The organism is Rhizobium sp. WSM409 (assembly GCF_057653825.1).
The window spans coordinates 452,274-682,959 of sequence record NZ_CM172794.1 but is presented as its reverse complement, the minus strand read 5'-3'; the positions used below and the strand labels follow the sequence as shown (position 1 = coordinate 682,959).

Here is a 230,686-nt window from a genome sequence, read left to right as displayed (position 1 = left end):
GTGCGATGCGGCCGGCCGGGATCGGACGGTTGGCGGTGCGGCTCATGATGGCGTCGATATCGGCGTCATACCACATGTTCAGCGCGCCGGAGGCGCCGGCGCCGACGGCGATACAGAGGATGGCGATCAGGCCGAGGACCGGATGGATGTGGCCCGGCGCCAGCACGAGACCGGCAAAGGCAGTGAAGACCACGAGCGACATCACTCGTGGCTTCAGCAATTCGAAATAATCGCGCGCACTCGCTTCCGACAATTCGCCGTCCTTTGCAAGCACCTCGTGATTGTCGATGACAGTCATCATTCCGTCCTGAATGTCTTACCATCAGGACGCCATATCGAAAGCGGCGTCCTGATGTCCGCGCAAATTACTTGATGCGCGGAAGCTGTTCCCACTGGTGATAGGGCGGCGGCGAAGGCAGCTGCCATTCGAGCGTCGTTGCACCCTCACCCCACGGATTGTCGCCGGCCACACGCTTCTTGGCGAAGGCTTCGAAGACGCCGTAGAGGAAGATCAGCACACCGAAGGCCGAGATGTAGGAGCCGATCGAGGAAACGTAGTTCCAGCCGGCAAAGGCATCCGGATAATCGATGTAGCGGCGCGGCATGCCGGCGAGACCGAGGAAGTGCTGCGGGAAGAACACCAGGTTGACGCCAATGAACATGATCCAGAAATGCAGCTTGCCGACCAGCTCGTTGTACATGTAGCCGGTCATCTTCGGGAACCAGTAGTACCAGCCGGCGAAGATCGCAAAGACGGCGCCGAGCGACAGAACGTAGTGGAAGTGGGCCACGACGTAATAGGTGTCATGCAGCGAGCGGTCGAGACCGGCATTGGCGAGCTGGACGCCGGTGACGCCGCCGACCGTGAACAGGAAGATGAAGCCGATCGCCCAGAGCATCGGCGTGCGGAACGAGATCGAGCCGCCCCACATCGTCGCGATCCAGGAGAAGATCTTCACACCCGTCGGAACGGCGATGACCATCGTCGCGAAAACGAAGTAGCGCTGTGCGTCGAGCGACAGGCCGACCGTGTACATGTGGTGAGCCCAGACGACGAAGCCGACGGCGCCGATCGCGACCATGGCGTAGGCCATGCCGAGATAGCCGAAGATCGGCTTCTTCGAGAAGGTCGAGATGATGTGGCTGACCATGCCGAAGCCCGGCAGGATGAGGATGTAGACCTCGGGGTGACCGAAGAACCAGAACAGGTGCTGGTAAAGAATCGGGTCGCCGCCGCCTTCCGGCGAGAAGAAGGATGTGCCGAAGTTACGGTCGGTGAGCAGCATGGTGATGCCGCCTGCCAGAACCGGCAGCGACAGCAAGAGCAGGAAGGCGGTGATCAGCACGGACCAGGCAAACAGCGGCATCTTGTGCAGCGTCATGCCGGGAGCGCGCATGTTGAGGATCGTGGTGATGAAGTTGATCGCACCGAGGATCGACGAGGCGCCGGCAATGTGCAGCGCGAAGATCGCAAGGTCGACCGCCGGTCCCGGCGTGCCGGTTGTCGCCAGCGGCGGATACATCGTCCAACCACCGCCCGTACCATAAGCGCCTGCCGGGCCTTCGACGAACATCGACAGCAGCAGCAGCGCGAAGGCGGGAACGATCAGCCAGAAGGAGATGTTGTTGAGGCGTGGGAAAGCCATGTCGGGCGCGCCGATCATGATCGGCACCATCCAGTTGGCGAAACCGCCGATCATCGCCGGCATGACCATGAAGAAGATCATGATCAGCGCGTGCGCGGTCGTGAACATGTTGAACATCTGCTTGGCGCCGTCGATCGCAGCGTCACCCTCATAGCCGTAGACCATCGAGGCCAGGCCGTGGAAGATCTGGATGCCAGGCTCCTGCAGCTCCATGCGCATGGCAACCGACAGCGCGCCGCCGATGATGCCCGCAATGATCGCGAAGATCAGGTAGAGCGTGCCGATGTCCTTGTGGTTGGTCGAGAACAGCCAGCGATTGGCAAAGCTCGGCTTGTGCCCGTGATCATGGTGATCGTCATGCGCGTGGTCATGATGGGCGGCGTGATCATGAGAATGATCGTCGTGAGCGGAAGGTCCAGCCATTGTCCCGATCCCCTTAATTACTGTGCTTCGGCGACGTTGACGGTCTTTGCGGGACCATCGGTTGCGGCCATGAGTGTCTTGTAGGCGCCGGGCAGGTCGCTGGCGGCTGCGGTCAGCCACTGCTTGTACTTGTCCTCGGAGACGACGCGGATGGCGATCGGCATGAACGCATGGTCCTTGCCGCAGAGCTCGGAACACTGGCCGTAGAACAGGCCTTCGCGTTCGGCCCTGAACCAGGTCTCGTTCAGGCGGCCCGGCACGGCATCGATCTTGACGCCGAAGGAAGGCATGGCGAAGGCATGGATGACGTCGGTCGGCGCGGAAGTCACGAGAACGCGGACCGTCTTGTTGACCGGCAGGACCAGTTCGTTATCGACGGCGAGAAGACGCGGATAGACCGACTTGTCTTCCTTGCCGGCGGCGGCGCGGTCCTGATCCTTCAGCAGGTAGGAATCGAAAGCCAGCGGGTTATCGCCCGAACCTTCATATTCGTAGTTCCACTGCCACTGGGTGGCGGTCGCCTTGATCGTCACGTCGGGGTTTTCGGGCAGCGTCAGCTGCGCCGTCAGCAGGTTGAACGAAGGAATGGCGAGAAGAAGAAGCACCAGGACCGGCCCCACCGTCCAGGCAATCTCGATCAGCGTATTGTGGCTCGTCTTCGAGGGAACCGGGTTCGCGCTGGCGCGGAACTTGACACAGACGACGATGAGCAGGGCCAGAACGAACAGCGTGATCGGAACGATAAACCACAGGGTATATTGTTCGAACCAGTGGATTTCCCGCATGATCGGCGTTGCCGCCGGCTGCAGCGTCGCCTGCCACGGCATGGGCTGGTCGGCATATGTGCCGGAAGCAAAAAGCAGACAGACCAGCGTGGTCAGGGCTGCATAAGCCTTCTTCATCACCTTATTATCTCCCTCGAGCGCTTGACCTGCAAAATAGAACGCAGAATCCTTGCCATCTTCAGCGCTTCAAACCACAGTTTGGCATTTGCCGCAACAGGTCAGAGCAATTGTCTATGCGGCATTTTTGCTCAAAGCATAGGCAGGTCAGAACGGCAAAACATCCCAAGTTTTTCATCAGCATATGAAAAATCGGCTTTCCGGCCAATCCGCGCGCGACACATTATTTCGCAAAGGTCCAATTTCCGCCGCAGTCCCCCGGTTTTGACGGGGTGGGGCTTTTCATTTTTGGTGGGCAGCTTCAACAATAGCCGCAATGATTCGATATCCAGAGGTTTCCATGGGTTTCCGTTCCCTCGCGCAGTCGCTTCTCGTGACTGCCAGCATCGCGGCCGCAGCGACAACGCCCGTTTTCGCACAGCAACCCGCCCCGTCGCAGACCAGGCCGCCCGCTTCCACGCCGGCGCCGACCCCTGCTCCGGCGCCGCAGCAGCCGAGTGCCGCCAAGCCGAATGTCGAACAGGTGACGCCCGGCCAGACGCAGCCGCCGGCGCCCGGCACGGTAAAGTCCAATCACGGCGCATGGTCTGTCGTCTGCGACAAACCGGCAGGCGCTTCGACCGAACAATGCGCGCTGATGCAAAACGTCATCGCCGAGGATCGGCCGGAGGTCGGGCTTTCCGTCGTCGTGCTGAAAACAGCCGACCGCAAGTCGAAGATTCTCCGCGTGCTGGCACCACTTGGCGTGCTGCTCCCGAACGGCCTCGGGCTCAATGTCGACGGCAAGGATATCGGCCGCGCCTATTTCGTCCGCTGCTTTGCCGACGGCTGCTACGCCGAGGTCGTGCTCGAGGATGAGTTGCTGAAGACCTTCCGCAGCGGCGCGCAGGCAACCTTCATCGTCTTCCAGACCCCGGAAGAAGGCATCGGCATCCCCGTCGACCTCAAGGGCTTCGCCGAAGGTTTTGACGCTCTGCCGTGAGGTCAATTGGCAGCTTCCGTGGGTCCGCCCCTCATTCGCCTGTCGGCACCTTCTCCCCGTAAACGGGGCGAAGGGGGCATATCGCGACCTCTCCGTTCCCCGCCCATCTCTCGCAGGGCACGTCCCTTCGCCCCGTTTTTACGGGGGTCCGGAGGACGGGTCGAGACGGGTGGCTCGACCCCGGTAAGGTTAGGGTGAGGGGAAATTGTTTGCTCGCCATCTCGAACAAATCGGCTCCCAAGCGGACTATGTAAAAAAGCCGCGTCGCCACACAGCGCAAAGCGATGGGAATGCTCACATCCCTTTAAAAAAAGAATAATTCGACGGCGGGGCTTCACTCCTTATTATGTGGAGCCCTATCTAGGGAGTAAGTGCACTCCTGAACGCATGCTTGGAGCCATACCATGACCACCGATCTCCTGACGCTTTTCGATGCCGATGAAGCGACGATGCGCAAGCACGTGGCCGAGGCCCTGTCCGGTGCCGATGACGGCGAACTGTTCATCGAGCATGCGCAGGCGGAAGCGCTGACCTTCGACAATGGCCGGCTGAAGGGCGGCAGCTTCAACACCGAACAGGGTTTCGGCCTGCGCGCTGTTGCCGGCGAAGCGGTCGGTTATGCCCATGCCGGCGATCTCTCGGTGGCGGCACTGAAGCGGGCGGCGGATGCCGTCGGCGCGGTAACGCGCGGCTATTCCGGCTCCTATACGGCAGCACCGCAGGGCACCAACAAGAAATTCTACAGCGACGAGAACCCGATCGGCCAGCCGAGCTTCGAGGAGAAGGTCAAGGTCCTGCAGGACATCGACGCCTATCTCAGGGGCAAGGATGACAAGGTGCGCCAAGTGACGGCCTCGGTCGCCGCAAGCTGGCAGGTCGTCGACATCCTGCGCGCCGACGGACATCGTGTCCGCGACATCAGGCCGATGACGCGCATCAACATCTCGGTCATGGTCGGCGACGGCGATCGGCAGGAGAGCGGCTCCTACGGCCACGGCGGACGCATCGGCTTCGGTGATTTCATCGCCGAGGGCAGCTGGCAATACGGCGCCGACGAGGCGCTGCGCCAGGCGCTCGTCAATCTCGAGGCGATCGATGCGCCGGCGGGCACGATGGACGTCGTTCTCGGCTCCGGCTGGCCGGGCGTGATGCTGCACGAGGCTGTCGGCCACGGGCTGGAAGGCGATTTCAACCGCAAGAAAACCTCGGCCTTTTCAGGCCTTCTCGGCCAGATGGTCGCCGCTCCCGGCGTCACCGTCGTCGATGACGGCACGATCGACAATCGCCGCGGCTCGATCACCATCGATGACGAGGGCACGCCGTCCGCCTACAACGTGCTGATCGAAAACGGCAAACTCGTCGGCTATATGCAGGACCGGCAGAATGCCCGGCTGATGGGCATGGCGCCCACCGGCAACGGCCGCCGCCAGGGCTATTCCCATGTGCCGATGCCGCGCATGACCAACACCTATATGCTCGGCGGCGACAAGACGCCGGAGGAAATCATCGCCTCGGTGAAGAAGGGCATCTATGCCGTCTCGTTCGGCGGCGGCCAGGTGGATATCACCTCCGGCAAGTTCGTCTTCGGCTGCACCGAGGCCTATCTGATCGAAAACGGCAAGGTCGGCGCGCCGATCAAGGGCGCGATGCTGATCGGCAACGGCCCGGATGCGATGAAGCGGGTGTCGATGATCGGCAACGACATGAAGCTCGATACCGGCATCGGCAATTGCGGCAAGGCCGGCCAATGGGTTCCCGTCGGCGTTGGCCAGCCGCATCTGCGCATGGATCAGGTGACGGTCGGCGGTACCCAGACCTGAGGCAAAAGGATTCTGTGATGGCGGACATCGAAATCAGGACCTTCACGGCCGATGACGCCGATGCCGTGCTTTCGGTGATCCTGCCGATCCAGCGCGAGGAATTCGGTATCGACATCACCGCGGATGCGCAGCCGGATCTCAGGGTCATCCCGGATTTCTATCAGTCCGGCAAGGGGCAGTTCTGGGTCGCCGTCAAGAGTGGCGCCATCGTCGGCACGGTCGGGCTCAAGGATATCGGCAACAACCAGGCGGCACTGCGCAAGATGTTCGTCGCTGCTGAGGTTCGCGGCCACGAGCATGGCGTGGCGGCGCGGCTCCTCGATCGCCTTTTTACCCATGCCAGGGAGGCCGGCCTGACCGATATCTTCCTCGGCACAACCGACAAGTTCGTCGCCGCGCATCGCTTCTACGAAAAGAACGGCTTTGCCGAGATTGCCAAGAGCGCCCTGCCCCGCGCCTTCCCGCTGATGGCGGTGGACAGCAAATTCTACCGATATAAAGTCGGCTGAAAGCTGCAGGTCACAGGTTCTATTGACAAATTGGCGGCTACGGGAACGAGTTTCCGAATCATGTTGTGTCAAAAGCGATGCCGGACGCATGTCCATAAATCGTGAAAACTCGTCGCTTTCAACAAAAGGGATGCGCAGCCGTCTAAGCAAGGAGCGCAGTTGATCCCAGCAATCATCAATAACCGGCGGGAGCAAAGTAACCAGTGTGCCGCTCACACCTGCGAGCACGTTCATCCATTGCAAGGATCGAATGAGCCCTTCATAGTTGCACTCGATTTGCGGGTGGATGGTGATGCTCCGACATACTTACAATCCAAAGGTGACGCGAGAACTCGCCGTGATGAGAGTCGTCTTCCCTTTGGTCGGATTGCTGATCTGCATCGCCATTCTCGGGTTTTATCTTTGGCGACTGCATCACTTTGAGCGCACGGTCGCAACGATAGAAGCAGTTTGGGAAGAGGAAGTTCATCGTCGTGGGGTGAAGATCGTGACGATGGCGGAACTGTCCTTCTCAAGAACGACTCCGACCGGGGAGTCCATTGTATGCCGATACAACTTTGAGATCGGCACGCCGCATGATGATTTCAACATTGGGGATAAGCTAGATATCGTGCCTGCGACCGGGACTTGCCAGCGGGCGGATATCATTGGGAAAAGCGAGCCAAACCTTTAGCGCTCTCATGCTTCAGTCAACCTAGGCCTGCCTTCTCATTGAAGAAATGCTTGATCTTTGAATGCAAGGGACGCACCTTAACGGTTGGGATCCGCCTCCAGATGTACGCCTATGACCTGTCCGAAGCTGATTGGTGGTGAGATTTGGGACCCATCAGCCCTTCGACGTCAGCGCCGGCTGGAACCGCCATTTCCGCTCGATGGCGGCGGCAAGGTCGATATCGTTGCGGCGGGCAAAGAGCAGGATGTGGCCGAGCAGGTCGGCGGTTTCGTCGGCGAGATCGCGGTCGAGCTCTTCCGGCGTCCGGTCCCTGCGGCGCCCGCGGCCGGTCAGGCGGTTCCAGGCCTGGGTGAGCTCACCCACCTCCTCCTGCAGCTTCAACAAAAACCAGTCGGGGTCACGCTCGATGCCGTTGGCTGCGGCATAGGCCGCGGATGAGGTTTCGAACTGATCGGCGAGACGGCGCAGCATAGACGTTCTCCTTTTGTTTATGGAGGAGACGCTGATTCCCAACAATTGTCCAGAACGGGATTGCCCAGAGTGCCGGGCGGCGATCAGCCGCGATCCGGCAGCAGCATGCAGTCATAGGAGCGCTGCTTGAGCGCATCGCAGGCCGAGACGGCGGCATCCTTGCTGGCGAAGCCGACGAAGCGGGCGCGATAGATCTTGTTGGCCCCCTGCCCGACCGCCTCGGTATAGGGCGAAGCTGACACGAGCGGCGCGCCGGCTTCGGACTTTGCCTGGGCGAGAAGCGCACGCGCCGCATCGGCGCTGGGAGCGGCCGAGATCTGGATCTGCCAGTCTCCATTGGTCTTCTCTGCTGATGTCTTCGGCGTCTTGCCGGCGTTCAGGATCTCGTCCATCGCGACCGGACGTTCCAGCGGCACGACGGCGTCATCGGCATAGGCCAGGCTTTTCGCAGCGAGATCGTCGACTTGCCGCGGTGCGTTGAACGGCACCGGAACATCGGAAGCGTCAGCGGCGGAGGCGACTTCGACCGTTTCTTTCGCCCCGACGCTCGCCACCAGCCTTGCGCCGCCGGAAGACGAGGCGCGGCCGAGATAACGGTCGAGCAAACCAGCCATCTTGGCGTCGCGGCTGCGGGCAGTGCGGCCGCCGAGCACGACGCCGACCACGCGGCGGTTGCCGTCTCTGACGGCACTGACGAGGTTGAAGCCGGACGCATTGGTATAACCGGTCTTGATGCCGTCCATGCCCTGGTAGCGGTACATGAGATTGTTGTGACCGCGCACCGTCCGGCCGCGGAAATTGAAACTGGCCGTCGAAAACAGCCGGTATTCGTTCGGATAGTTCTTCATCAGCGCGATGGCGAGCGTCGACATATCCCGCGCCGTCGTCACCTGACGGCCGTCCGGCAGGCCGGATGCGTTGACGAAGACGGTGCGGCTCATGCCGAGCTGGCGGGCTTTGGCCGTCATCACCCGGGCAAAGCCGCTTTCCGAGCCGGCGAGCTTCTCACCCATGGCGGAGGCGGCATCATTGGCCGATTTGACGATCATGCCATAGACCGCCTCGCGCACGGTGATCGTGCCGCCCGCCTTGACGCCAAGCTTGGTCGGCGGCCGGGAGGCGGCGTATTTCGACATCTTGATCGGGGTATCCCAGGCGATCTTGCCGCGTTTCAACGCCTCGAAGGTGAGATAGAGCGTCATCATCTTCGTCAGCGAGGCCGGATGGTTCAGCGTATCGGCGTTTTCAGCGGCGAGAACCTTGCCGGTCCGGGCATCGAGGATTAGCGAAGCGTTGCCGGCAAGAGCCGCAAGAGGCGCCGAAACGGCAAGCGTTACGGTCAAAACAGCCGCCCAAAGCTTTCTCATGCACTTCCCCTCATATGCTGGCCCTGATGCGCAGGCCCTTCATGCATTGGCCCGCGATAGGATCGGCGTTTTGTCCCGTAATGTGACAGAAGCCGTAAGTTTGGCGCGACTTTGAGGCAACGCCTATCATTTTTCTAGTCTTTTCATCGTTTTGGTTAACAGGAAATCAAAGACCTGTGCTGAACCGGGATTCAGCAAGGCTTAAGTCGCACTTGCTAGTTTCCGGAAAAGGCAGGGGACGGGGCGCCGCATGACGGGACAATTCAAGCGATTGGGCAAGCGACTGGCGATTGGCGCCGGGCTCGAGTTTTCCTGGCTGCTGGCCTCGGCCGGGCTGATGCGCGAAGCACGCGGGCGCGGCGTGGTCCTCACGCTGCATCATGTCCGCCCGCACGTGGCCGAAGCCTTCGAGCCGAATGCGCATCTTGAAATCACCCCGCGGTTTCTCGACGTGGCGCTGCGGCGGCTGAGGCGAGAGGGCTATCGCTTCGTGCCGCTCGGCGAGGTGCCGGCGCTGCTGGCGGAGCCGGAAGGCGCAAAGCCTTTCGCGGCCTTCACGCTCGACGACGGGTACAACAACAATCTGGAACATGCGCTGCCGGTGTTCGAGCGGCATCAGGCGCCGTTCACGGTATTCGTCGCCAAGGGTTTTGCCGAAGGCTCTCACAGCATCTGGTGGGAAACGCTGGCGATCCTCCTGCGCCGGGCGGCCGAAATCCGTTTCGATTTCGGCCGCGGCATGGAGCGCCTTGTGCTCGATAGCCCGCAACAGCAATGGCACGCCTTCGATCGCTTTGCCGCCTACGTCCACCGCTCCGACGAGGCGCGCGCCGTTGCCGCCATCGATCTGCTGGCGCGCGAAAACGGCATCGAGCCGACGGATATCGTCCGCGAGCTGGTGATGGGCCCTGGCCAATTGCAATGGCTGGCGACACATCCGCTCGCAACGCTCGGCGCTCATACGATCAGCCATCGGGCGCTCGCCCGGCTGCCGGAAGCCGAAGCGCGAATCGAAATGCAAGCTTCGGCGGATTACCTCGAGGCGGTGACCGGTATTCGTCCCGAGACGATCGCCTATCCTTACGGCACGCCTGCGGCTGCGACCGCCCGCGAGGCGCGCATCGCTCGCAATCTCGGCTTTACCCTTGCGGTCACCACGCAGCCCGGGTTGCCGGCAGCGAAGCTGACCGGCTATCTCCCGCGCATTTCGCTCAACGGCTTCTACCAGAAGCGACGTTACGTCTCGGCTCTCGCCTCCGGCATACCACTGAAGCTGATGGGCCGATAAGCCCCCGTTACGGATACATCCGGACCTTGTCCCATTCACCTTCCGGTGATGGCCGGCGGAATTCGACACGGTCATGCAGACGGAATTTCTGGTCCTTCCAGAATTCGATCGAGGTCGGCCGGATGCGGAAGCCCGACCAGTGGGCGGGGCGCGGAATCTCGCCGATGGCATAACGCGCGGTATATTCGGCCACCGCCTTTTCCAGCGCGAAACGGCTTTCCAGCGGACGGGATTGCTTAGAAGCCCAGGCGCCGATGCGGCTGCCGCGCGCCCGCGTCTTGAAATAGTCGTCCGCTTCGGCATCGGTAACGATCTCGACGGGGCCACGCAGCCTCACCTGGCGACGCAAGCTTTTCCAGTGAAAGCACATGGCAGCCTTTTTCTGGCCAAGAATTTCGCGGCCTTTCTGGCTCTCGAAATTGGTGTAAAAGACGAAACCGTCATCGTCGAATCCCTTCAGGAGAACCATGCGGACATTGGGAAGACCATCCTCATCGACCGTTGCCAGCGCCACCGCATTGGGGTCATTGGGCTCGGAAGCCTCGGCTTCTTTCAGCCATTCGGCAAAGAGCTTGAAGGGTTCGCCACTTTCGGTAAAGTCACCGCTTGTTAACTCGTTTGCCGACATATTGGTTCAAATGCCCCGGATTATTCAAAACTCGCCCAGCTTTTGATAACTGGACAGGATGCAGGGTGGAAGTCATAACAAAGTCATCTCGCCATACAAAGGGCCTGCGGCGACGCAGCCGCGCGTTGTTTGTCATCGGCACCGCGATGTTGTCGCTTTCCGGCTGCGTCGGCGGCGGTATGGATTTCTTGAGTGACGCCAAGGTCGACCGGTCGGTGGCAACCGGCACCGTGCCGCAGACCCCGCCGAGCACCGACACGCTTTCCGACGAAATGACCGTGCGCAACGCCGTGACCTCGGCCGACGTGCAAAGGCTCGAGGGCCAGCCGCTTCCCTGGGCGAATGCATCGACGGGCAGTGCCGGCGTCATCGATACGATCGTCGAGAATAACGAGTCCGGCCAGGTCTGCCGCCAGTTCCGCACCACCCGCCATTCCTATGTCGGCATCGCCAAATTTTACGGCAAGACCTGCCTCGTCGGCGGCGGCAACTGGCAGCTTCTGAGCTTCCAGCCCGAGAGCTGATCCTCCCAAACTATTACAGCGTCCCTTTGCGCGTTCGAAAAGACGCGCAGCGCCGTCACCAACAGGTTAACGTGCGACCGCTTTCTGCCGAATGCTTAGCAAAGAGCTAACCATTTACCGCGAAACACCCCACATCTCTGCCCAGAAATAACAAGTGATTAGCAACTCCGCCGCAGGATCGGCGTTGAGAGTGGCTGTTCCTGCCTTTGTGGCGGGTGGCGCTACACACGTTTTATTGGACGGGGATGCCGGGCAAGGACGAGGCTTGCCGCATCGCAACACCGGCGGTTTTAACATGCGCGATCCTTATAAAATTCTGGGCGTCAAGCGCGACGCGGCAGTAGACGAGATCAAGGCGGCTTGGCGCAACATGGCCAAATCAGCCCATCCCGACCACAATCAGGACGATCCGACGGCGACGGCCCGGTTCGCCGAGATCGGCCGCGCCTATGAAACGCTGAAAGACCCGCGCAAACGCAGCCTGTTCGACAATGCCCTGCGGATGGCCGAAGCCAAGAAACACGAACAGACGATCATGCAGCAGCGCCAGGCCGCCCGCGAGGCGGCCGTGCGCGCCAAGGCGGCACAGGCCAATGCCGAGCGCGTGATGGAAGAGCTGGCGCGCGCCGCCCAGAAGGCTGCCGCCGACGGCAACAGACAACAGGCAGGTTCCGTTGAGGCCGCCGACGAGATGGTGGATCGCATTTTCGGTGCCCAGGCCCGGGCTGCGGCCGGCGGCCAGGCGCAGGCTCGCGCCCAGCAGGCGCAATATCAGCAGGCGCAAAATCAACAGACCCAAAACGCCCAGGCCGATCCCGGCAGGCGAATTGATGGCGATGCCGCCGAGGCCGAGGTTAAGGGCGATGAGGAATCGGGCGAAGCTGCGCAGAATGCCGCCGCCAACCTGTCGCTGCCGCTCAGCATCCTGACAAACCTGGTGCGCCGTTTCACCGGCGCCAAGGATACCGGCCTGGACAAGGCACCGGATGAGGTGACGACGGCGACGGTCACGATCGACGACGTGTTGAAGAGCGGCTGGATCACCGCGTCGCTGCCGGAGGGCCGCGAAATCGGCTTTGCATTGCCGGCAGGCACGACCGACGGCCACGAGGTGCGGCTTAAGGGACAGGGCTTCAAACTGCCGGGCATGCAGCGCGGCGACGCCGTCATCAACATTCGCATTGCGTCCGATCCGCGCTTCACCGTCGACGGTTTCGATCTGCACGCCGTGCTGCCGCTCAGCATCGAAAATGCCGTGCTCGGCACCGAGGCGCGTATCGAAGGACCGAGCGGGCCGCTGAACGTGACGATCCCCGCATGGTCGGGCTCGGACAAGACGATTAGAATTCCCAGCCAGGGATTGCCCCGCGAAGAGGGCGGCAGAGGCGATCTGGTCGTCGAATTGCGCATTATCTTGTGGGAAAAACCCGACGACAAAGTCACCGATCTCATGCGGAGCATGCGCGAAGGCCTGTTCCTATGAAATTTTTATGACATTCGCACCCTTTATTACGATCCCTAACAGTTGATGATCCCGGCCAAGCTTGAACCGATTAACGGCCTATGCCATAGGCAGGATCGATCAGAATCCTAGGGAGCGAAATATGGCTCAAGCATCCGGCCTCATGGCAGGCAAACGCGGCGTCATCATGGGTGTCGCCAACAATCGTTCGATTGCGTGGGGTATTGCCAAGGCCATTCATGCGCACGGCGGAGAAGTCGCGTTCACCTATCAGGGTGATGCGCTGAAGAAGCGTGTCGAGCCGCTCGCCGCCGAAATCGGCGCGACCCTCGTCGGCCACTGTGACGTCGCCGACGAAGCCACCATCGATGAGGTTTTCGCGAACGTCGAGAAGCTGTGGGGCAAGATCGATTTCCTCGTGCATGCGATCGGCTTTTCCGACAAGGACGAGTTGACCGGCCGCTACGTCGACACCTCGGCCGACAACTTCGCCAAGACGATGCAGATCTCCGTCTATTCCTTCACCTCGGTCGCACGCCGCGCCGAGAAGCTGATGACGGATGGCGGCGCCATGCTGACGCTGACCTATTACGGCGCCGAAAAGGTGATGCCGAACTATAATGTCATGGGCGTCGCCAAGGCCGCGCTCGAAGCCAGCGTCAAGTATCTCGCCGTCGACCTCGGCCCGCAGAACATCCGCGTCAACGCCGTCTCGGCCGGACCGATCAAGACGCTTGCCGCCTCCGGCATCGGCGATTTCCGCTATATTCTGAAGTGGAACGAATATAACGCGCCGCTGCGCCGTACCGTCACCATCGAGGAAGTCGGCGATGTCGGCCTCTATCTCCTGTCGGACCTGTCGCGCTCCGTCACCGGCGAAGTGCACCATGCCGACAGTGGCTATCATGTCATCGGCATGAAGGCGGTCGACGCGCCCGACATTTCCGTCATCAAGGACTAATTTATCCATATGGATGCGAGACCGTGCTTATCTATGTGATCAGACACGGCCAGACCGCCTGGAATGCCGAGCGCCGCCTGCAGGGTCAGAAGGACATCCCGATGAATGCCACGGGCCTGGAACAGGCCCGGCAGAACGGCATCGCGCTTGCCGGGATCCTCGGCGACACGGTCGACCAATTCGATTTCGTCGCAAGCCCGCTGCAGCGCACGCGCGCGACAATGGAAATCATGCGCACTGCCATGGGCTTGCCGCCGCTCGCCTATCGCACCGATCCAAGGCTGGTGGAAATTTCCTTCGGCGACTGGGAAGGCTCGACGATCAAGGAGCTGAAGGCGACGCAGCGCGAGCGGGTGGCGGAACGCAATGCCTCCAAATGGGATTTCATCCCACCCGGCGATGATGCGGAAAGCTACGAAATCCTCTCCTGGCGCACCGGCTCATGGCTGAACTCGGTCGACCGTCCGACGGTCTGCGTGACCCATGGCGGCGTCATCCGCACGCTGTTCCAGACGATCGCCGACCTGCCGAAAAGCACGGCTGCCGAAGGCGCCATCCCGCAGGACCGGATCATCCGGATCGAAACCACGGAGCGGACGATCGTCTGGCTGTAGGTATTGCAGGGCGCTAGGTCGGATTGGGGGTGCGAACGAGCTGTTCGGGCCTGTGCTGCCCAGGGAGATTGCCGAGACCAGCCCCTCATCCGGCTGCCGCCCCCTTCTCCCCGCGCGCGGGGCGAAGGGGGATAGGCGCAACCTCTCGGTTCCTCGCTTACCTCTCGCAGGGCACGGCCCCTAGCCCCGTTTACGGGGGTCCGCAGGACGGGTCGAGACCAGTGGCTCGACCCCGGCAAGGTTAGGGTGAGGGGCAGCCACTGCGCGTACCTCACTCGATCATTCTCCAGAGAACTGCCTATTTAACGATGTCGAGATCGTTGATGACGCGTTTGCCGTCGACCTCGGTGTAGAAGACGATCACCTTCACGCCGGCCTCGAGGCCGTCGAAATTGAATTCCTCGGGCGCCTGATAGGTCTTGCCGTCATCGAGCGTCAGCACGAGGTTGGCCGTGTCGACCTTCTTGATCGTCGCCTCGACATCGGCGCTCTCGGCAAAACCGCTCATCGGTGACAGGAAACTTGCTGTTGCCAAAAGCGTGGCGACGACGAAACGCATGGCGACAATCCTTTTGAAACGCTGCACGATAAGCTGCACGAAAAAATGACTGGCCACAGATAAGCTCCTGAATATGGCGAAAATTGCCCGTAAGAAAGGCTTTCCCCGCCCAATTGATGAATAGGATTTTAAATATAATCAAGATGCCGCGTTAACCCGCGGTTTTTCCCTTCACACGATTGTTCGGCATCGCCGGCGGGCAATCGTAAATTAACCCGCGCGTCCTACAGTTGCTCGCCAACAGGGGAGTTTCATTTTGCTATCCAGGCTCAGCGACAGCAAGCAGTTGCGGCGCGTGTTGAAGAATACCCGCGTTTCGTTTCTGGTTTCGTCGCTCGTCGCCCTCGTCGTCATCATGGTCGGCTTCGGGCTCGACCGGGCCAATACTGCGTCTCATGTGCGCGAACTTCATATCCGCACGGAAAACGAGACCAACCTGATCCGCGCCCGGGTGATGGCCGAGATCAATTTGGACCTCAGCGTCGTGCGCGATCTGACGAACCTGATCTCCGTCAGCGCGGCCAACGGCGAGGAGATGGAGCGCCAGATCAACTGGCTGCTGATCCAGAACCCGTCTTTCATTCATATCGCCGTCGCGCCTGATTTCATCATCCGCGACATCCACCCACCGCAATCCGGCAATGAGCGGATCGGCCGCGACGTGCGCGAAACTCTCTTCTTTCGCCAAGTGATGACTGGCGCGGCCGGCGACCAGTCGGCGCGCTTCTACGGCCCGATCAGCACCGACGGCCGCGACGCCTTTGCCATCTTCTTCCCGGTTTACGTCAAGGAGAACGGCCAGCGGCGGATCTGGGGGGCGGTCGAAGTCGCCATCGACCAGCAAATGTTTTACCAGGCGACCGGGCTGATGCCGGCGCGCGACCGCGAAAACCGTGAGCGTTATCCGCATCTCGGCCATCTTTCGATCGCCATCCGCGATATCGGCGCGGCGGCCGCGACCAACGCCGCTTTGCCGCCGCCGTTCTTCGGTTCGTCCGATATCGATGACAAGAATCCGATGCGCCAGAAGATCGGCTTTGCCGGCGGCAAGTGGGAGCTTTCCGCGGTCCCTAATAGCGGCTGGAACGCGATACCCGAAAACCGCACCGAGCTGCGTCTGATCATCCTTGCCGCCGGCTTCATCATCATCGTGCCGATCTTCTTCGCGACCCTGTTGCTCGGCGAGCGCAATCGCAACATCACCGCGCTGGAGACCCGCGAGGCAAAATTGCTGGAACTGTCGCAGCGGCTCAACCTGGCGCTGGAATCCTCCAATATCGGCATCTGGGAGCTGGAGGATCATTCGAGCAGTCTGCTCTGGGATGCCCGTGCCGCGGCTCTGCACGGCAAAGCGGCGAAAGAAGGAAGCCGGGTGCTCGACGAATGGCTGGCGGCGATCCTGCCCGAGGATCGTGAAACTGCCGAAGTGCATTTCTTCAGCTGCAGCATTGCCGGCGCTGCCTGCACGGCGCAGTACCGCATCCTGCTTGGCAACGGCGGCATCCGCCATCTGCGCTCGGTCGGCGCCTTCTATACGGATGCAGCCGGCGTCAGCAAGACGATCGGCATCGTCTGGGACGTGACCGCCGATGCGGAGATCACCGACACGCTGCGCAAGGCCAAGGATATGAGCGAGGTCAAGAATGCCGAGCTGGAGCTGGCGCTTGACGAGCTCTCGAGCCGCGAGGGCGAGCTCGCCGAGCTTTCCAGCCGGCTCGACCTGGCGCTCAATTCCTATCAGTGCGGCATATGGGAGGCGCGGCCTGGCCTCGGCGGCTCGATCTGGAACGAGCGGATGCACGAACTCTATGGGCTTACACCGCGCAACGGCTTCATGACCGAGGAGATCTGGCTTAGCCGCATCCACCCCGAGGACAGGAGCCTGGCGCTCGAAAGCGCGCGTCACTTCAAGCACAACGGCGATACGCACACCCTCGTCTGCCGGGTGATCGTCGACGACGGCTCGGTGCGCTATGTGCGCTCGGTCGGCAAGGTCCACCAGACGGGGACTAGCGAGATGAAGATCATGGGCATCGCCTTCGACGCCACCGAAGACGTGCTGATGACGATCCGGCTGAAAGCCGCCAAAGACGATGCGGTCGCCAAGAATATCGAGCTCGAGCTTGTCAAAAACAGGATCGAGCACAATTCACTGCACGACCCGCTGACCGCACTCGCCAACCGCCGCAAGCTCGACATCGCGCTCGAAAGTCTGACCCATGACGGCCGCCAGCAGCGGCAGAAATTCTCGATCCTGCACATCGACCTCGACCGCTTCAAGGACATCAACGACACGCTCGGCCATGCCGCCGGCGATGCGATGCTGGTACACGCCTCGAAGGTGCTCGCCAAGAATGTCCGCGGCAGCGACATCGTCGCGCGCATCGGCGGCGACGAATTCGTCATCCTCGCCCTCGACGTCGGCGACAAGGAGATGGCGCAGCTTTCGACGCGGATCATCGAGGAAATGCGCCAGCCGATCGATTTCCAGGGTTTTTCCTGCCGCTGCGGCGTGTCGATCGGGATTGCGCTTGCCAACGGCATCCATGTCGATGCGCGCAAGGTGCTGATCAATGCCGATATCGCGCTCTACCGCGCCAAGAGCACGGGCCGCAACCGCTTCGAATTCTTCAATCACAATCTCCAGGCCGATATCATCAACACCAAGCGCACGGCCGACGAGATCCTCGCCGGCATCGACAATGGCGAATTCACCGCTTGGTATCAGCCGCAATTCTGCGCCCGGACGATGGAACTCACCGGCGTCGAGGCGCTAGTGCGCTGGAAGCACCCCTCCAAGGGGTGGCTCGCGCCTGACAAGTTCCTGCGCATCGCCGACGAGATCAATGTCGTGCAGATGCTCGACCGGATCGTGCTGGAAACTGCGCTGCACGACAAGATGCGCTGGACGGCGCGCGGCATTGTGGTGCCCAAGGTCTCTGTCAATGTTTCGGCCCGACGGCTGCATGACGGCAGCCTGCTGGAATCGCTCGCCGACCTGCATATCCGTCCGGGCGAGCTCTCCTTCGAACTGGTGGAATCGATATTCCTCGACGAGAGCGAGGACGTCGTCTCGCAGAATCTCGAGCGCATCAAGGCGCTCGGCATCGATATCGAGATCGACGATTTCGGCACCGGCCATACCTCGATCGTCAGCCTGTTGAAGCTGAAGCCGAAGCGGCTGAAGATCGACCGCCAGCTGGTGCAGCCGATCGTCAATGCCTCGCAGGAGCGCGCATTGGTCAGCTCGATCATCGAGATCGCCCGCTCACTCGGCGTCGAGACGGTGGCCGAAGGGGTGGAGACGGCAGCACATGCCGCGCTGCTGCGCGATCTCGGCTGCGACATCCTGCAAGGCTATGCCTTCTCGCAGCCGCTCTCCTTCGACGATTTCACCGCGGAAGCGACCGGAACGGGGTGGCGGCTGGCGTCCTGATCGCTGCCTGCCGATCGCCCTCGCCCTGCCCCCTCCCCGCCTGCGCAAAGAGAGTGGCGGCCGGATGCGCCGCCCATCCCCGACAACGAACGGAAACAGCATTCCCTGAGCTGCCGGTTTGGCGCAAAGAAAGGCTTTTGCCTCGGCGTTTTTTTGGCCTATGAGTGTCGCGCCTATTCAAGCAATGGCGCGACCGGCTTTGGCGCGCCACCGGTCGGAACACATGTCGCACAATACATTCGGTCACCTCTTCCGCGTAACCACCTGGGGCGAAAGCCATGGTCCGGCGCTCGGCTGCGTCGTCGACGGCTGCCCTCCGGGGCTCGGCTTCAAGCTCAAGGACCTGCAGGTCTGGCTCGACAAGCGCAAGCCCGGCCAATCCCGCTTCGTGACGCAGCGGCGCGAGGACGATCTGGTGAAGATACTATCAGGCGTCATGCTCGACGCCGACGGCGAGACGATGACGACCACCGGCACGCCGATCTCGATGCTGATCGAAAATACCGACCAGCGCTCCAAGGATTACGGCGAGATCGCGAAACAATACCGCCCCGGCCATGCCGATTATACCTACGACCTCAAATACGGCATTCGCGACTATCGCGGCGGCGGCCGCTCCTCGGCGCGCGAGACCGCTGCGCGGGTTGCCGCCGGCGGCATCGCCCGCCTTGTCGTACCAGGCGTTACCGTGCGCGGCGCGCTGGTGCAGATCGGCAAGTACAAGATCAACCGCCGCAACTGGGACTGGGACCAGGTCGATCAGAACCCGTTCTTCTCGCCCGATGCGGCGATCGTGCCGGTCTGGGAGGAATATCTCGACGGCGTCCGCAAGAAGGGCTCCTCGATCGGCGCGGTCATCGAGGTGATTGCCGAAGGTGTGCCGGCCGGCCTCGGCGCGCCGATCTATGCCAAGCTCGACCAGGATATCGCCTCGCTGCTGATGTCGATCAACGCCGTCAAGGGTGTCGAGATCGGCAATGGTTTTGCCGCCGCCGAAACGTCAGGCGAAGACAATGCCGACGAGATGCGCATGGGCAATGACGGCACGCCGATCTTCCTTTCCAACAATGCCGGCGGTATTCTCGGCGGCATCTCCACCGGGCAGCCGGTGGTGGCGCGTTTTGCCGTCAAGCCGACCTCCTCGATCCTGACCGAACGCCAGTCGATCGATGCGGAGGGCAAGAATGTCGATATCCGCACCAAGGGCCGGCACGACCCCTGCGTCGGCATCCGCGCCGTGCCGATCGGCGAGGCGATGGTCGCTTGCGCCGTCGCCGACCATTATCTTCGCGACCGCGGCCAGACCGGCCGTCTGAAATAGGAGCGCTCGCCCCATGTCTTATGACCAGAAGCGCGTCGTCGACGCCATCCGGGCCTTCGAGGCCGGCGAGATGGTCGTCGTCATGGACGACAATGACCGCGAGAACGAAGGCGACCTGATCGTCGCCGCCGTGCATTGCACTCCGGAAAAGATGGCCTTCATCGTGCGCCACACATCCGGCATCGTCTGCGCGCCGATGCCGAAGGAAGAGGCCAAGCGCCTCAACCTCAACGCCATGGTGGCGGAAAACGATTCGGCCCATACGACGGCCTTCACAGTCTCGGTCGATTTCAAGCACGGCACGTCGACCGGGATCTCGGCCGACGACCGGACGCTGACGGTGCGCAACCTCGCCAATCCGAATGTCGGCGCTTCCGATTTCGTCCGTCCCGGCCATATCTTCCCGCTGGTTTCCCGCGAAGGCGGCGTGCTGATGCGCTCCGGCCATACGGAAGCCGCCGTCGACCTCTGCAAGCTGGCCGGCCTGCCGCTGATCGGCGTCATCTCCGAGTTGGTCAACGACGACGGCACCGTCACACGCGGCCCGCAGGTGGTCGATTTTGCCGAACAGCACGGGCTGAAGCTCGTCTCCGTCGCCGATCTCATCGCCTATCGCCAGCGTAAGGAAACACTGATCGAACTCGGCACCAGCTTCGACATCGAGACGCCGTTCGGTAAGGCCAAGGCCCATACCTATTCGCTGCCCTGGGATCCGATGCAGCATCTCGCCGTCGTCTTCGGCGATATCCGCGACGGCGTCGACATCCCGGTCCGCCTGCATCCGGAAAATGTCGCCGAGGATCTCTTCGGCAAGAACAGCCCGGTCGATTTCTACATGCAGAAGATTGCCGAGCAAGGCCGCGGCGTCATCGTCTATCTGCGCGAAGGCTCGGTCGGCGTCGGCCACCACGATAATGGCCGCAAGGCCCGCAACCAGGGCCGCGAAGCCCATGCCGAAGCCCAGACGCGTGACAGCGAATGGCTGGAAATCGGCCTCGGCGCACAGATCCTTAGGGATCTCGGCGTCAGCTCGATCAAGCTGCTCACCAGCCGCGAGCGCCACTATGTCGGCCTCGAAGGTTTCGGCATCAAGATCAGCACGACGGAGATCTGCTGATCGGGCGTGGGCTTGGACCCTTGCCATCCCTCATTCCTGTGTTTGTCACAGGAATCCAGCCACGGCGCGTCCGCGCCGTGAATGACTCATTTGCTTCTACGAATAGAGTTTCCCGCACCCAAGGACTTGGGTGCGCTGGATCCCTGTGACAAGCACAGGGATGAGGGAGTGAGGGTAGTTCGACTATCCTCTCCACCCCTCGAGAAACACGACCTTCTCCACACCCGCAAACCGCGCCAGCCGCTCCAGCTCCGCTTCCAACCTCTCCAGCCGCCCGGCCGACGGCTTCACACCCGGCTCCAGCCAGAGCCGCTTGACATCGAGCGTCGACTTTTTCCGATCCGCCTTCATGTCGATGCGGCCGATCAGCCTGTCGCCTTCGAGCAGCGGGAAGACGTAATAGCCGTATTCGCGCTTCGGCTCGGGCACGAAGATCTCGATGCGGTAGAAGAAGCCGAACAGGCGTTCGGTGCGGTTGCGGTCGCGGATCATCGGGTCGAAGGGGCTGAGCACACGGATGCGCGGCGGCGCGCCGGGATAATCGTCGAGTGTCGAGAGGAAATCGGCAAAAGCCCAGGATGGGCGCGCCTTGCCGCCGAGCGCCGATTCGATCAGCACTTCGATCAGTTCGTCGCGATGGGCTGATACCCAGACCTTGGCCTCATCGGGCGAGACCAGGTTCCAGAAGGCTGATATCTCGCCATGGGTGGCGAAGCCGAGCCGGGTGAGCGCGCTGCGGCATGCCCAGTCGACGAATTCCTCGCGGCTCACCTCCGGCTCGCGGAATTCGGCCGGGATGACGCGCTCCGCCAGATCATAGATCTTCTGGAAATTCGAGCGGCCGGCGATGGCGAACTTGCCGGTGTGCCAGAAATATTCGAGCGCCGTCTTGTTCGGATGCCAGTTCCACCAGCCGCCGGAAACGTGGCCATCGGCCTTGATGTCGCGCGCCAGGATCGCGCCGTCGCGCTCAACGCGCTCATAGGTCTCCGCGAACGCCGCCTCGAAGCCCTCGCCGCGCCATTTGCGCCAGCGTTCGACGATCACCTGCTCCTGATGGCGGAACTTGTGCTTCCAATAGACGAAAAAGGCGCTCGGCAGGATCGAGGCGTCATGTGTCCAGTGCTCGAACAGCGCGCCGTCCTTTTCGAGCAGCGCCGTCAGATGCTCGCGCCTGTAGGTCTGGTTGCGGGAAAACAGGATCTGATGATGCGCCCGCTCCACTGTCTGGATGCTGTCCACCTGGACGAAACCCAGTTCATGGATGAGCTGCAGCAGGCCGGCCTTGGTCAGGGCGCGGTTCGGCGGGGCGCTGAGGCCCTGCTTGGCAAGGAAGACACGGCGGGCATCGGAATTGGAAAGCAGATTCGTCATAGCTGCATCATAATCCGGAAAATCTTCCTAGCCACCCGATATCGACCCAATATCGACAGCAAGATTTGCGCTTTCATCATCCTCGATTCCCCGTGTAGAAGCACTGCTGTCAGGTTGGCGCCAATGGCTGCCCCTCACCCTAACCCTCTCCCCGCTCGCGGGGAGAGGGGACGTGCCCTGCGAGAGGTTGGTGGGGAATGGAGAGGTCGCGGTCTAACCCCTTCGCCCCGTTTACGGCGGTCCGAAGGACGGGTCGAGACGAGTGGCTCGACCCCGGCTGGTGCCGGCAGGCGGATGAGGGGCCGGTATCGGCAATCTCCTCCGGTGAAAAATGCGAGGGATTGGTTTGGATATTCGTTTCGAAGGCGCCGGGGTCAGTTTCGGGGCACGAGTGGCGCTGCAGCCGCTGACGCTTGACATCAGTGGGAAACGCATCGGCGTCATCGGGCTGAACGGTTCGGGCAAGACGACGTTTGCGCGGCTGATCAACGGATTGAACAAACCATCGGTCGGCCGCGTCACCGTCAACGGCCGCGATACGAACGACGAAAAGACTGCGGTGGCCGATGTCGGCTTCATCTTCCAGTCGCCGCAGAACCAGATCATCCTGCCGATCGTCAAAGACGATATCGCCTTCGGGCTGAAGCGGCGTGGCTTCAGCAAGGCGGAGATCGAGGCGAAGGTCGAGGGCGTGCTGGCCCGCTTCGGCGCCGAGGCGCTGGCCGATCGGCGCGCGCACGAGCTTTCCGGCGGCGAGCTGCAGGTGGCGGCGCTCTGCTCGGTGCTGGCGACGGGGCCTGGCATTCTGATCCTCGACGAACCGACCAACCAGCTCGACCTCAAGAACCGGGCGCTGGTCGAAGGGATTATCGCCGGGCTCCCGGAAAGCGCCATCATCATCACGCATGATCTGGAGCTGATCGCCGATTTCGAGCGAGTGCTGCTGTTTCATGAAGGGCGGCTTGCCGCCGATGCACCGGCTGCCGAAGCGATCGCCCGCTACAAGGAGATCGCCGCCTGATGCAATCGCTCTATGTCGAAGGCAACAGCGTGATGCACCGGCTTTCGCCGCGGGTAAAGCTGTTGTCGCTAACGGTCTTCGGCGTCGTGCTGTTCATCAGCGGGAACCTCGTCTTGCTGTCGATCGCCGTGCTGCTGACGGCGGTTCTCTACCGGATGATCGGCCTGCCGTTTGCGGATGGGCTCCGGCGGCTGCGGCCGGTCTTCCTGACGATCGCGGTCGTCGCACTCTTCAACCTCATCTTCAATCCCTGGCAGGAAGCGCTCGTGCCCCTGCTGCGGCTGACGGCGCTGATGCTGCTTGCCGCCACCGTGACGGCGACGACGTCGATCACCGAGTTCATCGACGAGGTGACGGCGCTTGCCCGCCCGCTCGAACGCACCGGTTGGGTGCAGGCCGACGATATCGGCCTGGCGCTCGGGCTGGTGCTGCGTTTTGTGCCTGAGATCGTCGGGCGTTATCAGGCGATCCGCGAGGCGCATAAGGCACGCGGGCTGAAGGTCCGGCCGACGACGCTGCTTGCGCCGTTGATCATCTTGACCCTTAAGGATGCGGATAATATCGCCGCGGCGATTGACGCGCGCGGCATTCGGCGGCATGTGAGTTAACGATTGATAAATACGGAATTCATGATGAGCACTCGCGACCTCGTTCTTACCGCCCTCTTTGCCGCGATCATCGTGGCGCTTGGCCTGCTGCCGCCGATCTCGCTCGGCTTCATTCCGGTGCCGATCACCGCCCAATCCCTCGGCGTGATGATGGCCGGCGTCGTGCTCGGCGCCCGGCGTGGCGCGATTGCCGTGCTGATCGTGCTGGTGCTGGTGGCGATCGGCCTGCCGGTGCTTTCCGGCGGCCGCGGCGGGCTTGCCATCTTCGCGTCGCCGACGGCCGGCTTCCTGATCGGCTGGATCTTTGCCGCCTTCGTCACCGGCTATCTCAGCGAACGGCTGGTCAACCATCGGCAATCCGGCCTGGTGCAGACGGTGAGCTTCTTCCTCACCGCCATGGCCGGCGGCATCGTCGTGCTCTACGCCTTCGGCATCACCTATCTCGCCACCGTCGCCGGCCTCGGCTTCACGAAAGCCTTCGTCGGCTCGATGGCCTTCATTCCCGGCGATGTGATCAAGGCTTTCGTCGCAGCCCTGCTTGGCCGCGCCGTCATGGTCGGCTATCCCCTGCTGCCGTCGCGCGCCTGACGCATAGGCCGGTCTTGTCTGGCGAATACCCCAACGGCCCCTTCGGGGGCCGTTGCGCTTCCGACCGGTCCGCATGAACGGGAACTTTCCAAACCTTCTTTTCATTTTTCCACAATGAACGTCGTTGAAGGAGAAACCATGCGAGGCGACCAGGAGGAGATGGCTGCCTGGTTCCGCTCGCTGGAGCCCGTCCAGCCGAAGGACATGGTCGGCCTTTGGAGCGGCGTCGGTATTCAGTCGGGCCATCCACTGGACGGCGTGCTCGAGAATCTCAACTGGTTTGGCAAGCGCTTCCATTCCGACATGCGGGCGGACGCCCTGCTCTTCAACTGGAGACCGGGCCGGCTCGTGGCGATCGAGCCAAATTTCCTCCCTGTTGAGCTGGCGATCAAGATGGCGCCCCTTGGCCGGACGCTCGTCGCCCGCCACGGGTTCTCGTACCTGCAGAAGGTGCTTCGAGCGAGAGGCACGACCGCTTCGTTGCGGCTTCAGGCGCTCGACGGCATCGAAACGGCTGCGATGATCTACGACAAACAGCCGATCGTGGACTACTTTCGGAGGATTGACGATGACGGGATTGCCGGAATGATGTGCCTGCGCGGCGACCCTCGGCGATTCTTCTTCGAACTCCGGAAAGTGATGGACTAGGCATGCCGCAAATGGCCGGGCGGCCGCCTCAGGAAAATCGCGGCACAGAGCCATCGAACCGTTGCCGGGCTGATCTTTCCTCGATCCAAAACAGGCGGAACATGTTATGAAAGCAGGGAAGAGGGCGAGATGACCGTCATCGATCGAAATCATGTTCAAGTCCGGGGCGATGGCCAGCGTGCGATGATCTTTTCGCATGGATTCGGGTGCGACCAGAATATGTGGCGCTTCGTGGCGCCGGCTTTTGAGGCCGACTTCAAGACGGTGCTGTTCGATCATGTCGGCGCAGGACGATCCGATCTCACGGCCTATGATGCCCGGAAATATTCTTCATTGGCGGGCTATGCAGATGACCTCGTCGAAATTTGCCGCGCGCTCGGCCTGACGCAAACTGTCTTCGTCGGGCACTCGGTCAGCGCAATGATCGGCGTCATCGCGTCATTGGAGGCGCCGGAACTGTTTGAAAGCCTGATCCTTGTCGGGCCGTCGCCGCGCTATATCAACGACGATGACTATTTCGGCGGCTTCAGCGCGGCTGAGATAGACGAACTTCTCGAATCGTTGGACGACAACCATATGGGGTGGTCTGCCGCCATGGCGCCCGCCATCATGGGTAATCCGGATCGACCGGAACTCGGCGAAGAGCTGACTAATAGCTTCTGCCGCACCGATCCTGAGATCGCCAAAGCATTTGCACGGGTGACATTCACGTCGGACAATCGCAGCGACCTTCCTGAAGTCACCGCCAGAACGCTGATCCTTCAATGCCGCGATGATATCATCGCCTCTGAAGAGGTCGGCGAATTCGTCCATCGGCAGGTCCCAAACAGCCAATTGGTCGTGCTGAATGCGAGTGGCCACTGTCCCAACCTCAGCGCTCCCGACGAGGTCATATCTGCAATCCGGCGGTTCGTCCGATGACCGGTGCCGATACGCAAATCTTCATGCCGGCTGAGGACCTCGAGGACTTGTACGAAAACGCGCCATGCGGCTATCTTTCGCTGCAGCCGGACGGGCGCATCGTCAAGGTCAACCGAACGCTGTCGACCTGGATCGGCATCCCTGCCGAGCAACTCCTCGGCAAACGACTTCACGACCTGCTCAACACGTCGGGCCGTATATTCTACGAGACCCATTTTGCGCCTTTGCTGCGCATGCAAGGGTTTTTCAACGAGGTGGCCCTCGATCTTGTCACCGTGGACGGCAGAAAGCTGCCTGTGCTCGCCAATGCCGTGGAAAGACGTGCCGAAGACGGTGCCCTGCTTTTCACCCGCGTGACGATGTTCCAGGCTGCCGAGCGTCGCCGCTATGAACGGGAGCTGGTCGATGCGCGCACAGCCGCCGATGCTGCCGGCGCCACGATCAAGTCCAAACTCGCCTTTGAACAGCAAACCGCCGAGTTGCGGGAAGAATTCATTGCTGTTCTCGGCCACGACCTGCGCAACCCGCTTGCCTCGATTGCAGCCGCGGCGCGCATGCTGCGAAAAGAGAAGCAGACCGATCGGGCGATTAAAGTGCTCGATTTGATGCAGGGCAGCGTCGTTCGCATGTCAGCCCTGATCGATAACGTCCTCGACTTCGCGCGCGGACGATTGGGTGGCGGCATCACGCTCGAGAGGCGGGCGGAGCATCTCGAGCCGCTCTTGCGGCAGGTCATCGAAGAACTTCGCTTCAGTCACCTCGACCGCGGGATTGAGGTGACGATCGAATTCGATGGGCCGATAAACTGCGACAGCGGCCGGATCGGCCAGCTGGTGTCCAATCTTCTGGGAAATGCCCTGACCCATGGCACACCGGACGAACCGGTGCGGCTCTCGGCGGCAACTGTCGACGGAAAACTGGAGCTTTGGATCGCCAATGGCGGCGCTCCGATTTCCAGCGACGCGATGACACGGCTTTTTCAGCCTTTCTTCACAGGCGAAGCCGGCACAAGTCAAAGAGGGTTGGGGCTGGGTCTGCACATCGCTTCGGAAATCGCCCGCGCCCACGGCGGGACGATCACGGTCAGTTCCGATGACAAGGAGACGCGCTTCACCTTTGTAATGCCGTTGGATTGATAGGGCCGCACAGCCGGCCAGCGTAAGCGGCTATTCCTTGCTGTCGGTGCGCGCCTGGCGCAGAAGCCGGTCGGCATCTCGCCCCGCCCGAAATCCGGGCAACAAAAAACCGCCTTGAGGCGGTCGGGCATTCTATCGATTTCAGTTTGATTTAGTCTCCTCCTCCACCATCTCCGCCACCGCCATCACAGCCGCCGTCGCCTGAGGCATCAAACCAGCCTCCGCCTCCATCGCCTCCCGAATTTCCCCACCTGCGCTTGGTGTTTGCGGTGGTCTGGGTGGTGGCGCCTCTTTCTGCCCTTGCGATCAGCGCAAAGATCAGTGCGAAGCCTCCAACGAGCACGGTAACCACAAAAAATGTCTCCAATCAGTATCCTTTCGTTGTTTCGGGAAATCTCGTTTCCTGACTAAAATAATAGATTATTTTCCCGCTCCCGGAAATAGCCCGAATATGAAACTTTCATGACATGCCGGATCACGTCAAAACTCTGCGCTGCCTCAGTTGCAGCGCAGAGGATCTCGGGCTGGTCCCCTTTAAGCTGACGCTCTTTGCGGAAAGAGCACGGCTTGTGGGGCGGCTTTGACGTCCGTCACGATCAAGGGGTCCCGATAGAGGCGAGGAGACGGTATTCCCAGCCTGGAATGTAGCTTTGCGGCCGAGCTTGGCAGGAACGGCAGGAGGCAGCGGGCGATGATCGCAAGGCCGTAGACCTGCTCGGCCAACGAGGAGCCGAGACGGGCGGCGGTCGCCTTCCGATCCTCCGGCGTGAGATCGGCAAGCAGGGCTTTTGCATCCGCCCATGGTGCGCGTTGTGTAAACCGCCTGTTCGCCTCGCCGATGAATGCGAAAATATCGGCGAGGCCGACATGGAGCTCGTAGGCATCGAACGCTTCAGCCACCTTCGCCGGAAGGCGGGCAGCCTCCTCCACGAACGCGCTGTCCGGCACGGGCGGAACGATCCCGTCGAACGACGTGGACAGAAGCGCAAGCACCCGGTTGGCGAGATTTCCGAGCTGTCCTGCAAGTTCTCCCGACCATGCGGCTTCCAGACGCTCGGCCGAGAAGTCGCCATCGTCTGCCGAGCGTATATGCCGGAGCAGGTAATATCGCAGGGCGTCCGGCGTTGCGTAGGATTGGATGATGCGTTCCGGATCGATGCCGTTGCCGGCCGACTTGCCGATCTTCTTGCCATCCACCGTAACGTAGCCGTGCACGAGGATCGACGATGGCGGCGGCAGGCCTGCGGATAACAGGATGGCCGGCCAGTAGATGGCGTGGAACTTGGAGATGCCCTTGCCGACGACATGGATGCGTTGGCCGCCGTTCCAATAGCGCGGCAAGAGGGTTTCATCGGACCCGTGGCTGAGACCGGTGAGATAGTTCGCCAGGGCATCGAACCAGACGTAGACGACCTCATCTTCATCGGGCACGGGAACACCCCAGCCTCGCGCCCGCTCCGCACTGCGCGACACGCTGATGTCGGTCAGGCCGCGCCGCAACAGGGCAAGGACCTCGTTGCGCCGATGGGCCGGGACGATGCGAAGCTCGCCGGTCTCGACCAGCTCGATAAGCCGGTCGCCGTATCGGGAGAGACGGAAGAACCAGTTCTCCTCGCGGATGGTCTCAAGGGCAATGCCGTGTTCAGGGCAACGCCCGTCATCGAGTTCCGACGGCTCGTAGAATTGCTCGCAACCGACGCAATAGAGGCCCTCATAGGCCTTGCGATAGAGGTCGCCATGTCCGGCGCATGCCCTCCACAAGGCGTGGACGCAGGCGATGTGCCTCGGATCGCGCGACGTGCGGACGAATTCCTCGTTGGAGATATCGAGCAGGCCGCCAAGGCGCTCGAACCTGTCGGCGTTTGCGTCCACGAAGTCCTTCACGGGCAATCCCGCGGCTTCCGCCGACCTGACATTCTTCAGGCTGTTGTCATCGGTTCCGCACTGGAAGCGGACGTCCTGACCGAGAAGCCGGAAATGGCGGGCATAGGCATCGGCCTGGACCAGTTCGAGGGCAAAGCCGACATGCGGTGCGGCATTCACATAGGGGATCGAGGTGGTGATGTAGATCGTGTTCATCGGCGTTTCCTTTCGAAGGCTGTTTGCCCCGCGAGACGGATCGACCCATGAAAAGACCGCCTCGAGGGCGGTCGCTGGTGCATTCTGGACGCACGAAACCCGCCACGCTTATGAGCGCGGCATCATCATCACAAAGGTGCTGATCAGGGTGTTGTCCATGCAATTTTCCTAGCATCAAGAGCCGTTTCGGACAAGCGTACTCTTCGATCCGGATGCGTTGGCCGCAGCGATCCGGAACCCTGCAGCGGAAAGCGATGCTTCCTCGCAGCCCGCCGTCACACCAACCCGGACACGACGAACACAAACCAGGCGACGATCGGGCCGATGATCGCGATCAGGGCGCTATAGATCAGCAGCTGTCGAAGCACCTGCTCACGCCTGTCATCCGGCGCGTTGGCGACGACAAGCGCGCCATTTGTGGAGAATGGGCTGGTATCGACGATCGTCGTCGAGATCGCGATCGCCGCGACCACGCCGATGGCGCTGACATGTCCTTGCAGGAGGAATGGAACGGCAAGCGGGATGATCGCGCCGAGCAGCGCGGTCGAGGATGCAAAGGCCGAGACGATGGCACCGGTAAAGCAAAGCAGCAGCGCCACCAGCAGCGGCATACCGAGACTGGATATACCGTTCGCCACGTAGTCGACAGTCCCGGCCTTCTCCATGACGCCGACATAGGTGATGATGCCTGATATCAGCAGCACGGTCGACCAGCTGACCTTGTCGATTGCTGCCTTCTGAGTCTTCGGTGACAAGAGCGCCAGTGCGACAGCCACGGTCATGGCGACGAGGCCGACGTTGAACTTGAAGACCAGGGCGCCGATGCCGAGCGCCGTCAGGCCGATCAAGGTGGTAATTCTCTCATTGTTCAGGCGCAACGACGTCGCGGTATCAGCCGCCGTACCATAGGCATGCTCCCTGATCGGTTTTGCCGGCGTGCCACCGTGACCTCTGATCGACTCCGATACGCCCTCGGGATGCAGTTCGGGCAACGGGCCAAATGATGCGGGATCTTGCTTCATCACCCTTGCGCCGCCGAAAACGAAGAAGACCAGCATTGCGATCGCCAGGTTGAAGAAGAAGCTGGAGAGAAACAACGAGGTCGGCGCGAAAGGCAGGCCGGCCTTCGCAACGATCTGGTTGGTGATACCGCCATAGATGCTGATCGGCGAAAAGCCGCCCGCCTGCGCGCCGTGGATCACCATCAGGCCCATCATGACCGGGTGAATGCGGTATTGCACGGCAAAGCTCAACGCGACGGGTGCGAGAATGGCGACCGCGGCAGGTCCAAGCGCACCGAAACCGGTAATGATGGCGGCGACCAGGAACATCACCCAGGGAATCAAGCCGATCCGCCCGCGCACCAGGCGGACGGCACATTCGACGAGCCAGTCGATCGTGCCGTTGATCTGCGCTATGGCGAAGAGGTAGGTGACGGCGACGAGCGTCAGGAACAGATCACTCGGAAAGCCGGCGAAAATATCGCTGGTTTTCATCCCGATGATCATCGAGCCGAGCACGAAGGCGCCGGCAAAGGCGAGCGCGCCCATGTTGATCGGCTGGATCGTCGCAATGATGAACATCGCGACCAGCAGGCCTATGGCCAATAGTTCAATACCCATGATTCCCCTCCCTCCGACGCCTCCAGCGCCGTAGTTGTTGTGTTCAAGATTGATGCGGGATGTCGACGCACCTCCTCCCAGAGGGCGCGGTCGCCTTACCTCCTGGTGTAAAGATCGGCGTATTGCTGCCGCAGGATATTCTTCTGAACCTTACCCATGGTGTTGCGCGGCAGATCGTCCGCGAAGATGATGCGCTTGGGTTGTTTGTAGCGGGCGAGACGGTCCTGGAGGGCGCTGACGATGGTCTTTTCATCGAGGACGGCGCCGGGCTTGCACACGACGACGGCCGTTACGCCTTCTCCGAAATCGGGATGCGGCACGCCGATCACAGCGCTCTCAACCACACCCTCGATCTGGTCGATCTCGCCTTCGACCTCTTTCGGATAGATGTTGTATCCACCCGAAATCACCAGATCCTTGCCGCGACCGACGATGTGGACATAGCCTTCCCGGTCGATCTTGCCGAGATCGCCGCTGATGAAGAAACCGTCGGCGGTGAATTCGGCCGCCGTCTTTTCCGGCATGCGCCAATAACCCTTGAAGACGTTCGGTCCCTTGATCTCGATCATGCCCGTTTCTTCAGGCGACAGCACCAGCCCGGTGGCGGGATCGGTGACGCGCACCGTCACATCAGGCAGCGGGAAACCGACCGTTCCGGCAATCCGTTTCCCCTCATAGGGGTTCGACGTGTTCATATTGGTTTCTGTCATGCCGTAGCGCTCGAGAATGGCGTGACCGGTACGGGCCTGGAACTCGGTGTGGGTTTCGGCAAGCAGGGGAGCCGATCCGGAAATGAAGAGGCGGATATTGGCGACCGCTTGCTCGTCGAGGCGCGGGCTTTGCAGCAGGCGCACGTAGAAGGTCGGCACGCCCATCAGCATCGTTGCCTGCGGCATCAGCGAAACGACCTCGTCGGCGTCGAATTTCGTCAGCAGGAACATCGAGGCGCCGGCAAGCAGTGTCACATTCGTGGCGACAAACAGCCCATGTGTGTGGAAGATCGGCAAGGCATGGATCAGCAGATCGTCGGCGGTGACGCGCCAATAGTCTCGCAAGGTCAGGGCGTTCGAGAGCAGGTTCCCATGCGTGAGCATCGCCCCCTTGGAGCGTCCCGTCGTTCCCGACGTGTAGAGGATCGCAGCCAGATCATCGGCGGAACGCGAGGCATCGACAAAGTCGGCCGGCTCATCGCGTGCGAGATCCAGCAACGAGCCGCTGCCGTCAGCGTCGAGCGTTTCGACGATTGCGCCGTGGGGCTTGGCGATTGTCTCCACGCCCCCTCTCGCAGCTGACGCAACCACCACCAAACGCGGCTCCGCATCGCCGATAAAATAATCGAGTTCAGCCAGCGTATAGGCGGTGTTGAGCGGCAGGTAGACCGCGCCGGTTCGAAGACAGGCGAGATAGAGGATCAGTGCCTCGGCACTTTTCTCGACCTGCACCGCCACCCGGTCGCCGGGGCGAATGCCGAGCGTGTCCATCGCGCCGGCAATGCGGCCAGAAAGAGCGAAGGCGTCATCATAGGTCCATGTGCGCGTACTATCGATCCGGATGAACGGTGCGTCACCGGGTGCGGCAGCCCGCATGGCGTCGAAAAGATGGTTGCTCACTTTCGCCCTCCTCCAAGCGTTGAGTTCATGATGTTTGCGAATGGCCGGGAGCCTTGCTGGGCATTGCCGCCGCTGCGGCCTTCGTCGTTCTGGTTGAGCAAGCTTTTGACTGCAGGCGAGGCAATCACTTCGCCGCGCTGCGCCAGGGCCTCATGGTTGGCCACGATATCGTCGAGCTTGTAGAGGTAGTTGACCATCAGGCCGTGTGCCTGCTGCATCGCCTTGGTCGAGCGGTCGCCAAGAAAATTCAATCTTTCCAGTCGAGCGCCGTTGCCGAGATGGAAGCGGGCGACAGGATCGATGGGCCGGCCCTCCGGCGTCCGTTCGGTCAGGAAATAGCGCGCCGCAAGCGGCAGCAACACGCGCTCCACTTCGCTCGCCGTATTCTCGTTGTCAGGCCAGCTCGGATCGTTGAGCAGCGTCAGCGTTTCGCGGGCCGCTTCCGGCAGCAACCGGTCGGCGGCTGGGGCACGCGCCTTGGCAAGCCAACGGGCAAAGCCTGGAACGGGCGACAGCGTGACGAAATTCTTGAGGCCGGGCAGGTCTCTACGCAGGTCTTCCACGACCTGCTTGATCAGGAAGTTGCCGAACGAGATTCCCCGCAAGCCATCCTGGCAGTTGGAGATCGAATAGAAGACAGCCGTCGTCGCCTCGTCGGCATTGATCTGTTCCCTCCCCTCGACCAGCACATCTCCGATCGCGCTGGGCACGGATCGTGTCAGCGCCACCTCGACGAACACCAGCGGCTCGTCGGCCAATCGGGGGTGGAAGAAGGCAAAGCATCGGCGGTCGGCCGGCGCCAAGCGACTGCGCAATTCCTCCCAGCCTGCGATCTCGTGCACGGCCTCGTATTTGATGATCTTTTCAAGGATGTAGGCCGGCGTCGACCAGTCGATGGGTCGCAGCGTGAGAAAGCCGCGATTGAACCAGGAGCCGAACAGATGCGTGAAGTCGGCATCAAGCGCGTGATATCCTGCGGATTGGTCTTTGGAAGCAAGCAGTTGCTCACGCATCCGGACAAGCTTGGCGGTGCCGTTCGGCGCGTGATTCAATCGGCGCAGAAGCTCCTGTCGCCGCGGCTCAGCTGCCTGGTGGAGCGCGATGATCGCGGCAGAGCTTTTGTCGGTGCGGTAATTTTCAATCGCCTGGTCGAGCTTGGCCGTGTCGGGCCCGAACTCTTCATGCAGCATATCGAGGAATGCCTGCGCGCCCTCGCTCTCGAGCGCGCCCCAGCGATCGAGTATCTCGGCCGCAAGCGCCATGCCCGAGGCTTCGCCCCGGCTCGATAGCAGCATTTCACAGAGTGTCTGGAGATCGGCCTTGGCTGCGACCTGCGTGGCGCGCGAGCCGGAAAACAGAAGCTGGCGTCCGCGATCCGTGATGCTCTGCAGCATGTCGGTGAAGAAGGAAGCCTCAGACATGCCATTCTCCTCTCTTCTGCTGGTATTTTCTGTTGGGCCGGCTGGGTGCGGACCGTTTTTGACGGCTGCTTCCCATCGTCGGGTTTCACCGGTAGTATGTAGAATGCCACTCTTCGTACACAAGGTCAATGATCGTGTATACAAGAAGTGCTTTTATGTATGAGGGAATTGAAACGAATGTCCGAGAATGTCGGCCGATGGCTTCGTGATGAGATTGAAAACTCAATTCTTTCCAACGAGTTCTCCCCCGGTGAGCGGCTCGACGAAATGGTGCTTGCGACGCGTTTCGGGGTCTCCCGCACGCCGGTGCGCGAGGCGCTGATGCAGCTTGATGCGATCGGCCTCATCGAAATTCGACCGCGCAGAGGCGCAATCGTCATCGATCCGGGGCCGCACCGCGTCTATGAGATGTTCGAGGTGATGGCCGAATTGGAGGGCCTGGCCGGGTCGCTCGCCGCACGACGGCTGGACAAGGTCTCCCGGGAAGCGATTACGGCCACCCACGGCCGCTGCGAGCAATCAGCCTCTGCCGGTGACAGCGATGCTTATTATTACGACAATGAGGAATTCCATAAGGCCATCTATGCAGCCGGCCGAAGCGATTTCCTTGAGGAGCAATGTGTGCAATTGCACCGCCGCCTGCGGCCTTATCGCCGCCTCCAGCTGCGCGTGCGCAACCGCCTGTCGACATCCTTCTCAGAACATTGCGCCATCGTCGATGCGATCTTTGCCGGAGACGGAGATGAAGCCCGCCGTTTGCTGCGGACCCATGTCGGCATTCAGGGAGAGAGATTCAGTGACCTGGTCGCAAGCATGGCGGTCAGATGATTGGACCGCGTGACATAAGCAGGATCGCGTTGATTTGCTGTCAGTGACGGAGAATTAAGACCGCTGCACGATCCCTTATTTAGCTTTGCGCGGATTCTGGCTCATCCAGTCGCTCCGGAGATCAGACCGGGAGCAACTCCAGAATCGGCTTACTTGCTGTCGACTTTCTCGAGGAAGGCTGGAAACGTCCGAGAGACCTCGTTTCCGTCCGGAAAGCGTTCGGTCACAACCGTAAATCTGATCCAGCCCTTCCATCCTATAAGACCGGTGCGCTTCGGCGCGATCACCGCTACCACGATGTCTTCATTCGGAACGACATGAACGGCACGAACTCCTGGACCAGGCTCTGAGCGCAGCACTGCGAGTACCTTCCCGCCCCCCGGCTTGGCACCCGCATAGATGGGAGAACCGTCACCTAGCGGTGCGATTGCGCTTATAAAGCGCGTACTGACGTAACCCTTGCCGTTGAAGAATAGAGGCCCGTGATGAGGACGGCGGGACAACTAGAGCGTTCCAAGACCTTCATCACCATGCGAACGCCTGGCAAGCTCCTGCCATCATTGGCGACCGATTTCGCGATGTGATAGCAAGACATGGGAATTGCACGCTCTCGGGGCGGCGTGCCCGTGCTAGGTGGAGGGCCTGCTGCTGTGATCCGTACAAAGGTCGACACACTGTGGTTTAAGCGGTGCTGTGCGTTTCACCTGCAGTTTTTTCCCGATCGCGAGGCACTGTCAAAGCTCTGCGGCTTGCAGGGCAGTATCGAACGAGACAGCACAGCGCCGCTTTTACGCGTCCCGTCTACAAGCCTGCACATGACCGTCGTCACTTTGGTCAGCGCAGCGACCCAACTCAGTATTCCAAACGACCAGGTCTGGAGGCTGAATGGAGGAAGATGGAAGGAGGTCGCGGATAGACTAGTCGAAGAAACCCCGCCATTTGAGCTCCATTTTCATGAGGTGGCTGCTTCGGAAGCCGCTATCTTCGTAAAGGCAGAGGAGCCGCCGGAATTGCGCAGGCTTCGTTCGGCCATCTCACATGCCATCTGCTTCGAACAGTGGCGTCCAACCCCGCCCCGAATAGCGCACATAACACTGTTCAGATTTTCTGCAGAAGACAGGCTACCGGCAGTCAACTTCGACGCAGGCCTATTGCCCACGGGATTGAAGGTCGGATCCCTTAAATTGCTGGAAGAGCGTGTTTATCCAAGCGTCGAGATCAATATACTCAGCGAGCCACTGCTCCGGGGCAAGAGCACGTAATGGCAATTCTGGTTGATCGAGCAGCTCTGCTTTGGCCCTAATCCAAAAACCGATAAAGCCAGTCGCGCGTTTCCTCCGGCAGCGAGGCCGGCGACTGGTCCTCGCGGGTGCGGGCCTGCCAGATGATCTCGACCTCGGCGGCACGCTCCTCCCCGGTGTCGATCGAAACGAGGAAGCCGATGGAATGCATGCCAATCTTGTCGATGGTGGCGGTGAAGGTTGCCGGCTCGTCGTAGTGCAGCGGACGATGGAGAAAGCAGGAAACCTTGCTGGGGCTATAGACGGGTTCGTCATCGACATCGGGCCGTGAGGACCAGAAGCTCGCAAGCACGGACTCGGCATAGGAAATATAGGATGCCAGAAACATCCGGCCGGTCATATCGACATCGCGAAACGGCACGCGTATTTCCGCCACATCAGGACGTTTCGACTGACTCATCAACAGATCTGCCTTACAGAGTTCCCATCGCAACACTACTTCATAATTGCTTATACCGGAACCTGCTTAAGGATAAAATTACGCAATAGTTCAAAGTGTTACAGTGTCCTCCACGCGCCTGAAAAGATGCGACGCCGCTGCAATGGACCGGCTCGATGGAAAAGGCACAAATGAGACAGTGTTGATCAGCGAACTGTCGGCAGGCGCGGCAAGAGCGCTTGTTGAAATCGGCAGGCGATGCCCCATCTGCTGTGGCACATGACATAAGCGACCGATAGAGTGTCTTCATGAGCACCCGTGTTTATGAACACCCGATCTTCCTGGAACATGTGACGCCCGCCGGCCATCCGGAGCGATCGGACAGGATCCGCGCCATCAATGTCGCGCTGGAACATCCGAATTTCGAGCGGCTGGAGCGCCGCCAGGCGCCGCAGGCGAATGAGGATGCGGTGCTGCTGGCCCATCCAGAAGAACATCTCATCGCCGTCATGCGGGAAATCCCCGAGGAAGAGGGTGAGATCAACCAGATCGAAGCCGATACCTATGCCAGCAGCAAGAGCCTGCAGGCGGCGCTGACCGGCATTGGCGGGGCGATGGCGGCGGTCGACGACGTCTTTACCGGCCGGGCCGACAATGTCTTCGTCGCCGCCCGCCCGCCGGGGCACCATGCCGAGAAGATGACGGCGATGGGCTTCTGCTTCTTCAACAATGCGGCGATCGCCGCCCGGCATGCGCAGAAAACGCATGGTGCCGAGCGCATCGCCATCGTCGACTGGGACGTGCACCACGGCAACGGCACGCAGGATATCTTCTGGGACGATCCCTCGGTGCTGTTCTGCTCGACGCATCAGATGCCGCTCTATCCCGGCACCGGCGCCAAGGACGAGAAGGGCAAGCACAATACCATCGTCAATGCGCCGCTGTCGCCGAATGTCGGCAGCGACCATTTTCGCGAGGCGTTCAAATCGCGCGTGCTGCCCGCCCTTGACGATTTCCGGCCGGATCTCATCATCATCTCCGCCGGCTTCGACGCACATCACCGCGATCCCTTGGCGCAGATCAATCTGACCGGCGAGGATTTCGACTGGGCGACCGGGCGCGTGCTCGAACTGGCGGACCGGCACGCGAAGAACCGGGTCGTCAGCCTGCTCGAAGGCGGTTATGATCTCGAGGGACTCGCCGAATCGGCGGGCATGCATATTCTGAGAATGATGAAGGGTTGAGAATGACTGACAGCGCCAAGCCGGAGGTGTCCGGCCTCTCCTTCGAAAAGGCGGTCGCCGAACTCGAAAGTATCGTCGCCCGGCTGGAACGCGGCGATGTGGCGCTGGATGAATCGATCGAGATCTATGAGCGCGGCGAAGCACTGAAGAAACATTGCGAGACGCTGCTTTCGGCCGCCGAAAACCGCATCGAGAAGATCAGGCTCCACCGCGCCGGCAAGCCGCAGGGCGTCGAACCGCTCGACGGCGCCTGAGGCAGCAAACTCCCTTTTGAAGATGCTTGGCTATCGGCTTCGGACCGATCTATGATCCCTTTGCAAAACAGTGAGGGGACAGCGGAATGACGGACAGGTTGAAGGGCAAGGTCGCCATTATCTCGGGCGGCGCGACCGGCATGGGCGGTGCCGCCTCGAAGCTTTTTGCGGCGGAAGCCGCGCGCGTTGCGATCATCGACCGCAATGGCGATGCAGCCGCCGAGACCGTGAAGCAAATCCGTGATGCCGACGGCGAGGCCGATTGCTGGACGGCCGATGTCTCGGACGAAGCCGCCGTCAATGCCGCCGTCGCCGGTGTCGAGGAACGCTACGGCGCAGTGACCGTGCTCTTCAATCACGCCGGCACGATCGTCATCAAACCTTTTCTCGAAACGACCGTCGAGGAATGGGACTGGCTGCATGCCGTCAATGTGCGTTCGATGTTCCTGATGACCAAGGCCGTCCTGCCGAAGATGATTGCGAGCGGCGGCGGGTCGATCGTCTGCACCTCGTCGATCTCGGCGGTCGCCGCCACGCCGATGGAAGTGCTTTACGACACGACCAAGGGAGCCGTGCATATGTTTGCCCGCGCCATCGCGGTCGAATTCCGCGACCGCAACATTCGCTGCAACGCCGTCTGCCCCGGCTTCATCCGCACGCCGCATGGCCTGCGGGAGGTGGCCGACCTGCAGGCGCTCGGCGTCGACGTTTCGGATGCCGCCATTGCCGCCCAGCAGGGGCGGATCGGCGAACCCGAAGACGTCGCGCGGGCCGCGCTTTATCTGGCCAGCGACGAATCGAGCTTCGTCAATGGCGCCCATCTCTTCGTCGACAACGGCTTTACCGCGATCTGAACCGGCGCGCGTCCGATTGGACGCGCGGCGCGCTTTCAGATGCCGGAGCGTCTTGGCGCGTCCGATTGGACGCGCGGCGCTCCAGGCGCTATCTGTGGGCGATGACGCTCGGCACTGTAGCGATCGGAGATTCCAATGTCCTTCTTTCCCGGTAAAGACCCCCTGCCCGGCGATGCCTTCGCCTGCGATGCGATCGAGAACCTGATCATCCCGCGCACCAGCGATATCGGCGGTTTCCAGGTACGCCGCGCGCTGCCGAGCCGGCAGCGGCGGCTCGTCGGGCCGTTCATCTTCTTCGACCGGATGGGCCCGGCGATCCTGAAGCCGGACGAGGCGCTCGACGTCAAGCCGCATCCGCATATCGGGCTGTCGACGGTCACCTATCTGTTCGACGGCGAGATCCGCCATCGCGACAGCCTCGGCACCGAAAAGGTCATCCGTCCCGGCGATATCAACCTGATGACGGCCGGCCGCGGCATCGTGCATTCCGAGCGCACGCCCGACAATCTGCGTGGCCATCCGCTGCTGATGTCGGGGCTGCAGACCTGGCTGGCGCTGCCCGATGACAAGGAGGAGATCGATCCCGCCTTCGCCCATACGGAAAAATCCGCCATGCCGCTGATCGAGACGAGCGGCGTGCGCGGGCGTGTGGTCATCGGTTCGTTTGAAGGCATGACATCGCCGGTCGGCGTTTTCTCCGACACGCTCTATGTCGATCTCGACCTGCAGGCCGGCGCCAAATTTCCCTTCGGCGCTGCGCATGAAGAGCGCGCCGTCTATGTGCTGTCGGGCGAGGTCGTCATATCAGGCGACCGCTTCGCCGCCGACCAGCTGCTGGTCTTCCGGCCGGGCGATGCGATCACGCTGGAGGCCGGCCGCGATGGCTGCCACCTGATGCTCTTCGGAGGGGCGGCGCTCAATTCGAAACGTTATATCTGGTGGAATTTCGTCTCCTCCTCGAAGGAGCGGATCGAACAGGCCAAGGAGGAATGGCGCACCGGCCGCTTCGATATCGTTCCGGGTGATGAAGAGGAATTCGTGCCTTTGCCGGAAGGCTAAATGGATCCCGATGATCCGAATCCTCCGGATCGGATCGAGAAATAGAGCTGGATCTCCGCCGAAAACCGCTCACACTTTTCGGCACCATGCTTTAACAGTGGGAGCATGATGTTGCCCGAAAACCGCTCACACTTTTCGGCATCATGCTCTAAGGTGAAAACCTTCGGTTCCTGAAATGCACTTGTTTTGCCGCAATCTAATCGAATAAAGCGGAACAAGGAAAAGCAAGAAAGAGCGCCCGCCCGTGACACAACTGCCGAAGACCCCCCTGCTCGACCAGGTCATCTATCCCGCCGACCTGCGCAAGCTCGAGGATCGCGACCTACCGCAGCTTGCCCGCGAAGTCCGGGACGAAATGATCGATGCGGTGTCGCGCACCGGCGGCCATCTGGGCGCCGGTCTCGGCGTCGTCGAATTGACGATCGCCATCCACAGCGTCTTCGACACGCCTGATGATCGGCTGATCTTCGATGTCGGCCATCAATGTTATCCGCACAAGATTCTCACCGGCCGGCGTGACCGCATCCGGACGCTGCGCCAGGAAGACGGGCTGTCCGGCTTCACCCGCCGGGCGGAAAGCGAATATGATCCCTTCGGCGCGGCGCATTCCTCGACCTCGATCTCGGCCGGCCTCGGCATGGCGATTGCCGCCGACCTCGACAAATCAGACCGCCGCGTCATCGCCGTCATCGGCGACGGGGCGATGTCGGCCGGCATGGCCTATGAGGCGCTGAACAATGCCGGCGCACTCGATGCGCGCCTGATCGTCATCCTCAACGACAACGACATGTCGATCGCACCTCCGACGGGCGCGATGAGCGCCTATCTCGCGCGCCTTGCCTCGGGACGCACCTATATGGGCTTCCGTGACTTCGGCAAGAAGCTGACGGCCTATCTCGGCAAGAATATCGACCGGGCGATCACCCGCGCCGTCGAGCATGCGCGCGGCTACGTCACCGGCGGCACGATGTTCGAGGAGATGGGCTTCTATCATATCGGGCCGATCGACGGGCATTCCTTCGACCACCTGCTGCCCGTGTTGCGCAATGTGCGCGACAATGGGCGCGGGCCGGTGCTGATCCATGTCGTCACCCAGAAGGGCAAGGGCTATCCGCCGGCGGAAGCCGCGGCCGATAAATATCACGGCGTCAACAAGTTCGACGTCATCACCGGCGCCCAGGCAAGGGTGAAGCCGAATGCGCCGAGCTATACCAGCGTCTTTGCCGAAGCGCTGGTGCAGGAAGCCGCCCTCGACGACAAGATCGTCGGCATCACCGCCGCCATGCCAAACGGCACCGGCCTCGACAAGCTCGCCGAGGCCTATCCGTCACGCTGTTTCGACGTCGGCATTGCCGAACAGCATGCCGTGACCTTCGCCGCCGGCCTGGCAGCGGAAGGCTACAAGCCGTTCGCCGCCCTCTATTCCACCTTCCTGCAGCGCGCCTACGACCAGGTCGTGCACGACGTGGCGATCCAGGGACTGCCGGTGCGTTTCCCGATCGACCGTGCCGGCTTCGTCGGCGCCGACGGGCCGACCCATGCCGGCTCCTTCGACACCGCTTTCCTCACCACCCTGCCCGGCTTCGTGGTGATGGCGGCGGCCGACGAGGCCGAACTCAAGCATATGGTGCGCACGGCTGTCGCCTATGATGCCGGGCCGATCTCGTTCCGCTATCCCCGCGGCGAAGGCGTCGGCGTCGACATGCCGGTGCGCGGCGAAATCCTGCAGATCGGCAAGGGCCGCATCGTCAAGGAAGGCACCAAGGTGGCGCTGCTCTCCTTCGGCACACGTCTTGCCGATTGTCTGCTCGCCGCCGAGGATCTCGATGCCGCCGGGCTGTCGACGACGGTCGCCGATGCGCGCTTCGCCAAGCCGCTCGACCACGACCTGATCCGCCAGCTTGCCCGCCACCATGAGATCGTGATCACCGTCGAGGAAGGCTCGATCGGCGGCTTCGGCAGCCACGTGATGCACTTCCTCGCCACCGAAGGCCTGCTCGACAACGGGTTGAAGCTGCGCTCGCTCGTGATGCCCGATATCTGGATGGAACAGGCCAAGCCCGAAGCCATGAACGCCCACGCGGGGCTGGATCGCGCCGGCATCGCTTCGACGGTGTTCAAGGCGCTGGGGCGTGGGGTTGCGGTTGGGGTTGCTGGATAATGCTTTGGTGAGGGCGTGCCGTGTGGCCCCCTCATCCGCCCTACGGGCACCTTCTCCCCGCGGGGGAGAAGAGGGAATCGAGACGTCGCCGCAAATCTCTTCTCCCCCCGGGGAGAAGGTGCCGGCAGGCGGATGAGGGGGCTGCCCGGCAGGTCCTCTCAATAAAAAAGGCGGTGCATCACTGCACCGCCCGCTTCATTTAACGTCCCTTCGAAGGGCCTTCTCAGAACTCCGTCCAGTCTTCCTTCACGGCCGCAGCGGCTGCCTGTCTTCCGCCGAAAGCCTTGGCGACGGTGCGCGTCAAAGCGTGGGCCGGGGAGGCGACCGGGCGGGAGGTCGTGCCGGCAACGCTTGCGCGCGGCGTTGGAGCCACCTGGCCGAGCTTGAACTGGCGCAGCAGTTCTTCGAGGGCGTTTGCCTCCTGGGCGAGCGCATGGCTGGCCGCAGTCTGCTCCTCGACCATGGCCGCGTTCTGCTGCGTGCCCTGGTCCATGTTGTTGACGGCGGTGTTGATCTCCTGCAGGCCGATCGACTGTTCGCGCGTGGCGGTGACGATGGCACTGACATGGTGGTTGATCTCCTGCACCTCAGAGACGATGACCTCCAGCGCCTTGCCGGTCTCGCCGACGAGGCCGACGCCGGCAACGACTTGTTCGCCTGAGGTGGTGATCAGCGCCTTGATCTCCTTGGCCGCCTTAGCCGAGCGCTGGGCGAGCTCACGCACTTCCTGGGCGACGACCGCAAAGCCCTTGCCGGCATCGCCGGCACGAGCGGCTTCGACGCCTGCGTTCAAGGCCAAAAGGTTGGTCTGGAAGGCGATGTCGTCGATGACGCCGATGATGTTGGAGATTTCGCCGGAGGACTTCTCGATCTGTTGCATGGCGGAGACGGCCTTACGGACGACTTCGCCTGACTTTTCAGCACCGAGGCGGGCGCGCTCGACGAGATTGCCGACATCCTCGGCGCGCTTGGCGCTGTCGCGGACGGTCGTCGTCACTTCCTCGAGCGCTGCGGCCGTCTGTTCGACGGCGGCAGCCTGCTGCTCGGTGCGGTGGGCAAGATCGTCGGCGGCCGAGCGGATTTCGCCGGCGCCGGCATTGATCGCCGAAGCGTTGCGGCCGACCGATTGCAGTGCTGCCTGCAGCTTTTCGACAGCATGGTTGAAGTCATTGCGCAGGCTGTCATATTGCGACGCGAACGGCGTCTGGAGACGGCCGGCCATATCGCCATTGGCAAGCTCGGCAAGGCCGCCCGCCAGAGCGTCGATGGCATAGCGGATCTCGCCTTCCTCGCGCGCCTTCTGCTCGTCGCCTGCCCGGCGCTGGCGTTCGGCGTCGTCGCGCATGCGGTCGGTCTCGCCGGCAAGGCGCAGCTTCTCGATCGCCGCCTGCTTGAAGACCAGGACGGATTGAGCCATGCGGCCGATTTCGTCGCCGCGGTCGGTCGCGGGAACCTCGATGTCGTTCTGACCGCCGGCGAGGCGATCCATGGCCGCAGTCATGCCGACGACCGGGCGGACGATGGTGCGCGACATCAGCCAGGCGAGAACGGCAGCGGCAAGCGAGGCGAGGACGCCGCCGGCAAGCAGCGTCGTCTTCAGATCGCTGTTGGCATCGGCGCGGATCTCGGCGAGCGCGTTCGACTTTTCACGCGCGGTGGCCTTGATCTTGGCTGAGGCCTGGCGGAACCCGTCGAGCTGGCCCTTGGTGGCGTTGACGCCGATCTTGACGACCTCTTCGATCGGCATGTCGGTTTCCTTGCGAGCCTTGGTCTGCGGCTCGGCAAGTTCGTGGAAATAGAGGTCGGCGGCCTTCTGCATGCCGTCGATCATCTCGACCAGCTGCGGCTCGCCGGCGGCCGTCTGCTTGGCAGCGGCAATCGCCTTCAGCATGCGCTCGCGGTTGGTGAAGACATCGCCATAGGTGCTGTCGCTGCGGAAGAGGATGAAGCCACGCAGGTTGACGGCCTGCTCGAGCATTGCCTGCAGCGCATCGTCGATCTGGTTGACGAGCAGCTCGGACTTTTCCTGCTCAGCAGAAGCGGACGCGGACGCCGTCGCCTTGGAATAAACGAAAGTGGAAATGGCGACGAAAATGAGAATGAGGGCTGCGAACGTGGCCGCAAGTTTACCGTTCAAGGATATGTTTTTGGCGGACATCGGTGATTTCTCCTGACGACAGTCGACGCGGCGAAAGGCAGGTCGCACGAGACGCAACCGCCGGAATGTTTGAACTTGAGAACATGATCGGCGTGGAAACGCTTGCGCCTTCATGGCGCCGAGCGGCTTGGATGAACCGCTACAATCACGCTGAACCTATATGGCCAGGCTTTAAATTTGTTTAAATTTGTGCACCGCAACAGCGGCCGAGCCTACGGATTATTGTGCCGTTTCTGGAGGGTTGAGGATCAGGATGTCGAAATCCTTTGCGGGATCGAAATCCTGGGCCGTCATCCGGAAGGTGGTCGGGCCGATCTTCTGAACATTGCTGCCGCAGAAGCTTATGAGGCTGCCGGGCTTGCCCTTGTCGATCGTCAGCTGAAAGCGCTTGATCGGCCCCGCCCAGTTGGCGCCGGTCGACAGCACATAGGAGATCCAGCTTTCGGTATAGTTGGCGCCTCCGGCCTCGGCTTCCCGCGCACGCTGCTGGGCAACCCTGACGAAATCTCCGTCGAGGCAGTATTTGCGGGAATATTCCTCGAAGCGCTCACCCTTCGGCTCGCCACCTTCGAGAAAGCTGATGGCGACGGTGCCGCCGACGGCCGGCTTGTAACGGTGCGCGACGCTGACTTTCTTCTTTGCCGGGAAGGTGGTGCGCCACCAATAGGTCGAGCGCAGCGTCCAGAGCGGCACGAGATCGACCCCGGCGGCATCGCCGGCGCCCATGGGATAGACGAGGCCGCGGGCGATCCAGTCTTTGCGGACGGTTTCGGGGAGCTTGGCAAGCGCCTTGGTCGTCTTCTGGCTATAGGGCAGGACGGGAATGCCCTGCTTGGCGAACTCGTCGGTGACGTCGATGCCGAGCGAGACGACGCGCTGCTGCAGCTTGGCGGTGATCGGGCTGCCGTCCTGCACGGTGGAAAAATGCAGGAAATTATCGCTGTCATAATCGGAGATGGCGGAATTATTGTCGACCTGGCCCGATATGTCAGGCATCGGAAATGCGACCAGGCTTTCGACATCCTTGTCGGAGCTGTTCTCGAAGACGTAGTCGACACGCACTTCCGAAGCGGAGATGAAGAGATCCTCTTCCGCCATGCTGACATCGTCGGATTGGGCAAAGATCAGCCCGCCGGTCTTGACCTCGGCCATAGTGTCGTTCGCGAGCGCGGGCGATGCGATCCCCGCCGCGACAAGAAGAGTGAAGAGCTTCAGCATGGAACACCCCCGTGTCTGCGGCACGCCCCGCGATCGCCGCGGGGGGATTATCGCCGAAAGCTTTTGAGGGTCAATGACGGTCTTGGGAACAAAATGCTTGCAACCGGCGGCTTTGCCGGTCATGCACAGCCGATGTCAGATCAAAACACCCAACGTCTCGACCAGCTTCTCGTCTCCCTCGGCCTCTTTGCCAGCCGCTCACGCGCCCGCGACGCCGTGCAGCGCGGCACCGTCAAGATCGGCGGCCAGGTGGTCACGAAGGCCGGCGCGCTGTTTGGCGCGGACGCGGCCATCGAGATCGACGATCCGGCGCAGGACTATGTGTCGCGCGCCGCACTGAAGCTTGCCGCTGCCCTCGATCATTTCCGGCTCGATCCTGCCGGCCATCACTGTCTCGATGTCGGTGCCTCCACCGGCGGCTTCACCGAGGTGCTGCTGCAGCGCGGTGCCGCGCATGTCACCGCGATCGATGTCGGCCATGGGCAGATGCATCCGCGCATATCAGGCGATCCGCGCGTGACGAACAGGGAGGGCCTCAACGCCCGCAACCTGACGGCAGACGATATCGACCATCCCTCCACCTTCATCGTTTCCGACGTCTCCTTCATCACGCTGAAGCTGGCGCTCGCGCCGGCTCTTGAGATCGCCGAACCGGGCGCTGTCGCCGTGCTGCTGGTCAAGCCGCAGTTCGAGGCCGGGCGCGAAGCGATCGGCAAGGGCGGGATGCTGAAGGACCCCTCGTCTGCTCCCGCCGTTGCTGCAGAACTGGAGCGCTGGTTCGTCGAGGACATGGGCTGGAAAAGCCTCGGCCTCATCCCCTCCCCGATTTCCGGCGGCGACGGCAATCAGGAATTCCTTCTGGCAGGATTAAAACCGTGAGCACCGAAACCGTCACGATCGAGAAGCTCGGCGCCCAGGGCGACGGCATCGCCAGCAGCGCCGGCGGGCCTGTCTACGTACCCTTTTCCCTGCCAGGCGAAACCGTGGCGATTGCCCGGGTCAAGAGCCAGGGCACGATCATGTCGATCACGACGCCCTCGCCTGACCGGCAGGAGCCGCCCTGTCGGCATTTCGGTCCGGATGGTGTCAACGGCACCTGCGGCGGCTGCACGCTCCAGCATATGGCCGATGCGCCCTACCGCGCCTTCAAGCGCCAGCTGGTCATCGATGCGCTGAAATCCAAGGGTCTGACATCAGAGGTCGGCGAGATCGTTCCGGCCCGGCCGGGCGAACGGCGGCGTGTCGTCTTTGCGGCGCGCAAGACCGAGAAGGACATGCTGGTCGGATTCAACCAGGCCGAAAGCCACCATATCGTCGCCATCGAGGAATGTCCGATCTCGTCGGCAGGGATCATCGCCCGGCTGCCGGCGATCAGGGCGATTGCTGCATCGCTGGCGACCAGTGCCGAACCCTTCCGCGTCGCCGTGCTCGAAACGCTTTCCGGTCTGGACATCTCCGTCGACGACGTGAAGAAGCTCTCCGATCCGCAGCGACGCAAGGCGATCGAGACCGCGCTCAGCTTGCGCGGCATCGCCCGTGTTTCGCTGAACGGCGAAATCCTGGTCGAGCCGTCGAAGCCGATGGTCGAATTCGGCGGCATCCAGGTTTCACCACCGCCGGGCGGTTTTACCCAGGCGACCAAGCCGGCGGAAGAGGCGATGGCGGAGCTGGTCATTGCCCATACCGGCAAGTCGAAGCGGATCGCCGATCTCTTTGCCGGCTCCGGCACGTTTTCACTGCGGCTGGCGCGGATCGGCCGCGTGCACGCCGTCGAAGCCGAAGCAAAGGCGCTCGCAGCACTCGACCATGCCGCCCGCAACACGCAAGGGCTGAAGCCGGTCACCGTCGAAAAGCGCGATCTCTTTCGCCGTCCTTTGATGACGCAGGAGTTCAAGCCCTATGACGCCGTCGTCTTCGACCCGCCGCGCGCCGGTGCCGAGTTCCAGTGCCAGGAGCTCGCCCGCTCCGGCGTGAAGAAGATCGTGGCAGTCAGCTGCAATCCGCTAACGCTGGCGCGGGATCTGGCGATCCTCGTCGAGGGCGGCTACCGGATCACGCAAGTAACGCCGATCGACCAGTTCCTCTGGACCTCGCATGTCGAGGTGGTGGCGACGCTGGAGAAATAGGCGTGCCTGTCGGAAAGACCAAAAGACGCAACCCATACTATAACGGCCCAGTGTCCGATCACTTCGACGGCACGCATTTCTTCAATCCCGAAGGTATTGAGCCCCTTGGCTTCCGCGATCTGCTGCGGTGGCAATTCGGCGGTGGCCGTGAGCGCTGGCCTCAGTCGGTCCCAAGTCCGTACCCGGCGGCCAAGCCGGATCCATGCGTCGATGGCGAGGATCTGAGGGTGACCATGGTTGGTCATGCAACAATGCTCGTGCAGGTCGCTGGGCTCAATATCCTCACCGACCCGGTTTGGTCGGAGCGCGCGAGTCCCCTCGCTTTTGCCGGACCCAGGCGCGTCGTCCCACCGGGCATCGCGTTCGATGATTTGCCCCCGATTGATCTCGTGCTGGTGTCGCACAATCATTATGATCATCTCGATATCGCAACGCTCAGGCGGTTGGCTGCGAAGCATCGGCCGCTTGTCGTGACGCCACTTGGCAATGACACGATCATTCGCCGTGCCATGCCCGATATAGAGACGACATCGATGGACTGGGGCGAGCGCATTTCGCACGCCGGAATAAGCATTGATGCGGAGCCTGCACACCATTGGTCCGCCCGCGGAACCGCCGATCGGCGGATGGCACTTTGGGCGTCGTTCGTTTTATCGACTCCGGCCGGAAAAATTTATCACGTCGGTGACACGGGCTTTCACGACGGCATCAATTACAAAGCGGCACAGCAGAAACATGGCGGCTTTCGTTTGGCCATTTTACCCTTCGGCGCCTATGAGCCGCGCTGGTTCATGAAAGGGCAGCACCAGAATCCGCAAGAGGCGGTGATCGGAATGAAGTTGGCAAATGCGGCCTATGTGGCCGGGCATCACTTCGCCACGTTCCAACTGACAAATGAAGCGGTCGACGCGCCGGCAAGAGCGTTGCAAGACGCAATGAGCGAGCACGATATTCCCCCGGAGCGGTTCCGGCCACTCAGGGCCGGCGAAGTATTCAATGTGCCGGCGGTCTAATCGGTATCCGTTTGCTCCCGGACTGGTGCTACCAGGCGGCGCTCAGCGGCGCATGAAGGCTTCGAAGGCCGCCCGGGCCTCGGCACTTTTTAGCCGCGCGGAGAAATAGCGGGCCTCCTCGTCGATGCGGGCGATGATCTCGCCGCGATCGCCACGAATGAGGTCGCGGGCGATGCGCAGCGCCTCCGGCGGCTTGGCCGCGAGCTTTGCCGCCAGGCCAAGCGTCAGTGAATCGACCTCGCCTGGGTCGACGACCTTCCATACCAGGCCGGCTTCCTTGGCTTCTTCGGCGGAGAATGCTTCGCCGGCCGCCAGCAGGGCGAAGGCGCGCTGATGCCCCATCAGGCGCGGCGCGACGAGGCTGGAACCGGCCTCGGGCACCAGCGCCAGATCGACGAAGGGGGTGCGGAACTGGCTGCGACTGGAGGCGATGGTCAGGTCGCAATGGAGATGGATCGTCGTGCCGATGCCGATCGCCAGGCCGTCGACGCCCGAGACGACGGGTTTTTCGGCATTCACCAGCGCATAGAGGAAATCGAGGATTTCCTGCTCCAGGCCGCGGCCGCCCATCGCGGCAGCAAGAAAGTCGTTCATGTCGTTGCCGGCCGAAAAGCAGCCTTCGGTGCCGAGCAAAGCGGTGGCACGGATGCCGGGATTTGTGTTGGCGGCATTCAGCGCATCGGCCATGGTCCGGTACATGGCGCGGGTGATGGCGTTCTTCTTCTCCGGCCGATTGAAGCGGATAGACTGGACGCCGGGATGGGCGGAAGGCTGCTCGACGATGATGTGATCGGTCATTGGGTTTCCTCAGGCAAGCAGGATACGGGCGGCGGCAAGGCTTGCCGCGCCATTGACGACGCGGTCGCGCAGGGCTGCGGTCTCGGCAAGCAGGTTTTCGGCGGCGAAGCGGCAGAGCGCGATGCGGTTTTCACCTGCCCCATCGGCTGCCTCGGCGAGACCACCCTTGGCAAGATAACAGCCGGTGAGCACCAGCCCGAACAGGCGCTGATAGGGGGTGGCACCCGAGAGCGCCTCGGCGGTGCTGTTCTCGGCAAGCGTCTTCATCAGCCAGGCGGTCGCCTGTTCGAGATCGACGATCGCCGCGTCGAGCCTGACAGCGGTCTCGCCGAAACCATCGAGATTGGAGCGGCGGACGTCGTCGGCGATCTCTCTAAGCTCGGCGATGAAGCCCTTCACCTGATCGCCGCCGGAGAGCGGCAGCTTGCGGGTGACGAGGTCGATCGCCTGGATGCCGTTGGTACCCTCGTAGATCGGGGCGATGCGGGCATCGCGGAGATAACGCGCCGCACCCGTCTCCTCGATGAAACCCATGCCGCCATGCACCTGGATGCCGAGCGAGGCGACGTCGACGCCGGCATCCGTCGAAAAGGATTTGGCAATCGGCGTCAAAAGGGCGGCGCGCTCCTGCCAGTGGCGGCTGGAGTCACCTGCCCGGTGCGACATGTCGATCGCATGGGCGCAGACATAGGAGATGGCGCGCGCCCCTTGCGTCAGCGCCTTCATGGTGAGGAGCATGCGGGCGACATCGGGATGTTCGACGATCGGGCTCATGCCGGCACTGCCTGAACCCGGTGCCCTGCCCTGGGTGCGTTCCCTGGCATAGGCGAGCGCCTTCTGGGTGGCGGCCTCCGCGATCGCCACGCCCTGCATGCCGACGGCAAGGCGGGCATTGTTCATCATCGTGAACATGCAGGCCAGCCCCTTGTTCTCCTCGCCGACCAGCCATCCCACAGCGCCCTTTTCACTGCCGAATTTTCCGTCGCCGTAGATCATCGTGCAGGTCGGCGAGCCATGGATGCCGAGCTTGTGCTCCAGCGAATGGCAGAACAGATCATTGCGGGGCCCAAGCGAGCCGTCGTCGTTCACCAGGAATTTCGGCACCAGGAAGAGCGAGATGCCGCGTGTGCCGGCCGGCGCATCCGGCAGGCGGGCGAGCACCAGATGGATGATGTTGTCGGCCGCGTCATGCTCACCCCAGGTGATGAAGATCTTCTGGCCGAACAGGCGGTAGCTGCCGTCATCGCGGCGCTCGGCGCGGGCTTTCAGCACGCCGAGATCGGAGCCGGCATGCGGCTCCGTCAGGTTCATGGTGCCGGTCCATTCGCCGGAGACCATCTTTTCCAGATATGTGTCTTTCAGCGCAGCACTGCCATGGGTGCTGACCGCCTCGATGGCGCCCATCGTCAGCGTCGGAGCGAGCGCAAAGGCCATGGAACCGGAATTCCACATTTCGAGTGCTGCGACATTCAGCATATGCGGCAAGGCCTGGCCGCCGAAAGCTTCGGGCGCCGTCAGGCCGTTCCAGCCGCCGGCAATCCAATGGCGATAGAGATCGCGCCAGCCATCCGGCAGCCTGACCTCGCCATCGATCAGGCGGGCGCCCTGGCGGTCGCCGATGTCGGCAAGCGGCGCCACTTCCTCTGTGGCAAAACGCCCGGCCTCGGCCAGGATGGCATCGACCAGATCTTCGCCGAGATCGCCGAGCATCCCTTTTGACATCGCCTCGCCCATGCCCGCGACATGCTTCAACGTGAACGCGATTTCCTCGACGGGCGCCTTGTACATGGTTTTTCCTCCGCGGACCGGCCTCGCTCGCGGCAAAGCCCCTCCGAGGCAAGGGCTAATTGATTTTTACGTAAACGTCAATTTCGATTTCTTCGACCGGTATGCGATAAATCGCCCGGCATGACGCTTTGTTCTTGCACCGTTGGACAAATGGACGTCATGAACAAACTCTAAGGGAAGACATCGCCTTCGCAAAGGACCGGCGAACAATGGACACATTGCCCGTCAACATACCCGGTTTCGTCTGGGCCTATCGCTTCTCGCCCGAAGAAAAGACCGCGGTGCGGCTGAACAACAGTGCGACGGTGGCGGAACTGACCGCCGACAACTGTTTCTACTGGCTGCATCTCAACCTTGTCGACGCCCGCGTGCCGGCCTTGCTCGATACGCTGGACGGGCTGACGGAGGACGCGAAATCGGCGCTGACGACGCGTGACACACATGCGGCCATCACCGTCGACGAGCAGATGCTCTACGGCACGCTCGTCGATTGCCAGCGCGATTTCGCCGAGGATACCAACAATCTCGGCTGGCTGCATTTCGCCATGTCCGACCGCTTCCTCATCACCACAAGGCTGCAGCCGCTGCGCAGCGTCGAGCGGGCGCGGGCGCTGATCGATAGGAATCCGGGCAAATTTTCCCGGCCGGTCGATCTCTTCGAACTGCTGGTGATCGAGTTCCAGCGCACGCTGATCGCGATCGTCATCGAGCTCACCGAGGAGCTGAACCAGATCGAGGATATCGTCTACGACAGCGCGCAGCGCGACGAACGCCGACGCCTGGCGCCGGTGCGGCGCACCGTGGTCAGGCTGCATCGGCATCTGCGCACCGTGCTGGCGCTGATGCGCCGGGCGGCGGCGGCCGACGACGACGAGATGCCCTTCGGCTTCGACGACGTGGCGCGGCGGCTGACGAGCCGGCTGGAAACGGTCGACCACGATATCTATGCGCTGCAGGACCGGGCACGCCTGTTGCACGAAGAAATCGATTCGAAACAATCCTCCGAAACCAACCGCCACCTCTATCTGCTGTCGATCATGACGGCCTTCCTGCTGCCGCCGACGCTGGTGACCGGCTTCTTCGGCATGAACACGGCAAACCTGCCCTTCGCCGTCGGCGACTACGGCACGGAATACGCCGTCGTCCTCATCGTCGGCTCCATTGCCTTTGCCTGGTGGTTGCTGAGGAGAGTGGATATTCTTTGAGGGTGAAGTTTTCGGCATTCTGAGGGCGCGCAGCCCCTCATCCGGCTGCCGCCACCACCGGGGTCGAGCCACGGGTCTCGACCCGTCCTTCGGACCCCCGCGCGCGGGGAGAAGGGGATGTGCCGCCACATCTCCGTTCCCACCAACCTCTCGCGGGGCACGTCCCCTCTCCCCGTTTTTACGGGGAGAGGGTTAGGGTGAGGGGCAGACGTTTCTTGAGAACAGCACGTTTATCAATACGGCGAATAGCACTGCTGGCGCGGGCCGTTATAGGGCTGGAACGTGTTGTCGTAGGCGCGATAGGACCGGTAGCGGTTGGCGCACCAGGCGACGTGGCTCGAACCCATGCGGGGCGCAGGCTCGACGTAACGCGGCTGCGCGACGATAGCGCCGCCGATCACCGCGCCGGCGCCGAAGGCGGCGAGCGGATACCAGTAGCCGTTATAACGGCGGTATCCCGGGCGGTAATAGGAATAGCCGCGATAGCCGCCGTAATAACCGGGCCGGTAATAGGCGCCGGGACGATAGCCAGGCCGGTAGCCAGGACGGTAACCGGGGCGATAATAGCGGCGGTACTGCACGTTCTCGACGGCGGAGGATTTTTCCACCTGCGGGGCGGTGGGCATCTGGATTGCCTGCGACGGCGCAAAGCCCGTCAGCACCACGGCGGCCGCCAGAACTGCGGTCGCGATCTTGTTACTCAAACCGAACATTCTTCTCTCCCATTCAACAGCGATAACTGCCTGCCCAGCAACGCTTTCGTGCCGGAATGGTTCCGAAAGCGGCCGGGGGCCAACTGCTTTCGTATGTGTACAGAAATCGATCTGAACCGGGCATTAACCGGGAGGCCGATGATGTCGCCCGGAACGCACTTCAGTCCTTTGTTCATGCATGCCGTTATCCCGGAACCGTAACAGTTCCGGGCTACATGCATTAGGCCACGGCGGAAATTTTCGCCTGGTCACCCTGCAGACGGTTCACCATGAAGTTCGAATACCATTCGAGGAACTGCATGACGCCGCCCTCGTGCAAGGCGGAATAGGGGCCGGGTTCATAGGCGGGCGAGTGAATGCCGAAGGCGTTTTCCTCGACGATGCGGCGATCCTGATCGTTGGTCTCGGTCCAGACGTGGGTCAGTTCTTCGAGATTATAATCCACGCCTTCGACGGCATCCTTGTGGACGAGCCACTTGGTCGTCACCGCTGTCTCGTTGGCGCTGAGCGGCAGCACGCGGAAGGAGATGGCGTGGTCACCGAGCAGGTGGTTCCACGTCGTCGGGTAGTGGAAGAGCAGCATGGCGCCGATATGGCTGATCGAAATATCGTCGGAGAGCTGGCGCTGGACGGCGCGCTTGCCCGACATGGTGTAGCTCTCGGCATCCTCGATCAGCGGCATGCGGGCGGTGCGGAACTGGCCGTCCGGCGAAATCTGGAACTTGCTCGGCAGGCCGGCGGCCTCGCAGCGCGCCCAATGGCCGGCGATCTCGGGATCGTCGGCGCCGCCATCCGTGCCGGTGACGCTCGGGGCTTCGGGATAGGTGCGGCAGAGCTCGGGATGATTGGCGGCGCAGTGATAGCACTCGCGGTTATTTTCCCAGACAAGCTTCCAGTTGCCCTTCTCGATAATCGTGCTCTGGAAGGCGACCTTGCTCTCACTGATCCGGTGCGGCGCGACATAGGGTTCGATCTTGTCGCGCACCGGCTGGAAATCCGGGGCGGTGTTGGCAAGGCAGATGAAGACATAGCCTGCAACGATCTCGCAATGGACGGGCTTCAGGTTGAAGCCGGTCTTGTCGAAATCATCGCCCATGTGGCGAGCAAAGGCGAGCTTGCCTTCGAGATCATAGGTCCATTGATGATAGGGACAGACGAGACGCACGGAGGAGCCGTGCTCCTTGGTGCAGACGCGCGAGCCGCGATGGCGGCAGCTGTTGTGGAAGGCGCGGATGACATTGTCGCGGCCGCGGACGATGACGACAGGATAGCTGCCGATCTGAACGGTGAAATAAGCGCCCGGCTTCGGCAGCTCGCAATCATGGCCGATGAACAGCCAATCGCGATAATAGATCATCTCCATGTCGAGCTGGAAATAATCCTCGTCGATATAGAACGGCTGTTCGAGGCTGAAGCCCTCACGGCGGCTCTTGAGCTGACGCAAAACGTTGCTGCGAATATCCATCTTCATGTCCTCGTGCACCCGGTGCCGCCTTCGAGTGGGAAGGCCGGCGGAAGCGCGCCCGCGTCCTTCTCCTTCGGGAGAATTGTTCATGGCGTCATTTAAGCACCGAGCTTGCCTGCCGCTTGGTTGTAATGCGACATCGGCTTCGAAATTGACGACAGGATGCGGCAAGGCTTAAGGCTGCCCATCCCCGTCGATGACATCGCCCGACTCTCCGGGCAATTATCGTCAATTGCGACATGGCGTAAAGACCCGCTCCGCAAAGAGGTCGGCTGCCTGATATCGATATCAGTCGCGTTTGCGACACCTGCCGGCATTTGCCCCTCAGGCATCCGGCTGCCGCGGCCGTTTTTTAACATCGCCTTAAGCATACGGTCCTATCCTGCTGCTGATTCAGACCGACCGAAGAACGCGAACCATGGCCAAACTCCGTTATTTCGACGCGAAAGAAGCAGGTAAACTGCAAGAGCCGCAGCTGATTGCCGCGCATTCCGAATTTTTGCGCACCGGCCGCATCCCCCGCGAGAGGCGGCACTGGCTGGCCGAGGAAAAACGCTATTTCACCCATGATGAGGTCGCGGCAAAGACCGGCCGCAAGCTGCAGGTGGCCGGCGAAAAGACGCATCAGCACATCAACGGCTTTCACCACTCGATCCAGTTTCCGAAGATGATCTTTCACCGGACGCTGGAGGACAGCCCGCATCTCGGCTATTGCCACGTCACCGCCGCGCGGACGAAATTCGCCCATTACGAAGAGGTCAGCTGGGCCTTCTACATCTCCAATTTCTATTCCGACATCGGCGAGAACGATAATTTCTTCGAGCGCATCGATGTCGGTTATTCCCGCATGTATTTCGCCGTCGCGATCAAACCCGGCGAAAACTCCGCCGAAAAGATGACCATCGACCGGTCGGTGCGCGGCAACGGCCTGCTCTTCCGCACCCATGATCCGCAGGCAGCGATCCGCAACATCCTCTTGCTCGGCGCCCGCAACGAACAGCTGCGCGAAATCATCCGGCAGCTTTAAGCGATTGATCGCGGGCGGCGGAAAGCCTAATGACTGCCAAGACTAACACGGGCAGGACATGGCACGCACGATCGATATCACGGCAGACAGGCAGGCAGCGCTGGAGGCGGCCTCCGCCGCCCTTGCCGACGGCTTTGCCATCGCCATCCCGACAGAGACCGTCTACGGCCTGGCGGCCGACGCCACAAATCCTGCAGCCATCACCCGCATCTACGAGACAAAAGGACGGCCGCGCTTCAATCCGCTGATCTGCCATATGGCCGACCTCGCCATGGCCGAAGAGCATGCCGAATTCGACCCGGTCTCACGGGCGCTCGCCAGAGCCTTCTGGCCCGGGCCGCTGACCCTGGTACTGCCGCTGAAGCCTCTGAGTTCGATCCATTCGCTGGCGATCGCCGGGCTCGACAGCGTCGGCATCCGTGTGCCGAAGGGTTTCGCAGGCGCGTTGATAGGCGCCTTCGGACGGCCGCTCGCAGCCCCCAGCGCCAACACCTCAGGCGGGGTCAGCGCCACGAGTGCCGCCCATGTCGAAGCCGATCTCGGGGCAAGAATCCCATTGATCCTCGATGCGGGCCCAAGCGCCGTCGGCGTCGAATCGACGATCGTCAAGGCAGAGGGCGGCCGGCTGAGGCTGCTTCGCCCGGGTGGACTGGCGGCGCGCGAGATCGAGCGCGTCGCAGGCCAACCGCTGCTGCGGGCGAGAACGGCATCGGCGGCGATCGAGGCGCCAGGCATGCTCGCCTCGCATTATGCGCCGGGTGCTTCCGTGCGTCTCAATGCGACGGCGGTAGAACCCGGTGAGGCACTGATTGCCTTCGGCAGTGCTGCGGTCTCCGGCGCGGAGAGTGCACGGATCGTGCTTGATCTCAGCCCGCGCGGCGATCTGGCAGAGGCGGCGGCCAACCTTTTCGACTACATGAAGCGGGCCGATGCCAGCGGCGCCCAGAGCATCGCCTTTTCGCCGATTCCCGAGGAGGGGCTGGGCGAGGCGATCAACGACCGGCTGCAGCGGGCAGCTGCACCCCGCGACTGAAAAGACCTGCTGCATAATTCCTAAATCGGAATCGATTTAGGAATTATGCAGCAATTCAAAGTGCTACAGCGTCCTAAGCGCGTCTGAAAAGACGCGCGGCGCTGTAGATGACGATGGAGGACCGAGCCCGAATGAGCATTTCCACCGAACTCCTCGATCGCTTCGCTGCCATCGTCGGCGAAAAATACGCGCTGCGTAGCGAGGCCGATCTTGCACCGCATCTGATCGAAAACCGCGGGCTTTATCACGGCTCCTCCCCGCTCCTCCTGAAGCCCGGCTCGGTCGAGGAGGTCTCTGATATCATGAAGCTTGCGACGGAGACCGGAACGGCGATCGTGCCGCAGACCGGCAATACCGGCCTCGTCGGCGGCCAGACGCCGCGTCAGGGCAAGTCCGATATCATCCTGTCGCTCGAGCGGATGAACAAGATCCGAGATGTCGATCCGGTGGCGAACGTGCTGGTGGCCGATGGCGGCGCCATCCTGGCCGAGGTGCAGAAGGCAGCCGAGGCGCATGGGCGGCTTTTTCCGCTGTCGCTCGGCTCGGAGGGTTCTTGCCGCATCGGCGGCAACCTTTCCACCAATGCCGGCGGTACGGCCGTGCTTGCCTATGGCAATATGCGCCAGCTCTGCCTGGGCCTCGAAGTGGTGTTGCCGACCGGCGAGATCTGGGACGGTTTACGCCGCCTGAAAAAGGACAATACCGGTTACGACCTGCGCGATCTCTTCATCGGCGCCGAGGGCACGCTCGGCATCATCACCGGCGCGGTGCTCAAGCTCTTTCCCCAGCCGCTCGGCCATCAGGTGGCCTTCGCCGGCTTGAATTCGGTGACGGATGCGCTTGCCCTCTTCAACCTGGCCTCCAGCCTCTGCGGCGCCTCGCTGACCGGTTTCGAGCTGATGCCGCGTTTCGGGGTCGAGATCACCACACGCCACATCGACGGCGTGCGCGATCCGCTGGAAACGGCCTATCCCTGGTATGTGCTGATCGACATTTCGACGTCGGATTCGGCCGAGACGGCGGAGCGGATGATGAACGGGGTGCTGGAACAGGGTTTCGAGGCCGGGCTGGTGCTGGATGCCGCAATCGCCGCATCGGTAGCGCAGCAGAAGGCGATCTGGCACATGCGAGAAAGCATGTCGGATGCCCAGAAGCCGGAAGGTGGGTCGATCAAGCACGATGTTTCCGTGCCGGTGTCGAGGATCCCGCATTTCATGGCCGAGGCCGAAGAAGCGGTCATGGCGGCGATGCCGGGCGCCCGCATCTGCGCCTTCGGCCATATGGGCGACGGCAATATTCATTACAATATTTCCCAGCCGCTCGGCGCCGACAAGGCCGCCTTCATCGCTCGCTGGCGCGAGATGAACCACATCGTACATGGGCTGGTGTTGGCGCATGGCGGCTCGATCTCGGCCGAGCACGGCATCGGCCAGCTGAAGCGGGATGAACTGGCGGCGATCCGTCCAACGATTGAAATCGAGCTGATGCGCCGCATCAAGCGCGCCTTCGATCCCGCCGATATCATGAACCCGGGAAAGGTTGTCAGCCTCGATCCGTGAGCGCGACGATCGGGGTATTTCCCGATGGTTGAGAGCGGCAGTTCAATGTCATCTTCTGCTACTCGGCCCAAGAGATCGCCGATGCCGGCCCCTCATCCGGCTGCCAGCACCTTCTCCCCGTAAACGGGGCGAAGACAAGCCGCGACCTTTCCGTTCCTCGCTCACCTCTCGCAGGGCACGTCCCCTCTCCCCGTCAGAACGGGGAGAGGGTTAGGGTCATATGCGCTAGGTTTAGCCCTGGACATAAGGAATCTGGTTGTGATTCAAGCTTTGGATGAAGATTCGTCCTGAGGTTTTGGATCATTGGCCGGAAGTGCGCGAGCGGCTTCCGGCGGGTTTTGACTTGGAAGCAACGGCGCGGTTGCGCGGTGCTTTTACGCGGGTGCGGGAAATCAAGAATGCCGAGACGCTGTTGCGGCTGGCACTTGCCTATGGCGGCCTTGGCATGTCGCTACGCGAGACCTGTGCATGGGCCGAAGCGGGCGGGATCGCCCGTTTGTCAGACCCATCGCTGCTTGAGCGGCTGTGCAAAGCGGCGCCTTGGCTTGGCGACATCGTGGCCGCGCTGATTGCCGAACAGGCCAAAGTGCCGACGGGGCGCTTTGCGGGATATCGCTTGCGTGTGCTCGATGGAACGTCGATTTGCCATCCAGGCGCTGACCGCACGACATGGCGGTTACATGTCGGCTACAACTTGGCAACGGCTCAGGTCGATCAGCTTGAGTTGACCGACATCCATGGTGCCGAGAACCTTCAGCGCCTTACCTACGCACCCGGCGATATCGTGCTGGCCGATCGCTACTATGCAAGACCGCGCGACCTGCGGCCGGTGATCGACGCCGGTGCAGACTTCATCGTGCGGACCGGCTGGAACTCGTTGCGCCTGTTGCAGACGAATGGCGAGCCCTTTGATCTGTTTGCCGCACTCGCCGCTCAGCAAGAGCAGGAAGGCGAGGTGCAGGTTCGTGTCCACGAAGGCATGACGGGGACGCCGCCACCACCGCCGCTGGCCCTGCGCCTCATTGTCCGACGCAAGGATCCGCAACAGGCCCAAGCCGAGCAGGAGCGTCTGCTCAAAGCCGCCCGCAAGCACGGCAAAAAACCCGATCCGCGCAGTCTCGAGGCGGCGAAGTACATTCTGCTGCTGACCTCGCTGCCGGCCACCACCTTCCCGCCGGCCGATATCCTCACCCTCTATCGCTTCCGCTGGCAAATCGAGCTGGCGTTCAAACGGTTCAAGAGCCTGGCCGGCCTCGACAGCTTGCCGGCCAAGAAGCCGGAACTGGCCCGGGCATGGCTCTACGCCAGACTGATCGTCGCCATCATCGCCGAACAGATTGCCGGGCAAGTCCCGGACTCTCCCCCCTCTGGATGTGGCAACCCCACTGGCTAGCCCCCCATTGGCAAGCCCATCGCGCTGGCGTCTCATGAAGATCGCCCTGGCCACCATTTGCGCCGCCATCCGCGGACCACTTCTGTGGCAGGCCGTCTGTAATCTCGTCACGCGAAGTCGTCGCCACCTCTGTGAGCCGCCGCGACGACGCCGAAAACAATGCGACGATCTACACGCTCGCTTAACCTAGCGCATATGAGGGTTAGGGTGAGGGGCAGTCATTGACGCCAACCGGAAAGCTGTAGCTCAAGCCTTGGGACGACGGAGCGTGGGGGAAACCCGCTGCGCGCTTTGCTGGAATTGCCTTACTTAGGACTACTGCGTGCCGCCGCCGGTCAGGATCATCAGCGCCGGCGACTGCTGGGCAGCGTTCTGGACGTCGTACATCGCGGTGAATCGGCGCAGCAGCTTGTCGACCTTCTTCGGATCCTGGAGATCCTCGAGCTTGACGAAGCGGCTGAGGAGATCGCGCTGCTTGGTGACGTCCATGCCCGATATCTGCGACGGCAGGTTGTAGGCTGTCGTGATGACCTGATAGAGCGCCTTGTCGCCGAGGATCGAATAGATCGAGGTGATGCTCGGGGCTTTGCGGGCGAAATAGAGCGCCAGGCGGACGCCGTCGTTGCTTTCGCCTTGCTGGGCTTCCATCGTCTGCTGGACGTAGAGTTCCTGGGTGTGCTCCTCGGCCGCCTTGTTCTGGATCGTGCCGATCTTGGCGCGGGTCAGATTGCCGTCCTTGTCGAAGTTGAAGGCGGCGACGATATCCTGGAAACGCGCATCGGCCTTGGTGTTGAGGTAGCTCTTCTTGTCGTCAGGATCGGAGGTGAAGATCTTCTTCAGCGTGGCCTTGTCGTAATCCTTGGGGTCAAGGTTGTTCGCCTTCAGCACCAGGTCGGTCAGGCGGCTGTCATCCAGGAAATCGTCGAGCGACTTCACCTTTGCCATGCCCTTGGCGAAATAGTCGACCTCGGCCGTCGCATCCTTCGCTGCCTTGTCCTTTACCGGTCCATCCTTCATCAGCATGGTGATATGCGACTTATAGTCGGTGGCGTATTTGGCCAGGGTCGCATCGGGAAGCGCCTGGAAAGGTGACGCCGCCTTGCCGTCGGGGCCGAAGTTGAAGGCGCGGGCAAGGTTGGTGATGCGTTCATCCTTGAGCGAGGCGATATAACCATCCGGATCATAGGCATCGCTCGTCAGGACCTTGCGCATCATCGAGCGCGGGACGTCCTGGTCGGTCAGGCCAAAGGCCTGCAGCGCCACATGGTAGAGATCCGGCAGATTGTCATTGCTCTTGCTGAAATCGGCGGCCGAATTGCTGCGCAGGAAATCGTTGACACTCTTGACGTCCGAGAAATTCAGCAGGCTGCTGCTGTCGGCCATAAGCTTCTGGTAGTTGGATGCGACCTCGTCGAGCGCCTCGTCGCGCTCGTCGTCATAACGCGCCGCGTAATTGTCGTTGGTGGTCTGTGCCTGGTCGGCCGTCTGGACCGAGCTGACGACAGGAAGCGATCCGTCGGCAGCGAAGTTGAAGTCGGCATTGAGATCGGCATGGCCGGCGGCGGCAGCGGCCGTCGCATCGGTCAGGATGCTCTTCAGATCGGCGTCCGAGATATCGAAAGGCAGATTGTAGGTGCTCTTCAGGAAATTGGTGATGGCGGAATCGGCGAGCAGATCATCGACATTGGCGATCGTCGCCATCCGCGCGGAATAGTCGTCCGTGCGCGCTTCGGCGGCAAATTTCGTGCTGCTGATCTGGGTGGCCGTCTGCGCCTGCAAGCCGTCTTCGAGCGTGCCGTCCGCCTTGAAGTTGAAGGCGCCGGCGACATCGGCATAGGTGCCGGTACCGCTCTGATCGGTCAGGATATTGCGAAGAGCGACGTCGGTGACGGTCGACGGGATGCCGAAGGCGTTGCGGACGAAATTGTTCAGCTTCTGGTCCGCCAGCAACTGATCAACGTTTGAGATGCCGGCGATGGTTGCCTGGTAATAGACCGCCGCATCGCTGGCCTTGCTGGTGGTGCTGGCACTTTGCGTCGCACTTTGCGAGGCGTAAAGGGTCGGGACCGAACCATCCGATTTGAAATTGAAGAGATCGTGAACGTCGCTGTAGCCCTGGGCGCTGGCAGCCGTACGGTCGACGAGGAAAGTCCTCAACGTCGCATCGGAGACGCTATCGGCGATCTGCATGCTGTTTCTGATATAGCTGACCGCAACAGCATCGGACATGATGTCATCGACATTGGTGACATTGCCGATCATGCTGTTGAAGTGCGCTGCGTTCGCCGCCGACTTGTCGGTGGTCGATTTCCGCTGCGCCGCAGTCTGAATCACGGAACCGTTGATCGAGCCATCCGCCTGGAAGTTGAAGTCGGCATTGAGATCGGCATGGCCCTGGGCCGCGGCATAGGTCGAATCGGTCAGGATGCTCTTCAGGTCGGCATTGCTGAAACTCGTGCCGAGACCATAGGCATCCTTAATGTAGCGGGCCAGCACATTGTCAGCCAGCAGGGCGTCGACATTGGTGATGCCGCTCGACTGCGAGGTGACGGTATAATAGTTCTTCGTGCCCGATGCGGCCGCCTGCAGACTGTTTGCCTGATCGACCGTCTGGACGCGCGCCGTGCTGGAGGTCGACCCGTCAGCCTTGAAGTTGAAAGCATTGTAGACATTGGTAAAGCCCATCAGCTGGGCATAACCGGGGTCGGTCAGCACCGTGCGCAGTGCTGCGGCGGTGAAGTCGGCGCCCATGCTGTAGGCCGTCGTGATGTAGGATGTCAGGCGCTTGTCGGCGACCAGATCGTCGACATTGGTGATCGTGCCGATCTTCGCCGTGTAATAGGCCTTGTTGTAGTCTGCCGCCGTCTTGCCGACATAGTAGACATCCGAGCCGACCGAATTGTCGATGATGACAGACTGGGAATTCAGGGTGTAGGTCTCGATGACCGAGGCCTTCTGCGCAGCGGTCTGCGCCGTGCCGTTGACGGTGCCGTCGGCGTTGAAACCGAACTGGGCGGCAAGCGCCTTGTACTTGTCGCCGCCCTGCGTATTGACGACGCTGGTGGGGTCACTGAGATCGCTTGTCAGCACCTGCCGCAGAAAATCCTTCGACGCATAGGTCGGATCGATCTTGAAGGTCTTCAGCACATAGGTGCGCAGCCGCGTGTTGTTGACCAGATCGTCGACGGTCGTCACGCCGTCGATCGCCGTGCCGTAATAGCTGCTCTCGGCGCTGGCGGCTTTGTCGGCATCGATGAAGGACTGTTTGTAGAGGCCGATGAGATCGTCCTCCTGAGCGTCCGTCTGCACGTCCTTGGCCGGCTCGTTGAAATTGAAGGCGGCGGCGAACTCGCGGTAGCGTGTATCGGAAAGCTTGTTGGCGTAGCTGTTGGGATCGGTGAGATCGCTCTCGAGCACCTTCTTCATGAAGGCCTTGGCGTAGGTCATGTCCTCGAGGCCATAGGCCTTCATCGCATAGCTGTAGAGCTTGTAGTCGCCGAGGAAGTCGTCGACGGATGTGACCTTGTTGATATGGTCGGCGTAATATTGGGCATCCTTCTTGACCGTCGCCTGCGACGCAACCTTGTTGAGGCTCGACGTCATATCCCGCGACAGGATCGTGTAAGCGAGGGAAGCCGTGATCATGAAAAGCGCCCTTTTTGGCAAAATCTCTAAAAGAACGACGAAATGCTGGTGAGCACATTTTGCCACGGAAAGCTTACCTGAGGCTTACCTCCGGATGCATCGTTCCAGCACACCACACCGTTCACCTTCCGGAAACCCTGCCGGATTCGGTTTTGATAACCATCAGAGGAGGCAAAGTTTTCTTAACCGCAATTTTTAAGCTGTACGGAAGGGCGGCTGCCTATTGTCGGCCATAGAGGACGAAAAGTCCCAAGGAGAAGACCGGAAATCGGCTCTCAGGTAAGACAAGGGTAGAATGAAATGAACAATCCCGTTATGAAGCCCGCTTGGGCTGGCACGACGTTACGTCTCGATCCGTCCCGCTTTCCCCAACAGGTCAGCTACGCCATCCATGATTGTTCGGATGACGTCAATATCACCATAGACGAACGCGGCGCGGTCCTGCGCAAGGTCCTCCCCTCCAGCGGCCTGCCGCTCTCGATTGCGCTGCCCAAGCGCGTCTTCAAAGGTGTCGCCGCCCGCGCCATCGACCATGGCGACGGCGAAGTCACCGTGACGCTGGAGCTTCACCACACCGATCCGGAGCTCTGCATTCCGCTGCTCGTCGCCCATGATCTCAGCGATATCGCCGCCGACTGGCGCAGTTGGTCGGAAGCCTTCCGCATTCCGATGCTGATGGTCGAGGCCGACGGCGTTGCCCGGCCGCTCGAAGACCACATCGGCGCCTTACGCACCAGCGATCTCAAGCCGCGCCGCCGTCATTCCTACTTCGCCAATCGCCGTCCGCGCTTCCTCGTGCGCCGCACCACCGGCCGGCTGGGCGTCGCCATGAAGATCGAGGGCAAGGAAATCATCGCCCGCAACTGACCGAAATCGCGACACCGGACGCTCATTGGCGGGCATTCTGCGCACTCATCTGTCGCGGAATGCCCGTTTTGCGACGCTGTCGAACTCGGCCGCAAACTGTCGCTTCAATCTCAATCGGCACCGCGGGATGAATTTTGACAGGATCACTGCGTAGCCAGTAAAAATCCCCTCATTCAAGGACGGAAAGTCCCAATCCGTGCTTGACCGTTTTGAGTGCGATCAGGCTCTTGTATTTTCGCACGAGCGCCTGTTGCTCGCCCATAAGCCGCTCAATGAAGATATTATATTCCTCAAGATTGCGGACGGCCACGAGCAGGACATAGTCCATGTCGCCGGTGACATACCAGCATGACTGAACTTCAGGCGCATGGTCCAACCACCGCTGGAATTGCTCCAGCGTGTGTCGATGTTCGTTCTGGATTTCAAGCTCAACCAGAACGGACAGTGTGCGATCGACGGCTTTCGGACTGACCACCGCAACGATCCTCTCGATGATCCCATCCTGCTTCAGTTTGCTGATCCGCCGTTCGACGGCCGAAGGTGAGAGATTGACCGCGTCAGCAATGACCTTGCCGGGAATGTCGGCATTCTCCTGCAGCATCGACAGAATAGTTCGATCAATATCATCCACAGCGTATAACCAAGCCCATAAGCAGAAATTCCGCTATAAATTTGTCACGAGCGCGGTTTTTCCGCGCCGAAAATTCCTATCATCTGCCCATGACAAAACAAACACCTCTTTCAGCCGCCAAAATCGACGATGCACGCAAAAAAATCGATCCGATTTTCCTGAACACCAACTTGTTGCGTGCCGATAGGCTCGCGCTGTCACTCGTCGCCAAGGACGAAACGGAAAATCCCATCCGCAGCTTCAAGGGGCGCGGGACGGGGTATTTTCTCGCCGACGTCGTTGGAGACAGAACTCCTCTGGTCACGGCATCAGCCGGGAATTTCGGCCAGGGGCTTGCTTACAATGCCGCGCGGCATGGGCGATCTCTGGTCGTGTTCGCCAGTATCAACGCCAATCCGTTGAAGATCGAAGCCATGCGCCGGTTTGGGGCAGAAGTCTTTCTCGCCGGAGAAGATTTTGACGCTGCAAAGGAGGCCGCCAAAATCTACGCCGCCGAACGGAAGCTGCAGTTCGTCGAGGATGGAGCGAGCGCAGCCATTGCCGAAGGAGCAGGAACGATTGCGGCGGAGCTGACTGAAGAGGTCGAAGATATCGACGCCGTTTTCATACCGCTCGGCAACGGTGCTCTGGCGGCCGGAATAGGATGCTGGTTCAAATCACGATCACCGCGAACAAGGGTCGTCGCAGTCGCCGCAAAGGGCGCACCTTGCATGGCACTGTCCTACAATGCGGGTGACGTGATCTCAACGCCGGAGGCACGCACGATTGCCGATGGAATTGCTGTGCGGATTCCCGTCCCGTCGGCCGTCGGCTGGCTTAAAGACACGATCGATGACGTCGTTCTCGTGGATGACGATCAGCTTCTCGATGCAATGCGATTTGCTCATGACACATGGAAGCGTCTCGTCGAACCAGCCGGAGCAGCCGGGCTCGCTGCTATTCTTGAGCAGGCATCTGCCCTAAAAGGCTGCCGTGTAGCGACTATGTTGTGTGGTGCTAACCTCACGGATCAACAGATCAAGGCATGGCTTCCATCTGCCATAAAGCACAACACGAATGCCTGCTAGACCAATCCTCCTATCTGGGGACAGGCGCCCGCGCCCGGTTCGTCCCAATCAGGGAATGGCAAACAGCAGCGAGACGAAGAGGCCGAAGAAGATGATCAGGCCGACGCGGTTGTTTGACTTGAAGAGCGCCAGGCACTGGTCGGCATCATCGATATCGAGCCGGACGATCTGCCAGGCGAACATGCCGGCCGCACCGAGCAGACCCAGAAAGGCGATGAGATTGGCGCCGGCGAGAACGAAAGCAATAAACATCAGCGCCAGCGTCAGTCCGTAAAGACCGATCAGCCACTGCCGCGTCCTGTCGCCGAATAGGCGCGCGGTGGAGCGGACGCCGATCAACTCGTCATCTTCCTTGTCCTGATGCGCATAGATCGTATCATAGCCGATCGTCCAGGCGACGGAGGCGGCGTAGAGCAGGATGGCGGCAAAGGAGAGGCCGCCCAAAATCCCGGCCCAACCCATCAACGCGCCCCAGGAGAAGGCAAGCCCGAGGTAGAATTGCGGCCAGTCGGTGAAGCGTTTGGCAAAGGGATAAAATGCCACGATCCCGAGCGAGAGCACGCCGAGGAAGACGTTGAGCCAGTTGAACTGCAACAGCACGAACAGGCCGACCAGCGCCTGCAAGCCGATGAAGATCTTCGCCCGGCGGCGGGTGACGCGGCCGGAGGGCAGCGGACGTGACCGCGTACGCGCCACTTCCATATCGATCTCGTGGTCGACGAGATCGTTATAGGTGCAGCCGGCGCCGCGCATGGCGACCGCGCCGATGAAATAAAGGAACAGGTGAGACACCAGCAGGCTGCCGGAATAGAGCCCCTCGCCGATCGCCGCATTGGCGGCAAGTGTCGCCGACCAGAAGCACGGCCACATCAAGAGCTGCCAGCCGATCGGGCGATCCCAGCGCGCCAGCTGCGCATAGGGCCAAAGCCATGGCGGCAGGATCCGGTAGACCCAGTTATCGGAAGGTGCGTCGGAGACGCGATCGTTGAAGTCGCCGGTATCGTGCATGCCGCTCATCTAGCGGCGGGCCGCCGATCCGGTCAAGAAGCGATCATTGCGCTGCCACTTGCATCATCCCTAGATCAGAATCGATCCCGGGATGAAATTACACTGCAATTCAAATGGTTACAGCGCCACGCATCTGAAATGACCCGCGGCGCTGTCAATCACTGCAGGGAAAAATTGAACTTATAGGTCGCCGAAACGCCGATCAGGACCTGGTTTTTCGAGCCGCGGTCGCGCACGAGGCTGCTGTCGGCGGCGGGACCCGCCAGCCGCTTATATTCGAGGAAAGAACTTGCCGAGAGGTTTTCCGTCGCCTTCCATGTCAGCGCCGTGCCGGCGCCATAGGACTGGATGCCGGACGACGGCTTATAGGGATCAAGGCCGCTTGCCGCCGCCTGCTTGGCGTTGACGCCGTAGTAGGCGTCGTAATAGCCGCTGGTGGCGAATGTCGCGCGCGGGCCGCCTGATAGTTGCAGGTCGGGCGCAATATCGGTAAAGGCATCGACCGCGAGGTCGGCGACGATGCCGTCATGCGAGCGGATGCCCTGGCGGACTTCGGCGCGGGCGCGAAGGAAATCGGTCGGGTAGACTTCGACGAAACCGCCGGCTTCCGCCCCCCATTTGACCTTCTTCAAGCCCTTCAGCTGGCTGCTGTCGCCGTCATCGCGCGACGGCACGAATTTGCCGACGATGCCGGCGCGGAAGGCGCCCTTGTCGATGAGGGCGAAGGAGGGATTGTCGTTGCGCGAGGAAAAACGCGGGCCAGCACCCTGGCGGCCGACGGAGATCAGCGGGCTGAACTTGAATTCATTATGCGACGAGCCCTCGAATTTCGGGGCGGAGAAGCCGGCAACGCCGACGCTCAGGTACCAGTCGCCGGACCAGAAGTGCTGGCCGCTTTCCTGGGCGACCGCCGATCCAGCAGAGAAAAGGGCAATAGCCAGAGAGATCGATACGACTGATCGATGAGACACATCCGCACTCCAGAAAACGCAAAAACAAAGCCGCGGAGGGCGGCGTTCGCTACATTTATCCTGATCTCGTTACCCCAGTGTTAACCACGGCAGCGAGATGACACAGGCAAAAATGACGGATGCCAGCGCTATCTCTGGTTCCAGCGGCGGATGACCGGCTCGGTCAGATCGTGCTCGTAGCCGAGCACGCTGATGCTGGCCGTATCGAGCACGAAACGGGAGCCGTCTTCCGGCGGAAGGCCAAGCCAGCGGGCGGCCAGCACACGCAGGAAATGCGAGCTCGAGAAGATCAGGATGGTGCCGGCCGTTTGGCGAAGCGCATGGATGACGGCGTCTGCGCGGGCGCCGACATCGGCGGCGAACTCGCCCTTCGGGCAACCGTCGCGAAAGAGCTGCCAGCCGGGACGGTCGGCAAGGATCGCCTTGGTGGTGATGCCTTCGTAAGCGCCGTAGTCCCACTCGGCGAGATCGTCCTTGATCACCGCGCCCGATCCGAATCCGGCAAGCGCGCAGGTCTTGCGGGCCCGCTCGGACGGGCTCGACCAGACGGCGGAGAAGGCAAGGCCCGCCAGCCGGTCGGCGAGCTTGCGAGCGGCGGCCTCGCCGTTCGCCGTCAGGGGAATATCGCTGCGTCCGGTATGGCGCCCGGACAGGCTCCATTCGGTTTCACCGTGGCGGACCAGGTAGATCTCGGGAAACGCACTGCTCATCGGCACGTCCTTTCATGAGAATCCGTCCCTTGGCAAAACCGCCAGCGGAAGCGGCACTTCCGCGGGATCAGAACGTCACCTTTTCGAGCGGAGCGCGCCCCGCCTCGAATTCCTTCAGCTTTGCTTCATTGCGCGCGATGTAATTGCGATTGTCGGGAACGGCGAACTGGTTCTTGGCGATCTGGATCTGCAGGATGAAGAGCTCGTCCCAGCGGAACCCTATTTCGGAACCGGCCAGATAGAACTCCCACATGCGGAAGAACTGCTCGTCGTAAAGCGCCACCGCTTCGGCCTTGCGCGCCACGAAACGCTCGCGCCAATGGCGCAGCGTATAGGCATAATGCAGCGGCAGGATTTCGATATCCTTGACCAGCAGTCCGGCCTTCTCAAGTGGCGGCACGACCTCGCCGACGGAAGGGATGTAGCCGCCCGGGAAGATGTATTTCTCGATGAACGCATTGGTGCCGAAGCTCGGCTTCGGGCGGCCGATCGAATGCAGCACCATGACGCCGTTGTCGTCGAGGAGATCCGATACCTTGCGGAAGAAATTGCCGTAGTGGCCGATGCCGACATGTTCGAACATGCCGACCGAGACGATACGGTCGAACTTCCTGCCCGTCATGGTGCGGTAGTCCTGCAGTTCGAACCGCACCCGGTCGGCAAGGCCGCGTTTTTCGGCGCGCGTACGCGAGACCTTGAGCTGCTCCTCACTCAGTGTGATGCCGGTGAACTCGGCACTGTCGGTCGCCTCCGTCAGGTACATGCCCATGCCGCCCCAGCCGGAGCCGATCTCCAGGATACGCTGGTTCGGCTCGAGCAGAAGCTTGGCGGCGATATGGCGTTTCTTGGCGAGCTGTGCCTCGTCGAGACCAATGCCCGGCGGCTCGAAATAGGCGCAGGAATATTGCCAGTCCTCGTCGAGGAAAAGATCGAAGAGCTTGGCCGACAGATCGTAATGGTGGGCGACATTGTGCTTGTTGCGATTGACCGGCACACGGCTCTTCAGCTGCTGCTTGGCAATGCGGCCGAGGAGAAGTGCCGCCATCTTGAAATCGAAGATCTCGTTGGTGGTGTTCTGTTTCACCAGCGACAGGAAATCGTAAATGTTGCCCTGTTCGAGAATGAACCGGCCTTGCATGTACATTTCGCCGAGTTTCATGGCCGGGTCGCGCCGGATGGCGTCCTCGGCCTCCTGATCGGCAAGGCGGGCGACAACGGTTTCACCGGTGCCGTCGCCGATAGTGTGGGTTTCGCCATTGGCGATGGTAAGTTTCAACGAACCCTTGCGGATGATTTTTTCGACGATCGATAAGAATGCCGACGCCATGGACGCCTCGCAAATGTGACAGGATGGTCACATCAACTTAGTAGCTCTCTTTCGCCTTACAAGCGCCGGATTTAGCACTCTGTTCAGAACGCTGCCAAACTGTTGCATTTTTGCCGAAATGCCGGCTAAACCCTTATTTTCGCTTCATCGCTTCGGCAAGTGCCGCGCCGAAAGCGCCCTGGCTCTCGGATTTCGCGGCCGCGGGCCGGCGCTCGTTCTGCGGCCGGGAACCCTGGTTCGCGCGAGAATCACCCCGCGGCGGCGCTGAAGAACCGTCATCGCGTTTCATAGAAAGAGCGATGCGCTTGCGCTTGGCGTCGACTTCGACAACCCGCACCTTGACGACATCGCCCGCCTTGACGACCTCGTGGGGATCCTTGACGAAGCGATCGGCAAGTTGGGACACATGTACCAGGCCATCCTGGTGCACGCCGATATCGACGAAAGCGCCGAAGGCGGCAACATTGGTCACCGTGCCTTCCAGCACCATGCCGGGCTTGAGGTCGGAAATTTCGTTGACGCCCTCGGCGAAGGTCGCGGTCTTGAAGCTCGGACGCGGGTCGCGGCCGGGCTTTTCCAGCTCCGCAATGATGTCCCTGACCGTCGGCAGGCCGAATTTCTCGTCGATGAACTGGCGCGGATCAACCGATTTCAACACCGCGCTATCGCCCATCAACGCGCGCAGATCGCGGCCGCAGGCAGCGACGATCTTCTTGGCGACGCCATAGGCCTCCGGGTGGACCGAGGAGGAATCGAGCGGCTCCTTGCCGTTCGGAATGCGCAGGAAGCCGGCGCACTGCTCGAAAGTGCGGCCGCCGAGGCGGGCGACCTTCAGAAGATCCTTTCGCGTCTCGAAACGGCCTTCGCTGTCGCGGTGGCGGACGATAGCGTCGGCGATCGACGGGCCGAGGCCGGAGACGCGCGAGAGCAGCGGCGCTGACGCGGTGTTGAGATCGACGCCGACGGCATTCACCGCATCTTCCACCACGGCATCGAGCGAACGCGACAGCTTCTGCTGGTCGACGTCGTGCTGATACTGGCCGACGCCGATCGACTTCGGCTCGATCTTGACGAGTTCGGCCAGCGGATCCTGCAGCCGGCGCGCGATGGAGACGGCGCCGCGCAGCGACACGTCGAGATCGGGGAATTCAGCCGCGGCGGTCGCCGAGGCGGAATAGACCGAGGCGCCGGCTTCCGACACGATGACCTTGGTCGGCTTCGGCGCCGGCAACTCGGCCAGCATATCGGCCACCAGCTTTTCGGTTTCGCGGCTGCCGGTGCCATTGCCGATCGAGATCAGCTCGACATTGTGCTTGCGGATCAGCGATGCGAGCTCGACCTGGGCGCCACGCACGTCGTTCCTCGGCTGGAAAGGATAGACGGTCGATGTCGCCACCACCTTGCCGGTGCCGTCGACGACGGCGACCTTGACGCCGGTGCGGATCCCGGGATCGAGACCCATCGTCGCGCGCGAGCCGGCGGGCGCTGCCAGCAGCAGGTCCTTGAGATTGCGCGCGAAGACATGGATCGCCTCCTCTTCGGCCCGTTCGCGCAGTTCCCGCATCAGGTCGAGCGAGAGCGACATGGAAAGCTTGACGCGCCAGGTCCAGCTTGCGACCTCCATCAGCCAGCGGTCGCCGGGACGGCTGGTACCGATCTCGTAGGCGGCCACGATCATGCGCTCGACCGGCTTGTTCGGAGAGGTCGTCTCGGCGTCGGCCTCGATCGTCAGCGTCAGCACCTCCTCGTTCCAGCCGCGCAGCATAGCGAGCGCGCGGTGGCCGGGGGCGGTCGCCCAGCGTTCGGAATGGTCGAAATAATCGGAAAACTTCTCGCCGGTCGCCTGCTTGCCATCAACGACTTTCGCCTTCAGCAGCGCGGCCTGGCGCATATGGGCGCGCAACCTGCCGAGCAGGTCGGCATTTTCGGCAATGCCTTCGGCGATGATGTCGCGCGCGCCTTCGAGCGCCGTCTTCACATCGGGCACATCCGCGGTGACGAAGCCTTCGGCCAATACCGCCGGTTCCCTGGCGCGGTCGGCGAGGATCGTCTCGGCGAGCGGGCCGAGGCCACGTTCACGGGCGATTTCGGCGCGCGTGCGGCGCTTCGGCTTGTAGGGCAGATAGAGATCCTCAAGCTCGGCCTTGGTTTCGGCGCCTGCGACCTTGGTCATCAGCTCGTCGGTCATCTTGCCCTGGCCGGTGATCGATTCGACGATCGCGTCGCGCCGAGCTTCGAGTTCGCGCAGATAGACCAGCCGCTCGGCGAGATTGCGCAGCTGCGTATCATCCAGCCCGCCCGTCACTTCCTTGCGGTAGCGGGCGATGAAGGGCACGGTAGAGCCTTCGTCGAGCAGCTCGATTGCAGCTTTGGCCTGTTCGGGCCGGGCGTTGATTTCGGCGGAGATGCGGGCTGCGAGAAAACGGAGGTCTGCGGCCATGGGATTTCCTGTTTCGTCAGAGGTGGCGGGACCATAGCGGCGAAAAGCGGCAAGGCAATGTTGGAGTTTACGGCCGAGCGCCGATCCACAGGATAAGCATGCCGGAAAGGCGGCGATTTTGCGGTTGTGCAGATGCGCCATTCTTTGCTAGCAGAAGCAACGTTTTGACCCGGCGCCCATGCCATCCCTCCCCTGTCGCGGGAGGCAAGGAAATTCGACATGCCAAACCTTCTTCTCGAACTCCGCTCCGAAGAGATTCCGGCCCGCATGCAGCGCAAGGCTGCCGGCGACCTGAAGAAGCTCGTCACCGATGCGCTTGTCGAAGCGGGTCTGTCCTACGAGGGCGCGCGCGAATATTGGACGCCGCGGCGGCTGGCGCTCGACATTCACGGACTGACGGCGCGCTCGGCCGATGTGCGCGAGGAGCGCAAGGGACCGCGCACCGACGCCAACGAGAAGGCGATCGAAGGCTTCCTGCGCGGCGCCGGCCTTTCCTCGGTCTCCGAAGCGCAGGTGGTGAGCGATCCGAAGAAGGGCGATTTCTACGTCGCGGTCATCTCCAAGCCCGGCCGCGCAACGGAAGAGATCGTCAGCGATGTCATGCCCGGCATCATCCGCGATTTTCCCTGGCCGAAATCGATGCGCTGGGGCAAGGCCTCGTCGAAGCCCGGCGCGCTGCGCTGGGTGCGGCCGCTGCAGTCGATCGTCTGCACCTTCGGCCCGGAGCATGAAGAAACCATTGTTATCCCCTTCGAGATCGACGGCATCACCGCCTCCAACATCACCTACGGCCATCGTTTCCACGCGCCCGAGGCGATCACCGTCCGGCGCTTCGACGATTATGCGGCGAACCTGGAAAAGGCCAAGGTCATCCTCGATGCCGAGCGGCGCAAGGACATCATCCTGCACGACGCCCGCGATATCGCCTTTGCCAACGGGCTGGAGCTGGTGGAAGACGAAGGCCTGCTGGAGGAAGTCTCCGGCCTCGTCGAATGGCCGCAGGTGCTGATGGGCAGCTTCGAGGAGGATTACCTCTCGATCCCCTCCGAAATCATCCGGCTGACGATCAAGACCAACCAGAAGTGTTTCGTGACGCGGCCGCAGGGTGGCGAAACGCTGTCGAACAAGTTCATCCTCGTCTCCAATATCCAGGCAAGCGACGGCGGCAAGGAAATCGTCCACGGCAACGGCAAGGTGGTGCGGGCCCGGCTTTCGGATGCGCTGCATTTCTGGAAGCGCGACCAGGGCAACTTGCCCGATCTCGAGACGCTGGAAGCTTCGGCAGCAAAGTTCGGCCTCGACCTGAAGAAGCCGCTCGACCAGCGCATGGCCAAGCTCGATGCGCTTGATGTGACCTTCCATGCCAAGCTCGGCACACAGGGCGCGCGTGTTGCGCGCATCCGCACGCTGGCCAAGGAATTGGCTGATATCACCGGCGCCGACGCGGCTCTCATCGATCGCGCCGCCGTGCTCGCCAAGGCCGATCTGCGCACCGAAGCCGTTGGCGAATTCCCGGAACTGCAGGGATTGATGGGCCGCAAATATGCGGTGCTGCAGGGTGAGGACGCCTCCGTTGCCGCAGCGATAGAGGATCATTATAAGCCGCAGGGTCCGTCGGACCGCGTGCCGGAGGACAGAGTGGCGATCACCATCGCCCTTGCCGACAAGCTCGATACGCTGATCGGTTTCTGGGCGATCGACGAAAAGCCGACGGGGTCGAAGGATCCGTTCGCCCTGCGGCGTGCGGCACTCGGTGTCGTCAGGATCCTGCTGGAGCGAAGGATCCGCCTGCCGCTGCTGGCAACGACCAAGGATGGCGACCTGCTCTCCTTCTTCCACGACCGTCTCAAGGTCTATCTGCGCGACCAGGGCGCCCGCCACGATCTGATCGACGCCGTGCTGACTTCAGATGCCGACGACCTGCTGATGGTGGCGCGCCGCGTCGAAGCGCTGACGGCCTTCATCACCTCGGAAGACGGCAAGAACCTGCTTTCCGGCACCAAGCGGGCGACGCAGCTGCTTGCCGCTGAGGAAAAGAAGGGCACCGTGATCGCCGATGGCGTTTCGCCAGCGCTTCTGACGCTCGATGCCGAGAAGGAATTGTTCGCCGCAATCTCCAGTGCCTCGAAGGATGCGTCGAACGCCGTCGCCGGGGAAGACTTCCGCTCGGCAATGGAAGCGCTCTCCAAGCTGCGCGGCCCGGTCGACCGCTTCTTCGAAGACGTGCTCGTCAACGACGAGGACGCCGCCATCCGCGCCAACCGTCTCGCCTTGCTGCGGCTGATCCGCGAGGCGACGGGAACGGTTGCGGATTTCTCGAAGATCTCGGGCTAATATTCGGCCGCCATCGGCGGTCTGGCATTGCCGCGGCTCCGGCTGTATTCAAGCAGATATGCAGAGCAAGATTCTCGTCAGCGCCTGTCTCATGGGCCAGGCCGTCCGCTATGACGGGCGGGCGAAGCCGTTGCTTCATCCGGCGATCGAGCGTTGGCGGGCCGAAGGCCGGTTGGTGACGATCTGTCCGGAGATGTCGGCGGGCATGACGGTGCCGCGGCCGCCGGCGGAGATCGCAGAAGCGGCGACCGGCGAGGATGTGCTGGCCGGCACGGCGCGGGTTGTCGAGCTGACGGGCGCCGACGTAACGGAAGAGTTCCTGCTGGCGGCGGAAAATGCCGTGGCGCTCGCACGGCAGGCCGGCTGCCACTATGCGCTGCTCATCGACGGCAGCCCGTCCTGCGGCTCCGGTTTCATCTATGACGGCACGTTTTCCGGCCGCAAGCAGGCCGGCAACGGCGTGACGGCGGCGGCGCTGAAAGCAGCCGGCGTTGAAGTGTTTTCCGATCGCGAGATCGAGCGGCTGATCGAACGCATCGGGCAATGAGCCTCAAAAGGCACGGCCGCCGGAGAACCGACGGCCGCTAAAAATTTGGTGATAAAAACGCTTTTGTCCCCGCGCCGTTTATGCGGCGCGGCGACCCTGATGCATGGCCGGGGCAGCGCTTTCGCCACTGACGCGGAAGCCGCGGATGAGGTCGATCAGCTCGTCGGTATCGGTGGCCAGCGTCTCTGCCGATGCCGTGGTCTCTTCGGCCATGGCGGCGTTCTGCTGGGTGGCGGCGTCGAGCTGGTTCATCGACGAGGAGATCGAACGCAGCGTCGTATCCTGCTCGGAGGCGCTGTGGGCGATCTTGGCGACAATCTCGTTGGCGGCCTTGATCTGGTCGGAGATGCGCTTCAGCGCCTCGCCTGCCTCGCCGACCAGACGGACGCCATGGTCGACCTGGCTGGAGGAGCGGGCGATCTGGTCCTTGATCTCCTTGGCCGCAGCGGCGGAGCGCTGGGCAAGTTCACGGACTTCCTGGGCGACAACCGCAAAACCCTTGCCGGATTCACCGGCACGGGCTGCCTCGACGCCGGCGTTCAGCGCCAAGAGGTTGGTCTGGAAGGCGATCTCGTCGATGACGCCGATGATCTTGGTGATCTCCGACGACGATTTCTCGATGCCGCTCATCGCCTCGATCGCCTGGGTGACGATCGCATCGCTATGAGTGGCTTCGGTGCTGACCGAATGGACGCGCTTGCTCGCCTCATGGGCGCCATCGGCCGTCTGACGGACGGCGACGGTGAGCTCATCGAGAGCGGCCGAGGTTTCTTCCAGGCTGGCAGCCTGGCGCTCGGTGCGTTGCGACAGCTCGTTGGAGGCACGGCGGATTTCTTCCTTGCTGGTGCCGATATCGGTGCCCTTGGCGCTGACCTTGGCCATGGCGGCTTCGAGATGCGACAGCGCATCGTTGAAGTTGTCGCGAAGGGCGGCGTATTTCTGGCCTAGATCGGCGCAGCGGACGGTAAGATCACCGCGGGCAATCATCTCCAGCGCCTGGCCGATCGTCGTCACCACGCGTGCCTGGAGCGTTGCTTCATCCTGCTGCTGGCGCAGATTGTTTTCGCGCTCGCTTTCCAGCGCCAGTTGCTGGGCCGCCTCGCGATCGGACATCGCATGACGCTCCCTGATCTTTTCCTGCAGTGACTGCGTCGCCTTCGCCATCATGCCGACTTCGTTGTTCATGCCGGTATGCGGGATGGCAATGGAGACATCCTCTTCGGCGACAGCCTTCAGGGCGGCATGGACGTTATTGAGAGGTCCCGATATGCCGCGGATGACGACGTAGGCGGCGGCCATGGCAAGGAAGAACAGGACGATGCTGCCGGAGAGCGCGGTCAGGATCGTGCTGTTTATCTGAGCATCGAGATCGTCCATGTAGACGCCGGTGACGACGACGACCTTCCAAGGATCGAAGGCCTGTGCATAGGCCGTCTTGCGAAAATCGCCGGCGGGCTGGCCTGGTTTGGCTGTGGAATAATATTCGACGAGACCGCCGCCCTGCTGCCCGAGCTTGACCAGCTCTTCTCGATAGAGCTTTCCTTTGCTGTCCGGCTGACCCTTGTTGACCTGACCGATTTTCGCGGCATCGTAGTGGAACATCATCTGGATGTCGTAGCTATAGCCGAAGAAATAACCATCGGGGTCGTATTTCATTGCATTGACCGTGGCGTAGGCCTGCTTCTGGGCATCTTCCAGCGTCATTTCGCCGGCAGTCACCTTTGCCTGGTAGATTTTGAGAACAGAGACCGCAGACTGTACCTCCGCCCGCAGCATGTCATAGCGTTCGTTGTAGATCGCATTGACCGAGGAGCGGATCTGCAGGGAGGTGGCGATTGCAAACGCCACCATCAGGCCGACGACCAGCAATATGAGCTGTTTTGATATCTTCAAATTTTTCATGACGCCTCGCAACGGGAATGGGTGAATACATTCCGGTGCGGTTTTCTACCGCCTGTGCGAGCGCGCCGAAAAAGAAGACGCGTCTACCGCTGCTAAAATAAACATGCTGCGACCGGGTAAAGTAACAATTGATGCCCACCCTATAAAAAAGCTTTAATTTTATTATTCGCGACGTGCATTTCCCTAAAAATCCGGGGGTGCTTACAAAGCAAAACCGCCGGATTTTCATCCGGCGGTCGAATATCGCTTGTTTTCAAATTTTCAGCTGGCTCGGCGCATCGGTTCGGCCTGGCGGTGCTGTGGTGCACTGACGCGGAAGCCGCGGATGAGGTCGATCAGCTCGTCGGTATCGGTGGCCAGCGTCTCGGCCGATGCCGTGGTCTCTTCGGCCATGGCGGCATTCTGCTGGGTGGCGGCGTCGAGCTGGTTCATCGACGAGGAGATCGAGCGCAGCGTCGTATCCTGTTCGGAAGCGCTGTGGGCGATCTTGGCGACGATCTCGTTGGCAGCCTTGATCTGGTCGGAGATCCGCTTCAGCGCCTCGCCTGCCTCGCCGACCAGACGGACGCCATGATCCACCTGGCTGGAGGAGCGGGCGATCTGGTCCTTGATCTCCTTGGCCGCAGCGGCAGAGCGCTGGGCAAGTTCACGGACTTCCTGGGCGACAACCGCAAAACCCTTGCCGGATTCACCGGCACGGGCTGCCTCGACGCCTGCGTTGAGAGCAAGCAGGTTGGTCTGGAAGGCGATCTCGTCGATGACGCCGATGATCTTGGTGATCTCCGACGACGATTTCTCGATGCCGCTCATCGCCTCGATCGCCTGGGTGACGATCGCATCGCTATGGGTCGCTTCGGTGCTGACCGAATGGACACGCTTGCTCGCCTCATGGGCGCCGTCAGCCGTCTGACGGACGGCGACGGTGAGCTCATCGAGAGCGGCCGAAGTCTCTTCCAGGCTGGCGGCCTGGCGCTCGGTGCGCTGCGACAGTTCGTTGGAGGCGCGGCGGATCTCTTCCTTGCTGGTGCCGATATCGGTGCCCTTGGCGCTGACCTTGGCCATGGCGGCCTCGAGATGCGACAGCGCATCGTTGAAGTTGTCGCGAAGGGCGGCATACTTCTGGCCGAGATCGGCGCAGCGGACGGTGAGATCACCACGGGCAATCATCTCCAGCGCCTGGCCGATCGTCGCCACCACCCTCGCCTGCAGCGTCGTCTCATCCTGCTGCTGGCGCAGATTGTTTTCGCGCTCGCTTTCCAGCGCCAGTTGCTGGGCCGCCTCGCGATCGGACATCGCATGACGCTCCCTGATCTTTTCCTGCAGTGACTGCGTCGCCTTCGCCATCATGCCGACTTCGTTGTTCATGCCGGTATGCGGGATGCTGATCGAAACATCCTCTTCGGCGACCGACTGCAGGGCATTGTGGATGTCCTTCAGCGGATGGGAGATGCCACGGATGAAGAAGACGGCGGCGGCGATGCCGCAGACGAAGACGATCAGCGAAGCGGTCAGCGCCTTCCAGATCGTCGCATTGACCTTCTGCTGCAAGTCATCGAGATAGACGCCGGTGCCGACGACGATCTTCCAGGGCTCGAAGGCCTTGGAATAACCGCCCTTGAGGAAGACCTGGTCTTCCGGCTGGCCCGGTTTGGTCCAATAGTAGAAGGTGCGGCCGCCGCCGGCCTTGCCGTTGTCGACCAGCGCCTGGCTGAATTTCGCGCCGGTCTTGTCGACCTGGCCGCTCATGTCCTTGCCGAGATTGACCGGGCTCGGATGAAAAAGCTGAACGACGTTGTAGTCGAAACCGAAGAGGTAACCGGATGGCTGGAAGCTGACGCGCTTCAGGATCTCGAAGGCTTCCGTCTGGGCGGCCTCATGCGTCATCTGGCCGGCCTTCTCGCGCTCATAGAAGGTATTGAGAACGGAGATGCCCGATTCGACCTGTGTGCGCAGCATGTCGAAACGCTCGTCGTAAATTGCCTGTTCGGAGGTGCGGATTTCGAAATAGGTGGCGACTGCAAAAGCAGCCATTAGGACGCCGATCAGCGCAAAAAGTTGATGCGCAATCTTGAGCTTTTTCATGATTTGCCTCGCAAAGCAGCTGAATTAGAAACAATTCCGGATCGGGCAACTCCCGACCTGCGGACGTCTCATATCGCCCGCGCAGCTAGCGCAATCATGCGTCCTCCGGCCTTTCGATTGGTAAAATTAGAGTGGATGGCTGAATTATGTTTTAACGGGTCATGGCATCTATTTGCATGACTTGTGACGATTGAAATATAACTTCTCGAATAATTTCGTAAGTTGCATTTCTTCTATCCAACTTCAATAATTCAGCTTGTGATTGCGCATAAACAAGAATGCACCCTCGCTGCTCATCGAGGGTGCATTCGGTCCACCGGTGGTGGAACCCCAATCGATCGAAAACTTGATCAGGCAGGGGCAGGGAACTTATTTGTTTTGGGCAATTCCGGACGGAAATCGCTTCGCACTTTTCCTGGAGGTTGCTCCTAGAAACGCAGCTTGAATTCGGAAGCGTTAAGAGCTGCCGGTTGTTCCGTCATGCCTGCTGCAACAGGCCTGGCGTCGCCGCCAATGACGGCCGCGGTCGTCGCATTCATGTCGATGCCGTCTACCGGCGCCGCCGGCGGCGCGGCCGCAATCATGGATTCAGGCGTCGCCTTGCTGACGAAGACGACCGGCGAGCCGCCCATCCAGCCTTCGGTGCGATAGATCTTCTTTTCGCCGCCGACATCGCGGACTTCACTCGCCTGGAGGACGCCGGGTTTCAGCTCCGGCACCGTATAGTCCCTCTTGGTCAACTCGGCCTGGAGCGGCGGGCAATGGGCGCAGCTTTCGGTGACGATGCTGCTTTCAGCGCGCGGCGCGGTCTTGCCGACCACCTCTATCGAGGACGCCATCACAGGGCCTGCCATCAGCAGGATTGCCGCACCGAGGAAAATCTGACGCATCAATGCCACTCCGTCTCATCTTGGGAGCAAATTAGCGCAGCTTTGTTTCCATCCCGTCAGGGGAAAGGGTAAAAATTTAAAGAACGGGCCGGTTTATACTCATACCGAGCCAGTTTCGCGCTCGATCGCCCGCCAGCCGATGTCGCGCCGGCAGAAGCCGTTTTCCCATCTCACCCTGTCAAGCAGCGCGTATGCGCGGTCCTTGGCCTCGGCGACCGTGCCGCCTGACGCGGTGACATTCAGCACACGGCCGCCGGTCGCAACCAGCGCGCCGTCCTTCAGACCCGTGCCGGCATGAAACACCTTCTCGCCCTTGCCTGCGTCCGGCAGGGAAAGGATCGGCGTGTTCTTGTCGTAGGCGCCCGGATAACCCTTCGAGGCCATGACCACCGTCAGTGCCGGATCGTCGTTCCATTCGGCCTTGACCTGATCGAGCGTGCCGTTGGCGGTGGCGAGCAGCAGCGGCAGGAGATCGCTCTTCAACCGCATCATCATCACCTGGCATTCGGGATCGCCGAAGCGGACATTGTATTCGATCAGCTCCGGCCCCTTCTTGGTGATCATCAGCCCGGCGAAAAAGACACCGGAGAAAGGATGACCACTCTCGGCCATGCCGCGCATCGTCGGTTCGATGATCTCTTTCATGGTGCGCTCGACCATTTCGGCGGTCATCACAGGCGCCGGCGAATAGGCGCCCATGCCGCCGGTATTGACGCCGGTATCGCCCTCGCCCACCCGCTTGTGATCCTGGGCGGTTGCAAGCGGCAGCGCATGTTTGCCATCGCAGAGGCAGAAGAAGCTCGCTTCCTCGCCATCGAGATAAGCTTCGACGACGACTTCGGCGCCGGCAGCACCAAAGGCGCCCTCGAAGCAGTCGTCGACCGCGGCCAAAGCTTCATCGAGCGTCATCGCAACCGTCACGCCCTTGCCGGCGGCAAGACCATCGGCCTTGACGACGATCGGCACGCCCTCGGCGCGGATATAGGCTTTGGCCTTCGGTCCATTGTTGAAGCGCTGGTAGGCGCCTGTCGGAATGCCGTAGCGGGCGCAGATGTCCTTGGTGAAACCTTTGGAACCCTCGAGCTGGGCTGCGGCAGCGGAGGGACCGAAGACCGCCAGGCCATCGGCGCGCAGCCGGTCGGCGAGGCCGGCAACCAGCGGCGCTTCCGGGCCGACGACGACGAAATCGATCGCCTTGTCCTTGCAGAAGGCCACGACCGCTTCGTGATCCTCGATGTCAACCGGCACGAGCACGGCGTGTTCGGCAATGCCGGGATTGCCGGGTGCGGCGTAGAATTCGCTCATCAGCGGCGATTGCGCCAGCTTCCAGGCGAGCGCGTGCTCGCGTCCGCCCGATCCGATCAACAGAACCTTCATGCGCGACCCTTTCCTTTTCTGTCTGGCGGTTAAGGGCCAAGGGCCGAAAGGTCAAGCGGGAAAGCTTACCAGCCCCCGCCTCCCCCACCTCCGCCACCGCCGCCGGACGAGCCGCCGCCGGAAAAACCGGAGGATGAACTTGAGGGCGGCGGCGCGGGTATCGTCGACGCGATGGTCGAGGCCATGGACGAGGAAAAACCACCGATACGATCGGAAAAGCTGCCGCTGTTGAAATTGCCGGCATACCAGGCGGGCGCATAGGCTGCAGCCGCACCGGCAGCGGCTGCAGCAAGCCAGGTCTCGAAGGTGCGTGACCAGGGTTTTTCGACGCCGAGCGCCACCGCATAGGGCAGCAGCGTCTCGAAATGCCGTGGCGACATTTCCGGGGCGCCGGCCGTGTTCATCCGGTCCTTCTCGGCAAGCGTCAGATATTGGCGCAGGCCGTCTATGCCATCCATCATCTTGGCGCCGAGCGGGGTCGGTGCACCCATGATGAAGACATAGAGGATGTTGAGCAGCACGATGCCGCCGACGGCAAACAGCATCGGCGTTTCGTGCAGTTCCACCAGCGACGAGGCAAGCGCCAGCACCATGGTCGCCAGGATGCTGATGCCGACGAAGACGCCGATCGCGGCGGAGATGATGGCGATGATCTTACCGAACAGCGACTTGCCGCGATGCAGCGACCTGACGAGGCCGGCGGCGAACACCGCAACGAAGACCGAAATGGCGATCGGGATCAGCATCAGCGCGATGGTATCCGGCGCCAGCGAACCGAAGACGAACAGGATCACTAGGGCTGCGGCGCTGAGCACGATGCCGCCGGCGGTATAGCCGAGGTTGGAATTGTAATATTTGCCGCGATGTTCTTTCTCGATCGCCGAGCGAAAGGCCTGGCCGACGGACTTCACCCGCTCGCCATTGGCCTTGTCGATCGTCAGCGTCGAACCGGCGCCGCCGGCGACCTTCAGCAATTCGATTTCACCGGCCTGGAATTTCTCCTTGCCGAGTGGCTTGCCGGTGCCTTGAATGACAATCGAATTCTTCAGGTCTTCGAGCTTGACGTAACCGCGGACGGCAAGATTGAGCGCGGTGGCGGACAGCGCCGTCCAGCCCTCGCCGGAGAAGCCCTTATTGTCGATATAGTTGACCAGCGCCGGCGAGATACCATCAGGCGCGTCCCAGCGCGGCACGACGACGCCACGGGCAGGATCGCGGCCGACCTTCAGCCAGGAGCGCGTGTAATATGCCAAAACCAGGAGCAGACCGCCGAAGCCGATGAAATAATTGCGGTTGTCCTTCAGCCACCAGGTGCTTTCCATATCCGCGCTCGGCGGATCGATCGAACCCTTCGGCATGCGGATCGCGAAGGTCAGGCCTTCGTGGGCATCAAGCGGCGCAATGGTGGAAAAGACCAGGCCAGCGCCGCTCTCGCTGACGCGGGCATTCTTTTCCGTCGCGCCCTGGGGGCCGGTGAAGAAGGTCGTCTCCGTCGCGCCGACGCCGGGCGGCAGCTTCACCGTCGCGGTGGCCGAGCGGATCGGGAAGATCCAGCCATTGCCGGTGACGTTCCAATAGAGTTCGTCGTGATCGTCGAAATAGCGGATCTGGCGATTGGTCCTGTAGGTGAAGACGTATCGATGACGGCCCGGCGTCACGGTCACATCGGCAGAACCGGCATAGATGCGGATGCCGCCTGATATCGATTCGGTGTGCCAGGGCTCGTTATCGCCATCGCGCTGGACCGACACCATATCGAAATCAACGCTGCGGCGGCGGCCCGCGGCATCGGTGAAATAGAGCGGGAAATCACGGAAGATGCCGTGGTTGATCTGATTGCCTTCGGCATTGACGGTGATCGTTTCCGTCACCGTCATCGCACCGCTTTTTTCGAGCGTAATGTCGGAGGCGAAACTGTCGATCACCTCGGCGGCAAAGGCCACCGGGGCGGCGAGCATCAACAGCAGTGCAAAGCAAAATCCGAAAAACCGACGCCCCATCCCTGTCTCCCCGCCGGCAGCCTCGGCTGCGTTTCGTCAATCGTTGTCCTGATAGGTCACGCCGAGTGCTGCCAGCGTCCGCCAATAGGCGGGGAAGGTCTTGCCGACGCAATCGGGATCGAGAATGGTGATGCCGTCGATCTTCAGCCCGGCGAGCGCGAAACTCATGGCGATGCGATGATCGGCGAAGCTGTCGATCTCCGCCGGCAGATGCCTGCCCGCAAGTGCGGGATCGGATTGCACGATCAGATCGTCGCCTTCTTCGCGGGCGAGCCCTGAAACAATGCGGTTGAGGCCGGTCGAGAGCGCCCGGATGCGATCGCATTCCTTGACGCGCAGATTGGCGATGCCGACGAAGCGAACCGGCGTCTGGTTGAAGGCGGCAAGCACGGCAAGGGTCGGAACGGCATCCTGCATCTGCGAGCCGTCGATCTCTGCCGGCAGATGCGGGAATTTGGCGATGATGTCATAGGCGCGCGCATCCGGCTGCGAGAAGGTATCGGAGGGAACACCGAGATCGATCGCGCCGCCGGTCAGGACCTCGGCGGCCCAGAGATAGGTCGCAGCCGAAGCATCGGGCTCGACGATGAAGTCGGCGGCGCGGTAGCCGGTCGGCTCGACGCGCCAGGTGACCGGGCTGGTCTTCTCGACCTTGGCGCCGAAAGCCTTCATCGCCGCGGTGGTCAGATCGATATAGCCGAGCGCGCCGATATCTTCGCCGACGAGTTCGATGTCGACCGGCCGGTCGCCGCCGGCCGCCATCATCAGCAGCGCCGAAACATATTGGCTGGACAGGCCACCATCGATGCGGATGCGGTCGGCCTGGAAGCGGCCGGTGCCCTTGACGGTGACCGGCGGGCAACCGGTCTCCGCACTCACGTCGATGCCGAGCGTGCGCATCGCCTCGACCAGCGGGCCGATCGGGCGCTTGCGCATATGTTCGTCGCCATCGACGATGACGGTGCCGTCGACCAGAGCCGCTGCCGCCGTCAGGAAGCGTGTCGCCGTGCCGGCATTGCCGAGAAAGAGTGGTGCCTTCGGCGACAGCAGCCTGCCGCTGCCCGTGACGACGAAGGTGGTATCGTCAGGCTCGTCGATCGAAACCCCCATGGCACGCAGCGCTTCGGCCATATACAGCGTATCGTCGCTCTTCAGCGCCCCGGTCAGTCGGCTGGTGCCCTTCGCAAGGCCCGCGAGCAGCAGGGCGCGATTGGTGATCGACTTGGAGCCCGGCGGCATGGCGCGGCCCGAAAGCGGCTTGCCCGGCGGGATGATCGTGAGTTTGGCTGTGCGTGTCATGCTGTTCTTCCGTCCATAAGGCGACCATTACCGGCCGCAATCTGCCCTTGCTCTTAATCGCTTTCTGGCAAAGGCAAAATGCCGGATCGTCAGAATTTCACGGTGGGGACGGCGCGGTCGGCTTCGTTGGTGATTTCGAAATATTCCCGCTTGGCAAAGCCGAACTGGCCGGCGACGAGATTGGACGGGAAGCTTTCGACCTTGACGTTCAGGTCGCGGGCCGCACCGTTGTAATAACGCCGCGCCATCTGCAGTTCGCCTTCCATGGTTTCCAGCGAGGCCTGCAGCTCGGCAAAGTTCTGGTTGGCCTTGAGATCCGGATAGGCCTCGGCAAGCGCGATGACGCGGCCGAGCGCCTGGCCGAGCAGACCTTCCGCCTGCGCCCTGCCGGCCACATCGCCTGATGGCACGGCCTGCGCCTTGTTGCGGAGCTCAACCACCTCTTCCAGCGTCGACTTTTCATGAGCGGCATAACCCTTGACCGTCTCGATAAGGTTCGGGATCAGGTCGGCGCGGCGCTTGAGCTGGACGTCGATGCCCGACCAGGCTTCTTCCGCCATCTGTCGCGCGCGAACCAGGCCGTTGTAAATGAAGACGAGATAGAGAGCGATGACAACGATAATAGCGAGTATCACATACATGCAGATGAGCTCCCCCGATTTGATGATCGCACGTTAGTGATTCGGCATAACAAAGTCATCTTGGCGCAGTCATTCTTTGACTGATTTCGATCAGACTTTGAAAATACCGCTCGTCTAAGAACTTATTCGCCAATCCGGAGCATAGGCATCCATCTTCTCGCTCTCTCGCCAGAGGTTGAAACGTTCGGTCCAGCGTTGCTCGACACCAAGCGCGACGGCGAAGGGCAGATGGTGCTCGTAGCATTCGATCGACATTGGCGGGCCATCGATCTCACCGTGGAAATAACGATGCAAACTGAGGATGTGATTGCGGATCTGCCGCTGCTTCGACGTTGGCATGCGCAGCATCGCCAAAACGGCGATAATGCCGGCAATGTGCAGCAAGATCGCCACCAGATATGGCTGCTGTTCGCCGATCACCTCGGTCGTGCCGATATAGCAAAGTGCAACAATCAGTATCGCCGGAAGACCCACAAACAAACTAATCGCCTGTTTGAACTGCTCGGAGGTGCCGGTGGCCACGGGAAACCGCTCTGGATGGCGGAACATTGTTACCACCAGAAAAACAATGAGCAATATCCCGCAGATGGCCGCGGAAAAAATCAAGAGGCCCGACAAATAGGCAGTGGCAATGCCAAGAACTAGAATTGTAGCCGAAGTCGTCAACGCTGCTCGATCTGCGCCGCCTCTAACTTTCCAATATTCCTCGGCGACTATCTGGTGCAAGTCACGTTCGAAACCATACAGGGCATATACGACGGTGCGCCGATCATTGACGGGCCGCTCTCCTTCAATTCGACCAAATACCGAACGTGTCACAGCTGGAAGACCATACCATCTGGCGCGCGCCACCTTGCCCTTCTTGCGCACCTGCCTGGCAGACAAATCCGAAGCTTCAGCATTCTCCCCAAGGCCAGAAATGCGAAGCAGTCTCTTCGTTGCGAGATGGCAGACAGACGCCATGAAGGCCGCCTTTGCAGTATCCGGCTTCCAGTTCCAAAACACATAGGCGGCTAAAGCAGGCGAGATGCTCTCCGTCTTCTTGCTATCGCCAGCAATTGAAGGTGCAGGCAATCGCCAGCCCTGCCCCAATCTCATGAGGACAAACAGACCGGCGATGAGCGGTCCCAAAATGCTTATGAATGGGAGAAAGTGATCGGAAAGCCACCACTGCACCCGCTCGCCGCTCGTTACGGTCACAAAGGTCCCTGCGGGATATTCGATCTCGATGTCCGGCAGCTTTCGATCCGCTTTACCTACTGGAATAGATACCAAGATCTCATTCGGTGCGCTCCGCGTAATGTCATAGCCCGCCGCCCGATCCTGTTGCGAGGGGCGTACCGTTCCGCCCGGCGGCAGCTTCAGAGTAAGCGTTTTTTTCGCTCCCTGGCCGTGCACGCGGCCCATATAGGCCGGCAGGAAGAGAACCTCGTGATCGCCTTCCTGACGAACCAGGCGTCCGAGCCAGTAAGCGATCTGGATCTTTGTAACACCGGTGAGCAGATCTGCAGAACAGCTTTTGCAGTGCTCCGCTCCTATGTAAACCGAATAGCCCGGCACATTGTTTTCTTTGAAATAATATTCGTCGATTCCGTCACGCCGGGCTGCGGCCAGTTCGAAATCGCGCCAGTGAACACCACCTGACGCATCCGTGAAACGTTGAGGGATATCAACGTAGACGCCGCCGTAATTTTCCGCCTTTTTGACCAAAATGTCGAAGTGTTCCGACACAAACGCACTGCCGTCGGTATAGACTTCGATCGTAGTGTTTGCCGAATAGACGGTGAATTCTTTGTCGAAATTGCTGCACGAAGTCAGGACGAACAGCATGGCGCATAAGATGGGCCATGCTAAAAGGCGCAACATCCTGGGGGCGGAATTTTCATACAAAAGTTTAAAGTAAAGAATACCGCTCTTCAAAAGAGATACCGAAGCCATACGTGATCGCAACACCCACAAGACATGTGGGGGCGGTTTGCGCAATACAAAAGAAGCGGAGCGACGGAAGCGACGGAAATTTTCGAGACGGCTTTTACGCCGCCGCTTTCGAGAGATTGACGCCGCCGGCGTCGGTCAGCAGAAAGGCTTCGCCGCAGGCCTTGGCAAGCGTGCGAACGCGCAGGATATAGCTTTGGCGCTCGGTGACCGAGATGACGCCGCGGGCGTCGAGCAGGTTGAAGACATGGCTTGCCTTGATGCACTGGTCATAGGCCGGGAAGACGCATTTGTGCAGGCGCTGGTTGGCGTTGTCGCCGGGGGCGCCGGCATCGAGCAGCGCCCGGCATTCCTTCTCGGCATCGACGAAATGGCGGTGCAGCATCTCGGTATTGGCGAACTCGAAATTATGACGCGAATATTCCTGCTCGGCCTGCAGGAAGACATCGCCATAGCTGATCTTTTCGTCGCCGTCGCGGCCGTTGAAGTTCAGGTCGTAGACATTGTCGACGCCCTGGACATACATGGCGAGCCGTTCGAGACCATAGGTCAATTCGCCAGCGACCGGCGAGCATTCGATACCGCAGACCTGCTGGAAATAGGTGAATTGCGAGACTTCCATGCCGTCGCACCAGCATTCCCAGCCGAGGCCCCAGGCGCCGAGCGTCGGGCTTTCCCAGTCATCCTCGACGAAGCGGATGTCATGCAGCAGCGGATCGAGACCGATCGCCGCCAGCGAGCCGAGATAAAGCTCCTGCAGGTTTGGCGGGTTCGGCTTCAGGATGACCTGGTATTGGTAATAATGCTGCAGCCGGTTCGGGTTTTCGCCATAGCGGCCGTCGGACGGGCGCCGCGACGGCTGGACGTAAGCGGCCTTCCAGGGCTTGGGGCCGAGGGCGCGCAGCGTGGTGGCAGGGTGGAAGGTGCCGGCGCCGACTTCCATGTCATAGGGCTGCAGCACCGCGCAACCCTTGTCCGCCCAGTAATTATGCAGGGTCAGGATCAGCGCCTGGAAGGAGCGCTTCGGGTTCATATGGTCTGGGATAGCTGACATCGAACGGCACCGATTGCTTGGGATTTATCGGCGCGACAGGTGCCATGGAGGGCGGCGGGGGTCAAGACTTTTGCAGCGGCGGAGAGCCATCGAATGCCGATATGGAAGAGGAATTCTTTCTTGTGCTGTGGGGGGTGCCCCCCTCTGTCCTGCCGGACATCTCCCCCACAAAGGGGGAGATCGGCTGGGGGGAATGTGCCGGCTTTCATAACGGCTCCGCGCAGGCGTTCCGTTGTTTGAGGAAGCCTTAGCCACTTGCCGATCTCCCACCTGTGGGGGAGATGCCCGGCAGGGCAGAGGGGGGCTTCCACCTGCAGAGCGCCCGGAGCCATTGCCGGATGAGAGGCAAATGAGTGGCGACGCCTCTTATTCTCCCTCGCGCTTCAGCCGGTACTCTCCCGTCGCCGGGTCCTTGACCAGCGTGCCGATCGCGCCGGTCTGGCGCGCTTTTTCAGCACGGCGCGACTTTTCGGCGAGCTTGCGGGCATCGGAGACGAAGCGGCGGTAAAGCCACCAGGCTGAGAAGACCAGGATCAGAATAGTAATTAACTGCGGCATGCCCCTCTCTTGCTCCCTTCAAAGCCCGAAACGGCTCCACAATGCTCTTTCTTCCGCCGCTTCGACAAGCCCTGTCGCGAGACCGGATGCAGCGTCCTCGAGCGAAACCGGCGACACACCTGGAATCCGGCGGCCGAACAGGCCGCGGCCGGCGGTGACGAGCTCCAGTTTGGTCTTCTGGCCGTAGCGCCTCTTCAATTCCTGGCGCATATCGCCGAGGCCATCGATGAGGCCGAGTTCGAGGCCGCGCGTGCCGCTCCAGAACAGGCCGGAAAATACCGTCGCATCGTCCCTCAGCTTGCTGGCGCGACGTTCGCGCACCATGGAGATGAAGACCTGGTGGATTTCGAGCTGCAGGCTCTTCAGATACTCGATATCCTTTTCCTTTTCCGGCTGGAAGGGATCGAGGATCACCTTGTTTTCGCCCGCCGTATAGACGCGGCGTTCGACGCCGATCTTCTTCAAGAGTTCGGGAAAGCCGAAACCGCCGGAAACGACGCCGATCGAGCCGACGATGGAGGTGGCGTCGGCAATGATCTCGTCGCCGGCAAGCGCGATCATGTAACCGCCGGAGGCAGCGACATCCTCGACGAAGACCAGAACCTTCTTCTGTTTCTCACGGGCGAGCTCGCGAATGCGGGTGAAGATCAGGCGCGACTGGACGGGCGAGCCGCCCGGCGAATTGATGGAGATGGCGATCGCCGGCGCGTCCTTCATGGCGAAGGCCTTTTCCAGAACCGGAGAGACATTGGCGAGATTGAGGGTCGGTCGGAACTGGCCGCCGCCGCTGATAATCGCCCCTTGCAGCCGGACGACCGGAATGGTGATGCCGTCCTTGCGGAACCGTTTCGGCAGCAGTTTTCTCAAGAATCCGGCCATTTTCCATCCTTCGCTTCGGGTCGCACGATCGCCTCCATGTATGCGCTGGAACGGCAAACGCAATGGCCGCGTTCCTGAAAATAGCGGGTTTGAATTTGTTATTGCGAATGACTTGCATTATCATTCTAATTCGTCATAGTGCGCTGACGATAAAACAGGTGGAAATCGCATGGACGCCCTCAATCCGAATGCAAAGAACGGCTGGCGGCACGAACGCGGAGAAGCGTCGCTGTCGGATGTTTACCGCACCGTCGGTACTGGGCGTCACAGCTCGAGATGGCGAAGGGCGGCAGCCTTCGCCGGACCGGGCTACATGGTCGCCGTTGGCTATATGGACCCCGGCAACTGGGCGACCTCGCTCGCCGGCGGCTCGAAATTCGGCTATGCGCTGCTCACCGTCGCTCTGCTTTCCAACCTGATGGCGATCGTGCTGCAATCGCTCTGCGCGCGCCTGGCGATCGCCTCCGGCCGCGACCTCGCCCAGGCCTGCCGCGACGCCTTTCCGAAATATGTCTCGCTGCCGCTCTGGGCCTTTGCGGAAATCGCCATCATCGCCACCGATATCGCCGAGGTGATCGGCACGGCGATCGGCCTCAACCTGTTGATGGGCATCCCGCTCGAACTCGGCGTGCTGATCACCGCGCTCGACGTCTTCGTGATCCTCTTCCTGCAGAAGCTCGGCTTCCGCTGGGTGGAAGCCTTCATCATCGCGCTGCTCGGCGTTATCGCCGTCTGCTTCGGCGTGCAGATACTGCTGGCCGACCCGCAATGGGGCGCGGTCCTCACCGGCTTCTTCCCGACGACGGAGATCGTCACCAATCCCGAGATGCTCTATCTGGCGCTCGGCATTCTCGGCGCGACCGTCATGCCGCACAATCTCTACCTCCACTCCGGTATCGTGCAGACGCGGGCCTATGGCCATACGGTTCCCGAAAAGAGGGAGGCGCTCACCTTTGCGACGATCGACTCGACCGTCGCGCTCTGTTTCGCGCTGCTGATCAACGCCTCGATCCTGATCCTGGCTGCCGCCGCCTTCAATGCGCACGGCAAGACTGACGTCGTCGAACTCGGCGATGCCTATTCGCTGCTGTCGCCGCTGCTCGGCCTCGCCATCGCGCCGACGCTGTTCGGCATCGCGCTTCTCTGCTGCGGTCTCAACTCGACGGTGACGGCGACGCTTGCCGGCCAGATCGTCATGGAAGGCTTCCTCAAGATTCGGCTGAAGCCGTGGGTGCGCCGCCTGATTACCCGGGCCATCGCCATCGTGCCGGCAGCGATCGTCACCATCTGGTATGGCGACCAGGGCACGGCAGAGCTTTTGATCCTGACCCAGGTGGTGCTCAGCCTGCAGCTTTCCTTCGCCGTCTTCCCGCTGGTGATGTTCACCGCCAACAAAGCCAAGATGGGTGAACTCGTGGCACCGCGCTGGCTGAGTGGGGTTGCGTATCTGATCGCGATCGTCATCGCCGGGCTGAACGTCAAGCTGCTCTTCGACTTCGTCACCGGCTGAAGCATTTTTCAGGAAAAGTGTGGCGCCAGTCTAAAGCCTGGCATAGGCCGCCCGGCCATTATTGAAATCATCAACGAGAGGGGAGAACTTGTGGCTCCCCTCTTCGTGCATGATGAGGGCCGCACGCAGCGACAGCCTCGCCCGCGATCCCTTGATACCAGTTACCAGGATACGCACGGCGTTTTCACCCGGACGCGGATGGATGGCGGTGATCTCGATGCCGCCGAAGCGCCGGCCGCAGGCGGCGACGATCTCGGCGATCGACTGTGGCCTGGCGATCAGCGACAATTGCCCGCCTGATATCATGATGGCGCCGGCGGTGCGGATCCAGCTTTCGAACAGGCCGTCGGTCATCGCATGGGCTTCGGCCTTCAGCGCGTCCGGTGTGCGCCGGTCGCCGGCGTCGTTGAAGGGCGGGTTCATGATGACGTGGTGGAAGCTCTCATCGGTGAGCCCGGCATCGTTGCGCGCCTTGGCGGTCAGCGTCACATCGGCCTCGACGACGCTGACGCGGCCGGCGAGATGGGCATTGTCGGGCAAGAGGATGCTGCGGCGGGCATAATCGGCCATCTCGGCCGAGCGCTCGAAAAGCACGACTTGCGTATTGGCAAGCCGCGAGGCGACGGCAAGGCCGGCAGCGCCGGCGCCGGCGCCGAGATCGGCGACCCTGACCGGACGATCGTCGGCGACGAGCGCCGCAAGCAGCATCGCATCCATGCCGGAGCGATGACCCCTGCCCTTCGGCTGCACCACATGGAAGCCGCCGCGATGAAAGGCATCGACAGTGTCAGTGGCGGTCATCGGAGCTCACTTCCGCTCGCGCAGCTCGCCGCCGAGACCGGCATCGGTGAGGATGCGGCGCGCCTGATCGGCCATCTCCTCATCCACCAGCAGGCGGCGCGACAGCATGCCGAGCGAGCCTTCCAGCACGCTCATGCCCTGATCGGCGATGAAGCAGTGAATTCCGGCATCCTTCATCAAACTCTCGGCAAAGGAGAGCAGAACGGGGTCGTTGGCGCGGATAAGCTCATGCATTTGCCGTCGTTTTCCTTCCAATTTCGCTCAGCGCGACAATTCACCCCTTGCCGCGTCCATCGCCCCTTTCTATTGTCAGGTGCAATGAATGAATAGGAGTCCGGGTCGTTGGGCGTGGTCATACCGCTTGAAGAAAGCAAAAACAAACTGGCATCCATAAAGCCGCTGGTCGATCTCACCAGGGCGGATATGGAGCGAGTAAACCAGCTCATTCTGTCTAAGGCCGGCTCCGACGTGCATATGATCCCCGAAGTGGCGAACCATCTGATCTCGTCCGGCGGCAAGCGGCTACGGCCGATGCTGACGCTGGCTTCCGCCTCGCTGTTCGACTACAGGGGCGAAAACCACGTCAAGCTCGCCACATCGGTCGAGTTCATGCACACGGCAACGCTGCTGCACGACGATGTCGTCGACGAAAGCGATCTGCGCCGCGGCAAATCGACGGCGCGGATGATCTGGGGCAACCAGGCAAGCGTGCTGGTCGGCGACTTCCTGCTCGGCCAGGCCTTCCGGATGATGGTCGATGTCGGCTCGCTCGATGCGCTGGATGTCTTGTCTTCCGCCGCCTGCGTGATCGCCGAAGGCGAGGTGCTGCAGCTTTCCGTCGCCAAGAACATGGAGACGACGGAGGACGATTATCTCTCCGTCATCCGCGCCAAGACGGCGGCTCTCTTTGCCGCCGCCGCCGAAGTCGGGCCAATCGTCGCCGAGGCCGGCCGGTCCGGCCGCAATGCGCTGAAATCCTACGGCATGAATCTCGGGCTCGCCTTCCAGCTGGTCGACGACGCGCTCGACTATGGCGGCAAGGCGGCCGATCTCGGCAAGAATGTCGGCGACGATTTCCGCGAGGGCAAGATCACCCTGCCGGTCATTCTCGCCTATCGCCGCGGCACCGAGGACGAGCGCGCCTTCTGGCGCGATGCGATCGAAGCCGGCAACAGCACTGACGCAAACCTCGAAAAAGCGCTGGGGCTGATCACCAAATATGGCACGCTGAGCGACACGATCGGCCGCGCGATCCATTACGGCACGATCGCACGGGATGCGCTTGCGCCCCTTCCCGATACGGTCTGGAAATCCGCCCTGATGGAAGTGATCGACTTCTGCGTCGAGCGCGTCAATTGATCAAACGTCCTTGATCGCAGGCTGATTTTCTTGCGGCGCCGCTTCAAAAAAGCCATCCTGTTATGAATCAGTGATCGCAACTTGTTTTGCGACCGGCACATTGTCCGGGACGCTGTCGAAGAAAGGTTTCCTAATGCGGCAGAGACTTGCCATCCGTCTTCTTACGAGCGCAGCGCTTGCCGCTGTCCTTTCGCTCAGCGGTGTCGGCGGCGCGAACGCCGAGGATGCGGCCAAGACAGACGATGCCGGCACGGCCGTTCACTTTGATGCGGACAGCGTCACCACTTTCTCCGGCGCCTTCCTCGCCGCGCGCACGGCCGATGTCGATCATGACTACGAAACCGCGATCGAACTCTACAAGAAGGCGCTGCAGATCGAGCCCGGCAATCCCGAGATTCGCCAGCGGCTGATGATCTCGCTGCTGCTAAATGGCGATATCAAGGACGGCGTCAAATATGCCAACGACCTGAAGGGCGATCCTTCCGTCGAGCGCATCACCACGATCGTGCGCGGCATGGATGCCGTGCGCCGCGACGACTACAAGTCCGCCGAGGCCATCCTGAAATATAAGGGGCCAAACGATCTCGACCGGATGATGAACGACCTGCTGCTCGCCTGGGCCCGCGTCGGCGCCGGCCGCGGTAAGGAAGCGCTCACCATGGTCGAGAAGATGAAGGGCCCGGACTGGTTCCGCATCTTCCAGAATTACAATGCCGGCGCGATCGCCATCGTCACCGGCGACGTGAAATCCGCCCGCCAGCATCTGAACGATGCCGTGCTCGACAAGGAAGGCGGCGCGACGGCGCCCGACACCTTCATGCGCGCCGTGATGGCGCTTGCCCGCCTCGAAGCAACACAAGGCAATAAGCAGAAGGCGCTCGACGCCGTTTCCGTCGGCGACAACCTGCTGCCGAATTATGCGCCGCTGAACGCGCTGCGCGACAGTATCGAGAAGAACGAGAAGCAGGACCAGCAGGTCAAGACGGCCGAAGAGGGTGCTGCCGGCGTGCTCTTTTCGGTCGGCGGCGCGCTGAACCGCGACGGCGCCGAAGACATCGTCTCGCTGTATCTGCAGACGGCCAATGCGCTCGATCCGAACAGCGCCGATACGCTGGTGCTGCTTGGCGGCATTGCCGAGAAGCAGAACCAGATGGACCGCGCCATCGCGCTCTACAAGAAGGTGCCGGAGAATTCGCCGATGCGGCGCATCTCCGAGCTGCAGCTCGGCCTTGCGCTTGCCCAGGGCGGCAAGGTGGATGAGGCGCGCAAGCACCTGCAGGCGCTTATCACCTCCGACCCGAAGGACATCCGCAGTTACCTCGCCTATGGCAGCGTGCTCTCCGACGCCAAGGACTACCAGGCGATGGCCACGAATTACGACAAGGCCGTCGAAACGATCGGCCCCATTCCCGGCCGCGCCAACTGGAGCGTCTTCTTCCAGCGCGGCATCGCCTATGAGCGGCTGAAGAAGTGGGACCAGGCGGAACCGAACTTCCGCAAGGCGCTGGAGCTCAATCCCGACCAGCCGCAGGTGCTGAATTATCTCGGCTATTCCTGGATCGACATGAACCGGAACCTCGATGAAGGTCTCGGCATGATCAAGAAGGCCGTCGACCTTCGCCCTGACGACGGCTACATCATCGATTCGCTCGGCTGGGCCTATTTCCGCCTCAACCGCTTCGACGATGCCGTCGACGAGCTGGAGCGGGCCGCACAGATCAAGGCCGGCGACGCGACGATCAACGACCATCTCGGCGATGCCTATTGGCGCGTCGGGCGCAAGCTCGAGGCCGTCTACCAGTGGAACCGGGCGCTCGCCTCCGAGCCCGAAGCTGCCGAGATCCCGAAGATCAAGGACAAGGTCGCCAACGGCCTGCCTCCTGCCAGTGACGATGCCAAGGCGGCCGACAAGAAGCAGCCGGATCCGGCGCCCGTCACCCCGCCGCCGGTCGACAAGAAATCCTGACGGACCATGCCTGATGAGGGCGTGGCCGGCGTGAGATCAAAGAAATAGAGCATGATGTCGTCCGAAAACCGCTCACACTTTTCGGCATCATGCTCTAGCTTTTCCGAGGAAGCACGCGCGAAAATCAACCTGGCCCTGCATGTGACGGGCCAACGGCCGGATGGCTATCATCTGCTCGATATGCTGGTGACCTTCGCAGGTCACGGCGATCGGCTGGACTTCATGCGGTCGCCGACCGACGCATTGACCCTGTCCGGCCGTTTTGGCGAAACGCTTGCCGGCGACGGCGGCACCAACCTGGTGCTGAAGGCCCGCGACCTGCTGCGTGAGGTGGTCGGTCCCCTCGCCTTTCCCGTCCGCATCCATTTGGAAAAGAACCTGCCTGTTGCCTCCGGCATCGGCGGCGGCTCGGCCGATGCGGCCGCGACGCTGCGCGGGCTGATGCGGCTCTGGGGCACGACGTTATCGGCGGAGACGCTCGCAGCATTGGCTCTGAAGCTCGGCGCCGACGTGCCGATGTGCCTGGAGAGCCGGCCGCTGATTGCCCGCGGCATCGGCGAAAAGATCGAACCGGTGCCTGATCTGCCGGCCTTTGCCATGGTGCTTGCCAATCCGCTGAAGGGCGTCGCGACGCCTGAGGTTTTCCGCCGGCTGGCGACAAAGAACAATCCGGCCCTGAGCCTGGCTTTGAGCGGGTCTCAGGCTGCCGACTGGCTCGCGGCGATTGCTGCTGCCGGCAACGACCTGGAGCCGCCGGCGCGCGAACTCGTGCCCGAGATTGCGGCGATCTCGGCGATGCTGCAGGCTCGCGGCGCCCTGTTGACCCGCATGTCCGGTTCCGGCGCCACCTGTTTCGGCATCTTTGCGAGCATGACTGCTGCCGAAGGTGCGGCGGCAGCTCTTCACGACAAGCGCCCTGACTGGTATTTCCAGGCGACAGAAACGGTTTCGGGAGGCGCGTGATGGCAGGTCTGGACGAAAAGCGACCCTTCATCGCGGTCGGCATTGCGGTTTTGACGATCTCGGATACGCGCACGCCGGAGACGGACAAATCAGGCGACACGCTGGCGGCGCGGATCAGGGAGGCGGGGCACAGGCTGGTCGACCGGGGGATCGTGCCCGATGATCGCGAAAAGATTGCCGCGCGGGTGAAGGCCTGGACTGAGAACCAAGACATAGACGTCGTCATCACCACAGGCGGCACCGGCTTTACCGGCCGCGACGTGACGCCAGAGGCGCTGGAGCCTTTGTTCGAAAAGCGGATGGACGGCTTTTCCGCCATTTTCCACCGGATCTCCTACGAGAAGATCGGCACGGCGACGATCCAGTCGCGCGCCACGGCGGGCGTTGCCAACGCCACCTTTATCTTCGTGCTGCCGGGTTCGCCCGGCGCCTGCCGGGATGCCTGGGACGGCATTCTGAAAGGACAGCTCGACTATCGCAGCGCGCCGTGCAATTTCGTCGAGATCATGCCGCGGCTGGACGAGCACCTGAAACGCGGCGCGACGAAGTAGGGCATGGTTGCCCCTGGCGCACCAGGAGCATTCACTATGTGGCCAGGCCCGGCAGGACGGGCATCGTGTCCCAGCTGTCACCCGACAGCAGAACGCAGCTTATGCCGTGAACGTCCGTGACGATGAGGGTCCAGGTGCCGCTTTCGGCGGCATAGACCTCAAGAATGGCGTTCTCGTTGATCAGTCCGACTGCCGTGAGCTTTTCGGCGAAGTTCTTGTCCAGGAAATTGACGATTTCGGGTCGGCCTGCGCAACTGCGCATCATCTGCGATGCAGCCGAATGCGGATGCGCGATCACCAATGTCGGCAATATGACGGCTACGAGGCCGTAGATCCTACCGCGTGCCATGATGCACCTCCTTTCGCCGGGAGCCCGGCAGAAGAGGAGATTTTCGCTGACCTGTTCTGCCGTTCACCGGCATTCCATGGCCATTCCGTTGCGAAGCGAGGCGCTTCGACGGCGCCATGTTGAATTATAGCGCGAAATCCTATTGGGCGCCATCTTTTGCTCATGGAGAGAGTTGTGGCACCTATCGCGCAGCGCGGGCAACCCAGGACGGAATCAATTCGCTCGCGAGCTTGCGCGGCTTCTGGCCCTTGACGAATTCGGTAAGCCGCATCCCGCTTTTGGCGATAGCGAGCGCCTGCTTCTTCGGCAGGAGAAAGCCGAGTTCCAGCGGCGGCACGGCCCGGCCGACACGCTGGAAGAAAGGGCGCCTATAGGCACGCGATGCGGTGAAGCGCGCCGGCAATTTGTTCAGCGCGACATATTCAGCGATCTCATCGATCCAGCCGGCCTGGGGTCTGGCGCCCGGCTCGACAAAGAGCAGCCATTCGCCGCGCGCCGAGCGGACGATGTCCTTGATATCCCACTGCGAATGGAAGCGGCAGCCGGCGGCGTCGGCCACCCGCGAGGTGCCGTCGCGCGAGCCGTGATCGAGCACGACCACATCGCTCACCAGCCCCTCCACCGCGCCTGCCACCAATACCGATAAAGTCTGTGCCAGCTCAGATTCCTGATCCTGACATTCGAGAACAACCGTCAACATTGACCATTTATAATGCGCCGCACAAATTTTTGCCAGCACCGTTTTCCTCATTTTGTTCTTGCATTGTTCTCGTTTTGCGGATAGGAATTTAATCAGCAAAACGGGCGAAGGCGATGGCTTTTCGCCGCGGGAGAATCCGATGAGAGAGCAGTCCCTGGCAGGGCAGGCCGCATTCGCGCCTGCCAATACGGCAGATATTGCCGATGCGATGATCGTTTCCTCCGGTCTGAGAGTCGAGGTCGATCGGCGGCGTGGACGTGGAGCGGGACTGAACCCGACAGGTCGGTTCGAGGCGCAGCAACGCGAAACCGTCGACGATGGCTGGCAGACGTGGGAAGAGCTGCCGCCATTCAAGACCGAAGTGCAGGTCGAGAAGCCGCGCACGGCCATCACCCGCAACGAATCGCCGGACATTCCCTTCGACCGCTCGATCAATCCCTATCGCGGCTGCGAGCACGGCTGCATCTATTGTTTCGCCCGACCGACACACGCCTATATGGGGCTTTCTGCAGGGCTCGATTTCGAGACGAAGCTGTTTGCCAAGCCCGATGCGGCAAAACTCCTGGAGCGGGAACTCGCCAAGCCCAGCTACAAGGTGCGGGTGATCGCGATCGGCACCAATACCGATCCCTATCAGCCGATCGAGAAGGAATGGCGCATCATGCGTGGCATTCTCGAGGTGTTGAACAAGGCGAACCATCCGGTATCGATCGTCACCAAGTCGGCGATGATCCTGCGTGATCTCGACATTCTGCAGGAGATGGCAGCTAAGAACCTGGTGCGCGTCGGCATCTCGGTGACCACGCTGGATCGCAAGCTTGCCCGGACGATGGAGCCGCGAGCCGCCACGCCGCCGCGGCGGCTGGAGACGATCCACACGCTTGCCGAAGCAGGCATCCAGACGGCTGTGCTGGCCGCCCCGCTCATCCCGGCGTTGAACGACCACGAACTGGAGCGCATCCTCGAATCGGCCAAGGCTGCCGGAGCCGCCGAGGCGAGCTACGTCATCCTCAGGCTACCACTCGAGGTCAGCCCGCTGTTTCGCGACTGGCTGCTGCAGCATTACCCCGATCGTTACCGGCATGTGATGTCGCTGGTGCGCTCGATGCGCGGCGGTAAGGATTACGATGCCGAATTCGGCAAGCGCATGAAGGGCGCCGGCCCCTATGCCTGGCAGATTGCCCGGCGCTTTGAAATGGCCGCCCGACGTTTCGAGCTGACGCGCCGCAGCATGCCGCTGCGCGACGATCTGTTCGTGCCGCCCGATGGCAGCGGCGTGCAGCTGTCGCTTCTTTGATTTTTGAGCTTGCGCATCGGCTCTCGAGAAACCGCCTGTTTTCGAGCCCGAGCGCAATTCCCGCGGATGGCCCTGACCGCCACCATCCGCCGGAGCGTCCCCGGCCGCCGCCCTGATCCGGGGACTTGCGGGCAATCGGGTTGGCGTGCGAGGTTCAGCCGCATGAAACCTCGCACGTCACCCGATTCTCCCCTGCTTTTCGACACGGCTCCGCTCGTGCCGGATTTCCGACTGGAACTCAAAGCCCGCAAGGCTGGCCACTGGCCGGTCGCGGGCGCCGACGAGGCAGGCCGCGGGCCGCTGGCGGGACCCGTCGTGGCGGCCGCCGTTATTCTCGATCCGAGGCGCATCCCTGAGGGTCTCAACGATTCCAAGCAGCTTTCGGCGCAACGGCGCGAGGAACTGTTCGTGCAGATTCTGGCGACTGCGACCGTCTCCATCGCCTCCTCCAGCTCGACGCGCATCGACGAGACGGATATCCGCAAGGCAAGCCTCGACGCCATGCGCCGGGCCATCTGCAGCCTCGCCATTCCGGCAAGTTACGTGCTGACCGACGGGCTCGACGTGCCGCCCGGCCTCGATTGCCCCGGACAGGCGGTGGTCAAGGGCGATGCCCGCTCGGTCTCGATCGCCGCCGCCTCGATCGTCGCCAAGGTGACGCGTGACCGAATGATGGCGCGGGCCCACAGCGTGTTTCCGGATTACGGCTTTGCCGCGCATGTGGGCTACGGCACGGCGCAACACCGCGCCGGCATCGAGAGACACGGCCCCTGCTCGCTGCACCGGATGAGCTTCAGGCCATTGCGTAAGACCGAGGGCGCTCCTGAGACGGACGAGCTGCTTTCCGAGTAGGTTATTCAAAAGACCGGGATATGCCCGAGCTTGTCCCAATGCTGTCCGGTTCACGCCGAAGGCTGCCCCTCACCCTAACCCTACCCTAACCCTCTCCCCGTAAACGGGGCGAGGGGACGTGCCCTGCGAGAGATAGGCGGGGGACGGAGAAGGCCGCGGCATATCCCTTCTCCCCGCCTGCGGGGAGAAGGTGGCGGCAGCCGGATGAGGGGCTGGCGCCGGGTGAGAGCAGCGGACCGCAGCGGGTTTGCCCGAACGTCTGCAGTCTGTTTATCTGCGGCAGATACCCGGCACGAGACCGAGTAATCAACAAAAGAAAAGGCCGGGACATGCCCGGCCTCCTCTCAAATCTTTTCGAAACCGCTCAGTTCAGCCGGGTCTTGACCTGGCCGACGGCATTGCCGAAGAGCTCGGACTGGATTTTGGTGTCGGCCCGCTTGGCAAGCACGGTTTCAGCGGCCGCGATTGCGAGATCGACAGCAGCGGAACGCACCGCCTTCATCGCCTCGACCTCGGCCTGCTTGATTTTCTGCTCGGACAGCGCCGTGCGGTTGGCGACGAATTCTTCGGTCTTCTTCTTCGCTTCGGCGGTCAGCATTTCGGCTTCGCGCTCAGCGGCGGCAACGATGTGGGCCGCTTCGGCTTCCGCTTCCTTGCGCTTGCGCTGGTATTCGGCGAGCAGGTGCTGGGCCTCTTCGCGCAGACGCTTGGCTTCGGCCAATTCGTTGCGGATCTGATCGGCGCGGTCATCGAGCGACCGTGCCATCATTCCCGGAACCTTCAGATAAACGACCAGCGCCAGGAAGAGGACGAGGCCGACAAAGGCGAAGAAAGTCGCGTCAAAGGCAAATTCCATCGATCAAGCCTCCTTCTTGGCAGCCGCGACGGCGGCGGCGACATCGGCCTTGGCGACGGTGCCGCCGATCAGCTGATCGACCACGGCAGCCGCCGTTTCCTCGGCAATGGTGCCGACGTCGGCGAAAGCCTTGGCCTTGATCTCGCCGATACGCAGCTCGGCAGCCTTGATCTTTTCCGAAAGGCTCGCCTCGACAGCGCGGCGTTCCTCTTCGGCCTTGGCCTTGGCGGCGTCGCGTGCGGCGGAGCCGATCGCGTTGGATTTAGCGCGGGCAGCGGCCAGTTCACCTTCATAGGTCCGGACGGCGGCGTCGGCTTCGGCCTTCAGGCGGCCTGCTTCTTCCAGATCCTGGGAAATGCGCGTGTGACGCTGATCGAGGATGGTCCCGATGCGCGGCGCGATGACCTTTTGCATGAGCAAATAGAAGACGCCGAACGTGATCACCAGCCAGAGCAGCTGGGACGCGAAGGTCGTCGAATCGAAAGGCGGGAAAGGGCCGCGGGCGTGTTCGCCTTCGGCGACACCAGTCTCGGTATGGACCTCGCCTGCGGCCGGAGCGGCGTGCGCATCCGTACCCGTCGCTGCCGCCGGTGCTTCCTCAGCGTAAGCCGGGGTCACAAAAAACATGCTCACCTCCAGGTGGACTGCAAATGCAAAGGATCACGGCTTGCGGTCGCAGGCCGTGATCCATCTATTCGCCGATATCAGACGGCGAAGAGGAGGAGGAGAGCGACGAGCAGCGAGAAGATGCCCAGAGCTTCCGTAACGGCGAAGCCGAATACCAGACGGCCGAACTGGCTGTCAGCGGCAGACGGATTGCGCAGTGCGCCGGAGAGGTAGCTGCCGAAAATATTGCCGAGGCCGAGAGCCGTACCGGCCATACCAAAGCAAGCCAGGCCTGCACCGATGTACTTTGCTGCTTCCGCTTCCATGTTGAACTCCTTTGAAATGGTTGTTGCGGCGAATGACTGACGCCCTTTGACGTCGATGTCGTTATCCTTAGTGCCCGCCCGGATGGATTGCGTCGTTGAGGTACATGCAAGTCAGCACCGCAAAGACGTAAGCCTGGAGGAAGGCGACGAGGAACTCGAGACCGGTCAGGGCGACGGTCATGATGAGGGGAAGAACGGCGCCACCGATACCGAGAGCACCCATGGTTCCGAGCGAGGCGACGAAACCTGCGAACACTTTGAGCGTGATGTGACCGGCGAGCATGTTGGCGAAAAGACGAACCGAGAGTGAAATCGGACGCGACAGGAAGGAGATGATTTCGATCGTGACGACCAGCGGCAGCAGAAGGCCCGGCACGCCGGAGGGCACGAAGACATTCAGGAAGTGGAAGCCGTGCTTATAGAAACCGTAGACGAGAACCGTACCGATAACCAGAATCGCCAGAGCGAAGGTGACGATGATCTGGCTGGTGACAGTGAAGAAATACGGGAACATGCCGAGCAGGTTCGCCGTCAGGACGAACATGAAGAGCGAGAAGACCAGCGGGAAGAACTTCATTCCCTGCTTGCCCGCGCCTTCCTTCAGCATGTTGGCGATGAATTCATAGGACATTTCCGCAACCGACTGCGAACGGCCCGGCACGATGGCCCGGTTCGAGGTCGCGAAATAGAGGAAGCCTGCGGCAGCGGCAGCCGAAACGGCCATGAAGAGCGATGCATTGGTAAACGAAAAATCAATTCCGCCGATTTCGATCGGCACAATCTTCTGGATCAGGAACTGATGAGTCGGATCGTTAGACACCGCTTGTTCTCTCTCTTTGGCCCGCAGGACGCGGGGTCATTGCACTGGACCGGAACCGGTCCTTATTTCTTGTCGTCCTTGTCGTCCAGGGGATGGGCAACCACCCCCGCAGAACGCAGCACGTTCAGAACGCCGGCACAAAATCCAAGAAGCAGAAGAACAATCAAACCCCAAGGCGCCGTGCCAACAAAACGGTCGAGGAGATAGCCAAGCAGAGCACCGACGACGATTGCGGAAATGAACTCGCTGGAAAGCTTCATCGCCTGGGCATAACCTTTGCGGCTTACCTCGGCGCGGGCTTCCCTAGCCTCGTCTTCTCCCGTCTCGACGCCCTTGGTCGCGAGTTTCGCTCCCAATTGCGCACGGCGCTTTTCTAGACTTTCCTCGCGGTCGTCCGCCATGGATCTCTCCTCGCCTGCCCGTCGCCCGCACTCCCGCTACCCCGGTCATTCGGACCCCGGACGCGAAGGTTGAGACCCTTCCGGCCCGTTCTGAAGTCGCGCGCAACATAGTTTTAGGGATTAGCATAGTCAAGGCGTAGACAGCTTCTGTCCAGTGAGAAAATAATCCCATCAAATCAAAGAGATAAATCGACTCTGGGTCGATCGCGCAAATTCGACGGAAAGAATCCGCTTTTCCGAGCCGGAAATCGGCTTGCCCTGGCGATTTATCTCAGCTCCAGCCGCCGCCATAGGTGCGATAGAAGACGTGAAGACCGATGCGGCCGACCTTTTCCATGGTCTTTGCCCATTTCGGTCTGACATAGACGGCATGATAATGCGTCGCCGAACCCACCTGCGGCAGCCAGATCTTGCCTGATGTCACCGCCATCGCCACGTCACGGGCGACTCGCCAGTGATATTCCGAGTTCACCCTGTCCTTGATGCTGTCGCAGGCGAAGGAAAATTGGCAGCGGTTGCGCCAGTCCTCGTTCTGGTAGACGACGCCGCAGATGGTCTTCGGATAGGAAGGGTTGCGGACGCGGTTGAGGATGACCTGGGCGACGGCCGCCTGGCCCTTCACCGATTCCCCCCGCGCCTCGAAATAGATGCCGGAGGCAAGGCACTGCTGTTCGCGGGCGGAAAAGACGCTCGGCGCCAGCACGCTTGCGGCCCAGGCATGATCGCGCGGGCCGATCTCCGGAACGAAGCGGCCGCTGTCCGGTTCGGCCAGGATGGAATCGAAGGGCGATTGGCGGGCATAGTCGGGTGCGGCCGGTGCATAGGCGGTGGCCAGAACATCGGCCTTGTTGTTGGTGACGAGGCTTGCGAGCATTGCCGGCACGCCGTTATCGGTCACAACGGGCTGCTTCTTATAGAAAGATGTGGCGATCTCGATTTCCTTGCCCTGGATCGTCGGCTTGACGAAGGCCGACCGGTCCTTGAGATCGAAGCTCGGGGTGAAGAGCATCTTGGTGCGCTCGAGGATCGAGCCGGCGGAAAAATCCTTCGGCGGCTGCATCTTCTCGACGGCGACGACGCGGCCCTTCTTGGCGCTGCGATTGACGCGATCCTCGTCCGGGGTGTCCTCGTGGCCCCTATCCTTGGCAGTGCCCTTGTCCTTGGCATTGAAGGCGACCTTGCGGCCATCGGGCAGCACCATGCCGGCATCGGCTGCGATCGAACCCGTCACCATCGGCTCGGCAAAGGCGAGTTCGGCCTGGTGGATGGAGCCGGCCGGAGAATTGGTCAGTACCATACGCCAGTTCTCCCCCTCATGATCGAGGCCGGCGAGCATGGCGGCGAGATCGGCATGGGATGCGACGCTCGGGAAAATCAGCCAGCCGGCAAGACCGAAGATTACGGGGGACACCCAATTCTCGGGAAAAAGACGCAGCTTGCTACGGGAAGGGCTCTTTCGACGCAACACGGACTCCGGGCATGGAACGCTGGAACATTCCATTGAAAATCCCGCATTAACCTTGATGTCCGGTTAACAGGCCGTGCCGAAATGTGTCCATGAGAATTTTTGGATGTTCTAATGTGATGGATAGTTCGAGGGATGAGATGTGTCGTAGCCTCGCGAAAGGACCCTCCCCACAAGCGGGAGGGACTTATTGCGGCACCGCCTCGCTTATCTGAAATGTCGAAAAGTTGGCAGACGGCCCAACAGGTTAAACCCCTCCCCCTTGTGGGGAGGGATTTGGGGCGGGGTCTTTGCCCACCCTCAAATAATAACGTGCGAGCCCAGTTCCACCACCCGGTTCGCCGGCAGGCGGAAGTAGTCCGAAGGGTTGGCGGCGGCGTTGGCGAGCGCGATGTAAAGCCGGTCCTGCCAGTAAGGCATGCCCGACTTGGCGTCCGGCACCAGTTTGCGGCGGCCGAGATAGAAGGAGGTCGACATGATGTCGAACTTCAATCCTGTCTTGCGCAGCGTCGCCAAAGCCTGCGAGACGTTCTGCGATTCCATGAAGCCGAAGAGCAGTTCGACGCGGGAGAAACGCTCGGAAATCTGCTCTATCTTGTAACGGTCGTGGCTCGGTACACGCGGTTTGTTGATCGTGCGGATCGTCAGGATGACGTTGCGGTCGTGAAGCACATGGTTGTGCTTGAGATTATGCAGCAAGGCGGCGGGGGCCGATTCCGGATCGCTGGTCAGGAAGATCGCGGTGCCCGGAACCTGGGCCGGCGAATGTTCGCTCTTGCGCTCGATCGAGCTGACGAAGGAGGCGAGCGGAATATCGGTATGACGGGTCTTCTCCATCAGGATCGCCGTGCCGCGACGCCAAGTCCACATGACGACGGTAAAGGCGGTGGCGATCATGATCGGGATATAGCCGCCGTCGTGGATCTTCAAAAGATTGGCACCGAGGAAGATCATTTCCAGCACCACCAGCGGCGCGAGCGCGATCACCGCGACGGGAAGCGACCAGTTCCAGCGGGCGCGGACGAATTCGAAGGCCATGATCGAAGTGACGACCATGGCGCCGGTGACGGAGATGCCATAGGCGGTCGCCAGCGCATCCGAAGTCTTGAAACTCAAGACCAGGAAGATGACGCCAATGAACAGCACTGCGTTGACCGAAGGCACGAAGATCTGCCCGGTATTGGTTTCCGAGGTGAAGAGGATTTCCATGCGCGGCAGGAAGCCGAGGTTGATGCCCTGGCGCACCATCGAGAAGGCGCCGGTGATGACCGCCTGGCTGGCGATGATCGTCGCGGCGGTCGCCAGGATGACGACCGGCAGCAACGCCCATTTCGGAAACATCAGATAGAAGGGATCGGACATCGTCGCCGGATTGCCGAGAACGAGGGCCCCCTGCCCGAGATAATTCAGCGTCAGCGCCGGGAAAACCAGCATGAACCAGGCCCACTGGATGGGACGACGGCCGAAATGGCCGAGATCGGCATAGAGCGCCTCCGCACCCGTCACCGTCAGGAAGACGGCGCCGAGGACGACGACGCCGTAGAAGCCCTCATGCAGCAGGAAGCTGACGGCATAATAGGGATTGAAGGCGGCCAGAATGCCGTAATCGTCAGAGATATGGGAAATGCCGGCGGCGGCCATGACGAGGAACCAGACAGCGGTGATCGGGCCGAAGAACCTCGCGACGGCGCCAGTGCCGCGCGATTGCACGACGAAGAGCAGCGCCAGGATCACCACCGAGATCGGCACGATATAGTCCGCGAGTCTGGGTGTGACGAGTTTCAGGCCCTCGACGGCCGACAGCACGGACAGAGCCGGGGTGATCATCGCATCGCCGAGGAAGAGGGCAGCGCCCATCAGGCCAAGCAGCATCAGGATGGCGGTATGGCCGTTGGCGGTCTTCATCAGAAGGGCCAGCAGCGACAGCGTGCCGCCCTCGCCGTCGTTGTCGGCGCGTAGCAGGAAGAGCACATATTTGATGGTGACGATGATCGTCAGCGCCCAGATCATCAGCGAGATCAGGCTGATGACTTCAAAACGGGTAACGCCGTCATGGGCCACCGGCTTCAGCGCTTCGCGAAAGGCATAGAGCGGGCTGGTACCGATATCGCCGTAGACGACACCGACGGAACCCAGCGCGAGATAGAACAGCTTTCGCGGCGTCATATGGCGTTCGTTCGGATGGCTCTCTTCGGACATGAAGTTGCAACAGGCTCCTTAGAGCCAGCCTTTCCAGCGGAAAAAGAAAAAGGGGATGACGGCGGATATCACCATCAAGGCCAGCGAATAGGGATAACCCGCGGCCCAGGTCAGCTCCGGCATGACCTGAAAATTCATACCATAGACGGAGGCGACCAATGTCGGCGGCAAGAACACCACCGAGGCAATCGAGAAAATCTTGATGATCGAGTTCTGCTCGATGTTGATCAGCCCGAGCGAAGCATCGAGCAGGAAGGTGATGTTGGCGGCGACGAAGGAAGCATGCTCCGACAGCGACTGGATATCGCGCGAGACGGTGCGGCAAAGCTCCTTCGCCTCGCGGTCCTGCTGGATCGCCGGAATCGTGTGAAAGAACGTCAGCAAGCGGGCAAGCGAACCGAGACTGTCGCGCACCTTGCTGATCATCCGGTGATGGCCGGCAATATCGCGCAGCTTCTCCTCGAGATAGTTCGAGGGCTTACGCACCTTCCTTGCCCGCTCGCCGAAGACATGCATCGACAGGATGTCGAGGCGCGAGACGGCGATCTCGAGGATCTCGGCGGTGCGGTCGACGATCGTCTCCAAGAGCTTGGCAAGAAGGGCAGCGCCGCTGCGCCAGTTTTCCGGCAGCCGGTGGAGGGCGGCGATGAACAGCGCAAAGGATTTGGGATGGGCGTAGCGAATGGTGACCAGGCGGTTTCCAGCCAGGATGAAGGCAACATCGGTCAGCGTCGGTACGTCGGTGTCAGCCTTCCAGAGCAGCGAGGCGGTCATGAAGACGGCGTCGTTTTCGACATAGAGACGGGCGGAAGGCTCGATATCCTTGAGATCGTCGCGGGTCGGGACCTCGATGCCAAGAACCTTCTCAACATAGAGTTCCTCATCGCGGGTCGGCTCGATCATGTCGATCCAGACGACATCCTCGGGGAAGGACGCAGCATGCGACAGATCGCCGATCTCGACCGACTTGCAATTGGAACAGTAGGCGGTAATCACCGGTCGTCTCTCCGGCTGCATCCAACCTTAAAGGCCGGCATGCGCGTTGTGCTCAACCGCATCGCAGTTCCCAATCCTTCGATCGACAAGACAACTCCGAACTTGCAAGCGGGCCGGCATCTTCGATACGAAGACGACCGTCATTGAGCATCTGCAGCAAAATGCCATCATGGCGCCGCGGCATATGAAGCAAAGCCGTGAAATAATCAAGACATCTTCCGTGAAGCGCGGCTTTTCACCACGTTTCCCCCACAATTTGGGGTATCCGCTGCGGCGATTCGGGCCGCTAAAGCGCCGCGCTTTAGCCGCTGCACACGTCCCGGTGACATGCATTTTGTTTTATGCATGCCGTTATCCCGGAACCGCTGCACTTCCGGGCGACATGCATTTGTTGTGATGCGTGCCTTTATCCCGGAACCGCTGCACACTTCCGGGCGGCATGCATTATTCGAAGACGATCGTCGGTGCCGGACGCTGGGGCTGGCCGGCGACCTGCTCCCAGACCTTGGCGGCGATGCCGCGATAGATGCCGGCGACGACGCCGTTCGGCTCGGAGGCGACAAGCGGCGTGCCGGCGTCGGAGGTTTCGCGGATGTTCATCGTCAGCGGCACTTCGCCGAGGAAGGGCACGCCAATGCGCTCGGCCTCCTTGCGGGCGCCGCCATGGCCGAAGATGTCGTAGCGGGTGCCGGTATCCGGGGCCATGAAATAGCTCATATTCTCGACGATGCCGAGCACCGGCACCTCAACCTTGCGGAACATGTTGAGGCCCTTGCGGGCATCGATCAGCGCGAGATCCTGCGGCGTCGAGACGATGACGGCGCCGGCAAGCGGCACTTGCTGGGCCATGGTCAATTGGACGTCGCCGGTGCCGGGCGGCATGTCGACGACGAGGACATCCAGTTCGCCCCAGGCGACTTCGCGCAGCATCTGCAGCAGCGCCGACTGGACCATCGGCCCGCGCCAGATCATCGCCGTCTCCTCGTCGACAAGGAAACCCATCGACATGACCTTGAGGCCATAATTCTCCATCGGATTGATGATGCGGCCGTCGATCTGCGTCGGGCGGCCGGATATCTTCAGCAGCCGCGGCATCGAGGGACCATAGATATCGGCATCGAGAATGCCGACACGAAGGCCGTTGGCGAGCAGGCCGAGTGCGAGATTGACGGCGGTGGTCGACTTGCCAACCCCACCCTTGCCCGAGGCGACGGCGATGATCGCGCCGATGCCGGGCACACCGATCTTGCCGGCGCGCGGCGGTTGTTGAGGAGCGTGAGCATGGCTCCCATGATCGTGCCCGGCATGACCGTGAGGCGGGTTCGCCGCAGGGCGGGCAGCCGGAGCGGCGGCGGCGGCCTTCTTGTCCGCCGTCAGTGTGACGAGGGCACCCTTGACGCCTGGCATTTCCTTGATGACGCGCTCGGCGGCGAGCCGCATCGGCTCCAGCTCCTTGGCGCGATCGGCCGGGACGGTGATGGAGAAATAAACCTTGCCGTCGGAGATGAAGACGTCGGAAACCATGCCGAGCTCGACGATATCGTGCTCGAGATCCGGTCCACGCACTGTCTTCAGCGTTTCGAGAACTTGTTCCTTGGTGACGTCGGCCATTCCACCCTCACTGCTTCTTGCAGATCACAGATAGTGGAGACGGAAGCCTTCGCCAAACAAAATCATCGGGAGGAAAATCCGGTGCGCCAAAAGAGCGCCGGGGAGAATTGGCAATCCGTTGCGGCCATCAAGTCCGCCGGGCTTTCGCCCTGATGGCCGCAACGGTCTCCCCGAGAACCGGCGCAATCCGGGGCGAACTAGAGCAAGCCGAAGAAAAGACCAGCGAAAAGTGAACGCGGAAGATGAAATCGCCAACAGCCGGGAAAGAAGCGGTGCCAAAACGCAACAACCGCCGCCGACACCGAAGGGCCGGAAGAAAAGCGGCATCGGCGTCGGGCAGCGGTGTGTCGGCCGCGCCATTTCCTGGCGCTGGTCTCAAAGTCCCCTCTGGACCTCTCGCAGAAGAGATGCAGAAAGCGTGCCAGATGGAAAATCAGGAAAAACAGGGCAAAAGCGCCCGGGACAGGCTTCCAACGGGAAGGACTTGCCTATGCGCTGGGCGGCTTCGAAAGCACTCGGTTGTTTTTTGCAACTTATTTGATCAGGCCGATGCGCAACGCCTTGGCGACCGCCTGGGTACGGTTGACCGTGTCGAGCTTCTTGGTGGCACGGTTGAGGTAGTGATTGACCGTATGCTCGGACAGGGTGAGGATTTCGGCGATTTCAGCACTGGTCTTGCCGGCCGCCGTCCAGTTGAGGCAATCGATCTCGCGGTCGGTCAGCGTATCCGTCATGCGCGTATCGAGGTTGCGGATCTCGGCAAGCCTGTCAAAGACATGGATGGAGATGTAGCAGAGCTCACGCATCTCGGCCGGACTGAAGGGCTCGCGGTCGCCGGCGAAAGAGATGGCGCCGCGCAGGCCGGAGGGCTCATGCGTCGGGAAATAGGCGCAGCGCATCATCTTGAAACGTTCGAACAGGGAGGCGACGAGAATGGACTTGCCGTCGTCCCGCGACAAGTTCTGGCGTGACATGTCGTAGAAGAAGGGTCGCGCCGATGTTCTCAGCCGCCTGAGGACCGGGCTGTTCACCATCAGGCCTTCCTGGTCGTAGAGCGCCAGAAGCTCGGCCGGCCAGCTGGTGATGACGGTGCTGCCCTGAAGATCGAAGGAGGTGATCGGCGGCAGGTTGAGAACCATGAAGGCACGGCTGCGATAGGCTTCCGTCACCCGTTTCATGAAACGGAAAATATCGAACTGGGTCTTCAGGCCCGCTATTTCCTGAACGTAGCCGTCTTCTTCCGTGGATGTTTGCGACAAGGGTGCCATCACATTTCTTCATCTTCGGCACAGCGGGGCAGACCATTTGCGAAACCTGCCCGCTATGGGTGTTTCGATTGCATCGGGGAACGACGATCGCTGGTTGGAATCGGCTTCAGCGTCGAGCGTTCGGCCGGTGAATGGTTGTAGATTTCGCGGACCGTTCTAGTTGTGGTGATTCGCCGGAAAATCTCAATATCGCGCTTATCATAAGCATGCTCTGCGATTACGTCCAGCAGCAGCAGCCGACGGCGATTTTTTCCGTCAGCGGCGCGGACCGAGCCGGACGCGCATGCCTTCCATGATCCTGACAGCCGCCAGTTGAACGGGAACGGTCCATTGATGCAGAAGTTCCATCGACAACCGATAGGCCGGGCCGGTAATCGAAATGCCCCCCATAAAGGTCCGATCCTCCGACCAAACGGGTGCGGCAACGCAGCGGATGCCGGCCTCATGCTCCTCGCGGTCGAAGGCATAACCCTGATCGGCAATCTCGCGGATTTCGGCAAGCAACGTTTCGGCCGAGAGATGGGTCGAGGCGGTAAAGCTGGTGAAGCTCAGGCCGGCGATGAGATCGACGAGGCTTTCGGCCGGCAGCAGCGACAGGGCGGCCTTGCCGACGCCAGTGCAATAACAGGGCGAGGCATTGCCGATCTGTGAATACATGCGCACTGGCTGACGGCCCTCGACCTTATCGAGATAGATGATCGACTGGCCCCTGAGGACGCCGAGATGGACCGTCTCGCCGGTCGCCTGCTGCAGATCTCTAAGGTGTGGTTCGGCAATCAGACGAAATTCGTTGCGCGCCCAGCTGCGCGCAGCGAAATCGAGCAGGCGCAGGCCGGGCGCATAACGGCCGTCGCCATCGAGCTCGAGCAGCCCCTCCTCCACCAAGTGGCTCAGCTGGCGATGCAGCGTGCCGCGCGGCTGGCCGGCAAGGGCCAGGATATCGGTGAAACGTAGCGGGGCATCGGCATGGGTGACGAGATCGAGCAGAACCATCAGTTTGCCGAGCGTGCCGGTTTCGCGTGCCTGTGCTGCGCCGTCGCCGTTTGAATTCATCGCGTCACTCACCCTTGACAGAAAGGGCACTATAATTCGATAATTCCATATAGTCAAATTAAGTTCCAAATAATGGAACAACGATAAGGTCGGGAGGCGACGGTGACCATGATGCCAGCAGCACAATTTCCCGAGTTCAAAAACCGAGCCGTGCTGGTGACCGGCGGCGGATCGGGCATCGGTGCTGCGATCGTCGAAGGTTTCGCGCGCCAAGGCGCCAAGGTCTCGTTCATCGATATCGCCGAGGCCGCCGGCCGCGAGCTCGCCGAAAGGCTGTCGCGGGAGACCACGCATCCAGTCTCCTTTCACCATGCCGACCTGCGCGACATCGAGGCGATCCGGCGCACGGTCGATAGCGTCATTGCCAGCTCGGGGCCGATCCGCGTGCTGGTCAACAATGCCGCCTGGGACGACCGCCATGAATTCGACGCGGTGACCGAGGCCTATTGGGACAACAACCAGGCGGTCAACCTCAAACATGTGTTCTTCACCTCGCAGGCAGTCGTGCCGTCGATGCGAGCGGCCGGCGGCGGGGCGATCATCAATATGTCGTCAATCGCCTTCAAGCTGAACATGGGCGGCTTTCCCGCCTATGCGGCAGCCAAGGCGGCGGTCGTCGGGCTGACGAAGAGCCTGGCGGGCAGGCTCGGGCCGGAGAACATCCGGGTCAACTGCATCCTGCCCGGCATGGTCGTCACCGAGCGGCAGATGCAGCACTGGCTCACCGAAGAGAGCATTGCGCGCTCAGTCGAGGACCAGTGCCTGAAAGTCGCGCTCAAACCCGATGCGATCGTCGGTCCCTGCCTGTTTCTTGCATCCGACTGCGCGGCGGCGATGACCGCCCAGTCTCTGATTGTCGATGGAGGTGTTCTGTAATGGCAAATCCCGCTTATGTCGCGGTGGACTGGGGCACCAGCAGCTTTCGGCTCTGGCTGATCAGCAGAGACGGCACCGTCCTTGCCGAACGCCGCAGCGGCGAAGGCATGACGAGCGCGGCAAAGGTCGGCTTTTCCGCGGTGCTTGCCGGCCATCTCGCCGCCATCGAGGCACCCGAAAACCTGCCGGTGATCGTCTGTGGCATGGCCGGCGCCAGGCAGGGCTGGGTCGAGGCCGGTTATATCGACGTGCCGGCGCCGCTTGCCTCGATCCTGACCGGAGCGGTCTCCGTGCCCGGCGAAAGCCGCGACATCCGCATTCTGCCGGGCCTTGCCCAGCGGGACATCGCGAGGCCCGACGTCATGCGCGGCGAGGAAACCCAGCTTCTCGGCGCGCTCGGCCGCGCAAGCGCGGGCGCGCAGGCGGTCTGCATGCCCGGCACCCATTCGAAATGGGTGCATGTGACGGATAGCAAGGTGACCGGCTTTTCGACCTTCATGACCGGCGAGCTTTTCGACGTCATCAGCAAACACACGATCCTTTCGCATGCCGTTGCCGGTGCGGCAGAGCAGCCGGCGGATGCGGCCGCCTTCGACGCCGCCGTCTCCGCCGCTTTCGCACGCCCAGCCCTTGCCTCCAACCTGCTCTTTGCCGCCCGCTCCGGCCAGCTCCTGCACGGGATTTCGGCCGCTGCCGCGCAAGCCCGGCTTTCCGGTACGCTGATCGGCCTTGAAATCGCCGGGGCGCTGCAGGATGCGGCAAACGGCACCACCATCACCCTCGTCGCCTCCGGGCGCCTGCAGGCGCTCTACGAACAGGCCTTCAAAACCCTCTCCCTTGCCTTCACCGCCATTGACGCCGACGCCGCCGTGCGCCGCGGGCTTTCGGCTGCCGCCGAAGCCATCTGGCCGAATTGAGAAAGCTGACACGATGAACCGTATCCCCTTCCCCGACATGAAGCGCCCGCTGATCGCCATCCTTCGCGGCATCAGGCCCGACGAGACCGAAAGCGTCGTCGGTGCTCTGATCGACAATGGCCTGACGGCGATCGAGATCCCGCTCAACTCGCCGGAACCGTTCAAATCCATCGAGATCGCCGCGAAGATGGCGCCGGCCGAAGTGCTGATCGGCGCCGGCACGGTGCTGACCGTCGAGGCGGTCGACAGCCTACATGCGGCCGGCGGCAAGCTGCTGGTCACGCCAAATGTCGAGCCCGAGGTGATCATCCGGGCGCGCGACTACGGCATGGTGACGATGCCGGGCGTCTTTACACCGACCGAGGCGTTGGCGGCAGCGCGCGCCGGGGCCACCGGTCTCAAATTCTTTCCGGCCAGCGTGCTCGGCCCTTCCGGCATCACGGCGATCCGGGCGATCCTACCGCCGGAACTGACGATTGCCGCCGTCGGCGGTGTCTCGGACAAGAATTTCGGCGATTATACCAAGGCCGGCATCTTCGCCTTCGGTCTCGGCACCAGCATCTACAAGCCAGGAATGACTGCATCAGAGGTTGCCGAGCGCGCCAAGGCGACCATTTACGCCTATGATGCAGCCATTGGGAGCGTGAACGTATGACCGATATTTATGAGTTCGAGGGCAAAACACTTTGCAATACCAATTCCGTTCTCGGTGAAGGTCCGACCTATGATCCGGACAGCAATACCGTTTGGTGGTTCAACATCCTCGGCAAGGAACTGCACGAGCTCAATCTTTCGACGGCCGCGAAAAAGGTGCATCCGCTGCCTGTGATGGCGAGCGTGCTTGCCCGCATCGATGCCGGGCGGCAGCTGATCGCGACGGAGGAAGGGCTTTTCGTCCGCGATGTGGCAAGCGGCAACCTCACCTTCTACGCCGCCCTCGAAAACGACAGGCCGGAAAACCGTTCGAACGACGGCCGCACCCACCCGTCCGGTGCGCTCTGGATCGGCACGATGAGCAAGCGGGCGGAAAACCAGGCCGGCGCCATCTATCACGTCGCCAGCGGCAAGGTGACGAAGATCTTCAACGGCATCAGCATCCCGAATTCGATCTGCTTCTCGCCTGACGGCACGGTCGGCTATTATACGGATTCCCGCATCAATCGGCTGATGCGCGTCATGGTCGATCCGTTGACCGGCCTGCCCTCGGGCGAGCCGATCGTGCTCGTCGACAGCATGGACGACCCCGGCAGCATCGACGGCTCGGTGGTCGATGCCGACGGCTATCTGTGGAATGCGCGCTGGGGCGCCGGCGTCGTCGACCGCTATAGTCCGGACGGTCTGCGCATCTCGCGCTATATGGTTCCTGCCGTCCAGCCGTCCTGCCCTGCCTTCATCGGCGTCAATGCCGACCGGCTCGCAGTGACGACTGCCTGGGAAGGGCTCGACGAGGATGCGCGGTCGGCGCAGCCCAGTGCCGGCGCGCTGCTGGAACTGGGCATCGACGTCAAAGGCGTGTTCGATCCCGTCTATGTGATCTGATTTTTGCTTGCCATCGGTGATCAGAAGCGCTCCTGGCCGGGGCGCTTTTTCTCGTTTTGGTTGCCGCTCATCAATAAATGTTCCGTAAGAATCGAGAAATTTTCCGTGTTTTCAACCGGAACCAATCACTCCACCAGCCATTTTCCCTTCGAACCGGCGCGGCAAAGAGACCTGGGAAACAGGTGTTGCCGGGTCAGCGATCACTCTAGGGAAAAACGAAGGTAGGTTCGAAATGACACGCAAACTCTTGACGACCGTTGCCGCTGGCGCACTGTTTGCCACGGCTTTCGCACCGGCGGCATTCTCGCAGGCGGCACCGCAGCCTGCGGATCCGGCCGCGCCGACCCAGGCGGCTCCCGCCGATCCGGCAGCACCGAAGCCGATGACGCCCGACGTCACCAAGCCCGCAGGCGATGCCGCACAGGCCCCGGCCGCAGCACCGACGGCAGATACGGCTCAGGCCGGCTATCTGACCGAGCAGTCTCCCGACCAGGTCAGCGCCAACACCTATATCGGCCAGTCGGTCTATAACGGCAACAATGAAAGCATCGGCAGCGTCAACGACCTTATCCTGAAGAAGGACGGCGGCTTTGTTGCTGCAATCGTTGGTGTCGGCGGCTTCCTCGGCATCGGCGAGAAGAACGTCGCCGTGCCAATGGAAAAGATTACCGTCGCCCAAAACACCCAGGACGGCAGCGTCAAGCTGACGACCAGCGAAACGGCTGAATCGCTGAAGGCCGCACCTGAGTTCAAGACGCTGGCAATGCAGTCGGCCGAAAAGGCTCCGGCTGCGACCGGTACAGATACCACGGCGACCGGCTCGACCACGCCTAAGTAATCCGTGCGCGGTAGTATAGCGTAGGCGATGGCGCTCCTAGGGGCGCCATCGCTTTATGCTGCGCCATGGCTTTATGCGCTCACACGCTCCACCATGGTCGGATCGTAATAATTCTCGTGCAGGAAGCGCAACGTGGCGATACCGTCGGCCGGACGGCCGAAATGATAACCCTGGCCCATGCCGCAGCCGAGCGTGCGCAACTTCACCGCCTCGGCATAATCCTCGATGCCTTCCGCGACGACTTCCAGCTCAAGGCCTTCGCACATGGTGAGGATTGCCTTGATGATATGTTCGGAGGCGCGATCGGAATTGATGCGCGAGACGAAGGCGCGGTCGATCTTGATCTTGTCGAAGATGAAGTCGCGCAGGCGCCCGAGGCTCGACTGGCCGGTGCCGAAATCGTCGAGCGAGATGCGCACGCCGGCGGCGCGCAGATCGGCGATGATGCGGTGAGCGGTATCGGCCGAACTCATCACCGCGGTCTCGGTGATTTCCAGCTCCAGGCGATGCGGATCGAAGCCGACGCGGCCGAGGATCGACAGGACGCTGCTGCTCGTACCCGGATCCATCAGTTGGGCCGAGGAGAGATTGAACGACAGGAAGAGTTCGCGCGGCCAGGAAAGTGCGGCTTCGGCGGCTTTGCGCAGCAGCGCCTCCGACAGCGCGTCGATGAAGCCGCGCTCTTCGGCGAGCGGCACGAAGACGCCGGGCGACACGAAGCCGAGATCGGGATCGTTCCAGCGGGCGAGCGCCTCGAAGCCGACGACCTGATTGTTGGACAGCGAGACGATGGGCTGGAAATGCACATCGATAGCATCCGAGATGATGGCGTTTCTGAGCGCCTGCTCCAGCTGCGTGGCGCGCTTCATCTCCTGGGCGATCTCGCGCGAATAGACGGTGATCTGGCCGCGGCCGCGGCGCTTGGAACGGTAGAGCGCGGTTTCGGCGCTCTTCAGCAGTTCCTCGCAATCCTCTCCGGCGAAGGGATAGATGGAAAAGCCGAGGGAGGCGGAGAGACGGACATTGCGGTCCCCGAGGTCATACGGCGCCGACAGCACCTCGCGGATCATCTGGCCGAATTTCTCGGCACTCGCCCGCTCGAAGATCAACGGCAGCACGAAGGCGAATTCGTCGCCATCGTGGCGGGTAACCAGCGCGCCATCCGGAATACAGGCCCTCAGACGATGGGCGACCTGGCAGAGGATTTCATCGCCGGCTGTCGAGCCGAATAGATCGTTGATCGGCTTGAAACTGTCGAGGTTGACGATACCGATGGTGAAGGGGGCCGGATCGCTGGCGCGCTCAGCGGAGATCTGCAAGACCTTGTCCCGCATGCGATTGCGATTGCCCAATCCGGTCAGCGGATCGGTATAGGCCATCGCCTGAAGCTCATTCTGACCGACGGTCAAGAAAGCTATGTCCGCCGATTTCATCATCCAAACCCGAGCTTTCCTCCGGAGCCATGCAGAAGAATGACCGGCAGGTCTTAACAATTCGATAGTAAATCAGCGGCATAACCGCCTGAACCTCCCCAAAATCTAGGGAGTTGACGGGTATTTTGGCGCCTGCACACTTTTCCGCGACATGCTTCAGTTTTGCGCCCGCATGGCCTCATTCATTAGGTATTTCTGAAATATGGTCTCCAGCATGTCGGGGCTGACGGGTTTCATGATGACGTCGTCCATGCCTGACTTGACGCATTCGGCGCGGTCGCGCTCGAAGGCCTGGGTGAGCACGCCGATGATCGGGGTGCGGATGCCGCCGCCGGTTTCCTCCATCTGCCGGATGAGGCGCGCGGCCTCGAAGCCGTTAAAGCCCGGCAGGGAAATATCCATCAGCACGATCTGCGGCCGGTGCTCGGCCCAGAGGCGCACGGCCTCGTCGCCGGTCGCCGCCAGCATATGGCGATAGCCGAGACCTTCGAGGATCTGCGAAAAGACGATCTGGTTGATATCGTTGTCTTCGGCGACGAGAACTTGCAGGCCAATCGCGTCGTCGGAAGTGCTGATTTCCCAATCCGCATCCGAACCGGCGGCGTTGCGGCTGTTGCGATTGAAATGGCGGGCGATCTGGAAGGTGAGCTCGTTGGCGATCTGGAAACCGTCCATGACGAGCGCCGGAATACCGTATTGTTCGGCAAGTTCGAGGCAACGCATGCCCATCTGGTTGTCGATGATCAGCAGATCGAGCGAAATGCCGGAGGAGGTGGCGATTTCCAGGAACCGCTCCTCTTCGTCCTCACCGCGGACCGAGCAGGATTCGAAGCCGTATTTCGTCAGCGTCCGCAGCGCGGCGGTCTCGGCGGCGAGGTCGGCAGTGACGACGAGGACCTTGCGGCCGGAGAAATTCTCCGGAACGATCGCTTCCATCGCCGCCGGCTCGCGCCGTTCGATGCCGCTTGGCACCGGCACATAGGCCCGGCGATAGCTTTGATTGCTGGAGGCGGTGATCGCGGACGCTTGGCCGAATTCGTCGAGATCGGCGCCGTCGCGCGGCAGATCCTGCATGGTCGACACCAGGAAATAGCGGCCGGGCTTGCCGATGCGGTGCTTGCGGCTGATGATGTCGCGCTCGATGCCGTCGCGGGAGATCTGCCGCTGGCGGGAGACGGACATCTCGCCGGTCTCCAGCACATGGCGGTCGCTTTCTTCGAAGCGCTTGGCGATCTCTTCTGAAAAAAGATCACCGCTCTTGCGCCCGAGCACCTCGTCGGCGCTCGTCTGATATTTCTCGCAGAAGACAAGGTTCACCGCGACATAGGTGAGGTTGCGATCCTTGACGAATAGCGGGAACGGCAGATTGTCGAGAATGTCCTCGGTGAGCTGCACCCGCTCCAGATCGGAGCGCCATTGCTCTTCGCGCTTCTTGCTCTCGGAAATGTCGGAGATGATGCTGACGCCGTAACCGCCCGGCAGCCTGCGCTTGACGAAGCGGACCCAGCGGTCGGCGCCGTGGCGCTCGACGGCATCGAAGCGCTCGCGCCAATGCGAGGCGATTTTCTGTGACAGCCAGTCTTCGCGGCTCAGCGAGCCGCCCTGCCTGACATCATACTGCTGGCGAATGCCGGTGTCGTACATCGCGCCGAGGAAATCGCGAAGCCGCGTGCCGGGCTTCAGCATTTCGGACGGCAGCGGAAAGAATTCAAGTATCTGGCGGCTTGCGAAGACCAGATGATCATTCTTGTCGTAGATGATGAAAGCTGCGGAAAGGCTGTCGCACACCACATCGAAAAGCGCCGTCTGCAGATCGGCCTCGGCGGGAGCTCCATCGATTTCTGATGATGTGTCCGCCTTTTCGAAGCCGGCACTCATTCTGTTGCGTCCCACATCTGTTCGATTTCGCAGCTTCCGGAGGTATGTGATTAGAAATGCCATTTTTATGTTAAAACCGGCTTAACATTACCTATTCCCAAATTTGGAGGAGCTCCGGATCACGTTTCGGGAAAGCCTGTCGAAACCCCTTCCCTCCGGCCCGCGAATCCCCGAAAATAGCCCATGGCCATCAGACAGCTTTCCGAAACGCTCATCAACCAGATCGCCGCCGGCGAAGTCATCGAACGGCCGGCGAGCGCTGCCAAGGAACTGATCGAAAACGCGCTCGACGCGGGTGCGACGCGCATCGAGATCGCCACATCAGGCGGCGGCAAGGCGCTGCTGCGCGTCAGCGACAACGGCTCGGGCATGGACGCGGCCGATCTGGAACTGGCGGTCAGGCGCCACTGCACCTCGAAGATCTCAGAGACGCTCGAGGATATCCGCACGCTCGGCTTCCGCGGCGAGGCGCTGCCCTCGATCGGCTCGGTCGCAAGACTCAGCATTGCAAGCCGCAGGCGCGACAGCACAGGCGGCCACGAGATTGCCGTTGCCGGCGGCAAGATCGCGCATATGCGCCCGGCTGCCGCCAATCCCGGGACGATCGTCGAAGTGCGCGACCTGTTCTTCGCGACACCCGCCCGGCTCAAATTCCTGAAGACGGAGAAAGCCGAGGCCGGCGCCATTACCGAGATCGTCAAGCGCATGGCGATCGCCTTTCCGGCGGTACGCTTCGTGCTGTCGGGTTCGGACCGCACGACACTGGAATTTCCGGCGACCGGCGACGACCATCTGGCGCGCATGGCGCAGGTGCTCGGCAAGGAGTTCCGCGACAACGCCATTGCGCTCGACGCGGTGCGCGAGGAGATCGCGCTTACCGGCTTTGCCGGCGTGCCGACCTTCAATCGCGGCAACTCCGCCCACCAATACGCTTTCGTCAACGGCCGGCCGGTGCAGGACAAGCTGATCCTCTCGGCGATCCGCGGCGCCTATGCCGAGACGATCCCATCCGGACGCTATCCGGTGGCGGTGCTGGCGATCACGCTCGATCCCGCTCTGGTCGACGTCAACGTGCATCCGGCAAAATCCGACGTGCGATTCCGCGATCCTAGCCTGGTGCGCGGCCTGATCGTCGGCGCCATCCGCGAGGCCCTGGCGCGCGACGGCAGCCGGGCGGCAACCACCGGCGCGAGCGACATGCTGCGCTCCTTCCGCCCCGGCTTCCAGCCGAATAGCCAGCGGCCGCAGGGCGGATGGTCGGCCGAAACGTCGCCCTCCCGGCCCTATCAGCCGACAACGGGTTTCGGCGAGCGGCCACAGGCGTCCTTCGACGGACTTTCGATGCCGACGGCGCGGGCCGAGCCGCAGTTTTCGCCGCAGCCGGCAGCACCCGAACCTAACGCACGGTATCCGCTCGGCGCGGCGCGGGCGCAGATCCACGCAAACTATATCGTCGCCCAGACCGAGGACGGGCTCGTCATCGTCGACCAGCATGCTGCGCATGAGCGGCTGGTCTTCGAAGCGATGCGCAAGGCGCTGCATTCGAAGCGGCTGGCCTCGCAGGTGCTGCTCATCCCCGAGATCGTCGATATTCCGGAAGAGGATTGCGACCGGCTGATGCAGCATGCGGCCGAGCTTTCCGAACTCGGCCTGGCGATCGAGCGTTTCGGCCCCGGCGCGATCGCCGTACGCGAAACGCCGGCAATGCTCGGCGAGGTCGATGCGCATGGGCTGATCCGCCAGCTTGCCGACGAGATTGCCGAATGGGACACGGCGTCGGGCCTATCGGCCAAGCTCGAATATGTGGCAGCGACCATGGCCTGCCACGGATCGGTGCGCTCGGGACGGCGGCTGCGACCGGAGGAAATGAACGCGCTGCTCCGGGAAATGGAAGTAACGCCCGGCTCCGGCCAGTGCAATCACGGCCGGCCGACCTATATCGAATTGAAGCTCAGCGATATCGAGCGGCTTTTCGGCAGAAGCTAAAAAAGCTGGAAAAGCAGCCCTTGCGGGAGTATGGCAGACTAAAGCGTGTCGCGATCTTTCAGATTCGCGTGCCACGCTTTAGGGCTTTGGTGTTCCGCATGTCGTGATCGCAAAACCGCGGCACACTTTTGCGCGACATGCTCTAATGACAGACGGCAGGGAACGGAGCGCATGAATTTGTTCGAAGGGCACGGAAACCGCGAGGCGAAGATCCGGTATCTCGATGGCGATTTCCAGATTCTCTCACCCGGCTCCTATGTCGTCTGCGCGATGACGGGGAAACAGATCCCGCTCGACGAATTGCGCTACTGGAGCGTCGCCCGGCAGGAGCCCTATGCCGACGTGATCTCGGCCATCGATGCCGACAAACGCGCCGGCGTGCTGCCGAACCAGCGGCGCTAGAGCAATTCCAGCAAAAGTGCGCAGCGGTTTTGCGTCCGGATTTGCGTGAAAACAAAAAGATAGAGCATTTCCGTGATTCGGAGAAAAACGGAAATGCTCTAACTGTGAGCTTGTCCATCGGAGCTTATTTAGAAGACTGGAATTCCCACCTCAGTTTTCCAGGAGAGGTCCGAATGGACGCAAACCGCTGCGGACTTTTGCTGGAACTACCCTAGATAGCCGAGGCTCGGCTTCGCTCAAGGTAGAGCTGCCGAAGTCGGGCTGCCATTGGTCCCGGCGTTCCCTTTCCGACCACCCGCTCGTTGATCCTGACGACTGGACTGACCAGGCCGGATGAGGAGGTCGAAAACGCCTCGGCGGCGTTCTCGACCTCCTCGACGGTAAACGGACGCTCCTCGATTCTCAGCTGAAGATCCTGTGCGCATTGCAAAACAGCCTCACGCGTGATCCCGCGCAGGATATCGGTTGAGAGATCCCTTGTCACAACCGTGCCCTCCAGGGTCACGATATAGGCATTGTTCGATGAGCCTTCGGTCACAAAGCCATCTCTGACCATCCACGCGTCGTCGGCGCCGCGCGACTTGGCTTCCATCTTTGCCATGGAGGGGTAGAGGAGTTGCACCGTCTTGATATCGCAACGTCGCCACCGCAAATCTTCCACCGTGATGACATGGAGCCCGCGCTCCGCCAATGGGCTATCAACGAGCGATTTTTTCTGCGTGAAAACCACGAGCGTTCTGGGCGTCGCATCGGCGGGAAAGAGAAAGTCGCGATCAGCGGCCCCTCGGGTCACTTGCAGATAGACCAGCCCTTCCTCGATATCGTTCCGCCGGATCAGTTCCCGATGGATATCCAGCAGTTTCTCGTTGGTCAGTGCGAAAGCCATGTCGAGTTCGCCGAGCGAGTGGCGCAGGCGGCGCATATGGCCCGCAAAATCAACAAGCTTACGGTCGAGTACGAGCGTTACCTCATAGACCCCGTCGGCAAACAGAAAGCCCCGATCAAAGACAGAAATCCGGGCCTCGGTTTCAGGCAGATAGTCCCCATTAACATAGACTTGGCGCATGAGATCAATCCCAAAGAAATACAGGTGGCGGCTGCATCAGCGAGCCATCTTAAGAGGCATTTTGCGGACAATGTTTCTCGTCCTTTGAGAGCGAGGCTGACAGGCAGGCTCCGTTGCGGCAAATGCCGTTTTCCGATAAGTTATGCAAAATTTGCATAAGGTTTGTGATGGAACTCGGTTGGCTAGAAGACTTCATGGAACTCGCGGCCGTGCGGAACTTTTCTACCGCGGCAGCTGCCCGACATGTGACGCAGCCCGCCTTCAGCCGCAGAATAAGGGCGCTGGAAAACTGGATCGGCGCCGCGCTGATCGATCGCAGCTCCTATCCGGTCAGGCTAACGAACGCCGGGGAGACGTTTCTCGAGTCGAGCCGTGAGTTGATGCGCGAAATCTACCGCGTCCGCGATGAATGCCGGCAACAGGCACGCGCCGGCATCGAGGTGCTCACCTTCAGCGCGCTGCACACCATCGCTCTTAGTATCTTTCCCGATCTTCTTACGAGCGTCGAACAACGCACCGGTCCCTTCATAACCCGTATGCATGCGACGGACTTCTACGACTGCGTAGAATCGCTTGCGCTCGGCCGCTGCGACATTGCCTTTTGCTATTCCCACGAGTTCGGGCCACCGGTCCTGCAGACCGGGCAGTTCTCCTCGAAGGTTATCAGAATCGATCCTTTCCACCTCGTCAGCAAGGCAGATCAACGAGGAAACCCGGTCATCGACTTGGCAACTTGGCCCGGAAACGAAGATATGCCTCTCGTCGCCTATTCATCCGACTGCTTTCTCGGAAAAGTGCAAACTCAGCTCATGCTCGACATGCAGAAGACAGGGCGGAGCTTTCGAGTAACCCATGAAAACTCGATGTCGGAGTCGGTCAAGCGCATGATTCTCGCGGGGAAAGGCATCGGCTGGCTGCCGGAAAGCTCTGCGACCCGCGAGATAGAGCGGAACGAACTCTGTATCGTCGACGCGCGACAGGCTGAGGTCACCCTGAACGTCCTCGCTATCCGCAAGCAGGGCAGCGGCTCAGCCGCCCTCGAACGCTTCTGGTCAAATCTGCAGGGTTTGTGACGATGCGTATTACGCGCTGATACCGTGATGCGATGACGACAGCAGCAAGTTCCGATGAATTCCGACATACCGGCTATGGAGCTCTGCGCCCCACCGAGCCTAGAGCCTTTCCGAGTTAGATTGAAGCATTCTGTTGGCTCAAACGGAGTCGGATGGTCGACCGGCCGGCGCGCGTCGTAGCCCAGCTCTACGGCCAAGCCGGCCGGTCGATCAGCCGGCCCGTTTCAGCCAACCCGAAGGGCCGGGCATCTTTGCGCCAGGATCAGAGGCGATCGGCTCGGACGTACCAAGAGGTATGCCCTTCGCCAATCGCCTCTGCCCTGACGAAAACCTGCTCCGGCAGGATGCTTCAACCTAACCCGGAAAGGCTCTAAGCCCCAGCCTTCATTTCCCGCAGCCGCCGCTCGCGGCAGGCGACGATCGCCCGGTCGATGATCAGGCTGGGGGCGAGGTGATCCTCGAAGACCATGTCGACCTCGATCACCCGGCTCTTTTCGACGAGCCGTGCCGCCTTGCCCTGATGGCCGGACAGGCGGACGAAATCCTTGGAGGTGGTGACGATCAGGAGACCTTGACGCTCGGCGGTTGTCAGGATGTCGTCGATCTCCTCCTCGGTCAGGTGCTCGTGATCGCCGAAGGACTTGGCGACGACGATCTCGGCGCCGCGGGATTCGACCGTGCGGAAGAATTTGGCGGGATCGGCGATGCCGGCAAAGGCGAGCACCTTGGTGCCGGCCAGCGTGTTGTCGCCCCGGACTTTCAGCGATGCGGTGAAATAGGGCTTTGCCGCGCGCGCCGCCATGCGGACGATCCTGTCGGCGGCATTGCCGCCGCCAACCTTCAGCAGAGCGGTCGCGGACCGCAGCTGCTGGCGGATCGGCGCGCGGACCGGGCCACCCGGCACGATATGGCCGTTGCCGAGGCCGCGCGTCGCGTCGATGACGAGCAGGGCATAGTCGATCGCCAGCCGGGCACTCTGGAAACCGTCATCCATGATGATGAGATCGGCGCCCTCCGCCACCAGCCGTGCAGCTCCTTCGACGCGCCGGCGCGAAATCACCGTCAGCGCTTCCTGGGCAAGCAACAACGGCTCGTCGCCGACGGCAATCGCCCGGTGATGATCGGGATCGACCACGGTGGTCACATCGAGCGAGCCGCCGTAACCCCTGCTGAGAAAGCCGGGCTTCAGCCCCTTCGCCTTGGCGGCGCGAGCGATCGTCAGCGCCGTCGGCGTCTTGCCGGCGCCGCCGACGGTGAAATTGCCGACGCAGATGACCGGGATGGGAACGGAAGCGCGGCGCGCATGGGCCATGCGGTGGCCGGCGATACGGCCATAGAGAAAAGAAAGCGGCAGCAGCAGCCAGGCCCGCCAATCGGCTTTCCTCCACCAGAACGGTGGCGCTTCGGATATCATCTTGCCGTCCCGCTCCCCTGTCCGGCTTGTTCTCACGCAATCCCTTGGGAAAGTCGCTGCGCGCTTTTCCCGGCAAAACCGCCGTGCACTTTTGCTGGAATTGCTTTAGCGACAGCCAGTCCCCTGCTTTTCGACCGGTCGGATTGAGAAGCCAAAACCTGAAAAAATGCAAGCCCTTACCGGTCAGGCCGGCTGCAAGTCGGGCAGCAGCGTCTCGATGGCGGTGATATCGTCGAGCACATGATCGGCCGCGGCGGCAAGCGTCTCCCGCGAACCGGTGCCGGTCAGAACCGCGATCCTGAGACCCGTGCCGGCATTCAGACCCATGTGCAGATCGTGATTGTTATCGCCGACCATGGCGACCTCTTCAGGCAAAAGACCGGTCGCAGCGCAGAAGCCGAGCACCATGCCGGGCTCCGGCTTGACGCCGAAACCGCTGTCGTAGCCGGCGATGTAATCGATATAGCGGGCAAAACCGAAACGTTCCGCCGTCTGGCGGATCGACCGCTCATTGTCGCTGGAGGCGACACCGAGCTTGAAGCCGCGCCGATGCAGCCGCTCGAAGAAGCCGGCGAGGTCGGTCACCGGCACGGAAAATTCGGCGGCACTGGAAAACAGGTCGTCGAGGCGGACCGTCAGTTCGTCGACATCCACCATCGAACCCGCGGCAACAAGGCCTGAGGCGATCTGACGGGTATTGCCGGCGGCAAGCAGGCTGTCGGGAACGATATGGCCGGTCACCGGATCCATGCCGCAGGCCGACAGCAGCCGGTTGGCGAGAAGCTCATCCCCTCTGGCGGCGATGCGGGCAAGCTCGCGGTTGACCGGCAGCCAGCTCTCGTCATAGTCGAGCAGCGTGCCGTCCTTGTCGAAGAGAATGCCTTTGATAGGGGCCACTGCCGACATCTTCGCTCCTCAGACCTGGGCCACGGCCTTGGGCAGCAGCCGCGCCTTCACCGTCAGCGGATTGATATAGGGTTCCAGCCCCTTCACTGTCGCCGTCAGCGCGCCGCGCATCTCGTGCACGGCGGTGATGCCGGCCTCGATCATGTTGCGGCGGGCGTCGTCGTTGATCAGCAGATAATGCACACCCTTGGCCAGCATTTCAGTATCGCGCACCATGCGGGCGCTGCCGCTGCGGGCAAGCTTCTGATAGGCATCGCGGAAATTCTGCACATGGCCGCCGGAGAGAATGGCGCAGCCGAGCATGGCTGGCTCCAGCGGGTTCTGGCCGCCTTCGGCAAAGAGCGAGCGGCCGACGAAAGCGATTTCCGTCAGACGGAGATAAAGACCCATTTCGCCGATCGTATCGCCGAGGAAAATATCGACATCGGCGGACAAGACATCGTCGCGGGTGCGGCGGGCGACCTTCAGCCCCTGCTTGACGAGGGCCGCCTCGATCTCGTCGCTGCGCTCGGGATGGCGCGGCACAATAATCGTCAACTGGCGGTCGCGCTCCCTGAGCGCCCGGTGAACGATGGCGGCAGCGTTCTCCTCGCCGTCGAAGGTCGAGATCGCCGCCCAGGTCTTGCGCTCGCCGATCTGCTTCTTGTAGCGGGCAAAGACCGCGCTGTCATAGGGCGGTGCGTCGGTATCGACCTTCAGATTGCCCGAGGTGATGACGGGCACAGCGCCGAGATCGCGGAAACGTTCGGCATCGACATCCGACTGGGCGATGACGAGGGCAAGATTCTCGAACAAGGCTTCGGCGATCGCCGGGCGGCGGCGCCAGCGGGCAAAGGAGCGGTCCGACATGCGGGCATTGATCAGGATCTGCGGAATGCGGCGGCGGCCGAGTTCCAGCACCGTTGCCGGCCAGATCTCGGATTCGGCGATGATGGCGCAATCGGGCTGCCAATAATCGAGGAAGCGGCTGACGGAGGGCTTCAGGTCGAGCGGCACATATTGATGGATCGCTTCCTGGCCGAGGCGCTCGGCGGCGAGCTTGGCCGAGGTGATGGTGCCGGTCGTCAGGACGACATGGATGTCGCGGCGGCGGATTTCACGGATCAGCGGGATGACGGCGTTGGTTTCACCGACGCTTGCGGCGTGAAACCAGATGAGCGGGCCCTGCGGCCGGTTGGCGCTCGGATAGCCGAAGCGCTCCAGGCGGCGGGCCCGGTCTTCCTTACCCTTGGCCGTGCGGTAGGTGATATAGAGGCCGACGACTGGAGAGGCCACGGTTCCCGCCAGACGGTATGCGCTCAGACCGAACCGCGCCATCCGGGAACTCATCGCGCCAGCCTCCGATCAAAACCGATCGACATCAAACCCATTCCCTAATTATCGTTGCGGCCGCAATGGCCGATTAATTTGTTCAGAATGCGTCCAACAATCCGGATCGACGGGCGCGCCCGGTGCACCAAAGCTCCGCTCGACGAGCGGCCGGCCGGCGGAACTTGCTAAGCTCAGCCCTTGGGCTTTTCCTGCGGATCGAGCAAACGATGCATGTGGACGATGAAGTAGCGCATATGCGCATTGTCGACCGTCTGCTGCGCCTTCGACTTCCAGGCCGTCAGCGCCGTGGCATAATCCGGGAAAATGCCGACGATATCGAGACCCTGCAGATCACGGAACTGGACGTCATCGAGGCTTTCCAGTTCGCCGCCAAAAACGAGATGCAGAAGCTGCTTCTTGTCACCGGAGTCAGTCATTTTTTCTTCTCTTTCTGCCTATTCTCCTCCGCCACCCATCTGCGGGATTTTGACGGAAACGTCAACTGTCTCGTCGCCCCGCAAAGGCCGCGAGGAACTCACTGATGCGGGGCGTTGGGGCCGCGCAGAGGACATTGTGGGTGACTTCGGCGCGATTGTAGACAATCGGCCGGCCTTCGATGTCGACGAGGCCGCCGCCGGCACAGACGAGGATCAGATCGGCAGCGGCAAGGTCCCAATCATGTGAATTGCCCTTGACGAAGGTGCCGTCGAGACGACCGTCCGCCACCATGGCGATGCGATAGGCCAGCGAGGGAATGTATTTCTCGCGCGTCACCCGATCGCGGAATTCCGTCGGAAAGGTCTTCAGCAGGTCTTCGCCGATTGCAAGGCGGCTCATCTCTTCCGGTCCGGCCGCCGAGACGGTGAAGGGGACGCCGTTCTTCAGCGCCACGCCGCCCTCGACCGCCTCATAGAGCTCCTCGAGCGCCGGGGCATAGAGCACGCCAGCGACCGGCCGGCCGCGATGAACCACCGCGACGCTGACGCACCAGACCTTCTGCCCGCCGAGGAAGGCGCGCGTGCCGTCGATCGGATCGATGATGAACAGCGTTTCGCGTGAAAGGCGGTCGGCATCGTCGTCGGTTTCTTCCGACAGCCAGCCATAATCCGGCCGGGCCTTGCGCAGGATGGTCTCGAGCGTCTTGTTGGCGGCGAAATCGGCGGCGCTGACGGGCGAACGGTCCTCGTTCTTCCACCAGACCTCAGGCGACTGGTTGAAGAAGCCGAAAGCGACGGCGCCCGCCTCTTTCGCAGCATCGGCGATCAGCGTGAGATCGCTCTGCCAGCGGGCTTTCTCCATGTCGCTCATCAGATCAATCCATTTCTCAATTCAATAGTGAGAGCATGATTTCGCCCGAAAACCGCTCACACTTTTCGGCATCATGCTCTAAAGCGCGTCGCGATCTTTCAGATTCGCTTGCCACGCTTTAGGTCTTTGCTTTTCCGCATGTCTTTATCGCAAAACCGCTGCACACTTTTGCGAGACATGCTCTAGCGCCCCGCGAGCGTCATGCCTTCGATGGCAAACGTGGGAGCCGCGACGCCGAATTTGCGATCGATGTCGTTTGCCAGCGTCAGGCGCATGAACATCTCCTTGAGGTTCGAGGCGATCGTCACCTCGGAGACCGGGAAGGTGAGTTCGCCGTTCTCGATCCAGAAGCCGGTGGCGCCGCGGCTGTATTCGCCGGTGATCATGTTGACGCCGTGGCCGATCAATTCGGTCACATAAAAACCGTTGCCAACGCTGCGGATCAGATCCTCCGGCGAGATGTCGCCGGGTTCCAGCGCAAGATTGGTGGAAGAAGGCGAGACGGCGGTGCCGCCGCGCACGCCGCGGCCGTTGGTTTCGAGGCCGAGCTCGCGCGCGGTCGAGGTCGAGAGGAACCAGTGCTTCAAAACACCATCCTCGATCATCACCAGCCGCTCGCCGGACACTCCCTCGCCGTCGAAGGGCCGCGAGGAAGGGCCGCGCACGATCAGCGGATCGTCGGTGATCGACAGGCCTGACTTCAGGATCTGCTGACCCATCTTGTCGCGCAGGAAGCTGGACTTGCGGGCGACGGCAGCACCATTGATCGCACCGGCGATATGGCCGACGAAGCCGCGGGCGACACGCGGATCGAAGATGACGGTGATGTCCTTGCCGGTCGGCACCTGGCGCGGATTGATCCGTTTGATCACCCGTTCGCCGGCGCGACGGCCGATTTCAGCGGGATCGTCGAGCTCGGCATAATAGAGACGGCTGTCATAATCATAGTCGCGCTCCATGCCGGTGCCTTCACCTGCGATGACGCTGACGGAATGGCCGAAACGCGAGGCCATGTAACTGCCTTCGAAACCGTGCGAGGTGGCAAGAACGAGGCCGCCCATGCCGGCCGACGCGCCGGCGCCGGAGGAATTGGTAACCCCCTTGACCGCAAGAGCTGCTGCTTCAGCGGCAAGACCCGCCTCGCGCAGCATCTCGGAGGAGACCTCGGTGGTATCGAGCAATTGCAGGTCGGGATAGGATCTCGAAAGACTCGCCTCATCCGCCAGGCAGGCGAAGGGGTCTTCCGGAGAAACCTTGGCCATGGCGACGGCGCGTTCGGCCAGCGCCTGAAGATCGAAGCCCGGATTGGCCGAGACGCTGGCGACACGCTTGCCGATGAAGACACGCAGCGAGAAATCGTCGCTTTCGGAGGATTCCGTGCCCTCGACCTTGCCGAGGCGGACGCTCACCGATTGCGAGCGCGACCGGACGACGACGGCGTCGGCGGCATCGGCCCCTGCCTTCCTTGCCAGATCGATCAATTGACTTGCGCGGGAAAGAAGTGTCGAGGAATCAATTTCAGAGGACATGATTTGGCCTTTCCTTCGGCTTCCATTTATTGTGCACTCTCCCAAGCATCAAGGCCGCCGTCACCGATTCTTTATCGGGGCTGCCTGCTTGCTCCCCGCCGTCGAGAGAAATTGCCAGCATGTCAGCGTCCAATGCCTTTTTTTCCGAAACGATCCTGCTGCTTGGCGGGGCGGTGGTCGCCGCGCCGATCTTCAAGAAACTCGGGCTCGGCACGGTGCTCGGCTATCTCGCCGCCGGCATCGTCATCGGCCCGGTCTTCCACGGCATCACCGATGGCGAACAGATCCTCGCCGTCGCCGAACTCGGCGTCGTCTTCCTGCTCTTCATCATCGGACTGGAGTTGAAACCCACCCGCCTCTGGCAGATGCGGCGCGACATCTTCGGCCTCGGCGCGGCGCAGGTGGTGCTGACGGGGCTAGCGCTGACCGCGCTTGCCTGGTTTTCCCAGGTTCTCGACTGGCGCGGCAGCATCGTTGCCGGATTTGGCCTGGCGCTGTCTTCAACCGCCTTCGCCATGCAGATCCTCGAGGGCGACGGCGACGTCAATACCAGATACGGGCAACGCTCCTTTTCGATGCTGCTGTTCCAGGACCTGGCGATCGTGCCGCTGCTGGCGCTGATCACCATCCTCGACGGCGGCGATAAGGGCAGCAACGCGCCACTGTTCGATTTCGCTATCGCCGTCGGCGCGGTTGCGGCGATGATCGTCATGGGACGTTACCTGCTGACGCCGCTCTTCCAGATCATCGCCCGGACCGGCGCGCGCGAAGCAATGATCGCGGCTGCCCTCTTCGTCGTCATGGGATCGGCGAGCTTGATGCAGCTGGCCGGGCTTTCGATGGCGATGGGCGCCTTCCTATCCGGCGTGATGCTGGCCGAATCCTCCTACCGGCACGAGTTGGAGGCAGATATCGAGCCGTTCCGCGGCGTGCTGCTCGCTATCTTCTTTATCGCCGTCGGCCTGTCGCTGGAGCTCGACGTTCTCGCCGACAACGCGCTTTTCGTCATCGTCGCCGTGCCGATCGTCATGGCCGTCAAGGCGATCGTCATCTACGGGATCTGCCGGATCTCCGGCTCTTCGCACGACGATGCGATCCGCATCGCTTTCCTGCTGCCGCAGGGCGGCGAATTCGGCTTCGTGCTGTTTACCACGGCGGGTGCGGCCGGGCTGATGTCGACGAGCACAGCCTCGCTGCTGGTCGCGATCGTCACGCTGTCCATGGCGCTGACGCCGATCGGCTCGGCCCTTTCGAAGCGGCTGCTCAACGGCGACGAACAGGAGGAACTGGACGAGGATTTCGAGGGCGCGGGCGCCGACGTGCTGATGGTCGGCTTCTCGCGTTTCGGCCAGATCGCCGCCCAGATCCTGCTTGCCGGCGGGCGTAGCGTCACCGTCATCGATTTTTCCGCCGACCGCATCCGCCAGGCCTCCTCCTTCGGCTTCCGCATCTATTTCGGCGACGGCGCCCGCAAGGACGTGCTGCGCTCGGCCGGCATCGACCGGGCGAAGATCGTGCTGGTCTGCACGCAGAAGAAGGAAATCACCGACAAGGTGGTGGAGCTGGTGCAGGCCGACTATCCGCACACCCGGCTCTACGTGCGCTCCTACGACCGCATCCATTCGATCGAACTGCGCAACAAGGGTATCGACTACGAGCTGCGCGAAACGCTGGAATCGGGCCTACTCTTCGGACGGCGAACATTGGAGGCGCTCGGCGTTTCCGAGGTCGACGCCTACGAAATCGGCGAGGATATCCGCAAGCGCGACGAGGCACGCCTGGTGCTGCAGGTGTCCGAAGGACTGCAGGCCGGGCGCGACATGCTGTTTTCCTACCCTGTCCGCCCCGAACCGCTGGTCAAGCCGAAACGCGCCGCCGATCCCTTCGAGGACGATCCGCTGGCCGGAACCGCCGATGCGACGGCGGATGCCTGATCGCCCCTGACCGGCTTGCGAAATTGACGCATTGAATATCGAGGGGGCGGCGTTTATCAAACGTCCGATCGGAGCGATCCAAGAGGGAATCTTGATCAGACGGACGAGACAGATCGAACAATGGGCGCTGCGCATCCTGTGCGCGGTCGCACTGGTGTTCGTCGGCTTCGCCCATCAGGTTCCCCTCGCAGCAGCCGGCGAATTCGATCCGGCTGAACTCGCACAATATGTGCTTCCGGACGGGACGCTGCCGACGCTTTGCGTCACCACGACAGACACATCCGGTCAGGAGCAGCACGACAAGGCGCATTCGCATGGTTGCGAAGCCTGCCGGATCAGCGCCTCCATCCTCCTGCCGGCGCCGACGGACATCGCCGGTGCCGCCATACACTTTGCGGCTACGGTTGAACTGCCGATTCGGGCCGAGGCCTTCCATCGCCAGCTTTTCCCGCCCAATACCGGCCCTCGGGCGCCTCCTTCCGATCCGATCCCTGCCTGAACTTCGCGTTGCGGCAGGCGCCGTAGCGCGCCTTTAAACGCCGGTCGACCTGCATGCGTGCCGTCGGCCGTGGATACGGATCCATTCTCATGTCGACCATTACTGCTGCCGAACCGGCGGAGCATGCCGCAGACGGCGTTTCGCTCTACCGTGCCATCTGGCGCTGGCATTTCTTCGCCGGGCTTCTCGTCATACCCTTCCTGCTCAATCTGGCCGTTACCGGATCGCTCTATCTCTTCAAGGACGAGATCAACAGCACCTTCTTCGGCTACCGCTACAGTGTCCAGCCGGCTGGCGAAGCGCTGTCGCCGGAGCGGATCGCAGAGATAGCCGCCTCCGCCGTGCCGGGCTCAACCGCGACATCCTACAAAGACCCGGTCCTGCCCGAGCGATCGGCCATCGTCACCCTCTCCAGCGATGCCGGCTCGATGCTGGTCTTTGTCAACCCCTATGACGGCAAGGTGCTCGATGTGGTCGGATCGACCGACGAGTTCAATTATGTCGTCAAGCGCATCCACAGCCTCGCCTATTTCGGCACCATAACGAACCGGCTGATCGAAATTGCCGGCGGCTTTGCCATGGTGCTCGTCGTCACCGGCATCTATCTCTGGTGGCCGCGACGCCAGACGGGCGGCGTTATCAGCGTGCGGGGAACGCCCGGCCGCCGCGTTTTCTGGCGCGACCTGCATGCCGTGACCGGCGCCTTCGCCGGTGTCCTGATCTTCTTCCTCGCGATGTCAGGCATGCCATGGTCGGGCTATTGGGGGGCGAACGCCAATGCCTGGCTGACCGAACATGGCCTCGGCTATCCGGTCCAGCTCTGGGACGATGTGCCGAAGTCGCGGAAAGTCACCGAGGATATCCTTCCGAACAGCGGCTGGATCGTCGAGAAGGCGCCCGTTCCGCTTTCCGATATCGCCGCAGCGCAATCAGCCAGGCCAATCGGCCTCGACAAAGCCGTGGAGACCGCCAAACGGCTGGGCATGACGCCGGGCTTCGACGTGGCGATCCCCTCCGACGAGACGGGCGTCTATACCGCCTCGCTCTTTCCCGACGATCTTGCCGACGAACGCACGCTCCATATCGACCAGTATTCCGGCAAACCACTGATCGATATCGGCTTCGATCAATATCCGTTCCTCGGCAAAGCGATCGAGTGGGGCATCAATGTCCATCAGGGACAGGAATGGGGGCGTTTCAACCAGTTGCTGATGCTCGCAACATGCCTTGCAATTGTGCTCAGCTGCGTGACCGCTATCGTCATGTGGTGGAAACGTCGCCCGATCGGCCGCCTCGGCGTGCCACCCATGCCGCCGAAGCCTTCGATCTATTACTGCCTGTGGGTGATCGTCGGGATCTTCGCCGTCACCTTCCCGATGAGCGGGCTCGCGATTGTCGCCATGATCGCCTTCGACCAGATCGTCGTGCGGTTCGTACCGTTGCTGAAACGTGTTCTCGCTTGAGGAAGGCCATCAGATGAAGAAGATCATCGCTATTGTTGCCGGCGTGCTGCTTGCATCCATGGCATCTGCGGACGATGATCCGCAACAGGCGATCCCGGCGAGGCTGAAGGTGATGTTCGAACGGCCAGACAAGCCGCTCGATATCGCGCCGGTCGTCGTTCAGGCCGATTGGGCGATCGTCGGCTGGCGGCAGAACGGATACGGCGGACGAGCCCTGATGAAGAAGTCGCATCACGGCTGGAGCATCTATCTCTGCAGCGGCGACAGCCTGAAGGATGCCGGGACGCTGGAGACGATCGGGCTTTCCGCACATGACGCCGCCGGGCTGGCTGCGAATCTGAAGGATGCCGAGGCCGGCCTCGATTCTTCCGCGCTTGCGCTGTTCTCAAGCTTCGAGGGCACGGTGATGATGAACGAGGCTGCAAACGGTGCGGGTCACGCCGGCCATGAAGGCCATGCTCAGTGAAGCCAAGAGTGCTTTAGCGCTTCAGCCGAGCCTCGATTTCCCGGTCAAGGGCGAATTTCAGGTCGTCCTTGACGCCGACGGACATGGCAAGGACTTCGCGGGCCTTCAGGAAATCCATGACGCCGGTGCGCCCGACCGTCGGGCGCAGGAAGATATGCGGCGGGCGAAGCCTCAGCTTCAGCGAGATCGCCGTCTGCATCATCAGCTGGCCGGAACCGAAGATGCTCTCCATACGGTTCGGAATATGGGTGCCGTCGCCTTCCGGCGCGCCGACGACATCGATGCCGACGACGATGTCGGCAAGATCCATCAGGCATTCATAAGGCACCGGATTGCTGATGCCGCCGTCGATCATCACGCGGTCGTGCAGGCGCACCGGCATGAAGACGGCGGGGATGGCGGAAGAGGCCGCAAGTGCGGGAAACAGCTCGCCCTGTTCGATGATGACTTCGCACTGCCCGTAATAATCGGTGGTGATCACCTTCATCGGGACCAGCAGATCCTCGAAGCGGGCCGGCAGCTCGGAGGGCAGGAAAGCCTTGAGGATCCGCTCCAGATTGAACTGGCCGATGCGGATACCCTTGGCCACCGCATCGCGCACCGTCGCCGGCCTCAGGCCCCAGATGCGGGCGACGACGGCCGTCTTGTTGCCGACGGTCGTCAGCGCATGTTCGCGGATTTCGGCGCCTGACATGCCGGCCGCCATGCCGGCCGCCATGATCGCGCCGATCGACGAGCCTGATACCGCCACCGGGCGGATGCCGAGTTCATCGAGCGTCTCGATGACATGGATATGGGCAAGTCCGCGCGCACCGCCGCCGCCAAAAGCGACGGCGACCGTCGGCACATCGCTGATCGCAGGCAATTTTGGGCTGATGATCTCTGCCTGCTGCACGCCCGCCCCCGCTTATTGCGGCTGATATCGGAAGAAATGCACCCTCGTATCGCCAAAGATGCGGCTTTCGAGGAAGACATAGGAAGGATGGACGGAAACGACAATATCGGCCCGTTCTTCGAGCACCGCGATTGCGCCTGGCCGCAGCCAGCCGCCCTCGGCCGCCGCAGCCATCGCCTTCTCACCGAGACCCTTGCCATAGGGTGGGTCGGCAAAGAGCACGTCGAAGGGGTCGAGATTGCCGACGCTGCCGAGATCGGTCGCATCCCGGCGCAGGATGCGCGTTCGACCATGCAGGCCGAGCGCATCGATATTCTCCCAGAGCAGCGCCCTGCCCTCGACACTGTTTTCGACGAAGAGCGCATGGCGACAGCCGCGTGAGACGGCTTCGAGGCCGACGGCGCCGGTGCCGGCAAAAAGGTCGAGAATCCGGGTGCCATCGACGCATTCCGGATAGGCATGGCTCAATATATTGAACAGGCTCTCGCGCGTCCGGTCGGCGGTCGGCCGGATCTCGTTGGATTTTGGCACGGCGAGAGGCCGTCCGCGAAACTCACCGCCGACGATCCGCACCGCGCGTCATTCCTTTTCCTTTAGCACCACCTCTGGACGGCCCGCCCGCAGGCCTGTCGCCGCCCGGTCTGTCCCCGCCCGGCTTGGTGCCTTTCGGCTTGCCGGAAAAACTCTTGGCCCCACCAGGTTTCGCCCCGCTGGGCTTGGCCGCAAAGCCCTTGCCGCGCGGCCTGTCTCCAGAAGGCCTGTCACCCGAAGGCTTGTCACCGCGCGGACGCTCGGAGCGGCCCTCGCCGGCAAAGCTTCTGGCTGCCCGCGGACGCTCATCACCGTCCTCGCGCGGCCTGCGATCGCCACGCGGCTTATCACCGAAGGGCCGGTCTCCACGTGAAGGACGATCACCGGAGGGGCGGTCGCTGCGCGGACGCTCAGAACGGCCCTCACCGGCAGGGCTTCTCGCGGCACGAGGACGCTCGTCGCCATCCGCACGCGGCTTGCGATCACCGCGCGGCTTGTCGCCGAAGGGGCGGTCTCCACGCGAAGGACGGTCGCCGAAGGGGCGGTCGCCGCGCGGACGCTCAGAACGGCCCTCACCGGCAGGGCTTCTCGCGGCACGAGGACGCTCGTCGCCATCCGCACGCGGCTTGCGATCGCCGCGCGGCTTGTCGCCGAAGGGCCGATCACCACGCGGGGGACGATCACCGAACGGCCGGTCGCCGCGCGCCGGGAGGTCGCCAGAACCGCGGTCTTCGCGGGCGGGGCGATCACCAAAGCCGCGCTTGCGGCCGAAGCCTTCGCCCTCATCCTTGCCGCGGGGCTGCTCGCTCGAGCGGATCCATTCGCCATCCTCTTCGCGCACGCGGTTCACCTGCGTGCGCGGGCGATCCTCGATGCGATCATTCTTTGCCGGCGCCTGCTCGCCGCGCCGGCGCGCAGTCTGCGCATTCTTGGCGGCTTTCGCCGCTGCCTTTTCGCCGAGCGGCCGGGCGCCCGGCGCCATCCAGACATTGGCGCTGCGGCGCTGGCCGAGCGGCTGGGGACGCTTCGGCTTCTCGTCGTCCCTGCGGCCGCCGTCGCGGCGATCGTCCTCTTTGCGCGCCCCACCGTGGCGGTCGTCGCGCTTCGTATCGAGACGGCTCAGCGCCCGTTCGCGCTTGTCCTCGTCGCGACGCGGACGCTCGCGCTTTTCCGGTGCCGGCTCTGCCTCTTCCTCGGCAGCGACCGCCGTCGTATTGTAGATCGGCGCGTCGAAATTCGCCTTGGCTTCCTCGATGAGGCGCGGGCCGAGCTGGTCGCGCAGTGTGCGGCCGCGCACTTCGACGACATGGCCTTCCGGCAGGTCGCCAAGCTGGAACGGGCCATAGGAAATGCGGATCAGGCGATTGACGTCGAGGCCGAGCGCACCGAGAACGTTCTTGATTTCGCGGTTCTTGCCTTCGCGAAGACCCATGGTGATCCAGACGTTCGAGCCCTGCGTGCGGTCGAGCGTCGCCTCGATCGAGCCGTAGAGCACGCCGTCGACGGCGATGCCGTCCTTCAGCTTGTCGAGCGCGTCCTGATCGATCTCGCCATGGGCGCGGACACGGTAACGCCGCAGCCAGCCGGTCGCCGGCAGCTCGAGCGCGCGGGCGAGACCGCCGTCATTGGTCAAGAGCAGCAGGCCCTCGGTGTTGATATCGAGGCGGCCGATCGACATGACGCGCGGCAATTCTTCCGGCAGGTTGTCGAAGACGGTCGAGCGGCCTTCCGGATCGGCATTGGTGGTCACCAGGCCGGTGGGCTTATGATAGAGCCACAGTCTGGTGCGCTCGATGCCGCGGATCGGCACGCCGTCGACTTCGATGCGATCGGCGAGCGTGACGTTGACGACGGGGGTGTCGAGCACCCTGCCGTTCAGCGTCACACGGCCTTCCATGATCATGCGTTCGATGTCACGGCGGGAGGCGACGCCGGCACGCGCCATCACCTTGGAAATGCGTTCGGCCTTGGCGTCACTATCGGTTTCGGCGGCGATTGCGCGTGCGACCGCAGGCTTTGCCGGCTTGTCGCCGTCCGCCTTCGGGCCGGCTTTCGACCTGATATCCCGTGAAAGGGGCTTTGCGCCCGGGCGTTTTGGCTTGTCTTTGGGTGTCATTTGTTGTTTGCCTGCCTTTTGGGCCTGTCTATCAGGTCACGCATCTGCGGTTAAGTGGAAATTCTTGCGATCGTGAAGACAAATCGTTTCATGGAGATGGCGCTCGAAGAAGCGCGTGCCGCCGGAGAACGCGGAGAGGTGCCGATCGGCGCCGTCGTCGTTATCGACGATATTGCCGTTTCACGCTCTGGAAACCGCACGCGCGAGCTCAAAGACGTCACCGCACACGCCGAAATCGCCGCGATCCGGCTCGCTTGCGAAGCGCTCGGACAGGAACGTCTTGCCGGTGCCGATCTCTACGTGACGCTGGAGCCTTGCACCATGTGCGCGGCAGCCATCTCGTTTGCGCGCATCCGCAGACTCTACTACGGCGCCGAGGACCCGAAGGGCGGCGGCGTCGACAATGGCGTGCGATTCTATGCGCAGCCGACCTGCCACCACGCCCCGGAGGTCTATTCCGGCTTCAACGAGGTCCAATCGGCCGATCTGCTGCGAAGGTTCTTTTCGCAAAGGAGAGAGGCGCCGTAATCCCAGCGCCTCTGCGCGGCGCCGTCATCCTTGCCGGCGCGCCGAAAAAGCCGCTATTGCAGGAGGTTCCACCACTGCTTGCCGGTGTTGGCGACCGCTGCATCCTTCTTGCGCTTCTTCTGCTTCTTGAGTTCGGGCTCGCCGACATCATCGAGCTTTGCCGGATCGTCGACGGTGCGGTAGCCGGGCGGCGGATCTGATATATAGCGGCGCTGATCGACATAGGAGCCCTTCTGCAGGGCGCGGGCTTCACGGTAGGCCTTGGTCTGAGCTTCCGTCGTGCGCCGGCCGCCTTCGATCGCAGAGCTTGCGAGCGGCGAGCGGTAATTCGGATTGTCCTCGTTCGCGTCGGCTTCCGAAACGAGACGAGCACGTGTCTCCTCCGGCGATTCAAGCCACTGCGGATTGTCCTTGTTGGCGACCGTCTGCTGCGGCGCAACGAGGGTCTCTTTCTGCGCCTGAGCCGGCAGCACCAGCGTTGGACGCGGCGTGTACTTGACGCCTTTGTTCTTCGGGTCTGGACCGGTCAAAGACACCGACTGGCCGAGATCGTCGGTCAGCTGCTCCATGGCGGTCTTGTCGGTGCCGTAGGTCGGGCTGCTGGCGCAACCGGACACCAGGGAGCATCCCGCCACTACAACAGACAGGCAGGCGCCCATACGGAACCAATGCGTTGCTAACATGAAAACCCTTCCAGCCCTGCCGGTGCAATCATCGCCCAACCGGACAACCGTCCCCCTGACGCAAAAATCCGGCCATTTTCAGGCAGCTTTTACCGGATGAACCGCGAAAACGCAATTCATCCGGCAATATTCTTCACGTAAGTGCGGCAAGCTCACGAAGGGCAGCAGCGTCGCGGGCCGAAACATCGGGATATTCGGGATCGGAACCGACATCCCTGGTGATGCGCCAGGAGCGGGCGCATTTCTCACCCTCTGCAAGCTTCGGCACGACGCTGACCTGAGGCACCTCCACCAGGCGGAAGGCATCCCCTGGTCCTTCGCCGACCTTGATCTCGATTGCCGAGGTGATGCAGACCTCGGTGAAGTCCTGGCCTTCCAACGCCTTCAGCAGTTCCGGATCGGCGATATGAACGACGGGAGCCGCTTCCAGCGAGGAGCCGATGCGCTTGTCCTTGCGCTCGATCTCCAGAGCGCCTGTCACAACCGAGCGGACCGTGCGGATCTTCTTCCACTTCTCGGCCAGGGCATCGTTGCGCCATTCCTTTGCGACCGGGGCAAACTGCTCCAGATGCACCGAAACGGCGGACGGGTTGCGCGACAGCCAGGCCTCCTCGGTGGTGAAGGGCAGCATCGGGGCAAGCCACGTCACCATGCAATCGAAGATCTGGCGGATGACGTGCAGGCTGGCGCGCCGGCGCAGGCTCGACGGCGCGTCGCAATAGAGCGCATCCTTGCGGACATCGAAATAGAAGGCCGAAAGCTCGACATTGGCGAAATCGATCAGTGCGCGGGCGATCTTCTTGAAGTCGAAGGCATCGTAGTTCTCGCGCACCAGTTCGTCGAGTTCGGCAAGCCGGTGCAGCATCAGCTGCTCCAGCTCCGGCAGATCGGCAAACGCGATCTCCTCGCCCTTGTCGTGGGCGAGCGTGCCAAGCATCCAGCGGATGGTGTTGCGCAGCTTGCGATAGGCATCGACATTGGTCTGGATGATCGTCTTGCCGACGCGCAGGTCGTCGGCATAATCCGAGGTCATCACCCAGAGGCGCAGGATATCGGCACCGGCGTCCTTCATCACTTCCTGAGGTGCTGTGACGTTGCCCTTCGACTTCGACATCTTCTCGCCCTTCTCGTCCATGGTGAAGCCATGGGTGAGGACGGCGTTATAAGGCGCGCGGCCGCGAGTGGCCGCCGATTCCAGCAGCGACGAATGGAACCAGCCGCGATGCTGGTCGGATCCCTCGAGATAAAGATCGGCCGGCCACTTCAGGTCCGGGCGGTCTTCGAGCGTGAAGGTGTGCGTCGAGCCAGAGTCGAACCAGACGTCGAGGATATCCATGACCTGGGTCCAGCGGGAATGGTCGTGGTCATTGCCGAGGAAACGCTCCTTGGCGCCTTCGGCAAACCAGGCGTCGGCGCCCTCATGTTCGAAGGCTTCGAGGATGCGGGCGTTGACGGCTTCGTCGACCAGGACATCGCCATCATCGTCTGCAAAGACGGCGATCGGCACGCCCCAGGCGCGCTGGCGCGAGAGCACCCAGTCCGGACGGCCTTCGATCATGGCGCGCAGGCGGTTCTGGCCGGCGGCGGGCACGAAGCGCGTATCATCGATCGCACCCAGCGCGCGCGAACGCAGCGTCGTGCCGTCGGCAAGGGTCTTGTCCATATAGACGAACCATTGCGGCGTGTTGCGGAAGATGACCGGCTTCTTCGAGCGCCAGGAATGCGGATACTGGTGCTTCAGCCGGCCGCGGGCAAAGAGCGCGCCGCGGGCGATCAGTTCCCTGATGACACGGTCGTTGGCATCGCCCTTCTTGCCGTTGTCGTCGATGACGCGGGCGCCCTCGAAGCCGGGGGCGTCTGATGTGTAGAAGCCGCCGTCGTCGACCGGAAACGGGATCTTGGTGTCGATGCCGCGGGCCTCAAGCGCGCGGACAGCCGACATCCAGGCATCGAAGTCTTCCCGACCGTGGCTGGGTGCGGTGTGCACGAAGCCGGTGCCGGCGTCATCGGTGACGTGATCGCCATCGAGCAGCGGCACGCGGAATTCATAGCCACCGCCGAGACCCTTGAAGGGATGGGCACAGGTCATCGCTGCGAAGTCGGCTGCAGAGACATCGCTCAAGCGCTTATACTGCAGCTTGGCCTTGGCGAAGGATTCCTCGGCCAGCTTGTCGGCAAAGATCAGCTTTTCGCCGGGACGCGGACCAAAATCGTTCTCGGCGGCCGTCACTTCATAGAGGCCGTAGGAGATGCGCGGCGAAAAGGAGACCGCGCGGTTGCCGGGGATCGTCCAGGGCGTGGTCGTCCAGATGACCACGAACGCATCCTTGAGCGCGACCGGACCTTCGACGACTGGGAATTTCACCCAGATCGTGTCGCTCTCATAGTCCTGGTATTCGACCTCGGCCTCTGCCAGCGCCGTGCGCTCGACGACCGACCACATGATCGGCTTGGAGCCGCGATAAAGCTGACCGCTTGCGGCGATCTTCAAGAGTTCGCCGGCGATGCGCGATTCCGCGTGAAAATTCATCGTCGTATAGGGATTGTCGAAGTCACCCTCGATGCCGAGGCGCTTGAACTCTTCCGCCTGGACTTTGATCCAGCCGGCGGCGAATTCACGGCATTCCCGGCGGAATTCGTTGACCGGGACCTCGTCCTTGTTCTTGCCCTTCTCGCGGTACTTCTCTTCGATCTTCCATTCGATCGGCAGGCCGTGGCAATCCCAGCCGGGCACGTAATTGGCGTCGTAGCCGCGCATCTGGAACGAACGGTTGATGACGTCCTTGAGGATCTTGTTCAGCGCATGGCCGATATGGATGTTGCCGTTGGCATAGGGAGGGCCATCGTGAAGGACGAATTTCTCGCGGCCAGCGGCGGAAGCGCGCAGTTTCTTGTAGAGACCCATCTCCTGCCAGCGCTTGACGAGTTCCGGTTCCTTCTGCGGCAGGCCGGCGCGCATGGGAAAATCGGTCTCGGGCAAATAGAGGGTCTTCGAATAGTCGATCTTTTCGGCTGTATCGGTCATGTCTGACAATCGTTTTCTGGCGGCCCAGGAAGGGGCGCAACGGGCGTGAAATAGCTGGTGACGGAAGCGCTCTTACCAAGCGCCAAAAACCCGGACCTTCCGGCCGCTTAGCGCGCGCGGAAGGCCGGGCCGATAATTCGCATCATCATTGCCAGCCGATATTTCGTCATCGCGCCGGTTCATAGGCGTTTTTGCCGGGAAAAGGAAGAGAAGAATTCGCGGTTGGCAATCCGCTTCAACGGCTGGAATCGCCGGTGGCCGCAGCGACAGCCGCACTCAAGGCGACCTCAGGAAAAGCACAGTTTCCGATCAAGCGCGCCGAGTGGCTTGACACCCGCAAGCAGCGCCCTCGCCTCTTCCTCATCGCGCTTGATCTGGGCGACGAGCGGATCGAGGCCGTCGAATTTCAGCTCGGGGCGGAGATAACCAAAGAAGGAGACGGAGCAGAGCTGGCCGTAGAGATCGCCGCTGAAATCGAAAAGATAGGTTTCGAGCAGCGGCGCGCCGTTTTCCGTGACCGTCGGGCGGCGGCCATAGCTTGCAACGGCATCGTGGAGCGTGCCGTCCTGGCGGCGGAAGCGGACGGCGTAGATGCCGGCGGCAAGATCGACCTCCGGCGGCAGGCGCATGTTGGCCGTCGGAAAACCGAGTTGGCGGCCGAGCTTTTCGCCATCGATCACCTCAGCTTCCACCGTATAGCGGTAACCGAGCATGCCGGCGACTTCACTGACATTGCCCTCCTTCAGGAGCGCGCGGATATGGCTCGAAGAGACGACATCGGCGTTTTCGTCACGGAAGGCATCGATCAGGGTGACGCCGAAGCCGTAGGTATGGCCGGCATTCATCAGGAAGGCCGGACCGCCCTCGCGGCCACGGCCGAAATGGAAATCGAAGCCGGTGACCACTTCGGAAGCGCCGAGCCAATCCTTCAGGATCGAATGGATGAAATCATCGGCCGAGCGCTGCGAGAATTCGTAGTCGAAGGGATATTCGATGACGGCGCTGAAGCCCAGCGTTTCCAGGATACGGGCTTTCAGCGGCGCCGGCGTCAGGCGGAAGACCGGTGTCTGCGGCCGGAAGACCGTGCGCGGATGCGGCTCGAATGTCAGCACCAAAGCGGGGATACCGCGCGCCTTGGAGATCTCGAGCGCCCGGCTCAGCACCGATTGATGGCCGCGGTGCACGCCATCGAAATTGCCGATGGCAATGACGCCGCCCTTTAGATGGGCGGGTAGGGGTTCCCGGGTTTCATTGCGGTGGAAGACGGTCATCGGCTGGCTTCTCTTCATGCAAGGCGTGTCTTCATGCAAGGCGGGGCATCCACCACTTCGGCGCGGCGTTTTCCCGTTCGAGATAGGCGTTGAGGATCGCCTCGTCGGTCTCGCCGTTGAGAGTATATTCCTTAGCGTGGATACCGCCGCTGATGTAGAGGAGGTCGAGGCCGTAATTCAAGGCGCCGCGCACGTCGGTCGGCATGCCGTCGCCGATCGCCAGCACGCGATCGACCGGGAAATCGCCGCGAAGCTCGCGGGCAGCCGCAAGCGTCGCCTCGTAGATCGGCCGGTGCGGCTTGCCGGCGATGCGGGTTTTGCCGCCCAGCTGCTCGTAATAGGCGGCCATGGCGCCGGCGCAAGGGATGATGCGATGGCCGCGCTCGACGATGAGGTCGGGATTGGCGCAGATCATCGGCACGTCGCGGGCTTTGAAATCGAGAAGCATGTCGGTGTAATCCTCCGGCTTCTCGGTCTCGTCGTCGAAAAAGCCGGTGCAGACCAGCGATTGCGCTTCGCCCGCCGGCCGGCGCTCGACGCCAATGCCTTCGAGCAGCGCCTTGTCGCGCTCGGGGCCGAGCAGAAAGACGGTCTTCGGCCCTTCGGCGATCAGCCCGCGCGTGACGTCGCCAGAGGTGACGATCCTGTCATAGGCACTGTCGGGAACGCCGATCTGGCGCAACTGATCGACCACCTGCCAGGAAAGGCGCGGCGAATTGGTGATGAGGACAACGGCGAGGCCGTTTTCGCGTGCCGCTTCAAGGGCTGCGGCCGCCTTCGGGAACGGATCGACGCCGTTGTGAACGACGCCCCAGACATCGCAGAGCACCACATCATAGCGACCTGATATCTCCGAGAAGTTTTCTATCCGCTTAGCCATTCCGATTTCCCGATTTGCTTCAGTCACCGGTGACATTGCAAAGGCGCAAGACGATGGCAAGGCATTTTCTTCGCCGCCGGGCCAATGCGTAGAGCTCGAACGGCGATCCGGAGGAGCGGAAGGGCAAAGGGTTTTGACGATTATCGCGAAGCGGCAGATCGCCGAGCGCGGACGAGTTCGGCAAAGTTCAGCTGCGCCGAGGTTTTGGCCGCAATCTCCGACTATTCTCCGGCATCTTCACAATTCCGGCACAAAAATTCGTGATTGCTCTCATTGACTCCTCTCGGAGCCATCCCTAAATGCTCGTCGCTAGCACTCACCGCAAGGGAGTGCTAACATCTATCCATGTGGGCCAATCCGGTCCGCGAATGTCATTCGATCGAGGGATTAGACAATGGCAAGCACCAACTTCCGCCCCCTTCACGACCGCGTCGTTGTTCGCCGCGTTGAGTCCGAAGCCAAGACCAAGGGCGGCATCATCATTCCCGATACCGCCAAGGAAAAGCCGCAGGAAGGCGAAATCGTCGCCGTCGGCTCCGGCGCGCGCGATGAGTCCGGCAAGGTCGTCGCACTCGACGTCAAGGCTGGCGACCGCATCCTGTTCGGCAAGTGGTCCGGCACCGAAGTCAAGATCGACGGCGAAGACCTTCTGATCATGAAGGAAGCCGACATTATGGGCATCATCGGCTGATCGGCCGACCTGCTTTCCCGAAATGGCTGACGGGCTCTTTGCCCGAACAACTCGAATTCAGGAGTTAAGAATATGGCATCTAAAGAAATCAAGTTTGGCCGCACCGCGCGCGAAAAGATGCTGCGCGGCGTCGACATTCTCGCCGATGCAGTGAAGGTCACGCTCGGCCCGAAGGGCCGTAACGTCATCATCGACAAGTCCTTCGGCGCGCCGCGCATCACCAAGGACGGCGTTTCCGTCGCCAAGGAAATCGAACTCGAAGACAAGTTCGAAAACATGGGCGCCCAGATGGTCCGCGAAGTTGCTTCGAAGACCAACGACATCGCCGGCGACGGCACCACGACGGCTACCGTTCTTGCCCAGGCGATCGTTCGCGAAGGCAACAAGGCCGTTGCAGCCGGCATGAACCCGATGGACCTGAAGCGCGGCATCGACCTCGCTGTCGCCGACGTCGTGAAGGATCTCCAGGCCAAGGCCAAGAAGATCTCGACTTCGGAAGAAGTTGCACAGGTCGGCACGATTTCGGCCAATGGCGACAAGCAGGTCGGTCTCGACATTGCTGAAGCCATGCAGAAGGTCGGCAACGAAGGCGTCATCACGGTTGAAGAAGCCAAGACCGCCGAAACCGAACTCGAAGTCGTCGAAGGCATGCAGTTCGACCGCGGCTACCTCAGCCCCTACTTCGTGACCAATCCGGAAAAGATGATCGCCGACCTCGAAGACGTCTTCATTCTCCTTCACGAGAAGAAGCTCTCGAACCTGCAGTCGATGCTCCCGGTTCTCGAAGCCGTCGTTCAGACCGGCAAGCCGCTCCTCATCGTCGCTGAAGACGTCGAAGGCGAAGCCCTCGCTACGCTCGTCGTCAACAAGCTGCGCGGCGGCCTGAAGATTGCTGCCGTCAAGGCACCTGGCTTCGGCGATCGCCGCAAGGCCATGCTCGAAGACATCGCCATCCTGACGGGCGGCACTGTCATCTCCGAAGATCTCGGCATCAAGCTCGAATCCGTCACGCTCGACATGCTCGGCCGTGCCAAGAAGGTTTCGATCTCCAAGGAAAACACCACGATCGTCGACGGTTCGGGCGCTAAGACCGACATCGAAGGCCGTGTTGCCCAGATCAAGGCCCAGATCGAAGAAACCACCTCCGACTACGACCGCGAGAAGCTGCAGGAACGTCTTGCCAAGCTCGCTGGCGGCGTTGCCGTCATCCGCGTCGGCGGCTCGACGGAAGTCGAAGTGAAGGAAAAGAAGGACCGCATCGACGACGCGCTCAACGCGACCCGCGCTGCCGTTCAGGAAGGTATCGTCCCCGGCGGCGGTATCGCTCTGCTCCGCTCCTCCACGAAGATCACCGTCAAGGGTGCAAACGACGACCAGGAAGCCGGCATCAACATCGTTCGCCGCGCCCTGCAGTCGCTCGTTCGTCAGATCGCTGAAAACGCAGGCGACGAAGCCTCGATCGTTGTCGGCAAGGTCCTCGACAAGAACGAAGACAACTACGGCTACAACGCCCAGACGTCCGAATATGGCGACATGATCGCCATGGGTATCGTCGACCCGCTCAAGGTCGTTCGCACGGCGCTGCAGAACGCTGCTTCTGTCGCATCGCTGCTGATCACCACCGAAGCCATGATTGCCGAACTGCCGAAGAAAGAATCGGCTGGCGGCGGCATGCCGGGCGGAATGGGCGGAATGGGCGGAATGGACATGATGTGATAGGCCAACGGCCTTTCACAGCATCGTTCATGAAACCGCCCATCATCTAAGATGGTTCAGCGCGTCAAGCGCGCTGAACTGGCGGAATGGACATGATGTGATAGGCGAAAGCCATCACTGACCACCATTCCGGCATCCGGAACAGGAAGGGCGGCCCTCGGGTCGCCCTTTTCTTTTGCCCAAAGCGATTCGACGTGCGGCACAGTGATTTGCATAGCCGACGAACGCCCGCCCGGCTCCCTCTTACAGGCCCCGGGCACGAAGCTTGCGCGAGGCTTGCGCTGCCTGCGTCTTTCTCAGCCCACCGACATGCGAGAGATCATTGAGTTGCGGCACGATTTCCGGCCTGACGCAGAGTGAAAACGTTTGCAACGCTCGCAAAGATGATCTTCCCATGCCAATTCTGGCGAAATAGGCCGAAGATGCGGGCACCCCCAGAATGAAGCCGATCCGAACACCCCTTAAAAAGCCGTTGCCGTTTGTCCAAAAGCCCCTATAAATCCGCGCTGCAATTAAAGCGCACCCGGCGATAATTTTTCGCCAATAGACGAGGCCGGAGCGCGGAAGGCGATGCATGAACGTTCGGCTTCGAAGGGCTCCGGTTACGGAGGCCAGATGGCCGTGGCAATCATCGCCGGATGAAGCGCGGGCATCATGCCCGCTGCTGCGTGATCCTGTTTCTTTGTGTTTGCCGAGCGTGCGGCGGGAGCCGCATCCGAACGGGGGAACGCCTTGTTTAAGATCGCCAGAGCCAATGCAGCCGTACCTTTGACACCCGGCTCGTTTGATGACGCCAATCAAAATCACGAGATGTTGGCGCAGTTTTCCGTTTCCGAAGCTTGGACTGGAGATTTTTCGAGCGGCATGCTCCGTCTCGGCGAATGGAGCGCGATGCTGCACGGCCTTGCCGCACGGGAATGCGGACTGCTCAGCCTGATCCGCTGCTATGATGCCAAGGACCGCAGCCACATATTGGAGCTGTTCGAGCAGGCGGCGACGCTCTGCTCCTCCTTCTGTTTTTCGACGACGATCATCATGCCGAACGGCTTGCGCCAGCCGCTGTTCTGCATGGGCGAGTCCAACGGTCTCGAGCAGAAATACAGCGGCAGCATGGTCGGCGTCTTCGTCTTTCCGCGCTTCAAGCTGGAAGGCACAAAGCAGATCACAAGCCGGCGATAGGCCGGACATCAAGATAAAAGGCCGCCTCGAGGGCGGCCTTTCTACTTTGCAGCGATCCGTCCGTTACTCCGGCTTGACCGGTATGTTGAGTCCCCTGGCACTTGCCGGGCGGGCGATGCAGCGCTCCAGCCAATCCGAGACGGCGGGGAATTTTGCGTATTCGAGCACCTCGCGGCCGCCATAGAAAATATCGGCGCCGCGAACCCAGGTGAAGGTGGTGATGTCGGCGATCGTGTATTGATCGCCCATGATCCATTGACGACCCTTCAGCCGGTCATCGAGCACGCCGAGCAGCCGTTTGGATTCATCGCGATAACGCTCGACCGGATAGGAATTGTTGGCGACCTTGTCGGCGGCGAATTTATGGAAATGCCCGAACTGGCCGAACATCGGGCCGATACCCGCCATCTGGAAAAACACCCACTGGATGGTTTCGTAGCGACCGGCGGCATCAGCAGGGATGAGCTTGCCGGTTTTTTCGGCGAGATAAAGCAGGATCGCGCCGGACTCGAAAAGGCCGATCGGCTTCCCGTCCGGACCGTTCGGATCGATGATCGCCGGAATGCGGCCGTTCGGGTTGAGAGATTCGAATTCCGGCGACTTCTGATCGTTGGCGGCGAAGGAAATATAATGCGGCTCATAGGCGAGGCCGAGCTCTTCGAGGGCGACCGAGACCTTCACCCCATTCGGCGTCTGCAGGGAATAGAGCTGGATGATGTCGGGATTTTTTGCCGGCCAGCGCGTCGTGATCGGAAATGCGGAAAGATCTGCCATCGGAGTCTCCATGTTGGGCGCCGACCATAAGAGACCCGGCTTGGCAAAGGCAAGCGGGGGCAGCTAATGCATGTCGCCCAAAAGTGTGCTGCGGTTTTGGGCCAACGACACGCATGACCACAAAAGATCCAACCGCGTCGCATGAATCCGGTCGAACGCGACGCGCTTTGGAGATCGTTCCATATTAGTGAACGAAGTGTCCCCTTTCGTTTATCTTTCCACAACGCAAGAAAAGAGCGACATAGAGGCATCCGAGGTCGAACCGGTGCTGGGGCACCAAGATCTCCAAAGTCCTTGAAACGGAGACAACGTCCATGTCGAACAACGTCATCATCCTGATTGCCCGTATTCTTCTTTCCTTCATGTTCATCCTTTCCGGCTTCATGAAGCTCACCGATCCTGCCGGTACTGCGGGCATGATCGCCGGTGCCGGCCTGCCGGCAGCAACCCTGCTGGCCTATGTCGCAGGCCTTTTCGAACTGCTGGCCGGCCTTGCGGTTCTCACAGGCTTCCAGGTCCGCATTGCCGGCTGGCTGCTCGCCGCCTTCTGTGTCTTCACGGGCATTGCCTTCCACCTGCCCTACGCGAGTGGCACGGAACTCGTGAACATTCTCAACCAGATCATGGTCATGAAGAATATCACGCTGGCCGGCGCGTACATACTGCTCGCCACCGTCGGTGCCGGCGCCTACTCGCTCGACGCCCGGCGCGGCGCCTACGCAACCGCCTGACACCAGCAGACATCCTCCCGGACATACAAAACCCGCCGTCATCCGACGGCGGGTTTTTCTTTTGCCTTCATGACTGAGATCAGAGGGCGGCACGCACCGCATCGATGATCGCCTGCACAGCGGGTTCGCCGGCGTGGCTTTCCTTGCGGGCGCGCACGAGGCAGGCCTGCGAATGCAGGATGACGCCGTCCTGGAGCACCTTCAGATGGTTGGCGCGCAGCGTCGAGCCGGTGGAGGTGATATCGACGATGATATCGGCCGAGCCGGAGGCGGGAGCGCCCTCGGTGGCGCCCAGGCTTTCGACGATGCGATAAAGCTGGATGCCGTGCTGGCTCGAAAAGAACTGCTGGGTCAGCCGCCAGTATTTGGTGGCGATGGCAAGGCGCCTGGAGTGGCGGGCGCGAAAATCGGCCGCGACGTCGACGAGATCGGCCATGGTGTCGACATCGAGCCAGATCTCCGGCACGGCGACGACGACATCGGCGTGGCCGAAGCCGAGGCGGGCGCAGAATTCGACGCGCTTGTCGACCTCGGCAAAACCTTCCCGCATCAGATCCTCGCCGGTAACGCCGAAATCGACCGTGCCGTTGCCGATTTCGCGGGAGATTTCGGACGCCGAAAGGAAGGCGATTTCCACATCGTCCCAGCCTTCGACGCGGCCGCGATAGGAGCGATCGTTGCCAACAGCCGAGATCGTCATGCCGGCACGTTCGAAGATCGCCGAAGCGTCCTCCTTCATCCGGCCCTTGGAGGGAAGCGCGATGGTGATGGTCATGCGGCTGCCCTTTCGGTTTCGATGCGGTCGAGCCAGAAGGAGAAGCCGACGGCCGGAATACGGTCCGTCGCACCCAGGAAGGTCAGGAGCCGGTCGAAGCGGCCGCCGCCGGCGAGCACCGCGGTCGAGCCTTCCACCGTCACCTCGAAGACGAGGCCGGTGTAATAGTCGAGCGGCCGTCCGAAGGCGGCGCGGTAGTCGAGGCAGGAAAGATCGACGCCGGCATTGGAAAGTGCTGCAACGCGGCCATTGAAGCGGGCGAGCGCGTTGCCGAGTTTCAGGCCGGCAGCATCGGCAAAACCGGAAAGGGCTGCGGAAGCATTGATAAGCGGCACGTCGAGCGACAGGAACTCTTCCAAAACACGGAAGGCCGCATCGTCGAGGCGCGTTTCGGACAGGATGAGCTTTTCCTTGAGCCTTCGGGCGATCTCCAGGGCCGAGCGGCCGGCATTCGTCGAATAGCCGGTCTTCTGCATCTCCCGCTCGAGATAGGCGACCAGCGCCTGCTCGTCGTCTGATGCGACAAGCCTGGCGATATCGTCGTCCAGCCCGGTGACGAATTGCGGGCTGACGAGGCTGGCAAGCAGGGCTTCCAGCTGCGTCATATTGCCGAAGGCGTGGATCAGGCGCTTCTGCCAGCCGAGCGGCAGGCCGAGCGCCTGGACGACAGCCTCGAACACTGCCTGGTCGCCCAATGTCACGGCTAAGCGGCGGCCCGGCAGCAGGCGGGCGAGAATGCCGGTGGCATCGCCGATGGCGCGGGCGTCGGCGTTTGACAGGTCGATATCGCCAAGATCCTCGATGCCGGCCTGATAGAATTCATTGGCGCCGTCGCGGCGCTGGCGGAAAACCTCGCCGAGATAGGCATAACGCTTCGGCGTGCCGGTCGCCGTCTCGATGTGGCGCAGACAGACGGGGATGGTGAATTCGGGACGTAGGCAGAGGCTGGCGCCGGTTTCGCTCTCCGTCATGAAGATGCGGCGGCGCAGATCCTCGCCGGCGATATCAAGGAAAGGTTCGGCCGGCTGGATGACAGGCGTATCGATGCGCTCGGCGTTGCGCGCGTCGAATTCGGCGATGAGGTCGTTGGCAAATTCGGGGAGATTGATCAGGGGCATGCTGCGCTCCGAATAATAAGCGACGGGCGTGCCGGAAATGCCTCAGACATTCGCCGCTCGCTTCCGATCCTCGGCCTGCGCAGCAAGGATCTCCCTGACCTTGGCGACGAGGTCGGCTTCCGGGGCCGTCTCCTGCGCCACGCGCGCTTCGCGCCAGCTGGCATTGTCCTCGATCTCGCCGGAGAGCCGCTTGCCTTCGATCAGATCCTTGATCTGCACGACGCTTGTCGCGCGCTCGTCGCCGCCCTGGATGATGGCGACTGGGCAGCCGCGGCGATCGGCATATTTCAGCTGATTGCCGAACTTCTTCCAGTTGCCCTGGAACATCTCGGCGCGGATGCCGGCGGCGCGCAGTTCCTGCGTCATCTTCTGATAGCGGCCCATCGCCTCGACATCGCCGTCCATGACGGTCACCAGCACCGGCTCGATGACCTCACTGGCGCCGAGCTTGCCGAGGTTCTTCAGGGCTGTCATCAGCCTGGAGACGCCGATCGAAAAGCCGGTCGCCGGAACCGGCTGGCCCATGAAGCGGGAGACGAGGCCATCATAACGGCCGCCGCCGCCGACCGAACCGAAGACGACTTTTTCGCCCTTTTCATTGGTGACGTCGAAGGTCAGTTCGGCCTCATAGACCGGGCCGGTATAATACTCGAGGCCACGGACAACCGAGGGATCGATCTTGATGCGGTCAGGGCCATAACCGGCGCTGGTAACCAGCGCACCGATGAAATTCAGCTCGTCGACGCCCTCGCCACCCCTGGCGGTTCCCGCAACCAGCTCGGCGAGGCGGGCAGCGCTTTCGGCATAGTCCGTGATGCCGACGAAGAACAGCACCTTGTCGATCTGCTCCTTGTCGAGACCAGCACCCTTGGTGAAGTCGCCGGATTCATCCTTGCGGCCGGGACCGAGCAGCAGGGCCACGCCCTCCGGGCCGAACTTGTCGAGCTTGTCGATGGCGCGCAGCACGTTGAGCCGCTGGCCGGCCTTGTCGTCGCCGCCGAGACCGATCGCTTCGAGCACGCCATCCAGAACCTTGCGGTTATTGACGCGAATGAGGTAATCGCCGCGCTTGATACCGAGGGCTTCCAGCGTATCGGCCATCATCATGCACATTTCGGCATCGGCCTGCACGCCCGGCGCACCGACGGTATCGGCATCGAACTGCATGAACTGGCGGAAGCGGCCGGGGCCAGGCTTCTCGTTGCGGAAGACGTAACCGGCGCGATAGGTGCGATAGGGCAGCTGGATTTCGTTGAAATTCTCGGCGACATGACGGGCGAGCGGCGCGGTCAGGTCGTAACGCAGCGACATCCACTGCTCGTCATCGTCCTGCAGCGAGAAGACGCCCTCGTTCGGCCGGTCGCTGTCAGGCAGGAACTTGCCGAGCGCATCGGTATATTCGAACAGCGGCGTTTCGAGCGGATCGAAACCATAATGCTCATAGACTTCCCGGATCTTTGCCGTCATCTCGTTGACGGCGCGGATATCGCCGGCCGTCCGGTCGACGAAGCCGCGCGGCAGGCGGGCCTTGAGCTTTTGCGGTTTCTTCTGCTTGTCGTTCATTTCCGGGGATTCCACTGACTGTGACAGTGGCGGTTTCCTAGCGGATTGGGCGGGGAGCGGCAAGGGCGAAGGGCCTTGATCTCAAGACCGGAATCGATTGAACGAAGAGGCATCCATCAGAAATGCGGATATGTTCATGATCACTGAGGCGCTTCTCTATGCCGCAACCTTGCCGCTGACCGGCAAGCCGCATCGAAAGTTCATCCGCTATTCCGTCAATCTCTGGTCGCGGGCCGGGCGCTGCGCGGCGGATTGGGCCGAACATGAGGAGATGAGCCGGAAGGCGATCCTGGCGGCGACGGCCGATCTCAGACAGAAGCGGACCGCCGTCGTCCTCGGCTCCGGCCTGTTGCGCGATGTACCGATCGAAGTGCTGGCGCGAGATTTCGACACCGTCGTCCTGGTCGATCTCGTTCATCTCGCCTCGGTGCGCCTGTGGCTGTCGGCCAAGTTCCATCGCAATGTCCAACTGATCGAGCGCGATCTTTCCGGCTACGACGACCTCGCCGCCGGCCGCGAGCCCGAACCGCTCGGCTTTTTGCGTGCTGTGCCCTATCTCGATTTGGTGGTATCCGCCAACCTGTTGTCGCAGATCGGCCGCGGTGTGAAACGGCGCCATGGGGCCGAGGCGGGGCGAATGCCTGAAGACACGGTGGAAAGGCTGATCGCGGCGCACCTGACCGGGCTTTCGGGGCTTCCCTGCCGCAACTGCCTGGTAACCGACATCGCCTATGCCGTCATCGACCGCAACGGCAAGACGCATGAAGAGGCCGACCTGCTGCATGGCGTTTTGCCGCCGCCGGCAAAAGCCGCCTGGACATGGCCGGTCGCGCCGCTCGGCGAAGAGAGCAAGGATTATAGGATCGAGCACAATGTCATGGCTGCTTGGTGACCAGGATGTGACCGCCGATTGCCTTGGCTTGTATCCAGCATTCGCCTATAAAACAGCATGCGCATGCTCGCCCTCATCACGATGTTTCTCGGCTGGCTGGTCTACAGCGCCATGTCCGCATGGGCCGGCTGCCCGACCTGTGCGTCGATGAATGCGCCGGTCGTCGTCGAAAACGGCATGCACCATCAGATGGCTGGCATGGATAGGCATGAGGCGGCTGATACGGCCGATCCGTTGAAAGACCCTTGCGCCACCGGCAACTCCGCGCATATGCCGCTTTGCGTCGCCTGTCTTTTGCTGCCAGCGACGGTGACGGTCATGGATGGCGGAAAGTCCATTTTCGGCTATCCCGCCCCGGCGCTTGCCCGCGCCCTGGACGACGACAAGCCGACGCCGCAGCCGCCCCCTCCCCGACTGTCCTGACACGACGACTATCCATGCCAATCGGGTGGCCCAGCCGCCCGGCAAACCTATTGTCAGACAGAGGAAGGAACTCTCATGTCTTTGAAAATCATCACCCTCACCGCAATGCTCGCCATCATTGCCGCTCCCGTCCTTGCCAAAGACAAGCCGATGGACATGAGCAAGCCGATGGGCAACCACGATGCGGCGAGCCACGCCTTCAGCGAGGCGAACGCCAAGATGCACAAGGATATGATGATCGACTATAGCGGCGATGCCGATGCGGATTTCGTCCGCGGCATGATCCCGCATCATCAGGGTGCGATCGATATGGCCAGGATCGAACTGCAATACGGAAAAGATCCCGATATCCGCAAACTCGCCGAAGCCGTCATCAGGGCGCAGGAAGCCGAAATCGCCGAGATGAACGCCTGGCTTAAGGCCCACGGCAAGTAGTCGATCGTTGAGGAAAAGGGGAACGCCGGATGTCCGGCGTTCCCCAAGACTTATGTTGGCGAGGTCAGTCCTTCGGCTCGAAATCGGCCGGGCGGCGGCCGGCGCCCTGTCGCGCCAGCATCCAGCCCGGATATTCGGGCGCAAGCGCGCTCACCTCGTCGAGCTTCTTGATATCCCCTTCATCGAGCTTCAGCTTGACGGCGGCAAGGTTCTGGTCGAGCTGATCGACACGCTTGGCGCCGATGATGACTGTCGTGACGAAGGGCTTGGCCAGGATATAGGCGAGCGCGACGGTGGCGACGCTGACGCCGTGCTTTTCGGCGACTTCGCGCATGACGGCGACACAGGCCCAGGCCTTGTCCTTGTCGACGGGCGGGAAATCGAAACTGGCGCGGCGGCCTTCACCATTGCCGGGCGCGCCGGGACCGTACTTGCCGGAGAGCAGACCGCCGGCGAGCGGGGACCAGACCATCAGGCCAAGCTTTTCCTCCTGCATCATCGGCACGATGTCGCGTTCGAGATCGCGGCCGGCGATGGAGTAATAGGCCTGCACGGTTTCGAAACGGGCAAAGCCGCGGCGCTCCGACAGGCCGAGTGCCTTGGAAATGCGCCAGGCCTGCCAGTTGGAGACGCCGATGTAGCGCACGAGACCACGGGACGCGAGATCGTCGAAAGCGCGTAGCGTCTCCTCGATCGGCGTCACCGTATCGGTCGCATGGATCTGATAGAGATCGATATGATCGGTCTGCAGCCGCTTGAGGCTCGCCTCGACCGAGTCCATGATGTGACCGCGCGAGGCGCCGCGGTCGTTCGGCTTGTCGCCCATGACGCCGTAGACCTTGGTGGCGATGACGACGTCCTTGCGTTGGATGTCGAGGTTCTTCAGCGCCTGGCCGAGCAACCTTTCGGACTCGCCGGTCGAATAGACGTCGGCCGTGTCGATGAAATTGACGCCTGATGCAAGCGAGCGCTCGACGATCCGGTCGGCGGCATTCTGGTCGACGTCGGCGATGGCGCCCCAGGCAGTGCCTTGCTTGGCTTCGCCGAAGGTCATCGTGCCCAGGCAGATTTCCGAGACGAAAAGTCCGGTATTTCCGAGTTGATTGTAACGCATGGTCGAAAAATTCCTTTGTGTCTGCCGCAAGAGGGGCTTGCGAACTACTGAACTTCATTTTTTGATTATTGGCCTGCATATGACAGGCACAGCCGTGGCTGGCTGCAAGGTGAGGCGATTTTCATGTAGTGCGGCGTCGGCGCTTTTCAACGCCGTAGCTTGGCTCTGCGGAGGCTATGCCCTTGTCTCGACACAGGCCGCCGATAGATTGCCGGCCATATTTTAAGAGGTGCGCATATGACGACGCGACCACTGACCACGATCGGCTTCGATGCCGACGATACACTCTGGCAGAACGAACAATATTACCGGCTGACGGAAGCCCATTTCACCGGGCTTCTTGCCGATTTCGCCGAAGGACCGAAGATTTCCGAACGGCTGCTGGAGGCCGAAAAACGCAACCTTCGCCATTACGGCTTCGGCATCAAGGGTTTCACGCTGTCGATGATCGAGACGGCGATCGAGATCACCGAGGGCAAGATTCCGGCCGGCGTGATCGCCAAGATCCTCGATACCGGCCGCGAGCTCCTCTCTCATCCTGTCGAGACCATGCCGCATGTGCGCGACACGCTGGAGGCGCTTGCCGGCAAATACCTGCTTGTCATGATCACCAAGGGCGATCTCTTCGATCAGGAGCGCAAGCTCGCCCAATCGGGGCTCGGCGACTTCTTCGATGCCGTCGAGATCGTCTCCGACAAGACGGCGGTCACCTATCGCCGCATCTTCGCCAAGGTCGGCGACGGGCCGGAGCGGGCAATGATGGTCGGCAATTCGCTGAAATCGGACATCGTGCCGGCGATCGCCGCCGGCAGCTACGGCGTCTTCGTGCCACACGAACTGACCTGGGTGCTGGAACATGTGGACGAGCCGAAAGAGGCGCCGCGTTTCCGCAAGATCGACCACCTCGGCGAATTGCGCGACCTGATCGCCCGGCTCGGCTAAGCCGGGCGCTACCTCCGCCTCATTGCGGCTTGGGCGGGGACTTTGGGAACAGCGAGGGGCGTTCCGGCTCGGCCGGCGGTTTCGGCTGCTGCGGGGCAGCCGCCAATGGTTCGATCAGGATGCTGAAGGGAGCGCCGAGGCCGCGGCGCGGCGAGACCTTGGAATAATAGGGACGCACCAGCCAGGTGGCGTTTTCCTTGATCGTCGTCTCGAAGCTCATGCCGTCCTCGTCGGTGCCGAAGAAGGCCTCGTCATCGGGTTTCGACAGGTCGAAAATCGCCAGGAAGGCAAATTTGCTTTTCGTCGAAAAGCTGATCTTCAGGTGCTGACCGGCTCGCACCGGCAGCGTATAGACATGGCCATTGCCGAACTTCGTCCAGCCCTTCAACTGCATGGTGACGGCCGGGAATTGCAGCTTCTCCAGCTTCTCACCGGGATCGAGCTGCGGCGTCTGCGCCATGGCGGAGACGGTCAGGAGGAAAAGGGCAGCGGCGGCGATCAGTGTTCTCACGGCGTGATCTTTCATGGGCGAACCAGAGCAGTGCGCATCGCCTCGACCTCGGGCCGGCAGAAGCAGCCTTCCAGATGATCGTTGACGAGACCCATCGCCTGCATGAAAGCATAAACTGTGGTCGGGCCGACAAAGGTCCAGCCGCGTTTCTTCAGATCCTTCGAAATGACCACCGATGTCGGCGTCGTCGGATTGGCGACGATGTGCTCGCGGTCGACCACCGCCGGCCGCTCGTTATGGCCGGGCTCGTAGCGCCAGAAATAATGGGCGAGCGAGCCGAATTCGCCCCGGAGCTCGATGGCGCGCTTGGCATTGTTGATGGTCGAGACGATCTTGCCGCGATGGCGGATGATGCCGGCATCGCCCAGGCAGCGAGCGACATCCTCTTCGCCGAAAAGGGCGACCTTGTCGAAATCGAAACCTGAAAAGGCGGCGCGGAAATTCTGGCGTTTGCGGAGGATCGTCAGCCAGGAAAGGCCCGACTGGAAGCCTTCGAGGCAGATCTTCTCGAAGAGGCGGATATCATTGGTGACAGGGCGGCCCCATTCCTCGTCATGATAGCGGAGATAGTCGGGCAGATTGGCGTGCCAGTGGCAGCGGCTCCTGCCGTCCTCGCCGATGATGATGCCTGTCGCGCTCATGATCCTTCATTCTGCGGGGATCCGCTTCGTTCTCTGCTCATGATTCCGGCTTTACCATTTGCAAACCGTCTTTCCAAACCGAACGGTAACCCTGACGAAAAGTTTATCCGATCGGTCGGCTTTTCGTGAATCGATCTTTACCATTCGCTGGCGGATTGGGTGGCAGCGTCTTTCCCGGGTGGGACATCTCCGCCCGGGCGGACATGTCCCGCCAGTCCATTTTCGGTCATTTGTAGAGAGTTCGTCCGATGATGAAACAGCTTGTTCTTGCCGCAGCCCTTTTCGGCATTTTCTCCACGGCCGCCACTGCAGACGACCGCTACGCCACCCGCCCGCCCGTTGTGCTCAGCCCCGATCTGACCGCACCCTGGATCAACCAACTGGGCGGCGGCAGGGTTCGTCCCGTCGTCTATCAGCGACCGGTCGTCCAGCCGCAGCAGCGCGGCCTTTTCCAGCGCCGGATCATCCGTCGGGCGCCGCAGGTGTCACCGCAGACCGTTTCGGCGATCAATCCCGGCATCCCGTCGATCCGTCGTCCGATCGAACCGCAATACCTGCCGCAGATGGTGGATTACGACACCACGGAAAAGCCCGGCACGATCGTCATCGATACCAACAACCGCTTCCTCTATCTGGTGATGCAAGGCGGCAAGGCGCGGCGCTACGGCGTCGGCGTCGGCAAGCCGGGCTTCGAATGGGCCGGCGCCCACAAAATCACCCGCAAGACCGAATGGCCGGATTGGACGCCGCCTTCCGAGATGATCAGCCGCGAAGCCGCCAAGGGCCATTACCTGCCGGCGCGCATGGACGGCGGGGCGGAAAACCCGCTTGGCGCCCGCGCCATGTATCTCGGCTCGACGCTTTACCGCATCCACGGCACCAACGCCCCCTGGTCGATCGGCAGCGCCGTCTCCTCCGGCTGCATCCGCCTGCGCAACGAAGACGTCGTCGACCTCTACGACCGCGTCAATGTCGGAACCCGCGTCATCGTCATGTAAAGGCGGCGCAATACTTACAGCGCCACGCGTCTTTTCGAGAGCCGCAAAGGGCGCTGTAATCCTTTAAATTGCTGCATAATTTTTCCTTAAGTCGAGTCCGATTTGAGGATAAATTATGCAGTGGGAGCCGCAAGAACATCCGGCTCTCCTTCTCCAAAAATGCTTTATCCGGCCACACCGATCTTGAATCAGGCAGAAGTTCATGTAGCTTCGAGCGGATTTGCTTGAGGGGAATCGATCATGATCAAACTAATGCCGGGTCTGGCTGCTGCCGGACTTGTCCTGTCCTTGATTTCTACATCCGCCTTTGCAGCACCTGCGGGCTCCGCGCCCGACAATGCACGGGCACCGGCACAGATCGTGCGCGTCGCGCAGATGCCGAAATATGTGAAGCCGCAGTTCAAGCGCAAGAAAGTGCGCCTGGCAACGACGGAAGCCGCCGGCACCGTCATCATCGATACCAACAACAAATATCTCTACCTCGTCGAAGGCAACAATCGCGCCACCCGATACGGCATCGGCGTCGGCCGCGACGGCTTCGGCTGGTCGGGGGTCGTCAAGATCGGCCGCAAGGCCGAATGGCCGAGCTGGACGCCGCCGGCCGAGATGCGCCGCCGCGAAGCCGCCAAGGGACATATGATTCCTGCTTTCCAGGAAGGCGGCGAGGACAATCCGCTCGGCGCCCGCGCCATGTATCTCTACCAGGGCGGCCGCGACACGATCTTCCGCATCCACGGCACCAATCAGCCCTGGACGATCGGCCTCAACATGTCTTCCGGCTGCATCCGGATGATGAACGAGGATGTGTCGCATCTCTACGATCGCGCGCCGGTCGGCACAAAGGTGATCGTCATCGGCCCCGGCAACAGGCAGGGCAAGGTGGCGTTCGAGGACAGGGGCATCGACGTGCTGCGCACGATGTTCGGCGGCTGAGCAACACTTACGAAAAAAATGAAAGGCGCATTTTGACGCGCCTTTTGTTTTGCTTAGACTTTGCGGCCAAAAGCTGGCAAACCTGCCTAAGAGTCGACATATTTATATCGGGGCTATTCAATGACATATGCGCTGCGGTCCTCCGCTTCCCTGCTTGCGGGCATCGCGTTTTTGACCATCTGTTCGGCAGTTTCCGCCTCGGCGGAAGACCTGCAGTTCTCCATCTACGGCGGCTACCAGACCGCCCCGCACAGCGGCGTCGATCTTTCCGACGGCACGCATTTCACCGCCGGCTGGGAAGGCAAGTCCTTCGGCAGCCCGCCTTATTACGGCGGCCGCGTCACCTGGTGGCTCGAGAACTTCAACAAGCCGAATTGGGGTATCTCGCTCGATTATACCCATGACAAGGTCTATGCGGACGACGATACGCTCGCCAAGGCCGGCTGGTCGCATTTCGAATTCACCGACGGCCTGAACCTGATCACCGTGAACGGTCTCTATCGCTTCCAGGATCCGACCCGCCGCTGGACGCCCTATCTCGGCGCCGGCATCGGCGTGAACATTCCGCATGTCGAAGTGATTCGCCCCGAGGGCAAGACCTGGGCTTATGAATTCGGCGGCGTGACGTTGCAGGCCCAGGCCGGCGTCGACTTCAAGGTGACCGAGCGCTGGTCGACCTTCGTCGAATACAAGGGCACCTATTCGCGCATCGACGTTCCGATCGACAGCGGCGTGGACCTGAAGACCAACATCTTCACGAATGCCGTCAACGTCGGCGTATCGTTCCACTGGTAACAAATTTCAGCTGCGGTGCTATTTGGTGCCGCAGCTGACCTTGCCCTCGACGGCATAGGGTTTTTCACCGCCTTCGATCGTCAGGGAATAGCTGCCGCTGAAATTTGCCGCCGGCTTGCCGCGCTCGCCGGCGACAACCACCAGATCCAGCGTTGCGCCGTCGGTGTCATCTTCGCCGCCGTCGAAGACTTCCATGAGCAGTTCGCCGTTACGCGACCAATGATTGGTCAGGTGCTGCGATTCGAAAACACGTTTTCCGAACACGGCCTCTTGGGCCGGATCCTTGACGATCAGCGCGCCGCGGAAATGGTTGAGCTTGTGGCCGGCAGCGCTTTCGAAACCGCTTTCAACCGTGAAGCGCGCTTCCTTGTCATCGGCGGAACAGAAATAACGGCTATTTGCATGGGCGGTGCCTGCCGCACCGAGCAGTCCCGCAAATACGATCATTCCACGCCACATCGCCTAACCTCCCGAGACAGCGTGCTTTGCGGCTCTCGAAAAGATGCGCGGCGCTGTCATAGGTCTCAGCCTAACGGCAAACCTGTTAATTTTTCCGGCACAGCGCCGCCATAGGCCCAATCGAGAAGCTCGACCGTATGCAGGATCGGCATGCCGGTGCCGGTGGCAATCTGGGTGATGCAGCCGATATTGCCGGTGGCGATGATATCGGCCTTGGTCGCCTCGAGGTTCTTGACCTTGCGCGCCTTCAGCACGGCCGAGATCTCCGGCTGCATGATGTTGTAGGTGCCGGCGGAGCCGCAGCAGAGATGGCCTTCGGCCGGATCGCGCACCGTAAAGCCCGCCGCTTTCAATAATTGCTTCGGCGCGAGCGTGATGCGCTGGCCGTGCTGCATGGAACAGGCGGAATGATAGGCGACCGTGATGCCCTTCGGCATGTGCGCCGGCAGATCGAGGGTTGCAAGATATTCGGTGACGTCCTTGGCCAGCGCCGAGACCCTCGCCGCCTTTGCGGCATAGGCGGGATCGAGGCGCAGCATGTGGCCGTAATCCTTGATCGTCGTGCCGCAGCCCGAGGCGGTGATGATGATCGCATCGAGGCCCTGCCCGTCGATCTCGCGCGTCCAGATATCGACATTGGCGCGCGCACTTTCGAGCGCCTGTTCGGCGCGGCCCATGTGATGGACCAGCGAGCCGCAGCAGACCTCCCCTTCCGGCAGCACGACCTCGACGCCGAGCCGCGTCAACAGCCGGATCGCCGCCGCGTTGATGCCGGGATCGAGCACCGGCTGAGCACAGCCTGAAAGGATCGCCACCCGGCCGCGCCGTTCCGTCTCCGGCCGATATGTGCCGGGCTTTGCGAAGTCCGAAGCGGCCGGGATCCGCCGCGGCGCAAGCGCCAGCATGGCAGCGAAGGGTTTCAGCGCGCCACCGCGCATCAGGCCGGCGAAGGGCCGGCCGAGACGGGCGAGATTGAGCGCCAGCCGGAAACGGCCGGGATAGGGCAACACGGCGGCAAGGATGGCGCGCGTCAGCCGGTTCATGAACGGGCGTTTATAGGTCTTTTCGATATGGGCGCGGGCGTGATCGACCAGATGCATGTAGTCGACGCCGGAGGGACAGGTGGTGACGCAGGCAAGGCAGGAGAGACAGCGGTCGATATGGGTGACGACCTCTGCATCGGCGGGCCGGCCGTTTTCCAGCATGTCCTTGATCAGGTAGATGCGGCCGCGCGGGCTGTCGAGCTCGTTGCCGAGCGTCACATACGTCGGACAGGTGGCGGTGCAGAAGCCGCAGTGAACGCATTTGCGCAGAATCTGCTCGGATTCGGCGACATCAGGGTCGAGGAGCTGGGTCAGGGTGAAATTGGTTTGCATCTAGCGGGACCTCCGCTTTGGGAGAAGCTCGGGCGTATTGTTTGGGATACCCCCCTCTGTCCTGCCGGACATCTCCCCCACCAGGAGGGAGATCGATATGCCGCAACGGCTTCCCATCTCGCAACGCTCAGGTTTACCATCGCGATAAGTCGAAATGAGAGCGTCACGGCTCCTGCGTGATCTCCCCCCTTGTGGGGGAGATGTCCGGCAGGACAGAGGGGGGTAACCCAAGCGCAAACCCATCTTATCCCTCACCCCATCTTCCCCGGATTGAAGATTCCCGCCGGATCGAATTTCTCCTTCACCCGGCGCGACAACATCGCCACCGCCTCGGGCTCCGGCTGGAAGGCAGCTGTAACCGCCCTCGCCTCACCCGATGCACGGATCAGCGTCGCGTGGCCGCCGCCGAGCGCCTTGATGTAGCGACGGACCTGCTCGGCTTCGGGGCCGGCCTCCATGCGCATCCAGACGAGGCCGCCCTGCCAGTCGTAGAAGGCGTCGACGCCGGCCTCGAGGCGGAGGGCGGCAACCAGCTGATGGCCGGTGCCGGGGGCGACCGAGACGCGCCAGACCGGCCGCGTGGTGCCGTCGGCATAGGGCAGGACGTCGCGGATGTCCTGCCAGAGCCTGGAGCTTTCCGGCTGTTCCAGCCGCGTGACCGTGGCGAAGGCCGACATGGCCGCCGCAAGCTTTTCGATGCGTGCGTCGACCGAGCCGGCCAAGCCTTCGATGCGCAGAACGGTCGCCTCGCCCTCCGGCAATTTGCCGGCGAGGAATTTCCACGTCACCGTCAGTGGCAGGTGGGCAGCGCCTGAGACTTCGACCGGCAGGGCCATTGCCGCCGCCATGGCGTTTGCCGCCTCGGCGTCGTTGAGACCTGATAGCACCACTGTCCGCTCCGTCTTCGGGCGCGGCGGCACACGGAAGGTGACTTCGGTGAGGAAGCCCAGCGTGCCATGCGAGCCGGCGACCAGCTTGACGAGATCGAGACCGGTGACATTCTTCATCACCCGGCCGCCGGCCTTGATGATCTCGCCCCTGCCGTTGACGAAGCGCACACCGAGCAGGCTGTCGCGGGCGGCACCCGCGATCAGCCGGCGCGGACCGGAGACATTGGCAGCGAAAACGCCGCCGATGGTCGGCTCGCCCGATGTGCCCATCACCGGGCGATGATCCATCGGTTCGAAGGCGAGCATCTGGCCGCTCTCCGAAAGTGCCGCCTCGACCTCGGCAAGCGGCGTGCCGGATCGGACGGTCATGACCATTTCGCCGGGATTATAGGCGACGATGCCGGAAAGGCCGGTCGAGCGCAGCCGGTCTTCGGCGGCAACCGCATTGCCGAAACCCGAGCGGGTATTGCCGCCGCAGATATCAAGCGGCCGGCCGGCTTCCGCATGGGCGCGGACGATCGCCGACGCCTCTTCCTCGCTCTTCGGCATCAGATCGATCATGCGGCGGGACGCCCTTCGAGCGGGAAGACCTTCGACGGATTGAGAATCCAACCGGGATCGAAGGCGGCACGCGCCGCCATTTGCTGGGCGAGATCCACCTCGGAATATTGGTGCCGCATGAGGTCACGCTTCTCGATGCCGACGCCATGTTCGCCGGTGAGGCAGCCGCCGGCATCGACGCAGAGCCTCAGGATATCGTTGCCGGCCGCCTCGGCGCGGGCGGCATCTTCGGGATCGTTGGCGTTGAAGAGGATCAGCGGATGCATATTGCCATCACCGGCGTGGAAGACGTTGGCGACGCGCAGGCCGTAATGATCGACGATCTCGGCGGTCCGCTTCAGCACGTGGGAGAGCTGGCTGAGCGGCACGGTGCCATCCATGCAGATATAGTCGGCGATGCGGCCGGTGGCGCCGAAGGCGGATTTACGGCCCTTCCAGATCAATGCTGCCTCAGTCGCCGACTGGCATTCGCGCACGGTCTTGACAGCATGCCGGCGGGCGATCTCGACGATGTCCTTCAGCGCGGCGTCCATTTCCGCTTCCGATCCCTCGACCTCGACGATCAGCAGCGCGCCGACATCGAGGGGATATCCGGCATGGGCGAAGGCCTCGCAGATCTCGATCGCCGGCTTGTCCATGAATTCGATCGCGACCGGGATAATGCCGGCGGCGATGACATCGGCAACGCAGGCGCCAGCCTCCTCCGAGCTCTCGAAGCCAAAGAGCACCGGGCGCGCGCCTTCCGGCTTGGCGATCAGCCGCACCGTTGCCTCGGTGACGATGCCGAGCTGGCCTTCATGACCGCAGACGAGGCCGAGCAGGTCGTAGCCTGCCGCATCCAGCGCCTTACCGCCAAGCTCGATCACCGTGCCGTCAACCAGCACCATCCTGACGCCGAGCAGATTATTGGTGGTGACGCCGTATTTCAGGCAGTGGGCGCCGCCGGAATTCATGCCGATATTGCCGCCGATGGTGCAGGCAAGCTGCGAGCTCGGGTCAGGCGCATAGAAAAAGCCGTCCGCGGAGACGGATTCGGAAATATTGAGATTGGTGACGCCGGCCTGGACCACGGCGACCCGGTTCGGCAGATCGATTTCGAGAATGCTGTTCATCTTCGACAGGCCGAGCACGACGGCATCCTCCTGCGGAATGGCTCCGCCGGAGAGCGAGGTGCCGGCGCCGCGCGGCACGACGGGAATGCCGTAGCGATTGCAATAACGCATGACCGCCGAAACCTCGGCCGTGGTGCGCGGCAGGGCGACGGCGAGCGGCAGGCGGCGGTAGGACACGAAGGCGTCGGTTTCGAACGGCACCAGCTCGCGCGCCTCATGCACCAGGCATTCCGACGGCAGAAGATCGGTCAGATCGGCGACGATCTGGGCTCGGCGCGCCAGCACTTCGGCGCGCGGCTCGAGAAACGAAATGGCGTCGGACATGGCGTTCTCCCTGGCCCTGACGACGGGGAATGACAGCGGGAAGATGACAACGAAACCGGCCGCGACCTCCCTGCCGCCGATAAACCGGCTTAGCACTTTCCCGAAAGTGGCGCAAATGCTAAGCACTTATGCCAAAAGGGGAAAAAGTCACAAAACCGTATGACCAATCTGGGTGATCTCGAAATCTTTGCCAAGGTCGTTTCGACCGGAAGCATGTCGCTCGCCGGGCGGGCGCTCGGCTTTTCGCCGGCCGTCGTCTCCAAACGGATCAAGCGGCTGGAGGACCGGCTCGGCACCCGGCTTCTGCAACGCACGACACGGCAGATCTCGCTGACGGAGGCCGGACAGGGCTTCTACGACCGCGTTCTCGGCATTCTCGCCGGGCTCGAAGAGGCAGAATTCTATATTTCCGGCCGCTCGGCGCAGATGCACGGCACGCTGAAGATCTCGGCCCCGACCTCCTTCGGGCGCATGCATATCGCGCCGCATCTGAAGGATTTCATGGAGGCGCATCCGGAGCTTGCGATCAACCTGGTGCTGACCGACGAATTCAGCGACATCGTCGGCGGCGGCTTCGATCTGGCGATCCGCATTGCCGAACTCACCGATTCGAGCCTCGTTGCCCGAAGGCTGGCGCCGGTGCGCCGGCTGCTCTGCGCCTCGCCGGATTACCTTGCGTCGCATGGCGAGCCGAAGCACATCGACGAGCTGAAACGCCATCGCTGCCTGCCGGCCCACAATAACGACACCTGGCGGCTGAACGGGCCGGACGGGGCGCTGAGTCTCAGGCCGGAAGGCTTGCTCGTCACCAATTCCAGCGAGGTGATCCGCGAGGCGGTCATCGCCGGGCTCGGGATCGCGCTGCGCTCCACCTGGGATATCGGTGAAGAGCTCAAGGCCGGCCGGCTGGTGCAGGTGCTGCCGGCCTATGAGAGCTCGCACAATGTCGCGCTGTCGGCCGTTTATCCCAGCCGGCAGTTCCTGCCGGCCAAGGTGCGGCTGTTCATCGACTATCTGGCAGAGCTTTATGGTCCCGTCCCCTATTGGGAGCGCTGACGGCATCACCGATTCAGCGCGCCAGCCTCTCGATGACAAGGTCCAGCAGGGCGCGCAGCCGCGCTAACCGCTTCATGTCGCGGTGATAGCCGACCCAGGTGTCGCGGCCGGGTGGCGGTTCACCGAGATCGACCAGTTCGATGGCGGCAAGAGAATCGCCGAGCGGCCGCGGCAGGACGGCGAGCCCGGCTCCGTTGGCGCAGAGCGCAGCCTGCACGTCGCGGCTGTTGCTGCGCGTGACGATGTCGGCCTGCGGCAACAGGCGCCGCAGCCAGCCGACATCCGGCATCTCGCCGAAAGCCTCGTCCATGGTGACAAGGCGGGCGCCCGCGCCGTCGCCGGCTTCGGGGTGCGGTGCGCCGCGACTGATGTAAAGGCCGTATTCGATATGGATAAGCTTGCGCGATACGATCTCCGCTTCCGTAAAAGGCTGGATGCGAAAGACGAGGTCGGCTTCGCGTCGCGACAGACTGAGAAGCCGGCTGTCAGTCAGCAATTCGACCACCACCTTCGGATGAACTTGCGAGAATTCCGCCAACACAGGCGAAAGCACGTGCGCGCCGAACCAATCGGATGAGGACAGCCTGAGTAAACCATCGAGCTGACGGCTGCCGCCGGCAAGGCTCCGCTCCATGGCGAGCGCCTCCTCCTCGATGCGTTCGGCGCCGGCGAACACGGCTGCGCCTTCGTCGGTCAGGACGAAGCCATCGGTCGTGCGCTGAAAAAGCGTCTGGCCGAGAGAGGCTTCAAGCGCACGCAGCCGTCTGCCCATCGTCGGCTGCGTCAGCCCGCGGTTGCGGGCTGCTGCCCCCAGCGTGCCGAACCGCGCGATCGCCAGAAACAGCCTGAGGTCACTCCATTCCATCGCTCGCATCCGCCAAACAAAAATGCATGGACTTCAGTCGTTATCTTTCATTTTCATTCGAGTTTCAATGAAGCATCTTTCTTCCACGCCAATTGCGGTGGTCCTACCGACGCCGCACCGCGAACGAAGGAGAGCTCCATGTCTGTACAATCAACGATGAAAGCGCTGTTGGCTGAAGCACCGAATTCACCATTGCGCATCGCCGATATTTCAAAACCGGTGCCCGGCGAAGGCCAGGTCCTGGTGCGCATCAAGGCAAGCGGCGTCAATCCGCTCGACCTCAAGATCCGGGCCGGCAATGCGGCCCATGCCCGCCATCCGCTTCCCGCCATTGTCGGTATCGATATGGCCGGTGTTGTCGAAGAGGTCGGAACTGGCGTCAGCGGTTTTCGCCGCGGCGACGCGGTCTACGGCATGACCGGCGGGGTCGGCGGCATTCAGGGATCGCTTGCCGAATTTGCAGCTGTTGACGCCGCGCTGCTGGCGCCAAAGCCGCAGAATCTGTCGATGCGCGAGGCAGCCGCCTTGCCGCTGATCTCGATCACCGCCTGGGAGGGGCTGGTCGACCGCGCCGGGGTCAAGGCCGGCCAGAAGGTTCTGGTGATTGGCGGCGGCGGTGTCGGCCATATCGTCGCGCAGATCGCCAAGGCTGCCGGAGCCGAGGTCTATGTGGTCGACGGCGCGTCGAAAGCAGACTATCTCGCCGGCCTTGGCGCAACGCCGATCGATCGTGACGCGGAAACGGTGGAAACCTATGTCGCAAGACACACCGGCGGCAAGGGTTTCGAACTGGTCTACGATACCGTCGGCGGCCAGGGGCTCGATGCGGCATTCCGAGCCGTCAGCCAGTTCGGCCACGTCGTCAGCTGCCTTGGCTGGGGAAGCCACGCGCTGGCACCGCTCTCCTTCAAGGCCGCCACCTATTCAGGCGTCTTCACGCTGCTGCCGCTGCTGACCGGCGAAGGACGCGCCCATCATGGTGAGATCATGCGAGAGATGACGAAGCTTGCCGAAGCCGGCAAGGTGATGCCGAAGCTCGACCCGCGCCGCTTCACCCTTGCCGATACAGATGAGGCGCATCGGCTGATCGAAAACCGGCAGGCGGACGGGAAGCTCGTCGTCGAGATCGACTGATCTAATCCGTCCGCGGAATTAACGCGCCAGATCGAGGTAGGCGTTCGCCACCATGGCATCGATATCCGCGGGCACAGGCACGACGCAGGATTGGGGGCCGGCCTCGCCCTTGGCGATGCGTTCCAGGCAGCGGGCCTGAAGGGTGAAGCCGAGATCCATCGACTCGACGGTATTGCCGAGCGGCCGCGGGCCGGCGAGATTGGCCATATGGCCGCCACCGAGCAGATGGAAAGAGCGGCCGTCGCTGAGATGGAAGGTCTCGATATGGTCGGCCTCGTAGCGATCGATGCCAATGACATCGGGGTGGCGACGGAAGGCTTCGACATCGATCTCATGCGGGAAATGGCCGCCATTCATCAGGATCGCGCCATCCTTGACGAGCGGCAGGTCGGCCGCCGTCACGATGCCGGCAAAACCCGTGACGGTAACGATGATATCGGCCGAGCGGATCGCCGCGTCGCGCAGCGGTGTGGTGAAACCGTCGAGATGAGCTTCGAGCGTCGTCACCGGATCGATATCGATGACGCTGACGGTGGAAAAGGCATTGCGGAAACAGGCGGCCGTGCCCTTGCCGCAGGCGCCGTAGCCGAACACCGTCACGCGCTTGCCGTTGGTGGAGCGGTTGGTGAAGCGCAGGTAGCTTTCGAACAGGCTCTGACCGACGGCATGCCTGTTTTCGGCGAACTGCTTGATCGGGCTGTCGTTGATGACGAGGATCGGCATGTTCAGGCGCGCGCGTAGCGGCAGCAGGCGGATGCGGCCCGAGGTGGTTTCCTCTGTGCCGCCGCGGAGATTGGCGTAGGGTTTTTCCGCCGCGATGGCGAAAAGATCGCCGCCATTGTCGAGCAGCAGATTCGGCTTTTCGGCAATCACCGCTTCGAGGCTCTGATGGTGAGCGGCGGGATCGGTCGTCTGCGTCGCGAAGACCGAGATGCCTTGGGTACGCAAGAACTCGACCGTTGAAGGCTGGGTGCTGTTGAGATTGCCGGTGCAGACAAGACGCGCCCCACCGGCGCGAAGCGTCGTCAGCAGCGCCACCGTCTTCGGCTCCAGATGGATGCCGGTGCCGATCGACAGGCCCTCGAAGGGACGCGTCCGCTCGAATTCGGCCGCCGTCGCATTGAGCAGCCGGCAGCTGTTGCCGATCCAGTCGATGCGGGTTGCGCTCTTTTCCATCAACTCTTTCCTATTTGCGTGTTGGTGCTGTTTCTAGCGGACCAACAGGGTTGCGAATATGGAAGTAATTCTGGCGAAGGGGCAGAAAATCTGCCCTTTCAGGCTGGTGTCCCGCAACGAAGCAACCAACCGGACAAGGCCGCAAAGGCCGGCCGTTTCATATCCGGCGTGCGGCAGCAGAGGCTGTAGCCCGATGGCCGAGAGATGAAGCCGGAGGGCGCGACCAGATGCCCGCGCTTGAGATCGTCCTCGATCGAGGCACGTGGGGCAAGTGCGATGCCAAGCCCGGAACGGGCGGCACCCAGCGCCAGCAGCAGATCCGCGAATTCCTGGGTGCGGGAAAAGACGACCGGCGGCGTGCCGCTTTCGGCAAACCATTCGTCCCAGAGCCTCGGAACGCTGCGGCTGATAAGCATCGTTAGCGCGCCCATCGCAGCCGGATCGCTCGATAGGGTCGCGGCAAGCGAAGGCGTTGCGACCGGACCGAACTCATCCGCCATGAATCGCAGGGCGGTAATGCCTGCGGCCGGCCGGTATTCGCCGCCCATGATCACGGCGTCCAATTCCGGGTGCATCTGCAGCGGTTCGACCGTGGCCATCGGCACGATGTCGACGGTATCGCCGAGGCTCGCCTGCATGTCTGCTGCACGCGGCATCAGCCACCAGACCGCGAAGGCGGAGGGTACGCCGAGCCGGATGCGGCGCGGCACGGCGCCTTCGAGTTCCGAAGCGGCGCGCTGCAGAATGTCGAAAGCCGCGCTCGCGGCGGCCGCAAAAGCGCTGGCCTGCAAGGTCGGGACCAGTCTGCGGCCGTCGCGCAGGAAGAGCTTGCTACCGAAGTGATTCTCCAGCGTGTCGATCTGCTGGCGCACGGCGCCGCGCACCACATTCAGCTCTTCGGCAGCCTTCAGAATGCTGCCATGACGGCAGACGGCCTCGAAGGCGCGGATGGCATTGAGCGGGGGAAGACGCATGGGGACGACATTCACAAAATCATGGTGGATCACTAGATCTCGGCATTGAACGAAAGGCAAGATCACGCCATATTGTACAGCTGTGCAATGTGACGCATTCGAGACAGGATGCGACGGATTTTCCGAGCCTGTCCGGCCTCGATTTCCCTATGAACGGCGATCAAATCGCGTTTCGAATCGTCCTGCGGCCTTTTGGATTGCGTAAGCTTTCCGTGATATACGTATATGAGTGATTCCTAACGACGACTGCGAAGGTGACCCGACCATTGACTCTTTTCGCCCGACTGGCTTCCGATGTGCAACTGATGTTCCGGCGTCCGCCGCGACAGCAATACGGTGCGCTCTGCTATCGGGTAAAGAAGAAGAGCGGTGAGGTCGAGGTGCTGTTGATGACCAGCCGCGATACCGGCCGCTGGGTCATTCCCAAGGGCTGGCCGATGACGCGCAAATGCGCCCATGAAGTCGCGATGCAGGAAGCCTTCGAGGAAGCCGGCGTCCGCGGCGCGGTCGAAACGGAGACGCTCGGCGCCTACACTTATTCGAAGGCGTTGCGCGACGGGGTGCAAGTGATCTGCAAAGTGCAGGTCTATGCGCTCGAGGTCACCGACATGGCGAAGAACTTCAAGGAAAAAGGCGAACGCCGCATCGAATGGGTCTCGTTCGACGAGGCGGCGGCGCGCGTGCGCGAACCGGAGCTCCGCCACCTTTTCCTCGCCTTCAAGCAAAAGATGACCGACAGGCTTTCGGCCAAGGCGGCCAAGCAAATTCCAGACGTGAAACAAATTCCGGCGGAATGAATCCTGCCATCTTGCACTGCTAGGAAAGCAGCGTAGAAGCAGATTCATCCTCAGGAAAAAGAATGCCGCCACGTCCCGCAGTCCTCACGAAACGCACGCTCGACAAGGACCTCGACAAGATCACCCATGCCGAGGACGTGGCGAAGCATGTTTTGCGGCGGCTGGTGGCGCCTGGTCTCGGGCTGATCTTCGTCGGTCTGGCCATGCTCTTTGCCGGCGTCTATGTATTCGACCGGCCGGGAGCGATGCTCGTCATCGCGGCCGCCGCCCTTGCCGGCTATATGGCGATGAACATCGGCGCCAACGACGTGACCAACAATGTCGGTGCCGCCGTCGGGGCGCGCGCCATGACGATGGGCCAAGCATTGGTCATCGCTGCGATTTTCGAAGTTCTTGGCGCCACGATCGCCGGCGGCGAGGTCGTCAAGACGATTTCCTCAAACATCGTCGACGCCGTCCAGGTACCGCCGGCGCTGCTCGGCTGGATCATGATGGCGGCGCTGATGGCGGCGGCTCTCTGGATCAACCTCGCAACCTGGATGAACGCGCCGGTTTCCACCACCCATGCTATCGTCGGCGCGGTGATCGGCGCCGGCATCTCAGCCGTCGGGCCGGAACCGGTGAACTGGCAGGTAATGCTGGAGATCACCTCGAGCTGGATCACCTCCCCGCTGATCGGCGGGCTGATCGCCGCCGGGCTGCTTTATCTCGTCAAGACCCTGATCATCTACCGCGACGACAAAGTAGCGGCGGCACAGCGCTGGGTGCCGGTGCTGGTCGCGGTGATGGCGGGCGGCTTCATGGCCTATATGGTGCTGCAGCTGTCGCCCCCGGGCAGGTTCCCGCCGCTGACCGTCCTCCTCATCGGAATCGGCATCGGGCTGGTGAGCTGGCTTGCCGCCCGGCCACTCGTTCTCGCCCAAGCGCGGGAGCTCGAAAACCGCAACAGCTCGCTGCGAACGCTGTTCCGGCTGCCGCTGATCGGCTCTGCGGCGCTGCTGTCCTTCGCGCATGGCGCAAACGACGTTTCGAACGCGGTCGGGCCGCTGTCGGCGATCGTCCATTCGGTCGGCATCGGCGGCGGCGGCGGCATCGGGCATCCGCCGCTCTGGGTGATGCTGATCGGCGCCCTAGGCATCTCCGTCGGTCTGCTGCTCTTCGGGCCGCGCCTGATCCGCCTCGTCGGCGAGGAAATTACCAAGCTCAATCCGATGCGGGCCTATTGCGTGGCGCTGTCGACAGCTTTTACCGTCATCGTCGCCTCCTGGCTCGGTCTGCCGGTCAGCACCACACATATCGCCGTCGGCGCCGTCTTCGGCGTCGGATTCTTCCGCGAATGGTATACGCGCCATTCGAAGCGTCGCATCGCCTATATCAGGCGCAAGGCCGAGAGCTTTGATATCGACGAGCCGGAAGAGCCGAATATCCACGAGACGCGGCGGCGCTATCTCGTGCGCCGTTCGCATTTCATGACGATCATCGCCGCCTGGATTGTCACCGTGCCGGTTTCGGCAGCGCTTGCGGCAATGATTTATTGGGTTATGTTCGCGCTCTTCGTCTAAAGCGCGTCGCGATTTGTCCCGGCGCCGTGCTTTAGGTCTTTATTTTCTAGCGTGTCATGATCGCAAAACCGCTGCACAGTTTTACGAGGCATGCTTTGAGACCCCGAGTTTTTTAATGCGCGCCAATTTTCGCATGCAACGGCTTTTCGTCGACGCGCCGCTTACGCGCGGTGCCGGCGTGGAGGCGAATGCCGATCAGTTCAACTATCTCGCCAATGTGCTGAGGATGGAGGACGGTGGGGAGATCCTGCTCTTCAACGGCCGCGACGGCGAGTGGAAGGCAACCCTTACCTTCCCCACGCGCAAACGCATCCTTTTGACGGCAACCGAAGAGACACGGCCGCAGCCGCAGCCTTGCGACCTGCATTATCTCTTTGCGCCGCTCAAGGTCGGCCGGATGGACTACCTCGTGCAGAAGGCGGTCGAAATGGGCGCCGGCCTGCTGCAGCCGGTCATGACCCAGCACGTGCAGGGCAAGATCACCAATCTCGACAAGCTGCGCGGCAATGTCGTCGAAGCGGCGGAGCAATGCGGCATTCTCGGCATTCCCGACGTGGCCGAACCGGTGAGGCTTCTCGACCTGCTCGACCGCTGGCCGAGCGAGCGCCGCATCATCTATTGCGACGAGGGCGATGCCGGGCAGAACCCGCTGCCGGTGCTCTCGGCGATCAGGGAAAGACATCTCGCTCTGCTCGTCGGGCCGGAAGGCGGCTTTTCGGAAGAAGAGCGGGCGCGGCTTCGAAGCCTCGATTTCGTCACGGCCATTCCGCTCGGACCGCGCATCCTGCGGGCCGATACGGCAGCCGTTGCGGCCCTGGCGGTGGTCCAGGCGGCGATCGGCGACTGGAACTAAGGTCGAAAACGGGTTGACATGGAAATCGCTGTTGTTTTTTGATGCGTCGTTGAAAGAATTTCACTTGCAACATGGGTGGCTTGGGTCCTAATCAGCCTTCCAACCGCCCGGCCCCCCGGGCGCCTTTTTGAATACAGGTATCCCGCATGGCCCGCGACACTACCGACCAGACACCGCTCTCTTCGGTCCAGGATCTGACCGATTATATCGCCGCGGGCAACAAGCCGCGGGAGCGCTTCCGGATCGGCACCGAACACGAGAAATTCGCCTTCTTCCGCGCCGACAATAGCCCGGTTCCCTATTTCGGCGATGCCAGCATTTCGGCCCTCTTGAGCGGCCTGCAGAAAAAAAGCGGCTGGGAGCCGATCACCGACGGCGGCAACATCATCGGGCTTGCCGAGCAGAACGGCATGGGCGCGATCTCGATCGAGCCCGGCGGCCAGTTCGAACTCTCCGGCGCACCGCTGGAGACGATCCACGAGACCTGCAAGGAATCGAACCAGCATCTGGCGACGCTGCGCGAAATCGCCGAGCCGATGGGCATCCGCTTCCTCGGTATCGGTGGCAGCCCGAAATGGACCTACGCGGAAACCCCGCAGATGCCGAAATCACGCTACGAGATCATGACCCGCTATATGCCGAAGGTCGGTACCCAGGGTCTCGACATGATGTACCGCACCTGCACGATCCAGGTGAACCTCGATTTTTCCTCGGAAGCCGACATGCGCAAGAAAATGCGCGTTTCGATGAAGCTGCAATCGCTGGCGACCGCGCTTTTCGCATCCTCGCCCTTCACCGAGGGCAAGCCGAACGGGCTGCTCTCCTGGCGCGGTGACATCTGGCGCGATGTCGACAATCGGCGCGCCGGCCTGCTCGATTTCAGCTTCCGCGACGATTTCGGCTTCCGCGACTATGCCGAATGGGCCCTCGACGCGCCGATGTATTTCATCGTCCGCGACGGCCGCTATCACGACTGCACCCATGTCACCTTCCGCCAGTTCATGAACGGCGCATTGAAGGGCGAGGTCGCCGATCCGGCGCCGACGATGGGGGACTGGACGAACCATCTTTCGACACTTTTCCCCGACGTGCGGCTGAAGCGTTTCCTCGAAATGCGCGGCGCCGACGGCGGCCCGTGGCGGCGCATCTGTGCGCTGCCGGCCTTCTGGGTCGGCCTGCTCTACGATGATGCCGCACTCGATGCTGCCGACGAGTTGACGAAGGATTGGACCTTTGCCGAGATCAGCGCCCTGCGCAATGCGGTTCCCGCCGAAGGGTTGAAGGCGCAATTCCGCGGGCACCCGCTCTTCGACATGGCGCGCGAAGTGGTCGGCATATCAAGGGCCGGTCTCAAGGCGCGCGGCAAGCTCAACCGGGAAGGCCAGGACGAGACGATCTTCCTGGCGCCGCTCGACGAGGTGCTCGCCAAGAAGGCGACGCTCGCCGAGGATTTGCTGTCGCTCTATCACGGCCGCTGGCACGGCTCCGTGGAGCCGGTCTTTGAGGACTATCAGTACTGAGTCCGACCCCGGTTCCCCTTTTCCTGGAATCGCTCTGACAGCCGCTGTTTTCGCCTGTTTCCGAGCAGCGGAAGTGAAGGCCGGCGACCTAGCGCATCGTGCTTTCCGAAAATCGGAATCGATTTTCGGAAAGCACGATGCGAGGATCGAAAGAGTTGGAGCGTCCTTTGTGCGTCAGAAAGCACGCACGGCGCTCGCGTGCTCCACCGACCCGCCGCTGGAGCCTCGGCCGCATGCTCTCGCTAAATTCCTCCCTAAGTTCTTATGGCAAAAAGCAGTTTGCTCATTGCCATTTCCGGTTATAGTGGCGTTACAACGCGTCACGACCCGGGGAAAGGGACTTCCATGCTGCCACTCTTCGACATGATGATGCAGGCGCAGAACGGCGCGGCGATGGAGGCGATCGCCCGGCAGTTCAACCTCGCGCAGGAACAAGCGACGAAGGCAATGGCGGCGCTGATGCCGGCCTTTTCCGCCGGGCTGAAGCGCAGCACCAGCAATCCCTATGATTTCGTCGGGCTGATGCAGGCGGTCTCCTCCGGCAACTATGCGCGATATTTCGAGGATATGAACCGGGCGTTCACGCCAGAGGGTATTTCCGACGGCAACAACATCCTTGCCCAGCTCTTCGGCTCGAAGGAGGTTTCGCGCGCGGTCGCCGCCCAGGCGGCACAGATGACCGGTATCGGCCAGGATATTTATAAGCGGATGCTGCCGGTGCTGGCCGATACGCTGATGGGCGGGCTCTTTAAACAGACGACCGGCCAGATGGCCTCGCCGGTCAACCCCTTCGTCAACACGGCGATGGGCGAGACCATGCAGAAATGGCTGGAAAGCACCGGCTTTGCGCCGAAGCCGAAGACGACCCCGGACCCCAGCATCTTCGACAATCCCTTCACCCAGGCGATGCAGCTGATGTTTTCGGTACCGAAGCCGGAAGCGACATCTCAGCCGAACCCCTTCCTCGACAATCCCTTCGCCAAGGCCTTCCAGGAGATGATGGGCGGGCTCGGCCAGCAGCCGGCGGCGCAGACTAAGACCAAGACGCCGGAGGCGCCGAAGGAAGAGGCGAAGCTCAATGCCGACAGCTATACCGAGATGCTGAACGCCATGTTCGACAGCGGACTGGAAGTGCAGAAGAACTACCAGAGGAACCTGGAAGCGATCTTCGAAACCTATCGGCCTAAGCCCTCCTCGGACAAGAGTGAATAGCACTGTAGATTTTTACGCATGTCGCTATCGCCAAACCGCGGCACACTTTGCGCGACATGGTTTAGCGCATAAAAAAACCCGGAGATGGCTTGGGAAAGCCGATCACCGGGTCAAGCGGCAGGGCTATTGGCTATCACCCTGCGGGGAAACTCGCCGCTCCTACTGTTCGTAGGAGCGGAAGAGCGACAGGCGCCAGCGATTGCGCGCCGAGCGCGTCAGATGTTCCGACGGGTCCTCGAAAAAGGTCGATGCCAGGAACGCGGAGGTCAGGTCGGCTCTGTTAAGGCCGATATCCCTCAGCTGAGCGTCGCTCAGATCGTGCAGCGTGTTGATCTCCATGCGATTGCGGAACCCGCGAACGAGGGAGGTCAACGGTGCGAGGCCTGCTGCCAGACGCTGGGGAAACGTCGGGGTGAGCTTGCCGCAGTCGAGTTCTATTGTTCTGTCTGTCATCCGCATGGGACTCTCCTTTCTTTCGATTTCTTTCAGGCGCGCAACAACCCACCCCTCCACGCGAGGTCGCACGGGAAGGAGCAAGGCGGAATTGGCTCGGACAGGCAGGGTGTCTGTCCTTCACTTTGCTTGATTTGCATCCCGAAGATGCCAAAGACCTATTGATCAGTCCAACGAATGTTTCTAATGATTATCATCAGCTATCTTTATGGGTGACAACATGTCCGCGCCTCTTGATCTCGACCAATTGCAGACTTTCATCGCCATCGTCGATTCCGGCAGCTTCACCAAGGCCGCCGACAGGGTCTACAAGACCCAATCGGCCGTCTCCATGCAGATGCGCCGTCTCGAGGAACGCATCGGCAAGCAGCTGTTCATCAAGGACGGGCGGGGAAACCGGCTGACGGTCGAGGGCGAAAAGCTGCTCAACTATGCGCGGCGCATCATCCGCCTCAACAATGAGGCTATCGCCGCCTTCGACGACAACAGGCTGGAGGGGACGCTGCGCATCGGCACGCCCGATGATTATGCCGACCGCTACATGCCCGAAATCATCGGCCGCTTCGCCAAGACGCACCCGAATGTCGAGCTCTATATCGTCTGCGAGCCCTCGGTGGATCTTGCCGAACGCATGCATAAGGGCGAGCTCGACATCGCGCTCGTCACCCATAATCCGCGGGAGCGCATGTCCGATGTGGTGAGAACCGAGCCGCTCTGCTGGGTGGGCTCGGCCAACCATCCGATCCGCGACGACGCGCCGGTACCGCTTGCCGTCGGTCGGCGTGACTGCCAGTGGCGCCAGCTCGCCTGCTCGGCGCTCGATGCCGTGGGACGCGAGCACCAGATCCTGTTCACCAGCTGGTCCTGCACCGTTGTTGCCGCCGCCGTGCTGGCCGGCATGGCGGTTTCGGTGATGCCGGAATCGGCGCTGCGGACGGGCATGAAGGTGCTGAGCCAGGCGGACGGTTTTCCAGCGCTGCCGCCGGTGCAGATCGGCATCATGAAGCGGCCGGGCGTTTCGCTTTCGCTGATGAACGCGATCACCGCGCATATCACCGCCTGCCTCGACAATATCACGCCCACTGTCGTCGACGACAGCCTGGAGGCGGACGTCAAATCCGCCCAGGCGCGCCTTTATCCGCGGTTGAAGGCGGCCAATATGGTGCCAAGCTGGTAAGAGTTCTCAGGCAGCAGCCGGCACGGTCGCGGTGAAAAGAGAGGCGCGGATGACGCGCTTCCACTCATCGAGCATACGCCGTGCCAAGGCCTCCTCGCTGACGGCGGCAAGTCGGATCACGGCGCCGATCAGGTGGCTGAACAGGTAAGTGCGCGCATACATTTCTTCGTCGCAAAGGTCGGGGGCCAGCTGACGCACGGCGTCACGGAAGATGCCGGCGACGTGACCGCTATGCTCAATATTCAGCTGCAACAGATCCTGATCGGTCTCCGTTCCCATCCAGACACCGAGATAGACGGGATCGTCGTGGTAGGAATCGTAATACCAGTCGATGGTGGCGCAGACCACGTCCAGCGCCTGGTCGAGTGACCGTACGTCGGCAAACATCGCCGCCATCTTCGTCTGGATCGCCGAGGCATGCTGGTCGAACAGGGCTTTGACGATCGCCGCCTTCTCCGGGAAATACTGGTAGACCGAACCGATCGGCACCTTGGCTGCAGCGGCGAGCTCCGTCATCCGCATGGCGCTGACACCCTTTTCGGCGATGATCTTGGCGGCGGCGGCGAGAATGAGGTCCAGCCTCTGGATGCTGCGCTCCTGCTTCGGCTTTCTGCGCAAGCCGATCCGATCCATGCTTTCCGCGCCCATGTCGTTCCCATTCTTTTTGTTCGCGGCGGAAGGCATGACATGCAGGTCTTCATCGGCCGTAAATGGAAACACTCGCATTTTAACGACCGGCAAAAGCGTATGAAAAACGGGGCTCTACGGCATTATGCTGCAACTCAAAGTGTTGCAATGTTCTTGCGCGTCTGAAAAGACGCGGGAGCGCTGCAATGCATCTCGTATTTAAATCGGGACGTTTTTAGAATTTCACCGACAGCGTCGCTTTGGCCCCATGCTGCTGCGCGTTATCGGCAATCTGGCCGGAATAGGCGATGCCGAGGATGGAGCTTTCGGTGAGGTCGAAGTCGAGCCCGGCGTCGAGAACGAAGGCGTTCTCTGCCACCGGCACGCCGGCGACGGCGAACGCGTCGCCTCCGGCAAAAGCATGCGTCGACACCGGAACGATGTCGCCGGCGGCATGCCGCCAGCCTGACATGCCGCGCAGGGTGGCGTTCGTCTCGCCCAAGCGAACCTCCATTTCGGCATGCAGGCCAAGCGTGGTGATGGTGGTGTTGGTCATGCGGCTGGAGCTGTCGAGCGCTGCCGCCCCGCCCTCTTCGGTGAAGCCCGCCGTTCGAATGCCGATATGGGCGAGATTGACGAAAGGCTCGAAAGTGGCCGCCGCCGTATCAAACCGATAGCCCAGCTCCGCAAATGCCTGCAGCGTGCCGGCATTATAGCTTGCTTCCAGCCTGTCCTCGAAGCTTCCAATAGCGACGCTGCGGCTGGTCTCGATCTCGTGCCACGTATGAGCGAGACCGGTGCGGAAGGCGAGACCGCCCCATTGCGTGCCCGCGTAAAGGCCGAGGTGATAATCGTCGCTCGATCCCGATGAGCTTCGGTGCCGCGGGTCGAATTGGGAATTGCTGTAACCGGCCATCAGGCCCAGCCTGGCGTCATCGAACATGGCGTCGACGAGAGCGAGAAGCCCGCCGGTCTGGTGGTTGAGGGTGGCGGCATTGCCGTCCGTGCGTGTCTCGCTTGCGCCGCCAAAAGCCGTGCTCCAGAAAACCGGCGCGTCCGAAGGATTGGCAGCGATGAGTTCCGGACCGCCCGGCCACAAAGCCTGTATCGGGATTACGCCAGCACTGGCGTCGCTAAACGCGGAACGCAGACGTTCGTTGGCGGCCTCGCGGACAAAGAGGCTTTGCGTAATCAGCGCCGTTTTGATCGAGCCATGGATTTCACCGGAAAGCGCGTCGTAACTGGCCTGAATCAGCGGCTCGTCATCGGGCAATGTGACGATGGCGTCGTAGATATCGTTGCCAGTTCCGAGATTCTCTGCAGCCTCTGCCGCGGCCATCTGGTTGCGCGTCCGTGCCATGTCGCTGAAACGCACGTTGTTGCGTTCGATCTCCAGATAGACGTTGTTCAGATCATAGGAGAGCTCCGCCGCCAGGAAGGCATAATCGGAGGTGACGGCGCCGAATGTTCCGTTGATCCCGCCAGCGGCGGTAAGGATCGTATAGGTGGAGAAAGGCTGGTAGTCGCCATTCATCCCAACATGGGTAACGCTGGCGCCGTTGAGGAACGCGGTCCCCGTGACCGAGATCAAATCGCTGGCAGTGCCAGCCGGATCGACCTCGACCTCATAGGTGGAACTGGGATCGAGGGTGAGGTTGCCGCCGATGGTCAATGTCCCGATGGAGTTGCCCGGCGCGATGGTGACGCCTGCGCCGGCGGTCACCGTACCGATATGACCCGACCCGGCCAGCGTGCCGCCCGTCATCATCAAGATGCCGCCAAGGCTGCCATTGACGATCAGGCGTCCGTCCGAAACCGTGGTCGTGCCGGCAAAGCCCGAACTGTTGCCGGTCAGGCGCAAGGTGCCGCTGCCCAGCATCGTGAAGTCGCCGCTGCCGGAGAGTATGCCGCCATAGGTGGTGTTGTTCGCCTGATCGAGCGTGAGTTCGGCGCTGCCGATGACGATCTCGCCGCCGCTTCCCGAAAGCTGCGCCATCGTCAGGTCGAAGCCGCCGAGATCGAATATGCCGCCATTGACCGCATAGGCGCCATTCTGCACGAAGGCACCGGCGCTGCCCGCCTGCAACGTGCCGGCCTCGACCGTCGTCACACCGGTAAAACTGCTGGTGCCCGAAAGCGTCAGTGTGCCGCTGCCCTTTTTGGTCAAGCCACCGGCGCCTTGCAAATCCGTGGCAATGCCGACGGCAAAGCCGTTCGTATCGATAAAGGCGCCGCCAGCATCAATCGTTACCTCGCCGGCGTTGAAACCGCGCAGGAAATTCGCCTCGTTGCCCGTTGCACTGAGAATACCGCCATCGAAAACGAGGTCCGCGTCACCACCGCCTCTCTCGATATAACCGGTCTCCAGGACGCCGCGCCCGTTTGCGGCGCTTCCGGCGATCCGCACAGTTCCCGTGGCGCCCGAATCGTCGGCGATGATAACCTCGGAAGCCGAAACCGTGCCGCCATTCTCGACGCTCATACTGCCTGAACCGAATTCGCCCACGAACAGCGCGCCGGAATTGATCCAGCTCGACCCCGTATCGGTCACGCTCACCACGCCGTTGCCGTTCGAACTATAGCCGACATAACCTTCACTCGCAGTGACCGAGCCGCCATTCGAAATGGTCAGCGTTCCCGCTCCCGCCTCGCCGACCGAGATATAGCTGGAATTGCTCCAGATCGAGTTCGTGCCTGTGACGATGACCTCGCCGATGGCAGTCGTGTCGTTGCTGATAAGCCCGGCAGTGCTGCTGACCGTGCCGCCATTCGAAATGGTCAGAGTGCCGGTGCCGCTGTCGCCGATATAAAGATCCTGGGCGTTGGTCCAGGTCGAGCCGGTGCCGGTGACCGTCACCGTGCCGCTGGCGCCAGAGAAATAGCCGATACGGCCGAATATATTGTCGACAACGCCGCCATCTTCGATATTGAGCACGCCGACACCCCGATGGCCGACGTAGAGGTCGTCGGAATTGGTCCAGGCCGAGCCCGTCCCCGTAACCGTTACCGTTCCTGCAGCGCCGGGATCGACACCGAGCACGCCGATGTCATTGCTGACTATGCCGCCATTCCGGATGACAAGGGCTGCATCGTCAACATTCTGATCGCCCACGATGAGGTTGGTATTGATTGTCCATGGACTCGGTTGCGTGCCCGCGCCGGTACCGCCCGGGTCGTTGCCATCGACGATCTCCGTGTCGTTGCCGGTGATGACCTGCGCCCATCCCGGCCCTACAGCCAGCACCAGCGCCGCAGTGCTCGCCAATCCCGTAAGTCGCAGCATAACCATCCCTTGGATTGCCGCTCCAGATATCCTTTCGCCCATGCTCGCTCGCAAATCGTCCCCACCATCATTCGCTCGCGCAGAAATAGGCCAATCAATTTAAATATTAGTAACCATGTTATTGAAATATTCATCGACAGCGGGAACAACAGCCTTACGCCGCACGCGTTAGGCGCATGTTTTGACTGGTCTTCCAGCCTTTTCACTTTGGTGAAAACAATATCGTTGGGAATGGCTCAACGTCCGGCGGCCATATTGCCGCCGATGCCGGCAACTTGCGTCGTCGGCCTGCAACACTTACGGGCAAATAATGGGGCGGCGGCGCCTGTCGCCTCAGCTCATCAGCATCCATGCGGCAAGCCAGATCCACATGGCGCCAAGCACCAGGTAACCGGCAGCGAAGATCGGGCTGCGATAACGCAGGTCGTTGCTGGTGACGTGGATGGCGGCATGGGCGTAACGCAGGGCGACGAAGGCCCAGGCGAGGCCGAGGGCGACGAGATTGTCTGCCTCGGTGATATAGAGAAGAATGCAGCAGGCGTAGAAGAGCACCGGCAGTTCGAACTGGTTGGCGAGGCAGTTCTTGACGACAAGGCTTTCGGCCGGCTCGCCGCGGTTTTCGCGATAATCCGATTTCACGATGCTGCCGGCGCGGACCATTTTTGCGCGCCGAAGCCCAAGAAGCGCATAAAGACCATAGACCAGGGCCACATGGGCGAGCAGTGGCCAGAAGATTTGATAGCCGGTCATATGTTGGTCGTTTCCTTTCCGCTTCCGCGTTCGACGCGAGCATTAGCCGAAAGGGGAGCTGGATACCAGCATAGGGCAACGCCCCATCGACACCTGCGTCGCTAAGGCACGTCGCCGCAGGTGTCCCGGCTTTTCGACATGGAGCTGGATGGAATAACGGCGCCTCAGTCCGAGCGCGACGAGAGCCAGCGCATGACGGCGAGCCGGGCGATGAGGATGAAGCAGATGGCAAGGCTTGCGAATTTCAGCCGTGTCATCCAGGGCAGCAGGTGTGTTGCAAGACTTGCGGACGCACCCTTGCCGAAGGCCACAAGGCCCGAGATGTTCTCGCCGTAGTCGGCGATGCCGTAGATGAACGGCAGCAGGTAGATCGCCTTGCCAACGAGCGGATGCGCCGATCGGCCGAACCATGCACCGCCGGGACCGAGTTTGAGGAAGGCGAGGAACAGCAGCGCCGTCAGCAAGGCCGGAAAGATCAGCTCCGGCCCGAAATACATGGCGCGCAGCAGCCTGGTCGCCGTCTCGTTCTCATCAAGCAGCTTCTGCATGTGGAAGACCGCCGACTCGTCGTAACCGGCGAAATAGGTATCGAGCACCGCCTGGCCAGTTTCATGCTTGAACGGGACGACGAAGCCGAAGGTCGTCCAGGCGAGCACGGCAAGGCAGAGGGCTGCGAGCAGCGCGACGATCCAGAGAGGAATCCCGCTGCCCGCCTTCATGATCAGAGGCCGGCGCCCGGATAGTTCGGGCTCTCGCGGGTGATCGTCACGTCATGGGCGTGGCTTTCGCGAAGACCGGCACCGGAGATGCGCACGAACGTGGCCCGCTCCTGGAAATCCTTGAGATCCTTGCCGCCGACATAACCCATGGCCGCCTTGAGGCCGCCGGCGAGCTGATGGATGACGCCCGAAACCGGCCCCTTGTACGGCACCTGACCTTCGATGCCCTCAGGCACGAGCTTCAGCGTGTCGCGCACCTCGGCCTGGAAGTAACGGTCGGCCGAGCCGCGGGCCATGGCGCCGACGGAGCCCATGCCGCGATAGGCCTTGAAGGAGCGTCCCTGGTAGAGATAGACCTCGCCCGGGCTCTCATCGGTGCCGGCAAGCAGCGAGCCGATCATGACGGCGGAAGCGCCGGCAGCGATCGCCTTGGCAAGATCGCCGGAGAACTTGATACCGCCATCGGCGATGACGGGCACGTCCTGATCATTCGCGGCCTGCACCGCCGACATGATGGCGGCCAGCTGCGGCACGCCGACGCCGGCGACGATGCGCGTCGTGCAGATCGAGCCCGGGCCGATACCGACCTTGACGGCATCCGCGCCGGCATCGATCAGCGCCCTGGTGCCGTCATAGGTGGCGACGTTGCCGGCCATGATGCGCACCGAGTTGGAAAGCTTCTTGACGCGGGTGACGGCATCGAGGACGCGCTGCGAATGGCCATGGGCGGTATCGACGACCAGAAGGTCGACACCGGCCTCGATCAGCCGCTCGGCGCGCTCGAAGCCGTCATCGCCGACGCTGATGGCGGCGGCAGCGCGAAGCCTGCCCTGCGCATCCTTGGAAGCGTTCGGGTTCAGCTGCGACTTCTCGATATCCTTGACGGTGATGAGGCCGACGCAGCGGCCTTCGGTATCGACCACCAGCAGCTTCTCGATGCGGTGCGAATGCAGCAGGCGCTTGGCCTCCTGCTGATCGACGTTTTCCTTAACGGTGACCAGATTGTCCTTGGTCATCAGTTCATGGATCTTCTGTTCCTGATCGGAAGCGAAGCGGACGTCGCGGTTGGTCAGGATGCCAACGAGGCGGCCGGACTTCTCGACGACAGGGATGCCGGAGATGCTGTAGGACTTCATGAGCCCGAGCGCATCGGCAAGCGTCGCATCGGGGCCGATCGTCACCGGATTGACGACCATGCCGCTTTCAAACTTCTTCACTTGCCGGACCTGCTCGGCCTGTTCGATCGGCGTCAGGTTGCGATGAATGACCCCGAGGCCGCCGGCCTGGGCCATGGCGATCGCCAGGCGGCTTTCGGTGACGGTATCCATGGCGGATGAAATGATCGGGATGTTGAGTTCGAAATCGCGGGCGATGCGGGTGGAGATATTCGTCTGGCCTGGCATGACCTCGGAATGTCCGGGCTGCAGCAGCACGTCGTCGAAGGTAAGCGCGTCTGCGCCGGTTGCCGTTTCAATGATACGTGCCATGGCCAAATTCCTTCATTTAATAAAAATGCGACCCTGTCCGGAAACGAATCGTCCGCCCCGGCGGTCTGCATGGGTTGCTTGGAAGTTGGCGAGGGCTGGTAACACGTCTATGACAGGAAGGAAATAGCAAAAAGCCCGGCATGTCCGCCAGGCTCGTCATGGGTGCCATGCGCCAGGAGCATTGCGGGAAAAGCGCTCAGCACTTTTCCGTCCGGAATTGCATAAAAACAAGAAGTTAGAGCGGCCCAGCGCTTCCGCGAAAGGCGGAACCGCTCCCGATCAGATGTCGAACTGATAGCTCTTCGGCACGAAGCGATAACCGCCATCCTGCCTTTCGACGAAGCCGACCGCCGGGAAGGGCATGTGGTAGCCAAGGAAGGCGATCTTCTCGCTCGCAATCATCTCGAAGACCTTGCGGCGGGTGGCGGCAGCCTGCGCCTTGTCCATGTCGAAGCGCACCTCCCAATCCGGCCGCAGCAGCGACAGGATATAATGGTTGGCCGTATCGCCGGTGAGCACAAGGCGTTTGCCCTCGGATTCGACGTGGAACACCATATGTCCCGGCGAGTGGCCGGCCGCCAGCACCGCAGTCACACCGGGCGCGACGCTATCACCTTCTTTGATAAAAGTAGTCTTCTCGGCGAACGGTACGACATTGGCGAGCACCGCCTTGTGGCCGCCCTCGGCAGGTGTGCCCTCACGTGCCTTGTCCGACCAGAAATCATATTCCGCCTGGCCGACGACATAGCGAGCATTCTTGAAGGCAGCCGCGCCGTCTTCCATCAGGCCGCCGATATGATCACCGTGCAGATGGGTCAGCGCTACCAGCGTGACGTCGTCGGCCGAATATCCCGCCGCCTTCAAGCCTTCGGTCAGTTGACCGGCGCCACGTGCGCGGCCGGCAGCGCCGAAGCCGGTATCGACGAGGATGACATCCGACCCGGTATCGATGAGAGCCGGCGTATAGCCATTCATGAACTTGTCGGCCGGCAGGAAGTTTGCGGTCAGCAATCCCTTGACGGTTTCGGGGTCCTGATTGGTGCCGAAGGTTTCATAGGGCTTTTCGACAATGCTGGTGCCGTCACGGACGACGGTGAACGTATAGGAACCGAGCTTGAATTGATTGATCTCGGGCAAAAGCGTTCCATCCATATGATTGCGTTCTCCAGTTGCGGCCGCTTCGGCCTTCTCTCGCAAAATGACCGGCGCCCCCAGCAGGCCAAGGCCTGCGGCAAAAAGGGTGCGCCGCTTTATTCCCGACGAAATTGTCATATGTCCATCCTTCATGACGTGCGAAGCGTCGCCGCACGGCCCCCAGTGTCGATTCCGGCCGGATTTCTTGCTCCCGCCAGGTAAACATATGTCAATCTTGACAAGCGACGTTAATGCGCAAGCCGTCTCACGCAGACGTGAAGCAAACGTGTCGTCGACCCGGATTTGGGGATTGGCAGAACCTGCAGCTGGGACTAAACAGCACCGGCCTTTCCAGCTCCATTCCGCGCCCATCAAGGCTCCCGCCTATGAATCGCATCGTCCCGCTGATCCTTGCCGTCGCCCTCTTCATGGAACAGATGGACTCGACTGTCATTGCGACGGCGCTGCCGGCGATCGCGGCGGATCTCAATGTCGGGCCGATCACGCTGAAGCTGGCGTTGACCTCCTACATGGTGGCGCTGGCGGTGTTCATCCCGGTCAGCGGCTGGATGGCCGACAGGTTCGGCGCCAAGAAAATCTTCCGCCTTGCCATCTCGGTCTTCGTCATCGGCTCGATCTTCTGCGCAATTTCGTCCAACCTCGTCGAATTCGTGTTTGCCCGCTTCCTGCAGGGCATGGGCGGCGCGATGATGACGCCGGTCGGCCGCCTCGTGCTGGTGCGCACGACGCAGCGTAGCGATCTTGTCTCGGCCATGGCGCTGCTCACCATACCCGCACTTGTCGGCCCGCTCACCGGCCCGCCGCTCGGCGGCTTCATCACCACCTATTTCAGCTGGCACTGGATCTTCCTGATCAACGTGCCGGTCGGCATCATCGGCATCTGGCTTGCGACGATCTTTCTGCCGGAGGTGGAAGCGACGGCGCCGCCGCGGCTCGATTTCACCGGTTTCGTGCTGACCTCGCTTTCGGCTGCGGGCGTCGTCTTCGGCGTGTCGGTGGTCAGTCTGCCGGCCCTGCCCCCGATCATCGGCGTCACCGCCACCTTGATCGGTCTCATCTGCGGCGTCCTCTACGTGCGCCATGCCAAGCGGCATCCGGCGCCGATCCTCAACCTCAACCTGTTCAAGAACCCGACGTTTCGGGCCTCCACCCTGGGCGGCATGCTGTTTCGCATTTGCGTCGGCGCCATGCCCTTCCTGACGCCGCTGATGCTGCAGCTCGGCTTCGGGCTGACGCCGTTCCAATCCGGCCTCATCACCTTTGCAGGCGCGATCGGGGCGATCACCACCAAGTTCATGGCAAAGCGCGTTTTCGCCGCCGCCGGCTTCCGCACGACGCTTCTCGGCGCAGCCATGGTGACGACCCTGGTGACTGTCGTCACCGGCCTGTTCACGCCGTCGACGCCGCATCTCGTCATCATCGGCGTTCTGCTGCTCGGCGGCTTCTCCCGCTCCTTCATGTTCACCGGCGTTAATGCGCTTGCCTTCGCCGATATCGAAGATTCGGAAGCCAGCCAGGCGACATCGATGAGTTCGGTGATGCAGCAGGTCAGCCTGGCGCTCGGCGTTGCGGTCGCCGCCGCGATCCTGGAGAGCTCGATCTATTTCCGCGGCGAAGCGCTGCAGGTCGCCGATTTCCACCTTGCCTTCTACATCATCGCCGGACTGACCGTCATTGCGACCATTCCCTTCATCCGGATGGACCGCAATGCCGGCGCACTCGTTTCCGGCCACCGCTTGAAGACGATGACGGCCGCAACTGTTGAAGCCGAACAGCACGCGGTGAAATAAAGCATGTCGCGCAAAAGTGTGCAGCAGTTTTGCGGGAACGACATGCGTGGAAACAAAGACCTAAAGCGCGAGGAGCGAAGGCACCGCTACTGCGGGTTTTCGCAGACCGCAGAGAGCTTGTTACCGTCGAGATCACGCACATAGGCGGCATAGAATTGGGCATGGTAGGAGCGCAGGCCGGGCTCGCCCTCATCCACGGCGCCTGCCGCGATTGCCGCCGCATGGAAGGCATCGACATCAGCCCGCGTTTCGGCTGCAAGCGCCACCATGGCGCCATTGCCTGAGGTTGCCCGGCGGTGATTGAACGGCGTCACCACCCAGAAGCGGCAGCGCGTATCGCCCTCGGCGGAATAGCCGATTTCCTCTTCGGAAGAGCGCTGACGGCGATAGCCGAGGGGAGACAGCACGGCATCATAAAAATGCCCTGCGCGATAGAGGTCGTTGGTTCCGAGCGTGACGTAAAGAAGCATGGGATCAGCGGTTCAAATCCTGACAGCGCGGTGCGCCCTTCAGACACGCAAAGGACGCGGCAACGCTTTCCATTGCTGCATATCTTATCCTTAAATCGATACCGTTTTAAGGAGTTATGCAGTTGATCGCCATCATCCGTCGGGACCGGCCCGAAGATCAAGCTTCCTCTGCGTTGCCTTCGGCCTTGCGTCCCTTGAACCCCTTGGCCAGCAGGAACATCTCGACTGATTCGGCGCGCGACGAGTTCGGTTTGACATGGACGACCTGGCGGAAGTTCTGCTTGAGCATGGCAAGCAGCTCACGCTCGGTGCCGCCCTGGAAGGTCTTGGTGAGGAAGTGCCCGCCTTCCCCCAGCACTTCGACGGCGAAATGCGCCGCCACCTCACAGAGATGCATGGTGCGCAGATGGTCGGTGCGGTGGTGGCCGGTGGTGGGCGCCGCCATGTCGGAGATGACGAGATCAGGCGTGCCGCCGACGGCCTCCAACAGCTTTTCCGGCGCACTGGGATCGAGGAAATCCAGCTGCAGGATCTTGACCCCCGGCAGCTGGGTCATTTCGAGGAAATCGATCGCAGCCACACGAATATCATCATCTGTCGAACCGGTGACTTTGGCGGCGATCTGCGACCAGCTGCCGGGGGCAGCGCCGAGATCGATAATGCGCCTGGCGCCGCGCAGGATATGATGTTTCTCGTCGATCTCCAGCAGCTTGAAGGCGGCACGGGCGCGATAGCCTTCGAGCTGGGCGCGCTGCACATAGGGATCGTTGATGTGGCGCTCCAGCCATTGGCGGGAGGAGGCCTTCATCTTCTTGTTCTTGACGCGCTGGCCGAGCTTGCGGCCGGTGCGGTTTCCCGCGATCGGTGCCTTGGTCATGCCTATTCCTTATCTCACGATCTCACGCGCTGGCCGCGGCGGTTGCGGTTGCGCCGCCACACGCCGTCATCGGCCATCATGTCGGTGAGCAAGCCTTCCCTCAAGCCGCGATCGGCAACGCGCATGCGCGGGCTCGGCCAGCGGCGGCGGATCGCCTCGAGAATGGCGCAGCCGGCGAGCACCAGATCGGCCCGGTCAGGCCCGATGCAGGGATTGGCGGCACGGCTTGCGAAATCCCAGGAGAGAAGCTTTGCCTGCATGGCGGAGACCTCGTCGTCGGATAGCCAGATGCCATCGACCTTGCGCCGGTCATAACGCGGCAGGTCGAGATGCACGCCGGCCAGCGTCGTCACCGTGCCCGATGTGCCGATCAGGTGAAAGTCGCCGGTCTGGGCGACCTCGATCTCCGGGCAATCGAAGCTTCCAAGCATGCCTTCGACTTCACGCACCATGCCTTCGAAGGCCTCCGGCGTGACGTCGTGCCCGCCATGGCGCTCCGACAGGGTCACGACGCCGACCGGCAACGAGGTCCAGTGGGTGATGTGATTGGCAAGGCGGCTGAAGCGATTGTCGCCGATGCGGATGACGGCAATCTCCGACGAGCCGCCGCCGATATCGAAGAGCACGACGGAGCGCGTCTCGCGACCGACCAGCGAGGAGCAGCCGGAGACGGCAAGCCGCGCCTCTGTCTCGCGATCGATGATCTCAAGCGCGAGGCCGGTTTCGGCAACGACCCGGCTGAGGAATTCCTCGCCATTGACGGCCTGGCGGCAGGCTTCGGTGGCGATCAGCCGCATGCGGCGGATCTGCCGGTTCCTGAGCTTGGAGGCGCAGATCCTCAGCGCCTCGATCGCCCTCTCCATCGCCTCATCGGACAGACGGCCGCTGGCCGCAAGACCTTCGCCGAGGCGCACGATGCGGGAAAAGGCGTCGACGACGCGAAATTGTCCCGGACGAGTCGGCTGGGCAATGAGGAGACGGCAATTGTTGGTGCCGAGATCGAGGGCAGCATAGAGCTCCTCCGGCCACACATGTTCGCCGGCCTGACGATCCCCCTGATGCCCGGGATGGGCATGGCTTTCCTGGCGACCCCTGCGGTTGGCGCTCGCGCCATTCAGTGTTTCACGCAGTTCGCCACCGAGCGCCGTCTCTTCCGCGCGGCGTTCCTGCTGCGGGGCACCTGATGGTTTTGCCGGTGTTAGCGGCCGGCCCTGCAGACCGCGCTTGCCGCGATGCTTGCGGCGGTTGCGACGGCTCGGCGCCGAATCGCCATCGGAGCGGGCGGCATGATCTGCCGCTCCGGCCTGTTCCATCATATGAGGTTGAGGTGAACCATCCTGCACAGCACCATGGCCGCCACGACGGCGACGCTTGCGCTTGCGGGCCGGATTGCCGGCTGCATCTTCCATCGGGCGCGCAGGCTGTCCGGCACCGCCGGACGGCTCATGCGAAGCGGGATGAGCACCGTTGCGGGATTGCCCGCCACGTTTGCCCTTGCGGCGCCTGGACTTCTTGCCGTCCTTGCGCCCTGCCGCCGACGCCCCGTCAAATTGCAGCTTTGCGCCGCCTTCGGGGTCTTCCACGTTGTTTTTCCATCGCGCCGCGCAAGTCTTGAGATATGCAGCAGGCGCTCATTCGATTTTTGCGTTGCGGCAAGAATATCAGCGCCCGCCGAAATCGCCAAATTCTTTTTTGGACAGGGGATTCGCAGCGGTTTCACCTTTCCGCGGCAGCACCGATTTTTTTCAAATCGGGTATTTGCAATCCCCCGGCTTTTGGTTATAAGCGCCGCACACCAGCCGACCGCCCGCCGGTTCGCTTATGCTGGGGAATAGTTCAATGGTAGAACGACGGACTCTGACTCCGTTAATCTTGGTTCGAATCCAGGTTCCCCAGCCAATATTTCACTAAGCGTTTGATTTTACGACAAAACGGGTTTGCATTTATCTGCCCTCCCCGTCTCCTCCAATGCCTGCTTCCTTTTCGATGCCCTGATCACTTGGTTCGACGGGCGCAGGATGTTAGCGAATCCGACACTGTGGCTCGGGCGAGCATCTTACAGCATCTACGCATTACACGCGCCCATTTCGATTTTTGTTGATTTCGGGCGCGCGGTGGTGGGCAGCGATGGTAGGCGCTATTGGCGTCGGCCTGACGTCTTCTCGCTTCTGGAACGGCCCATAGAAAAAATTGGTCAGCGACTGGGAAAACTAATGAGGGTTCCGGAATGCTGATTTACAACAGCGCAGAAAATAAAGATTGAAATCGGCCCCGCCCACAAATCTTTTATCAGGTCATACTGTTCTCCCTCCAAGATCTCTGTGTTAGGCAGCCCAAAAGCGCCATTCTTGCGCGCGACAAAGTTACGCTCTCGATATCGAAGGCAGGCGCAAGCATTGAAGGCTTACAGACCAGAGATCGATGGCTTAAGGGCCATATCGGTGATTGCGGTTATCCTTTATCACGCCGAGTTCACGATTGCTGGCCACACGTTACTTCAGGGAGGATACATTGGCGTCGATGTATTTTTTGTGATCAGCGGCTTTCTGATTTCCCAAATTCTGCTGACAGAAATCGACGAAACAGGGCGTATTGATTTCCTTAAATTCTACGCTCGGCGTGCGCGAAGAATTCTTCCTGCGTTGTTCGCAGTCATTTTCGCGACAATGCCCTTCGCCTATTACCTTTTATTACCATCGGAACTCTTGGATTTCGCGAATTCCATAGGTTCGTCGCTCCTATTTGGATCGAATATCTATTTCTATTTTACGGCCGCCCAGTACGGGGAGCCCAACACCCTTCTCAAGCCTTTTCTTCACACCTGGTCGTTGAGCGTCGAAGAGCAGTTTTATATCGGGTTTCCGCTCTTATTGCTGATCGTGCGCCGATACCTGAAGTCAAGGTTTCTGCCATACGTGTTGCTTGTGGCATCCCTCAGCTTTGTATTGTGTCTGGTGACGGTACGGTATGATCAACAACAGGCCTTCTACTCGCCACTCACCCGGGCCTGGGAACTGCTGGCCGGAACACTTCTCGCCTATCACGATGTGAGGCGCGGACGAACTCGCCCTCGGCCGTTACTCGCCGCGGCCGGGCTTGTCCTCGTTCTTGGTTCACTGATCTTGTTCAGAAAGGACACAGCTCATCCCGGTCTGTTCACTGTGATCCCGGTCATCGGGACCTGTCTGTTGCTCGCATTCGCCAGTCAGCAGCACGCAGTCGGGCGCCTGTTGGCTTCTCCACCTGCGGCGCTCACCGGAATAGTATCCTACTCTCTATATTTGTGGCACTACCCGGTCTTCGCCTTCTTGCGGCTGACAAGCTTGAATTTCAACAATGGCGATAAGCTCCTCGCCATCGCAGCGACGGTCTTGGTCGCGGTCGTGAGCTTTGTCGTTATCGAAAAGCCCCTTCGCCACTCCAGGAGAAGCCGCGCTCTCTGGATCTACCTGGGCTCATCAGCTGCAACCATCACGGCTGCAGTTGTGTCAGCAATCTCTATGGCCGGTTTTCCTCACAGGTTGGATCAAATTTATCCACCTCTCGCGCAGACGAACGAAGCACGGCTCGAAAGCACTTTTCTAAGCTTGAACAACAACATTCAAGCTGGGAAGCCCATTATCTTCATAATTGGGGACTCGCACGCCAGAAACTGGTCGATCGCGCTGAAAAATTACATCGATTCCGACCGATATCAAGTCGTCGCAATCAGCTACTTAAACTGCATGGTGGAGATCAAGAACGATATTGTTAAGGCCCCCTCTCGCGCCAGCATTTTCGATAAATACTGCATTCCCTTTGAAAAATTTATCAACGACAAGTCATTGCTCAGCCGAACGAAAGCGATCTTCCTCACGAGCCTTCGGCCTTTTGAATACACCGTCAACCCCTTCAGGTTTGAGCTTCTTTCCTGGATGAAAAGCCACTCGGATGACGCGCGAATTTTCGTTTTCGGAAATTATTTCCAGCTCGACGAATTACACTCGTGCCTAGGGCTCATGTTTCAGAGAAAATCCGATGCCTCTATATGCCTGCGGGAAGCGACCTATCCGCCGGCCAACCAGCCTTTAGAGCAACTGCCATTTTTCCCATCCGATCTAGCGTTCACCTACGTCGATATCGTCAAGCTTCACTGCGATTACGACAAGGAGAAATGCCTCACGAGCAGCAGGGGTGTTCCGTTCATCACAGACTGGAACCATCTGACAGCAGAATTTCTGACGACCCTGATTGGTGACATTCTGGAAAAGAGAACCGCCGACCTAAGGGGCGATGGTCTCCTCGATTTCCTGGTACCGCCGCACGCCAGGCAATCCGAACGAACGGCAAGTTCTCAGCCGAACGCTGGTCGAACGTCTTCCGCTTCTCCATCAGATTAAGCGCCAGACGCCGGGAACGACGGTGAACTTGGTGTTCAAGTCCGGACTTTCGGCATACCCCATCGTCTCGATCAAGGGTAGCAGCCACGTCGCCTAGAACCGACGGCTCACACGTCACGCCAATCGCCGCCCTTTGGAGTTCTGGATGCCCGACAGCTATTGTCGCGCCACGGCGTTGCCTTCGAACTGCAGAAACCAATCATACACTGCGCGGATACCTTCCTCCAGCGAGATGCGTGGCATCCAGCCCATGTTCTTCAGCTTGTCGGTGCTCATGAGCTTACGCGGCGTCCCGTCAGGCTTGGAGAGGTCGTGGGCAATTTTTCCTTCGTAACCGACAACACGGCAAACCAACCGCGCGAGCTCGATGATTTCAATGTCCTCTCCCGAACCGACATTGACGTGCTGCGCGTCCGAATAGTTCTTCAACAGGAAAACCAGCGCATCCGCGCAATCGTCAACGTGGAGAAATTCCCGTCGTGGCTTTCCGGTTCCCCAGATGGCAATTTCGGATGCCCCCGTCACCTTTGCGACGTGCGCTTTGTGAATTAGCGCCGGCAGAACGTGACTGGATTGCAGATCGAAATTATCGCCCGGACCATAGAGGTTGGTGGGCATGGCAGAAATATAATCGCGTCCGTGCTGCTTGCGGTAGGCGTCGGCCAGCTTGATCCCGGCAATCTTGGCGACAGCATACCACTCGTTGGTCGGCTCAAGCGGTCCGGTCAGAAGCGCATCTTCAGAAATCGGCTGCGGCGCGAATTTAGGATAAATGCAGCTTGAGCCCAGAAACAGAAGCCTGTCGACGCCGTTACGATGCGCGGCTTCGAAGATATTGGCCTCAATAATCAGGTTATCGTAGAGGAAATCGGCCGGGAAGGTATCGTTCGCAAGAATACCGCCAACCTTTGCAGCAGCGAGGATGATCGCATCCGGTCTGTTCGTCTGGACGAATTTCTCGACCTCGTCCTGCCGTTTGAGATCAAGCTCCTGTCGCGTTGCCGTGATGACAGTGCAATTTTCTGAGTGAAGCCGGCGCACAAGCGCGCTGCCGACCATGCCGCGATGACCGGCGACCCAGATTTTCTTGTTGGACAGGTCGTACACTCAGATCTCTTTCCGGCTGTTTTGAGCCTTCAAGTGCTTGACATCCTCCCGCACCATTTCGGCGGCAAGTTCGCGAACCGGGGTCTTGTGGTGCCAGCCGAGTTTCTGACGTGCCTTGGTCGGGTCGCCAAGCAGAAGATCGACTTCCGTCGGGCGGAAATACCGCGGGTCGATTTCTACAAGGCAGGCACCGGACGCGGAGTCATAACCCTTTTCGTCGACGCCGGACCCCTTCCATTCCAAAGCAATGCCCACGTCGGCAAAAGCCCACTCCACAAACTGGCGGACACTCGTCGTCTCACCGGTCGCCAAGACGTAGTCATCCGGCTTGTCCTGCTGCAGCATGCGCCACATGCCCTCGACATATTCACGCGCGTGGCCCCAGTCACGCTTGGCGTCGAGATTGCCGAGGAAAAGCTTATCCTGCCGCCCCAGATGGATGGCAGCAACGGCCATCGTGATCTTGCGCGTGACGAAGGTTTCGCCGCGAAGCGGGCTTTCGTGATTGAAAAGAATGCCGTTCGACGCATGCATGCCGTAGGCCTCGCGATAATTCACAACGATCCAGTAGGCATAGAGCTTGGCTGCGGCATAGGGAGAACGCGGGTAAAAGGGCGTCTTCTCGTTCTGCGGCACTTCCTGCACAAGACCGTAGAGTTCCGAGGTCGATGCCTGGTAGAACCGGGTCTTTTCCCCGAGCCCCAGGATACGGATCGCTTCGAGCAACCTCAGCGTCCCGACGCCATCGGCATCCGCCGTATATTCAGGTGTTTCGAAGCTCACACCCACATGGCTTTGTGCGGCAAGATTGTAGATTTCATCGGGCTGCGTCTGCTGCACGATCCGCAGCAGGTTGGTCGAGTCGATCATATCGCCATAGTGGAGAATGAAGCGAGGATGTGCCTCATGCGGATCCTGATAGATATGTTCGATGCGGCCGGTATTAAAAGACGAGGATCGCCGCTTGATACCGTGCACCGTATAGCCCTTGCTCAGAAGCAATTCGGCCAAATAGGCACCATCCTGACCAGTTACCCCAGTAATAAGCGCGGTTTTTGTCATTTTCATCGTCTTTCGATACAATCTTCGGGTCGTGTTTATGGAAACGGCCGAACGAGTGCAACCCCCATGTAACTGCGGCCAGGCCGGCGAAATGAGCATCGTCGATCTCTTCGGTTGACGCGAGGCTGGCACGATGAGACCAGAGCTTTCCATTTGTCAGATGTCTAAGGGGTAAATACGATCGGGCGGTTCTTCCTTGACTGTCCTCACCGGGCAAGAGGTCATTTTGCCCTTCAGTTTACTTTCCCGCTCCAGGTTTTGATGGCCCTTCAAGCACCATAGAAGAAATTGTCGATCATTGTCTCAAGATTGCAACGACACCCTCCAAACAGGTCCAACTTTGCTTGTGACCGGGCCGTTGTGGGTGTTGTCGTGATCGCAGGATATGCTAAGGCAAATACCAGGAATTAATTAGGTGCAAATGAATGGATGACGCGGATGACCCCTCGCGCCAATTGGTGAGAGCGCCCTTTTGCGGATCTCCGTGACGATCAATTCGTGACAGCATCCGCTGACTGTGACCCTTTTACAAAGGGGACGAGAAATTGAGGAGCGAGATCCGCTGTGTCAGATTTTTTGTGAAAAACGACGCGGTTCTCCGGCCTGATCGAAATGTGAAGTAGCCGTCTGCTGGCGCGGACGCTGAGGTTAGTCAAAGCATGAAAATTGGTATCTTGCTGGAAAACCCGATTCAGGTCGGTGGCGGATTCAATCAAGCAATCAATGCGATCGTACAACTCCAGCGTATCATCGGAAAACAGCACGAGGTCGTGGCTTTCACGACGATCAAGGCCAATCTGCAGCATCTCAAGCGGCTTGGAGTTCCCGCAGAATACCTGCCTGCCGCCGGAAGGCCATCTCGAATTGCACTCGCCGTGTTGCGCCGCTTAATCCACAAAGAAATTGGCAAAGCGTGGATGGCAAGGAAGATCGAAAATGCGCTGCTGAAGGCAGACATGGATCTGGCGTATTTCGTTACACATTCCTCAACTCCGAACTATTTCCGCAAGCTCAACTACGTCACGACCATCCTTGATGCCTGTCATCGGGACGATCTCGAATTTCCGGAAGTTAGCTCCGATGGCAAATTCGAAGAACGAGAGCGGCACTTTTGGACGTGTCTGCCACGTGCCGTCGCCGTCATCGTGGCCTCACATCAGCTACTGAAAAGGATTGTCACTCGCTACGGAATTGACGAAGAGCGCATGATTGCGATGCCGTTCGAACCCTCTCCGTTCTTAAGTGAAGCGCATTCGATCGACCGCACAGCGGTGCTCGGAAATTACGGGCTGAGCGATGGCTATTATTTCTATCCGGCGCAATTCTGGCCTCATAAGAACCATATACGCATTCTTGAAGCGGTCTCACTCTTAAAACATAAGCTGGCCGTTGGTGCCGACATACGCGTGGTCTTTTCGGGTGCGGATCATGGCAATGTTGCCTGGATCAAACAACAGGCTCGACAGTTGGGCGTATCTGACAATGTGACATTCCTCGGCTTCGTGCCGGTCGATCATATGCGCGCACTCTACGAAGGTGCTCTGGCCGTCGTGATGTCGACTTATTTTGGCCCGACCAATCTACCGCCGTTGGAAGCTTGGGCACTCGGTCGCCCCCTGATCTATTCGGCGCACCTTAACGAGCAGATCGGTGACGCGGCGTTGTTGGCCGATGCTGATGACGCCGCGCAGTGGGCCGACGCCATGTTACGCATCCGAGATCCCGCGGTGGCAGTTGATCTGATCGAAAAAGGGCGTAAGCAGCTAAAGGTGGTCGATGCGGCGCGGCTCGAAGCCGAGGCTCTATTCGCACGCAGGCTCGAACAATTTGTGCAGCGTAGGAAATGCTGGGAATAGTCATGGAATGCGTACCGGTTATACTTTTCGTCTTCAATCGTCCCATGCATATGGCAAGGACCGTGGCGGCATTGCGGGCGAACGAGCTGGCGGAACAGACGCCCTTGTTCATTTACTGCGATGGTGCGCGCAATGAAAAAGAAGCGGAGCGCGTACGCCAGGTCCGTGAGCAGGCAAAGACGGTAACGGGTTTCAAGTCAGTCACTATCGTCGAACGTGAAAGAAACTATGGCCTTGCCGGTTCCATCATCGATGGGGTGGGACGTCTGTGCGAACAATATGGCCGGGTCATCGTCGTCGAGGATGACCTGATAACCTCGCCTGACTTCCTGCGCTATATGAATCATGGGCTGGATCTTTATGCAGACGAGGAACGCGTCGCCAGCATCCACGGTTACGCCTATCCGGTCGCAAATGACGATGCTCCTGACAGCTATTTTTTACGTGGGGCGGACTGTTGGGGATGGGCCACTTGGGCCCGGGCATGGAAACATTTCGAACCCGACGGGGCAAAGCTGCTGAAGGCGCTGAAAGAGCGGCGCCTCGCCAGAGCTTTCGATTATGAAGGGAATGCCTTTTTCCTCGCGATGCTGCGCAATCAAGTCAAAGGCAAGAATCAATCCTGGGCGATCAGGTGGCATGCCAGCGCTTATCTGGACAATATGCTGACGCTCTACCCCCGCCAGAGTCTTGTGGTGAACTCAGGGTTTGATGGCAGCGGAGCCCACTGCAGCGACATCGATTATTACGCCGGCAGCCTCGGGCATGCGCCAAAGAAATTGAAAAAGATCCCCGTTGAAGTTAACGAACAAATGCGACTGCGCGTGTTGGGCTTTTTCGCAAAGATGCGCCTCCAGCGGAAGAATGATTTTTACAAACTCGTACTCTCGGCAGGGGTCAGGCGCATACGCAAAGTAGTCGGTTTTGCAGCATCCTGACGCAACCGCCGATTTGGGAAAGAGAAGCATGATAGAAAAGATCGTGAACGGCGGCGAACTGCAGGCCATGATATTGCGGTCGAACTACACGTTCGACGGCATCCAGTTTTTCACGCCGGACGAATTCTCGCAGCAACTTGCCTATATGAAGCGACCGACCGGCTATGTCATCCAGCCCCACGTCCACAACGCCGTTGCGCGGGAGGTTCTCTATACGAAGGAGGTCCTGCTTATAAAGTCGGGCGTTGTCCGCGTGGACTTCTATTCCGACGCGCAGGAATACTACGAAAGCGCGATCCTGCGCGCAGGCGACGTCATCCTGCTTGCTTTCGGCGGACATGGTTTTGAAATTATCGAAGAAGCTGAGATCATCGAAGTCAAACAGGGGCCTTACGCTGGGGAATCCGACAAGACGCGATTTGTACCGTCGGTGCGGGAACTGAAGATAAAGGGTGCCGAATGATTCCGGTTAATGAACCGCTGCTGAATGGTAACGAGGCTAAGTATCTGCTGGAATGCATCGAGACCGGCTGGATATCCTCCGAGGGCCCTTTCATCACACGTTTTGAGCGTGAGTTTGCCGCGACTGTCGGCCGCAAGCACGCAATCGCCGTTGCGAACGGTTCGATGGCTCTCGACGCCGGTATGATGGCGCTTGGCCTGGAGGAAGGCACTGAGGTCATCATGCCGTCCTTCACGATCATTTCCTGCGCCGCAGCCATCGTGAGAGCTGGTTGTGTGCCGGTTGCCGTGGATTCGGATCCTCTAACCTGGAATATCGATCCGACGAAGATCGAAGCAGCGATTACGCCGAAGACGCGCGCCATCATGGTGGTACATATCTACGGCCTGCCCTGCGATATGACCGCGATCAACGAGATCGCCCGCCGCCACAACCTGAAGATCATCGAAGACGCTGCAGAAATGCATGGCCAGACATATAACGGCCAGCCTTGCGGCAGTTTCGGCGATGTCAGCATTTTCAGCTTTTATCCCAACAAGCACATTACCACAGGCGAAGGTGGCATGATCGTCACCGATTCCGACGCCCTTGCCGACAGATCTCGGAGCCTGCGAAATCTCTGCTTCCTGCCTGCCCGCCGCTTTGTTCATGAGGAGCTGGGCTGGAATATGCGTATGACGAATATGCAGGCGGCTCTGGGTTGCGCGCAGCTTGAGCGCCTTCCAGAATTCGTCGAGCGCAAACGTGGGATGGGCAGACTGTATACCGAGCTGCTTCGGGACCTGCCCGGCATTCAACTGCCGTTGCCCGAGACAAGCTATGCCCGGAATATCTATTGGGTCTATGGCATCGTTCTGAAGGACGAGGTCGATTTCGACGCAGCCGAAGCGATGAAACGATTGGCGGCCAAAGGCGTAGGCTGCCGTCCGTTTTTCTGGCCGATGCACGAGCAGCCCGTTCTGCAGAAGATGGGCTTCCTCAAGGACGCAGATCTTCCCATCGCCGCAAAGCTTGCGCGCCGCGGCTTCTATATTCCAAGCGGCATGGCGCTAAGGGAAGATCAAATTCGCGAAGTCGCGGGCATCGTAACGGAGGTCATCCGTTGACGACCAGTTTCGGATTGTACTCCCAGTATTACGATCTTCTCTATAAGGACAAGGACTACGAGGGCGAAACAGCTTATGTGAAAGCTCTGCTGGAGCGTTATGCGACCGGTCCAATCTCACAGATTATGGAGCTAGGCTCCGGCACCGGTATTCACGCCGATAAGATCGCAGAAGCCGGATATGGGGTGCTGGGGGTAGAACTGTCGGAAACCATGCTTGCGGCGGCCATGCCGAAGGCAGCACGGTCGGGCGGCAAACTTGATTTCAAGCTGGGCGATGCACGCACATTCCGGACGGATCGGCGATTCCAGGCGGTCATCTCCCTTTTTCATGTTTTGAGCTATCAGACGTCTGATGCGGATCTCGAAGCGATGATGGAGACTGTCTCCCACCATCTCGAAGATGGCGGAATTTTCATATTCGACTTCTGGTACGGACCAGCAGTCCTTTGGCAGCGGCCGAGTACCCGCGTCAAACGCTTGGAAAACGATGAGATTTCCGTCGTTCGCGTTGCAGAGTCGGTCGTTCATGACGCCGAGAACATCGTGGATGTCAATTACACGATCTTCGCGACGGAGAAGCTGAGCGCCAAGACCGAAATGGTTTGCGAAACCCACCGCATGCGCTACCTCTTCCTGAACGAAATAGACCGCCTCCTGACGAATGCGGGGATGAGCCGTGTGATTGCCGAAGAGTGGATGTCCAGTTCGACGCCGGGGACCGAAACCTGGGGCGTCTGTGTCGTAGCGCGCAAGAACGCGGGCTGACTGTTGGCGATAGATTTGGACGACCGAATTACCTTGCGTCGGAAGAGGATTGGTTTCTATCTCGGAGTAGGCCGCCATGCCGGTGGTATGTTCCAGTACGCGCAAAGCCTCGTGCAGGCCTTGTCTTCAATCGACGGCACGGACGTGGAGGTCATCGTTGCCTATGGGGACGAAGCCTGGCGCTCTGAACTTGATGCCAGCCCGCTGAAGGCCGTCCCGCTGCAGCACTGGAAGCGGGGCGAGACACTTGCCAAGCTGTTCATAGTTCTGCCCGGCTCCGTAGCGCGTGTCGTCGCGAGATGGGTGAACCCGCTCGTGCGGGAATTGGCATCTCTCCAATGTGATCTGTGGATCTTTCCGGCTCAAGACGCCCTGACCTGGCAGATCAAGGAGCCCTCGATCGCAACCATTCACGATTTGATGCACAGATACGAACGCAGCTTCCCGGAAGCCGGAAGCTGGTTGCGCTTTCAACTGAGAGAAAGCCGGTTCCGTCACCTTGCGAACCAGAGTGCTGCCGTGCTCGTCGATTCCGAAACCGGGCGGCGTCATGTCATGGAAAGCTACGGCACGCCGGAAGATCACATATATCCGCTGCCTTATATCGCTCCGAACTATCTGACAGATTCGGTCGAGACGCCCGCCTTCGCCGAACACTACCGGCTTCCGGAAAAATTCTACTTTTATCCGGCGCAATTCTGGCCTCACAAGAATCACTTGCGGCTCATACAAGCGCTGGCAGCCGCGCGCACGATTCATCCGGACATGGAACTGGTCTTGGCGGGCAACACAAAGCGCGAATATGCGGCCGTCCAAACGATGGCAAGCGAGCTTGGGCTATCTCAAGCGGTTCACTTCGTCGGTTATGTGCCGGATTCGGATCTGGCTGGGCTTTATCGTCGTGCCAGAGGATTGGTCATGCCGACTTTCTTCGGCCCGACAAACATCCCGCCGCTTGAAGCGATGGTGTGTGGTTGCCCCGTCTTGATATCGGACAAGTATGGTATGCGGGAACAGTGCGGTGACGCAGCGCTTTATTTCTCGCCCCAATCCGTCGAGGAAATACAAGGAGCGATGAGCCGCCTGTGGGAAGACGAAGCCCTATTTTCCGTTTTGATCAAAAAGGGACTTGAAAGAGCTTCCTGGTGGAAGCAAGAGGACTTCGACCAACGTCTAAAAGACATTTTGGGGCGTGTCCTCGCTAAAGTCGCGTGATACATGGGTTGCTCCATGCATCCCCCCAGGCTTTAGAAGATATGGCGCGGCCGACCGCTAACGGAGAGTTTGAGCATACTGATATGACAGGTCACCTGACGAAGCGGGAAAGCGAGATCGGAAGCGAATCCTGGGATATAATCATCAGGCCGTCCGGCAAGACAGGCGTCGGGCTGACGGCTGCGTGGAAATATCGTGAACTTATCTGGATGTTCTTTAAAAGGGATTTCACGACTTTCTACAAGCAAACCGTCCTTGGGCCGGTTTGGTATCTCATACAACCGACACTCACGACGATCACCTACTACATCGTCTTCGGAAAGATTGCCAACCTCTCCACCGATGGAATTTCACCGCTGATCTTTTATATGTCCGGCACCATCATCTGGAACTATTTCTCGGCCTGCTTGACCAACAATTCAGAAACATTTTCGAAGAACTCGAACTTGTTCGGGAAAGTGTATTTCCCTCGCCTGGTTGTGCCACTCGCGGTCGCGATGAGCGGCTTGGTCGCATTTTTCATCCAGTTCATGCTTCTGCTTACAATCTCATTTTTCCTCTGGCTTAGCCAGGATGGAATAGTGATCAACTTGCGTTTCGTTTTGGCGACACCGCTGATTTTGCTCTATGTTGCGATGCTTGGTGTGGGCGCGGGGCTCGCGATTTCCGCGCTGACAGTCCGATATCGCGATCTGGTTTACGCCGTCGGTTTCGTGGCTCAACTTTGGATGTATGCGACACCCGTCGTCTACTCTTACAGCCAAATTCCGGAACGATATCAATGGTTTTATCATCTGAATCCGATGACGACACCGGTTCAGCTATTTCGCTGGGCATTGTTCGACGCGTCGCCGCTCCCGCTTAGCGTTTGCCTGGCGAATGTGACCGCCACCCTGGTGATTATGATTGCCGGTTTGATACTTTTCGCACGGGCCGAGGCAACCGCTATGGATACGGTCTGATGAATGAAATCGTTGTACGCGCCGAGAATGTGAGCAAACATTATCGGCTGGGAATCATCAATCACGGTACCTTATATCGCGACCTTCAAAGCTGGTGGGCGCGGCGCCGTAACCTGCCTGACCCGAATGTCTCCATGTCGGAATATGCGTCCGACCGAAAGAACAAGGCTCGCCTTGACAACGATATTTTCCATGCCCTCGACGACGTCTCTTTCGAGATTTCCCGGGGCGATATCGTTGGCGTCATCGGCCGCAATGGTGCAGGAAAATCGACCCTTCTGAAGCTGATGTCTCGCATAACGCGCCCGACTTCGGGCTACATTGGCATTCGAGGCCGGATTGCGAGCCTGCTGGAAGTTGGAACCGGGTTCCACCCCGAGCTCACCGGGCGTGAAAATGTTTACCTGAACGGCGCCATTCTCGGAATGACGCATGCCGAGGTCCGCAGGAAATTCGATGAAATCGTTGAGTTCGCAGAAATCGGTGAGTTCATCGATACCCCAGTCAAACGGTACTCTTCGGGCATGTATGTCCGGCTTGCCTTTTCCGTTGCGGCACATCTCGACCCTGAAATACTTCTTGTCGATGAGGTTCTTGCCGTTGGTGATGTCAATTTCCAGAACAAATGCATGGGCCGAATGCAGGAGGTGACCAAGGCGGGTCGGACAATCATGTTCGTCAGTCATAATATGACGGCGGTGAGCAGTCTTTGCCCCCGGTCCATTCTGCTATCCGACGGACAGGTGGCTGCCATTGGCAGCACCTCAGATGTCATACGCGCTTACTTCGACCGACCCGAGCTTAATGGGAAGATGCATTTTGAAGCGGCTCCCCAGGATATCGACGGCAAGGCCGTAATATGTCGCCTTTCCATCAAAAATGAAGATGGCGAGATCGCTCAAACCGTTGAGCTTACGAAGAACTTCATCATCGAGGTTGAGTATGAGCTGCGGGAGCCATTGACGGGACTGTCAGTCGGACTGCAGGTCATGATGGAGGATGGCTACTCCGCCGTCATCAGCCTCTCTGATCCCGAACTCGATGTAAGCCGCCTCGACGCCAGACCTCCAGGTTATTATCGGGCGCAAGTCGTCATACCGGCCGGCCTGTTGAATACGGGAACCTTTTATCTCCGCGCAGGCATTTCCAGCCGTTTTTCGATCTATTCGGTGGTTGAAGGCATACGGTTCGAAGTCGAAGACAATGTCGGGATCATCCAGATGCTGGGGCAGCAGCGAAAACCATCGATTTCGGCGATCCAACTGCCCTGGGATGTGAAGATGCTCTACCGCCGCGATTCTGAGGGCCTATTGAAATGAAGAAAGTACTTGTGACCGGTGCGGACGGCTTCATCGGCTCTCACCTCGTTGAAACCTTGGTCAAGGCAGGCGTGGAAGTTCGCGCCCTTTGCCAATACAACTCGTTTTCCAGTTGGGGTTGGCTGGACCAGTCTGAATACCGCGGCAAGTTCGAGGTCATTCTTGGAGACGTTCGCGACCCGGCGCAAATGCGTGCCGTCGCTAAAGGCGTTGACACGATATTTCATCTGGCCGCGCTCATCGCTATTCCCTATTCCTATCAGGCGCCGTCCAGCTATGTGGACACTAACATTAATGGCACGTTGAATGTGCTTCAGGGCGCTCTCGATGCCGGCGTTGGCCGTGTCATCCAGACCTCGACCAGCGAGGTCTACGGAACGGCTCGCTTTGTCCCAATCAGCGAAAGTCATCCGCTGCAGGCACAGTCGCCCTATTCGGCGTCAAAAATCGGTGCTGACGCGATGGCCTACAGTTATCATTCGAGTTTTGACCTACCGGTGACGATCGCACGGCCTTTCAACACTTTCGGCCCGCGACAATCTGCAAGGGCGGTTATTCCGACCGTGATTTCGCAGCTTCTGAGTGGGCGAACGACGCTGAAGCTTGGTGCGCTCTCGCCCACCCGGGATTTCAATTTCGTGCAGGATACATGCGACGGCTTTCTGGCACTCGCGGCTTGCGACGAAGCCATCGGACAGACGGTCAATATCGGCTCGGGCAGCGAGATATCGATCGGCGATACCGTCCAGTTGATCGCCGACATCATCGGCGTCAGCGTGGAGATCGAATGCGACGAACAGCGTTTGCGTCCGGCAAATAGCGAAGTGGAGCGTCTGTGCTGCGACAACAGCCTGATCAAGTCTCTGACAGGATTCTCGTCGCGTTATAGCTTGGAAGATGGTCTGAAAGCGACGATCGACTGGCTGCGTCAGCCGCAGAATCTGGCGAGATACAAGGCGGATATCTTCAATGTCTAGGCGCGCAGTCATTCTGGCGGGCGGAATGGGAACGCGGTTGCGGCCCTATACAGTCGTGCTTCCGAAGCCTCTGATGCCGATCGGCGACTATCCTATTCTTGAGGTGATCATTCGTCAGCTGATATCCGGTGGATTTCAGCATATAACGCTTGCCGTCAACCATCAGGCCGAGCTGATCAAGGCTTTTTTCCAGGATGGCGACAAGTGGGGCGTACGCATCGACTATTCGCTCGAGGACGAGCCTCTTGGCACCATGGGGCCGCTGCGACTGATAAAGGATCTGCCGGAGAATTTCCTGGTGATGAACGGCGACATCCTGACAGATCTGAACTATGCCGATTTTCATGATGCGCACGTCCGCGACGGGAATATATTCACGATCTCGTCCAAGACGCGTCAGCATCGCATAGATTATGGCGTTCTTGACACCGGCGAGGCCGGGCTGCTGACCGGTTTTCGAGAGAAACCGACGGCTGAATACAAAGTCAGCATGGGTGTCTACATGGTGTCTTCGAGGGCCGTGGCGCACATACCACAAGGTGGTGCCTACGGCTTCGATCAGTTGATGCTTGATCTTCTTGCGGCCGGAAAGCCGGCCACGGTTCGAGATTTTGCAGGCTATTGGCTCGATATCGGACGGCCTGACGATTATGCCTTGGCGATCGAGCAGTTTGAATCCATGCGGTCCAGGTTCTTGAATGGTTGATGCCATCGTCACCGGTGCTGGCGGTTTTCTCGGGAGGCGTCTGGTCAGACGGCTTGAGCAGGCTGGTTTTGACGTGCTCGCGCTTGACCGAACGCATGGTGATATAAGCGAAGAAAAGGTTTGGCAGGAGCTTCCCGCGGCGCGCACGCTGTTTCACCTTGCCGGCAGGACATTCGTTCCGGATAGCTGGACACAAGGACCGAGTTTCACGGCCGCCAACGTCCTCGGAACGCAACACGCTTTGAACTGGTGCAAGCGACACAAGGCCAAACTCGTGTTCGCAAGCGCCTATGTTTACGGAGTGCCCGAGCGGCTGCCGATCCACGAAAGCGATCCGGTCAGGCCGAACAACCCTTACGCTCTTTCCAAACATCTTGCCGAACAGCTTTGTGAGTTCGCCGCCACGCACGAGCAGATACCGGTGGTGGTATTGCGTCTTTTCAATATTTACGGCTCAGGGCAGCGCCCCGAATTCCTGATACCGACGCTTCTGAACCGGATACGGACGAAGCAGGAAATACAGGTCCTGGATCTCAGTCCCCGGCGTGACTATATCTTCGTTGAAGATGTCCTGAGCGCCTTTGCCAAGGCCATGGACGTCGTGGAAGGCTACCATTGCATCAATATCGGCTCAGGAATGTCGTATTCGGTGCAGGAAATAATCGACATCTTGCAAGAAGCTGCCGGCACCGATCTACCTGTAGTGTCATCTTGCACAGTTCGGCGGAATGAAATACCTGACGTGCGGGCCGATATCACGCGGGCTCGCACCGTTCTCGGATGGTGGCCGGAATGGGATCTGCCGGCCGGGATGCGCGCGATGATGAAGGAGTCGTAAATTGAACGAACGTTACGTTCCGATCAATAAGGGCAACTACTCGATGGACACGGTCGAGCGCGAAGCCGCGTTCGACAAGTTCCGAGGCGAAGGGTGGGAAGCAGAATACGCGGATTACCGTCGCAAATGGTCAGAATATGCCCTGAACCAGCAGGTTTCGGACTATCCGCTGCTGGTCGATCTCGAGCTGGCATCGATCTGCAATCTGCGCTGCCCGATGTGCTATACGATCAGCGACGAGTTCAAGAAAAGTGTGAACACGACGCGGATGGACTGGGATCTCTACTGCCGCATCATCGATGAGATCGGCGGCAAGGTTCCCGCGATCCGCCTGTCGCTGCGTGGCGAAGCCACGCTGCACAAGCGCTTCGCCGACTGTGTGCGCTATGCCAAGGACCATGGGATCAAGGAAGTCTCGACCCTCACGCATGGCTTCAAGCTCAACAGAGACTATTTCGCTCAGCTCGTCGATGCCGGGATCGACTGGATCACCGTTTCGATCGATGGCACCGGTGAGACCTACGAGAAAATCCGCAAGCCGATCAAGTTCGAGGCCCTACTCGACAAGATCAAGGACATCAAGAAGTACAAAGACGAGCGCGGGCTCCACCGTCCTGTTATCAAGGTGCAGGGCATCTGGCCGGCGATCAGGGAAAATCCGGATCTCTACTATGAAACCTTTGCGCCTCACGTGGATCTTGTCGCCTTCAATCCGCTGATCGACTATCTCGGAAACGATTCCGACGTCCAATATCTGGATAACTTCACCTGCCCACAGCAATATCAGCGCCTCGTTATCGGCGCCGACGGGCTTGTGATGAAGTGCTCGAACGACGAGGAAAATCGCGAAGTCATTGGTGACGCGACGACGGAGACGGTACACCAGATTTGGCACGGCGAAAAAATGAATGCAGTCCGCGCCTTGCACAAGGAACCGCAGGGCTTCTTGAAAAGCGAAGTATGCCGCCGATGCTACCTGCCTCGCCTGACGGATGACGAACCGACCGAAATCTGCGGCCGGAAAGTGATTGTCCGAAATTACGTGGATCGGGCTCAGGAAATCGGAAAATAGAGAAGCAGCCGGGAGTTGTATACCGGTCGTGTGCGGGATGACATCGCACAGAGCTGGACTGAGCTGTGTTACCGCTATTGGAACGCCGGCTGTATAGTGAATTGCGGGAGTAGCAGATGTTCCGGAACTACCGACCTGACCGGTGTTATATTATCGCCGAAATCGGCGGGAATTTTACGACTTTTGATCAGGCAAGACGGCTGATCGACGAGGCCAAGGCGTCCGGCGTGGATGCTGTCAAGCTCCAGACTTATCGCGCGGAGACCCTGTCGAGCCGGAACGCCATGTTCGATATGGAAAACACCGGCGTTACCTCGCAATTCGAGCTTTTCCATAAATATGAAATCGGTCACGAGCTTCACGAAGCGGTTTTCCGCTATGCCGAGGAGCATGAGCTGGACTGGTTTTCGTCGCCCTCACACGAAACGGACGTCGACCTGCTTGAGCAGTGTGGAGTTGGTGCCCATAAGGTGGGCTCGGACGATGCGGTCAATATTCCCTTCCTCCGCTACCTGGCAAAAACGGGCAAGCCGATAATCCTGTCGACGGGGATGTCGACGCTCGAAGAGGTTCGGGAATCCGTCGCCGCAATCAAGGAAGCCGGCAACGACAAGCTCATTCTGCTGCACGCCATCACAAGCTACCCGACGCATCCGGAAAATGTGAACCTGCGCGCCATGCAAACGATGATGGAAGCGTTTCCGGATCTCGACGTTGGCTATTCCGACCATACGTTGACCCCGGTCGCAAGCCTTTGTGCGGTCGTGATGGGCGCACGGGTTATAGAGCGGCATTTCACCTATGATAAAGCCGCCGACGGTCCCGACCACATGCTCTCGGCCGATCCAGCAGAAATGAAATGGCTTGTGGATGCGATACGGGCGTTCGAGGTGATGAAAGGCAGTGGTCGCAAGGAACCGGCCGCCAGTGAAGCGACGACAAGATTGAACAACCGCAAGAGCATTGTCGTCAATCGGCCGCTCAAAGCCGGCCATGTCATCTCCGCCGGCGACATCTCGGTCAAACGACCTGGGACAGGGATTGAACCTAAGCATCTCGAAACTCTTGCGGGGCGACGGCTCGTAAAGGATCTTGATGCGGACGCCGTTCTCCAGTGGAGCGATCTGGCGTGACGCTTGGCATCATTATCCAGGCGCGGATGGGATCGACCCGATTGCCGGGAAAGGTGCTTCGCGACATTTCCGGCAAGCCGCTTCTCGGACATGTCCTGGGTAGGCTTCAGATGTTGAAGCGGCCTGCCAGGATTGTCGTTGCGACCTCATCGGCCAGCGAGAACGATGTTGTCGAAGCCTGGTGCCTTGAGCGCGGCGTAAGCTGCTTTCGTGGCGATGAAACCGATGTTCTCGATCGTTATTTTCAATGCGCAAAATCGCTCGAAATGTCCGACATTGTTCGATTGACTGCAGATAATCCTTTCACTGACATCGAAGAGCTTGAGAGGCTGATCGATCTGCACCACAAGCAGGGATTCGACTATACGCATGCGTTCGGCCAGTTGCCGATTGGCGTTGGCGCCGAGATATTTACCTTCGAAGCTCTATCGCGCAGTCATCGCGAGGGAAAGCTCCCGCACCATCGCGAGCACGTGAATGAATACTTCACCGATCGGCCGGAACTGTTCAAGATCGGCCAACTTGAGGTGCCGCCGGCCAAAATATCCCCCGGACTGCGCCTGACGGTAGATACTGAAGAAGACTGGAGACGTGCTTGTGCTCTTGCAGCGCGCGGGGGTGGGAACTGGCTCGGGACAGAAGAAGCGATCAGGCTATGTTCGTTTTCTGCATAGAAAGTTCGCATGCACGCGGCATGGGGCATCTGTTTCGGTCGTTGACACTCGCCGCCGAACTGCGTTCGCGCGGACATCCGGTCCGATTTTTAGCAAACGATCATCCGAATTCGTTGAGGATCATCCGGGAGCGCGGCTTTGACGTGGCGCTTTATGATCTCGCCTCCGTGACCGGATGGGAGAATGGCTTTATCGAACCCAATGCATCATCTTCAGTCTGGATTAATGACCGCCTGAACACGCAGCGATCCCACAGCGAGGCGATCAAGCGTTTGGGCGCCAAGCTCGTTACCTTTGATGATCGTGGTGATGGCGCGGGACTTGCCGACATCAATATCTGCGCGCTCCTGTTCGAAAAGACTGAGAGTCTCAAGGGCAAGGATGTTCGGTTAGGGATGGAGTACATGATACTCAATCCTGAAATCGCGGCGTTTCGCAGACTTCGGCAAAGCCTTGCATCGATCCTTGTCACGCTCGGCGGCGCCGATACCTACGGCGTGACCGTCCGCGTTGCCAAATGGCTGAGCGACAGGCCTTTTCCTGTTACTATCGTTACAGGCCCGAGCTTCCAACACATGGCGGAGCTTGAAGAGATCGTCGCGACCGCTGCACCCGATCGGTTCAAACTGCTCAACCAAGTGCCGTCGCTTGCGGCAGAGATGCATGGCCACGATCTGGCGATTACCGGCGGCGGTGTCACCCCATTCGAAGCCTGCGCGGCCGGTTTGCCGTGCGTGGTGATCGCCAACGAACCTTTTGAAATCCCGGTCGGGCGTGCGCTCGAGGAGCTTGGAGCAGCGTTCTTCGCCGGGCATCACTCGGCATTCGATCTCGGCATCCTGGAAAAGCCGATCCCCATCAGGACCATGAGCGAGACTGCCATGGCCAAGGTCGACCTTGGCGGGGTCGGCCGCGTTGCCGATCTGCTGGAAAGATTGGCTGCATGACCCTGACAGCGGTGATCCATCAGCCGGACTTTGCATCCTATCTCGGCTTTTTTCAGCGTTTTTTGAACGCCGACCTCTACATCGTTCTGGATCATGTTCAGTTCGTCCATGGCACGAGCAAAAGCTGGACGCACCGTGACAAGATTAAGACGGCACAAGGCGACCGCTGGCTCACCGTCGGAATTAGAAAGCCAAGCTTCGGTACACCGATCAATGCGGTGGAACTGGCACCCGGCACAGGATGGATAGACCAGAACCTTTCCCTGCTTCGGGAAAACTATCGCAGATCTGACGGTTGGAGTGAGGTCTTTCCCCGTATAGAGGCTCTCTACGGCAAGCGGTTCGATCTGCTGGCCGATTTCAACATGCATTTCCTCGAAGGTATCCTGGATATGCTTGAAGTCACGATGCCGATGGTACGATCAAGCGCTCTAAGCCCCGAGGGTCATAGGAACGAATTGCTTGTCGAACTGCTGCGCAAAGTGGGAGCAACACGTTATCTCTCGGGTCTCGGCGCGCGCGACTATATGCGGCCGGAAGTGTTTGAGGCAGCCGGAATCGAAATCGAATGGCAGCATTTCGTCCATCCGGTTTATCCACAGCCATTTGGGGCATTCATCCCCTATCTCAGCATTCTCGACACACTGCTGAATTGTGGTATTGCAGGCACGCGTGACCTGCTCTGGAGTTGCAAATGAATATTCTCGCGATCGGTGCCCATTTTGACGACGTGGAACTGGGCTGTGGCGGTGCACTGGCACGCCATGCTGCAAACGGCGACACGGTGTATGTCTATGTCGCGACCGTATCCGGCTTTTCAAACCAGTATGATCAGTCCGTGCGCAGCAGCCAGGTCGCCAGAGCGGAAGCGGATGCTGCGATGGAAATTCTCGGCGTCCACAAGATGTTTTGCGGCGAGTTCAAAACGCTCCAGATCGAATTCGTCGATCCGCTGAATATCGAGATCCTTAAGCTCGTGCAGGATCTGAAGATCGATATGGTCTACACCCACTGGGTCGGAGACATCCACCATGACCATCTGGCCTTATCGCGCGCATCGCTGCACAGCTGCCGCCATGTGCCCCGCCTCCTGATGTATCGCAGCAACTGGTACCATTCGACGGTGGATTTCAGGGGCAATTTCTACGTCGACATCACCTCCCATTGGGACCAGAAGGAAAAGGCGATCCTTGCCCATGAATCCGAGATGGAGCGCACGGGGCGGAAATGGGTGAGCTTCTTCCGCAATGAAGCCGAGAACGCCGGCCAGCGCATCGGTGTAAAATACGCGGAGGTTTTTGAGGTGGTAAAGTGGCTGCAGCTTTGAGAAAGATATTGACCTTTGGCTCCATGCTGCTCCCCTATGGTGTGCATGAGCTGAAGCGCAGGCTAAAAAATCGTCACAAATTCTCTGCTGACGTCGCGAGTTCGCTGGCAGAAAATAGACAGCTTGCTGGTCTGCACGCGGGGCAGCGCTGTTTTATTTTAGGCAATGGCCCGAGCGTCAAGGGCTTGGATCTGTCGCGACTTCAGGGCGAAACCGTTATAACCGTTTCCAACGGCTACCTGCACTCCGATTTCGATAAGTTCCAGTCTCGTTATCATTGTGTTCCGCAAATTACCTACGGATTGATGACATCGGAGGACGTGGTCCGCTGGTTCGACGAGATGCATTCACACTTGGGCGCCGCGGAACTGTTTCTCAGTTCCACTGAAGCGGAGCTCGTTCGAAAACACAATCTGTTTTCAGGGCGAACGGTTCGGTATCTCGTGCTCGGTGAAAGCTTCGACGAAAGAACATCAGTGGAAATCGTCGATATCTCTCAACCGGTGCCGCGGGTCGATTCGGTGCCGGTGATGGCCTTGATGATAGCGATGTATCTTGGTTTCAAAGAGATCATCCTGCTCGGCGTCGACCACGATCGTTTCCTGTCATCACCCTACCAATACGCATTCGAACTCAAGGTGCAAAAGGGAAAAGATATCACCGTAAATGCGGACGGCACCCCGAGAAGGAACCGTCACGACGACTTTCAGCAGGCGGCGCGGCTGTGGCGGCAATATCGAGCCATCGCAAATATCGCGAGAGCGAACGATATCCGCGTCGTCAATTCCACACACGGCGGGGCGCTGGACGAATTTGAGAGGCGGCCTTTCCAGGCTTGGTTCGAATGAAGCGCCTTCATCGTGCGTCAATGCTGGTTGATAGAACAAACGCGCGGTCCGCTATCGCCGATGTGTCTTTTGTGCAACGGCCAGATTTCTGTTGGTTCGTAAGGAAAGACGACAATATTCGATGCGCGTATACGTCCTAATTCCGGTCTTCAACCGACTTGAACATACTCGCAAAGTCATCGCGGCCTTGAGAGCCCAAACTGTTGTCGACAATATCCGAATTGTCATCATTGATGACGGCTCCACCGATGAAACGGCTGAATTCCTCGCGGCGCAGCCTGACCTGACGAGCATAAGAGGCGACGGCAATCTGTGGTGGGGCGGAGCCATAGAGGTCGGCCTGAAGCGGGTTCTGCCCGACTGCGGCCCCGAAGACTACATCCTGTTCGTCAACAATGACACGTGGTTTGGCCCGACCTATGTCGAGACATTGATACGGTGTTCACGCGAAAATCGGGATGCCATTATCGGCAGCGTCGTTCACGAGGAGGAGAGCGACCCGCCTTTGACGGGCGTGGGACCGCGCTTGAACATAAATCGCATTGCAGTATGGGACATTCTCGCCGAGTTGAGTGAAGAGGAGCGCCGGAATCCCAAGCCGCTCTATAAGGCCGACGCGCTCAGCGGGCGTGGAACACTTTTTCCGGCCGAACTTTTCAAACGGCACGGAACGATGCGTCCGCGCCTTCTGCCGCATTATATGGCAGATTACGAAATATCCATGCGCTTCGCGCAAACGGGCGTACCGCTTCTTGTTTCCAGCGAGGCCATAGTTTATTCGCCGCCGGTCTATGGCGCCCATGTGTCGCATACGTCTTGGTGGAAGAAGCATTTTGGCCGGCGCTCGCCCCACAATGTATTTCAGCGGGCCGCGTTCTATTCTTTGATCGGCACGCCTTTGCAACGGCTGACAGCGCCGTTGCGCATGGCGGCCTTCATGATTATCCGGACGGCCCATGCTCTGCCAGCGAAGAAATGAAAAAGGACAATAACGACGCGATGAAGAGCGATCATCAGATGCAGTGTATTGCCTGCGGTTCGAATATGGAGGCATTTATCGAGCGCATATCCGACGATCGATACGGCTGCCCGGTGTATATTCGATCAAGAGGTGCGTGTCTTGCGGTCATATGACAACGACACCGCCGCTCACGGAAGAAGACCTGCCCGGGCATTACAGGACGCATTATCCGCGCCGGAAAGTTGATTTCTCCGCCATAGAGCGAGAAGCTGCGCTGGTAAACAAGCCTTTCGCCGCTTTCAATCGTTGGATGGCCGGCACCGATCATCAAGGCCACTATCTGGCGCAGCCTGGTGAGAAAATACTGGATGTCGGTTGCGGCTCATGCATTTCACTCCTTGAAATGCGTAACAAGGGTATTGAAAGCTGGGGGATCGAGGCGGATCCGAATGTGCGGACTATCGCTGATCATTTCGGTCTGCAGGTCCATATCGGCAACATTTACGATCTGCCTTTTCCCGACATGAAGTTCGACCTGATTGTATTGAATCAGGTGCTCGAACATGTGCCGGATCCCTCGGCCATGCTGCAGGCGGTAAGAGAACGCCTCACCCCCCGGGGTCGCGTGATCATGGCGTTCCCCAATACGGGCTCGTTTCATCACAAGATCTGGAAAGACCGCTGGATCAATTGGCACATTCCCTATCACCAAAATCATTTCAACCGCACCTCTTTTACCAAGCTCGCCGGCAAGTTTGGTTACAAGGTCGAAAACGTCAGAACGGTTACGCCTAATCTCTGGTCGGTCCTGCAATTACGCACTGCACGCGAGCGGAAGCAGGAGGGCAAGTCATCATCCACCTGGATGCACAATGCTGATGCAATCCAAGGCAGGCCACCGTTCTTCACTCGACTGAAGAACGTAGCCCTATCGCGTGGCGCACGTGGGGCCAGGATGGTGATGGGATTGGGCAATCGAATTCTGGATGCCGCAGGCAAGGGCGACAGCCTTCTCTTCGTGCTGAGGCCGATCTAGAAATTCCACCCCGCTCTCCCGCAAGGTCAGGCGGTCGCACGTAGGAGAATTCAACAGAACGCTCCGACTGCATAGGAGCGGATATGCAGGCACGGGTGCAGTTCAAGCTCACGCCGCGAGGCCTGGATACAATGAGCATGGCGTGTCAAGAACCGGAAGAAGTTGCTTCGAAATGGCGAGGGATCTCCTGCATTGATCAAGGATAATCTGCAGTACTGGATTGCGACACCGCCTTTCCGTCTGCTACGGGTTGGCTAGATTCCGCCGCTTCGAATATGAGCAAGACACCCGTTAAAATGGCTGCAGACACTGCCAATCCAAGCTCTCCCCGGATAAGCCTCATCACCGTTTGCTGGAACGCCGAGCGGACCATTGCCGATACGTTGCGGTCCATCGACACGCAAACCTACGACGATTTCGAGCACATCATCATCGATGGCGGCTCAAAAGATTCTACGCTCGCCATCATCGCTTCGGCGCCCGCCAAGAACCGCCGTGTGCTTTCGGGACCGGATGGAGGCATTTATGAGGCGATGAACAAAGGAATTGGTCTAGCAACCGGCGATATTATCGGGTTCCTGAATGCGGACGATATTTTCGAGAGCAGCGACTCCCTCGGAACTGTGGCGGCTGCGTTGCAAGATGAAGCATATGACGGCTGCTACGGCGATCTCGTCTATGTTTCCAACCGGCATACCGATCGCAAGATCCGCTACTGGAAATCGCGTGCGTTCAGATCCGGTTCTTTCGCCCGTGGCTGGTGTCCACCACATCCGACATTCTATGTTCGCCGTAGCATTTATGATCAGTCCGGGCGGTTTGATCTGCGTTATCGGCTTGCAGCCGACGTCGAGCTTATGATGCGATTTTTGGAAGTCGCGCGGATCAGAACAATCTATATCCCGCGAGTCCTGGTCAGGATGCGCTTAGGGGGCGCCACGAACAAGAACGTTCAAAATATATCGCGTCAGAACAAGGAGGTGCTGTCCGCCCTTGCCGACAACGGCCTGAAGGTCTCAACATCGATGTTCTGGGCCTTTAAGATCGTGAACCGGTTGGGCCAGTTCCTGATGCGCAATCGATCGCAGGATTTATCAGCGTAAATCCACGCGACCGCCGATAGCCGTTTCACACCGTCACCCTCCGCCGAACCCGTCCGCAATCGCCGTCATCCTCTCCGCCGCAGCATGCCAGATCTCCCCCCGGGGGTTTACCCGGAGGTCCGATTGGGTTCACGCAAAAAGGAAATCCCCCGAGTCTAGGCTCGTCAAGGCTACGTTCCTCAACACTATGGTGTTGTCGATATCGGCCGTAACGATTGTATCGTTGCCATTCTGACTGGATGCAGCAAAAAGCGATTCCCAGTCGGCGAAAATGTTGTGATCGATTCTGATCGTGTCGTGCGCCGGGCCGGTTGCCATGAAGTTTGTGATCGTATCGTGGCCCCAGTTCAGCAAATAAACGAAGACGTCGGCTGCTGCTCCACCAGTGAGGGTATCGTTACCGGCGCCGCCCGTCAGCGTATTAGAACCACTGCCGCCGACGATTACGTTGTTCAGCGCATTCCCTGTTCCGGCAAACGGCCCTATGCCGGCAAAGCTCAGGTTCTCGACATTGCCGGCAAGCGTATAACTCGCCAGGTTCGTGCGAACCGTGTCGATCCCCTCATTGGCAGCTTCGTTGACGAGGTCGCCGGCATTGTCGACGATATAGGTGTCGTTGCCCGCTCCGCCGATCAAGGTGTCCGCACCGACCCCGCCATTCAGGATATCGTTGCCGGCGCCGCCGGTGATCGTGTTGGCGAGCGCATTGCCGGTGCCGGTGAAGCTGGCAGATCCTGTATAGGTCAGGTTCTCGACATTGTTGCCGAGCGTATAGCTTGAAAGCGCCGTGTGGACTATGTCTATTCCCTCGTTCGCGTTCTCGATCACAATATCAGTCGCAATGTCAACGACGTAAACGTCGTCGCCCATCCCACCCGACATCTTGTCGGAGCCACCACCCCCGATCAATGTGTCGTTGCCCGCCGCCCCCGCGAGGCTGTCAGCGCCAACACCACCTGTGATAACGTTGTCAAGCAGATTCCCTGTTCCAACGAAGGTTGCCGCTCCGATATAGGTGAGGTTTTCGAGGTCGCTGCCAAGCGTATAGCTTGCCAGCGTCGTGCGAACCGTGTCGATCCCCTCATTGGCCGCTTCGGTGATGAGGTCGCCGGCATTGTCGATGATATAGGTGTCGTCGCCTGCACCACCGATCAGCGTGTCGGCGCCAGCCCCGCCATTCAGCGTATCATTGCCGGCGCCGCCTGACAGCGTATCGATGGCAGCGCCACCCGTGATCGTGTTGTCGAGGCTATTGCCTGTTCCGGCGAAGGCTAGCGCTCCGATATAGGAGAGGTTCTCGAGATCATTGCCAAGCGTATAGCTTGCCAGCGTCGTGCGAACCGTGTCGATCCCCTCATTGGCCGCTTCGGTGATGAGGTCGCCGGCATTGTCGATGATATAGGTGTCGTCGCCCGCACCACCGATCAGCGTGTCGGCCCCTGCCCCGCCATTCAGCATGTCAGAGCCGGCGCCGCCGGTGATCGTATTGGCAAGCGCATTGCCGGTGCCGGTGAAGTTGGCCGATCCCGTGTAGCTCAGGTTCTCCACATTGACCAATGTGGCGATGGAGTAGGCTGCAAGCAACGTGCGGATTTCGTCGGTGCCGGCACTGGCCAACTCGGTGATGACGTCGCCCGCACTGTCGACCACATAGATGTCGTTACCGGCGCCGCCGATCAGCGTGTCGTTGCCAGCACCGCCGTCAAGCAGATCGTTGCCGGCGCCACCGATGATCGTGTTGGCAAGCGCATTGCCGGTGCCGGTGAAGCTGGCGGATCCCGTATAGATCAGGTTCTCGACATTGTTGCCGAGCGCATAGCTCGAAAGCGCCGTCTTGATCAGATCGGTGCCTTCATTTAGTCCTTCGGTGACCACATCGCCAACGTCATCGACAATATAGGTGTCGTTGCCCGCTCCGCCGATCAGTATGTCTGCTCCGGCCTTCCCGTCCAGAATGTCGGCACCTGCCGCGCCCCTGATCGTGTTGGCAAGGCCATTGCCTGTTCCGGCGAAGGCTAGCGCTCCGATATAGGAGAGGTTCTCGAGATCATTGCCAAGCGTATAGCTTGCCAGCGTCGTGCGAACCGTGTCGATCCCCTCATTGGCCGCTTCGGTGATGAGGTCGCCGGCATTGTCGATGATATAGGTGTCGTCGCCCGCACCACCGATCATCGTGTCGGCCCCTGCCCCGCCATTCAGCATGTCAGAGCCGGCGCCGCCGGTGATCGTATTGGCAAGCGCATTGCCGGTGCCGGTGAAGTTGGCCGATCCCGTGTAGCTCAGGTTCTCCACATTGACCAATGTGGCGATGGAGTAGGCTGCAAGCAACGTGCGGATTTCGTCGGTGCCGGCACTGGCCAACTCGGTGATGACGTCGCCCGCACTGTCGACCACATAGATGTCGTTACCGGCGCCGCCGATCAGCGTGTCGTTGCCAGCACCGCCGTCAAGCAGATCGTTGCCGGCGCCACCGATGATCGTGTTGGCAAGCGCATTGCCGGTGCCGGTGAAGCTGGCGGATCCCGTATAGATCAGGTTCTCGACATTGTTGCCGAGCGCATAGCTCGAAAGCGCCGTCTTGATCAGATCGGTGCCTTCATTTAGTCCTTCGGTGACCACATCGCCAACGTCATCGACAATATAGGTGTCGTTGCCCGCTCCGCCGATCAGTATGTCTGCTCCGGCCTTCCCGTCCAGAATGTCGGCACCTGCCGCGCCCCTGATCGTGTTGGCAAGGCCATTGCCCGTCCCGGCAAAGGCCGCCGCTCCGATATAGGAGAGGTTCTCGAGATCATTGCCAAGCGTATAGCTTGCCAGCGTCGTGCGAACCGTGTCGATCCCCTCATTGGCCGCTTCGGTGATGAGGTCGCCGGCATTGTCGACGATGTAGATGTCGTCGCCTGCACCACCGATCAGCGTGTCGGCGCCAGCCCCGCCATTCAGCGTATCATTGCCGGCGCCGCCTGACAGCGTATCGATGGCAGCGCCACCCGTGATCGTGTTGTCGAGGCTATTGCCTGTTCCGGCGAAGGCTAGCGTGCCGATATAGGTGAGGTTCTCGAGGTCGCTGCCAAGCGTATAGCTTGCCAGCGTCGTGCGAACCGTGTCGATCCCCTCATTGGCCGCTTCGGTGATGAGGTCGCCGGCATTGTCGACGATATAGGTGTCGTCGCCCGCACCACCGATCAGCGTGTCGGCCCCTGCCCCGCCATTCAGCATGTCAGAGCCGGCGCCGCCGGTGATCGTATTGGCAAGCGCATTGCCGGTGCCGGTGAAGTTGGCCGATCCCGTGTAGCTCAGGTTCTCCACATTGACCAATGTGGCGATGGAGTAGGCTGCAAGCAACGTGCGGATTTCGTCGGTGCCGGCACTGGCCAACTCGGTGATGACGTCGCCCGCACTGTCGACCACATAGATGTCGTTACCGGCGCCGCCGATCAGCGTGTCGTTGCCAGCACCGCCGTCAAGCAGATCGTTGCCGGCGCCACCGATGATCGTGTTGGCAAGCGCATTGCCGGTGCCGGTGAAGCTGGCGGATCCCGTATAGATCAGGTTCTCGACATTGTTGCCGAGCGCATAGCTCGAAAGCGCCGTCTTGATCAGATCGGTGCCTTCATTCAGTCCTTCGGTGACCACATCGCCAACGTCATCGACAATATAGGTGTCGTTGCCCGCTCCGCCGATCAGTATGTCTGCTCCGGCCTTCCCGTCCAGAATGTCGGCACCTGCCGCGCCCCTGATCGTGTTGGCAAGGCCATTGCCCGTCCCGGCAAAGGCCGCCGCTCCGATATAGGAGAGGTTCTCGAGATCATTGCCAAGCGTATAGCTTGCCAGCGTCGTGCGAACCGTGTCGATCCCCTCATTGGCCGCTTCGGTGATGAGGTCGCCGGCATTGTCGACGATATAGGTGTCGTCGCCCGCACCACCGAGCATCGTGTCGGCCCCTGCCCCGCCGTTCAGCGTGTCGTTGCCGATACCGCCGGTGATCGTATTGGCAAGCGCATTGCCGGTGCCGGTGAAGTTGGCCGATCCCGTGTAGCTCAGGTTCTCGACATTGACCAAGGCGGCGATCGAGTAGGCTGCAAGCACCGTGCGGATTTCATCGGTGCCGGCGTTGACCGCCTCGTTGATCACGTCGCCCGCACTGTCGACCACATAGATGTCGTTGCCGGCTCCGCCGTTCAGCGTGTCATTGCCGGTGCCGCCGTCAAGCAGATCGTTGCCGGCGCCGCCGATGATCGTGTTGGCAAGCGCATTGCCGGTGCCGATAAAATCGCCGGTGCCGATGAAAGCCAGGTTTTCGACATTGGCAATATTGGTCAAGGCATAGGAAGAAAGCACCGTCCTGATCAGATCGGTCCCTTCATTCAGCCCTTCGGTGACCACGTCGGCCAGATCATCGACGATATAGATGTCGTGGCCCGCTCCGCCGATCAGCGTGTCAGCACCTGCCCCGCCATTCAGGATGTCATTACCGACACCACCAGTGATCGTGTTGGCAAGGCTATTGCCTGTCCCGACAAAGGCTGCCGTTCCGATGTAGGTGAGGTTCTCGACATTGGCTCCCAGTGTGTAGGCGGCCAATATCGTGCGAACCGTGTCGGTTCCCGCGGCGGCGTTCTCGGTGACGCTGTCACCGGCATTGTCGACGACATAGGTGTCGTCGCCCGTTCCGCCGATCATCGTGTCGGCACCAGCCCCGCCATTCAGCGTATCATTGCCGGCGCCGCCGGAAAGCGTATCGATCGCAGCGCCACCGGTGATCACGTTGTCGAGATCATTGCCTGTTCCGGTGAAGGCTAGCGTGCCGATATAGGCGAGGTTCTCGAGGTCGCTGCCAAGCGTATAGCTCGTCAGCGTCGTGCGAACCGTGTCGATCCCCTCATTGGCCGCTTCGGTGATGAGGTCGCCGGCATTGTCGATGATATAGGTGTCGTCGCCCGCACCACCGATCAGCGTGTCGGCCCCTGCCCCGCCATTCAGCATGTCAGAGCCGGCGCCGCCGGTGATCGTATTGGCAAGCGCATTGCCGGTGCCGGTGAAGTTGGCCGATCCCGTGTAGCTCAGGTTCTCCACATTGACCAATGTGGCGATGGAGTAGGCTGCAAGCAACGTGCGGATTTCGTCGGTGCCGGCACTGGCCAACTCGGTGATGACGTCGCCCGCACTGTCGACCACATAGATGTCGTTGCCGGCGCCGCCGATCAGCGTGTCGTTGCCGGCACCGCCGTCAAGCAGATCGTTGCCGGCGCCACCGATGATCGTGTTGGCAAGCGCATTGCCGGTGCCGGTGAAGCTGGCGGATCCCGTGTAGCTCAGCTTCTCGACATTGTTGCCGATCGTATAGTTTGCCAGCACGGTCTTGACCGTGTCGGTTCCCGCGGCGGCGTTCTCGGCAACGCTGTCGCCGGCATTGTCGACGATATAGGTGTCGTCGCCCGCACCGCCGATCATCGTGTCGGCGCCAGCCGCACCATTCAGCGTGTCGTTGCCGACACCACCAGTGATCGTGTTGGCAAGGCTGTTGCCTGTCCCGGCAAAGGCTGCCGTTCCGATATAGGTGAGGTTCTCGACATTGACGCCAAGCGTATAGCTTGCCAGCACGGTCTTGACCGTGTCGGTTCCTTCATCGGCGTTCTCGGCAACGCTGTCGCCGGCATTGTCGATGATATAGGTGTCGTCGCCCGCCCCGCCGATCAAGCTATCGGCACCTGCCCCGCCATTCAGCGTATCGTTGCCGTCGCCGCCTGACAGCGTATCAGCGGCGGCCGCCCCTGTGATTACATTGTCGAGATCGTTTCCGGTGCCGGCAAAGGCTGCCGTTCCGATTCCGATATAGGTGAGGTTCTCGACATTGGCGTCAAGCGTATAGCTTGCCAGGGTCGTGCGAACCGTGTCGGTTCCCGCGGCGGCGTTCTCGGCAACGCTGTCGCCGGCATTGTCGATGATATAGGTGTCGTCGCCCGCCCCGCCGATCAAGCTATCGGCACCTGCCCCGCCATTCAGCGTGTCATTGCCGGCGCCACCGGTGATGGTGTTGGCCAGCGCATTGCCGGTGCCGGTGAAGCTGACCGATCCCGTATAGCTCAGGTTCTCGACATTGATCAGTGCAGCGATCGAGTAGGCTGCAAGCGACGTGCGGATTTCGTCGGTGCCGGCATTGGCCAATTCGGTGACGATGTCGCTCGCACTGTCGACCACATAGATGTCGTTGCCCGCTCCGCCGATCAGCGTGTCATTGCCGGCGCCGCCGTCCAGCAGATCGTTGCCGGCGCCGCCGGTGATCGTGTTGGCGAGCGCATTGCCGGTGCCGGTGAAGCTGGCCGATCCCGTGTAGGTGAGGTTCTCGACATTGTTGCCGACCGTATAGTTTGCCAGCACGGTCTTGACCGTGTCGGTTCCCGCGGCGGCGTTCTCGGCAACGCTGTCGCCGGCATTGTCGACGATATAGGTGTCGTTGCCCGCTCCGCCGATCAAGCTATCGGCACCTGCCCCGCCATTCAGCGTGTCGTTGCCGACACCACCAGTGATCGTGTTGGCAAGGCTATTGCCTGTCCCGACAAAGGCTGCCGTTCCGATATAGGTGAGGTTCTCGACATTGGCTCCCAGTGTGTAGGCGGCCAGGGTCGTGCGAACCGTGTCGGTTCCCGCAGCGGCGTTCTCGGCAACGCTGTCGCCGACATTGTCGACGATATAGGTGTCGTCGCCCGCCCCGCCGATCAGCGTATCGGCACCTGCCCCGCCATTCAGCGTGTCATGGCCGGCGCCGCCGGTGATCGTGTTGGCCAGCGTATTGCCGGTGCCGGTGAAGTTGGCCGATCCCGTGTAGGTGAGGTTCTCGACATTGATCAGTGCAGCGATCGAGTAGGCTGCAAGCGACGTGCGGATTTCATCGGTGCCGGCACTGACCGCCTCGGTGACGACGTCGCTCGCACTGTCGACCACATAGATGTCGTTGCCCGCACCGCCGTTCAGCGTGTCATTGCCGGCGCCGCCGTCAAGCAGATCGTTGCCGGCCCCGCCGGTGATCCTGTTGGCGAGCGCATTGCCGGTGCCGGTGAAGCTGACCGATCCCGTATAGCTCAGGTTCTCGACATTGATCAGTGCAGCGATCGAGTAGGTCGCAAGCGACGTGCGGATTTCGTCTGTGCCGGCGCTGGCTAACTCGGTGACGACGTCGCTCGCACTGTCGATCACATAGATGTCGTTGCCCGCTCCGCCGATCAGCGTGTCAGCACCTGCCCCGCCATTCAGGGTGTCGTTGCCGACACCGCCAGTGATCGTGTTGGCAAGGCTATTGCCTGTCCCGGCAAAGGCTGCCGTTCCGATGTAGGTGAGGTTCTCGATATTGGCTCCAAGCGTATAGCTTGCGAGTGTCGCGCGGACCGTGTCGGTTCCCGCGGCGGCGTTTTCGACAACGCTGTCGCCGGCATTGTCCACGACATAGGTGTCGTCGCCCGTTCCGCCGATCAATGTATCGGCACCGGCCCCACCATCCAACACATCATTGCCGGCGCCGCCGGTGATCGTGTTGGCCAGCGCATTGCCGGTGCCGGTGACGCTAGCCGATCCCGTGTAAATCAGGTTCTCGACATTGTTGCTGAGAATATAGCTTGAAAGCGCCGTCCGGACGGTGTCCGTCCCCTTGTTCGCACTCTCGACCACAATATCGACGCCAGCGTCGACCACATAGATGTCGTTGCCAGCACCGCCGATCAGTGTGTCATTGCCGGCACCGCCATCCAGCAAGTCATTGCCGGCGCCGCCGGTGATCGAGTTGGCGAGGCCGTTTCCGGTCCCGGTAAACGCACCGGTGCCGGTGAAGGTCAGGTTTTCGACATTGGCAATATTGGTCAAGGCATAGGAAGAAAGCACCGTCCTGATCAGATCGGTCCCTTCATTCAGCCCTTCGGTGACCACGTCGACCAGATCATCGACAATATAGGTGTCGTTGCCCGTTCCGCCGACCAATGTGTCATTGCCGGCACCGCCGGAAAGCGAATCATTTCCGGCATTGCCCCAGAGCGTATTGTCCGCCTCATTGCCTACAATCGAATCGTTGCCGGAGCCGGCCTGAACGTTCTCAATCAACGACGCGACGTTGCCTTGATAAAGAAGGGCGTTGAAAATGTTGCCACGGGCATAGCCATTATTCGGACCTCCGCCCAGATCGGCCAGTTGGCCCTGGGAAAAGACCGAGTACCCCCCTGCTCGCAAGTCGATTTTAAGGCCGGTCGTATAGGCACTCAGGTCGTAGGTATCGATACCACCGCCGTCCCAGATTGTTGCGAAGATCCTGTTGGCAGCGGGCGTGATGGCCGCAACGCCGTCGACATAGGTGATGCCCTGGTTCGGATTCCACTTATAGACAGTATCGCCACCGTTCGTCGTGTAGTCCGCACCATACATTTCCTGCAGGGCGGCGATGTCGAGCATCATGAAGCTTTGTGGCGCGCCATCATGCTCATACTTGGCCGAACTCCCATCGTCTCCGATAAATGTGCGATAGGTCATGATCGTATATTCGAGCGAGTCGTAGGCGCTCGGAACGACTATCCCATTGAAATCACCCGCCATGTGAGCATGTTTCAGCCCGAGAGCGTGACCCAGCTCATGCGCCAAGGTATGGCCTGCATAGTTGCCGAACCTCGGAAAGCGAAGATCATCTTCGGTGCCAGCATATCCGGTCCCGAACCAGACATCACCACTTGGCTCGCCGCTAGCTGGTAAATAGGCCCATGCCGTGTCAGGCAAAGACGATTGAGCGAACCGCACCGTTGCGGTACCCGCGCTTCCCGCCTCAAAGTTGGCGTTCGTGAACCCCTCGACGGAGAAGCCGTCATTTGCCGCACTCCCGTAGGATTGCTCCATAAAGTACAAGGCGAGAGACTGCTGCTGTGACGAAATTGAAGAGAAAGAATGGTATTTTTCGGGGCCATAGGAATAAGATGCCGAAGTTGTGGGAAACGCATAGGTTATCGTTCCGTCCCAGGCAAAGACATCAAGAAGCCCGTCAACTTTATTATCGCCAGTCGTGTTGACGATCTTCGTCGGAGTAATAAGGTCCGTCATAAAATACCCGTTTGCCTAATCCGTTCGGCCGCGCCTAATGCCAGTTTCCCTCTGCCCGAAATCAAAGGAAAATTCAACTAAAAGCTTTAATTCGCTTCGGAAAGTTTTCGACCTTAGTTACTACCGCTCATGAACCGCCTTGTCCGCAACCTCTATCGAAGGCCGGAAGACATATTCCAGGATGCTGTGCTCGCCCGTCCGAACCTCCGCAATTGCTGCCACGGCGGCACTTAAATTGACGTTACGGTCATCTGCTGAAATTTAATAAGTCTCAGGCTTGGTGATATCGGGAAAGCGAGAGGGGCCGCATTGTTTCGGCGCCGCCGAACGTCGTCTCCGGCTGTCGTGCGCGGGGTCGCCTTCACGGCGTGCCGCGTCGGGTTCGAGGATCGCATCTGCCGCAATTCAGTGAGGTCGGCTGTGATCGTTCCATAGCGAGGGAAGGGAAAAACTTCGAGCTTGACGACGGCGTCCTGTCCGACCGTGGTGAAGCCGATGTCCTTGTTCAAAGCGTCAATTTGGAGCTCAAACGCGCTCCAAGAAAAACCGGCGAAGCTGAAGTCCCGCTGAGCTGATCAGCTTGAAAGCCTGCTCCGGGCGTTCTCCGCCAATTCCTGCACCCGGTCTACCGGGATGCGGCCTATCAGCATGAAGGCGTGCGTCGCATTCGACCAGTAGACGACGTTCATACCCTTGCGGCTTTCGAGGTCCGGTGCCTTCGGCCCCTTGTCAGACTTGACGATGCACAGCGCCATCGGCCCGGTCTCGGGGTCGAGATAGGCGATCTGGGCGAGCGCCTTACCATCATATTGCAGCAGCAGGGCGCGTTTGAAATCGACCCCCGGGAGCGAGACGGCTTCGGGGGAGAGTGACAGGCCGAGCTTCTCGTCAAGACCGGCGAGCTGGGCGGCCTGGTCCTCCGTGCTGGGGACGGGGCCGGCCAGACTTTCCGGGGTATAGAGCGAGATATAATCGGCGACCACGGCGCGCCATTCGCTGTTTTCGTCCTTTGCCGAAAAGCGTGCTCCCATGCCGATGACGGCGCGGTCGATCGCAATGCCGGCGACCAGCGAGGCGGCGAGCGCGCCGAGGAAGCGGCGACGAGTGGCGAATACGGGTGCGGCGGCGGATTTTGCACTTTGCTGGACGGGGATGGCGGCGAGCATCGCCTGCAGCTTCTCGCGCGGGGCTTCCGACAGCAGCGGGGCGAAGGCTTGCTCGAAGGGCAGGCTGGCGCGTGCCAGGAATTCCAGCCGCTCGGCGGTGCTCTCGTCTTCGTTCACGATGGCTTCAATGCGGGCGGCCTCTTCGGGCGTCAGTTCGCCGTCGATGAAGGCGGTCAGGTCCTCGTCGGAAGGAATGGTGTGTTTCGTCGTCATTGCCGTCCCCCTTCCGGCCCGGCGCCGGAGAGCTTGGCGCGGGCAGCCGCCAGCCGGCTCATCACGGTTCCGATCGGGATATCCAATATGCCTGCAACCTCGCGATAGGAAAGTCCTTCCACGTAGGCGAGGAAAACCACCGTCCTCTGCGCCTCGGGCAGCGCATTCACCTGTTTCAGCACCTGAACCGCCATCACATGCGTTTCGGTGTCGTGCGCGCCGTCGAAGGTCAGCGTCTCCCCGGCATCGACGAACCCCTGGCCCTGGCGCACCCGGCGCGAGCGGATCTCGTTCAGCCAGATCGAATGCAGGATCGAAAACAGCCAGCGGTCGAGCCGGGTGCCGGGGATGAATTGATCGGCGCGCTCCAGCGCGCGAAGGCAGGTCGCCTGCACCAGATCGTCGGCGACATCACGCTGGTGCGAGAGAACGAGACCGTAACGCCAGAGCCTTGCCAGATTTTCCGTCAGGCCGCTTCTGATATCCGCTTCGCTCGCGATGGCCGCCTCCGCCAATCCTGCATCCCTCGAAACCGCCGGATGAACCGGCGATTCCATACTCGCGCGACTATAGGCAGGAAAATGGGTGCGCGCGACCGACATTCTGACGTCCCTTTCGTGCTTCCATTTTCCCGCTGTGGCCTGCTGATCAGATCTTCGAGGGATCGAGGATTGCAGCGTTCAGATCCTGATATTCCTCGCAGCCAGTGCCGCAGATCGCCTTGATGGTCTTCAGCTGGTCTTTGGCAAGATCGAGCCGGCCCTTGATGACATAGGCTTCGCCGAGATATTCGCGGACCTTGGCGTATTGCGGGTCCATCTTCACCGACTGCAGGTAATAGGAGATGCCCTCGTCGGTGCGGCCAAGCTTGCGGGTGGCATAACCGCGGTAATTCAGCACTTCGGCGGTGTTCTGATCCTTGACCGTGTCGAGCACGGCAAGCGCCTCCTCATAACGACCGGCCTTGGCCAGCGAATAGGCATAGTCGGCGCGGTTCTCGTCCGAGACGTTGGCGCTCTGCTGCTTGACGCATTTCTTGGTCTTCTGGTCGTAGATCTCGCCCTTCTTGCAGACCGGTGTCGTGTTGCTATCATCGCCGACCGCAAAGACCGGGCCGGAGACAACAGAAGCGGCAAGGCAGCCGCCGAGAATGATGGAAGCGATGCGGGCTGTCATGATCGTCATGGGGAAACTCCTCGAAAGTGACGTTGCGACGAGAGAACACCGCTGCATCCAGCTTTATTCGGCACTGCTTGCATTTCTTTCTTCACCCTTTCGTGAAGCTTCAGAGCTGAATAATTTGGGCGTCTGCGTGTTTTCCTTCGTTCCGCCGGAGGGACAAGGAGAATTCTGTGACCGACACCGTCAAACTCGTCAGCCTCGCCATTGCCACACCCGAACATGTCATTTTCCAAAAACAGGCGGTCGAAGCCTCGGCCCGGCTGTTTGCCGACCGCTTCGAGGATTTCCGCCATCTTGCCCGCGTCTTCGATAGCGCCGGCATCGACAAGCGCCATGCGGCGCGGCCGCTTGCCTGGTTCGACGAGCCGCATGGCTGGCAAGACCGGATGCAGGCCTTTGCAGAGGTCGCAGGCGGGCTTTTCGTCGAGGCTGCCACCTCTGCCCTTCGTCAGGCAGGGCTTGAGGCCGGCGATGTCGACTGTGTCGTGACCGTCTCCTCCACCGGTTTTACGACACCGAGCCTTGATGCGCAGCTTAGCCGCAGGATGGGTTTCAGGCCCGATATCGAACGCGTGCCGGTCTTCGGGCTCGGCTGTGCTGCCGGCGTGTCAGGCTTTGCGATCGCCTCGCGGCTGGCGCGAAGCCGGCCGGGCACTGTTGTGCTTTTCGTCTCGATCGAACTTTGCACGCTCGCCTTCCGGCTGGACGAGCTGACGCGGCCGAACATCATCGCGACGGCGCTTTTTGGCGACGGCGCTGCCGCCTGCGTACTGCGATCAGGCGAAGACGGGCTAGCCGAGGTGGAATCGACCGGCGAGCATCTTTTTCCCGACACGCTCGATATCATGGGCTGGAAGATCGATGACGGCGGTTTCGGTATCGTGCTGGCGCAATCGCTGCCGCCCTTTGCCGAAAAGGAGCTCGGCCCGGCGGTGACGGCCATTCTGGCCCGAAATGGGCTGAGGGTGGAGGATATCGACCGCTTCATCTGCCATCCCGGCGGCATGAAGGTGTTGGCCGCGATGGAGAGCGCGCTTTCGATGGTGCCGGGCACGCTCGATCACGAGCGCGCCGTGCTTGCCGAATACGGCAACATGTCCTCGCCGACCATCCTGTTCGTGCTGGAGCGGGCAATCCGCGCCGGGTTGCCGCAGCGCGCTGCCATGATCGCCATGGGACCGGGCTTTTCGGCGAGCTGCGTGACGCTCAGGAGGGTCGCATGATGTGGCCGTCGATCGCGCTTCTGGCATTCGTGACGCTGCAGCGGCTGGCGGAACTCGTGCTCGCCCGGCGCAACACGGCGGCGCTTCTTTCCAGGGGCGCCAGAGAGGTGGCACCCGAGCATTATCCCACCATGGTGGCGCTGCATGCAGGCTGGATCATCGGCCTTTGGCTGCTTGCACCGGGCAGGCCAGTCGCGTTCTTCTGGTTTCTGGTGTTCATGGGGCTGCAGGCGCTGCGGCTCTGGGTGCTGGCGACGCTGAAAGGCCGCTGGACGACGCGCATCATCGTCCTGCCCGGCGCGCCGCTGGTCAGATCCGGGCCCTATCGCTTCCTCCGCCATCCGAACTATGCGATCGTCGTCGGCGAGATCGCCGTCCTTCCCCTCGCCTTCGGCCTACCGCTTTACGCGATCGTCTTTTCCCTTCTCAACGCGCTTATCCTCCATGTCCGCGTGAAGGCTGAAAATGCCGCACTGAAAAGCGCAATGATTTTGAAATGAATGCGATTTTCCGTTTGCGTCGCGGTATCGGCACGGGCATTTTCACCCCGATAAACAAAGCGGAATGCAAGCGGAAATGACGAAGAACGCAATCGTGCTCGGCGCCGGCATCGTCGGGGTTTCCACGGCCATCCATCTTCAGCGGCGCGGCCGGCAGGTGACGCTGATCGACCGCAAGGAGCCGGGCAACGAAACCTCGTTCGGCAATGCCGGCCTGATCCAGCGCGAAGGTGTCGCGCCTTACGGCTTTCCCCAGCAGCTCGGGCTTTTACTGCGTTATGCTGTGAATAACCGCATCGACGCGCATTATCATCTGCGCGCACTGCCGAGCCAGATCGCCTTTCTCGCTCGCTACTGGTGGAATTCCAATGCGCGTCGCCACGCGATCATTACCCGGGCCTATGCACCGCTGATCGAAAATTCGGTTGTCGAACACAAGGATCTGATCGAGGCGTCGCAGGCCGAAGGGCTGATCCGCAAGGACGGCTGGATAAAGATTTTCCGCGCTGAAGCCAAGCGCGACGGGGCTCTTGCAGAGGCAGCACTTTGGCAGAATGAATTCGGCGTGGAGTATGACAGCCTGACTCCGGCCGATATCGCCCGCATGGAGCCGTATATGACCGGCGATTTCGCCGGCGGCATCCGCTGGCGCGACCCCTGGTCGGTGCTCGACCCGCATGCGCTGACATCGGCCTATCGCCGCTATTTCGAGAGCCTCGGCGGCCGCTTCGTCACGGGTGACGCCGCCTCGCTCGGTCCGTTCGGCTCCGGCTGGAAAATCATGACGGCGGAAGGTCCGCTCGAAGCCGAGGATGCGGTGATGGCGCTCGGCCCCTGGGCGGCCGTTGCTACGCGCCGGCTCGGCTACTCCTTCCCGCTCGGCGTCAAGCGCGGCTATCACATGCACTATGCCGCCGGAGGCAATGCTGTGCTCAACAACTGGATGCTCGATGCCGAACGCGGCTATCTCCTTGCGCTGATGAACCGAGGCATCCGCCTGACGACAGGGGCGGAGTTTGCAACGCTCGACGCGCCCAAGACGCCGGTCCAGCTCGACCGCGCCGAAGCGGTGGCGCGCACCATCTTCCCGCTCGGAGACAGGCTCGATCCCGAACCCTGGATGGGCGCGCGCCCCTGCACGCCGGATATGATGCCTGTTATCGGCAAGGCGCCGCGCCATCAGGGCCTGTGGTTTGCCTTCGGCCATGCCCATCATGGGCTGACGCTCGGGCCGGTAACCGGCCGCGTGCTTGCCGAACTCATCACCGGCGAGACGCCGTTCATCGATATTTCGGCCTATTCGCCGCAGCGTTTCAACCCGTGACGCCGAGCGCTGCAAGGCTCTTGAGCGCCGTTGCCGCGATGCCGTCGATCGTGTCGTCGATATCCACGGTGACGACACCAGGCTCGCCTGTGGGCACCTCAAGCGTCGCCAGTTGGCTGTCGAGCAGCGAGAC

General features: G+C 61.0%; 203 protein-coding genes, 1 tRNA gene and 1 pseudogene (2 of these 205 only partly in view). 104 read left to right on the top strand and 101 right to left on the bottom strand.

Going from position 1 to position 230,686, the window contains the following annotated elements; genetic code table 11:
- From AC25BC_RS03230 to coxB, 3 genes are all read right to left on the bottom strand, one after another.
- Positions 1-298, bottom strand: the beginning of a protein-coding gene (locus AC25BC_RS03230; RefSeq protein ID WP_012756321.1) for a heme o synthase. 653 nt of this gene lie to the left of the window's left edge; 298 of the gene's 951 nt are visible here — the first part of the coding sequence; the start codon lies at positions 296-298; its stop codon lies off the left edge, out of view.
- A 67-nt stretch (positions 299-365) separates the two neighbouring features.
- On the bottom strand, positions 366-2,069 hold the full coding sequence (ctaD, locus tag AC25BC_RS03225) for a cytochrome c oxidase subunit I (RefSeq protein ID WP_012756320.1): 1,704 nt from the start codon (positions 2,067-2,069) through the stop codon (positions 366-368).
- 17 nt (positions 2,070-2,086) lie between these two features.
- Positions 2,087-2,971 (bottom strand): cytochrome c oxidase subunit II, encoded by an 885-nt coding sequence (gene coxB, locus AC25BC_RS03220; RefSeq protein ID WP_128440072.1) that lies wholly within the window; start codon positions 2,969-2,971, stop codon positions 2,087-2,089.
- A gap of 316 nt (positions 2,972-3,287) precedes the next feature.
- On the opposite strand from coxB, the gene AC25BC_RS03215 reads away from it, so the two are divergent.
- The 4 genes from AC25BC_RS03215 (at position 3,288) to AC25BC_RS03200 (ending at position 6,955) form a co-directional block, all read left to right on the top strand.
- The gene (locus AC25BC_RS03215) at positions 3,288-3,953 is read left to right on the top strand and encodes an invasion associated locus B family protein (RefSeq protein ID WP_017993165.1); all 666 of its coding nucleotides are present in this window, start codon (positions 3,288-3,290) and stop codon (positions 3,951-3,953) included.
- 404 nt (positions 3,954-4,357) lie between these two features.
- The gene (gene tldD / locus AC25BC_RS03210; protein WP_128440071.1) at positions 4,358-5,773 is read left to right on the top strand and encodes a metalloprotease TldD; all 1,416 of its coding nucleotides are present in this window, start codon (positions 4,358-4,360) and stop codon (positions 5,771-5,773) included.
- Positions 5,774-5,790: 17 nt separating this feature from the next.
- Entirely contained in the window at positions 5,791-6,282 is a 492-nt protein-coding gene (locus tag AC25BC_RS03205; protein WP_128440070.1) for a GNAT family N-acetyltransferase, read from the top strand.
- 340 nt (positions 6,283-6,622) lie between these two features.
- Positions 6,623-6,955 carry a hypothetical protein gene (locus AC25BC_RS03200; RefSeq protein ID WP_128440119.1) on the top strand — a complete coding sequence of 111 codons (333 nt, stop codon included), beginning with the start codon at positions 6,623-6,625 and terminating at the stop codon, positions 6,953-6,955.
- Positions 6,956-7,108: 153 nt separating this feature from the next.
- Here AC25BC_RS03200 and AC25BC_RS03195 read toward each other — a convergent pair whose 3' ends face one another.
- Positions 7,109-7,426, bottom strand: coding sequence for a nucleoside triphosphate pyrophosphohydrolase family protein (locus tag AC25BC_RS03195; RefSeq protein WP_012756314.1), 318 nt, complete (start codon positions 7,424-7,426; stop codon positions 7,109-7,111).
- A gap of 83 nt (positions 7,427-7,509) precedes the next feature.
- Positions 7,510-8,793 carry a D-alanyl-D-alanine carboxypeptidase family protein gene (locus AC25BC_RS03190; RefSeq protein ID WP_012756313.1) on the bottom strand — a complete coding sequence of 428 codons (1,284 nt, stop codon included), beginning with the start codon at positions 8,791-8,793 and terminating at the stop codon, positions 7,510-7,512.
- Positions 8,794-9,043: 250 nt separating this feature from the next.
- On the opposite strand from AC25BC_RS03190, the gene AC25BC_RS03185 reads away from it, so the two are divergent.
- Positions 9,044-10,081 (top strand): polysaccharide deacetylase family protein, encoded by a 1,038-nt coding sequence (locus AC25BC_RS03185; protein WP_128440069.1) that lies wholly within the window; start codon positions 9,044-9,046, stop codon positions 10,079-10,081.
- Between the two features lie 7 nt (positions 10,082-10,088).
- Here the strand turns inward: AC25BC_RS03185 and pdxH are convergent, their stop codons facing one another.
- A complete protein-coding gene (gene pdxH, locus AC25BC_RS03180) occupies positions 10,089-10,709 on the bottom strand; it encodes a pyridoxamine 5'-phosphate oxidase (RefSeq protein WP_012756311.1) in 621 nt (206 codons plus the stop codon).
- A 65-nt stretch (positions 10,710-10,774) separates the two neighbouring features.
- Between pdxH and AC25BC_RS03175 the strand changes: the two genes are divergently transcribed.
- The 4 genes from AC25BC_RS03175 (at position 10,775) to AC25BC_RS03160 (ending at position 14,270) form a co-directional block, all read left to right on the top strand.
- Positions 10,775-11,233: an RT0821/Lpp0805 family surface protein gene (locus AC25BC_RS03175; RefSeq protein ID WP_012756310.1), complete on the top strand. Its 459-nt coding sequence runs from the start codon at positions 10,775-10,777 to the stop codon at positions 11,231-11,233.
- Between the two features lie 265 nt (positions 11,234-11,498).
- Positions 11,499-12,716 (top strand): J domain-containing protein, encoded by a 1,218-nt coding sequence (locus AC25BC_RS03170; protein ID WP_206642408.1) that lies wholly within the window; start codon positions 11,499-11,501, stop codon positions 12,714-12,716.
- Positions 12,717-12,837: 121 nt separating this feature from the next.
- Positions 12,838-13,656: an enoyl-ACP reductase FabI gene (gene fabI / locus AC25BC_RS03165; protein WP_012756308.1), complete on the top strand. Its 819-nt coding sequence runs from the start codon at positions 12,838-12,840 to the stop codon at positions 13,654-13,656.
- 23 nt (positions 13,657-13,679) lie between these two features.
- Positions 13,680-14,270: a histidine phosphatase family protein gene (locus tag AC25BC_RS03160; protein WP_017993158.1), complete on the top strand. Its 591-nt coding sequence runs from the start codon at positions 13,680-13,682 to the stop codon at positions 14,268-14,270.
- A 298-nt stretch (positions 14,271-14,568) separates the two neighbouring features.
- Here AC25BC_RS03160 and AC25BC_RS03155 read toward each other — a convergent pair whose 3' ends face one another.
- Entirely contained in the window at positions 14,569-14,829 is a 261-nt protein-coding gene (locus AC25BC_RS03155) for a DUF1344 domain-containing protein (RefSeq protein ID WP_003569889.1), read from the bottom strand.
- Between the two features lie 256 nt (positions 14,830-15,085).
- Between AC25BC_RS03155 and AC25BC_RS03150 the strand changes: the two genes are divergently transcribed.
- From AC25BC_RS03150 to ribB, 3 genes are all read left to right on the top strand, one after another.
- On the top strand, positions 15,086-18,265 hold the full coding sequence (locus tag AC25BC_RS03150) for a bifunctional diguanylate cyclase/phosphodiesterase (RefSeq protein WP_113545769.1): 3,180 nt from the start codon (positions 15,086-15,088) through the stop codon (positions 18,263-18,265).
- A gap of 223 nt (positions 18,266-18,488) precedes the next feature.
- Complete coding sequence (gene aroC / locus AC25BC_RS03145; RefSeq protein WP_128440067.1) at positions 18,489-19,586, top strand: chorismate synthase; 1,098 nt, start codon at positions 18,489-18,491, stop codon at positions 19,584-19,586.
- 13 nt (positions 19,587-19,599) lie between these two features.
- Complete coding sequence (ribB, locus tag AC25BC_RS03140) at positions 19,600-20,703, top strand: 3,4-dihydroxy-2-butanone-4-phosphate synthase (protein ID WP_128440066.1); 1,104 nt, start codon at positions 19,600-19,602, stop codon at positions 20,701-20,703.
- Positions 20,704-20,886: 183 nt separating this feature from the next.
- Here the strand turns inward: ribB and AC25BC_RS03135 are convergent, their stop codons facing one another.
- A complete protein-coding gene (locus AC25BC_RS03135) occupies positions 20,887-22,077 on the bottom strand; it encodes a winged helix-turn-helix domain-containing protein (RefSeq protein ID WP_017993156.1) in 1,191 nt (396 codons plus the stop codon).
- 346 nt (positions 22,078-22,423) lie between these two features.
- Between AC25BC_RS03135 and AC25BC_RS03130 the strand changes: the two genes are divergently transcribed.
- The 6 genes from AC25BC_RS03130 (at position 22,424) to AC25BC_RS03105 (ending at position 26,999) form a co-directional block, all read left to right on the top strand.
- A complete protein-coding gene (locus AC25BC_RS03130; RefSeq protein WP_128440065.1) occupies positions 22,424-23,098 on the top strand; it encodes an energy-coupling factor ABC transporter ATP-binding protein in 675 nt (224 codons plus the stop codon).
- Positions 23,098-23,706, top strand: a complete 609-nt coding sequence (locus AC25BC_RS03125; protein WP_017993154.1) for an energy-coupling factor transporter transmembrane component T family protein — start codon at positions 23,098-23,100, stop codon at positions 23,704-23,706. Before AC25BC_RS03130 ends, AC25BC_RS03125 begins: the two co-directional genes overlap by 1 nt.
- 24 nt (positions 23,707-23,730) lie before the next feature.
- Positions 23,731-24,294: a biotin transporter BioY gene (locus tag AC25BC_RS03120; RefSeq protein WP_128440064.1), complete on the top strand. Its 564-nt coding sequence runs from the start codon at positions 23,731-23,733 to the stop codon at positions 24,292-24,294.
- A 114-nt stretch (positions 24,295-24,408) separates the two neighbouring features.
- On the top strand, positions 24,409-24,942 hold the full coding sequence (locus tag AC25BC_RS03115) for a GXWXG domain-containing protein (RefSeq protein ID WP_017993153.1): 534 nt from the start codon (positions 24,409-24,411) through the stop codon (positions 24,940-24,942).
- Between the two features lie 129 nt (positions 24,943-25,071).
- Complete coding sequence (locus tag AC25BC_RS03110; protein ID WP_017993152.1) at positions 25,072-25,863, top strand: alpha/beta fold hydrolase; 792 nt, start codon at positions 25,072-25,074, stop codon at positions 25,861-25,863.
- The gene (locus tag AC25BC_RS03105; RefSeq protein WP_128440063.1) at positions 25,860-26,999 is read left to right on the top strand and encodes a PAS domain-containing sensor histidine kinase; all 1,140 of its coding nucleotides are present in this window, start codon (positions 25,860-25,862) and stop codon (positions 26,997-26,999) included. The genes AC25BC_RS03110 and AC25BC_RS03105 overlap by 4 nt, the downstream gene beginning before the upstream one ends.
- 534 nt (positions 27,000-27,533) lie before the next feature.
- On the opposite strand, the gene AC25BC_RS03100 is transcribed toward AC25BC_RS03105, so the two are convergent.
- The 4 genes from AC25BC_RS03100 to AC25BC_RS03085 all read right to left on the bottom strand — a co-directional run bounded on the left by AC25BC_RS03100 (position 27,534) and on the right by AC25BC_RS03085 (position 33,731).
- Positions 27,534-29,078, bottom strand: a complete 1,545-nt coding sequence (locus AC25BC_RS03100) for a methionine--tRNA ligase (RefSeq protein ID WP_128408035.1) — start codon at positions 29,076-29,078, stop codon at positions 27,534-27,536.
- 275 nt (positions 29,079-29,353) lie between these two features.
- Positions 29,354-30,700, bottom strand: a complete 1,347-nt coding sequence (locus AC25BC_RS03095; protein ID WP_128440062.1) for an SLC13 family permease — start codon at positions 30,698-30,700, stop codon at positions 29,354-29,356.
- A 95-nt stretch (positions 30,701-30,795) separates the two neighbouring features.
- Entirely contained in the window at positions 30,796-32,310 is a 1,515-nt protein-coding gene (locus AC25BC_RS03090; RefSeq protein WP_017993146.1) for a malonate--CoA ligase, read from the bottom strand.
- On the bottom strand, positions 32,307-33,731 hold the full coding sequence (locus AC25BC_RS03085) for a malonyl-CoA decarboxylase (RefSeq protein ID WP_128440061.1): 1,425 nt from the start codon (positions 33,729-33,731) through the stop codon (positions 32,307-32,309). The genes AC25BC_RS03090 and AC25BC_RS03085 overlap by 4 nt, the downstream gene beginning before the upstream one ends.
- A 177-nt stretch (positions 33,732-33,908) precedes the next feature.
- Here AC25BC_RS03085 and AC25BC_RS03080 point away from each other — a divergent pair, with 177 nt between their 5' ends.
- Together AC25BC_RS03080 and AC25BC_RS03075 are read left to right on the top strand one after the other, a co-directional pair.
- Positions 33,909-34,559, top strand: a complete 651-nt coding sequence (locus AC25BC_RS03080; protein WP_012756291.1) for a GntR family transcriptional regulator — start codon at positions 33,909-33,911, stop codon at positions 34,557-34,559.
- A 650-nt stretch (positions 34,560-35,209) separates the two neighbouring features.
- Positions 35,210-35,821, top strand: coding sequence for a 2'-5' RNA ligase family protein (locus tag AC25BC_RS03075; protein ID WP_113545775.1), 612 nt, complete (start codon positions 35,210-35,212; stop codon positions 35,819-35,821).
- A 37-nt stretch (positions 35,822-35,858) separates the two neighbouring features.
- On the opposite strand, the gene AC25BC_RS03070 is transcribed toward AC25BC_RS03075, so the two are convergent.
- Positions 35,859-36,260, bottom strand: coding sequence for an acyl-CoA thioesterase (locus AC25BC_RS03070; RefSeq protein ID WP_012756289.1), 402 nt, complete (start codon positions 36,258-36,260; stop codon positions 35,859-35,861).
- A 287-nt stretch (positions 36,261-36,547) separates the two neighbouring features.
- Between AC25BC_RS03070 and AC25BC_RS03065 the strand changes: the two genes are divergently transcribed.
- The 6 genes and pseudogenes from AC25BC_RS03065 to AC25BC_RS03040 all read left to right on the top strand — a co-directional run.
- Positions 36,548-37,483: a histone deacetylase family protein gene (locus tag AC25BC_RS03065; protein ID WP_128440060.1), complete on the top strand. Its 936-nt coding sequence runs from the start codon at positions 36,548-36,550 to the stop codon at positions 37,481-37,483.
- A gap of 2 nt (positions 37,484-37,485) precedes the next feature.
- Positions 37,486-37,737 (top strand): exodeoxyribonuclease VII small subunit, encoded by a 252-nt coding sequence (locus AC25BC_RS03060; RefSeq protein WP_128440059.1) that lies wholly within the window; start codon positions 37,486-37,488, stop codon positions 37,735-37,737.
- Between the two features lie 86 nt (positions 37,738-37,823).
- Positions 37,824-38,591: an SDR family NAD(P)-dependent oxidoreductase gene (locus AC25BC_RS03055; RefSeq protein ID WP_128440058.1), complete on the top strand. Its 768-nt coding sequence runs from the start codon at positions 37,824-37,826 to the stop codon at positions 38,589-38,591.
- A gap of 135 nt (positions 38,592-38,726) precedes the next feature.
- Positions 38,727-39,650, top strand: a complete 924-nt coding sequence (locus tag AC25BC_RS03050) for a pirin family protein (RefSeq protein WP_012756286.1) — start codon at positions 38,727-38,729, stop codon at positions 39,648-39,650.
- A gap of 244 nt (positions 39,651-39,894) precedes the next feature.
- Complete coding sequence (gene dxs / locus AC25BC_RS03045) at positions 39,895-41,811, top strand: 1-deoxy-D-xylulose-5-phosphate synthase (RefSeq protein WP_128440057.1); 1,917 nt, start codon at positions 39,895-39,897, stop codon at positions 41,809-41,811.
- 20 nt (positions 41,812-41,831) lie between these two features.
- Positions 41,832-41,961, top strand: a pseudogene (locus AC25BC_RS03040) (endonuclease domain-containing protein); the annotation flags it as partial.
- A gap of 73 nt (positions 41,962-42,034) precedes the next feature.
- On the opposite strand, the gene AC25BC_RS03035 reads toward AC25BC_RS03040, so the two are convergent.
- Positions 42,035-43,969: a methyl-accepting chemotaxis protein gene (locus AC25BC_RS03035; RefSeq protein WP_128440056.1), complete on the bottom strand. Its 1,935-nt coding sequence runs from the start codon at positions 43,967-43,969 to the stop codon at positions 42,035-42,037.
- A 219-nt stretch (positions 43,970-44,188) separates the two neighbouring features.
- On the bottom strand, positions 44,189-45,187 hold the full coding sequence (locus AC25BC_RS03030; protein ID WP_012756283.1) for a DUF4424 domain-containing protein: 999 nt from the start codon (positions 45,185-45,187) through the stop codon (positions 44,189-44,191).
- 93 nt (positions 45,188-45,280) lie between these two features.
- On the opposite strand from AC25BC_RS03030, the gene AC25BC_RS03025 reads away from it, so the two are divergent.
- The 3 genes from AC25BC_RS03025 to AC25BC_RS03015 are packed head-to-tail and all read left to right on the top strand — an operon-like array spanning position 45,281 to position 48,326.
- Complete coding sequence (locus AC25BC_RS03025; RefSeq protein ID WP_244432242.1) at positions 45,281-46,066, top strand: TlyA family RNA methyltransferase; 786 nt, start codon at positions 45,281-45,283, stop codon at positions 46,064-46,066.
- The gene (locus AC25BC_RS03020) at positions 46,063-47,313 is read left to right on the top strand and encodes a class I SAM-dependent RNA methyltransferase (protein ID WP_128440055.1); all 1,251 of its coding nucleotides are present in this window, start codon (positions 46,063-46,065) and stop codon (positions 47,311-47,313) included. Before AC25BC_RS03025 ends, AC25BC_RS03020 begins: the two co-directional genes overlap by 4 nt.
- 2 nt (positions 47,314-47,315) lie before the next feature.
- Entirely contained in the window at positions 47,316-48,326 is a 1,011-nt protein-coding gene (locus AC25BC_RS03015; protein ID WP_012756280.1) for an MBL fold metallo-hydrolase, read from the top strand.
- Positions 48,327-48,368: 42 nt separating this feature from the next.
- On the opposite strand, the gene AC25BC_RS03010 is transcribed toward AC25BC_RS03015, so the two are convergent.
- Both AC25BC_RS03010 and AC25BC_RS03005 read right to left on the bottom strand, forming a co-directional pair.
- On the bottom strand, positions 48,369-49,124 hold the full coding sequence (locus AC25BC_RS03010; RefSeq protein ID WP_012756279.1) for a crotonase/enoyl-CoA hydratase family protein: 756 nt from the start codon (positions 49,122-49,124) through the stop codon (positions 48,369-48,371).
- 9 nt (positions 49,125-49,133) lie between these two features.
- Positions 49,134-50,912, bottom strand: a complete 1,779-nt coding sequence (locus tag AC25BC_RS03005; protein ID WP_012756278.1) for an acyl-CoA dehydrogenase family protein — start codon at positions 50,910-50,912, stop codon at positions 49,134-49,136.
- Between the two features lie 209 nt (positions 50,913-51,121).
- On the opposite strand from AC25BC_RS03005, the gene AC25BC_RS03000 reads away from it, so the two are divergent.
- Positions 51,122-52,117 (top strand): transporter, encoded by a 996-nt coding sequence (locus AC25BC_RS03000; RefSeq protein ID WP_012756277.1) that lies wholly within the window; start codon positions 51,122-51,124, stop codon positions 52,115-52,117.
- Positions 52,118-52,350: 233 nt separating this feature from the next.
- Here AC25BC_RS03000 and AC25BC_RS02995 read toward each other — a convergent pair whose 3' ends face one another.
- The 3 genes from AC25BC_RS02995 to AC25BC_RS02985 all read right to left on the bottom strand — a co-directional run bounded on the left by AC25BC_RS02995 (position 52,351) and on the right by AC25BC_RS02985 (position 54,666).
- Positions 52,351-52,830, bottom strand: a complete 480-nt coding sequence (locus AC25BC_RS02995) for a BA14K family protein (RefSeq protein ID WP_017990466.1) — start codon at positions 52,828-52,830, stop codon at positions 52,351-52,353.
- Positions 52,831-53,050: 220 nt separating this feature from the next.
- On the bottom strand, positions 53,051-54,295 hold the full coding sequence (locus AC25BC_RS02990; RefSeq protein WP_012756275.1) for an aromatic ring-hydroxylating oxygenase subunit alpha: 1,245 nt from the start codon (positions 54,293-54,295) through the stop codon (positions 53,051-53,053).
- Positions 54,296-54,393: 98 nt separating this feature from the next.
- Positions 54,394-54,666, bottom strand: coding sequence for a hypothetical protein (locus AC25BC_RS02985; protein WP_017993125.1), 273 nt, complete (start codon positions 54,664-54,666; stop codon positions 54,394-54,396).
- Positions 54,667-54,713: 47 nt separating this feature from the next.
- Between AC25BC_RS02985 and AC25BC_RS02980 the strand changes: the two genes are divergently transcribed.
- The 4 genes from AC25BC_RS02980 (at position 54,714) to AC25BC_RS02965 (ending at position 59,307) form a co-directional block, all read left to right on the top strand.
- Positions 54,714-55,322, top strand: coding sequence for a DUF6656 family protein (locus AC25BC_RS02980; RefSeq protein ID WP_003556968.1), 609 nt, complete (start codon positions 54,714-54,716; stop codon positions 55,320-55,322).
- Positions 55,323-55,380: 58 nt separating this feature from the next.
- Positions 55,381-56,355 (top strand): L-threonylcarbamoyladenylate synthase, encoded by a 975-nt coding sequence (locus tag AC25BC_RS02975; protein WP_128440054.1) that lies wholly within the window; start codon positions 55,381-55,383, stop codon positions 56,353-56,355.
- Positions 56,356-56,486: 131 nt separating this feature from the next.
- Positions 56,487-57,914, top strand: a complete 1,428-nt coding sequence (locus tag AC25BC_RS02970) for an FAD-binding oxidoreductase (protein ID WP_113545795.1) — start codon at positions 56,487-56,489, stop codon at positions 57,912-57,914.
- A 274-nt stretch (positions 57,915-58,188) separates the two neighbouring features.
- Complete coding sequence (locus AC25BC_RS02965) at positions 58,189-59,307, top strand: IS4 family transposase (RefSeq protein WP_017993194.1); 1,119 nt, start codon at positions 58,189-58,191, stop codon at positions 59,305-59,307.
- Between the two features lie 315 nt (positions 59,308-59,622).
- Here AC25BC_RS02965 and AC25BC_RS02960 read toward each other — a convergent pair whose 3' ends face one another.
- A complete protein-coding gene (locus AC25BC_RS02960) occupies positions 59,623-62,952 on the bottom strand; it encodes a DUF1217 domain-containing protein (RefSeq protein WP_128440050.1) in 3,330 nt (1,109 codons plus the stop codon).
- 300 nt (positions 62,953-63,252) lie between these two features.
- On the opposite strand from AC25BC_RS02960, the gene AC25BC_RS02955 reads away from it, so the two are divergent.
- Positions 63,253-63,819 carry a DUF6101 family protein gene (locus AC25BC_RS02955; protein ID WP_003556960.1) on the top strand — a complete coding sequence of 189 codons (567 nt, stop codon included), beginning with the start codon at positions 63,253-63,255 and terminating at the stop codon, positions 63,817-63,819.
- Between the two features lie 169 nt (positions 63,820-63,988).
- On the opposite strand, the gene AC25BC_RS02950 is transcribed toward AC25BC_RS02955, so the two are convergent.
- Positions 63,989-64,420, bottom strand: a complete 432-nt coding sequence (locus AC25BC_RS02950; protein WP_041935466.1) for an Lrp/AsnC family transcriptional regulator — start codon at positions 64,418-64,420, stop codon at positions 63,989-63,991.
- Between the two features lie 119 nt (positions 64,421-64,539).
- Here AC25BC_RS02950 and AC25BC_RS02945 point away from each other — a divergent pair, with 119 nt between their 5' ends.
- Positions 64,540-65,517, top strand: coding sequence for a threonine ammonia-lyase (locus AC25BC_RS02945; protein ID WP_128407970.1), 978 nt, complete (start codon positions 64,540-64,542; stop codon positions 65,515-65,517).
- A gap of 48 nt (positions 65,518-65,565) precedes the next feature.
- On the opposite strand, the gene ubiA is transcribed toward AC25BC_RS02945, so the two are convergent.
- The 5 genes from ubiA to AC25BC_RS02920 form a co-directional block, all read right to left on the bottom strand.
- Positions 65,566-66,525, bottom strand: coding sequence for a 4-hydroxybenzoate octaprenyltransferase (gene ubiA, locus AC25BC_RS02940; RefSeq protein WP_020486917.1), 960 nt, complete (start codon positions 66,523-66,525; stop codon positions 65,566-65,568).
- Between the two features lie 158 nt (positions 66,526-66,683).
- Positions 66,684-67,496 (bottom strand): MipA/OmpV family protein, encoded by an 813-nt coding sequence (locus tag AC25BC_RS02935; protein ID WP_017993118.1) that lies wholly within the window; start codon positions 67,494-67,496, stop codon positions 66,684-66,686.
- A 128-nt stretch (positions 67,497-67,624) separates the two neighbouring features.
- Positions 67,625-68,206, bottom strand: a complete 582-nt coding sequence (locus AC25BC_RS02930; RefSeq protein WP_128407969.1) for a histidine phosphatase family protein — start codon at positions 68,204-68,206, stop codon at positions 67,625-67,627.
- Between the two features lie 67 nt (positions 68,207-68,273).
- The gene (locus tag AC25BC_RS02925) at positions 68,274-69,533 is read right to left on the bottom strand and encodes a cyclopropane fatty acid synthase (protein WP_128440049.1); all 1,260 of its coding nucleotides are present in this window, start codon (positions 69,531-69,533) and stop codon (positions 68,274-68,276) included.
- A 133-nt stretch (positions 69,534-69,666) separates the two neighbouring features.
- A complete protein-coding gene (locus tag AC25BC_RS02920) occupies positions 69,667-71,973 on the bottom strand; it encodes a Tex family protein (protein ID WP_128440048.1) in 2,307 nt (768 codons plus the stop codon).
- Between the two features lie 219 nt (positions 71,974-72,192).
- Between AC25BC_RS02920 and glyS the strand changes: the two genes are divergently transcribed.
- Both glyS and AC25BC_RS02910 read left to right on the top strand, forming a co-directional pair.
- Complete coding sequence (glyS, locus tag AC25BC_RS02915) at positions 72,193-74,307, top strand: glycine--tRNA ligase subunit beta (protein ID WP_128440047.1); 2,115 nt, start codon at positions 72,193-72,195, stop codon at positions 74,305-74,307.
- A gap of 58 nt (positions 74,308-74,365) precedes the next feature.
- Positions 74,366-74,854 carry a 2-thiouracil desulfurase family protein gene (locus tag AC25BC_RS02910; protein WP_113545790.1) on the top strand — a complete coding sequence of 163 codons (489 nt, stop codon included), beginning with the start codon at positions 74,366-74,368 and terminating at the stop codon, positions 74,852-74,854.
- Between the two features lie 78 nt (positions 74,855-74,932).
- Here AC25BC_RS02910 and AC25BC_RS02905 read toward each other — a convergent pair whose 3' ends face one another.
- The 11 genes from AC25BC_RS02905 to AC25BC_RS02855 all read right to left on the bottom strand — a co-directional run bounded on the left by AC25BC_RS02905 (position 74,933) and on the right by AC25BC_RS02855 (position 89,471).
- The gene (locus tag AC25BC_RS02905) at positions 74,933-76,756 is read right to left on the bottom strand and encodes a methyl-accepting chemotaxis protein (protein ID WP_012756261.1); all 1,824 of its coding nucleotides are present in this window, start codon (positions 76,754-76,756) and stop codon (positions 74,933-74,935) included.
- A gap of 261 nt (positions 76,757-77,017) precedes the next feature.
- On the bottom strand, positions 77,018-78,838 hold the full coding sequence (locus tag AC25BC_RS02900; protein ID WP_012756260.1) for a methyl-accepting chemotaxis protein: 1,821 nt from the start codon (positions 78,836-78,838) through the stop codon (positions 77,018-77,020).
- A 428-nt stretch (positions 78,839-79,266) separates the two neighbouring features.
- Complete coding sequence (locus tag AC25BC_RS02895) at positions 79,267-79,728, bottom strand: plant virulence effector HPE1-like domain-containing protein (protein ID WP_128440046.1); 462 nt, start codon at positions 79,726-79,728, stop codon at positions 79,267-79,269.
- 99 nt (positions 79,729-79,827) lie between these two features.
- A complete protein-coding gene (gene purD, locus AC25BC_RS02890) occupies positions 79,828-81,105 on the bottom strand; it encodes a phosphoribosylamine--glycine ligase (RefSeq protein WP_128440045.1) in 1,278 nt (425 codons plus the stop codon).
- A 65-nt stretch (positions 81,106-81,170) separates the two neighbouring features.
- On the bottom strand, positions 81,171-83,105 hold the full coding sequence (locus AC25BC_RS02885) for a DUF2207 domain-containing protein (protein WP_128440044.1): 1,935 nt from the start codon (positions 83,103-83,105) through the stop codon (positions 81,171-81,173).
- Positions 83,106-83,141: 36 nt separating this feature from the next.
- Complete coding sequence (locus AC25BC_RS02880) at positions 83,142-84,404, bottom strand: 3-phosphoshikimate 1-carboxyvinyltransferase (protein ID WP_128407655.1); 1,263 nt, start codon at positions 84,402-84,404, stop codon at positions 83,142-83,144.
- Positions 84,405-84,493: 89 nt separating this feature from the next.
- Positions 84,494-85,045: a LemA family protein gene (locus AC25BC_RS02875; RefSeq protein WP_012756255.1), complete on the bottom strand. Its 552-nt coding sequence runs from the start codon at positions 85,043-85,045 to the stop codon at positions 84,494-84,496.
- 114 nt (positions 85,046-85,159) lie between these two features.
- On the bottom strand, positions 85,160-86,983 hold the full coding sequence (locus AC25BC_RS02870) for a DUF2207 family protein (protein ID WP_012756254.1): 1,824 nt from the start codon (positions 86,981-86,983) through the stop codon (positions 85,160-85,162).
- Positions 86,984-87,077: 94 nt separating this feature from the next.
- The gene (locus AC25BC_RS02865) at positions 87,078-88,034 is read right to left on the bottom strand and encodes a glycine--tRNA ligase subunit alpha (RefSeq protein WP_128407654.1); all 957 of its coding nucleotides are present in this window, start codon (positions 88,032-88,034) and stop codon (positions 87,078-87,080) included.
- Between the two features lie 366 nt (positions 88,035-88,400).
- The gene (locus tag AC25BC_RS02860; protein ID WP_128440043.1) at positions 88,401-88,592 is read right to left on the bottom strand and encodes a hypothetical protein; all 192 of its coding nucleotides are present in this window, start codon (positions 88,590-88,592) and stop codon (positions 88,401-88,403) included.
- 18 nt (positions 88,593-88,610) lie between these two features.
- Positions 88,611-89,471: a S49 family peptidase gene (locus AC25BC_RS02855; RefSeq protein ID WP_012756253.1), complete on the bottom strand. Its 861-nt coding sequence runs from the start codon at positions 89,469-89,471 to the stop codon at positions 88,611-88,613.
- 169 nt (positions 89,472-89,640) lie between these two features.
- On the opposite strand from AC25BC_RS02855, the gene AC25BC_RS02850 reads away from it, so the two are divergent.
- Positions 89,641-90,981: an Nramp family divalent metal transporter gene (locus tag AC25BC_RS02850; RefSeq protein WP_012756252.1), complete on the top strand. Its 1,341-nt coding sequence runs from the start codon at positions 89,641-89,643 to the stop codon at positions 90,979-90,981.
- 30 nt (positions 90,982-91,011) lie between these two features.
- Here the strand turns inward: AC25BC_RS02850 and AC25BC_RS02845 are convergent, their stop codons facing one another.
- Together AC25BC_RS02845 and AC25BC_RS02840 are read right to left on the bottom strand one after the other, a co-directional pair.
- Entirely contained in the window at positions 91,012-91,782 is a 771-nt protein-coding gene (locus tag AC25BC_RS02845; RefSeq protein WP_128440042.1) for a tRNA1(Val) (adenine(37)-N6)-methyltransferase, read from the bottom strand.
- Positions 91,783-91,788: 6 nt separating this feature from the next.
- On the bottom strand, positions 91,789-92,016 hold the full coding sequence (locus tag AC25BC_RS02840; protein ID WP_003556924.1) for a putative signal transducing protein: 228 nt from the start codon (positions 92,014-92,016) through the stop codon (positions 91,789-91,791).
- 108 nt (positions 92,017-92,124) lie between these two features.
- On the opposite strand from AC25BC_RS02840, the gene AC25BC_RS02835 reads away from it, so the two are divergent.
- The 4 genes from AC25BC_RS02835 to moaB all read left to right on the top strand — a co-directional run bounded on the left by AC25BC_RS02835 (position 92,125) and on the right by moaB (position 96,621).
- Positions 92,125-93,141 carry a polyprenyl synthetase family protein gene (locus AC25BC_RS02835; protein WP_128440041.1) on the top strand — a complete coding sequence of 339 codons (1,017 nt, stop codon included), beginning with the start codon at positions 92,125-92,127 and terminating at the stop codon, positions 93,139-93,141.
- A 133-nt stretch (positions 93,142-93,274) separates the two neighbouring features.
- A complete protein-coding gene (locus AC25BC_RS02830) occupies positions 93,275-95,107 on the top strand; it encodes a tetratricopeptide repeat protein (RefSeq protein WP_012756250.1) in 1,833 nt (610 codons plus the stop codon).
- A 51-nt stretch (positions 95,108-95,158) separates the two neighbouring features.
- Positions 95,159-96,070, top strand: coding sequence for a 4-(cytidine 5'-diphospho)-2-C-methyl-D-erythritol kinase (locus AC25BC_RS02825; protein WP_128440040.1), 912 nt, complete (start codon positions 95,159-95,161; stop codon positions 96,068-96,070).
- Positions 96,070-96,621, top strand: a complete 552-nt coding sequence (moaB, locus tag AC25BC_RS02820) for a molybdenum cofactor biosynthesis protein B (protein WP_012756248.1) — start codon at positions 96,070-96,072, stop codon at positions 96,619-96,621. Before AC25BC_RS02825 ends, moaB begins: the two co-directional genes overlap by 1 nt.
- A gap of 34 nt (positions 96,622-96,655) precedes the next feature.
- On the opposite strand, the gene AC25BC_RS02815 is transcribed toward moaB, so the two are convergent.
- Positions 96,656-96,970: a hypothetical protein gene (locus AC25BC_RS02815; protein ID WP_128440039.1), complete on the bottom strand. Its 315-nt coding sequence runs from the start codon at positions 96,968-96,970 to the stop codon at positions 96,656-96,658.
- A gap of 181 nt (positions 96,971-97,151) precedes the next feature.
- A complete protein-coding gene (locus tag AC25BC_RS02810) occupies positions 97,152-97,670 on the bottom strand; it encodes a glycosyltransferase family 2 protein (RefSeq protein WP_017993099.1) in 519 nt (172 codons plus the stop codon).
- Positions 97,671-97,809: 139 nt separating this feature from the next.
- On the opposite strand from AC25BC_RS02810, the gene AC25BC_RS02805 reads away from it, so the two are divergent.
- On the top strand, positions 97,810-98,967 hold the full coding sequence (locus AC25BC_RS02805; protein ID WP_128440038.1) for a PA0069 family radical SAM protein: 1,158 nt from the start codon (positions 97,810-97,812) through the stop codon (positions 98,965-98,967).
- Between the two features lie 162 nt (positions 98,968-99,129).
- Complete coding sequence (gene rnhB / locus AC25BC_RS02800) at positions 99,130-99,819, top strand: ribonuclease HII (RefSeq protein ID WP_012756244.1); 690 nt, start codon at positions 99,130-99,132, stop codon at positions 99,817-99,819.
- 364 nt (positions 99,820-100,183) lie between these two features.
- Here the strand turns inward: rnhB and AC25BC_RS02795 are convergent, their stop codons facing one another.
- The 11 genes from AC25BC_RS02795 to AC25BC_RS02745 all read right to left on the bottom strand — a co-directional run bounded on the left by AC25BC_RS02795 (position 100,184) and on the right by AC25BC_RS02745 (position 111,420).
- The gene (locus AC25BC_RS02795; protein WP_012756242.1) at positions 100,184-100,675 is read right to left on the bottom strand and encodes a F0F1 ATP synthase subunit B; all 492 of its coding nucleotides are present in this window, start codon (positions 100,673-100,675) and stop codon (positions 100,184-100,186) included.
- Positions 100,676-100,678: 3 nt separating this feature from the next.
- Complete coding sequence (locus AC25BC_RS02790) at positions 100,679-101,302, bottom strand: F0F1 ATP synthase subunit B (protein WP_012756241.1); 624 nt, start codon at positions 101,300-101,302, stop codon at positions 100,679-100,681.
- Between the two features lie 77 nt (positions 101,303-101,379).
- Positions 101,380-101,607, bottom strand: coding sequence for a F0F1 ATP synthase subunit C (locus AC25BC_RS02785; RefSeq protein WP_003545854.1), 228 nt, complete (start codon positions 101,605-101,607; stop codon positions 101,380-101,382).
- Between the two features lie 67 nt (positions 101,608-101,674).
- On the bottom strand, positions 101,675-102,427 hold the full coding sequence (locus tag AC25BC_RS02780) for a F0F1 ATP synthase subunit A (protein WP_012756240.1): 753 nt from the start codon (positions 102,425-102,427) through the stop codon (positions 101,675-101,677).
- A 62-nt stretch (positions 102,428-102,489) separates the two neighbouring features.
- Positions 102,490-102,828, bottom strand: coding sequence for an AtpZ/AtpI family protein (locus tag AC25BC_RS02775; RefSeq protein ID WP_012756239.1), 339 nt, complete (start codon positions 102,826-102,828; stop codon positions 102,490-102,492).
- Positions 102,829-103,099: 271 nt separating this feature from the next.
- The gene (locus AC25BC_RS02770; protein ID WP_128440037.1) at positions 103,100-104,329 is read right to left on the bottom strand and encodes a cell wall hydrolase; all 1,230 of its coding nucleotides are present in this window, start codon (positions 104,327-104,329) and stop codon (positions 103,100-103,102) included.
- Between the two features lie 264 nt (positions 104,330-104,593).
- Entirely contained in the window at positions 104,594-106,492 is a 1,899-nt protein-coding gene (locus tag AC25BC_RS02765) for a potassium transporter Kup (RefSeq protein ID WP_012756237.1), read from the bottom strand.
- A gap of 18 nt (positions 106,493-106,510) precedes the next feature.
- Positions 106,511-107,488 (bottom strand): magnesium transporter CorA family protein, encoded by a 978-nt coding sequence (locus AC25BC_RS02760; RefSeq protein WP_012756236.1) that lies wholly within the window; start codon positions 107,486-107,488, stop codon positions 106,511-106,513.
- Between the two features lie 444 nt (positions 107,489-107,932).
- The gene (locus tag AC25BC_RS02755; protein WP_128440036.1) at positions 107,933-109,099 is read right to left on the bottom strand and encodes an Mrp/NBP35 family ATP-binding protein; all 1,167 of its coding nucleotides are present in this window, start codon (positions 109,097-109,099) and stop codon (positions 107,933-107,935) included.
- 533 nt (positions 109,100-109,632) lie between these two features.
- Positions 109,633-110,367 carry a helix-turn-helix transcriptional regulator gene (locus tag AC25BC_RS02750; protein ID WP_128440035.1) on the bottom strand — a complete coding sequence of 245 codons (735 nt, stop codon included), beginning with the start codon at positions 110,365-110,367 and terminating at the stop codon, positions 109,633-109,635.
- Between the two features lie 255 nt (positions 110,368-110,622).
- The gene (locus AC25BC_RS02745; RefSeq protein WP_017993093.1) at positions 110,623-111,420 is read right to left on the bottom strand and encodes an IclR family transcriptional regulator; all 798 of its coding nucleotides are present in this window, start codon (positions 111,418-111,420) and stop codon (positions 110,623-110,625) included.
- 108 nt (positions 111,421-111,528) lie between these two features.
- Between AC25BC_RS02745 and AC25BC_RS02740 the strand changes: the two genes are divergently transcribed.
- The 5 genes from AC25BC_RS02740 (at position 111,529) to AC25BC_RS02720 (ending at position 115,590) form a co-directional block, all read left to right on the top strand.
- A complete protein-coding gene (locus AC25BC_RS02740; protein ID WP_206642407.1) occupies positions 111,529-112,296 on the top strand; it encodes an SDR family NAD(P)-dependent oxidoreductase in 768 nt (255 codons plus the stop codon).
- The gene (locus AC25BC_RS02735; protein ID WP_128440034.1) at positions 112,296-113,213 is read left to right on the top strand and encodes a 2-dehydro-3-deoxygalactonokinase; all 918 of its coding nucleotides are present in this window, start codon (positions 112,296-112,298) and stop codon (positions 113,211-113,213) included. The genes AC25BC_RS02740 and AC25BC_RS02735 overlap by 1 nt, the downstream gene beginning before the upstream one ends.
- Positions 113,214-113,226: 13 nt before the next feature.
- Positions 113,227-113,868: a 2-dehydro-3-deoxy-6-phosphogalactonate aldolase gene (locus AC25BC_RS02730; RefSeq protein WP_012756230.1), complete on the top strand. Its 642-nt coding sequence runs from the start codon at positions 113,227-113,229 to the stop codon at positions 113,866-113,868.
- Positions 113,865-114,752 (top strand): SMP-30/gluconolactonase/LRE family protein, encoded by an 888-nt coding sequence (locus AC25BC_RS02725; protein ID WP_012756229.1) that lies wholly within the window; start codon positions 113,865-113,867, stop codon positions 114,750-114,752. The genes AC25BC_RS02730 and AC25BC_RS02725 overlap by 4 nt, the downstream gene beginning before the upstream one ends.
- A gap of 232 nt (positions 114,753-114,984) precedes the next feature.
- Positions 114,985-115,590, top strand: a complete 606-nt coding sequence (locus AC25BC_RS02720) for a PRC-barrel domain-containing protein (protein ID WP_012756228.1) — start codon at positions 114,985-114,987, stop codon at positions 115,588-115,590.
- Between the two features lie 71 nt (positions 115,591-115,661).
- Here AC25BC_RS02720 and AC25BC_RS02715 read toward each other — a convergent pair whose 3' ends face one another.
- Both AC25BC_RS02715 and AC25BC_RS02710 read right to left on the bottom strand, forming a co-directional pair.
- Entirely contained in the window at positions 115,662-117,026 is a 1,365-nt protein-coding gene (locus tag AC25BC_RS02715; RefSeq protein WP_012756227.1) for a putative bifunctional diguanylate cyclase/phosphodiesterase, read from the bottom strand.
- Positions 117,027-117,179: 153 nt separating this feature from the next.
- Entirely contained in the window at positions 117,180-118,901 is a 1,722-nt protein-coding gene (locus AC25BC_RS02710; RefSeq protein ID WP_128440033.1) for a response regulator, read from the bottom strand.
- 183 nt (positions 118,902-119,084) lie between these two features.
- Between AC25BC_RS02710 and mutL the strand changes: the two genes are divergently transcribed.
- Together mutL and AC25BC_RS02700 are read left to right on the top strand one after the other, a co-directional pair.
- Complete coding sequence (mutL, locus tag AC25BC_RS02705; protein ID WP_113548459.1) at positions 119,085-120,887, top strand: DNA mismatch repair endonuclease MutL; 1,803 nt, start codon at positions 119,085-119,087, stop codon at positions 120,885-120,887.
- 171 nt (positions 120,888-121,058) lie between these two features.
- Positions 121,059-121,289, top strand: a complete 231-nt coding sequence (locus AC25BC_RS02700) for a DUF2093 domain-containing protein (protein ID WP_003545832.1) — start codon at positions 121,059-121,061, stop codon at positions 121,287-121,289.
- Between the two features lie 211 nt (positions 121,290-121,500).
- Here AC25BC_RS02700 and AC25BC_RS02695 read toward each other — a convergent pair whose 3' ends face one another.
- Entirely contained in the window at positions 121,501-122,355 is an 855-nt protein-coding gene (locus AC25BC_RS02695; protein WP_113548460.1) for a D-amino-acid transaminase, read from the bottom strand.
- A 194-nt stretch (positions 122,356-122,549) separates the two neighbouring features.
- Here AC25BC_RS02695 and AC25BC_RS02690 point away from each other — a divergent pair, with 194 nt between their 5' ends.
- Positions 122,550-123,428, top strand: coding sequence for a LysR substrate-binding domain-containing protein (locus AC25BC_RS02690; protein ID WP_164903046.1), 879 nt, complete (start codon positions 122,550-122,552; stop codon positions 123,426-123,428).
- Between the two features lie 370 nt (positions 123,429-123,798).
- Here the strand turns inward: AC25BC_RS02690 and lpxK are convergent, their stop codons facing one another.
- From lpxK to AC25BC_RS02660, 6 genes are all read right to left on the bottom strand, one after another.
- Positions 123,799-124,842, bottom strand: a complete 1,044-nt coding sequence (gene lpxK, locus AC25BC_RS02685; protein WP_128440031.1) for a tetraacyldisaccharide 4'-kinase — start codon at positions 124,840-124,842, stop codon at positions 123,799-123,801.
- A 183-nt stretch (positions 124,843-125,025) separates the two neighbouring features.
- Positions 125,026-125,748 carry an HAD family hydrolase gene (locus tag AC25BC_RS02680; RefSeq protein WP_113548596.1) on the bottom strand — a complete coding sequence of 241 codons (723 nt, stop codon included), beginning with the start codon at positions 125,746-125,748 and terminating at the stop codon, positions 125,026-125,028.
- Positions 125,749-125,757: 9 nt separating this feature from the next.
- Entirely contained in the window at positions 125,758-127,077 is a 1,320-nt protein-coding gene (gene waaA, locus AC25BC_RS02675; RefSeq protein WP_128440030.1) for a lipid IV(A) 3-deoxy-D-manno-octulosonic acid transferase, read from the bottom strand.
- A 173-nt stretch (positions 127,078-127,250) separates the two neighbouring features.
- Positions 127,251-127,496, bottom strand: a complete 246-nt coding sequence (locus tag AC25BC_RS02670; protein ID WP_003545820.1) for a DUF4170 domain-containing protein — start codon at positions 127,494-127,496, stop codon at positions 127,251-127,253.
- 61 nt (positions 127,497-127,557) lie between these two features.
- The gene (locus AC25BC_RS02665) at positions 127,558-128,367 is read right to left on the bottom strand and encodes a 3'(2'),5'-bisphosphate nucleotidase CysQ (protein WP_113548595.1); all 810 of its coding nucleotides are present in this window, start codon (positions 128,365-128,367) and stop codon (positions 127,558-127,560) included.
- Between the two features lie 182 nt (positions 128,368-128,549).
- Complete coding sequence (locus AC25BC_RS02660) at positions 128,550-129,896, bottom strand: TldD/PmbA family protein (RefSeq protein ID WP_113547270.1); 1,347 nt, start codon at positions 129,894-129,896, stop codon at positions 128,550-128,552.
- Between the two features lie 119 nt (positions 129,897-130,015).
- On the opposite strand from AC25BC_RS02660, the gene AC25BC_RS02655 reads away from it, so the two are divergent.
- From AC25BC_RS02655 to AC25BC_RS02640, 4 genes are all read left to right on the top strand, one after another.
- Complete coding sequence (locus tag AC25BC_RS02655; protein ID WP_128440029.1) at positions 130,016-131,830, top strand: monovalent cation:proton antiporter-2 (CPA2) family protein; 1,815 nt, start codon at positions 130,016-130,018, stop codon at positions 131,828-131,830.
- A 91-nt stretch (positions 131,831-131,921) separates the two neighbouring features.
- Complete coding sequence (locus tag AC25BC_RS02650) at positions 131,922-132,329, top strand: hypothetical protein (RefSeq protein WP_128440028.1); 408 nt, start codon at positions 131,922-131,924, stop codon at positions 132,327-132,329.
- Between the two features lie 89 nt (positions 132,330-132,418).
- Positions 132,419-133,792, top strand: coding sequence for a PepSY-associated TM helix domain-containing protein (locus AC25BC_RS02645; RefSeq protein ID WP_128440027.1), 1,374 nt, complete (start codon positions 132,419-132,421; stop codon positions 133,790-133,792).
- A gap of 13 nt (positions 133,793-133,805) precedes the next feature.
- A complete protein-coding gene (locus tag AC25BC_RS02640; RefSeq protein ID WP_128440026.1) occupies positions 133,806-134,258 on the top strand; it encodes a copper uptake system-associated protein in 453 nt (150 codons plus the stop codon).
- Between the two features lie 13 nt (positions 134,259-134,271).
- On the opposite strand, the gene AC25BC_RS02635 is transcribed toward AC25BC_RS02640, so the two are convergent.
- From AC25BC_RS02635 to AC25BC_RS02625, 3 genes are read right to left on the bottom strand one after another with little or no spacing between them, the layout of a single operon-like run.
- Positions 134,272-135,153, bottom strand: coding sequence for a patatin-like phospholipase family protein (locus AC25BC_RS02635; protein WP_113547267.1), 882 nt, complete (start codon positions 135,151-135,153; stop codon positions 134,272-134,274).
- Between the two features lie 12 nt (positions 135,154-135,165).
- Positions 135,166-135,726 carry a 16S rRNA (guanine(966)-N(2))-methyltransferase RsmD gene (gene rsmD, locus AC25BC_RS02630; RefSeq protein ID WP_011650636.1) on the bottom strand — a complete coding sequence of 187 codons (561 nt, stop codon included), beginning with the start codon at positions 135,724-135,726 and terminating at the stop codon, positions 135,166-135,168.
- Positions 135,707-137,800 carry a pseudouridine synthase gene (locus tag AC25BC_RS02625; protein ID WP_128440025.1) on the bottom strand — a complete coding sequence of 698 codons (2,094 nt, stop codon included), beginning with the start codon at positions 137,798-137,800 and terminating at the stop codon, positions 135,707-135,709. Before AC25BC_RS02625 ends, rsmD begins: the two co-directional genes overlap by 20 nt.
- 90 nt (positions 137,801-137,890) lie before the next feature.
- Between AC25BC_RS02625 and AC25BC_RS02620 the strand changes: the two genes are divergently transcribed.
- Positions 137,891-138,328 (top strand): nucleoside deaminase, encoded by a 438-nt coding sequence (locus tag AC25BC_RS02620; RefSeq protein ID WP_032996237.1) that lies wholly within the window; start codon positions 137,891-137,893, stop codon positions 138,326-138,328.
- A gap of 53 nt (positions 138,329-138,381) precedes the next feature.
- On the opposite strand, the gene AC25BC_RS02615 is transcribed toward AC25BC_RS02620, so the two are convergent.
- From AC25BC_RS02615 to AC25BC_RS02600, 4 genes are all read right to left on the bottom strand, one after another.
- Complete coding sequence (locus AC25BC_RS02615; RefSeq protein WP_012756210.1) at positions 138,382-139,011, bottom strand: hypothetical protein; 630 nt, start codon at positions 139,009-139,011, stop codon at positions 138,382-138,384.
- A gap of 133 nt (positions 139,012-139,144) precedes the next feature.
- Complete coding sequence (gene ileS, locus AC25BC_RS02610) at positions 139,145-142,036, bottom strand: isoleucine--tRNA ligase (protein WP_128440024.1); 2,892 nt, start codon at positions 142,034-142,036, stop codon at positions 139,145-139,147.
- Between the two features lie 287 nt (positions 142,037-142,323).
- Positions 142,324-143,307, bottom strand: a complete 984-nt coding sequence (locus tag AC25BC_RS02605; RefSeq protein WP_012756208.1) for a bifunctional riboflavin kinase/FAD synthetase — start codon at positions 143,305-143,307, stop codon at positions 142,324-142,326.
- 31 nt (positions 143,308-143,338) lie between these two features.
- The gene (locus tag AC25BC_RS02600; RefSeq protein ID WP_012756207.1) at positions 143,339-144,187 is read right to left on the bottom strand and encodes a TIGR01459 family HAD-type hydrolase; all 849 of its coding nucleotides are present in this window, start codon (positions 144,185-144,187) and stop codon (positions 143,339-143,341) included.
- 394 nt (positions 144,188-144,581) lie between these two features.
- Here AC25BC_RS02600 and groES point away from each other — a divergent pair, with 394 nt between their 5' ends.
- Together groES and groL are read left to right on the top strand one after the other, a co-directional pair.
- Positions 144,582-144,878, top strand: a complete 297-nt coding sequence (gene groES, locus AC25BC_RS02595; RefSeq protein WP_003545797.1) for a co-chaperone GroES — start codon at positions 144,582-144,584, stop codon at positions 144,876-144,878.
- Positions 144,879-144,950: 72 nt separating this feature from the next.
- On the top strand, positions 144,951-146,594 hold the full coding sequence (groL, locus tag AC25BC_RS02590; RefSeq protein WP_012756206.1) for a chaperonin GroEL: 1,644 nt from the start codon (positions 144,951-144,953) through the stop codon (positions 146,592-146,594).
- A gap of 243 nt (positions 146,595-146,837) precedes the next feature.
- Here the strand turns inward: groL and AC25BC_RS02585 are convergent, their stop codons facing one another.
- Positions 146,838-147,170, bottom strand: a complete 333-nt coding sequence (locus AC25BC_RS02585; protein WP_164903044.1) for a hypothetical protein — start codon at positions 147,168-147,170, stop codon at positions 146,838-146,840.
- A gap of 156 nt (positions 147,171-147,326) precedes the next feature.
- On the opposite strand from AC25BC_RS02585, the gene AC25BC_RS02580 reads away from it, so the two are divergent.
- On the top strand, positions 147,327-147,773 hold the full coding sequence (locus AC25BC_RS02580) for a hypothetical protein (RefSeq protein WP_012756205.1): 447 nt from the start codon (positions 147,327-147,329) through the stop codon (positions 147,771-147,773).
- Between the two features lie 63 nt (positions 147,774-147,836).
- Here the strand turns inward: AC25BC_RS02580 and AC25BC_RS02575 are convergent, their stop codons facing one another.
- Positions 147,837-148,547, bottom strand: coding sequence for a glutathione binding-like protein (locus AC25BC_RS02575; RefSeq protein WP_012756204.1), 711 nt, complete (start codon positions 148,545-148,547; stop codon positions 147,837-147,839).
- Positions 148,548-148,861: 314 nt separating this feature from the next.
- On the opposite strand from AC25BC_RS02575, the gene AC25BC_RS02570 reads away from it, so the two are divergent.
- Positions 148,862-149,278: a DoxX family protein gene (locus tag AC25BC_RS02570; protein WP_017993060.1), complete on the top strand. Its 417-nt coding sequence runs from the start codon at positions 148,862-148,864 to the stop codon at positions 149,276-149,278.
- Between the two features lie 79 nt (positions 149,279-149,357).
- On the opposite strand, the gene hisG is transcribed toward AC25BC_RS02570, so the two are convergent.
- The 3 genes from hisG to hisS are packed head-to-tail and all read right to left on the bottom strand — an operon-like array spanning position 149,358 to position 152,734.
- Positions 149,358-150,053, bottom strand: coding sequence for an ATP phosphoribosyltransferase (gene hisG / locus AC25BC_RS02565; RefSeq protein ID WP_012756202.1), 696 nt, complete (start codon positions 150,051-150,053; stop codon positions 149,358-149,360).
- Entirely contained in the window at positions 150,050-151,171 is a 1,122-nt protein-coding gene (locus AC25BC_RS02560) for an ATP phosphoribosyltransferase regulatory subunit (protein ID WP_012756201.1), read from the bottom strand. The genes hisG and AC25BC_RS02560 overlap by 4 nt, the downstream gene beginning before the upstream one ends.
- A 42-nt stretch (positions 151,172-151,213) precedes the next feature.
- Complete coding sequence (gene hisS, locus AC25BC_RS02555) at positions 151,214-152,734, bottom strand: histidine--tRNA ligase (RefSeq protein WP_113547262.1); 1,521 nt, start codon at positions 152,732-152,734, stop codon at positions 151,214-151,216.
- Positions 152,735-152,864: 130 nt separating this feature from the next.
- Between hisS and AC25BC_RS02550 the strand changes: the two genes are divergently transcribed.
- From AC25BC_RS02550 to copM, 3 genes are all read left to right on the top strand, one after another.
- The gene (locus AC25BC_RS02550) at positions 152,865-153,626 is read left to right on the top strand and encodes a hypothetical protein (RefSeq protein WP_171815672.1); all 762 of its coding nucleotides are present in this window, start codon (positions 152,865-152,867) and stop codon (positions 153,624-153,626) included.
- Positions 153,627-153,683: 57 nt separating this feature from the next.
- Positions 153,684-154,049 (top strand): hypothetical protein, encoded by a 366-nt coding sequence (locus tag AC25BC_RS02545; RefSeq protein ID WP_012756198.1) that lies wholly within the window; start codon positions 153,684-153,686, stop codon positions 154,047-154,049.
- A 75-nt stretch (positions 154,050-154,124) separates the two neighbouring features.
- Positions 154,125-154,484 (top strand): CopM family metallochaperone, encoded by a 360-nt coding sequence (copM, locus tag AC25BC_RS02540; RefSeq protein WP_012756197.1) that lies wholly within the window; start codon positions 154,125-154,127, stop codon positions 154,482-154,484.
- Positions 154,485-154,548: 64 nt separating this feature from the next.
- Here the strand turns inward: copM and AC25BC_RS02535 are convergent, their stop codons facing one another.
- Positions 154,549-155,598, bottom strand: coding sequence for an aldo/keto reductase (locus AC25BC_RS02535; protein ID WP_128440023.1), 1,050 nt, complete (start codon positions 155,596-155,598; stop codon positions 154,549-154,551).
- 237 nt (positions 155,599-155,835) lie between these two features.
- Between AC25BC_RS02535 and AC25BC_RS02530 the strand changes: the two genes are divergently transcribed.
- On the top strand, positions 155,836-156,540 hold the full coding sequence (locus AC25BC_RS02530) for an HAD family hydrolase (RefSeq protein WP_017993053.1): 705 nt from the start codon (positions 155,836-155,838) through the stop codon (positions 156,538-156,540).
- A 19-nt stretch (positions 156,541-156,559) separates the two neighbouring features.
- On the opposite strand, the gene AC25BC_RS02525 is transcribed toward AC25BC_RS02530, so the two are convergent.
- Both AC25BC_RS02525 and AC25BC_RS02520 read right to left on the bottom strand, forming a co-directional pair.
- Positions 156,560-157,066: a hypothetical protein gene (locus AC25BC_RS02525; RefSeq protein WP_128440022.1), complete on the bottom strand. Its 507-nt coding sequence runs from the start codon at positions 157,064-157,066 to the stop codon at positions 156,560-156,562.
- Complete coding sequence (locus tag AC25BC_RS02520; RefSeq protein ID WP_113547260.1) at positions 157,063-157,692, bottom strand: DNA-3-methyladenine glycosylase I; 630 nt, start codon at positions 157,690-157,692, stop codon at positions 157,063-157,065. Before AC25BC_RS02520 ends, AC25BC_RS02525 begins: the two co-directional genes overlap by 4 nt.
- A gap of 248 nt (positions 157,693-157,940) precedes the next feature.
- Here AC25BC_RS02520 and AC25BC_RS02515 point away from each other — a divergent pair, with 248 nt between their 5' ends.
- From AC25BC_RS02515 to AC25BC_RS02505, 3 genes are all read left to right on the top strand, one after another.
- Positions 157,941-158,690, top strand: a complete 750-nt coding sequence (locus AC25BC_RS02515) for a L,D-transpeptidase (protein ID WP_017993051.1) — start codon at positions 157,941-157,943, stop codon at positions 158,688-158,690.
- A 240-nt stretch (positions 158,691-158,930) separates the two neighbouring features.
- Positions 158,931-159,623, top strand: coding sequence for a L,D-transpeptidase (locus AC25BC_RS02510; protein WP_113547259.1), 693 nt, complete (start codon positions 158,931-158,933; stop codon positions 159,621-159,623).
- Between the two features lie 120 nt (positions 159,624-159,743).
- The gene (locus AC25BC_RS02505; RefSeq protein ID WP_113547258.1) at positions 159,744-160,418 is read left to right on the top strand and encodes an outer membrane protein; all 675 of its coding nucleotides are present in this window, start codon (positions 159,744-159,746) and stop codon (positions 160,416-160,418) included.
- A gap of 18 nt (positions 160,419-160,436) precedes the next feature.
- Here the strand turns inward: AC25BC_RS02505 and AC25BC_RS02500 are convergent, their stop codons facing one another.
- From AC25BC_RS02500 to AC25BC_RS02485, 4 genes are all read right to left on the bottom strand, one after another.
- Entirely contained in the window at positions 160,437-160,877 is a 441-nt protein-coding gene (locus AC25BC_RS02500; protein WP_113547257.1) for a hypothetical protein, read from the bottom strand.
- Between the two features lie 65 nt (positions 160,878-160,942).
- Positions 160,943-162,253, bottom strand: a complete 1,311-nt coding sequence (gene glcF, locus AC25BC_RS02495; RefSeq protein WP_017993047.1) for a glycolate oxidase subunit GlcF — start codon at positions 162,251-162,253, stop codon at positions 160,943-160,945.
- A gap of 251 nt (positions 162,254-162,504) precedes the next feature.
- Positions 162,505-163,704, bottom strand: coding sequence for a glycolate oxidase subunit GlcE (gene glcE, locus AC25BC_RS02490; protein ID WP_113547256.1), 1,200 nt, complete (start codon positions 163,702-163,704; stop codon positions 162,505-162,507).
- Complete coding sequence (locus AC25BC_RS02485) at positions 163,701-165,140, bottom strand: FAD-linked oxidase C-terminal domain-containing protein (protein WP_113547255.1); 1,440 nt, start codon at positions 165,138-165,140, stop codon at positions 163,701-163,703. Before AC25BC_RS02485 ends, glcE begins: the two co-directional genes overlap by 4 nt.
- Before the next feature lie 159 nt (positions 165,141-165,299).
- On the opposite strand from AC25BC_RS02485, the gene AC25BC_RS02480 reads away from it, so the two are divergent.
- A complete protein-coding gene (locus AC25BC_RS02480; RefSeq protein ID WP_012756185.1) occupies positions 165,300-166,196 on the top strand; it encodes a LysR family transcriptional regulator in 897 nt (298 codons plus the stop codon).
- A 13-nt stretch (positions 166,197-166,209) separates the two neighbouring features.
- Here AC25BC_RS02480 and AC25BC_RS02475 read toward each other — a convergent pair whose 3' ends face one another.
- Positions 166,210-167,061: a LysR family transcriptional regulator gene (locus AC25BC_RS02475; protein WP_113547254.1), complete on the bottom strand. Its 852-nt coding sequence runs from the start codon at positions 167,059-167,061 to the stop codon at positions 166,210-166,212.
- 138 nt (positions 167,062-167,199) lie between these two features.
- On the opposite strand from AC25BC_RS02475, the gene AC25BC_RS02470 reads away from it, so the two are divergent.
- Positions 167,200-168,195: a zinc-dependent alcohol dehydrogenase family protein gene (locus tag AC25BC_RS02470; RefSeq protein WP_113547253.1), complete on the top strand. Its 996-nt coding sequence runs from the start codon at positions 167,200-167,202 to the stop codon at positions 168,193-168,195.
- An 18-nt stretch (positions 168,196-168,213) separates the two neighbouring features.
- Here AC25BC_RS02470 and AC25BC_RS02465 read toward each other — a convergent pair whose 3' ends face one another.
- Both AC25BC_RS02465 and AC25BC_RS02460 read right to left on the bottom strand, forming a co-directional pair.
- The gene (locus AC25BC_RS02465) at positions 168,214-169,371 is read right to left on the bottom strand and encodes an adenosylhomocysteinase (protein ID WP_113547252.1); all 1,158 of its coding nucleotides are present in this window, start codon (positions 169,369-169,371) and stop codon (positions 168,214-168,216) included.
- A gap of 98 nt (positions 169,372-169,469) precedes the next feature.
- Positions 169,470-170,378, bottom strand: a complete 909-nt coding sequence (locus tag AC25BC_RS02460) for a LysR substrate-binding domain-containing protein (RefSeq protein ID WP_113547251.1) — start codon at positions 170,376-170,378, stop codon at positions 169,470-169,472.
- A gap of 233 nt (positions 170,379-170,611) precedes the next feature.
- On the opposite strand from AC25BC_RS02460, the gene AC25BC_RS02455 reads away from it, so the two are divergent.
- From AC25BC_RS02455 to AC25BC_RS02435, 5 genes are all read left to right on the top strand, one after another.
- Positions 170,612-171,142, top strand: coding sequence for an NUDIX hydrolase (locus tag AC25BC_RS02455; protein WP_012756180.1), 531 nt, complete (start codon positions 170,612-170,614; stop codon positions 171,140-171,142).
- A 62-nt stretch (positions 171,143-171,204) separates the two neighbouring features.
- Positions 171,205-172,704 (top strand): inorganic phosphate transporter, encoded by a 1,500-nt coding sequence (locus AC25BC_RS02450; protein ID WP_017993039.1) that lies wholly within the window; start codon positions 171,205-171,207, stop codon positions 172,702-172,704.
- 115 nt (positions 172,705-172,819) lie between these two features.
- Positions 172,820-173,557: a 16S rRNA (uracil(1498)-N(3))-methyltransferase gene (locus AC25BC_RS02445; RefSeq protein ID WP_017993038.1), complete on the top strand. Its 738-nt coding sequence runs from the start codon at positions 172,820-172,822 to the stop codon at positions 173,555-173,557.
- Positions 173,558-173,703: 146 nt separating this feature from the next.
- A complete protein-coding gene (locus tag AC25BC_RS02440; RefSeq protein WP_113547250.1) occupies positions 173,704-175,077 on the top strand; it encodes a glutamate--cysteine ligase in 1,374 nt (457 codons plus the stop codon).
- Positions 175,078-175,422: 345 nt separating this feature from the next.
- On the top strand, positions 175,423-176,289 hold the full coding sequence (locus tag AC25BC_RS02435; RefSeq protein ID WP_012756176.1) for a DUF937 domain-containing protein: 867 nt from the start codon (positions 175,423-175,425) through the stop codon (positions 176,287-176,289).
- A gap of 159 nt (positions 176,290-176,448) precedes the next feature.
- Here the strand turns inward: AC25BC_RS02435 and AC25BC_RS02430 are convergent, their stop codons facing one another.
- The gene (locus AC25BC_RS02430; RefSeq protein ID WP_128440021.1) at positions 176,449-176,748 is read right to left on the bottom strand and encodes a DUF1127 domain-containing protein; all 300 of its coding nucleotides are present in this window, start codon (positions 176,746-176,748) and stop codon (positions 176,449-176,451) included.
- Between the two features lie 214 nt (positions 176,749-176,962).
- On the opposite strand from AC25BC_RS02430, the gene AC25BC_RS02425 reads away from it, so the two are divergent.
- On the top strand, positions 176,963-177,919 hold the full coding sequence (locus tag AC25BC_RS02425; RefSeq protein ID WP_032986695.1) for a LysR substrate-binding domain-containing protein: 957 nt from the start codon (positions 176,963-176,965) through the stop codon (positions 177,917-177,919).
- Between the two features lie 6 nt (positions 177,920-177,925).
- Here the strand turns inward: AC25BC_RS02425 and AC25BC_RS02420 are convergent, their stop codons facing one another.
- From AC25BC_RS02420 to AC25BC_RS02395, 6 genes are all read right to left on the bottom strand, one after another.
- Positions 177,926-178,567 (bottom strand): TetR/AcrR family transcriptional regulator, encoded by a 642-nt coding sequence (locus tag AC25BC_RS02420; RefSeq protein ID WP_113547273.1) that lies wholly within the window; start codon positions 178,565-178,567, stop codon positions 177,926-177,928.
- Between the two features lie 214 nt (positions 178,568-178,781).
- On the bottom strand, positions 178,782-181,829 hold the full coding sequence (locus AC25BC_RS02415; protein ID WP_245459901.1) for an autotransporter outer membrane beta-barrel domain-containing protein: 3,048 nt from the start codon (positions 181,827-181,829) through the stop codon (positions 178,782-178,784).
- Positions 181,830-182,162: 333 nt separating this feature from the next.
- A complete protein-coding gene (locus AC25BC_RS02410) occupies positions 182,163-182,579 on the bottom strand; it encodes an MAPEG family protein (protein ID WP_128440019.1) in 417 nt (138 codons plus the stop codon).
- A gap of 164 nt (positions 182,580-182,743) precedes the next feature.
- Positions 182,744-183,298 (bottom strand): hypothetical protein, encoded by a 555-nt coding sequence (locus AC25BC_RS02405; RefSeq protein ID WP_128440018.1) that lies wholly within the window; start codon positions 183,296-183,298, stop codon positions 182,744-182,746.
- Between the two features lie 2 nt (positions 183,299-183,300).
- Positions 183,301-184,785: an IMP dehydrogenase gene (gene guaB / locus AC25BC_RS02400; protein WP_128440017.1), complete on the bottom strand. Its 1,485-nt coding sequence runs from the start codon at positions 184,783-184,785 to the stop codon at positions 183,301-183,303.
- A 279-nt stretch (positions 184,786-185,064) separates the two neighbouring features.
- Positions 185,065-186,057: an MBL fold metallo-hydrolase gene (locus AC25BC_RS02395; protein WP_012756169.1), complete on the bottom strand. Its 993-nt coding sequence runs from the start codon at positions 186,055-186,057 to the stop codon at positions 185,065-185,067.
- A gap of 248 nt (positions 186,058-186,305) precedes the next feature.
- Between AC25BC_RS02395 and AC25BC_RS02390 the strand changes: the two genes are divergently transcribed.
- Complete coding sequence (locus AC25BC_RS02390) at positions 186,306-187,730, top strand: DHA2 family efflux MFS transporter permease subunit (protein ID WP_128440016.1); 1,425 nt, start codon at positions 186,306-186,308, stop codon at positions 187,728-187,730.
- An 86-nt stretch (positions 187,731-187,816) separates the two neighbouring features.
- On the opposite strand, the gene AC25BC_RS02385 is transcribed toward AC25BC_RS02390, so the two are convergent.
- The 3 genes from AC25BC_RS02385 to AC25BC_RS02375 all read right to left on the bottom strand — a co-directional run bounded on the left by AC25BC_RS02385 (position 187,817) and on the right by AC25BC_RS02375 (position 190,660).
- A complete protein-coding gene (locus AC25BC_RS02385; RefSeq protein ID WP_012756167.1) occupies positions 187,817-188,200 on the bottom strand; it encodes a VOC family protein in 384 nt (127 codons plus the stop codon).
- A 157-nt stretch (positions 188,201-188,357) separates the two neighbouring features.
- Positions 188,358-189,077: an RlmE family RNA methyltransferase gene (locus AC25BC_RS02380; RefSeq protein ID WP_113547243.1), complete on the bottom strand. Its 720-nt coding sequence runs from the start codon at positions 189,075-189,077 to the stop codon at positions 188,358-188,360.
- A gap of 14 nt (positions 189,078-189,091) precedes the next feature.
- Entirely contained in the window at positions 189,092-190,660 is a 1,569-nt protein-coding gene (locus AC25BC_RS02375; protein WP_128440015.1) for a Ppx/GppA phosphatase family protein, read from the bottom strand.
- A 242-nt stretch (positions 190,661-190,902) separates the two neighbouring features.
- Between AC25BC_RS02375 and AC25BC_RS02370 the strand changes: the two genes are divergently transcribed.
- Both AC25BC_RS02370 and AC25BC_RS02365 read left to right on the top strand, forming a co-directional pair.
- Positions 190,903-190,976 (top strand) — tRNA-Gln (locus AC25BC_RS02370).
- Between the two features lie 497 nt (positions 190,977-191,473).
- Positions 191,474-193,456 (top strand): acyltransferase family protein, encoded by a 1,983-nt coding sequence (locus AC25BC_RS02365; protein ID WP_128440014.1) that lies wholly within the window; start codon positions 191,474-191,476, stop codon positions 193,454-193,456.
- Between the two features lie 156 nt (positions 193,457-193,612).
- Here the strand turns inward: AC25BC_RS02365 and fcl are convergent, their stop codons facing one another.
- Entirely contained in the window at positions 193,613-194,563 is a 951-nt protein-coding gene (fcl, locus tag AC25BC_RS02360) for a GDP-L-fucose synthase (RefSeq protein WP_113547239.1), read from the bottom strand.
- The gene (gmd, locus tag AC25BC_RS02355) at positions 194,564-195,625 is read right to left on the bottom strand and encodes a GDP-mannose 4,6-dehydratase (protein ID WP_113547272.1); all 1,062 of its coding nucleotides are present in this window, start codon (positions 195,623-195,625) and stop codon (positions 194,564-194,566) included. It abuts the gene before it with no gap.
- 659 nt (positions 195,626-196,284) lie between these two features.
- Here gmd and AC25BC_RS02350 point away from each other — a divergent pair.
- The 21 genes from AC25BC_RS02350 to AC25BC_RS02250 all read left to right on the top strand — a co-directional run bounded on the left by AC25BC_RS02350 (position 196,285) and on the right by AC25BC_RS02250 (position 215,873).
- Positions 196,285-197,481, top strand: coding sequence for a glycosyltransferase (locus tag AC25BC_RS02350; RefSeq protein WP_128440013.1), 1,197 nt, complete (start codon positions 196,285-196,287; stop codon positions 197,479-197,481).
- 2 nt (positions 197,482-197,483) lie between these two features.
- The gene (locus AC25BC_RS02345; protein WP_128440012.1) at positions 197,484-198,419 is read left to right on the top strand and encodes a glycosyltransferase family protein; all 936 of its coding nucleotides are present in this window, start codon (positions 197,484-197,486) and stop codon (positions 198,417-198,419) included.
- A gap of 28 nt (positions 198,420-198,447) precedes the next feature.
- The gene (locus AC25BC_RS02340) at positions 198,448-198,882 is read left to right on the top strand and encodes a hypothetical protein (protein WP_128440011.1); all 435 of its coding nucleotides are present in this window, start codon (positions 198,448-198,450) and stop codon (positions 198,880-198,882) included.
- Positions 198,879-199,988 (top strand): DegT/DnrJ/EryC1/StrS family aminotransferase, encoded by a 1,110-nt coding sequence (locus tag AC25BC_RS02335; protein ID WP_128440010.1) that lies wholly within the window; start codon positions 198,879-198,881, stop codon positions 199,986-199,988. Before AC25BC_RS02340 ends, AC25BC_RS02335 begins: the two co-directional genes overlap by 4 nt.
- The gene (locus tag AC25BC_RS02330) at positions 199,985-200,755 is read left to right on the top strand and encodes a class I SAM-dependent DNA methyltransferase (protein ID WP_128440009.1); all 771 of its coding nucleotides are present in this window, start codon (positions 199,985-199,987) and stop codon (positions 200,753-200,755) included. The genes AC25BC_RS02335 and AC25BC_RS02330 overlap by 4 nt, the downstream gene beginning before the upstream one ends.
- Positions 200,756-200,770: 15 nt before the next feature.
- Complete coding sequence (locus AC25BC_RS02325; protein ID WP_245459900.1) at positions 200,771-201,970, top strand: glycosyltransferase family 4 protein; 1,200 nt, start codon at positions 200,771-200,773, stop codon at positions 201,968-201,970.
- A gap of 83 nt (positions 201,971-202,053) precedes the next feature.
- The gene (locus tag AC25BC_RS02320) at positions 202,054-202,932 is read left to right on the top strand and encodes an ABC transporter permease (RefSeq protein ID WP_128440051.1); all 879 of its coding nucleotides are present in this window, start codon (positions 202,054-202,056) and stop codon (positions 202,930-202,932) included.
- A complete protein-coding gene (locus AC25BC_RS02315; protein ID WP_128440008.1) occupies positions 202,932-204,251 on the top strand; it encodes an ABC transporter ATP-binding protein in 1,320 nt (439 codons plus the stop codon). The genes AC25BC_RS02320 and AC25BC_RS02315 overlap by 1 nt, the downstream gene beginning before the upstream one ends.
- On the top strand, positions 204,248-205,228 hold the full coding sequence (locus tag AC25BC_RS02310) for an NAD-dependent 4,6-dehydratase LegB (RefSeq protein WP_128440007.1): 981 nt from the start codon (positions 204,248-204,250) through the stop codon (positions 205,226-205,228). Before AC25BC_RS02315 ends, AC25BC_RS02310 begins: the two co-directional genes overlap by 4 nt.
- Complete coding sequence (locus AC25BC_RS02305; protein WP_128440006.1) at positions 205,221-205,934, top strand: nucleotidyltransferase family protein; 714 nt, start codon at positions 205,221-205,223, stop codon at positions 205,932-205,934. Before AC25BC_RS02310 ends, AC25BC_RS02305 begins: the two co-directional genes overlap by 8 nt.
- The gene (locus tag AC25BC_RS02300; protein ID WP_128440005.1) at positions 205,927-206,772 is read left to right on the top strand and encodes an NAD-dependent epimerase/dehydratase family protein; all 846 of its coding nucleotides are present in this window, start codon (positions 205,927-205,929) and stop codon (positions 206,770-206,772) included. Before AC25BC_RS02305 ends, AC25BC_RS02300 begins: the two co-directional genes overlap by 8 nt.
- A 1-nt stretch (position 206,773) precedes the next feature.
- The gene (locus AC25BC_RS02295) at positions 206,774-207,844 is read left to right on the top strand and encodes a radical SAM/SPASM domain-containing protein (RefSeq protein WP_003545680.1); all 1,071 of its coding nucleotides are present in this window, start codon (positions 206,774-206,776) and stop codon (positions 207,842-207,844) included.
- Between the two features lie 116 nt (positions 207,845-207,960).
- Positions 207,961-208,977 carry an N-acetylneuraminate synthase family protein gene (locus tag AC25BC_RS02290; RefSeq protein ID WP_128440004.1) on the top strand — a complete coding sequence of 339 codons (1,017 nt, stop codon included), beginning with the start codon at positions 207,961-207,963 and terminating at the stop codon, positions 208,975-208,977.
- A complete protein-coding gene (locus AC25BC_RS02285; protein WP_128440003.1) occupies positions 208,974-209,651 on the top strand; it encodes a cytidylyltransferase domain-containing protein in 678 nt (225 codons plus the stop codon). Before AC25BC_RS02290 ends, AC25BC_RS02285 begins: the two co-directional genes overlap by 4 nt.
- Positions 209,633-210,598 carry a PseG/SpsG family protein gene (locus AC25BC_RS02280; RefSeq protein WP_128440002.1) on the top strand — a complete coding sequence of 322 codons (966 nt, stop codon included), beginning with the start codon at positions 209,633-209,635 and terminating at the stop codon, positions 210,596-210,598. The genes AC25BC_RS02285 and AC25BC_RS02280 overlap by 19 nt, the downstream gene beginning before the upstream one ends.
- The gene (locus AC25BC_RS02275; protein ID WP_029872534.1) at positions 210,595-211,296 is read left to right on the top strand and encodes a WbqC family protein; all 702 of its coding nucleotides are present in this window, start codon (positions 210,595-210,597) and stop codon (positions 211,294-211,296) included. Before AC25BC_RS02280 ends, AC25BC_RS02275 begins: the two co-directional genes overlap by 4 nt.
- Positions 211,293-211,925 (top strand): PIG-L deacetylase family protein, encoded by a 633-nt coding sequence (locus tag AC25BC_RS02270; RefSeq protein WP_029872533.1) that lies wholly within the window; start codon positions 211,293-211,295, stop codon positions 211,923-211,925. The genes AC25BC_RS02275 and AC25BC_RS02270 overlap by 4 nt, the downstream gene beginning before the upstream one ends.
- Positions 211,910-212,773, top strand: coding sequence for a hypothetical protein (locus tag AC25BC_RS02265; RefSeq protein ID WP_128440001.1), 864 nt, complete (start codon positions 211,910-211,912; stop codon positions 212,771-212,773). Before AC25BC_RS02270 ends, AC25BC_RS02265 begins: the two co-directional genes overlap by 16 nt.
- Before the next feature lie 121 nt (positions 212,774-212,894).
- Complete coding sequence (locus AC25BC_RS02260; RefSeq protein ID WP_128440000.1) at positions 212,895-213,752, top strand: glycosyltransferase family 2 protein; 858 nt, start codon at positions 212,895-212,897, stop codon at positions 213,750-213,752.
- Between the two features lie 151 nt (positions 213,753-213,903).
- A complete protein-coding gene (locus AC25BC_RS02255; RefSeq protein ID WP_245459898.1) occupies positions 213,904-214,770 on the top strand; it encodes a class I SAM-dependent methyltransferase in 867 nt (288 codons plus the stop codon).
- A 296-nt stretch (positions 214,771-215,066) separates the two neighbouring features.
- Positions 215,067-215,873 (top strand): glycosyltransferase family 2 protein, encoded by an 807-nt coding sequence (locus AC25BC_RS02250; RefSeq protein WP_128439999.1) that lies wholly within the window; start codon positions 215,067-215,069, stop codon positions 215,871-215,873.
- 129 nt (positions 215,874-216,002) lie between these two features.
- Here the strand turns inward: AC25BC_RS02250 and AC25BC_RS02245 are convergent, their stop codons facing one another.
- The 4 genes from AC25BC_RS02245 to AC25BC_RS02230 form a co-directional block, all read right to left on the bottom strand.
- Positions 216,003-224,945, bottom strand: a complete 8,943-nt coding sequence (locus tag AC25BC_RS02245; protein WP_487778535.1) for a M10 family metallopeptidase C-terminal domain-containing protein — start codon at positions 224,943-224,945, stop codon at positions 216,003-216,005.
- 575 nt (positions 224,946-225,520) lie between these two features.
- Positions 225,521-226,324 (bottom strand): anti-sigma factor family protein, encoded by an 804-nt coding sequence (locus AC25BC_RS02240; RefSeq protein WP_128439566.1) that lies wholly within the window; start codon positions 226,322-226,324, stop codon positions 225,521-225,523.
- Positions 226,321-226,926, bottom strand: a complete 606-nt coding sequence (locus AC25BC_RS02235) for an RNA polymerase sigma factor (protein ID WP_128439567.1) — start codon at positions 226,924-226,926, stop codon at positions 226,321-226,323. Before AC25BC_RS02235 ends, AC25BC_RS02240 begins: the two co-directional genes overlap by 4 nt.
- A 46-nt stretch (positions 226,927-226,972) precedes the next feature.
- Complete coding sequence (locus AC25BC_RS02230) at positions 226,973-227,509, bottom strand: tetratricopeptide repeat protein (protein ID WP_128439568.1); 537 nt, start codon at positions 227,507-227,509, stop codon at positions 226,973-226,975.
- A gap of 167 nt (positions 227,510-227,676) precedes the next feature.
- Here AC25BC_RS02230 and AC25BC_RS02225 point away from each other — a divergent pair, with 167 nt between their 5' ends.
- The 3 genes from AC25BC_RS02225 to AC25BC_RS02215 all read left to right on the top strand — a co-directional run bounded on the left by AC25BC_RS02225 (position 227,677) and on the right by AC25BC_RS02215 (position 230,553).
- Positions 227,677-228,729: a type III polyketide synthase gene (locus AC25BC_RS02225; protein ID WP_128439569.1), complete on the top strand. Its 1,053-nt coding sequence runs from the start codon at positions 227,677-227,679 to the stop codon at positions 228,727-228,729.
- Positions 228,726-229,229 (top strand): isoprenylcysteine carboxyl methyltransferase family protein, encoded by a 504-nt coding sequence (locus AC25BC_RS02220; protein WP_012756127.1) that lies wholly within the window; start codon positions 228,726-228,728, stop codon positions 229,227-229,229. Before AC25BC_RS02225 ends, AC25BC_RS02220 begins: the two co-directional genes overlap by 4 nt.
- Before the next feature lie 76 nt (positions 229,230-229,305).
- The gene (locus AC25BC_RS02215; RefSeq protein ID WP_128439570.1) at positions 229,306-230,553 is read left to right on the top strand and encodes an NAD(P)/FAD-dependent oxidoreductase; all 1,248 of its coding nucleotides are present in this window, start codon (positions 229,306-229,308) and stop codon (positions 230,551-230,553) included.
- Here the strand turns inward: AC25BC_RS02215 and AC25BC_RS02210 are convergent.
- Positions 230,543-230,686, bottom strand: the 3' end of a protein-coding gene (locus AC25BC_RS02210) for a gluconokinase (protein WP_012756125.1). 393 nt of this gene lie beyond the right edge of the window; the window shows 144 of its 537 coding nt (coding positions 394-537); its start codon lies beyond the right edge, outside the window; the stop codon is at positions 230,543-230,545. The two genes, AC25BC_RS02215 and AC25BC_RS02210, sit on opposite strands and share 11 nt — an antisense overlap.

Coding starts and splice junctions, on each gene's coding strand:
- ctaD (WP_012756320.1), bottom strand. CDS start 2,069: ATGGCTGGACCTTCCGCTCACGACGATCATTCTCATGATCACGCCGCC.
- coxB (WP_128440072.1), bottom strand. CDS start 2,971: ATGAAGAAGGCTTATGCAGCCCTGACCACGCTGGTCTGTCTGCTTTTT.
- AC25BC_RS03215 (WP_017993165.1), top strand. CDS start 3,288: ATGATTCGATATCCAGAGGTTTCCATGGGTTTCCGTTCCCTCGCGCAG.
- tldD (WP_128440071.1), top strand. CDS start 4,358: ATGACCACCGATCTCCTGACGCTTTTCGATGCCGATGAAGCGACGATG.
- AC25BC_RS03205 (WP_128440070.1), top strand. CDS start 5,791: ATGGCGGACATCGAAATCAGGACCTTCACGGCCGATGACGCCGATGCC.
- AC25BC_RS03200 (WP_128440119.1), top strand. CDS start 6,623: ATGAGAGTCGTCTTCCCTTTGGTCGGATTGCTGATCTGCATCGCCATT.
- AC25BC_RS03195 (WP_012756314.1), bottom strand. CDS start 7,426: ATGCTGCGCCGTCTCGCCGATCAGTTCGAAACCTCATCCGCGGCCTAT.
- AC25BC_RS03190 (WP_012756313.1), bottom strand. CDS start 8,793: ATGAGAAAGCTTTGGGCGGCTGTTTTGACCGTAACGCTTGCCGTTTCG.
- AC25BC_RS03185 (WP_128440069.1), top strand. CDS start 9,044: ATGACGGGACAATTCAAGCGATTGGGCAAGCGACTGGCGATTGGCGCC.
- pdxH (WP_012756311.1), bottom strand. CDS start 10,709: ATGTCGGCAAACGAGTTAACAAGCGGTGACTTTACCGAAAGTGGCGAA.
- fabI (WP_012756308.1), top strand. CDS start 12,838: ATGGCTCAAGCATCCGGCCTCATGGCAGGCAAACGCGGCGTCATCATG.
- AC25BC_RS03155 (WP_003569889.1), bottom strand. CDS start 14,829: ATGCGTTTCGTCGTCGCCACGCTTTTGGCAACAGCAAGTTTCCTGTCA.
- aroC (WP_128440067.1), top strand. CDS start 18,489: ATGTCGCACAATACATTCGGTCACCTCTTCCGCGTAACCACCTGGGGC.
- ribB (WP_128440066.1), top strand. CDS start 19,600: ATGTCTTATGACCAGAAGCGCGTCGTCGACGCCATCCGGGCCTTCGAG.
- AC25BC_RS03135 (WP_017993156.1), bottom strand. CDS start 22,077: ATGACGAATCTGCTTTCCAATTCCGATGCCCGCCGTGTCTTCCTTGCC.
- AC25BC_RS03125 (WP_017993154.1), top strand. CDS start 23,098: ATGCAATCGCTCTATGTCGAAGGCAACAGCGTGATGCACCGGCTTTCG.
- AC25BC_RS03120 (WP_128440064.1), top strand. CDS start 23,731: ATGAGCACTCGCGACCTCGTTCTTACCGCCCTCTTTGCCGCGATCATC.
- AC25BC_RS03115 (WP_017993153.1), top strand. CDS start 24,409: ATGAACGTCGTTGAAGGAGAAACCATGCGAGGCGACCAGGAGGAGATG.
- AC25BC_RS03110 (WP_017993152.1), top strand. CDS start 25,072: ATGACCGTCATCGATCGAAATCATGTTCAAGTCCGGGGCGATGGCCAG.
- AC25BC_RS03105 (WP_128440063.1), top strand. CDS start 25,860: ATGACCGGTGCCGATACGCAAATCTTCATGCCGGCTGAGGACCTCGAG.
- AC25BC_RS03100 (WP_128408035.1), bottom strand. CDS start 29,078: ATGAACACGATCTACATCACCACCTCGATCCCCTATGTGAATGCCGCA.
- AC25BC_RS03095 (WP_128440062.1), bottom strand. CDS start 30,700: ATGGGTATTGAACTATTGGCCATAGGCCTGCTGGTCGCGATGTTCATC.
- AC25BC_RS03085 (WP_128440061.1), bottom strand. CDS start 33,731: ATGTCTGAGGCTTCCTTCTTCACCGACATGCTGCAGAGCATCACGGAT.
- AC25BC_RS03080 (WP_012756291.1), top strand. CDS start 33,909: ATGTCCGAGAATGTCGGCCGATGGCTTCGTGATGAGATTGAAAACTCA.
- AC25BC_RS03070 (WP_012756289.1), bottom strand. CDS start 36,260: ATGAGTCAGTCGAAACGTCCTGATGTGGCGGAAATACGCGTGCCGTTT.
- AC25BC_RS03065 (WP_128440060.1), top strand. CDS start 36,548: ATGAGCACCCGTGTTTATGAACACCCGATCTTCCTGGAACATGTGACG.
- AC25BC_RS03060 (WP_128440059.1), top strand. CDS start 37,486: ATGACTGACAGCGCCAAGCCGGAGGTGTCCGGCCTCTCCTTCGAAAAG.
- AC25BC_RS03055 (WP_128440058.1), top strand. CDS start 37,824: ATGACGGACAGGTTGAAGGGCAAGGTCGCCATTATCTCGGGCGGCGCG.
- AC25BC_RS03050 (WP_012756286.1), top strand. CDS start 38,727: ATGTCCTTCTTTCCCGGTAAAGACCCCCTGCCCGGCGATGCCTTCGCC.
- AC25BC_RS03035 (WP_128440056.1), bottom strand. CDS start 43,969: ATGTCCGCCAAAAACATATCCTTGAACGGTAAACTTGCGGCCACGTTC.
- AC25BC_RS03030 (WP_012756283.1), bottom strand. CDS start 45,187: ATGCTGAAGCTCTTCACTCTTCTTGTCGCGGCGGGGATCGCATCGCCC.
- AC25BC_RS03025 (WP_244432242.1), top strand. CDS start 45,281: ATGCTTGCAACCGGCGGCTTTGCCGGTCATGCACAGCCGATGTCAGAT.
- AC25BC_RS03010 (WP_012756279.1), bottom strand. CDS start 49,124: ATGACCGATCACATCATCGTCGAGCAGCCTTCCGCCCATCCCGGCGTC.
- AC25BC_RS03005 (WP_012756278.1), bottom strand. CDS start 50,912: ATGTACAAGGCGCCCGTCGAGGAAATCGCGTTCACGTTGAAGCATGTC.
- AC25BC_RS03000 (WP_012756277.1), top strand. CDS start 51,122: ATGGACACATTGCCCGTCAACATACCCGGTTTCGTCTGGGCCTATCGC.
- AC25BC_RS02995 (WP_017990466.1), bottom strand. CDS start 52,830: ATGTTCGGTTTGAGTAACAAGATCGCGACCGCAGTTCTGGCGGCCGCC.
- AC25BC_RS02990 (WP_012756275.1), bottom strand. CDS start 54,295: ATGGATATTCGCAGCAACGTTTTGCGTCAGCTCAAGAGCCGCCGTGAG.
- AC25BC_RS02985 (WP_017993125.1), bottom strand. CDS start 54,666: ATGCTTAAGGCGATGTTAAAAAACGGCCGCGGCAGCCGGATGCCTGAG.
- AC25BC_RS02980 (WP_003556968.1), top strand. CDS start 54,714: ATGGCCAAACTCCGTTATTTCGACGCGAAAGAAGCAGGTAAACTGCAA.
- AC25BC_RS02975 (WP_128440054.1), top strand. CDS start 55,381: ATGGCACGCACGATCGATATCACGGCAGACAGGCAGGCAGCGCTGGAG.
- AC25BC_RS02970 (WP_113545795.1), top strand. CDS start 56,487: ATGAGCATTTCCACCGAACTCCTCGATCGCTTCGCTGCCATCGTCGGC.
- AC25BC_RS02965 (WP_017993194.1), top strand. CDS start 58,189: ATGAAGATTCGTCCTGAGGTTTTGGATCATTGGCCGGAAGTGCGCGAG.
- AC25BC_RS02960 (WP_128440050.1), bottom strand. CDS start 62,952: ATGATCACGGCTTCCCTCGCTTACACGATCCTGTCGCGGGATATGACG.
- AC25BC_RS02955 (WP_003556960.1), top strand. CDS start 63,253: ATGAACAATCCCGTTATGAAGCCCGCTTGGGCTGGCACGACGTTACGT.
- AC25BC_RS02950 (WP_041935466.1), bottom strand. CDS start 64,420: ATGCTGCAGGAGAATGCCGACATTCCCGGCAAGGTCATTGCTGACGCG.
- AC25BC_RS02945 (WP_128407970.1), top strand. CDS start 64,540: ATGACAAAACAAACACCTCTTTCAGCCGCCAAAATCGACGATGCACGC.
- ubiA (WP_020486917.1), bottom strand. CDS start 66,525: ATGCACGATACCGGCGACTTCAACGATCGCGTCTCCGACGCACCTTCC.
- AC25BC_RS02930 (WP_128407969.1), bottom strand. CDS start 68,206: ATGAGCAGTGCGTTTCCCGAGATCTACCTGGTCCGCCACGGTGAAACC.
- AC25BC_RS02925 (WP_128440049.1), bottom strand. CDS start 69,533: ATGGCGTCGGCATTCTTATCGATCGTCGAAAAAATCATCCGCAAGGGT.
- AC25BC_RS02920 (WP_128440048.1), bottom strand. CDS start 71,973: ATGGCCGCAGACCTCCGTTTTCTCGCAGCCCGCATCTCCGCCGAAATC.
- glyS (WP_128440047.1), top strand. CDS start 72,193: ATGCCAAACCTTCTTCTCGAACTCCGCTCCGAAGAGATTCCGGCCCGC.
- AC25BC_RS02910 (WP_113545790.1), top strand. CDS start 74,366: ATGCAGAGCAAGATTCTCGTCAGCGCCTGTCTCATGGGCCAGGCCGTC.
- AC25BC_RS02905 (WP_012756261.1), bottom strand. CDS start 76,756: ATGAAAAATTTGAAGATATCAAAACAGCTCATATTGCTGGTCGTCGGC.
- AC25BC_RS02900 (WP_012756260.1), bottom strand. CDS start 78,838: ATGAAAAAGCTCAAGATTGCGCATCAACTTTTTGCGCTGATCGGCGTC.
- AC25BC_RS02895 (WP_128440046.1), bottom strand. CDS start 79,728: ATGCGTCAGATTTTCCTCGGTGCGGCAATCCTGCTGATGGCAGGCCCT.
- purD (WP_128440045.1), bottom strand. CDS start 81,105: ATGAAGGTTCTGTTGATCGGATCGGGCGGACGCGAGCACGCGCTCGCC.
- AC25BC_RS02885 (WP_128440044.1), bottom strand. CDS start 83,105: ATGGGGCGTCGGTTTTTCGGATTTTGCTTTGCACTGCTGTTGATGCTC.
- AC25BC_RS02880 (WP_128407655.1), bottom strand. CDS start 84,404: ATGACACGCACAGCCAAACTCACGATCATCCCGCCGGGCAAGCCGCTT.
- AC25BC_RS02875 (WP_012756255.1), bottom strand. CDS start 85,045: ATGTATGTGATACTCGCTATTATCGTTGTCATCGCTCTCTATCTCGTC.
- AC25BC_RS02870 (WP_012756254.1), bottom strand. CDS start 86,983: ATGGCTTCGGTATCTCTTTTGAAGAGCGGTATTCTTTACTTTAAACTT.
- AC25BC_RS02865 (WP_128407654.1), bottom strand. CDS start 88,034: ATGTCAGCTATCCCAGACCATATGAACCCGAAGCGCTCCTTCCAGGCG.
- AC25BC_RS02860 (WP_128440043.1), bottom strand. CDS start 88,592: ATGCCGCAGTTAATTACTATTCTGATCCTGGTCTTCTCAGCCTGGTGG.
- AC25BC_RS02855 (WP_012756253.1), bottom strand. CDS start 89,471: ATGGCCGGATTCTTGAGAAAACTGCTGCCGAAACGGTTCCGCAAGGAC.
- AC25BC_RS02850 (WP_012756252.1), top strand. CDS start 89,641: ATGGACGCCCTCAATCCGAATGCAAAGAACGGCTGGCGGCACGAACGC.
- AC25BC_RS02845 (WP_128440042.1), bottom strand. CDS start 91,782: ATGACCGCCACTGACACTGTCGATGCCTTTCATCGCGGCGGCTTCCAT.
- AC25BC_RS02840 (WP_003556924.1), bottom strand. CDS start 92,016: ATGCATGAGCTTATCCGCGCCAACGACCCCGTTCTGCTCTCCTTTGCC.
- AC25BC_RS02830 (WP_012756250.1), top strand. CDS start 93,275: ATGCGGCAGAGACTTGCCATCCGTCTTCTTACGAGCGCAGCGCTTGCC.
- AC25BC_RS02825 (WP_128440040.1), top strand. CDS start 95,159: ATGATGTCGTCCGAAAACCGCTCACACTTTTCGGCATCATGCTCTAGC.
- moaB (WP_012756248.1), top strand. CDS start 96,070: ATGGCAGGTCTGGACGAAAAGCGACCCTTCATCGCGGTCGGCATTGCG.
- AC25BC_RS02815 (WP_128440039.1), bottom strand. CDS start 96,970: ATGGCACGCGGTAGGATCTACGGCCTCGTAGCCGTCATATTGCCGACA.
- AC25BC_RS02810 (WP_017993099.1), bottom strand. CDS start 97,670: ATGTTGACGGTTGTTCTCGAATGTCAGGATCAGGAATCTGAGCTGGCA.
- AC25BC_RS02805 (WP_128440038.1), top strand. CDS start 97,810: ATGAGAGAGCAGTCCCTGGCAGGGCAGGCCGCATTCGCGCCTGCCAAT.
- rnhB (WP_012756244.1), top strand. CDS start 99,130: ATGAAACCTCGCACGTCACCCGATTCTCCCCTGCTTTTCGACACGGCT.
- AC25BC_RS02795 (WP_012756242.1), bottom strand. CDS start 100,675: ATGGAATTTGCCTTTGACGCGACTTTCTTCGCCTTTGTCGGCCTCGTC.
- AC25BC_RS02790 (WP_012756241.1), bottom strand. CDS start 101,302: ATGTTTTTTGTGACCCCGGCTTACGCTGAGGAAGCACCGGCGGCAGCG.
- AC25BC_RS02785 (WP_003545854.1), bottom strand. CDS start 101,607: ATGGAAGCGGAAGCAGCAAAGTACATCGGTGCAGGCCTGGCTTGCTTT.
- AC25BC_RS02775 (WP_012756239.1), bottom strand. CDS start 102,828: ATGGCGGACGACCGCGAGGAAAGTCTAGAAAAGCGCCGTGCGCAATTG.
- AC25BC_RS02770 (WP_128440037.1), bottom strand. CDS start 104,329: ATGGAATGTTCCAGCGTTCCATGCCCGGAGTCCGTGTTGCGTCGAAAG.
- AC25BC_RS02765 (WP_012756237.1), bottom strand. CDS start 106,492: ATGTCCGAAGAGAGCCATCCGAACGAACGCCATATGACGCCGCGAAAG.
- AC25BC_RS02755 (WP_128440036.1), bottom strand. CDS start 109,099: ATGGCCGACGTCACCAAGGAACAAGTTCTCGAAACGCTGAAGACAGTG.
- AC25BC_RS02750 (WP_128440035.1), bottom strand. CDS start 110,367: ATGGCACCCTTGTCGCAAACATCCACGGAAGAAGACGGCTACGTTCAG.
- AC25BC_RS02745 (WP_017993093.1), bottom strand. CDS start 111,420: ATGAATTCAAACGGCGACGGCGCAGCACAGGCACGCGAAACCGGCACG.
- AC25BC_RS02740 (WP_206642407.1), top strand. CDS start 111,529: ATGATGCCAGCAGCACAATTTCCCGAGTTCAAAAACCGAGCCGTGCTG.
- AC25BC_RS02735 (WP_128440034.1), top strand. CDS start 112,296: ATGGCAAATCCCGCTTATGTCGCGGTGGACTGGGGCACCAGCAGCTTT.
- AC25BC_RS02730 (WP_012756230.1), top strand. CDS start 113,227: ATGAACCGTATCCCCTTCCCCGACATGAAGCGCCCGCTGATCGCCATC.
- AC25BC_RS02725 (WP_012756229.1), top strand. CDS start 113,865: ATGACCGATATTTATGAGTTCGAGGGCAAAACACTTTGCAATACCAAT.
- AC25BC_RS02720 (WP_012756228.1), top strand. CDS start 114,985: ATGACACGCAAACTCTTGACGACCGTTGCCGCTGGCGCACTGTTTGCC.
- AC25BC_RS02715 (WP_012756227.1), bottom strand. CDS start 117,026: ATGATGAAATCGGCGGACATAGCTTTCTTGACCGTCGGTCAGAATGAG.
- AC25BC_RS02710 (WP_128440033.1), bottom strand. CDS start 118,901: ATGAGTGCCGGCTTCGAAAAGGCGGACACATCATCAGAAATCGATGGA.
- mutL (WP_113548459.1), top strand. CDS start 119,085: ATGGCCATCAGACAGCTTTCCGAAACGCTCATCAACCAGATCGCCGCC.
- AC25BC_RS02700 (WP_003545832.1), top strand. CDS start 121,059: ATGAATTTGTTCGAAGGGCACGGAAACCGCGAGGCGAAGATCCGGTAT.
- AC25BC_RS02695 (WP_113548460.1), bottom strand. CDS start 122,355: ATGCGCCAAGTCTATGTTAATGGGGACTATCTGCCTGAAACCGAGGCC.
- AC25BC_RS02690 (WP_164903046.1), top strand. CDS start 122,550: ATGGAACTCGCGGCCGTGCGGAACTTTTCTACCGCGGCAGCTGCCCGA.
- lpxK (WP_128440031.1), bottom strand. CDS start 124,842: ATGATATCCGAAGCGCCACCGTTCTGGTGGAGGAAAGCCGATTGGCGG.
- AC25BC_RS02680 (WP_113548596.1), bottom strand. CDS start 125,748: ATGTCGGCAGTGGCCCCTATCAAAGGCATTCTCTTCGACAAGGACGGC.
- waaA (WP_128440030.1), bottom strand. CDS start 127,077: ATGAGTTCCCGGATGGCGCGGTTCGGTCTGAGCGCATACCGTCTGGCG.
- AC25BC_RS02670 (WP_003545820.1), bottom strand. CDS start 127,496: ATGACTGACTCCGGTGACAAGAAGCAGCTTCTGCATCTCGTTTTTGGC.
- AC25BC_RS02665 (WP_113548595.1), bottom strand. CDS start 128,367: ATGAGCGACATGGAGAAAGCCCGCTGGCAGAGCGATCTCACGCTGATC.
- AC25BC_RS02660 (WP_113547270.1), bottom strand. CDS start 129,896: ATGTCCTCTGAAATTGATTCCTCGACACTTCTTTCCCGCGCAAGTCAA.
- AC25BC_RS02655 (WP_128440029.1), top strand. CDS start 130,016: ATGTCAGCGTCCAATGCCTTTTTTTCCGAAACGATCCTGCTGCTTGGC.
- AC25BC_RS02645 (WP_128440027.1), top strand. CDS start 132,419: ATGTCGACCATTACTGCTGCCGAACCGGCGGAGCATGCCGCAGACGGC.
- AC25BC_RS02640 (WP_128440026.1), top strand. CDS start 133,806: ATGAAGAAGATCATCGCTATTGTTGCCGGCGTGCTGCTTGCATCCATG.
- AC25BC_RS02625 (WP_128440025.1), bottom strand. CDS start 137,800: ATGACACCCAAAGACAAGCCAAAACGCCCGGGCGCAAAGCCCCTTTCA.
- AC25BC_RS02620 (WP_032996237.1), top strand. CDS start 137,891: ATGGAGATGGCGCTCGAAGAAGCGCGTGCCGCCGGAGAACGCGGAGAG.
- AC25BC_RS02615 (WP_012756210.1), bottom strand. CDS start 139,011: ATGTTAGCAACGCATTGGTTCCGTATGGGCGCCTGCCTGTCTGTTGTA.
- ileS (WP_128440024.1), bottom strand. CDS start 142,036: ATGACCGATACAGCCGAAAAGATCGACTATTCGAAGACCCTCTATTTG.
- AC25BC_RS02605 (WP_012756208.1), bottom strand. CDS start 143,307: ATGACCGTCTTCCACCGCAATGAAACCCGGGAACCCCTACCCGCCCAT.
- AC25BC_RS02600 (WP_012756207.1), bottom strand. CDS start 144,187: ATGGCTAAGCGGATAGAAAACTTCTCGGAGATATCAGGTCGCTATGAT.
- groES (WP_003545797.1), top strand. CDS start 144,582: ATGGCAAGCACCAACTTCCGCCCCCTTCACGACCGCGTCGTTGTTCGC.
- groL (WP_012756206.1), top strand. CDS start 144,951: ATGGCATCTAAAGAAATCAAGTTTGGCCGCACCGCGCGCGAAAAGATG.
- AC25BC_RS02585 (WP_164903044.1), bottom strand. CDS start 147,170: ATGCATCGCCTTCCGCGCTCCGGCCTCGTCTATTGGCGAAAAATTATC.
- AC25BC_RS02575 (WP_012756204.1), bottom strand. CDS start 148,547: ATGGCAGATCTTTCCGCATTTCCGATCACGACGCGCTGGCCGGCAAAA.
- AC25BC_RS02570 (WP_017993060.1), top strand. CDS start 148,862: ATGTCGAACAACGTCATCATCCTGATTGCCCGTATTCTTCTTTCCTTC.
- hisG (WP_012756202.1), bottom strand. CDS start 150,053: ATGACCATCACCATCGCGCTTCCCTCCAAGGGCCGGATGAAGGAGGAC.
- AC25BC_RS02560 (WP_012756201.1), bottom strand. CDS start 151,171: ATGCCCCTGATCAATCTCCCCGAATTTGCCAACGACCTCATCGCCGAA.
- hisS (WP_113547262.1), bottom strand. CDS start 152,734: ATGAACGACAAGCAGAAGAAACCGCAAAAGCTCAAGGCCCGCCTGCCG.
- AC25BC_RS02550 (WP_171815672.1), top strand. CDS start 152,865: ATGTTCATGATCACTGAGGCGCTTCTCTATGCCGCAACCTTGCCGCTG.
- AC25BC_RS02545 (WP_012756198.1), top strand. CDS start 153,684: ATGCGCATGCTCGCCCTCATCACGATGTTTCTCGGCTGGCTGGTCTAC.
- copM (WP_012756197.1), top strand. CDS start 154,125: ATGTCTTTGAAAATCATCACCCTCACCGCAATGCTCGCCATCATTGCC.
- AC25BC_RS02535 (WP_128440023.1), bottom strand. CDS start 155,598: ATGCGTTACAATCAACTCGGAAATACCGGACTTTTCGTCTCGGAAATC.
- AC25BC_RS02530 (WP_017993053.1), top strand. CDS start 155,836: ATGACGACGCGACCACTGACCACGATCGGCTTCGATGCCGACGATACA.
- AC25BC_RS02525 (WP_128440022.1), bottom strand. CDS start 157,066: ATGAAAGATCACGCCGTGAGAACACTGATCGCCGCCGCTGCCCTTTTC.
- AC25BC_RS02520 (WP_113547260.1), bottom strand. CDS start 157,692: ATGAGCGCGACAGGCATCATCATCGGCGAGGACGGCAGGAGCCGCTGC.
- AC25BC_RS02515 (WP_017993051.1), top strand. CDS start 157,941: ATGATGAAACAGCTTGTTCTTGCCGCAGCCCTTTTCGGCATTTTCTCC.
- AC25BC_RS02510 (WP_113547259.1), top strand. CDS start 158,931: ATGATCAAACTAATGCCGGGTCTGGCTGCTGCCGGACTTGTCCTGTCC.
- AC25BC_RS02505 (WP_113547258.1), top strand. CDS start 159,744: ATGACATATGCGCTGCGGTCCTCCGCTTCCCTGCTTGCGGGCATCGCG.
- AC25BC_RS02500 (WP_113547257.1), bottom strand. CDS start 160,877: ATGTGGCGTGGAATGATCGTATTTGCGGGACTGCTCGGTGCGGCAGGC.
- glcF (WP_017993047.1), bottom strand. CDS start 162,253: ATGCAAACCAATTTCACCCTGACCCAGCTCCTCGACCCTGATGTCGCC.
- glcE (WP_113547256.1), bottom strand. CDS start 163,704: ATGATCGATCTGATGCCGAAGAGCGAGGAAGAGGCGTCGGCGATCGTC.
- AC25BC_RS02485 (WP_113547255.1), bottom strand. CDS start 165,140: ATGTCCGACGCCATTTCGTTTCTCGAGCCGCGCGCCGAAGTGCTGGCG.
- AC25BC_RS02480 (WP_012756185.1), top strand. CDS start 165,300: ATGACCAATCTGGGTGATCTCGAAATCTTTGCCAAGGTCGTTTCGACC.
- AC25BC_RS02475 (WP_113547254.1), bottom strand. CDS start 167,061: ATGGAATGGAGTGACCTCAGGCTGTTTCTGGCGATCGCGCGGTTCGGC.
- AC25BC_RS02470 (WP_113547253.1), top strand. CDS start 167,200: ATGTCTGTACAATCAACGATGAAAGCGCTGTTGGCTGAAGCACCGAAT.
- AC25BC_RS02465 (WP_113547252.1), bottom strand. CDS start 169,371: ATGGAAAAGAGCGCAACCCGCATCGACTGGATCGGCAACAGCTGCCGG.
- AC25BC_RS02450 (WP_017993039.1), top strand. CDS start 171,205: ATGCCGCCACGTCCCGCAGTCCTCACGAAACGCACGCTCGACAAGGAC.
- AC25BC_RS02445 (WP_017993038.1), top strand. CDS start 172,820: ATGCGCGCCAATTTTCGCATGCAACGGCTTTTCGTCGACGCGCCGCTT.
- AC25BC_RS02440 (WP_113547250.1), top strand. CDS start 173,704: ATGGCCCGCGACACTACCGACCAGACACCGCTCTCTTCGGTCCAGGAT.
- AC25BC_RS02435 (WP_012756176.1), top strand. CDS start 175,423: ATGCTGCCACTCTTCGACATGATGATGCAGGCGCAGAACGGCGCGGCG.
- AC25BC_RS02430 (WP_128440021.1), bottom strand. CDS start 176,748: ATGCGGATGACAGACAGAACAATAGAACTCGACTGCGGCAAGCTCACC.
- AC25BC_RS02425 (WP_032986695.1), top strand. CDS start 176,963: ATGTCCGCGCCTCTTGATCTCGACCAATTGCAGACTTTCATCGCCATC.
- AC25BC_RS02420 (WP_113547273.1), bottom strand. CDS start 178,567: ATGGGCGCGGAAAGCATGGATCGGATCGGCTTGCGCAGAAAGCCGAAG.
- AC25BC_RS02415 (WP_245459901.1), bottom strand. CDS start 181,829: ATGCTGCGACTTACGGGATTGGCGAGCACTGCGGCGCTGGTGCTGGCT.
- AC25BC_RS02410 (WP_128440019.1), bottom strand. CDS start 182,579: ATGACCGGCTATCAAATCTTCTGGCCACTGCTCGCCCATGTGGCCCTG.
- AC25BC_RS02405 (WP_128440018.1), bottom strand. CDS start 183,298: ATGAAGGCGGGCAGCGGGATTCCTCTCTGGATCGTCGCGCTGCTCGCA.
- guaB (WP_128440017.1), bottom strand. CDS start 184,785: ATGGCACGTATCATTGAAACGGCAACCGGCGCAGACGCGCTTACCTTC.
- AC25BC_RS02395 (WP_012756169.1), bottom strand. CDS start 186,057: ATGACAATTTCGTCGGGAATAAAGCGGCGCACCCTTTTTGCCGCAGGC.
- AC25BC_RS02390 (WP_128440016.1), top strand. CDS start 186,306: ATGAATCGCATCGTCCCGCTGATCCTTGCCGTCGCCCTCTTCATGGAA.
- AC25BC_RS02385 (WP_012756167.1), bottom strand. CDS start 188,200: ATGCTTCTTTACGTCACGCTCGGAACCAACGACCTCTATCGCGCAGGG.
- AC25BC_RS02380 (WP_113547243.1), bottom strand. CDS start 189,077: ATGACCAAGGCACCGATCGCGGGAAACCGCACCGGCCGCAAGCTCGGC.
- gmd (WP_113547272.1), bottom strand. CDS start 195,625: ATGACAAAAACCGCGCTTATTACTGGGGTAACTGGTCAGGATGGTGCC.
- AC25BC_RS02350 (WP_128440013.1), top strand. CDS start 196,285: ATGAAAATTGGTATCTTGCTGGAAAACCCGATTCAGGTCGGTGGCGGA.
- AC25BC_RS02345 (WP_128440012.1), top strand. CDS start 197,484: ATGGAATGCGTACCGGTTATACTTTTCGTCTTCAATCGTCCCATGCAT.
- AC25BC_RS02340 (WP_128440011.1), top strand. CDS start 198,448: ATGATAGAAAAGATCGTGAACGGCGGCGAACTGCAGGCCATGATATTG.
- AC25BC_RS02335 (WP_128440010.1), top strand. CDS start 198,879: ATGATTCCGGTTAATGAACCGCTGCTGAATGGTAACGAGGCTAAGTAT.
- AC25BC_RS02320 (WP_128440051.1), top strand. CDS start 202,054: ATGACAGGTCACCTGACGAAGCGGGAAAGCGAGATCGGAAGCGAATCC.
- AC25BC_RS02315 (WP_128440008.1), top strand. CDS start 202,932: ATGAATGAAATCGTTGTACGCGCCGAGAATGTGAGCAAACATTATCGG.
- AC25BC_RS02310 (WP_128440007.1), top strand. CDS start 204,248: ATGAAGAAAGTACTTGTGACCGGTGCGGACGGCTTCATCGGCTCTCAC.
- AC25BC_RS02305 (WP_128440006.1), top strand. CDS start 205,221: ATGTCTAGGCGCGCAGTCATTCTGGCGGGCGGAATGGGAACGCGGTTG.
- AC25BC_RS02300 (WP_128440005.1), top strand. CDS start 205,927: ATGGTTGATGCCATCGTCACCGGTGCTGGCGGTTTTCTCGGGAGGCGT.
- AC25BC_RS02290 (WP_128440004.1), top strand. CDS start 207,961: ATGTTCCGGAACTACCGACCTGACCGGTGTTATATTATCGCCGAAATC.
- AC25BC_RS02280 (WP_128440002.1), top strand. CDS start 209,633: ATGTTCGTTTTCTGCATAGAAAGTTCGCATGCACGCGGCATGGGGCAT.
- AC25BC_RS02275 (WP_029872534.1), top strand. CDS start 210,595: ATGACCCTGACAGCGGTGATCCATCAGCCGGACTTTGCATCCTATCTC.
- AC25BC_RS02270 (WP_029872533.1), top strand. CDS start 211,293: ATGAATATTCTCGCGATCGGTGCCCATTTTGACGACGTGGAACTGGGC.
- AC25BC_RS02260 (WP_128440000.1), top strand. CDS start 212,895: ATGCGCGTATACGTCCTAATTCCGGTCTTCAACCGACTTGAACATACT.
- AC25BC_RS02255 (WP_245459898.1), top strand. CDS start 213,904: ATGACAACGACACCGCCGCTCACGGAAGAAGACCTGCCCGGGCATTAC.
- AC25BC_RS02250 (WP_128439999.1), top strand. CDS start 215,067: ATGGCTGCAGACACTGCCAATCCAAGCTCTCCCCGGATAAGCCTCATC.
- AC25BC_RS02245 (WP_487778535.1), bottom strand. CDS start 224,945: ATGACGGACCTTATTACTCCGACGAAGATCGTCAACACGACTGGCGAT.
- AC25BC_RS02240 (WP_128439566.1), bottom strand. CDS start 226,324: ATGACGACGAAACACACCATTCCTTCCGACGAGGACCTGACCGCCTTC.
- AC25BC_RS02235 (WP_128439567.1), bottom strand. CDS start 226,926: ATGTCGGTCGCGCGCACCCATTTTCCTGCCTATAGTCGCGCGAGTATG.
- AC25BC_RS02230 (WP_128439568.1), bottom strand. CDS start 227,509: ATGACGATCATGACAGCCCGCATCGCTTCCATCATTCTCGGCGGCTGC.
- AC25BC_RS02220 (WP_012756127.1), top strand. CDS start 228,726: ATGATGTGGCCGTCGATCGCGCTTCTGGCATTCGTGACGCTGCAGCGG.
- AC25BC_RS02215 (WP_128439570.1), top strand. CDS start 229,306: ATGACGAAGAACGCAATCGTGCTCGGCGCCGGCATCGTCGGGGTTTCC.